Raw genomic sequence first — 228,101 nt, forward strand, 5'->3', positions numbered from 1 at the left:
AGCTCGTCGAGCCGGAAGAGACGGAAGAGGCGATTTCCCATTTGTTTGGCCAATACCCGAGCGGGCTGATCGCGCAGCTGACGTTTGTCGGCGCGGCGGCCGGCCAGCCGCTCATCAGCCAGGTCGTGCGGCAATTTGCCGTCGATATGAATATTTTGCAAGGGAAAATTTCGCAAACCCATCAAGGCGCTTATGGGGTGCTGTTTGTGCACATCAATGGGGCGGCGGATGAAATTGACCGGGCGCTTGGCTACATTCAAAGCCAGCAGGTGGCGGTGGAGGTGATTCACGATGCTCGCTAACCTCCTGCCGAACGTCCAATGGGAGACGATGTGGGCGGCGACGGTCGAGACGCTGTATATGACGGGAGTGGCGGTGGCGGCCACTTTCGTTCTCGGAATCGTTCTTGGCTTGCTTCTATTTTTGACAGCGAAGGGCAACCTATGGGAAAACCGGTTTGTCAATACCGTGATTGCGGCGTTTGTGAACATTTTCCGCTCCATTCCGTTTATTATTTTGATCATTTTGCTCATTCCGTTTACCACCTGGCTTGTTGGGACGATGCTTGGCGCCAATGCGGCGCTGCCGGCTTTGGTCATTGGGGCCGCGCCGTTTTACGCCCGCATGGTGGAGATTGCCCTTCGCGAAATTGATAAAGGCGTCATCGAAGCAGCCCAAGCGATGGGCGCCTCAACGTGGACGATCATTTGGAAAGTGCTGCTGCCGGAGTCATTGCCGGCGCTTGTCTCCGGCATTACGGTGACGGCGGTGTCGCTCGTCAGCTATACAGCGATGGCTGGAGCCATCGGCGCCGGCGGGCTTGGGAACTTGGCGTATTTGGAAGGGTTCCAGCGCAACCATAACGATGTGACATTTGTCGCAACCGTATTGGTGTTGGTCATTGTATTTATCATTCAGCTGATCGGTGACTTTGTCACTTCGAAAATCGATAAACGATAAAGGGGGAAACAACTGATGAAGAAATGGTTGGGTGTGTTGCTCGCCGCCATTCTCGTGCTCGCTTTGGCGGCATGCGGCGGCAACAATAACGACAGCGCGGAAGGCGGCAAAGACGGCAAATTGGTGAAGTTGAAAGTCGGTGCGTCGAACGTGCCGCATGCGGAAATTTTGGAAAAAGCGAAACCGATTTTGAAAGAAAAAGGCATCGACTTGGAGATCATTACGTTCCAAGATTACATCTTGCCGAACAAAGCGCTGGCTGAGAAGCAAATCGACGCCAACTATTTCCAACACATTCCGTATTTGGAATCGCAAAAGAAAGAGTACGGCTATGATTTCGTCAACGCCGGCAGCATTCATATCGAGCCGATCGGCTTATACTCGAAAAAATACAAAAGCATTGAAGAACTGCCGGACGGCGCGACGATCATCATGAGCAACTCGGTCGCCGACCATGGCCGCATTTTGTCGATGCTGCAAGAAAAGGGGCTCATTAAGCTGAAACCGGGCATCGATAAAACGAAAGCGACGGTCAACGACATCGTCGAAAACCCGAAACATTTGAAATTTAAAGCGGACGTCGATGCTGGACTTCTGCCGCAAATTTACAAAAACGGCGAAGGCGATGCGGTTTTGATCAACGCCAACTATGCGCTTGACGCCGGTTTGGACCCGGCGAAAGACCCGATCGCCGTGGAGTCGCCGAAAAACAATCCGTATGTGAACATTGTGGCGGTGCGCAAAGGCGATGAAAACCGGAAAGAAATCAAAACGCTTGTCGAAGTGCTGCAATCGAAAGAAATCCAAGATTTCATCAAAGAAAAATACCACGGCGCCGTCATTCCAGCGGCGACAAACAATCAATAACGGAAGCGAATCGCTTCCGTTATTTTTTGCACAAAAAAGAGCCGCCCGAAAGTTCAAAACCGTTTTGGATGGAGAGACGCCGCGGCCGGTCTGTTTTCCCGCGCTTCATCGGTTGTTCAAACGCGCCAGTACGGCGGCGAGCATGACGATGATGACGCAGTTTTGCAGGGCGACCACTGTCGTTAAACTGAAGATGACGTCCCCGTGTTCACCGAGAATGCTGCCGATGATGATCCATGCCAAAAACGAAGCGAAAGCGGCGGTTAAGGCAAAGACAACCCAACGAATCAATGGCATTGCCCCCTTTCCTATGATGATGGGAGTGGAACAGAACCATTCGTTTTCATCATGACATTCCGTCGATGTTGGCGAAACGGTGGTGTTTCCACACCCTTTCAATACCATTCGTTTATGCATCGGTCGAATCCTCCCTTCACCGCTACAAAGAAGGGATAGAGGCGTTCACCCAAAAAACTTTCGAACGTAGCCGAGCGGTTTAACGCGTTTACGGAAGCGTGCTTTGCCGAGGGAGCGCTGTCGAAAAAAGAAAAACAATTGATCGCCCTTGGCATCAGCCTGGCGACGCAAGATGAGTATTGCACGATTTACCATGCGAAAGGCTGCCTTGATGAAGGAGCGTCGGAACAGGAAATTTTGGAAGTATACGCGGTGGCGGCCGCGTTTGGCGGCGGGGCGGCGATGAGCCAAGCGGTGACGCTTGTGCAAGAATGCCTCCGCGAGCTGCGGGCGGCTCACTAGACTCCGGAAAAAACGGGGTCTTTTTTTGCAAAAACTCGTACAAGCTTGCGGTTTTCGTGTAAAATAGTAAAAGGCGCTGTTTTTTCACACGGTCACAGTGAAAACAGAGCGGGAAAGTTGCACGTAGTTTTCATTTGTTATAAAATGATAATGAGAATAAAATGAGAATGAACGATCGCTAGAAGACAAGCGAGTGAATTGACTTTCAATTGAGAATTGGAGGTATGCTGCATGGCGGTATTGACGATTCGCAATCTCCACGTCGCCGTGGAGGGAAAAGAAATTTTAAAAGGAGTGGACTTGGAAGTCAAAGGCGGGGAAATCCACGCCATCATGGGTCCGAACGGAACGGGGAAGTCGACGCTGGCATCGGCCATTATGGGCCATCCAAAATATGAAGTGACAGAAGGATCGGTGACGCTCGACGGCCAGGATGTCCTTGAGATGGAAGTCGACGAACGGGCGCGCGCCGGCCTGTTTTTGGCGATGCAATACCCAAGCGAAATCAGTGGAGTGACGAACGCCGACTTTTTGCGCGCGGCGATCAACGCCCGGCTTGGCGAAGGCAACGAAATTTCGCTCATGAAATTCATCCGCAAGCTCGATGAAAAAATGGCGTTTCTCGAAATGAACCCGGATATGGCGCACCGTTACTTGAACGAAGGATTCTCGGGCGGGGAGAAAAAGCGAAATGAAATTTTGCAGCTGATGATGCTTGAGCCGAAAATCGCCATTTTAGACGAGATCGACTCCGGCCTCGATATCGACGCGCTCAAAATCGTCGCCAAAGGTGTCAACGAAATGCGCAGCAGCGAGTTCGGCTGTTTGATCATCACCCACTACCAGCGGCTGCTCAACTACATCACCCCGGATTATGTGCATGTCATGATGCAAGGGCGCATCGTCAAGTCCGGCGGTCCGGAGCTGGCGCAGCGGCTTGAGGCGGAAGGGTACGACTGGATCAAAAAAGAACTCGGCATCGAAGACGAAACGGTCGGACAAGAAGCGTAAGCGTTAGGAGGAGGACTATGGCGACAGAAACGAAAATCCCATTCGATGAAACCTACATCCGCACGTTCTCAAGCGGACGCGGCGAACCGGGCTGGCTGACCGAGCGGCGCCTTGAGGCGCTTCGGTTGGCGGAGCGGCTGCCGCTTCCGAAACCGGAGAAAACGAAAATCGACAATTGGAACTTCACTGGCTTCTCACGCCATGCCGTTGACAGTGCGCCATATGCCGGCCTCGATGACTTGCCTGAAGCGGTCAAGGCGCTCATGCAAGCCGGCGAAGGAACGAAAAATTTGTACGTGCAGCGCAACCATACGCCGGCGTATGTGTCGCTGTCCGATGAGTTGAAGGAGAAGGGCGTCATTTTCACCGACATCTTCACCGCAGCGCGCGAGCATGGCGACTTGCTGAAAAACTATTTGATGACGGCGGTCAAGCCGGATGAGCACCGCCTTGCCGCGCTCCATGCGGCGCTGCTCAACGGCGGTGTGTTTGTCTATGTCCCGAAAAATGTGGAGATTGAAACGCCGCTTCAGGCGGTCTATATTCAAGACGAAGACGACATCGCCTTGTTTAACCATGTCATCGTCGTGGCGGAAGACAACAGCCGCGTCGTGTTTGTCGAAAATTATATATCAACAAGCCGCGAAGGAAACGCGGTCGTTAATGTGGTCGCCGAGGTGTTTGCTCAAGCGAACGCAAGCGTCTTTTTCGCCGCTGTCGACCATTTGGCCAAAGGCACCACGACGTATGTCAATCGGCGCGGCATCGCCGGGCGCGATGGACGGATCGAATGGGCGCTCGGGCTGATGAATGACGGCAATACGGTCTCCGAGAACATCACCCGCCTTGTCGGCGACGGCTCGTTCGGCGATACGAAAACGGTCGCGGTCAGCCGCGGCGAGCAAGTGCAAAACTTTACGACGAGCGTCATTCATTACGGAAAGCATACAGAAGGCCACATTTTAAAACACGGCGTCGTCCGCGACAGCGCGACCTCGATTTTCAACGGCATCGGGAAAATTGAGCACGGTGCGTCAAAATCAAACGCCGAGCAGGAGTCGCGCGTCTTGATGTTGAGCGAAAAAGCGCGCGGCGATGCGAACCCGATTTTGTTGATTGACGAGGACGACGTCATGGCCGGCCACGCCGCTTCTGTCGGGCGCGTTGACCCGATCCAATTGTATTACTTAATGAGCCGCGGCATTCCGAGACGCGACGCGGAACGGCTCATCATCCACGGCTTTTTGGCGCCGGTTGTCGAGGCGATTCCCCTTGAAGGCGTGAAAAACCAATTAATTGAAGTGATTGAAAGGAAAGTTCAATCATGAATGTGAACGACATTCGCGCGTTGTTTCCGATTTTGCATCAGCAAGTGAACGGCCATCCGCTCGTTTATTTCGACAGCGCGGCGACATCGCAAAAGCCGCTGCCGGTGATTGAGGCGCTTGACCGCTATTACCGCGAGTACAACTCGAACGTCCACCGCGGCGTCCATACGCTCGGGACGAAGGCGACCGATGCGTACGAAGGCGCGCGCGAAAAAGTGCGGCGGTTTTTAAACGCCCAATCGGCGCAGGAAATCATCTTTACGCGTGGCACGACGGCATCGCTTAATTTGGTCGCCTCCAGCTACGGGCGCGTCAACGTCAAAGAAGGCGATGAGATCGTCATCACGTACATGGAGCATCACAGCAACTTGATTCCGTGGCAGCAGCTGGCGAAGCAAACGGGGGCGACGTTAAAATACATTCCAATGCAGGAAGACGGCACGATCGATCTGCGCGATGTCGAGGCGACCGTCACCGAAGCAGCGAAGATTGTCGCCATTGCTCATGTATCGAACGTGCTTGGGACGATCAACCCGGTGCGGGAGATCGCCCGCATCGCCCATAAGCGCGGCGCGGTCGTCGTCGTCGATGCGGCGCAAAGCGCTCCGCATATGAAGGTCGATGTTCAGGAACTTGATTGCGATTTTCTCGCCCTTTCCGGCCATAAAATGTGCGGGCCGACGGGAATCGGCGTATTATATGGCAAAAAGAAATTGCTTGAGCAGATGGAGCCGGTCGAGTTCGGCGGCGAAATGATCGATTTTGTTGAGCTGTACGACTCGACGTGGAAAGAGCTGCCGTGGAAGTTTGAAGGAGGCACGCCGATCATCGCCGGGGCGATTGGCCTTGGGGCGGCGATCGATTTCCTTGAACAAGTCGGCTTGGACGCCATCGCCGCCCATGAGCACGAGCTGGCGCAATACGCACTCGAACGGCTGGCTGGCATCGACGGCGTCACGGTATATGGCCCGAAAGAACGGGCGGGGCTTGTGACGTTTAACATCGACGGGGTGCATCCGCACGATGTGGCGACGGTTCTTGACGCCGAAGGGATCGCCATCCGCGCCGGCCACCATTGCGCCCAGCCGCTCATGAAATGGCTCGGCGTGACGGCGACCGCCCGGGCGAGCTTTTACCTTTACAATACGAAAGAGGAAATCGACCGGTTCATCGCCGCATTACAGAAAGCGAAGGAGTACTTCAGCCATGTCTTCTAACCATCCGTTGGATCAGCTTTACCGCCAAGTCATTATGGATCATTATAAAAACCCGCGAAACCGCGGGGTGCTTGAAGGAACGAACGTCGATGTCAACATGAACAACCCGACGTGCGGCGACCGCATCCACTTGACGATGAAAGTCGAAGACGGAAAAGTCGCCGACGTCAAATTTGAAGGCGAAGGCTGTTCGATTTCAATGTCGTCGGCGTCGATGATGACGCAGGCGATCAAAGGAAAAACGGTGGAGGAAGCGCTTCGGCTCGCCCACATTTTTTCCGATATGATCCAAGGGAAAGAGTACGACGATTCCGTCGACCTTGGCGACATCGAGGCGCTCCAAGGCGTTTCCAAGTTTCCGGCCCGCATCAAATGTGCGACGCTCGCGTGGAAAGCGCTCGAAAAAGGACTGCATCACCACTAAGTCTAAAGGAAGGTGAACCGAGATGGCGAAAAAAGCCCCGGAAATTGGTGAATACAAGTACGGCTTCGTCGATAAAGACGTCTCCGTCTTCCGCGCCCAGCGCGGCCTGACGCGTGAAGTCGTCGAAGAAATTTCGCGGATGAAAAACGAGCCGCAATGGATGCTCGAGTTCCGCTTAAAAGCGCTCGACATCTTCTACAGCAAACCGATGCCGCAATGGGGCGGCGACTTATCAAGCCTCGATTTCGATGAAATTACGTACTACGTCAAACCGACGGAAAAATCGGGCCGTTCGTGGGATGAGGTGCCGGCGGAGATCAAAGCGACGTTCGATAAATTAGGGATTCCAGAGGCGGAACAAAAATATTTGGCCGGCGTCTCGGCGCAATACGAATCGGAAGTCGTCTACCACAACATGAAAGAAGACCTCGAAAAACTCGGTGTCATCTTTAAAGACACCGACTCGGCGCTGAAGGAGAACGAAGACTTGTTCCGCGAGTATTTCGCCAAAGTCGTGCCGCCGACAGACAACAAATTTGCGGCCTTGAACTCGGCCGTCTGGTCGGGCGGTTCGTTCATCTACGTCCCGAAAGGCGTCAAAGTCGATACGCCGCTTCAGGCGTACTTCCGCATCAACTCGGAAAACATGGGGCAGTTTGAACGGACGCTCATCATCGTGGACGAAGGGGCGCACGTCCATTACGTCGAAGGCTGTACAGCGCCGATTTACACGACGAACTCGCTTCATAGCGCGGTTGTTGAGATCATCGTCAAAAAAGGCGCCTACTGCCGCTACACGACGATCCAAAACTGGGCGAACAACGTCTTCAACTTGGTGACGAAGCGCGCTGTCTGCGAAGAAAACGCGACGATGGAATGGATCGACGGCAACATCGGCTCGAAGCTGACGATGAAATACCCGGCCGTCATCTTAAAAGGCGAAGGGGCGCGCGGCTTGACGCTGTCGATCGCCATCGCAGGCAAAGGGCAACATCAAGACGCCGGGGCGAAAATGATCCATTTGGCCCCGAATACGTCATCGACGATCGTCTCGAAGTCGATCTCCAAACAAGGCGGCAAGGTGACGTATCGCGGCATGGTCCATTTCGGCCGCAAAGCGTCCGGCTCGCGCTCGAACATCGAATGCGATACGCTCATTCTCGACAATCAGTCGACATCGGACACGATTCCGTACAACGAAATTTTAAACGACAACATCTCGCTTGAGCACGAAGCGAAAGTGTCGAAAGTGTCGGAAGAGCAGCTGTTCTACTTGATGAGCCGCGGCATTTCCGAGCAGGAAGCGACGGAAATGATCGTCATGGGCTTCATTGAGCCGTTTACAAGAGAGCTGCCGATGGAATACGCGGTCGAGATGAACCGCTTGATCAAGTTCGAGATGGAAGGAAGCATTGGATAATCTTGATCATATCAAGGGTACAGCGTTCAAACGAAGCGCTGCACCCATCATTTTTTTCAAGTGCCGCTGATCCCACTTCAGTGTCTCATCCTCAATGTTTTGAGTCACATGGAGTGGGTGTCAGCGGTCATTGTTATGCTGGCATGCTCTATCCGTGCTAAAAGCGTCCATAACGATGATCGTCCATTTCAGATTTGTGAAGGAATGGTTATTTATGAATATTTTGTTATGATCTATAATCGGATTGGTGATGTTTCATTATTTTGAAAATATAACGATGAAAAAGAGAGTGGAACGTGAAAGAGATGATAGGAATGTGGAAATTGATCAGAATGTTGAAGTTGCGAGATCTGGAGTTGTTTCGTTTAGATGACCAAGATGGTGAAACGGTTTGTATGTTATTGATTTTGGATTACAGGAGACCTAGTGTTCTCGATGATTTTCCCATTTTAAAGGGAATCGAGGATGAGGATTCATTTGAAGGCGCGGAGAATTATATCCACACGGTCATCATTTCAGAGAAAACATTAGAACAACATATGGTGGACCGAATCATTGAGGTCATCGAAGGGTTAGTTGAACATAAGCCCGATTGTGATAATAATCATTCGTTTTATATTACGAAGTTCCCTGATTATTTTGGGGTTGGCACACATTTAATCGAGTACATTCAACCGATCTTAGATAAGATGAATTTTGATATTGATCTCACCTATATCACGGATAAACATTTCAATTACTTGACGCAAGAATAACGTTGCTTGCCGCGTCGCAGGCCATTCCCCCTTAGAGCAACGTGCCAATAGTCGTTTTGATTTCATGGCCGACCTGCTTATGGTATAGTTAAAATATCTGAAAGCTGAATAAACTGGTGATGGCCATGATTTATATTGGACTGACCGGCTGGGGCGATCATGACAGTTTGTATCCGCCGGGCCTTGCTGCGAAGGACAAACTGCCGGAATATGCGGCCCATTTTCCGACGGTCGAGGTCGATTCGTACTTTTACGCCATTCAACCGCGGGCGAATGTGGAAAAATGGATTCGGGAAACGCCGCCGCCGTTTCAGTTTATCGTGAAGGCATACCAAGGAATGACCGGGCATGAGCGCGGCCCGATTCCGTATGAAAGCAAGGAAGCGATGTTTGCCGCGTTTCTGGAATCGATCGCGCCGTTTCAGGAAGCGGGGAAATTGGCGATGGTGCTGTTTCAGTTTCCGCCGTGGTTTGACTGTCGGCGCGAGCATGTGGCGTACTTGCGCTGGACAAAAGCGCGGATGGGGGAGGTGCCGGCGGCGCTCGAATTTCGGCACCAATCGTGGTTTTCGCCGCGCTTTTATGAAAAAACGCTTCACTTTATGGAAGAAGAAGGGTGGATTCACACAATTTGCGACGAGCCGCAGGCGGGGGAAGGGTCGGTGCCGACCGTTTTGCATCCGACCGACCGGGAAAAGACGCTCATCCGCCTGCACGGACGGAATGTTCACGGCTGGAACAAGGCGACGGCCGGCGAGAACTGGAGGGTGGTCCGCTATTTATACCGGTACAATGAGCGCGAGCTGCGCGAGTGGGTGCGCCATATAGAGGTATTAAAACAAAAAACGAAACAGATTTACGTGCTGTTTAACAACAACTCCGGCGGCGATGCCGCCGACAACGCCAAACAATTGATCGATTTGCTTGGCATTGAGTACACGGGCCTTGCGCCGCGGCAGCTTGGTTTGTTTTGAAGCGAGAAAGAGGGGGATGGAGGATGGCGTATGCGTTGCTTGTCTTGATCGGCTTTATCGCGGGGACGGTCGGCAGTTTGGCCGGCCTTGGCGGCGGGGTGATCATCGTGCCGTCGCTTCTGTTTTTCGGCGCGCTCGGCTGGCTGTCGGCGGTGACGCCGCAAGTGGCGGTCGGCACGTCGCTTGTCGTCATTATTTTCAATGGCTTATCGTCCACATTGTCGTATATGAAAGACAAAATGGTCGACTATCAAAGCGGCTTGCTCTTTTGCCTTGGCAGCGTTCCCGGGGCGGTCATCGGCGCTTGGGTGAACAATACGCTGAGCGCCGCTCATTTTTCATTGTATTTTGGGCTGTTTTTAATCGCCATGTCGCTCTTTTTGTCGCTGAGTCAAAAGAAAACGAAGCGTTCGGCTGACGAGACGGCGGCGGCGAAAGAAAACGGGGCCGAACGAACAGCGGCGGAGCAGGCGCGGCCGGCGCCATGGTGGCGACGGCGTGTTGTGCGAATGTACACGGACCGAAACGGCGAGGTGTTCACATACGGCTATCAACCGCTCATGGCGGTCGCCATCGCGTTTGTGGTCGGCTTTTTCGGCGGGTTGTTTGGCATTGGCGGCGGCTCGCTCATGGTGCCGGCGATGATCGTGCTGTTTCGCTTTCCGCCCCATGTGGCGGTGGCGACGTCGATGTTGATGATTTTTTTGTCCTCGCTCGTCGGTTCACTCACCCATGTCGCGATGGGAAATGTGCAATGGTCGTTTGCCCTTGCCCTCATTCCCGGCGTATGGATCGGCGCGAAAACCGGGGCGTGGATCAATAAGCGGATGCCAAGCCGGATGCTTGTCGTCGTGCTGCGGCTAGTGCTTGTACTGCTCGGGGCCCGGCTTGTATGGGAAAGTTTGGCGTAATGGAAGGAGGGGCGCGCGTTTTGAAGCAAACTATCTACATTTATCATACGAACGACGTGCACAGCCATTTTGAACATTGGCCGCAAATCGTCCGCTTTTTGTCGGAACGGAGACGGGAACATCGCGCTCGCAACGAGGCGATGCTGTTGTTTGACGTCGGCGATTTTCTCGATCGCGTGCACCCGATTACCGAGGCGACGCGTGGAAAAGCGAATGTGGACTTATTGAACGATCTTCACTATGATGCGGTGACGATCGGCAACAACGAAGGGATCACCCTTGATCATGATGAACTGGATACGTTGTACGAACAGGCTCGGTTTCCGGTCGTTGTCGCCAATTTGTTTCGCCGCGATGGCGTGCGGCCGCATTGGGCGCTTCCGTATGTCGTCATCCCGGCGACGGAGACGTTTCGCATTGGGGTGGTTGGCGCCACCGCTCCGTTTTCTCACTTTTACGAGCTGCTCGGCTGGAAGATCGTTCCGCCGTTTGACATGTTGGCAGCGGCGGTGGAGGAAGTGAGGCAAAAGGCCGATTGCGTCGTTGTGCTGTCTCATCTTGGGGTGAATGAAGATGAAAAAATCGCTGCAACGATTCCGGGCGTGGATATTGTGTTGGGCGCTCACACCCACCATGTGTTTCCAGAAGGTAAGGAAGTAAACGGTGCGCTTCTTTGCGCGGCTGGGAAATACGGACAATATGTCGGTGTCGTTAAGCTGGAAGTGGAAGGGCGACGTCTTGGGCGGGCGTCTGCGAAGGTGTTGGATGCTGGTGTGATGCCGTTTTCCGAAGAAGTGGCGTGCCGCCTTCGCTCCCTTGAACAGAAAAGTTTGGCGCGGCTTGAAGCGGAACAAGTCGCCGTGCTCCATGATGACTTGCCGCTTGACTGGTTCGCTCCGTCGCCGCTTGCCCGTTTGCTTGCGTCTGCGCTGCGCGAATGGTGCCAGGCGGACATCGGGATGGTGAACGCCGGGGTGCTGCTTGAACCGCTTGCGAGAGGACCGGTGACGAAAAAAGATTTGCATCGCATTTGCCCGCATCCGCTCAACCCGTGCAAGGTGAAGCTGCGCGGCGCGGAGCTCAAAGAGATTATCCTTGAGGCCAATACGGAACGGATGAAGCATTTTCGTTTTAAAGGGTTTGGCTTCCGCGGCGAAGTGATGGGAGAAATGGTGTACGACGGCGTCGAGATCGAAACGGAGCTGGAAGAAGACGGCGCCTGGCATATCCGCGCCATTCGAATCAACGGCGAGCCGCTCGAGCCGGAGCGCACCTATGACGTGGCGACGACCGACATGTTTGCCATTGGTCATTTTTATCCGCAAATTCAGCGGGCAGCGGAGAAAACGTACTATATGCCGGAGTTTTTGCGCGATCTTCTCGCCTGGAAATTGGCCCAATAGGCAGGCACTTCTTTTTCCATGCTTCATACATTGGAGTATGGAAAGGAGAGTGACTGCGGCGATGGTGGAAGTCAAGCCGATTATCATTGAGGGACATCCGTTTGTCGCGGTGTCCGTCCAGCTGCCGAAAACGAACTTGCTGGCGGTGGCGAGTGAAAAAGGGTACATCATGTGCGGGGCGCTCGATGTGGCGTTATTGAACGAAAAGCTGCGCGACCGCGGCATTGTCGCCGGACGGGCGGTCGGGGTGCGCACGGTCGAGCAGTTGCTTGAGGCGCCGCTCGAATCGGTGACAGTCGCCGCCGAGGAGCTTGGCATCAAACGGGGAATGAAAGGAAAAGACGCGCTGTTGAAAATGCGGTGAAAAAATCCCTCCTTGCAAGCATACATATAGCTTGTAAAGGAGGGATTTCATTTTGCTGCGCCCCCGATTTGTGCGGAGAGGGCCGCTTCCGTTCCGCTACGTGTTTTTATTGACATTCGTTTTTTTTATGTTTTCCACAGCGGCCGGGCTTTGGATCGTGAATAAAGGCATTGAGCCGATGCTGATGGAAATTGCGGAAACGGAAACGAAGCGGATTGCCAACTTGGTGATCAATAACGCCATTGAGCAGCAGTTTCAAAAAGACAACCCTGAATTTCGGCAGCTGGTCACGGTTCAAAAGGACGAAAGCGGCAAAATTGTGTCGGTCGATTTTGACACCGCGGTGATCAATCGTATCTTATCGGAGACGGATGATCATGTGATGGAAAGCTTAAAGGCGGCGACAGAAGGACGGATCGAACGGATGGTGCTGCCTGAGGTCGAATCCGGCCAAGGGGACAGCCGCGGGATCATTTACTATATCCCGCTCGGCCAAGTGACGAACAACGTGCTGCTCGCCAACCTCGGCCCGCGCATTCCGGTGCAGTTTCAGATCGTTGGCAATGTCGAATCGGAAGTGACGAAAGAAATTCGAGCGTATGATATTAACAGTTTTTTTATTGAAATTGATATTCATGTATCGGTCGACATCCAGGTCGTCATTCCTTTTGCATCGAAAATTTCCAATGTGACAACAGATATTCCAGTTGTGATGCGCTTTATTCCGGGAGAAGTGCCGCAATTTTACAACAAAAACGGCGGTCAAGTCGGCCCGTCCATCCAGCTTCCGAAGCGGTAGTGGGAAAGGCTGTCAATGTGCGCCTCTAAAAGGCCGGCGACTGTCATCTTCCTAAATCGATCGTTCTCGTTCGACTGTCGAAGGCAAGCCAAGGCGTGACGGAGGATCGAACAACCGCCTGCTTCACAGACCCATATATGGGTCTTTAAGCGGCGTTGTTCGGTCGCCCGACAGTCGATCAAATACTCGGGTAAAAGCTGCAAATGGCAAAGCTTCAAATTGCATCTATATAGTTCCGTTAGGTTGACGGGTGCCCGTCAGCCGTTGGGAATGGTTTTTACAGAAACATGGAAATGTTATGCAAAAAAAGTGTTCTTCTCGGCGAAGGGGCTTTGGCTGTTTCTCTGGCGTTTGTCAAGAGGAAACAGCTTTTTTGTTTTTTAAATAGAAAACAACTAGACGAGTTGGTTCGAATTTTGTAATATTATATTAAATTGAAAATAATTTTATTATTTATATATCAGTTTGAGAGGGGGGATGAACGGCCGGCATCGGAAGGCATGCATCAGTTTGCGGCGCCATCCGGCGCGGCGCACGAGCGCACAAGGCATACGGACTCTATCGATATAGTATGCAGAAAAAGGTGTGCGCTCTGGTGACAGAACATTTTGAACAATGGGGGAACAAGAAATGAAGAAAAAAAGAGCAGCAGGTGTCTTTTTCTCATTGATGCTGACGGCGGGTCTTTTGGCCGGCTGCGGCGGCAACCAGCAAGGAGGCAGTTCTTCAGGCGGAAACAGCGGCGGAGGCGGGGGCGGCGATGTGATTAAAATCGGCGCCAACCTTGAGCTGTCCGGCGGGGCCGCGTCATACGGCCAGTCGATTGCGGAAGGGCTCGACTTGGCGCTTGAGGAAATCAACAAAGAAGGAATCAACGGCAAAAAGCTGGAGTTGGTGAAAGTCGACAACAAATCGGAAGCGGCCGAAGCGACGAACGGCGCGATCAAGTTGATCAGCCAGGATAAAGTCGTCGCCATCATTGGCTCGGCGACGAGCACGAACACGCTCGCTCAAGTGCAAATTGCCAATGACAATAAAGTTCCGATTATTACACCGTCTGGGACGAGCGAAACGGTGACCGTCAAAGATGGCAAAGTGAACGAGTTCGTCTTCCGGACGTGCTTTATCGACCCGTTCCAGGGAACGGTGGCGGCCAAATTTGCGCTGAACGACTTGAAAGTAAAAAAGGCGGCTGTTTTGATCGACAGCGCGAGCGACTATTCGAAAGGGCTGGCGGCGTCATTTAAAGAAACATTTACAGCCGGCGGCGGCCAAATTGTTGCCGAAGAAGCGTATGTGGCGAAAGACACCGACTTCCGCGCCACGCTGACGAGCATTAAATCGGCCAATCCGGAATTTTTATTCTTGCCGGGCTACTATGAAGAAGTCGGTTTGATCGTCAAACAAGCGCGAGAGCTTGGGTTGAACATCCCGATCATGGGCGGCGACGGCTGGGATTCGCCAAAACTGATTGAGCTTGCTGGCAAAGACGCGTTGAACAATACGTACATTACGAACCATTATTCGTCGGGCGACCCGGATCCGAAAATTCAAGAATTTGTCAAAGCGTTCCAAGCGAAATACAATAAAGCGCCGGACGCCTTTAACGCCCTTGGCTACGATACGGCATACTTCTTGGCGGATGCCATCAAACGGGCTGGCAGCGCCGATCCGGTGAAAATTAAAGACGCGCTGGCGCAAACGAAAGATTTGCAGCTTGTCACGGGAACATTTACGGTCGATCAAAACCACAATCCTGTCAAATCGGCCATTATTTTGGAATACAAAGACGGGCAGCAGCAATTTAAAACAAAAGTGAATCCGTAATAAAAGGCTGGATGGATGCGTGGACAGAGGAGGCCCCTAAGGGGCGCCCTCCCATCCGGCATTTCTTTTGGCCAACGACGAGTTTTCGTTAAGGAGCGTGCAATCATGGAACTCATTCAACAGCTGGTCAACGGCATTTCGCTAGGCAGCATTTATGCGCTCATCGCGCTTGGCTATACGATGGTGTATGGCATCGTCCGGCTCATTAACTTCGCCCATGGCGACGTCTTTATGATTGGTTCATTCGTCGGCTTTTACGCTGTGACGATGCTCGGCGTCGGTTTTTTCCCAGCGCTGTTGTTGGCGATGGCCGCCTGTGCCGTGCTCGGGGTAGTCATTGAGCGGATTGCGTACAAGCCGCTGCGCAACGCGACGCGCATTGCTGTGCTCATTACAGCGATCGGCGTATCGCTGCTCATTGAGTACGTCATCATTTATTTGCGTGGGGCGCAGCCGGAAGCGTATCCGAGCACGTTGCTGTCAGATCGGAACTTGGAGCTGTTTGGCGTTGTCATCAGCAGCCAGTCGCTGTTCATCCTCGGCACGTCCCTCGTTTTGATGGTCCTTCTTCAGTTCATTGTTCACCGGACAAAAATCGGGAAAGCGATGCGCGCCGTCTCTCATGATGCGGAAGCGGCCCGGTTAATGGGAATCAACGTCGACAATACGATTTCGGCCACGTTCGCCATCGGTTCGGCGCTTGCGGGGGCGGCAGGCGTTATTTTCGGCATTTATTATACAAAAATCGAGCCATTGATGGGCATTCTTCCCGGATTAAAAGCGTTTGTCGCCGCCGTGTTGGGCGGAATCGGCATCATTCCGGGAGCGATGGTCGGGGGGCTTTTGCTTGGCGTCATCGAATCGCTCGTCAGCGGGCTCGGCTACTCGCTTTGGCGCGACGGAGTGGCGTTTGTCATTTTAATTCTCATCCTCATTTTCCGGCCGGCCGGATTGTTTGGCAAGAACGTACGAGAAAAAGTGTAAAGGATGGTAGGGAACAATGGCAACTTGGAAGCGGACGAGTGGATTTTGGGTTTCCGTCATACTGGCCTTCTCCTTTTTCGTTGTTGTCGAGTGGCTGATTGCAAGCGGAACGTTAAACATCTTTTATGTGAATACCCTCTTTTTTATGGCGATTAATGTCATTTTGGCCGTCAGCCTTCATTTAATTATCGGGATCACCGGACAATTTTCCATTGGCCATGCCGGTTTTTTCGCCGTTGGCGCCTATGCCTCCGCGATTATGACGATGAAGCTGCAGCTGCCGTTTGCGGCCGGCGTTTTGGCTGCCGGGGTGGCGGCGGCGCTCGCCGGCCTCATCATCGGCGTGCCGAGCTTGCGTTTAAAAGGCGATTATTTGGCGATCGCCACGCTCGGCTTTGGCGAAATTGTCCGCATCGCGCTCTTGAACATCGATTACGTCGGCGGGGCGAGCGGCATGACGGTGACGCATATGACGACATGGCCGTGGGTGTTCGCCTGCCTGTTTGCCACCATTTTGGTGATCGCCAACTTCACGAACTCGACGCACGGACGGGCGTGCATCTCGATCCGCGAAGATGAAATCGCCGCCGATGCCATGGGGATCAACACGACGTATTACAAAGTGGCGGCGTTTGTGATCGGTTCGTTTTTCGCCGGCATCGCCGGAGCGCTGTATGCGCACCACTTTTACATTATTCAGCCATCGAACTTTGGCTTCCTGAAATCGTTCGACATTTTGATTTTCGTCGTCCTCGGTGGGCTCGGCAGCCTATCCGGCGCGGTGGTGGCCGCGGTGTTGCTGACGATCGTTTCGACGTTCTTGCAAAACTATCCGGAAACGCGGATGATCATTTACAGCATCGTCTTGATTTTGGTGATGCTGTACCGTCCAACCGGGTTGATGGGGACGAAAGAACTATCTTCGCTCTTCAAATGGCGGAAGGCAGCGCAGGGAGGAATGAATCATGGCGGCAAAAACACCGTTGCTTAAAGCAGAAAACGTCGGCATCCAGTTTGGCGGGCTGAAGGCGCTCTCCGGTGTGACGATGGAGCTATATCAAGGGGAGCTTGTCGGGCTCATCGGCCCGAACGGCGCGGGGAAAACGACGCTGTTTAACTTGTTGACGGGCGTGTATGTGCCGACTGACGGGCGGATTATGCTTGACGGCGAGACGTTGAACGGACTGCCGCCGTATAAAATTACGCGCAAAGGGATCAGCCGGACGTTTCAAAACATTCGCCTGTTCGGCGAGCTGTCGGTGCTCGACAATGTGAAAGTCGCCTACCATGCGCATGCCCGCCATTCGATCGCGAGCTCCATTCTCCGCCTCCCGTCCCATTTCCGCGGGGAAAAGGAAATAGAAGAAAAGGCGATCGAGTTTTTGAACATTTTTCAGCTTGACGGCGTCATGCACGAGAAAGCGAAAAACTTGCCGTACGGCCAGCAGCGCCGGCTTGAGATCGCCCGGGCGCTGGCGGCGCAGCCAAAAGTGCTTTTGCTTGACGAGCCGGCCGCCGGCATGAACCCGCAAGAAACGAAAGAATTGATGAACTTGATCGCGTTTATCCGCGAACGGTTTGCGTTGACGATTTTGTTGATTGAGCATGATATGTCGCTTGTGATGGGCATATGCGAGCGCATTTACGTGTTGGACCACGGCCAATTGATCGCCCACGGCACGCCGGAACAAGTGCGCAGCAACCCGAAAGTGATCGAGGCTTACCTTGGCGAGGAGGTGTCGTGACGTGTTGAAAGTGGAGGCAATCGATGTGTTTTACGGCAACATTCATGCCTTAAAAGGCGTATCGCTTGAGGTGAACAAAGGCGAGATCGTCACGCTGATCGGCGCAAACGGCGCCGGCAAAACGACGCTGCTAAAAACGATCTCCGGCTTGTTGAAGCCGAAAAGTGGCGACATCGTCTACGAAGGGGCTTCGATCGCCGGCAAGGCGACGCAAACGATCGTCAAGCAAGGCATTTCCCACGTGCCGGAAGGGCGGCGCGTGTTCGCCAATATGACGGTCGAGGAAAACTTGGAGCTTGGCGCGTTTTTGCGCAAAGACAAAGACGGCATTCAACAAGACTTTGCCAAAGTCTTTCAGCTGTTCCCGCGCCTCGAGGAGCGGCGCAAGCAGCTGGCCGGCACGCTTTCGGGCGGCGAGCAGCAGATGCTCGCCATCGGCCGTGCGCTCATGGCGCGCCCGAAGCTGCTCTTGCTTGACGAACCGTCGATGGGGCTCGCGCCGCTGCTGGTGAAGACGATTTTCCGCATCATTCAGGAAATCAACGAATCGGGAACGACGATTTTGCTTGTCGAACAAAACGCCCACATGGCGCTCTCCATCGCCGACCGCGCCTACGTCATCGAATCCGGGCGCGTCGTCCTGTCGGGGGCGGCGAGCGAGCTGCAGGCGAGCGAGCAAGTGAAACAGGCGTATTTGGGCGGGCATTAACGAAAGCAGAAAGACGAAAAGAGGCCGACATCGGCCTCTTTTTTGTCCAGCCGCCGCTGCTAGCGGCGCCGCTGTTGCTGCCGCTCGGCCCGCTCCCACGCTTTCAAGTGCGGATACGGGTCAAACGCCCACTCCGTATAGCCGTTGTCTTTGTACATGCCGTAATGGAGGTGGGGCGGGAACTTTCCAGCGGTGCCCGGCGGTCCGTAGCCGGAGCTGCCGACCGAGCCGATGATCGTGCCCGGCTCGACGATTTGCCCTTCGCGAAGCCCGGCGGCAAAGCCGTTCAAATGGGCAAAATAATGGTACGTGTTGTTGATGTCGCGGATGCCGACGCGCCAGCCGCCGTATTTATTCCATCCTTTCAGTTCGACAATGCCATAGCACGTCGAGCGGACCGGCACGCCGTAGCCGGCGAAAATGTCGGTTCCTTCATGAATGCGGCGCCCGCCCCAGCCGCGCGCATCGCCCCACGTGTCGCGGTAGCTGTAATTCGCCCGCAACGGGAGCGGAAAGACATGGTCATCCAGTTTCAATGTCTTGTATTTTTTGTAAATCTTCACTTTTCCTAAAATCAAATCCACCGTTTTGGAACGCTGGTAATAGTTCCAAAGCGCGATTTTAATATGGCGATGATCGATACCGTATGTCTGCAAATAGCTTGCCATGGCCATGATGACGTCGTCGTCGTCATCCGCCCGCGCCTTGCCGTCCCCGTCTCCGTCCACACCGAGCCCGCCAAACTGGGAAATCGTAAACGGGTTCGTATCGTGCGGATTTTTGTTCAGCGGTCCGGCCCATACGTCCGGTTTCATATAAATGCCGAGGACGCCGGTTGGTTTTGGCAAGTCGCGGCGCGCTTGCCGGATGTTCCGTTCATACTGGTCGATGGCGGCAAAGTAATACCATGGAATGAGCGAAACCGCCTCCGCTTTTTTATACAGCTCCATGCGCTGTTCGTATACTGCGTCGTCGTTTTCCGCCGCGGAAGCCGCGCTGGCCGCTATGAACAACACCGTCGCCACCCATAGGGCGACAAACCATCGGTGCACGTGGAATCCCCCCTTTTCGCCCATTTCATATGTTTAGTTTGGGGAGAAACAGGCGATTCATAAATGTTAAAAAGAGGAAAGCGGCTTATTTTTTTGTGTTTTTTCGCGTTTTTCATTTATAATGAAAATGGAACAATCCTCGACAAGTGGAGTGAGAACGATGGCAACAAACGAAGAACATGTCCGCAAGCCGGACTGGCTGAAGATTAAACTGAACACGAATGAACATTATATCGGATTGAAGAAGCTGATGCGGGAAAATCGTTTACATACTGTGTGCGAAGAGGCGAAGTGCCCGAATATTCATGAGTGCTGGGCGGTAAGGCGGACGGCGACGTTTATGATTTTGGGCAGCGTCTGCACGCGCGCCTGCCGCTTTTGCGCTGTCAAAACCGGGCTCCCGACCGAGCTTGACTGGCAAGAGCCGGAACGCGTCGCTGAGTCGGTGCGCATCATGAATTTAAAACACGTCGTCGTTACGGCCGTCGCCCGCGATGACCTCAAAGACGGCGGGGCGGCGGTGTTTGCGGAAACGGTGCGTGCCATCCGCCGGAAAAATCCGTTTACGACGATTGAAGTGCTGCCATCGGATATGGGCGGCGTGTATGAAAACTTAAAAACGCTGATGGACGCCCGTCCCGATATTTTAAACCATAACATCGAAACGGTGCGCCGTCTGACGCCGAGAGTGCGCGCCCGGGCGACGTATGAACGCTCGCTTGAGTTTTTGCGGCGCGCGAAAGAACTGCAGCCGGACATTCCGACGAAATCGAGCATCATGGTCGGCCTTGGGGAAACGAAAGAGGAAATTATCGAAGCGATGGACGATTTGCGCGCCAACCATGTCGACATTTTGACGATCGGCCAATATTTGCAGCCGACGAAAAAACATTTGAAAGTCGTCAAATATTACCATCCGGACGAATTCCAAGAGCTGAAAGAAATCGCGCTGAGCAAAGGGTTCAGCCATTGCGAGGCCGGTCCGCTCGTCCGTTCGTCGTACCATGCCGACGAGCAGGTGAACGAAGCGGCGAAAGCGCGGCAGCTGAAGGCGTGAAGATGGCAGGCGCCCGGGCTTGCGGAGTCAAAGCCGGCGTCCGCCCCCCTCGCTGCCGCCAAACAGCCTGCGAGGGGAGATGCGGGCATCGCGCCCAGGCGGCAAACACTTTGACTGGCGGCTTTTGTTGCCGGAAAAAAGAAACGGTCGAGCCTCTTTAAGAAACAGGCAGACCGTTTTCTTTCGCTACCGTCCGGCCGGCGTCGGCCGCGGCGTGCCGTCGCGGAAGTTGCGGTCGAGGTGGTCGTTTGTCTCGTTGATCATTTCGCCGTTTTCATTTTCCCCGTCGCTCAGCTTTTTCCCTTGCGGATATTTCAACATCCGCTGAATCGTGGCATCGAGAAGTTGGTCGATATTGCGCGTGTTCGAATCAAGGAGCCCGAAGCGCTCAATGTCTTTCATCAGCTGTGGATTGTCGGCGATATACACATGGTAGTAGCGGGGAACGACGGACAGCGCTGTCTTTTTCACTTGGTCGGCGGTTTGCTGCCGATTTTTTGTGTCGGCGTCATAGACGACAAGCACCTCTTCATCGGTGACGAGCGTGGCGACGTCGTTGACGCCCGGCAGCTGCGTGCACAGTTTGCTGATTAAATCGGCGGCTTGCTCGCGGTTGAACGACGGCATGTCGTTATAGCCGTTTGCATCGCCGAGGATCGGGCTTTTTTGATGGCGGACGTAGCCGAAGTTGTTCATCGGCGTGTCATTGCCGTTTGGCACCCCGTTTTCGTTGTACAGCTCATTGCGGTCGGTCACATTGATCGTATTGCCGCTCCGTTTGTAGACGTCGGTGTTTTCGTCCTGCGCCGTCTGCGCGCAGCCGGCCAGGGCGATCGCCGTTCCGAACGCGGCGGCGATCCAACATCGGTTCATCGTCAGCCCCCCCCTCGCTTTTAGGGTGGCACGCGGTTCGCTGTTTGATAACAGTAATTGATTGGGTGCGGTTCATCGTTTATGATGAAAGTGGAAAGGCGAGGTGAGAGCGGTGATTTGCGTTAACAACCATTGTTATGAACTGGTTGAAAACGTCAAAAACGCGTTTAACGAAGAGGCGTTTCGCGCCCGATACGCCGATATTTTAGGGAAGTACGACTACATTGTCGGCGATTGGGGATACAATCAGCTTCGCCTGCGCGGGTTTTTCGATGACCATAACCAAAAGGCGACGTATGATACGAAAATCAGCACGCTGTCCGAGTATTTGTATGAATATTGCAATTTTGGGTGCGCCTATTTTGTGTTGCGCAAGGTGAAGCGGTAAAGGCGGCAGCCGCCCGCTGCCGGGCGGCTGCACGTCATTCGCCTTCGTTGTATGGAAACTGCTCGCTTTGGCGCGGGTCGTCGTGCGGCGGATGGGAGGCCGGATCGCGCCTTGGAATGTTTTGGTGAAACGATTTGAACTCATAGTTGAAGGCGCTGTAATGGCGCTGCCCTTCCTTCCACGGCGTGCTTTTGTTCTCGACCAGGGCGTCATCGCGGCGCGGCGAGCCGTACGGACCTTCCGGGAATTCTTCGGCGGTTAAAAAGTTGCGCTGTTTTTCGACGACGGAAAAGTCGGCATATTGTTCTCGTTCCGCCATTCGTCTCACCTTCCTTGCTGTCGGGGTGTTTCATAAGATGTCCAAAACCGAGGAAGGTTATGAAAGGCATTCGTCCAAAAAGGCGCGCAGCTCATCGGCGTCTTGTTCGCTGAGTGCATAGGCGCGTTCGATATAGCCCGGCTCCTCCAAATCGTCGCGGCCAAGAATGGCAAACCGGTTGCTTTGCAAATCCAGCACCAAATATTTCCCATAAAAGCGGTCAGTTTCAATTAACGCCAAATCGAACCGCTGCCGCTCGCCGACAAAGCTGACGAACCGGACCGCTGCCTCGACCGTATCATCGTATAAGTAAAACCGTTCCCTCATCTCCATTCCTCCCTTTATTTTTCGCCTATGTCCATCATAGCAGACGAACGGCGAAAAAGGGAGGAAGGCGGGGAAGAAAAAAGGAGGACGAGCCATGTATTTTGTCGACCAAAACAAATTGGAAGAGCGGCTTCGCTGCATGGAGCAACTGATGGCGCACTACAAAGCGCAGCGCCACTGGGACGGCGCGCTTGAGCAGCTGGCGCTCGAGCGGATCGCTCATGTCCTCATCGAGGCGGTGCTCGATGTCGGCAACGCGATGATTGACGGCTTTATTATGCGCGACCCGGGGAGCTATAACGACATTATTGACATTTTGACTGACGAGCAGGTGATTTCGGCTGAGGACGGCGAGCGGCTGAAAGCGTTCATCGCCCACCGGAAAGCGCTCGTCCAAAACTATACGAACGTCGATCACGCGAAACTGCTCGCGGATTTGAACGAACAGCTGCCGGCGCTTGAGGCGTACCCGAAGGCGGTGCGTCATTACTTGGAAAGCGAGCTCGGCCCGGTGTCGGCGTTTGGCAGCGAATCGATGGATGGAAAGGAGACTGACAACCGTTGAAACGATACAAAGGCTATTTGCTTGACTTGGACGGGACAATGTACCGCGGCACAGAATGCATCGCCGAGGCGCGCGAGTTTGTGAACGAGCTGCACCGCCGCAGCCTCCCGTATTTGTTTGTCACGAACAACTCGTCGCGCACGCCGGCGCAAGTGGCGGAAAAATTGCGCTCATTCGGCGTGCCGGCGGAAGAGAGGCATGTCTTCACAACAAGCCAGGCGACGGCGAACTACATTTTTGAGCGAAAGCCGGACGCGTCCGTTTATGTCATCGGCGAGGAAGGGATCCGCACCGCGTTGGCGGAAAAAGGGTTCCGCTTCGCTGGGGAGGACGCAGACGTGGTGGTCATCGGCATCGACCGCCAGCTGACGTACGAGAAGCTTGCCATCGCGTGCCTTGCCGTCCGCAACGGGGCGATGTTCATTTCGACAAACGGCGACATCGCCTTGCCGACCGAGCGCGGGCTGCTGCCGGGCAACGGCGCCATCACGTCCGTCGTCGCCGTTTCGACGCAAGTGAAGCCAACGTTTATCGGCAAGCCGGAAAACATCATTATGGAGCAGGCGCTTAAGGTGCTTGGAGTTCCGAAGGAAGATGTGTTGATGATCGGCGACTATTACGAGACGGATATTTTAGCCGGCATGAACGCGGGCATCGATACGCTGCTCGTCCATACGGGCGTCACGACGAAAGAGATGCTCGCCCGCTACGAACGGCAGCCGACCTATACGGCTGATTCGCTCCGCGAATGGATGGAGCGCCTGTAAAGCAAGAGGGGTGTCCCGAAAGGCTCGGGGCACCCTTTCTCATGACCGGGTGCAGCAACAAAGCCATCGATGCGAACCAACAAATCGTGTTTGGCTTGAGGGGTGCTGCTATTTCGTCTTTTGCATGGATGCTTCGCGCCGCCGCTCATTCGGCGTTGGCGGCTCGATGCGCCAGGCGGCTTGACGCCGCTGCGGCGATGGCGCCGACGATGTCGTCCAAAAACGTGTTGCATTTGCCGGTTGATTTGTCATTTAAATATTGCAAAATGCCCGGTTTTTGTTTGTCGATATAACCGTAGTTCGTAAACCCGATCGATCCGTACACGTTGACGATCGAAAGGGCCAAAATTTCGTCCACCCCGTACAACCCTTCATCGCGGCGGATGATGGATTGCAGCGGCTCGTCAAGCCGACCGTCCTCGGCGAGCTTGTCGAGCTGGATGCCGGTCAAAATCGCGTTTTGCACTTCGCGTTTCGAGATGACGCGGTTGACGTTTTCAATGCATTCGTCCATCGTTAAATCCGGATGGTATTTCGATTGCAAATAATAAACAAGCTCCGCAATTTTTTCCACCGTCACCCCCCGCTCCTCGAGCCATCGGCGGGCGGTTTGTTCCAGATTGTTCATAATGAATTCGCTCATGAACTTCACCTGTTTCTTTTAGAAAGTCGTTTTCTATATATATGTATCATGTCATAAATAAGTCCGTCATATAAAGAAAAATGCTCATCGGCTTTTTTGGCGCCCGCTGTCATATATAAAAAGTAGCCCTCTTTTTCCGCGGCCATGCGTTGGCTGATCAACATAGGCGCGTGAATGGGGCCGTTTCATGCTGGAGCGGAGGCGGAATCGGCTCATTGATGGGGCGGCGATGAGATGAAGGTGTGGAACGAGCGGAATTGACTGGTTTCGGCAAAAAGGAGGCGCGGCGATGGAAGAATGGGTGCGTGAACAGTATGGCATGCGCGTCGAGAGGTTGGAGCGAAGCGGACGGCATGCGGCCTTTTGGCATCGGCAGGAGCGTTTTTTACTCGTTCCCGCCGATGGGCAAAGCGAAGCGGAAATGGAAGAGCGCCAGCGAATGAGCCGCTATTTGCGGGCAAAAGGAGTGGACGGCGTCGGAGAACTGGTCAAAACGACGTCCGGAACGTATATCGCTTCCTATAATGGACAGCCGTTGGCGCTCGTTCGCGCTCCGCTTCCGGCGGCTCGCTTTCGTTCGCTCGGAAGGGAATTGGCGGTGATGCATGAATGCGGGAGAACATGTCCATGGCCGATCGTCGCCTGCCGGCGCATCGGCCAATGGCGGGAGCTGTGGGCGAAGCGGATCGATCAAATGGAGGCGTTTTGGTCGAGCAAGCTCGCTTCCGGGCCGTCGTCGCTGTTTGATCGTCTGTTTATCGAATCGTTCCCGTATTATTTAGGATTGGCGGAAAACGCGGTGCAATACGTGGCGGACACGGAGATTGACGAAGAACTAGGGCGCATCGATTACGCGGCATTTTGCCATGAGCGTCTCCCCGAGGCGAAGTGGGTTGGGGGGATCGAAGCGAAGCTGCCGACCGACTGGGTGTATGACCATTGCGCCCGCGATTTGGCGGAATGGGTGCGCCATTTGTACGAAAAGAGCGGACTTGGCTGTCAGCGGGCGGTGCGGCAGTTTTTTCAAGAGTATGAACATGCGGCGCCGCTGTCGCCGTTTGCTTGGAGACTCGTTTACGCCAGGTTGTTGTTTCCGCTTTCCTATTTTGAATGTGTCGAGGCATATTATATCGCTGTGGATGAGAGCGAACGGACAAGGCGGGAGGGGGAGTTGCGGCGCTTGCTCGATCGATCGCATGAATATGAACGATTTTTGGCCGCGTTTGCCAAGATCGCCGGCATCTCGAACCGCATCCGCCTGCCGGCGGTCGAGTGGCTGCCGCCGGCGTAACGCAGGGAAGACAGCTTCCCGCTTTTTTTGGCCCAAACGAAAAAACGACCGCTTCCCTGCCGTTAAACCCTAAGGACAACTTCCCGTTTTTTTTCGGCCAAAGTTGTGATAAGATTTAGAAAAAACGATGCGGGAGGCTGCACCATGACGAAGCCGTATGTATTCATTACGCGAAAATTGCCCGAGGACGTGGTCGCGCCGCTTTTGGCCATCGCTGAAGTAGAGATGTGGCCCCATGAAGATATGGCCGTGCCACACGATGTGCTCGTGGAAAAGGCGAAACGGGCGACGGCCATCTTGCCGATGGTGTCCGACCCGATCGACGAGGACGTGCTGGCGGCCGGTTCAGGGCTTAAAGTCGTCGCCAACATGGGCGTCGGCTATGACAACATTGACGTGCCGGCGGCAACGAAGCGCGGCGTTCTTGTGTGCAACACGCCGGATGTGCTGACCGATACGACGGCTGATTTGACGTTTGCTTTGCTGCTCGCCACTGCCCGCCGCCTTGTCGAAGCAGCCGAATTTTTGAAAGAAGGAAAATGGAAAAGCTGGAGCCCGTTTTTGCTGGCGGGCGCCGATGTCCATCATAAAACGATCGGCATCGTCGGCATGGGCAACATCGGGCAGGCGGTGGCGAAACGGGCGAAGGGGTTTGACATGAACATTCTGTATTACAACCGCTCCCGCCGTCCGGAGGCGGAAGAGAAGCTGGGCGCCGTCTACCGCCCGTTCGCCGATTTGCTTGCCGAGAGCGATTTTGTCGTCTGCTTGACGCCGCTGACCCGCGAGACGCGCCATTTGTTCAACCGCGAGGCGTTTCGGCAAATGAAAACATCGGCGATTTTCATTAATGCGGCGCGCGGCGCGGTCGTTGATGAACAGGCGCTTTATGAGGCGCTTGTCGCAGGGGAGATCGCCGCTGCCGGGCTCGATGTGTTTGAGAAAGAGCCGGTCGCCGCCGATCATCCGCTTCTGTCGCTTCCGAACGTTGTGGCGTTGCCGCATATCGGCAGCGCCACATACGAAACGCGGCGAGCGATGATGACGTTGGCGCGCGACAACATCATCGCTGTCTTGGAAGGCCGGTCGCCGTTGACCCCGGTGAACGAGCTGTCGTAAAACTTTTCATTGCCAAATGGCTGATCGTCTTTTATAATGTCTACTATAAAAATACAAATGTATACTGTACGTAAACAGAAGGAGCGGGAATCATGGAAAAACCAATTTTGGTCGGATTGTTAGGACTAGGAACGGTCGGGAGCGGCGTGGTGAAAATTATCGAAAACCACCAGGAAAAATTGATGCACCAAGTCGGCTGTCCGGTGAAGGTGAAAAAAATCCTCGTCCGGGACGTACATAAGCCGCGCGATGTCGCCGTCGACCCCGCATTGTTGACGACAAGCGCCGCCGACGTGATCGACGATCCGGACATCAATGTCATCATCGAGGTGATGGGCGGCGTCGAGGAGACGAAAGAGTGGCTGTTGCGGGCGCTCCGCCAAGGGAAGCACGTGGTGACCGCGAACAAAGATTTAATGGCTGTCTACGGTTCAGAGCTGCTTCGGGTGGCGGCGGAGCACCGTTGCGATTTGTTTTATGAAGCGAGCGTCGCCGGCGGCATTCCGATTTTGCGCAGCCTGGTCGACGGCTTGGCGTCCGACCGGATCACCAAGCTCATGGGCATCGTGAACGGAACGACGAACTACATTTTGACGAAAATGTCGCAAAACGGCGCTTCGTATGAAGCCGTGCTGGCGGAAGCGCAGGCGCTCGGGTTCGCCGAGGCCGATCCGACGTCAGACGTGGAAGGGCTCGATGCGGCGCGAAAAATGGCGATTTTGGCCCGCCTCGGCTTTTCGATGGACATCGACTTGGACGATGTGCAAGTGAAGGGAATCACCGAAGTGACCGAGGAAGACTTGAACTACGGGAAGCGGCTTGGCTACACGATGAAATTGATCGGCATCGCCCAGCGCGACGGGCAGAAGGTCGAAGTGAGCGTCCAGCCGACGTTTTTGCCGGATTCGCACCCGCTTGCGTCGGTGCATAACGAATACAACGCCGTCTATGTGTATGGCGAAGCGGTCGGGGAGACGATGTTTTACGGGCCGGGGGCGGGCAGCCTGCCGACGGCGACAGCCGTTGTCTCCGATCTGATCGCGGTGATGAAAAACATGCGCCTTGGCGTCAACGGCCATTCCGCGGTCGCCCCGCAATATGAAAAGCAATTGAAAGCGCCAGCGGAAATTTTCTCAAAATACTTTTTGCGCATTCATGTGAAAGACCAAGTCGGTGCATTTGCGAAAATTACGACGCTGTTTTCGCAGCGCGGGGTGAGCTTTGAGAAAATTTTGCAGCTGCCGCTGAAAGAAAACGGTCTGGCAGAAATCGTGATCGTGACGCATGACGCCTCGCAGCAAGACTACGAAGACATTTTGCAGCAGCTGGGCGATTTGGAAATCGTCGAGCGCGTCCAAAGTTCGTATCGGGTGGAAGGGGAGAAACGGTAATGGCATGGAACGGCCTGCTTGACGCCTATGGCGAGTTTTTGCCGCTTACGGCGGCGACGCCGAGGCTGTCACTTTGCGAAGGGAACACGCCGCTCATTCCGCTGCCGCGTCTGTCGGAAGAGCTTGGGATCACCTTGTATGTCAAGGTTGAAGGGGCGAACCCGACCGGTTCGTTTAAAGACCGCGGCATGGTGATGGCGGTGGCGAAAGCGAAAGAGGAAGGAAGCCATACGATCATTTGCGCGTCAACTGGCAACACGTCGGCGTCGGCGGCCGCCTATGCGGCGCGCGCCGGCATGCGTTGCCTCGTCGTTGTGCCGAACGGGAAAATCGCGCTTGGCAAACTGGCGCAAGCGGCGATGTACGGCGCGGAGATTTTCGCGATTGACGGCAACTTTGACGAGGCGCTGAAAATGGTGCGCCGCCTGAGCGAAACGGCGCCGATTACGCTTGTCAACTCGGTCAATCCGCACCGGATCGAAGGGCAGAAAACGGCGGCGTTCGAAGTGTGCGACCAGCTTGGCCGCGCCCCGGACGTGCTCGCCATTCCGGTCGGCAACGCCGGCAACATCACTGCCTATTGGAAAGGGTTTAAGGAGTACCATGCGGCCAAAGGGACCGGGTTGCCGCAAATGCGCGGCTTTGAAGCGGAAGGAGCGGCAGCGATCGTCCGCAACCGGGTGATTGAACAGCCGGAAACGGTGGCGACGGCGATCCGCATCGGCAATCCGGCGAGCTGGGAAAAAGCGGTCGAGGCCGCCAACGAATCGCGCGGAAAAATCGATGAGGTGAGCGATGCCGAAATTTTGGCCGCCTACAAGCGGCTCGCCCGGACGGAAGGCATTTTTGCCGAGCCGGCATCATGCGCGGCCATCGCCGGGGTCATCAAACAGCGCGAACGGAACGAAATCGAACGCGGCAGCCTCGTCGTAGCGGTTTTGACCGGCAACGGCTTGAAAGACCCGGCCATCGCCTTGGAGACGGCGGCGATTGAGCCGGTCGTGCTGCCGAATGATGAACGAGCTGTCTTGGAGCGTTTGCAAGGGGTTGTCCGCACATGAAAGAAGACGAGATGTTGAAAATCATCGTGCCGGGCAGCACGGCGAACTTAGGGCCCGGCTTTGACTCGATCGGGCTCGCCGTCAACCGTTACTTGACGCTTGATGTTCGCTTGGCGGAAGCGTGGTCGTTTGCGCCCAAAACACCGGAAGTCAGCGGCATTCCGCGCGGGACGGACAATTTGGTGTACGAGGTGGCGGACAAGGTGGCGGACGCGCACGGCCGGCGGCTGCCGAGCTGCGCGGTCGATGTGTACAGCGACATTCCGTTTACGCGCGGGCTAGGCAGCAGCGCAGCGGCGGTCGTCGCCGGCGTGGAGCTCGCCGATGCGCTGCTCGAGCTAGGCCTGTCGCGCGAACAAAAGATGGAATGGGCGGCCCGCTATGAAGGGCATCCCGACAATGTCGGCGCCTCGCTGTACGGGGGGCTGGTCATCGGTTGCTGCCGCGAAGCGGGGGTGGATGTCGTCCGTGTGCCGGAATTTGATGTGGAGATCGTCGCCATTATCCCCGGTTATGAACTGGAAACGAAAAAAGCGCGCGGGCAGCTGCCGACCCAATGGCCGCGGGCGCGCGCCGTCGAGGCAAGCGCCGTCAGCAACGTCCTTGTCGCCGCCTTGCTCACGAAAAACTGGAAGCTCGCCGGCCGGATGATGGCGGCCGATTTGTTCCACCAGCCGTACCGGAAACCGCTCGTTCCGGAGCTGGCGCGGGCCGAGACGCTTGCCGAGGAATACGGAGCGATCGGCGCGGCGCTGAGCGGGGCGGGGCCGACAGTGCTCGTCTTTGCCGAACCGGGTCAAGGAGAGAGGCTGGCGCACCAGCTGCGCCCGCATTTTCCGACGTGCGACATCGCGCGTCTTTCCGTCGAGCCGCGCGGCAGCCGCGTCTACAAGCTGGCGCTTGAAGCTTGACCGCCAGCGGCAGTCCGGTTTTCGGGGTCGTCCGGAAGCGGACGGTGTCCGCCCGCCGGCGACAAAAAAATCCGAACAGCGGTCGCTGTTCGGATTTTTCATTAAAACACTTGTTCCACTTCAACGACGCCCGGCACTTCTTCAAACAAGGCGCGTTCGATCCCCGCTTTCAGCGTGATCGTCGAGCTCGGGCAGCTGCCGCATGCGCCAAGGAGACGGAGTTTGACAACGCCGTCTTCGACATCGACAAGTTCGCAGTCGCCGCCGTCGCGAAGCAGGAACGGACGGAGTTTATCTAAAACTTCTTGTACTTGTTCTTTGATTTCTTGATCCGTCATTTTCATCGACTCCTTTCCCTATTTTTTATTATAATCATGGTAGCGGAAAAAATCTAATGATAAATTTTGTTTTCGCAAAGGATGACAACGATGACATTCAAGCCGGTTGAAATTTGTGTGTACGGGGCCGACATCATTTGTCCGTCGTGCGTGCAGCTGCCGTCGTCGAAGGAAACGTATGAGTGGCTCGAGGCCGCGCTGCGCCGCAAATATCCCGACCAGCCGTTTGTGATGACGTACGTCGACATTTTCGCGCCGCCCGCTGACGATGAGGCAAAGCGGAAACTGGCGCAGACGATCGTTGAGGAAGATTGGGTGTACCCGGTCGTGGTCGTGGAAGGGGAAGTCGTGGCCGAAGGCAATCCGCGGCTGAAGTCGATTTATGCGGAAATGGAGAAATACGGCTACCGCTCATCGTAAGCGGCAGGTGAACGCCATCTAAAGAGAAGGCGGGGAGTCCTCCGCCGCTTTTGTTGGCGTGAATGAACAGGAAGCCAAAGCGGCCGCCTGCTCAGCAGGTTAATACCCATGATGGTACTTGTACATCCATAAAATGCCCGACTTTAACAGGCGCGGCACGCGTCCGGTGAGCGGGCGGTCCGCGACGAGGCCGAAGCCGTGTTTTTTGCCGAGTGAGCCGAGAATGCCTTTCAGCTTGATCGGCGGGAATTCGCTCGGCGGCTCTTCGCCGTTCCACCGTTTTTGCAGCACTTGGACGATTTGCTCCGCCTGCGCTTCGGCGAGCTGGGCGCTTGGCAAATGCGGCAGGCTTGTGTCCAGTTTCGTAAGCCGCCAATGCCATAAACATAAAAAACATCCATGAGTAAGCTTTTACTCGCCACCCAAACATAAAAATAACCGCTCATGGATTCATTATTTTCACGGAAAAGTATAGCGAATTGTGACAAAAGAACAACAATTTTTCTGGACGGCCGCCTTGGAGGCGCATAAGCTGACAAACCGCATCGTTTGGCGCTGAGAGCGCTCAACCGAAGCGGCATGGCGGCTTCCCTGTCGACGGTCGGCGTCGTGCGTTCAGCGTCATGCCGTCGCTTGCGCCTTTTCTCAACTTGAGAAACCTTGCGCCAGCGCTTTTGATTTTCTCAAACTGGAGGGACGCTCTTTTTCCGCGCCCTTCTCGTGAGCATGTCCGTTGACGCCGCGCCGCAAAACGGCTACGATGGGAAGCAGGAAGGTGAACAGGCGATGATTTTGCCGGTCATAGAATTTTGCATCAGCAACTTGGCGAGCGGGTCGTACAAAGCGATGGAAATGCTTGAAAAAGACCCGAATTTGGACATCATCGAATACAGCTGCTTAAGCTATTGCACGCGTTGTGCGGAAACGTTGTTTGCGCTCGTCAACGGCGAATTTGTCAGCGGTGAGACGCCGGAGCAGCTGGTGGAAAATATTTATAAACATTTGGAAGAAAATCCGATGTTTTGACTGAAAAAAGGAGGATGCCTGCAAGCGGCATCCTCTTCAATGTATATGAAAAAACGGGGGATATTCCCATTTTGTCCACACAAAGGATTCAATATACGCAAAAGGTGAAAAATTTTTCGGGAGGGCATATCGTGCGATCGTTTTCGTTTACGAAAATGCATGGGTTAGGAAATAGTTATATTTACGTCGATTTGTTTCGGGAAACGTTGCCGGAAGACGAGTTGCCGGCGATCGCCCGCCGCGTGTCGGATGTCAACACCGGCATCGGTTCGGATGGCTTGATCCTCATTTGCCCGTCCGATGAGGCGCCGGTGAAAATGCGCATCTTTAACAGCGACGGCTCGGAAGGGAAAAACTGCGGGAACGGCTTGCGCTGCGTGGCAAAATATGCGTATGAGCACGGCCTCGTCCGCGGCCGCTCGTTTTTGATTGAAACGCTCTCCGGGCTTGTCGAGGCGGAAGTCGCTGTCCAAAACGGCAAGGTAGCGAGCGTGACCGTCGATATGGGCGAACCGCGCCTCGCGCGGAGCGCTATTCCGATGGCCGGGCCGGAAGCGGCGCAGGTGGTCGCCGAGCCGTTTGTGGTAAACGGGCGCGAATATACAATTACCGCCGTTTCGATGGGAAACCCGCACGTCATTTTTTATGTCGAGGACATTGACGAAGCGCCGGTGACGACGCTCGGCCCGCTTGTCGAGAAAGATCCGCGCTTTCCGGAAGGGGTGAACGTCGAGTTTGTCGAAGTCGTCAATGAACGCGAGCTTCATTTCCGCGTCTGGGAGCGCGGCTCCGGCGTGACGCAGGCGTGTGGAACCGGAGCGTGCGCGGCCGTCGTCGCTTCGGTGTTGAACGGCAAAACGGCGCGCGGAGTGGAAACGGTCGTCCATTTGGCCGGCGGCGATTTGCGCATCGTCTGGGGGCATGACGGGCGTGTACGCATGACCGGGCCGGCGGAGACGGTGTGCACTGGCGTGTATTTTTACGAAAGCGGGCAGAACGGTTGAGCACCCGGATGGGAAAGCGGTATACTATAAGCAAAGAGAAAAAAGAGGCAAAACGAGACCGGTTGGAAAGACGAGAACATGGAAAGGAGAGAGTCCAATGGCGGAAGCGATCGTGACGCTGACCGAAGCGGCGGCGTTTCAAATTAAGGACATGATGAAGGAGCAGGAAGAAGAGCACGCCTACCTGCGCGTCGGCGTCCATGGCGGCGGCTGCAGCGGGCTGTCGTACGGCATGGGCTTTGAGCACGAGCGGCGCGATGATGATATTGAATTCGAACAGCACGGGATTAAAATTTTGGTCGACCGCGACAGTGCCCCGATTTTGCGCGGCACGGTCATCGACTACAAGCAGTCTTTGCTTGGTGGCGGGTTTACGATCAACAACCCGAACGCCATCGCAACATGCGGCTGCGGCTCGTCGTTCCGCACCGCAACGAACGCCGGCACGCCGGAGCAATGTTAGCCGAATGGCATGAAATGCGCTGTTCAACGTATCAATCGTCCCCGGCGCACCGGGGCAATGCCGAGTGAACGGCTGAAGCCGCCCGTCGCCGGAGGCCGTTTCCAGACGGCCGTCAAAGGAAGGGGGAGCGCCGATGAAAGGGCAGTTGAATTTGTTGCTGGCGCTCGTGTTGGCGCTTGTCATCGCTCTTATGGCAGTGGCCAATGTCGAGCAAGTGACGATCCATTATTTGGCCGGTGAAACCCGCCTGCCGCTCATTGTCGTCATTTTCGGATCGGCGATTGTTGGCGGTCTCGTTGTCGGCATGCTTGGTTGGGTGCGCTTGTTCAGCTTGCAGCGGCGGTTGAAGGCGGCGGAAAAGAAAAATGAGGAACTGGCAGCGCTTTTGGAGCAAACAGAGCGGCTGGATACGGCGGCCGCGAAAGAATAGCGCAATGAAAAACGAGCCCTGCTGCGACCGGGCGGCGGTTTCCGCCCGATTTGGCAGGGCGCGTTTTTTTTTGCGTCAAACATTCTGGTTCCGTCGGGCTGTTGTTTTGGCAAGTACTGTTTTTCGTTCGTGTTATAGGCGAATCCGTTTCGGCGGTCGCCGCTTTTTTGCCGCTTAAAAGAGCGACGTGGAGTGCGCCGGCTGCATCCGCGCCGTCGGGTCGATGTACGTTTTCGCGCTGCTGATGGCGATCGGCGCTTCACCGAAGCCGCAGGCGATCAGCTTGATTTTGCCGTCGTATGTGCAAATGTCGCCGGCCGCATACACGCCGGGGATGTTCGTTTCCATGCGCGAGTTGACTTTGATCGCATTTTTTTCGATGTCAAGCCCCCAGTTTTTGATCGGGCCGAGCGACGAAATAAAGCCGTAGTTGACCACGACGGCGTCGACATCGATCGTTTCTTTCGCGCCTTCTTTCACATGCTCGAGGACGACCTGGCGGATGCCTTGGTCATCGCCGATGAGCTCGACCGGCACAAACGGCGTTTTCACGTGCACGCTTGACTTCATCAACTGTTCGACGCTATGTTCATGGGCGCGGAATTTGTCACGGCGATGCACAATCATGACGCTTTCGGCGATCGGTTCGAGCATGAGCGACCAGTCGACGGCCGAATCGCCGCCGCCGCAGACGAGCACGCGCTTTCCGGAAAACTGCCCCAAGTCGTTGATGAAGTAATGTAAGTTTTTTCCTTCATAGCGGGGAGCGCTTTCGATTTCGAGCCGACGCGGCTGAAAGGCGCCGTTTCCGGCGGTGATGATGATCGTTTTCGAATAATGGATTTGTTGATTGGTGACGAGTTTAAACGTTCCGTCCCCCTGCTTTTCGAGCGTGTCGACCGACTCGTTCAGGCAGACGGTCGGCGAAAATAGGTCCATCTGCTCTTTCAGCTGGTTGACAAGCTCTTGGGCGCGCACTTTCGGAAACCCGGCGACATCGTATATGTATTTTTCCGGATACAACGCAGCCAGCTGCCCTCCAAGCTGCGGAAGGCTTTCGATAATTTTCACTTTCATTTGCCGCAAGCCGCCGTAAAACGCGGCAAACATCCCGGTCGGCCCGCCGCCGATGATCGTGACGTCATAAAGATTCCGATCCTCTTTCACCGACATTCCTCCCCGCATATAAATAATGGCCTTACAAGTTTATCTTACCATAAATGCGCGCCGTTATAACGGAGAATTTTTGCCGGGCCGGCGGAAAAAAAGGGCTTGAAAAGAGGCAAAAAAAGAACTAATATGGTTGTGGATAGATTGTTAATTTTTTGTGACAATCTGTCGACATTTTTTTGAAGGTTAACGTGAATACTTTCACAAACTTCGCTCAATAAAAATGGGGGCCGAAGCAAAAGCTATCAGAAACGTGTGGAAAAAAATTAAAAAGGGTGGAAGTGATTCAAGTGAGAAAACCAAACGTTGTCATTTTAGGGGCTGGCTATGGCGGGCTCATGACGACCGTCCGCCTGCAAAAACTTGTCGGGGTGAACGAGGCGAACATTACGCTTGTCAACAAACATGACTACCATTATGAAACGACATGGCTCCATGAAGCGTCGGCCGGCACGTTGCACCATGACCGCGTCCGCTATCCGATCCGCGACGTCATTGATCGCAGCAAGGTGAAATTCGTCCAAGATACGGTGACGAAAATCGTGCCGGGCGAAAAGAAAGTGCTGCTTGAAAATGGAGAGCTGACGTACGATTATCTCGTCATCGCCCTCGGATTCGAATCGGAGACGTTCGGCATCAAAGGGCTGAAAGAGTACGCGTTCTCGATCGCCAACATCAACGCGGCGCGGCAAATCCGCGAGCATATCGAGTACCAGTTTGCGACGTACAACACGGAAGAGGAAAAGAAAGACGAGCGGCTGACGATCGTGGTCGGCGGGGCCGGGTTCACCGGCATCGAGTTTTTGGGCGAGCTCGTCAACCGCATTCCGGAGCTGTGCCGCGAATATGACGTCGATCCGCACAAAGTGCGCATCATTTGCGTCGAAGCGGCGCCGACCGCGCTGCCGGGCTTCGATCCGGAGCTTGTCGAATACGCGGTGAGCCAGCTCGAGCGCAAAGGAGTGGAGTTTAAAATCGGCACCGCCATTAAAGAGTGCACGCCGGATGGCATCATTGTCGCGAAAGGTGATGATGTCGAGGAAATTAAAGCCGGCACGGTCATTTGGGCGGCCGGCGTGCGCGGCAGCCGCGTCATCGAGGAATCTGGGTTTGAAGCGGCGCGGGCGCGCATTAAAGTGGACCCGTACTTGCGTGTCCCGGGGCATGAAGACATTTTCGTCGTCGGCGACTGTTCGCTCGTCATTGATGAAGAAACGAACCGCCCGTATCCGCCGACGGCACAAATCGCCATGCAAGAAGGCCAGCTGTGCGCGAAAAACTTGGCGGTGCTCATCCGTGGACAAGGGGAGCTGGAGCCGTTTAAGCCGGATATTAAAGGGACGGTTTGCTCGCTCGGCCATGACGATGCGATCGGCGTTGTGTTCGGCAAAAAGTTGTGGGGAACGAAAGCGAGCTTCATGAAAAAAGTCGTCGACAACCGCGCTTTGTATTTGATCGGCGGTGCATCGCTCGTCATGAAAAAAGGGAAATTCAAGTTTTTCTGATGAAGGCCAAAAGAGGGCGCTCCCATCGCCAGGGGCGCCTTTTCTCATGGATGTTTCCGTTCGGGCCGGCTCTTTTTTATATGGCGGCTGACAGGGAACGGCTGCTTTCTTGTCGAAATACAAACAGGAACAACGATGGGAAAAGGATGAGGATGATGGACCACAAACGCGGAAACGTATGGATTGCCTCGGCCGGGCTTGTGATCAACGAAGCGGGCGAATGGCTTGTCGTCAAGAAAGCCTACAGCGGGCTGAAAGGCAAATGGTCGTTGCCGGCTGGATTCGTCAAGCCGGGGGAGATGCTTGACGAGGCGGCCGTCCGCGAAGTGAAAGAGGAGACGGGAATCGACGCCGAGCCGGTCGTGTTTCTCGGTTTGCGCACCGGGGTCATCGACGGAGAGATCAGCGACAATTTGGCGATGTTTCTTCTCCGCCCATTGTCGGCCGCCATTACCGTGCAGGCGGGCGAATTGTCGGCCGCTGCTTTTTTAAGCAAGGCGGCGTTCCGCGACGGCCCGAACACGTCCGGGCTGCTTCGCTATTTATTGGCGCTTGAGCCGCTCGTCTCCCTTCCCCCGCATAACGGGCTGAACCCGGGTGATCCGGTTTGGGTACACGAAGTACCGCCTTTACTTAAAATCGTCAAAATCATAAGAATAATGGAGAAAATGAAAGCGAGGCGCCGATGTATTCGATTACATGAACGAAAACAGAGAAGAATCGCTATTTTTTACAGAAAATTTTGATATATTAACAAAAAAGAAGTGGAGGGGAAGAAGAATGGCACAAACGGCGACGACGACCGATTGCGTGTACTGCGGTGGCCACGGATACGTCCAGCTTTTGCTCGGCGGATCGGAAACGTGCTGCGGCTGCCAAGGGACGGGAAGCGAGACGGAAGACGACGATGAGCATTGACTTGTCATCCGCCCATCCAGTACACTGAAAAAGGGTGTAAGGTAGGGAAGGGCGGATGCAAATGAGTTTGCCGGTTGTACTCATTTCGATGCTTTTATTTTTCGTCTTATTTTTCGGCATCGGATTTTTGTTAAATATGTTGTTGCGCATGACATGGATCATGGCTGTTTGCTTTCCGGTCATTGCGGTGTTCATTATTGACGATGTGCCATGGAAGCAGTATTGGACCGATCCGGCCGCCTCGTTTTCGGCGCTCGGCCGGAAAATCGCCTCGCTGGAAACGGCTGATTTGTTGATTTTGGCGAGCGGCTTTGCCGGCGCCCTTTGCGCCGGATGGGCGATCCGCACGCTGCGGGCGAAAGGCTATCAAATGTTCTAAGACATTTCGGATCGATCATGCTGCCCGATCGGTTGTATTTTTCGCAAAAGGGTATCAAAGGTGTTCAGGCGTCTCCGCGCAAGCGGGGGCGTTTTTTATTTTTGCGCGCCACCGTGTCTGCGGCGGCGTTTTTTCATGTTGCGGCGATGCCGGAGGGCGCCGCGGAACAGGCGCTTGGAGTCCGGTGTCATGCGTTTTTTCGATTGGCCCGCCGTTGCAATGAATATTTCGATTTTGGTTGGAGATAAATAGAGGTGTGAGAGGAGTTGAGATCATTGGATAGGTTCAGGCAGTTTGCACGCCGGACCGCGATGACGGTGTTGTTTTTCCTAGCGCTCACCGCGACGTTCCAGTCTGTTTCCGGAGTCGAGGCGGAAACGGTTCTCCGCTCCTTGTCGAGCGCATTATTGGTCGAGCATGAGCCGAGTGGCGGGACAAACGGCCGCCCGAAAAGCGGCAGTCGCTCCGCCCCGCGGCTTGAGGATCATTTTGACTGGTCAAAATATCCTTCCGTTGAAGTGGTCGCCACCGGCTATACAGCCGGCATTGAATCGACCGGGAAAACGCCTGATCACCCTGAGTATGGCATCACGTACTCCGGCGTCCGCGTGAAGCGCGACCTTTATTCGACGATTGCTGCCGATTTATCGATCTTTCCGATCGGCACGATTTTGTTCATCCCCGGATACGGGTTCGGCGTCGTCGCCGACAAAGGCGGGGCGATCAAAGGCCATCATCTTGATTTATATTATGAAACGGTCGAAGATGTCTATAAATATTGGGGAAAAAGGAAAGTGCAAGTTTACATTATCCAAAAAGGGGACGGCAAGCTGTCGGAGGAAGAATTGACGCGGTTGAACGAGGATGAAACGATGCAAGTGTTCCGGCAGCAATATTTGGAATCGAAAAGTTAAAGGAGGGCTCCCGCCCGTCAGCCGCCAAGGAGCGGATCGCTGTCGTCAGCGGGAGGAAACAGCGCCGGATGCAAAAGCGGCGACAATTTTTTAATCCGACCAAGAGGCGCGGAGACGGACGGCAATAGAGCGCTTCTTCCAACACGTGGATGCGCCCGGCACGGACCGCCTCAGTCTTGTCGGCGTGCGGGCGCGCGATAACGGCGTTGGCGTTCATGTTTTTCGTCTGCACGCCGACCCAAACGAGCAGGACGTGCGACGGGTTGCGGGCGACGACGTCTTCCCATTCCGTCTGGACGCTCGCTTCTGGAAGGTCGGCGAACACGTTGTGCCCGCCGGCGAGTTCGCTTAGTTCGCTCAGCCAGTTTGCCCCGCCCGGCGTGAAAATCGGCCGCGGCCACCATTCCCAATAGAGGCGAGCCGGCTCCGCCACCGTTGCGGCCCGCTCGCGGTATTCGCTGAGAAATGCGCGGTAGCGGCGGACGAGGTCGGCCGCTTTTTTCGTTTCGCCAAGCGCCTCGCCGAGCTGAAGGAGATCGTTGGCGATGTCCTCAAGCGAATTCGACGCCAGCACGAGATGCGGGAGCCCGCGCCGTTTGAGTTCCTCGACGTTGCGCTCCATGCCGGGCACGCTTAAAGAGGCGACGACCAGGTCAGGCTTGAGCGCCTCGACGCGGTCCATATCAATGTGCAAATCCGGCCCGACGTTTGGCAGCTGCTTCACCTCGGGCGGCCAGTCGGACGAATCGTCGACGGCGGCGACATCGTCAAGGCGGCCGAGATAGGCGAGCAGTTCGGTGTTGCTTGGACATAAGGAAACGATTTTCAACGGCATCGGTCCTTTCTGCATCGGAGTATGGTTATCCATTCGCCCCATCCCGCCTTTTTCCCTCTTTCGCCCCCCTTGTTTTTAAATATGGGGAATTCATCCATTAGATGATCGAAATAATTGGCTTGTTTCGCTATAATGAAGACGGGAAGGCATAATCATAGAAAGGATGAGACGATGTTTACGGTAAAGCCATTGCCGTCTGTCGAAACGAACGAGGAAGCGTTGGTCATCGGCTTGTTTGAAGGGGGGCAGCCGTTTGCCGGCCTTGCCGACGAGTATGACGCCCGCCTTGGCGGACAGCTGTCCGGACTGTGGAAGGAAGGCGACATTTCCGCGAAACGGGGGAGCATCGCCGTGATTCACCCGCTTTTGCCGGCCGGGGCGAAACGACTCTATTTTGTCGGGCTCGGCAAAAAAGAGGAGCTGACGTTTGCGCGGCTGCGCGAGGTGTTCGGCAAGCTGTTTCGCGCGTTGAAGCAGGCGAAGCGGACGAAAGCGGCGGTCGCGCTTGACACGTTTACGGCCGGGGACGTCGACGAAAACGAAGCCGCGCATGCGCTTGCTGAAGCGTATTATTTGGCGACGTATGAGTTCCCGGGATACAAGCAAAACAGGCGAGAGCGGGACTATGAGATGAAATCGCTCACCGTTTATACGGGGGCGGACGCAGCGGACATCGAGGCGAGCTTGTTCGTCGGTTCGGTATACGGGAAGGCGACGAACTCGGCGCGCACGCTCGTCAACACGCCGGGGAATTTGCTGACGGCGTCCGATTTGGCGGATTATGCCGTAAAGCTCGCTGACCGATACGATTTTGACTATGAAATTTTGGAGAAAGAAGACATGGAGCGGCTCGGCATGGGAGCGCTGCTCGCGGTCAACCAAGGGTCGAAGCAGCCGCCGAAATTGATCGTGTTGAAATATCAAGGGAAAGAAAAATGGGAAGACGTGATCGCCCTCGTCGGCAAAGGGGTGACGTTCGACACAGGCGGCTACTGCCTGAAGCCGCGCGACAGCATGGTTGATATGAAAACGGATATGGCCGGCGCGGCGGCGGTGCTCGGGGCGATGGAAGCGATCGGCGAACTGCGGCCGGAACAAAACGTGCTCGCCGTCATCCCGGCGACTGACAATATGATCAGCGGCGAGGCGTTCAAACCGGATGATGTCATCACATCGCTGTCCGGAAAAACGATCGAAGTCCGCAACACGGACGCTGAAGGACGGCTCATTTTGGCCGATGCGGTGACTTATGCGAAAAAGCACGGCGCCAGCTATATCATCGATGTCGCTACGCTGACAGGCGGAGTGATCGTCGCCCTTGGCACGGACAAAACAGGGGCGATGACGAACAACGAGGCGCTGTTTGAGCAGCTGCTGGAAGCATCGATGGAAACCGGGGAGTTCATTTGGCGGCTGCCGATCACCGAACACGACCGCGAGCGGGTGCGAAGCAGCAAAATCGCCGATTTGAACAACTCTCCGGGGCGCGAAGGGCACGCCATTATGGGCGGGGCGTTTATTGGCGAGTTTGCCGAAGACACCCCGTGGGTGCATTTGGACATTGCCGGCGCGGCGACTGCAAAGAAAGATGGCGACCTCGGCCCGGCTGGGGCGACGGGTGTCATGGTGCGGACGCTCACCGCGTTTGTTGAACGGTTTGAATAAGCAAGACGCAAGCGGCGCTGCGATCGCCTAATTCAAGCAGGGCGGGCTGAGCCGGCGGCCGCGCGATGTCGAATGGGAAAGCCGAAGCAAATGTGCATAGCTTCGGCTTTTGTTTGGCACGCTACATAATACATGGGCAGGAAAAGCGAACAAAATGTAAAGGTAATGTAAATTTCGTGTAAAATTTTTGATTGTCTTATTGTAAATGCTGTGTAAATTGCTACAATAAGTAGCGGTGATTTTCGATTTCTGAGATGGAGGGTGGCCTCAATGATCTTTTCCCCAAAAAAGGACGTTTTCTTCGACATGTTGTTTAAGATTTCGGAAAATGTCAAGGAAGCAGCCCAATACTTTGTTGAGTATAAAATCCGAGGCGTGAGCGACTTGAAAGAATTCGCCCGCGTCATGAAAGAGTATGAACGGAAAGGCGATTCGTTCATCCATGAGCTTGTCGTCCAATTGAACAAAACGTTCATTACGCCGATTGAACGGGAGGACATCCATCAGCTGGCGATGAAAATGGATGATGTGCTTGACGGGCTTGAACAATGCTCCGCCCGGTTTGAAATGTTCTCATTCACGGACATTGACGAACATATGGTGAAGTTCTTCGACTATATTTACCAAAGCACGATCGAAATCGTTCATGCGCTCGAACTGCTGTCGCACAAAAAGTTGCTTGACATGCGCCAGCACGCCATTAAAATCAAGGATTACGAAACGAAATGCGACGAAATTTTGCGCGCTTCGATCAAAAACTTGTTTGTGACGCAAAAAGACCCGATTAAGCTCATCCAATACAAAGAGCTTTACGAAATGTTGGAAGAGATTGCTGACAGCTGTGAAGATGTCGCGAATACGCTCGAGACGATCATTATGCGCAACGCGTAAAAGGGGACGTTGTTTTTATGGATATGATTTTAGTCTTGACGATATTCATTGTGGTTTTCGCGTTGGCGTTTGACTTTATTAACGGGTTCCACGATACCGCGAACGCCATTGCGACGTCGGTGTCGACGAGAGCGCTCACGCCGCGCCAAGCCATTATTTTGGCTGCAACGATGAACTTTATCGGCGCGCTCACCTTCACCGGTGTCGCCAAAACGATTACGAAAGACATTGTCGATCCATTCACCCTTGAGAACGGTTCTCTCGTCATTTTGGCAGCGCTGGTTGCTGCCATTGCCTGGAACTTAATTACGTGGTATTATGGCATTCCGAGCAGCTCGTCGCATGCACTCATCGGTTCGGTCGCTGGGGCAGCCATTTCCGCCGCTGGCTGGGATGTAATCCACTACCAAGGTTTTCTTAAAATTTTGGAATCATTGATTATTTCTCCATTTTTGGCGATGGGTGTTGGGTTTGTCATTATGAGTTTGTTTCGTTTCTTATTTAAAGACGCCAATTTAACAAGAACAACCAAAGGGTTTCGTCTATTTCAAGTTGTAACGGCTGCATTGCAGGCGTATACGCATGGAACGAATGACGCCCAAAAAACGATGGGCATCATTACGATGGCGCTGATCGCTGCCGAAATGCACCACTCAGATGTCGTGCCGGAATGGGTGCGCATTTCTGCCGCCTTAGCCATGGGATTGGGGACGGCTGTCGGCGGATGGAAGATCATCAAAACGGTCGGTGGAAAAATTATGAAAATCCGCCCTGTCAATGGGGCGGCAGCGGACTTATCCTCGGCGCTCGTCATTTTTTCCGCCACGTTGTTGCATTTGCCAGTCAGTACGACGCACGTCATTTCCTCGGCCATCATGGGGGTCGGCGCCGCCCAACGGGTGAAAGGCGTCAAATGGGGCGTCGCCCGCCGCATTGTGCTGACATGGATCATCATCTTGCCGGTGTCAGCGTTGATTGCGGGGTTTGTGTACCAGATCCTTCGTTTATTCTTCTAATCCATGATCGAGGGTTTCCAAACAAAAAGCGCGCCTGTTGTCAAACAGGCGCGCTTCGTTTATGCCGCCGAACGGTCCGCGGCCGACGAGCGTCCGATCGCCCGGCAAATCCTCGGGGCGATCAAGCCGGCTGCGATCGATAGCAAAATGTCTTTTGGCAGCGGAACCAGCATCCAGCCCCATACCATTTGGTACGACAATCCTTTTGGCGCTTCGGCCCATAATTGATAAGCCATATACATCCAGTTTGTGCCGATGACATAGTTGACGACCATGCCGACCAAGGCGGCCGTGACGAAACGGGCTTTTGACGCCGGCTGCGGGCCGCGGTTGATGACCCATCCGGTCGCATAAGCGGCAACGATAAACGAAAGAATGAAGCCAAATGTCGGTTGGAAAATCATCGATAGTCCGCCGTTGAATTTGGCAAACACCGGCACGCCGGCGAGGCCGACGAGCATGTACACAATCATCGCCACCGCACCGAGCCGTCGCCCGAGCACCGCGCCGGCTAAGACGCAGAAAAACGTTTGCAGCGTGATTGGCACACCGCCGACGACAAGAAACGGCACCCATGACGTAATGTTCGCGCCAATCGCCATCAAGGCGACGAACATGGCGGCAAGCGTCATGTCAATCGGTCGAAGCGAAGTCCGTCGCTCCATATGTAAACCCCCTTTTTTTGTTCGTTAACAAAATCGTACCGAACAATCGCTAGGCTGTCAATTCTCTTTTTTCGGCGGATGATAAAGCGGCTTGGGGGGATGATAAAGAAAAAACGACTCCTCGAGCGCTTCATGTGGACAACGCGGCGAGGAGCGTGAAAGGAGCATTCCCGTTAGGAGCTTTTCCGGGGACTTGATCAAAAAAAGCCCTCTTGGTATGATGCAGGGGTGTCAAACAATACCTACCATCATGCCAAGGAGGACTTCAGATGAATTGTACACAAAACTATAAAATTGATCAAGTTACGGAACAAACGCTTGTCGTGGGCATCGATATCGCGAAACGAACCCACTACGCCTGCTTCGTGGATGACCGGGGGCGCGTGCTTCGCAAGTCGTTCCCGATCTTCCAGTCGAAAGAGGGGTTTCAGCAGCTGTATAAAGCGATTCAGGAGGCGATGCAAGCGTTTGGGAAGTCAGAGGTGATCGTCGCGGTGGAGCCGACCGGGCACTACTGGTTGAACCTGGCCTACTTCCTCGAGGAGCACGGGATCCCGTTGGTCATGGTCAACCCGGCGCATGTGTGCCGGTCGAAAGAACTTGATGACAACCTGCCGACGAAACACGACGCCAAAGACGCCCTGGTCATTGCCAGACTGGCAAAAGACGGACGATTCCTCGTTCCCCGGCTGCTGCACGAGATTGAAGCCGATTTGCGCGTGGGGAGCACGCTCAAAGAGAAGCTCCGCAAGGAACAGACGGCGGTGAAAAACGCGATCGTCCGCTGGACGGATCGGTATTTTCCAGAGTTTTGGACCGTGTTTCGTGACTTGGGGAAAACGGCGCTTTCGGTGTTGGAGTGGACGCCGCTTCCGGCTGATATGGCCGGCCGGACGGTGGAGGAGCTTCTTGAGGTGTACCGGCAAAGCGAAGGGATGAAATGCCCGCAGAAGGCCAAAATTCAGGCGTTGATCAACACCGCGAAGGACTCGATTGGGGTGACGGAAGGGACAGCGATGGCCCGGTTTGAGATCGCCGCGCTCGTCCGCCGATACCGCCAATTGGAGGCGGAGATCGCTGCACTGGACGCCGAGTTGAAGGCATTGGTTCAAACGACGATGGAGTACCAATGGTTGAAAACGGTCGACGGGTTGGGAGACGCCACGATCATCGATCTGCTGGCGGAGATCGGCAGCTTCGCCCATTATCGGGACCCGCGCCAATTGGTGAAGTTGGCGGGCCTGACGCTCAAGGAGAACTCCTCCGGCCAGCGCAAAGGGCAAAAGCACATCTCCAAACGGGGACGGAAACGGTTGCGCTCGGTGCTGTTTCGGGCGATGATTCCGCTGATTCGGCATAACGAGGCGTTTCGCGAGCTGCATGAGTATTATACGACCCGATCCGTCAATCCGCTGACCGGAAAGCAGTCCATCGTCGCCTTGTGCCGGAAGCTGTTGAATGTGCTGTTTGCGATTTGTACGAAGAAACAAGCGTTTGACGCGGAGCGAATGAAACAGGACGTCTTGTCCCAGGTGCAACGGGCGGCCTAAGGCCTCCCCCTGCGAACGGAAGAATCGTTGGACAACGAGATGACACCGGAGAAGCTGGCGTGATTTCATCCATTCGACCTTGAGTCCCTAAAGGAGCTTGGCCGGCCTCCGCCTGATGACGAGACCGAACGAGGGAATGTTGGCGCGAAGACGCCCGGAGACATGGGAGGGTTCGTCCTCATCAGCGACGCGGAGATCCAAAGGGTGCATCGAATATGCTTCCCCCCCGCGGCAGGAAAATATAACCAGCCGTGACCGCGAAGCGCACCCTAGGTCTGTAAGATATCCACAAAACTGAAAAAGGATGTAAGGGATTTTGTCGAAAAATATTTTTTGGACACCCCTGAGAGGCCGAAAAGCCTTGATAGATCAACATTTCTAGAGGGAGGTCTTGGCCATGGATTGGTTCGTGCCGGATGAGGAGCTGAAACGGGCGAGCAAAATCGGAGCGAACGAAGACATCATTCATACGAGCAAAAATGACGAGGGCTACGATTTGCGCACCCCGGCGGAAATCGGGGCTCGGCAGCCGACGGATGAAAACGGCAATGCGTAAAAGAAGGGGTGCGGATCGACAGGAAAGAAAAACGTCTTGGACCGATTCGCGCCTCGAAAAAGCCGGAGGATCGAGCGAAAAAAGATGGCCGCCTCCCCATCGAGTTCCCTTAGAGAGGTCTTGTCATTCTGATAAAATGCTGCCGGCTCGAATGTCGTGCTCGTTTTTCAGTGGGTTTTTCGGCATGAAAGGAATAGTAGGAAACGAATTGATTGATTTTTATCTTAATTAGGCGAGAAGACTCCCACTTCAACGAAGCGAAGCGGAGTAAGTGGGAGATGAATCGCCTTAACTATATTTTGCTGAAAATAGGATAGATTCAGTAAAATATAGTATAATATAGTTAGATGGGAGGTGAAAAAATGTATTTTTGTATCAAACAACAGCTAAATGGTTTGACCAAAGAAGAATACTTGACTCTTCGAGAACTGTGCCATATTGCCAAGAACATGTACAACGTCGGATTGTACAATGTCAGACAATACTATTTTGAACACAAGGAATTTCTTAATTATGAGAAAAATTATCATCTTGCAAAAACTAACGAAAACTATAAGCTGTTAAACAGCAACATGGCACAGCAAATTTTAAAAAAGGTCAATGAAGCCTTTACATCTTTCTTTGGTTTGATCAGTCTTGCCAAACAAGGAAAATATGACCACAAGGCTATCAGTATTCCAAAATATCTTAAAAAAGATGGCTTTCATTCACTGATCATTGGCCAGATTCGTATAGACGGCAACAAATTCACGATACCGTATTCTCGCCTATTTAAAAAGACTCACAAGCCTATCACGATAACGATTCCGCCTGTGTTACTGGACAAAAAGATTAAGCAGATTGAAATCATTCCTAAGCATCATGCCAGGTTCTTTGAGATTCAGTACAAATATGAAATGCCTGAAGATCAAAGAGAATTAAATGACCAAAAAGCACTGGCAATTGATTTAGGATTAAACAATGTTGCCACTTGTGTCACATCAGACGGCAGATCATTCATCATTGATGGGCGGAGATTAAAAAGTATAAATCAATGGTTTAACAAAGAAAATGCCAGACTTCAAAGCATAAAAGATAAGCAAAAAATCAAAGGCACCACTCGTAAACAGGCTTTGCTTGCTATGAATCGCAATAATAAAGTGAATGATTATATCAACAAGACTTGCCGTTACATCATTAACTACTGTATTGAAAATCAAATTGGCAAACTTGTCATTGGCTATGCGGAAACATGGCAACGCAATATGAATCTAGGAAAAAAGACAAATCAAAACTTTGTCAATATTCCTCTCGGTAACATAAAAGAAAAACTAGAATATCTTTGTGAATTTTACGGCATTGAATTCTTGAAACAGGAAGAATCATATACGTCTCAAGCCAGCTTTTTTGACGGCGATGAGATTCCTGAATATAATGCCGACAATCCAAAAGAATATAAGTTCAGCGGCAAACGTATTAAGCGCGGCTTGTATCGAACAAAGTCTGGCAAACTAATGAATGCTGATGTCAATGGCGCATTAAACATCTTAAAGAAAAGTAAAGCTGTAGACCTGAGTGTCTTATGCTCTAGCGGCGAAGTGGACACGCCTCAAAGAATAAGGATTGCTTGAAGCAGTCAAACTTCTTTGGAAGCCCCCACTTCAAATTTTCGCTAGAAAATTAAGTGGGGGTAGTTCACAAGTTGTAATATAGGCATGTATATACGACGAGTCACACGCAAAAACAAGGATGGAACAACCGTTGCTTATCTCCAGCTTGCTCACAATGAATGGGATCCAAAGGCCAAATAGGCGAAAGCGAAGGTGATGGATTCGTTCGGGCGCGAAGATGAAGTGGATCGCGCCGTCTTGGAACGTCTGGCCAAAAGCATTTCGCGATTCCTTTCTCCGAACTCATGAATCGTGGCCGAACGTAAGAGACGAATGTGAGCGTCTTATGCTTGGACATTTTTCTTCCAAAAACGGCGGCCTTTCTCGGCGAGCCGAACTGACGGCCAAACAAGCGCAACTCTTTGCGGCTCTAGGGTTGGAACCTCCTCCGAAGATCCTAGGCATCCATCCTCGCGCCTAGATACACGCCCAAAGTGTGCTCAAATGCCTCCCGTCCCTTTTGTATCAAGGGTTGAGAGGCATTTTGTTTGCCTAGTCACTGTCGAACTCGGGGTGAGCGGATGCGCAAAGTGAATGGAAGGGGACGCCGGGCGTTGGGTGCCCGGCAAGTTTGTTTAGGCGCCAGACGGCGATGAGACGATCGCTGTCTTTTTTTTTTGGTTCACGAAGGTCGGCGGCGAGAACCGTTTTGGTGTGAAAGGAGCTTCTGGCCCAGCAAGGCTCAAACGACAACACCGCTTCCAGCGCCGTGCATCGTCTGGAAACGGCGCTATCGCATCAGGTGCGGCCGACGTGAACGGATGTTGGCAACCGCCAAAGCAGGGAATGTGAAGAGCGAACGCCGCTTGCTGATTGCGCGTTGCGATGGCGAAGGCTATACGTGAAATGGAGGAAACACGTTCCAACGCAAGCCGATGGCAAGCTGGCAGCACGGGAACGATCCAGGCGGCGGCGACAGCGTCAGGCGGATGCCGTCGGGATTAAAATACACTTCAGTTTGCGAGCGGATGCCGAGCGAGCGGATGAGGCGCTTCACTTCCTCCGTTTTTCCTTCTTGGGCGGCGGACATGATCGTGGCGGCAAACGAGCGCGATTCGGCCAGCCTTTTTAAAATGACTCCAGCATCGTTCATGAGCGTCTGGGCGGTGGCGGCGGATTGGGAAAAGAGCGCCGGGTCGATCGGCGGATACGGGCCGGCCGGCATCCGCGGGAACGGGGTGAACATGGCTGCTTGCGCCTCCTTTCCGAAAATGGAATCCGATATTACGATATGTGCAAACAGCCAAAAAGGAGCGAAGCCAAGCGGCGATTTCGCTCCTTCTTTATGCATTCATGCAGGCGGGGCGTTACAAATAGTGCAACCATAAATAGGCGTGCGACAAAAGCAAGGCGACGAGCGTGAGCGGCGCGCCGATTTTCAAAAAATCCATGTATGTAAAACCATGCCCTTCGCGCGACGCCATGCCGGCGACAATGACGTTCGCCGAGGCGCCGATGAGCGTCCCGTTCCCGCCTAGGCAGGCGCCGAGCGACAAGGCCCACCATAGCACGTCAATTTGCGGAGCGTCAGGGGACAGCCCCATGCCGACCGCCATATCTTGAATGAGCGGGATCATCGTGGCGACAAACGGAATGTTGTCGATCGTCGCCGAGGCGATGCCGGACAGCCAAAGAATGAAATAGGCGGCTGTGGAAATATCGCCTCCGGTGACTTCAAGCGTTTTTTCCGCCAATGATTTGATCAGGCCGATGTCAACAAGCCCGCCCACCAACACAAACAATCCGGCGAAAAAGAAAATCGTGCCCCATTCGATCGAATGAAAGACATCCTCGATTTCGTGCTCCGGCACGGCGATAAGCATGAGCGCGACCGCCCCGGTCATGGCGATGACGGCCGCATCGACATGAATGACCGAATGAAAAATAAAGCCAAGGATGGTCAGCCCGAGCACGGCGACCGATTTGCGCATCAGCTTCGCGTCTTGAATGTAGTCGGCGTCGCGAAGCGCCATTAGCTTTTGGATCAACGTTGGATCGGTTTTCAGCTGCTTTCGGTAAATGAACGCAAGCAATGCGACCGTGATGATGGCGATCACCGCGACGATTGGCGTCAAGTTGAACAAAAAGGCGTTGAAATCAAGATGCTTGTTCGCAGAGCCGATCATGATGTTCGGCGGATCGCCGATCAATGTCGCCGTGCCGCCGATGTTGGACAACAGCACTTCCGAGATCAAGTACGGCACTGGGTTCACTTGAAGCATGCGCGTAATGGAGAATGTCACCGGCACGACAAGCAGCACGGTCGTAACGTTGTCCAAAAACGCCGACAGCAGCCCGGTCAACAAAGACAACATCATCAAAATGCGGACCGGGCTGCCTTTCGCGAGCTTGGCTGCTTTAATGGCCATGTATTGAAAAAAGCCGGACTTGCTTGTAATGCCGACTAAAATCATCATGCCGATCAACAGCGTGATCGTTCCCCACTCAATATGATGGGTGAACGCTTTCTCGGTGTCGACGATGCCGAAGATGACCATCAGCGCCGCCCCGAGCAGGGCGATGACCGCCCGGTGGATTTTTTCGGAAATGATGATGGCGTATACAACCAAGAAAACGGCAATGGCAAAATAATATTGAAGATTTGACACGTGTACAGCAGCATGATCCATTCGTTCTCACTCCCTTTCCTGCCATGGCGTCAAGTCGCGAAAGCCGCTCCCGCACGCTGGGCATGTCCAGTCGCGGCGTTCGCTCGAGGCTTCACGAACATAAAACGTAAAGGAACAATGCGGACAAGGGATTTCGCGTACCCGATCGATCAGCATCCGCCGTTTCGGTTTAGCCGGGGCGTCGGTGTCAATGACCTCGACATGTCTGTCATCGCGCGATTCGTCTTCGGCGAGGACGGCTCCTTCCGCTTCCTTCTTCGTACGCCACCTGCCGCCGAGCAAGTGCTGTTCGAGCTGGCTGTGTGAGGAGTGGGCGAGCATGTCTTCGGCCAGTTTCATATATTGCGCGTCCGTCAAGGCCGCAAATGAAACGGTTTCCCCCTTCTTTTTCCAATACGCCCGCAGTTGGTCTTCGGTGAAGATCCATGTGACAATCTGATGAATCACGACATTTTTCATCCCATCCACCCTCCTTTTTCTTGATCATATCATAGAAAGCTGGTGGTTTAACAGGAAATGCGGCTCAATCATCGCATTTTTTTTCAATGGATCAACCTTATAGGTGCTGCTCTTCTCTTCACCCAAGAAACCATCGGTTTAGGGGAAATGATGGTTGTTTTCTAATCGTATATAAACTCCCATGACCAAAATTTCGTCACCATCGGAAGGATGAAAATGCCTCTATGTTGAACTCTGCAATTTTACGCATTTTGGAGTTTTGGTATTTTCAGGATAGAGATAAGGGAGAAAAAGCGATTGGCTTGAATGAGAAGCGTCCATCCGCCCTTCTTCTTTTTCACCAAAGCTGTCGTTGATTCCTCCGTCATCCGCCTCTTTTTCGCCCTTTTCTGAAAAAAGAAATAAACAATGGCTTCTACGTGATATAATAATAAGTAAGACCCATTACGGCTGTATGGAAGAAAGGGGGGAAGCGGCGATGGATGACCCGCAATATTTGTTTCTCGATTTCGAATTTACGATGCCGGAGACGAAAACGAATCCAAGCGGGTTTTGCCCGGAAATTATCGAAGTCGGCCTTGTTGCGGTTGTTGAGGAGCAAATCGTGAGCCAATTTTCCTCCTATGTGAAACCGCTCCGTTTTCCGCAACTCACCGACCGGTGCAAATCGTTCCTCAACATCACCCAAGCGCAAATTGATGGCGGCATGAGCTTTTTTGATCTCGTTTCCTTGCTCCGGCGGTATGACCGAGAGCGCCCGACGACCGTCATTACATGGGGCGGCATGGACATGAAAGTGCTCCGGGAAAACTGTCAGTCGGCGCAAGTCGCATTTCCATTCACCGGCGAACACCGCGATTTGGCTTTGGAGTATAAACGGTTTTTCGGCAACAAAAACCAAACCGCCTTGCGCAAAGCGGTGCAAGAGTATGGAAACGAAGCAGTTGGAAAAGCCCATTGTGCGCTCGATGATGCGTTTACCGCCTACACGATCTTCCGGCTCATCGAAAACGACAAAAAGTATTTGGCGAAGACGAAGCCGCCGACGCTCGGCGAGCGGATCGATTTCACCCAGCTGAGGAAAAAGTTTGCGTTATAGCCGGCTGCGTTGGCAGCGGCTTTTTTATGCTATAATGATAGATGATTTTACGGCAGAAAGGTTGTTTGCGATGTGGCCATGGGTGTTGAACTTGTTTTTGTACTTTCCGGAAGACAAGCGTGAATACATTCCGGCGGCGATTTCCTTTGCCGTCTTTTTCTTGATGGCGGTGTTTACCATGCGGCTCATCGTCGTCATTTCCCGGCGTCAGGAGAAGGAGGCGAAGCAGCTGGAAGAACAGCTGCTCGGCAAACAGGACAGACAAAAACAGCCACCGCATGTATAAACCGGCGCTTCCCCGGCAATAATGGCGGATAACGGATGTGAAGCTGGGGGGAGTTTGTGTTGCGTGGATCATATGCGATCATGTCCGCCGTGCTGCTCGTGTTGTCCGGCTGCGGGCAAGATGAAGGAACGAGCCGGACGGTGGAGATGATCAATGCGGACGGCGATCGGATCGGTACGGTGGAATTGACGGAGCAAGCCGAAGGAGTGCGGTTGAAGCTCGATTTGGAAGGGCTCCCGCCGGGGGAGCACGCCATTCATATTCATGAAAAAGGAAGTTGCCAGCCGCCTGATTTTCAGTCGGCGGGCGGGCATTACAACCCGGACGGGAAAAAGCACGGCCTTCTCCATCCGGAAGGGGCGCACGCCGGCGATTTGCCGAACATCATTGTGAAGGAGGACGGCACGGTCAACGTGGAGCTGATGGCGCCGAATGTGACGCTCCGGGGAGGGGAAAAAGGGACGCTCTTGACGAAAGACGGAACATCGATCGTCATTCACGCCAAGAAAGACGACGGCATGACCCAGCCGGCCGGCGCCGCCGGCGGGCGGATCGCCTGCGGGGAAATCAAGTCGTCATGAAACAGGGGCTCGCGTGCGGGCCCCTGTTTCACGTTGCCGGGACAGCTCTTCGCATGGCAAATGCGCGAAAGCGACGGTTGCACGGCCTCTGCGGCACATGGTTGGCAGAACAGAGAATGGGAAGGAACGATCGTTTGGCTTCCTTTTCTTTTTTGATTGACATGGATAGAGGAATCCCGCAACGGATTTGGTGCTGTTTCGTTTCCGTTTCGCCATTCGCTTGGCCGCACTTCTTTGGCGCAAAGCTAGCCTAGCGCCGCCCCCAGCCGCCGCAGCCCTTCTTCGAGCGTCGGGCGTGGGCAGGCGGCGTTTAAGCGGATGAAGCCGGCGCCTTCGGGACCGAATTTGCTGCCGAATTCAACAGCCAGTTTTCCACTTTCCAACAGCCGCCGTTTCAGCTCCTCCTCGGAAAGGCCGAGGCCGCGGCAGTCGATCCAGATGAGATACGTTGCCTGCGGCCGGATGAGGTGAAGCGCCGGCAGACGGTCGGCCAAATAGGCGGCGACCGCCTCGATGTTTTCCTGCAAGTAGGCAAGCAAGGCGTCGAGCCACGACCCGCCGCATCGGTACGCGGCCTCCGCCCCGACAACGGCGAACGCATTCAACGTAAAAAAGCCGTGACGCTGCTGGATGCGGCGGAACGCCCGGCGCCGCGAATCGTCGGGAATGACCGCTTCGGCCGCCTGCAAGCCGGCCAGGTTGAACGTTTTCGTCGGCGCGCGGAATGTGGCGCTTTGCGCCGCAAACTCGGGACGAAGCGCGGCGAACGGCACATGCTGGTGCGGCGGAAGCGTCAAATCGGCGTGAATTTCGTCCGATAAGACGAAGACGCCGTGTTTGAGGCACAGCTCCCCGAGCCGCTCGAGCTCGGCGGCCGTCCACGATTTGCCTCCGGGATTGTGCGGATGGCAAAGGATGAGCAGCTTTGCCCCGGGTAGTTTGGCTTCCAAGTCGTTCCAGTCGATGACGTAGTTCTCTTCCGCCAGCCGGAGCGGGCTGAATATGAGCGTGCGTCCGTGGCGGCGGACGAGATCAAACAGCGGCCGATAGACGGGCGAGAACACGACGACGCCATCCCCCGGCTCCGAAAACGCCTCAATGGCAGCGGCGACCGCCGGCACAACGCCAGGGGCAAACACGAGCCAAGACGGATCGATCGTCCAGTCATGACGGCGTTCAAGCCATTGGCACACCGCTTCTTTGAGTGAATCGGGAATGACGGTGTAGCCAAACACGCCGTGTTCAACCCGCCGCTGCAGCGCTTCCTGCACTTCGGGCGGCGCCGGAAAATCCATATCGGCGACCCACATCGGCCAGACGTCTTCATGCCCGAATACGCGCTTTGTATCATCCCATTTCACGGACAGCGTGCCCCGGCGGTCAATCACGCGGTCGAACAGGGACGCGGCCGTGCCTTCCCCGTTTTGGGCATGGCTTTTTCCCTCATCGGACGGAAACATTGTTGCATCTTCTCCCTTCTTTTTTTCGAATCGATGGCTTATAATTGGTTATATCATAGCAGCAAGAAAGGTGGATGGACAGCATGGACGGACAGCAGTTGAACCGGCTGCTTCTTGAGACCATCGGCGCCTGGGACCCGTTCGGCCTCGGAAACGGCGCCTACGAGGTGGAAGCGGTCGACGTTCTTCAGGCGGTGTACGATACGGATGATCCCCGCACGCTGGCCGCCCGTATTCAGTCCATATATGAATTCGCGTTTGACAAAACGATTCCTGCCCGCGACTGTCAAAAACTCGCCCGCCGGCTTCTCAAACTGAAACACGCCGCATCTTGTTCGCTCCCGTGACGGCATCCAGCGGCCGGCTTGCGGAAATGGATGAAAGGGAGGAAGACAAAGTGAAACTGAGTGAAAAAGAACTAGAAATTGTAAAAATATTAGAAAAAGATGCGCGTACGCCGCTTGATATGTTGGCGAAAATGGTCGGCCTGCCAGTTGCGGAAACGGAGGCACTCGTCAAAAAGCTGGAAGAGGCGAAAGTGATCGTCCAATATACCGCGCTCGTCGACTGGCGGAAGGTGGACGGTCATGAAGGGGTGACGGCGATGATCGATGTGAAAGTGACCCCGAAGCGCGGTGTCGGCTTTGACGAGGTGGCGGAGCGCATTTACCGCTTTCCGGAAGTGACATCCGTCTATTTGATGTCCGGCGCCTACGACTTGTCGGTCGTCATTGAAGGGCGGTCGATGTCAGAAATTGCCCAGTTTGTATCGGAAAAGTTGTCGACGCTCGATTCTGTCATTTCAACGACGACCCATTTCATTTTGAAAAAATACAAACATGACGGCATCGTCTTTGGTCAAGGAGATCAAGATCGCCGCATCGTGGTGTCGCCATGAAGCCGCAAATGCGAAACACATACGTGTCGAAGACGGTCGCCGCCTTGAAGCCGTCCGGCATCCGCCGCTTTTTCGATCTCGCTTCCGGCATGGAGGGTGTCATTTCGCTCGGCGTCGGCGAACCGGATTTTGTCACGTCCTGGAGCGTCCGCGAAGCGAGCATTTTGTCGCTTGAGCAAGGCTATACGTCCTATACCCCAAACGCCGGGCTTTTGGAGCTCCGCCAAGAGATCGCAGCCTATTTGCGCCGCAAGTTTCACGTTGACTACCGGCCGGAGACGGAAATTTTGGTGACGGTCGGGGCGAGCCAGGCGATCGATTTGGCGCTGAGGGCGATTCTCGACCCGGGCGATGAAGTGATCGTCGTCGAGCCAAGCTTCGTGGCGTATGAGCCGCTTGTCGTGCTTGCCGGCGGGACGCCGGTGGCGGTGCAGACAACGGGCGCAGACGGGTTTCAACTCCATGTGGCGCAGCTGGAGCAGGCGCTCACCGCGCGGACGAAAGCGATCATCATTTGCTCGCCGAACAACCCGACCGGTACGGTTCTCCGTCCGGCTGAACTTGAAGCGCTCGCCCGCCTGGCGAAAGAGCACGATTTGCTTGTCATCGCCGACGAAATTTACGCCGAACTGACGTATGACGGCGGCTATATGAGCATGGCCGCCGTCAGCGGCATGCGCGAGCGGACGATTTTGATTTCCGGGTTTTCGAAAGGGTTCGCGATGACCGGCTGGCGGCTCGGATTTGCTGCGGCGCCGGAAGACATTTTGCAGGCGATGTTGAAAATCCATCAGTATGCGATCATGTGCGCGCCGACGATGGCGCAATACGGGGCGCTTGAGGCGCTTCGCAGCGGGGAGCGCGATGTCGCCGAGATGCGCAGCAGCTACCGGCGGCGGCGCAATTATTTCGTGTCGTCGCTCAATGAAATCGGCTTGCCATGCCATATGCCAGGTGGCGCGTTTTACGCGTTTCCATCCATTCGGCATACCGGCATGACGTCAGAGCAGTTCGCCGAGCGGCTGCTCATCGAAGAAAAAGTGGCGGTCGTCCCCGGCAGCGTCTTTGGCCAAAGCGGAGAAGGACATGTTCGCTGTTCGTACGCGTCGTCGCTTGAACAGCTGCAGGAAGCCGTCAAACGAATAAAACGGTTTTTGGCGCGTTTGTAGCCGGCGGCCAAGGCGCCCACGCGGAAGCGGGGCGCCTTTTTCCGTTTTCGCATGCACACGCCCTCATCCATACGGAGCGGTAATGGCGGCTTGGTTCGGAACCGCTGTTTGCGCCGGCTTTTTCTTGACGCCTATACGCGCGAAAGAGCGGCAAGGACACGACCGGGGGGGCGGCCGGTTTAGGAAAAAATCCATCGGGTCGGCAGTTGGCGGCGAGCCGCGCGCCACGGAGCAAGCACATTCGTGCAAGAAAAACAATCGCTTGGGCCTATCCCCTCATTTTGGGGTTTTGCCTTCCCCTTATGTTATAATACAGAAACGATGAAATTCACCAATAGGAGTGTTTTGCTTGCCAACGATCAAACGAGGAGCCATTGTGAAAGGGAAGGTGACAGGTATTCAGCCGTACGGCGCGTTCGTCCAGCTTGAGGGCGGCATGCAGGGGCTCATCCATATTTCCGAGATTTCGCACCGATTTGTCAAAGATGTGCGCGATTATGTCAATGTCGGCGATGACGTGACCGTCAAAGTGCTTGATGTCGACTGGAAGATGAAGCGGGCGAGCTTGTCCTTGAAGGCGCTTGAACCAGGCGCGGAGAAGCGCCAGGCGCGCATCAAAATGCCGCTTGAGCCGGGATTCCGCTCGCTAAAAGAAAAGCTGCGTGAATGGATCGAGCAGTCGAAGAAGGAAGATTTGCCAAAACAATAAAACACTCACCGCCAAGCGGTGAGTGTCCGGTTTCGCCCGCAAACTGCGGTGTCCCGGCCCCGTTCAGGTGCGGGTCGGTTTCGGTTCAGTGCGCTCGAGCTCTTCGGCCGGTTTGAACAACAACGCCAGGTTGATCAAGCCGGCGATGCCGACAAGGCTGTAAATGATGCGCGACCAAACGGCGTCCTGGCCGCCGAAAATGGCGGCAACCAAATCAAATTGAAAAAACCCGATTAGTCCCCAGTTTATCGCGCCAATGATCGTCAATAACAAGGCGATCCGCTGCCACGCTCCCATCGTGTCCACCTCCTTTGGGCAAGATCTTTCATTCGCTTATAGAATGAATCATAGCGGTTGAAAATATGCACGGCTGCTTTGGAAAGCAATCGGCTTTACAACGATGGCCGCGGCCGCCATAATAGAAGCCATAGAAGCCAAAGGAGGGAAACGAGATGAAACCGTTTGCATTCCGCAACCCGACGAAACTCATTTTCGGGAAGGGGCAAATTGAACAGCTGAGGCAGGAAGTGCCGCGCTACGGCAAAAAGGTGCTGCTTGTCTACGGCGGCGGCAGCATCAAACGAAACGGATTGTATGATGAAGTGATGGCCATCTTGGCCGGCATTGGCGTCGACGTTGTTGAGCTGCCGGGCGTCGAACCGAATCCCCGCGTCTCGACCGTCCGGAAAGGGGTTGATCTTTGCCGGAAGGAAGGGGTTGAGTTTTTGCTCGCTGTCGGCGGCGGCAGCGTGATTGACTGCACGAAGGCGATCGCGGCCGGGGTGAAATTTGACGGCGATCCGTGGGAATTCATCACAAAAAAAGCGGTCGTCACCGACGCGTTGCCGTTTGGCGTGATTTTGACGCTGGCAGCGACAGGGTCGGAGATGAATGCTGGTTCGGTCATTACGAACTGGGAGACGAAAGAAAAATACGGCTGGGGCAGCCCGGTGACGTTTCCGCAGTTTTCGATTTTGGATCCGACCTATACGATAACGGTCCCGAAAGAACATACGGTGTACGGGATCGTCGATATGATGTCGCACGTGTTTGAGCAATATTTCCACCACACGCTGAACACGCCGCTTCAGGACCGGATGTGCGAAGCGGTGCTCAACACGGTCATTGAGGCGGCGCCGAAGCTGGTCAATGACCTGGAAAACTACGAGCTGCGCGAAACGATCATGTACTCGGGCACGATCGCCTTAAACGGATTCCTGCAAATGGGCGTGCGCGGCGACTGGGCGACGCACAACATTGAGCACGCCGTTTCCGCGGTGTATGACATTCCGCACGGCGGGGGATTGGCGATTTTGTTTCCGAACTGGATGAAGCATGTTTTGGATGAAAACGTCAGCCGCTTCGCCCAGCTTGCGGTGCGCGTCTTCGGAGTTGATCCGGCCGGAAAAGCGGAGCGCGATGTGGCGCTTGAAGGCATCGAGCGGCTGCGGGCGTTTTGGTCAAGCCTTGGGGCGCCGTCGCGGCTGATGGACTACGGCATTGGCGACGAGCAGCTCGAACTGATGGCGGATAAAGCCATGGCGTTCGGCGAGTTCGGCCATTTCAAAAAGCTGAACCGTGACGATGTGCTCGCCATTTTGCGCGCGTCGCTTTAACATCTTTCTCACTTCGAAACGAAGTGAAAGTAGGAGATGAATGTCGGTTGGCGTTAGCCAACGAATAGGATAAAATATGGTCCGAACCGACATCTTCGGAACGAAGGGAAGCGTAAAGGGTTCTTGTGTGTGGCTTGCTGTTCGGTGGACACGCACAAGTCGCTTGAAGCCCCCACCTCTAAGCGAAGCGTAGGTGGTGGGTCGTTTACTGGAAAAGCGGGGGCTCTCCAAGATGAAGCGGTTTTGCAACAGCCAGCCGGCGGCTTTAGGCCAAAGCTGGCTGTTTGCTGTCCGTCCCCGGCAAGGCTGGCGATGGAAGAGAAAAGCTGCCGTCATGACCGTGTTCAAAGCGGGAAATGTTGCTTTTCTCGCCGCTCCGGCATCGTCGGTTTGGCGGGCATGGCTGTGTTGCCCGGCTTTCTAGGAGTCGGAAAAGGGTCGGAAAAGGCAGCCAAAACGCACTTTCACAAGCGGCTCCCTTTGCCATTGCCTCTTCGTTTGTGGCAGAATTCTCAATTGGGCGAAACCGCCGTTGTTCGTCGGCTTTCGTCCGAAAACACGCAGCGAAAATTGTCGGAATTGAATCCGTTTGCAAACGCGGACTGCGGCTTGATTTCCCCCGTCTATTCCGCTAAAGTGAAAGAAGGAAATGAACATGAAAGGGAGGCGGAATGGATGACCCATATTCGGTTCGATTATTCGAAAGCGCTCGCCTTTTTTGGCGAACATGAGCTTACATACTTGCGCGATGCGGTGAAAGTCGCGCATCATTCTCTTCACGAAAAAACCGGAACCGGGAACGACTTTTTAGGCTGGCTTGACTGGCCGGTCGACTATGACAAAGACGAATTCGCCCGCATCAAGGAGGCGGCGAAAAAGATTCAATCAGACTCCGATGTCCTTCTTGTGATCGGCATCGGCGGCTCGTATCTTGGCGCGCGCGCGGCGATTGAGATGCTGCATCATTCGTTTTACAACGCCTTGCCGAAAGAGAAGCGGAAAACGCCGCAAATCATTTTTGTCGGCAACAACATCAGCTCGACGTACATGAAAGACGTCATCGATTTCTTGGAAGGAAAAGACTTCTCGATCAACGTCATTTCCAAATCGGGGACGACGACCGAGCCGGCGATCGCGTTCCGTATTTTCCGCAAACTGCTCGAGGATAAATACGGCAAAGAGGAAGCGCGCCGCCGCATTTATGCGACGACGGACAGCAAGCGCGGCGCGTTAAGAACGCTCGCCAACGAGGAAGGGTATGAAACGTTTGTCATTCCGGATGACATTGGCGGCCGCTATTCGGTGTTGACCGCGGTCGGGCTATTGCCGATTGCTGCCAGCGGCGCGGACATCGACGCGATGATGGAAGGCGCGGCGAAAGCGCGCAGCGATTTCAGTTCCTCGGAGCTTGAGGACAACGCCGCCTACCAATACGCCGCCATCCGCAACATTTTGTACAACAAAGGGAAAACGATCGAACTGCTTGTGAACTACGAACCGGCGCTGCACTACTTCGCCGAATGGTGGAAGCAATTGTTTGGCGAAAGCGAAGGGAAAGACCAAAAAGGGATTTACCCGGCGTCGGCCGACTTTTCGACCGACTTGCATTCGCTCGGCCAATACATTCAAGAAGGGCGCCGTCATTTGTTTGAAACGGTGCTGAAGCTAGAAGAACCGCGCCATGAATTGGTCATCGAAGCGGAAGACAACGACCTTGACGGACTCAACTATTTGGCGGGAAAAACGGTCGATTTCGTCAACACGAAAGCGTTCGAAGGGACGCTGCTCGCCCATACGGACGGCGGCGTGCCGAACTTGGTCATCACCTTGCCGAAACTGGATGAGTACACGTTTGGCTATCTCGTCTACTTCTTTGAGAAAGCGTGCGCTATGAGCGGCTACTTGCTCGGGGTGAATCCATTTGACCAACCGGGAGTGGAAGCATACAAAAAGAACATGTTCGCCCTCTTGGGCAAGCCGGGGTATGAGCAGCTGAAAGAAGAGCTGGAAAAACGGCTGAAATGACAACGCGGCTCACCGCTGTCCGCCATGCTGCGACGCGTCCCAAACGGCCAAAAAAACGCCTCTTCCCTTTTGCGAGGGAAGAGGCGTTTTTTTGGCCTGACCCCGTTGTGAACCAGCCGTTTGGCTGCTTAGCGCCCGGGCGCGGCTATATCGCCCCCTGCTGTTTTTCACCAGGCGTCTGAAGTCGCCGCGGTCAAATAATCCCCATCAAACGGGAAACGATAAAAAAGAAGGAGGGGTTGTCTATGATTGAACTTCCGTCGCGTTTGGAAGGGAAGCAATTTCAGCTGTACCATTTGGAAGAGCAATTAAAACCACTCGGTTATGTGATCGGCGGCGGCTGGGATTACGATCACGGGTATTTTGACTACAAAATCGTCGACGACTTAGGTTACCAGTTTTTGCGCGTGCCGTTTCGGGCAGTCGACGGGCAGCTTGATTCGCATGGCACGACGGTGGAGCTTGGGCGGCCGTTTTTGCTTGCGCATAAATATCAACAAGGAATTGATGATTTCGCCGATGTGGGCAATGTGGGGGCGGCGTTCAACCAGTTTGCCGAACCGCAAGACCCGGATGCGACCGTTCCCGAGCGGTATATTTCCGTCGGTAAAGCGCTCGTTCAAGAGTTGGAGCGCCGCCTGCTCGATTAAGGAACGATCGCGAACAGGCGGTCTCCTTCTTCAATGAGGCGCTGCGGCGAAACGGAAACGGTCCGGTTGTCGGCGCAGACGACGGCAAGCGCGGTGATGTGGCGCCCAAGCAGCCGTTGCTGCACGTCATGAAACGTCTGTCCGATGCATTCGGCATCCGGCTCAAGCAAGGAGAGCGTCTGCGTGCCCGAGCGGCTGAGCATCGCCGTAAGCGCGCTGGCGACGCCCGGGGCGCGGAGGCTGGCGGCCATGGCGAAACTCGCCAGCAAGTTCGTCTCAATCACCTCGTCGGCGCCGGCGCGGAAGGCGTTTGCGACGTTGCGCGCCGTTAAGATTTCGACGATGGCGTACACCGACGGGTTGAGGCTTTTGGCTGCCAGCAGCGTCACGATCGCGTCTTTGTCCGCTTCTGCCTCGGCTTTGTGCGGATTCGCAGTAATGAGCAAAAACCGCGCTTTTTGAATGTTCGCCTTCTCCAACACCGCATCATCGCCGGCCGACCCTTTAATGAAATGAACGGGAACATCAGGGAGCGGGTGGGACGGCACGGTTGCGTCGATCAGCACAAAACGGAGCGACGGCTCGCGCCGGGCGAGGCGAAGCAGCACTTCTCGCGCCCGTTCGTTCCAGCCGACCACGATGGCGTGATCCTGGTCCCGATACTCAAAGCGCCCGCTTGTGCGCGCCGTTGCTTGGGTGGCGGCCGCCGCGGAGACGGAAGCGAAATAGGCGGTGAGAATGCCGGTGCCCAGTGCGATGAGCACGATGGCCGCTATCTTTCCAGCGACTGTTTTGGGCACGATGTCGCCGTAGCCGATCGTGGCCGCGGTCACAATCGCCCACCAAATGCCGTCAAACACGGTGCGGAACGTCTCCGGTTCAATGAGGCGCATGAGCGCGCCAAACAGCACAATCGTGGCGCTCGCAGCGGCGAACAAACGGATGATGGCCGGCCAGCGCCAGTATGCGAACAACACATCCCTCGTTTTCATCGCATTCCCTCTCTCGGATTTTTCTCCCTTTAGTGTGGACCATTTTTGCATAATCATTCCTATTCCCTCGCATACTAGGAAACGGAGCACGACGGAAAGGGGGAAAGCGGCGATGGAGATGAACCGCGTCAAACAAATCGTTTCGTCGCCCGCTGATATTCCGGTCTATTACAACGGGGTATCGGTCTGGATCGACGCGTATGACGAAGAACGGCAAATGGCGACCGTCCATTTGCGCGACGGCCGGCTCAATGAGCGCCTGGATGTGCCGGTCGCCGAGCTGACTGAGGAGCGCGAATGACCCGCAGGACGGGCGAGAAACCGCTGACGAACCAATTCGCTGGCAACGGCAAGGTTACGGACGAAATGTCTGTAACCTTATTTTATTGGCCCCGCTGTTCGGCGGTTGCCCCGGTGTTTTTTTAATTTCTTGATATATGACTGTCCGGTCGGTAACATATGGTCATGACTAATGGGTCAACGACTGGAAATATCGAAAGGAGAGAGAACGGGCGGGGAACGTCATTCGATTTTCATTAAACAATAAGCTGGCCGTTGCGAAGCGGCGATGTATACGCTAAGGCCAAAAAGCAGCACTGTACGCCGCCCTTTTCGGTCGGTGAGCGGTCCGTAGATGATTTGCATCATCGCAAGGAAAAAGGTGAAAATCGAAATCGTCAAGTTGATCCAAAATGAAGAAGTCGCCAATGCGGCCGTCACTTCTGGTAAAATAGGGGTGTAAACCGTCTGCGTAAACGGGCCGAGAAAGGCGGCAAGCGAGACGAGATAGACGACAAGCTAGCGTTTCATGTTGTTCTCCTTTCTTTGTTTGTACATACGTTTTGATTATACTCCCCGCTTGTTTCGTTTTTGGAAACGAAATGCGCTGCAAAAAAAGCGGCTTTGGACGCAAAAGAGAAATCGAAAAGGGGAGATTTCAGATGGAACAATGGGTGATCCGCGATGCGACGGCGGCCGATTTGCCGCACATCGTCCGCATTTACAACGAAACGATCCCAAGCCGAATGGTGACAGCGGATTTGGAACCGGTGTCGGTGGAAAGCCGAAAGGCGTGGTTTGAAGCGCATGATCCTCACCATCGGCCGCTTTGGGTGGTGGAAGATGGCGGCGATATTTGTGCCTGGCTCAGTTTCCAATCGTTTTACGGCCGCCCGGCGTACCGCCATACGGCGGAGGTGAGCATTTATATTGCCGAATCGCACCGCGGTCAAGGATTGGGGACGAAGTTGCTGAAGCAAGCGGTCGACAAGGCGCCAGCGCTTGAAATAAAGACGCTGCTCGGCTTTATTTTTGCGCATAATGAACCAAGTTTACGGCTTTTCTCCCGCTTCGGATTTGAACGGTGGGGATATTTTCCGCGCGTGGCGGAACTGGATGGGGTGGAACGCGATTTGGTCATCGTCGGCAAACGGCTTGTATAGAATGGCGTCCGATGGGGCACGGATAATCATGACAATGCCAAGAAAGAGGGAATGACATGAACGTTATGCCGATTCGGCTGTTTACGATTCAAGACGGCGAAGGATTTGTCGCCGACGCCTTTCAATGCCCGGTGACCGGCAATTTGATTTATAAATCGTCCGGCACGCCGTCTGTCATCGCGTACACCGATCTCACAGACTGGCAAATTGCGCGTTTGGAGGAATACGGATTCCGCCGGCTCGAGGCGGCGTCCGGGCGAACGGCCGCCCATGAAGGCGGCATTGAAGAACTGCTCCCGAAACAATAGCAGCGGGTTGTCCTGCAGCCCGCACCAAAACAGCCTGTCCGCACCGGACAGGCTGTTTCATTGGCAGGGCGTCAAGATGCGGGCAACCGGGCGTTTCGAGCTGCCATCATCCGCCCGCACCGGTCATGTCCCCCGGCGGACGAACCAATAGAGCGCGGCCGCCGCCAGCAAACCAAGCAACGCATAAACAACGGGATGACCCGCGCGGTCTTTCGGCGTCGCCTCTTGATCGGAAGCAGACGGTTGATCGGCGGCCGGACTGCCAGCGGGCTTCTCGTTTGAAGGCGTGTTGCCATCAGGCGGATGGTCCGCCCCGTTTGGCGTTGGCTTTTCATCCGCCGTTCCCCTTCCGTACATGCCCGTCCCCGTCCGTTTTGCCTCGTTCAACGCGGCGCGGACACGGTCTTCGTATTTGTAATCGCCATAGTCATAAAAGTCTTCCACCAATCCCGCTTTGGCAATCTCCTCTTGCAACAGGCGACCGTCCACCCACACCCAGGAGAGCAGCCGCTGGTATTTGTCGAACAACGTATTCCCGTCTGTTTCAAGCACAATGTCCCCTTTTTGCAGGCGGGAGCACGTGAACTGGCTCGCTTCTTTTCCATATGGCTCGACTTCGATCGTGCTTTCCGGGGTGTCAATGAACAAAAAGCGGGTTGTATACACATGGCCGTTCACACGGAATTTGGCCGTGTCACCGTCCACGCACCCTACCAATGCCGCTTTGTATGTCCGGCCCAGCCGCAGCGAAGCATCGCCCTCTTTTCCCCCGAGCGCATGGCCGTCGAGGTCAATGCGGTCAGGAGTGAGGTTTCGCTTGCATCGTTCATTGCCGTTGTATTTCTGAATAAGTTGGACAAGCTCTTCTTTCGTTTTCGCCTGTTTCGCGAGCGCAGTCGGTTCATGCAGCAAGTACGTGCAGTCGCTGTTGCGAAAATGTCCGCCCAATTCATCTAGTTCGCCACGATGGGCGGCTGCATATATCGGGGCCATCAGCACCAAACAAACGATCATGATCATCATTCGCTTCATCGTGATCCCCTCTCCGCGAAATCAGAAAACAAAAAACCCTTGCCACGCAAGGGTTTGACGGATGGAGCATACCGGGCTCGAACCGGTGACCTTCGCGCTGCCAGCACGACGCTCTCCCACGCTTGTCAGTTACACTGCCCAAAATCCTTGAAAAACAGCTTCGTGTTTTATTCAAGTAAAAGTATAGCAAATAGCATTTATTATGTGAATATGACAGTCAATCCAAGAAATGATTTTTATAAAAGGATGGGGTAAAATGACGGATGGGAGTGCATTTTGTAGTTGATATTTTTCTGTTTTTTATGATAATATAAGTAGTGTCCATAATGAAAAGTGTCATAAGAATGGGGCATTAGTTCAGTGGGAGAACGCTTCGCTGGCAGCGAAGAGGTCATCGGTTCGAATCCGATATGCTCCATATACATACTAGCAAAAGCGACAGTGATGTCGCTTTTTTTTATTTTTTCACTTCGTTGTTAACGTATAATGTTGATTTTTAATTAACGGGCAGGAATGTGGAAGAAGGACATTGTATAAATATAGTGGAATTTATTAGTAAGTTTGGGAGGGGTACAATACATGGAGTTTTTTAAAAACGTTAAGTGGTTTTTTGAAGAACTGCATGAGGCAAATAAAGAATTTGTGTCTGGTGTAAGACAAGACGTGAAGGAATTTAGAACAGACATGAAAGATATTGTAAAAGAACATAATCCTACTGTAAATTATCACTTTATTTCGGAACAAAAGAGACATTTTTTTGCACATTCCTTCAGAAAGCCCTCTCCCCTTTTCTGAAAGAATGTGCTAAATTTTTTGTGAATTATTTCGGAAGAGAAAATCCATCGGTTCATAGGAGGGGGAAGAGGACGTGATTCAATTTCATGACTTTGGCATTGACGTCCAAACGTATGCAGAGCGTGGAAAAGAAAACGACTTCCCTCTTCTGAAAAAGTGTCCGCATTGCCGGGCCAAGCGCCCGTTGCACCGCCACGGTTACTATGAGCGAAACGCATTGACCCCACATGGTGATTATCGCATTTGGATTGTCCGGTATCGCTGTCGGGAATGCTTGAAGACGGTGAGTGTGCTGCCTTCCTTTCTCCTCCCGTATTTTCAGTATACGTTGTCCGCCATATGGCAAGTCGTGAAAGAGCAGTTGGGATTGACCGAGGGGACGAACCGGGCTCCGTTCCTCCTGACAAAGGACGGCATCATCTTTTATGTCCGACGGTTCTACCGAAACCTATCAAGCCTTCACAGCTTTTTTGCGAGGCGGTGGAGGATCATAGGCCCTATCGTGAAAAAAGAAAAGGAACGGGCTTCCTGGTGGATCCGGACGTTGGAGAAACACGGTCTCGATTCGGTCATCAGAGACATGTGGGAGGACGGATTCCGACACCCTTTTGCGAATCAAATGGGATCCTGATTTTACATACATATCCTAAATTGGAAATAGTTGAGGTTCCCACAAACCTTTCCTATCGACGGAGAAAAAGCAATTCGGTACGATAAGGGCAGACGGACCGGAACGGTCCTGATTCCAAGTGAGACCAGGAGGAGATTTGAATGAATGAGTCGATGAGACACGACATTGCCCTGTTTCGGTACGGGCTAATCGCTCCGTTGGTGAATGGGCAGGTGGAACCGAAGACGTATCTGAAAGAGGTGAGCGAGCGAGTGCACCATGTTCCCCACCAGGGCGACAAACGAATCGCAGCCAAGACGATCCTCGATTGGTGCACCCGATACAAAAAAGGGGGCTTTGACGCCTTAAAGCCGAAGCGCCGTTCGGACCGCGGCCACTCAAGGCGTCTGTCGCCCGATGATGAGGATCATATTTTAGCCCTAAGAAAAGAACATCCCACCATGCCCGTGACGGTGTTCTACGAACACCTGATCGAGCAGGGGGAAATCCCAGAAAATCATACCTCTTACTTTACTATATACCGATTGTTGAAAAAACACAACCTGGTGGGAAAAGAAATCTTGCCGATGCCGGAGCGAAAGCGTTTTGCGTATGACCAGATCAATGAGCTATGGCAAGGGGACTTATCCCATGGACCCACGATTCGCGTCCATGGGAAAGCCCAGAAAACGTTTTTGATCGCGTATATCGATGACTGCTCGCGGTTAGTGCCATATGCCCAATTTTTCCCTTCGGAGAAGTTTGACGGGCTGCGGATCGTCACGAAGGAAGCGGTGCTTCGTTGCGGGAAGCCGAAACGCATTTACTCGGACAACGGGAAAATTTATCGGTCCGAGGTGCTGCAGTATGCGTGCGCCGAGATGGGGATTACACTCATCCACACCCAGCCGTATGACCCGCAAAGCAAGGGAAAAATCGAACGGTTCTTCCGCACCGTACAGACACGGTTTTATCCACTGTTGGAGCTGAATCCGCCGAAATCGCTTGACGAGTTGAACGAGCGTTTTTGGAAGTGGCTTGAAGAGGAGTATCATCGAAAACCGCACGCCTCACTGGACGGAAAAACGCCGCATGAGGTGTTTCAATCGCAAGTGCATCTCGTGTCGTTCATCGAAGATGGCGATTGGCTGGATGCGATTTTTCTGAAACGGGAGCACCGCAAGGTCAAAGCCGATGGCACGATCACCCTGAATAAACAGCTATACGAAGTGCCGCCTCGGTTCATTGGGCAATCGATTGAGCTCCGCTATGACGAACGAGGCGTCTATGTGTACGAAGAGGGCAAACGGGTGGCGGAAGCCATTCGGGTGCGTTTGGAGGACAACGCCTATGTAAAACGCCATCGGTCCCCGTTTGCGGCGATTCCGGCGAAGGAGGGAGAACACGGTGTATAAATCGTTTTACTCCCTTTCGCGGGAGCCGTTTGCGAAAGAAACAGACCCGTCCGAGGCGTATCAAGGGGCGTCATTTCAGGAAGCGTTGCGGGCGCTGGAGTACGTGAAACGAACCCGGGGGATCGGGCTGTTGATCGGAGAGCCGGGGGCGGGCAAGACGTTCGCCCTTCGGGCGCTGAAAGAGTCATTGAATCCATCATTGTATCATGTCGTCTACTTTCCGTTATCCACCGGAGGCGTGATGGATTTTTACCGTGGACTGGCCTTGGGATTAGGAGAGGAACCGAAGTACCGCAAGGTAGACCTCTTCCGCCAAATCCAGCAGGCGATCGAGCGATTGTATCATGAACGGCGGATCACGCCGGTGTTCATTTTGGATGAGATGCATTTAGCGAAGGATGCATTTTTACAGGACATCGCGATCTTGTTCAACTTTGAGATGGATTCGACCAACCCATTTGTCTTGATTTTGGCCGGGCTGCCCCATTTACAGGGGAAGCTGCGGCTCAATCAGCACCGCCCTCTCGACCAGCGGATCATCATGCGATACCGGATGGGGCCGCTGGAGAAGGAAGAGGTGGCGGGCTACATCGAACATCGGATGAAACAGGCCGGGGCGAAGCATCCGATCTTCACCCCATCGGCGTTAGAGGCGATTGCCCTGCAGTCGCGGGGATGGCCTCGGGTGATCAACACGTTGGCCACGACGTGCCTGTTATACGGGTATCAGCTGAAAAAGGACGCCATTGACGAAGAAATGGTGCGCATGGCCGCAGAGGAAATGGGGTATTAGCACGAAAGGGGCCGAATCGGCCTCTTTTGTGCTTTCTCTTTTCCATAGGTCCATCAGGCGCGCTGGAAATCTTCATCTGAAAGAGCGTGCAAACGTTCCGAAAGAATGTGCAAAATCCGGAACAATCCGCAAAAATTTTGCACATTATTTCCGAATCCGCCTGAAATAATTTGAAAAAGGGATTCTGAAATAATGTGCTAGTTTACACTACTATGGGTAAAGCGATTGAAGGAGCAGACAGACTTGCTCAAGCTATTGGTAACTTTATAAAGTCCAATCCTACTATCTTCGAACCAAAAAATACAATAGTGCCCGATATGAAATCTATACTTCGAGAATCAAAAGAATGGAAAGAATTAAAAAGAGATTCTGAGTTAGAGTTGGCTGATCACTTAATAGCTAAACGAATAGAGTATGGAATAGGCTATACTCATCATGGTCTGTATATTGGTAACAATCAGGTAATTCATTATTCAGAAGGTGAAGTAAGGATAGATAGCTTAGAAGATTTTAAAAAAGATTGTGAAATCAGAGTTATTGATAGCGTGGCTACCTACTCTAAAGAAGAGATTATCAGTAGAGCATTTTCTAGGTTGGGTGAAAAAAGATATAATTTGGTTTTTAATAATTGTGAACATTTTGTAAACTGGTGCAGAAGTGGTGGTAAGATGACGGACAGTATATAAGGAATTTTTTGTTCAAAATAGAGCTTGGATGATACTGCATAATAAGATTAGGTGAAAGCCATTCTTTCGGGGATGGCTTTTATTTTATGTTTTAGGGGAGTGTGAGATAAAAAAGAAAAAAGGAGTTAAGTATTTTTAGAAGGTAATTTATTCGTCATAAATTTTAAAAATACTAGAAAAATATCACATTTAAGAAATATTTATTAACCTACTTCATATTTACTGCTAAACGAAGCTATTATAAAGCAAATGAGTGATTCCGTTGCTGAAGAGTGTGGTGTTTTAGAGAAATTAGAAAGTTATATGGATGATGCGGTTGATCATGCACTTAACTAACTTTTAAGGGATGGATTTGAACGAAATAAGAGAGATTATCTCGGATAGTTAAGTAGTCATAAATTTAATAAACGTCTAGAAACAACTGAATTTTAAGAGTTGAATGGAAACCTAATTCATAATAATTACAACCGATTATGCGTGGTTGATTTTTAATAAGAGAGGAGGCGGTTCACCTTGAAGCCAAATCAAAAAGACTCAGTTGTTTCTACAAACACTCAGGTTCACATGACATCAGTTTATACGAGTCCTGCGGTAATATGTCAAGGTGAAAAATCATCGAAATTGGAAATTCGATTGTCCGATGACCCGAAAAAAGGCAATACTTAAGAAGCCCAGTCTTGTCTTATGTCATTAACTGGGTTTTAATGCAAAATCAGTTAGATCGATACCCCTATCGATCTTCCCCCTTTCTTGGCGTGTAGATTTGACCGTTGCGTAGCAGCGCATCGATCACACGCACGAGTTTTCGAGCGGTGAGGACGAGGGCTCGTTTGTGTTGGTGCTTTGGTACTTCCTCATACTTCTTCCGGTAATAGGTGCGAAACGACGCATCATGCCGTTGTACCGAGTTGGCAGCCTCCACTAGGTAGTAACGGAGATAGCGATTGCCGGAACGAATGAGGGAAGTCTCCTCGGCTTGGAACCGACCGGACTGGTGCTTAGACCAAGTCAAACCTGCATACTTTGCTAAGGCGGCTTGGTTGTCAAAGCGCTCGATTTGTCCAATTTCGGCTAAGATGCCAGCGGCGTAGACCGGACCAATGCCGGGAATCGTTTGTAACGTATTTGGGATGCCTTCCAAATGGCGAGTAATCGCTTTATCTAGCTCTTTAATTTGCGCTTGAAGGCTACGGATGGATTGAATCGATAGCCCTAAAAGCAAGTCGATGGAATCCTCGACACATTTGGAAAGCCGATACGACGAACGAGCCGCCTTTTGAATGGACTTGGCGATGCATTCCGGATCGGCAAAGCGATTGCGTCCTTTTTGGCGCAAGAAGTCAGCGAGCTGTTGCACGTCCATCTGACTGATTTCGTCTAAGCTAAACGACTCGAGAAGAAGCTCTAAGATGGCATGTCCGAACACGGAGCTGTCCACCTCTTGGGTAAAGGAACTGCACTTGTAAAACAAGTGTTGGAGGAAGTACTGCTTTTCCCGAGTCAGCTGATGGACGAGATGATAGCGCATGCGCGTGAGCCGTTGAAGGGCGATAAACTGTTCTTGCATGACAGCTGTCACTTTCAAACGGCCAAAGCGAAGCCGATCGGCGATGATCCACGCATCGATGCCGTCCGTTTTATCCAAGTCAGTGTACGCTTCTTTAAATTTGCGAATGAGCTTTGGATTGATGGTAAACACCTTGACATTCCAAGACTTCAGCTCCTCCTGTTGGTGGAAAAACATCGCTGGATGCCAGCTGTAGACCGAAGTGGCTTCCATCCCGATGAGAATTTCGGATGGTTGGAGCTTGTTGGCCCACAGGAGGATTTGATCGCGAAGGAAGGTCGCGCCAAGGAGATGATTGTCCACCTTGAATTGGGCGCACGTGTTTCCTTCTTGATCCATGATACACGTGTATAAGTCCGTTGAGCTCACGTCAATCCCGACGTAGAGTTTCATGAGATCACCTCCAATCGTAGTAGGATCGTGGGGTTGGGACTCTTCGGGATGCCCCCGGACCGCGCCTGTTGACCAGTCACCCTCGCATATGAGAACTCACGTTGGGCCATGGGCTGCCTGGAAGCTGCTCCTTCCAGCATGGGAAACCAACGGGAACAGCCTGCGGGTTAGAAGTCCGAACAGGAGCCGGGGAGACAGACTTTCTAAGTAGTCAAAGCTACAGGAGAGAGAAGAGTGTCCCCGATGATCCTAAGACCATTATCCAAGAACATCGCGAAAAGTCCAACCCCGATGTAGTGCCATCCACGGGGGAGGGACGCGCCCCTCCCCCGTGGGCAAATCACTTACACATATGCGATTGTCAAGGAGCATATCCAACTGGAAATTCGATTTAAAAATCTTTCTAAACATACTATACGAGGAGAGAGGGGTAATGAAGACTTTAAAGATGATTGAAGAAGCTGTTAAGGTAACGCAATCTAACTTAAATAAAAACGACATTGATGAAGAGACAAGGGAGTTAGAATTGCGGAAATTGAATGCGTTAATGGAGATTGTAAGTTATGTAAAATCTCTTGCTTGGTTAAAGCAAAGTCAAGCAAAGGAGAAAATGCGTTTCTTAATTAAAACAAAATTTAATTATGAGAGGACAAAAAAAGAATTTAATATAAGTTCGATTAATGCAGTAGAGGTTTTTGTAAGTTACGCAAACAAGAAATTATTAGAGAAAATTGGAAAGGATACGGTTGATCTTATTTTGCGCGGGGAAGTAGATTCTGCGATGGCTCAGTTTAGGGCAAACACGGGACATGATCATCAGAATTTAGATTTCTTTATACCAGGGATTGCCAAGTTTCTGCCACATCCTGAAAAACACAAGTTCATGTTACTATATACATGCAACATGAAGAGTTAACTTCTCAGTCATCCTGCACACCCTAAGCGCTGCAGCACTTCCTCCGGACGTTCGTGGATGTAGTGGACAAACCGAGTAATGGCTTGAATGATATCGTTGCGATCCTTGTGAAATACATTGGCAATCACCGTATCTTTCAGCCATTTCCATAAGCGTTCGATCGGGTTCAGCTGTGGCGAATAGGGAGGAAGGTAAATAAAGTGAAAACACTGCCCTTCTTCCTGCAAAAACTCCTTGACCATTTTGGCATGGTGAATGCGGGCGTTATCCAACACCAAGACCATGAGACGGTCCGGATAGCGCTCTTTGAGCATTCTCAAGAAATCCAAGAACGTCGCGGCATTGGCAGCGGTCGTTTGATGAAGCACCGTTTCGCCATCGTGGATGTTGACCGCGCCAAACAGCGATACGTGGGCATGATGGCCGAACGTCGGCACTTGTTTTTGGCGGCCGACTTCCGACCATGTGGACCGCAAGACATGGTAAGAGCGGATATGTGTTTCATCAAGGTACAACAAGACCGAATCAGGATCCATTAAGTTTTTTTTTATGAAGTCGATCTGTTTCTCAAAATTCTTTTGTCGATCCGGATCGCCTTTCGCCAATGTGTAGGTCGGCCGTGTCCACGACAGCCCTTTGCGGTGCAGGAGTTTTCGCAACGCTTCGCGGGAAATGGAAACACCGAAGTGCTTTTCGACATAGGATTGCAGGAGTTTGGTGTTCCACGCCGAAGCGACGTCCCAGCCCAGTTCCGCGGGAGTGGTGGTCAACACAAGCTGTTTGATCTCTTCCTGCTGTTCTTCGGTGAGAAACGGCTCCCGCCCGGGGGCGAAATCCCGATGAAGCAAGAGCTCCAGACCGCCTTCGTTGAACAGCGACACATAATGGGAAACGGTTTGTCGGCACACGTTGACCATGGAGGCCACCTCTTTGCCCAAATAGCCTTCCATGACCAGGCGAACCGCCATCACCCGTTGGCGAAGAAGGGTGTTTTTGATTTTCCGTTCCTGTTTGCGAAGTGTCCGAGGTGTCCATCCGTGATCGTTGGTGATTTTGAGACGTTTCATGCAGAATTCCGCTCCTTTTCCATGCTTTTCCTTAGGAGCAGTATAACCGGAGTGGGCACCACTTATACGAAGGTTAACTTTTCAATGAGCATATATATAGCAGAGTGTGAGGAGGAGTTAATCCTTTTGGGTAATTTATCTCATTTTATGGTCAGCAGCATGTTTGAAAAGGCAGACAAAACGAAATTAGCGCACTTGCTTTACATTTTAAATAGTGGAGATAAGAAGTATGAGGCGGAAAAAGAATTAATAACTAGATTTTTGAATGGTGAGTTTGCAGAGGTAGATGGTTATAAGCTATCTATCGAATCACAGGTAGCAAGAGTGTTCAAAGAATTAGATCAGCAGAATCTATTCATTTAACGGGTGGTGATACCGTATGTTCTTAAATACGATAGAGACGTATAGATCGCCTCAAGATATTCATGTTATCAGGGGTAATTTAAACCCTTTGAGCTTTGAAGAATTGATAAGCAAATCGAAGTCACCGTATAGAGAAGAAAATTGGGCATCTATTGCTTATTCTGTTGTTCATTCTGTACTTCGATTGTATCCAGATGAGCATTTAGGCAGAATAATTAAGTCTAGACTATCGATGGAAGAGTTATCATCTGTAACGGTCGGAGCTTTGTACTTTAAGACGCAAGTTGGCAATCGTTTATGTTGTGAGTGGACAAGGGAGATAAGGTATTTTACTAACGCAGGGTTACTTGGTGGTTTTGGCATCTTTGCAATAAAGCTAACGAGAGAGGTAGATGAGGTTTCATTATTAAGGGTGATTGGTAGTTTAATACAGATGAAGTTTTTGAGTGATGGGATAAGTAATCGAGCGTTAATAGCGTTAATAAAACCAGATGATTCTTGGAGTTTAGTATATGCGGAAGTAAACATGAACATAAAGCTACCATCGAGATATATGAAATCAGCCAACCTAAACATGTATTTCTTTGAGGAGCCAGATAAATTTTTTGATGGTATTCTTGGCGGTGAATCGGTAGAGAGCGTAGATCATGAGTGTACTACAATACAAATCAGATTAGCTTATTAATGGATATGGACAAGTAAAAGAAAATAGGAGTTTAGGATACGGTTCTAGAGTATTATTAGGTGTGTGGTTTATAAATCAGCAAAAATAAGAGGTAGCTGATCAGAAACAGGAAGTAACAGCAGATAGTTCTTTATTTAGATGTATTCGTTTATGGGGTAAGAAATTTTTGCAAGACAAATAAAAACAAATTCAAGAGAAAAATCAATTTCAAGAGAAGGGAGTTGAAATTGTTCATATAAAGTGAGAGAAAGACCATGATTAAAGCAAAGTTGAGCGAACACAGACAGAAATAAACAATCGAAACGTAATCAACTACAGAAGACAAATGATATTCATTATACTTTTCATTCTTTAATCGAATGTTTCGAGCACCTGATTTAGTTCAACTAGGTTTTATGAAGAACAGCCAGAACAAACCGAGCAAACCGAGCACCCTGCATAATTTGTTCATTTTAATCAACAAGTAAACTCCAACCTCGCCAATCCTGAAAAACTCCTCAAAAATTTTTCAAAAAGGTATGAGAAGAGTCAATTTTAAGAGTAAAACCGAGACCTAGTTTATATAAGTTGAGCAATAAAACTATATATATGCTCATTGAAAAGTTAACCTTCGTATAAGTGGTGCCCACTCCGGTTATACTGCTCCTAAGGAAAAGCATGGAAAAGGAGCGGAATTCTGCATGAAACGTCTCAAAATCACCAACGATCACGGATGGACACCTCGGACACTTCGCAAACAGGAACGGAAAATCAAAAACACCCTTCTTCGCCAACGGGTGATGGCGGTTCGCCTGGTCATGGAAGGCTATTTGGGCAAAGAGGTGGCCTCCATGGTCAACGTGTGCCGACAAACCGTTTCCCATTATGTGTCGCTGTTCAACGAAGGCGGTCTGGAGCTCTTGCTTCATCGGGATTTCGCCCCCGGGCGGGAGCCGTTTCTCACCGAAGAACAGCAGGAAGAGATCAAACAGCTTGTGTTGACCACCACTCCCGCGGAACTGGGCTGGGACGTCGCTTCGGCGTGGAACACCAAACTCCTGCAATCCTATGTCGAAAAGCACTTCGGTGTTTCCATTTCCCGCGAAGCGTTGCGAAAACTCCTGCACCGCAAAGGGCTGTCGTGGACACGGCCGACCTACACATTGGCGAAAGGCGATCCGGATCGACAAAAGAATTTTGAGAAACAGATCGACTTCATAAAAAAAAACTTAATGGATCCTGATTCGGTCTTGTTGTACCTTGATGAAACACATATCCGCTCTTACCATGTCTTGCGGTCCACATGGTCGGAAGTCGGCCGCCAAAAACAAGTGCCGACGTTCGGCCATCATGCCCACGTATCGCTGTTTGGCGCGGTCAACATCCACGATGGCGAAACGGTGCTTCATCAAACGACCGCTGCCAATGCCGCGACGTTCTTGGATTTCTTGAGAATGCTCAAAGAGCGCTATCCGGACCGTCTCATGGTCTTGGTGTTGGATAACGCCCGCATTCACCATGCCAAAATGGTCAAGGAGTTTTTGCAGGAAGAAGGGCAGTGTTTTCACTTTATTTACCTTCCTCCCTATTCGCCACAGCTGAACCCGATCGAACGCTTATGGAAATGGCTGAAAGATACGGTGATTGCCAATGTATTTCACAAGGATCGCAACGATATCATTCAAGCCATTACTCGGTTTGTCCACTACATCCACGAACGTCCGGAGGAAGTGCTGCAGCGCTTAGGGTGTGCAGGATGACTGAGAAGTTAACTCTTCATGTTGCATGTATATAGGTGGAGGTTTTGATTAGATGGTAGTGAATCCGAGGTCGTTAACTTTTGGGGTGGAGGTAGAGTTTACGAGGGTGACGAGGAGGATAGCAGCAAATTTAGTGGCAGAATTTTTTGATACGATTCCCAAATATAGAGGGGGTACTTATGATGTGTATGAGATTCGCGACAATTGTGATCGAGTATGGAAAATAGTCAGGGATTCTTCAATAACACCAGAAATGTTGATAGGTAGAAAAGTAGATATTGGTACAGATGAATACAAATGTGAGTTAGTGAGTCCGATATTGAATTACAGCGATATAGAGTTGTTGCAGTGTTTAATCAGAGATTTAAGGGAGCGTGGTCAAGCGAAAGTAAATGAGAGTACAGGACTACATATTCATGTTGGTTCAGACAAGTTTACGGCAAACAGTTTAAGAATCTTATGCAACATCATATATTCGAAGCAAAATTTATTAGGTGCAGCATTAAGAGTAAATCACATAAGGAAAAGGTATTGCAGTGATTTGACAGAAGATTTCATTCGTAAGTTAAACAAAGTAAAACCTAAAACGTTAGAAGAGTTTGCTGACATATGGTATGGCGATGCATCGACAAGTAGAGATGCTAGGAACAATAGATATCACCATTCGAGATATCAAGTATTAAATCTTCATAATTTATTGAGGGGTAAATACAATGCGGTGGAATTTCGTATTTTTAATGGAACATTGCATGCAGGTAAAATCAAGGCGTTTATACAATTAGTGTTATTAATCGTAGCACAGTCATTAAATCAGAAAAAAGCAAGTTATAAGGTAACGGTAACAAACAATCCTAAATACACATTTCGAGTCTGGTTATTAAAAATGGGTGGGATAGGAGATGAATTTAAGACAATGAGGTATCATTTATTAAAGCACATAGAGGGCAATTCGGCATACAAGAATAAAGTAACCAATGAGATGGTAGAGGATTACAGCCATATCTTCTAATGGGATAAAGGAGGCTTTAAAAATTAAATTTATACAGATTTTATTGATGAGAAGATGAATTAGTACAAGTGTAGATAAATAAAAATATTGCTAAAGAGGTGTTTAAACATGAGTAAGTATAGATTATATGCAGCTTACGGTTCAAATATGAATCTAGTTCAAATGGCAAACAGATGTCCGAATAGTGTAGTAGTGGGGACTGGCAAGATAGAAAATTACGAACTTGAGTTTAGGTATTATGCGAACATAGTTCCAGCTAAGGGTAAAGAGGTTCCTGTGGTAGTGTGGGCGATTACGGAGGAAGATGAAAAGCGTTTAGACCGTTATGAGGGAGTAGCGAGGGGATTATATCGAAAAGAAGAGATAAAGGTAAAGTTAGAAAACATAAATGACAATACAATAGTAGTTGGGGATAAGAGCGATAACATAGAGATAAAAGCGTTAGTGTATATTATGAATACAGCTGTAAGGTCAGTGCAAGCACCGAGTGCAAAGTATTATGACACGATATTAGAGGGGTACAGAGCAAACGGCATAGACCCTTACCCATTAGCAGTGGCAGCGATCCAAACTGGTATTGAAATATAAGAACACCCCCTCGTATTGATATGATCCCCTTATAGTAGACAGAAAAAAGAAAGACAATTAATCTGTCTACTATGGAGGGGATTTTTCTATGGGGAAAATACGAAAAACATATGATGTAAAGTTTAAAAAGAAAGCAGTGGATTTATATTTGAAAGAGGGCATGGGCTACAAAACAGTGGCTAAAGAATTAGGGATTGATCATTCCATGGTACGTCGATGGGTTAAATACTATGAACAGGAAGGAATACAAGGTCTAGAGGAAAAACGAGGGAAGGCAAAAGGACCAAGCAAAGGAAGACCGAGAACTCGTCCAGAAGATCCTGAAACGAAAATCAAGCGTCTTGAGGCGGAAGTAGAGATGCTAAAAAAGCTTTTAAAGATGTGAAAGGGGGAATGGAAGCCGTACCAGCTCAAAAGAAATTCGCAATCATTCAAGAAATGGCTGGGTGTCATGGTTCGATTCAACAATTATGTGAGATAGCAGGAGTGTCTCGAAGTGGATACTACAAGTGGGTAAAACGACAGGAACGCCCTTCTCAGAAGCAATTGGAAGACGAGCATCTAAAGAAAAAAATCGAGGAGTGCCATGAAGGACTGAAAGGCATCTATGGGTATCGGAGAGTCAAAGTCTGGCTTAAGAGAAAATACAAACTGAATATCAACCATAAACGAGTACAAAGGTTGATGAGAGAGATGGGAATTTGTGCGGTGATTCGGAAGAAACGGCCTTATTACGGGAAGAAAGAGCCTTATGTCATTTCGGACAATCATCTAAACAGGGAGTTTCACGCGTCAAAGCCAAACGAGAAATGGGTGACAGATATTACATATTTGATTTTTAATGGGCAAAAACTCTATTTGTCCGCCATTAAAGACCTATACAATAATGAAATTGTGGCCTACCATATTAGTTCGAGAAATGACATCAAACTGGTGCTTGATACACTAAAAAAGGCCATAAAAAAACGGAATGTAAATGGACTCCTCCTACATAGCGATCAGGGGTTCCAGTATACATCCCGCCAATACAACAACTTACTTAAAAGATACAATATAAAGGCCAGTATGTCCAGAAAAGGGAACTGTTTGGACAATGCCTGCATGGAAAACTTTTTTAGCCATTTCAAGGCAGAGTGTTTCCATCTGTACTCTTTCCGTACAGCCCAAGAGGTAAAGGATGCCGTACACAAGTATATTCGTTTTTATAACCACGAACGTTTCCAAAAGAAATTAAACAACCTGAGCCCTTATGAATATAGGACTCAGGCTGCTTAAATGTGCTTTTTTATTCCTGTCTACTTGACAGGGGTCACTTCAGCATGAGGGCATCCTTTATTTCTAGTTTTTTCTCTTCTTTTGGATATATTGTATTACAATTACGATAAATATGAGAAAAAGTAGCACATCAATAACCCAATCGAGGGAGTATGTTTTTAAAAAATCCTTTGCGGTACTTTTTATGACTAATAATAAAAGACTAACGATTAACCCTATGATAACGCCTGTCATGGCAGTAAATATAATTTTTGCTTTACTCATTTTTGTATCCCTCTGTTGAATTTATATCGTTTTATCAAATAAGGATGTCTTCGTATCAGGATTCATTTTGTTTTTGTAGTTTGTTGAAAGTTCAGTTACCATGAATGTGTACATTATATTCAAAGGTGTAATTTTTACAGTCCATTTTCCGAACTTTTTTCCTTGTATTCCATACAATAAGCTATATTTCATTAGACTCCAAAAATATCTGAACGGTCTGTGGTTATTTGTTTTTTCTAAATCAATGCTTATTGTAAAAACTAATTCTTCACCCGGATTGTACCACTCCATCATTATCTTGGTGTCCTGTTTAATGTTTACTGCTTTGCACCATACAATAACAACTTCGTCCAAATAATTAAACACATTCTTTTTATTTAATGGTTTTAAATGGTGGTCTAGTGCTGTACATGAGCAAATCTCTACAATGTTAATACGACCCACCACCAATTGCTTTATGTAACCAGTTTTCTGCTTTTGTTATACCTTTATCTATCGATTTTCCAATTTTGGTATTATCAAACCATTTTTCTACACCTATTATTTTGTTAGATACTTCGGCAGCTACGTTACCCCCGATATAGCCAACAGCTCCACCTTTAACAGCTCCCATTGTTGTTTTTATATATATGCTCATTGAAAAGTTAACCTTCGTATAAGTGGTGCCCACTCCGGTTATACTGCTCCTAAGGAAAAGCATGGAAAAGGAGCGGAATTCTGCATGAAACGTCTCAAAATCACCAACGATCACGGATGGACACCTCGGACACTTCGCAAACAGGAACGGAAAATCAAAAACACCCTTCTTCGCCAACGGGTGATGGCGGTTCGCCTGGTCATGGAAGGCTATTTGGGCAAAGAGGTGGCCTCCATGGTCAACGTGTGCCGACAAACCGTTTCCCATTATGTGTCGCTGTTCAACGAAGGCGGTCTGGAGCTCTTGCTTCATCGGGATTTCGCCCCCGGGCGGGAGCCGTTTCTCACCGAAGAACAGCAGGAAGAGATCAAACAGCTTGTGTTGACCACCACTCCCGCGGAACTGGGCTGGGACGTCGCTTCGGCGTGGAACACCAAACTCCTGCAATCCTATGTCGAAAAGCACTTCGGTGTTTCCATTTCCCGCGAAGCGTTGCGAAAACTCCTGCACCGCAAAGGGCTGTCGTGGACACGGCCGACCTACACATTGGCGAAAGGCGATCCGGATCGACAAAAGAATTTTGAGAAACAGATCGACTTCATAAAAAAAAACTTAATGGATCCTGATTCGGTCTTGTTGTACCTTGATGAAACACATATCCGCTCTTACCATGTCTTGCGGTCCACATGGTCGGAAGTCGGCCGCCAAAAACAAGTGCCGACGTTCGGCCATCATGCCCACGTATCGCTGTTTGGCGCGGTCAACATCCACGATGGCGAAACGGTGCTTCATCAAACGACCGCTGCCAATGCCGCGACGTTCTTGGATTTCTTGAGAATGCTCAAAGAGCGCTATCCGGACCGTCTCATGGTCTTGGTGTTGGATAACGCCCGCATTCACCATGCCAAAATGGTCAAGGAGTTTTTGCAGGAAGAAGGGCAGTGTTTTCACTTTATTTACCTTCCTCCCTATTCGCCACAGCTGAACCCGATCGAACGCTTATGGAAATGGCTGAAAGATACGGTGATTGCCAATGTATTTCACAAGGATCGCAACGATATCATTCAAGCCATTACTCGGTTTGTCCACTACATCCACGAACGTCCGGAGGAAGTGCTGCAGCGCTTAGGGTGTGCAGGATGACTGAGAAGTTAACTCTTCATGTTGCATGTATATAGTGCGGCTTTCCTTTCCAGCATCGTAAATCCTGTTGTAGCGGCTTTGTAAGCCATTTGTCCACCTTTGGCAGCTCCAAGAGGAATAGACACTAGATTTGTCAACGTATTGTCCCTTAAATCGTTTGCTACTGAGCTCACAACTCTATGAGCTACTTTTTGTAGTGAATTCATCTTTATTCCCCCCTAAAATAATTTCGGTTATTTTAGATGTCATACATTATTGTAATACAGAGAATTCGTGAGGGGTAACAAAAATTTTCTGACAAATTTCTTCATCTTTCTACAAATTTCTACAAATCGTGGCTCACGCGGCAGCGGACGAGTTCGGCCTGTCATTGTACCAATATTTAGGTGGCTTTAACGCAAAAACATTGCCAGTGCCAATGATGAACATTTTAAATGGCGGTGCGCATGCAGATAACAACGTTGACATTCAAGAATTTATGATTATGCCAGTTGGCGCACCAAACTTCCGTGAAGCGCTCCGTATGGGTGCGGAAATTTTCCATAGCTTAAAATCAGTGTTAAAAGCGAAAGGCTACAACACCGCTGTTGGTGATGAAGGTGGATTCGCTCCAAACTTAAAATCAAACGAAGAAGCGTTGGAAACAATTATCGAAGCGATTGAAAAAGCAGGCTACAAACCAGGCACAGAAGTGATGCTTGCGATGGACGTGGCATCTTCTGAGCTTTACAACAAAGAAACAGGCAAATACCATTTAGAAGGCGAAGGCGTTGTGAAAACGTCAGAGGAAATGGTTGCTTGGTATGAAGAGCTTGTCAACAAATATCCGATCATCTCGATTGAAGACGGCTTAGACGAAAATGACTGGGCTGGTCATAAATTATTAACAGAGCGCCTAGGCAAAAAAGTACAACTTGTTGGTGACGACTTGTTCGTAACGAACACGAAAAAATTAGCACAAGGCATCGAACAAGGTGTCGGAAACTCAATCTTAATTAAGGTAAACCAAATCGGGACGTTAACAGAAACGTTCGAAGCAATCGAAATGGCGAAACGCGCAGGCTATACAGCAGTAATTTCTCACCGTTCTGGTGAAACAGAAGATAGCACAATCGCCGACATCGCGGTGGCAACAAACGCAGGTCAAATTAAAACAGGTGCGCCATCACGCACAGACCGCGTCGCAAAATACAATCAATTGCTTCGCATTGAAGACCAATTAGGCGAAACAGCGGTATACGATGGAGTAAAAACGTTCTACAACTTGAAGAAGTAATAGATGAAGGATGCCTTCGCATGAAGTGACCCCTGTCTACTTGACAGGGGTCACTTCATATAGAGGGGGTTCTTAATGTACAAAAACTTGAGTTAATTTAACGATACTAGTTATTTTATGATTTTAGATAAAGTGCATGTGTATAAATTGTTATGGTCTAACCCTAGAAAAAAATAGTATAATTTTGATGTAGACATCAAATAAACCACTTAATTTTTCAATGGTTGAAGGAGCAGTTATATAGTGATTGAGTTTTTAGCCGAATATTTGATGACAAATCGAATGGGAGGTAAAAAGATGAAAAAAGTTGTATCGTTAGGGTTAGCGTTTTCGTTAGCGTTAGGAGGGGTATTACCGACATTTTCATCCGAGCCTACCAAAGTAGAAGCAGCAGGGTATGAGTTTACGAAAGAACAACAAGAGGCATTGGATTACATTAACGAGGTAAGAAAAAATATCGGATTAAAACCAGTGAAATTAAACCCATTTTTAATTAAGGCGGCAGAGAATCATGCGAATTATCTATTTTTGAATAAAACAAAAGGTCATAGTGAAATAAGCGGTAACAAAGGTTTTACAGGAAAAACTCCTTCAGATAGGGTAAAAGCAGTAGGTGGTTTTAGTTTACTTGAAGGTGGTATAGGAGAGGGAGTTAGTTATGGAAAAACCAAAATTACAGACGGTATAAAATCGTTTTTAAACACAGCATATCATAGAGAACCTTTAGTTCACCCTGAATTAGAAAGTGTCGGGGTAGCAATAAATAACGGTACAGTTGTAGCAGTATATGCATATTCAGCGGACAGTCAAAATAATGAGATTTCAATTTATCCTTATGATGGTCAAAAAGATGTACCGATTGGGTTTTATGGTCACGAAATTCCAAACCCTTTGGAAAAATTCAAAGTAAGTAAATCAGGTTATATAGTAAGTTTTTCAGCACCTAGTATATATACAGAAAATATAGATGTTAAAATAACACCTGAATCCGTGACAGCAGCTCATCAAAAGCACCGGAAAACGTAATCATATCAAGGGTTTAGCCCAGTTTCGGATGTTCACTTATTGAGTGAAAAGCAAAAAGTGTGATATTTGTTGATTTATCAAGCTTTCTCAGCAGTTTGAACGCGTTTTTATCACGGATTCAGGATAACAGATAGTAAAGGTAATTCATTACCTTTCTTTTTAGAGGATACGGGAGGTACTTGGTTTATATATCCAAAAAATGAGTTAGCTTATGGTGAGAGATATACTGTTTCTGTTAATTATAAAGATGATTTAGAAGAAAATGCTCCTATTCAAAACAAAACATGGTCATTTACAACGGTAAAAAGCGGTACTTCAACACCAACAACTCCACCACAACAAACTCCGCCGAAACCAAAAGTGGTGTATGCTGACTATAAAGATGGTCAATACTGGTCAGAGCCAATGCTTTGGGCATTGGACAAAGGATTAATCACGGGGTATATGAATGTGAAAAACCCGAAAACGGGGAAAGTAGAAAACTTGTTAAAACCGATGGACACATTGACAGAAGGTCAGTTTTTAACGATTTTATTCCGTTATTTATATCCTGATGAGTTGAAAAACACAAAACCAAAAGACCCGAAATTTGATTTATCGGTTGTGTATCAAATGGCGGAAAAATATAAGTTGCCTACAAAAGCGAATTTTAAAAATCGTGCAGATGCGTACAAACCGATTTCACGTGGGACAATGGCTCAAATTTTAGCGTCAGCACATTATAAGAAAGTGGTAACGGAAAAAGATGCAGTAAAATTCATGTATGATGCAAAGATAACAAATGGTTATCCAGATAAAAATGGTAAATACCCTAAAACGTATGAATCCTTTGGAGTAAAAGAAAAGCTATTAAGAGCACATATTGCAGTGTTCTTGAAAAATTATGATACGTACCTTCAAAACAATAAAAAGCAGGTCGTAAACGGTATCACAGTAGATTATGGAAGACACACATATGGAGTAAAGAATCAAGCTGAATATAACAAAGTAATGGAGATTGTAAGAAATGAGTTAAAGAGATTAGATAAAGAGCCTTGGGTAGATGGTAGATACGCTAAATACTTTGATATGTATTTAGATGGGGTTAGAAAAGAAAAATATAAAGTAGGTTCACTAGATTATAGGGGTATGTTTCAAGCTGAACAAGCGTTAAAAGATTTAGTTGATAAAAAGGTAAGTAAAGAGGATATAAAGAAAGTTTATAAAATTAAAACAATATCAAATGAGTTGTTACAAGATACAGATGACCCTAGAAATGGTAAACCTGAATCAGCGTATGACGCTTTGGTTAATAAGTTATCAGATTGTGATTCAGATGCTCAAGTATATTCAGCATTATTAGATGCTATGGGGTACAATACAATGATTCTAGCAGATGAAGACCATGCAGATGCATTTGTGCAAATAGGTAGTCATTGGTTTGAAGTGCAGTCTTTAAGGTATTTAGATTTATCGAAAGGTTTTGAAGAAGGAGAATATGTAAAAGTTCAACCGACTAATGGAGATATAATAAATAAAGATGGTACTGTTACAAAAGCGAAAAAATAATAGATTTCAATTTTGAGATGATGTTATTAAATAGCATCATCTTTTTTATGTCGATACATAACAGACGATTTTAAGAGTGTATTCGTGAGCTAAATCATAGTGGACATCAAATATAAAATAAAAGGAGCATTCCCGTTAGGAGCTTTTCCGGGGACTTGATCAAAAAAAGCCCTCTTGGTATGATGCAGGGGTGTCAAACAATACCTACCATCATGCCAAGGAGGACTTCAGATGAATTGTACACAAAACTATAAAATTGATCAAGTTACGGAACAAACGCTTGTCGTGGGCATCGATATCGCGAAACGAACTCACTACGCCTGCTTCGTGGATGACCGGGGGCGCGTGCTTCGCAAGTCGTTCCCGATCTTCCAGTCGAAAGAGGGGTTTCAGCAGCTGTATAAAGCGATTCAGGAGGCGATGCAAGCGTTTGGGAAGTCAGAGGTGATCGTCGCGGTGGAGCCGACCGGGCACTACTGGTTGAACCTGGCCTACTTCCTCGAGGAGCACGGGATCCCGTTGGTCATGGTCAACCCGGCGCATGTGTGCCGGTCGAAAGAACTCGATGACAACCTGCCGACGAAACACGACGCCAAAGACGCCCTGGTCATTGCCAGACTGGCAAAAGACGGACGATTCCTCGTCCCCCGGCTGCTGCACGAGATCGAAGCCGATTTGCGCGTGGGAAGCACGCTCAAAGAGAAGCTCCGCAAGGAACAGACGGCGGTGAAAAACGCGATCGTCCGCTGGACCGACCGATATTTTCCGGAGTTTTGGACGGTGTTTCGCGACCTGGGGAAAACGGCGCTTTCGGTGCTGGAGTGGACGCCGCTTCCGGCCGATATGGCCGGCCGATCCGCCGAGGAGCTCATCGAGGTGTACCGGCAAAGCGAAGGGCTGAAATGCCCGCAGAAGGCCAAAATTCAGGCGTTGATCAACGCCGCGAAGGACTCCATTGGGGTGACGGAAGGGACGACGATGGCCCGGTTTGAGATCGCCGCGCTCGTCCGCCGATACCGCCAATTGGAGGCGGAGATCGCCGCGTTGGACGCCGAGTTGAAGGCATTGGTTCAAACGACGATGGAGTATCAATGGCTGAAAACGGTCGACGGGTTGGGAGACGCCACGATTATCGATCTGTTGGCGGAGATCGGCAGCTTCGCCCATTATCGGGACCCGCGCCAATTGGTGAAGTTGGCGGGCCTGACGCTCAAGGAGAACTCCTCCGGCCAGCGCAAAGGGCAAAAGCACATCTCCAAACGGGGACGGAAACGGCTGCGCTCGGTGCTGTTTCGGGCGATGATTCCGCTGATCCGGCACAACGAGGCGTTTCGCGAGCTGCATGAATATTACACGACCCGATCCGTCAACCCGCTGACCGGAAAGCAATCCATCGTCGCCTTGTGCCGGAAGCTGTTGAATGTGCTGTTTGCGATTTGTACGAAGAAACAAGCCTTTGACGCGGAGCGAATGAAACAGGACGTCTTGTCCCAGGTGCAACGGGCGGCCTAAGGCCTCCCCCTGCGAACGGAAGAATCGTTGGACAACAGGATGACACCGGAGAAGCTGGCGTGATTTTATCCATTCGACCTTGAGTCCCCAAAGGAGCTTGGCCGGCCTCCGCCTGATGACGAGACCGAACGAGGGAATGTTGGCGCGAAGACGCCCGGAGACATGGGAGGGTTCGTCCTCATCAGCGACGCGGAGATCCAAAGGGTGCATCGAATACGCTTCCCCCACGGCAGGAAAATATAACCAGCCGTGGCCGCGAAGCGCACCCTAGGTCTGTAAGATATCCACAAAACTGAAAAAGGATGTAAGGGATTTTGTCGAAAAATATTTTTTGGACACCCCTGAGAGGCCGAAAAGCCTTGATAGATCAACATTTCTAGAGGGAGGTGTAATAACATGCGCGCGAATGATTTTAGGACTCCAAAAGTAAGGTTGTATAACAGGATTACTTTCGCAGTTATATTAACGTTGATTATTTTAATAGCCTGTTTATTTTTCTTTGGAGGATTGGAATTAGGGATGTTTGTAAAATCGGAATAATAATTAAAAACAGACCGTCTTTCTTTTAAGAGAAAGGCGGTTTTTTACTGGGAAAAATAATAAAAATAGAGAACGATTAAAAACGGCAATAAAAAGAATTAGATTAATCTGTAAGATCATCGAAAGGCGGGTTCTAAACTATGTTTCGAGATTTGGATTACAGGTTGATCATTCAAGTAAGTTCAGTCATTTTCGCAGTATCTTTCATCATCGGGTTTCTGATCGGTTATTTTTTCTAGGAGTTAAAAGTTCGTTCATGATTATTTTGTGGTGTAAGAATTTTCAAGGTAGAAATTTTACATGTGTAGGAAGATAATAAGGTTTCTAGGTAAGTGTGATAATCATGTCACGGCAGTGCCATAAAGGGTACTGCTTTTATTATTTTTATTTTCAAAAGTAATTTAAGAAAAACGGACAGTTCTTGGAGTAAGAAAAAATTTAAAAGATGTCCAGAGATTGTAGAAATTCAAGACAAGCAGAGAGAGAAAGTTTATAAGTACTAGGAAATAAAAATTTCACCTTTTTAAAAAGAAGGGAGTTGAAAGAGATGATAAAGTTGAGGAGGCAAAGTAAGCAGTTCATATCGTGCATGTTGGTAATGGGTTTAGTGATGAATGTATTGTCGATAGGGGTACTTGCTGAGGATGTAAGTGGTTCGATTGGCGAAATAACAGGAAGTGGGGGTGCAGTGAGCAGTGAAGAAGAAAGCCAAGCGAATCAAGAGGTTAATGCAGGAACGGAAAATCCAGATAATCAGAATGCGGAAACTACTACAGGAACAGGAGAAGCTTCAGAAGAAGCGTCGGGGGCAACAAATACGGAAACGCCGAATGAAGGAAGCACAGAAGAAACAGGAGGAACAGCAGGACCAACAGGAGAATCAACAGGAGGAACCACAGAAGAAGCAATAGCAGGAGAAGTAACAGACGGAGCCACAGGAGAAGCGATAACAGAATCAGATACCAATGCAGAGCAATCTGCACCAAATGAGAATGCATCAGAAATGTCATACAATAGCAATAATGATTACGAGTATTTTGTGGAAAATAACGAGGTAACTATTTTCAGGTATATAGGAACGGATAAAGATGTAGTTATTCCGAGTACGATAGATGGTTATTCGGTAGTAGAGATTGCTGAAAATGCTTTTCTAAACAGTGGGATAAGATCAGTAGTCATACCAGAGGGTGTAAAACTGATAGGTGATCAAGCGTTTATGGGTAATGAGTTGACCTCGGTAGATATACCGGGGAGTGTAACTCGGATAGGCGATTGGGCGTTTTTTGATAATGATTTAACTTCTGTAACTATTGGGAGTAGTGTAGAGTATATCGGTTTAAGGGCATTTTCTCAGAACAATATAGATTTTATAAATTTACCTAGTTCAGTAAAAGTGATAGGTGATCATGCTTTTTCTGTTAACAATCTTACGAGTATTGATATACCTGACAGTGTAACGGATATTGGAAAATATGCGTTTGCTGATAACCACATTGAAGTTGCGAAACTACCAGTTGGTCTTACAACTATTAGTGAAGGTTTATTTTCTCATAACAATTTAACGGGTATAGACATACCTGAGAGTGTATATACATGCAACATGAAGAGTTAACTTCTCAGTCATCCTGCACACCCTATGTTAAAGCCGATGATAAAATCCCCAATATAGCCGGAATAAAATTCCCCACTTACAATAGAACCATAGTGTCAATGAGAGGAGCTATGGTTCATGATTACGAGAGGGGAATTTTTTATGATCAAAGAGATGTATGAAAGGGGAATGAGTATTTCCGATATTGCGAGGGAATTGGGGATCGATCGGAAAACCGTCCGAAAATATATTCACTCCCCCAATCCTCCTTCCAAATCCAAGCGAAAACAAAGAAAAAGCAAGTTAGATCCATTTAAGCCGTATCTTCAAAAACGAATGTTAGAAGATGGGGTGTTTAATAGCGAAAAGTTGTTTTTTGAAATTCGACAACAGGGCTATACGGGAGGAAAGACGATTTTAAAAGACTATATGAAACCTTTCCGAGAGACGGCGAAAAAGAAATACACCGTTCGTTATGAAACGCTTCCTGGCGAACAAATGCAAGTCGATTGGAAAGAAGTCGGGGAGGTCGTGATCGAAGGGAGAAAAGTCAAGTTATCGCTATTTGTGGCTGTGTTAGGCTATTCGCGGATGAAATACGCGGTATTTACGGTCAGCCAGGATCAGGAACACTTAATGGAATGCCTAATTCAGAGCTTCAAGTACTTTGGCGGGGTTCCGAAGAAGGTGTTATTTGACAATATGAAGACCGTTACAGACGGGCGAGAACAAGGAGTGGTGAAATGGAATCAACGATTTTCCGAATTTGCGAGTTACTACGGATTTATTCCAAAAGTATGCCGGCCTTACCGGGCCCAGACAAAGGGAAAAGTCGAACGAGCCATTCAGTATATTATGGATCACTTCTATGTAGGAACATCGTTTGAAAGCATCGAAGAATTAAATTTCCTTTTACATCGTTGGCTCGATCAAGTGGCGAATCGGAAGCCAAACGCCACTACCGGCATTCCTCCGCAAGAGCGTTGGGCAGAGGAACAGCTGAAACCTCTCCCGTTGAAAGATTACGATACGAGCTATCTTTCCTATCGGAAGGTGCATTGGGATGGCAGTTTCTCCTACAAAGGGGAACAATGGCTCTTATCGGCGGAGTATGCGGGCAAAGAAATTCTGGTGAAGGAGCGATTAAATGGAGATATTCGATTGTACTTTCGAGGGGAGGAGATTTCTCACGTGGACCAACAGAAAAAAGTGATTTCATTCGCCGAAAAAATAAAAAAGAAACAGACGGAAATGGCCGCCACCATTTCGCCTATTTCGGTGGAAGTGGATACTCGTCCATTGTCCGTTTATGACGCATTCCTGCGAGGGGAAAGCTCATGAAAGAACGAATACACGAGTATTGCCACCAACTCCATTTGCCTGTCATGGCGGAGCGATGGTCCGCCATGGCAGAATACGCCTCTACTCATAATATATCATATTCAGAGTTTTTATTCCGCTTATTAGAGGCAGAAATCGTCGAAAAACAGGCACGATCGATCCAAACGCTCATCAAGCTGTCCAAACTGCCGTATCGCAAGACGATCGATACGTTTGATTTTACCGCGCAGCCTTCGGTGGATGAGCGCCGGATTCGAGAACTGCTTACGTTGTCCTTTATTGACCGGAAAGAAAATATCCTCTTTCTCGGTCCACCGGGGATTGGGAAGACACATCTGGCAATTTCGATTGGAATGGAGGCGATCGCAAGAGGATATAAAACGTATTTTATTACCGCCCACGATTTGGTCAATCAGTTAAGAAGAGCCGACCAGGAAGGAAAGTTGGAGAAAAAGCTTCGTGTCTTTGTGAAGCCAACCGTTCTCATTATTGATGAAATGGGGTATCTAAAACTGGACCCGAACAGCGCTCATTACTTATTTCAAGTGATCGCCCGGCGGTACGAGCATGCCCCGATTATCCTCACCTCCAACAAAAGCTTTGGGGAATGGGGAGAAATCGTGGGAGACTCGGTTTTGGCGACAGCGATGTTAGATCGATTACTGCATCATTCCATCATTTTCAACCTAAAGGGGGAAAGCTATCGATTACGGGAAAAGAGGCTCCAAGAAGAAAAACAGAAGGATCAATGAAAGGTCCTTCTGGGGAATTTTAAACCGGCGATTTTGGGGAAAAAATAATCGGCCTTGACACCCTAAGCGCTGCAGCACTTCCTCCGGACGTTCGTGGATGTAGTGGACAAACCGAGTAATGGCTTGAATGATATCGTTGCGATCCTTGTGAAATACATTGGCAATCACCGTATCTTTCAGCCATTTCCATAAGCGTTCGATCGGGTTCAGCTGTGGCGAATAGGGAGGAAGGTAAATAAAGTGAAAACACTGCCCTTCTTCCTGCAAAAACTCCTTGACCATTTTGGCATGGTGAATGCGGGCGTTATCCAACACCAAGACCATGAGACGGTCCGGATAGCGCTCTTTGAGCATTCTCAAGAAATCCAAGAACGTCGCGGCATTGGCAGCGGTCGTTTGATGAAGCACCGTTTCGCCATCGTGGATGTTGACCGCGCCAAACAGCGATACGTGGGCATGATGGCCGAACGTCGGCACTTGTTTTTGGCGGCCGACTTCCGACCATGTGGACCGCAAGACATGGTAAGAGCGGATATGTGTTTCATCAAGGTACAACAAGACCGAATCAGGATCCATTAAGTTTTTTTTTATGAAGTCGATCTGTTTCTCAAAATTCTTTTGTCGATCCGGATCGCCTTTCGCCAATGTGTAGGTCGGCCGTGTCCACGACAGCCCTTTGCGGTGCAGGAGTTTTCGCAACGCTTCGCGGGAAATGGAAACACCGAAGTGCTTTTCGACATAGGATTGCAGGAGTTTGGTGTTCCACGCCGAAGCGACGTCCCAGCCCAGTTCCGCGGGAGTGGTGGTCAACACAAGCTGTTTGATCTCTTCCTGCTGTTCTTCGGTGAGAAACGGCTCCCGCCCGGGGGCGAAATCCCGATGAAGCAAGAGCTCCAGACCGCCTTCGTTGAACAGCGACACATAATGGGAAACGGTTTGTCGGCACACGTTGACCATGGAGGCCACCTCTTTGCCCAAATAGCCTTCCATGACCAGGCGAACCGCCATCACCCGTTGGCGAAGAAGGGTGTTTTTGATTTTCCGTTCCTGTTTGCGAAGTGTCCGAGGTGTCCATCCGTGATCGTTGGTGATTTTGAGACGTTTCATGCAGAATTCCGCTCCTTTTCCATGCTTTTCCTTAGGAGCAGTATAACCGGAGTGGGCACCACTTATACGAAGGTTAACTTTTCAATGAGCATATATATAGTTACTATTGAGGCTCATGCTTTTCGGGCAAATAATCTTGTTAATGTTAGAATACCAGACAATGTTACGTTCATTGGAGAGTATGCTTTTAGTTCTAACCTATTAACTTCAGTAATAATCGGAGAAAAAGTAGAAACAATTGGAGAGAGGGCGTTTGGGTATAACAATTTAACAGAAGTAGTAATACCTGATTCAGTTAAATCAATTGGTCAGTATGTTTTTGCGGATAACAAATTAACAAAAGTAACATTATCGAATGCAATCACAGAAATTCCAACTGGTGCATTTATGAATAACGATTTTACAGAATTCGTTATTCCTGATGGGATTGTTGTAATTGGAGAGTCTGCTTTTGTAGGGAACGAGTTGACTTCAGTGACATTTGGTCAATCTTTAAAGCAAATTAAGGACTTTGCGTTTTACGGTAATAACTTAACATCAGTAAATCTTCCAAAAGGGGTAAATTCAATTGGTTCTTATGCATTTGGTTCTAACAAATTAACATCAATAACAGTGAATGGTTCATGGGAAAAAACATCAAATGGTTTAATTGGTGTCTATATAGATGCAATTTGAAGATTTACCATTTGCAGCTTTTATCGACTGTCAGGCGACCGAACAACGCCGCTTCACAGACCCATATATGGATCTGTGAAGCAGGTGGTTGTTCGGTCTTCCGTCACGCCTTGGCGTGACGGGGCAAGCCATAGGCTTGCCTTCGACAGTCGAAAATGGACAAACCGCTTTTCCGTCAAGGATATGTTAAACTTCTTCGTTGCATCTATATATTTTGATTATTGGGCAGTAGAGGGAAATCAAACGAACCCTAGTGATTTAAAAGTATATGGGTATGCAGGAACAATGGTGGAGGAGGTAGCTAATTACCGTGGACACACGTTTATAGATATAACACCTGTTCCTAAGCCAGACCAACCACTTAAAATAAATGAAGTATTTCCTGATGAGAATTTAGCAAAGTACTTTGCGGAGTGGATGAGTGCTTTACCAAGTTGGCAAGGTAAATCAGATTCCACATTTAGTATGGCAGAGCTTGACGCAAGAATTAAACTGAATGGTGCTTTAAATTTCAATGCTAGTAATCGAGGTATCAGAAGCTTAAAAGGTATGGAGATATTTGGTGATGTAGCAACTAAGTATAGTGATATTCCAGTTAACTTTAATTTTTCGGGCAATTTACTCGAAGATGTAGATCCTTTATATAAAATAACTTCTGTTCGAACATTATTGTAAACTAGCACATTATTTCAGAATCCCTTTTTCAAATTATTTCAGGCGGATTCGGAAATAATGTGCAAAATTTTTGCGGATTGTTCCGGATTTTGCACATTCTTTCGGAACGTTTGCACGCTCTTTCAGATGAAGATTTCCAGCGCGCCTGATGGACCTATGGAAAAGAGAAAGCACAAAAGAGGCCGATTCGGCCCCTTTCGTGCTAATACCCCATTTCCTCTGCGGCCATGCGCACCATTTCTTCGTCAATGGCGTCCTTTTTCAGCTGATACCCGTATAACAGGCACGTCGTGGCCAACGTGTTGATCACCCGAGGCCATCCCCGCGACTGCAGGGCAATCGCCTCTAACGCCGATGGGGTGAAGATCGGATGCTTCGCCCCGGCCTGTTTCATCCGATGTTCGATGTAGCCCGCCACCTCTTCCTTCTCCAGCGGCCCCATCCGGTATCGCATGATGATCCGCTGGTCGAGAGGGCGGTGCTGATTGAGCCGCAGCTTCCCCTGTAAATGGGGCAGCCCGGCCAAAATCAAGACAAATGGGTTGGTCGAATCCATCTCAAAGTTGAACAAGATCGCGATGTCCTGTAAAAATGCATCCTTCGCTAAATGCATCTCATCCAAAATGAACACCGGCGTGATCCGCCGTTCATGATACAATCGCTCGATCGCCTGCTGGATTTGGCGGAAGAGGTCTACCTTGCGGTACTTCGGTTCCTCTCCTAATCCCAAGGCCAGTCCACGGTAAAAATCCATCACGCCTCCGGTGGATAACGGAAAGTAGACGACATGATACAATGATGGATTCAATGACTCTTTCAGCGCCCGAAGGGCGAACGTCTTGCCCGCCCCCGGCTCTCCGATCAACAGCCCGATCCCCCGGGTTCGTTTCACGTACTCCAGCGCCCGCAACGCTTCCTGAAATGACGCCCCTTGATACGCCTCGGACGGGTCTGTTTCTTTCGCAAACGGCTCCCGCGAAAGGGAGTAAAACGATTTATACACCGTGTTCTCCCTCCTTCGCCGGAATCGCCGCAAACGGGGACCGATGGCGTTTTACATAGGCATTGTCCTCCAAACGCACCCGAATGGCTTCCGCCACCCGTTTGCCATCTTCGTACACATAGACGCCTCGTTCGTCATAGCGGAGCTCAATCGATTGCCCAATGAACCGAGGCGGCACTTCGTATAGCTGTTTATTCAGGGTGATTGTGCCATCGGCTTTCACCTTGCGGTGCTCCCGTTTCAGAAAAATCGCATCCAGCCAATCGCCATCTTCGATGAACGACACGAGATGCACTTGCGATTGAAACACCTCATGCGGCGTTTTTCCGTCCAGTGAGGCGTGCGGTTTTCGATGATACTCCTCTTCAAGCCACTTCCAAAAACGCTCGTTCAACTCGTCAAGCGATTTCGGCGGATTCAGCTCCAACAGTGGATAAAACCGTGTCTGTACGGTGCGGAAGAACCGTTCGATTTTTCCCTTGCTTTGCGGGTCATACGGCTGGGTGTGGATGAGTGTAATCCCCATCTCGGCGCACGCATACTGCAGCACCTCGGACCGATAAATTTTCCCGTTGTCCGAGTAAATGCGTTTCGGCTTCCCGCAACGAAGCACCGCTTCCTTCGTGACGATCCGCAGCCCGTCAAACTTCTCCGAAGGGAAAAATTGGGCATATGGCACTAACCGCGAGCAGTCATCGATATACGCGATCAAAAACGTTTTCTGGGCTTTCCCATGGACGCGAATCGTGGGTCCATGGGATAAGTCCCCTTGCCAAAGCTCATTGATCTGGTCATACGCAAAGCGCTTTCGCTCCGGCATCGGCAAGATTTCTTTCCCGACAAGGTTGTGTTTTTTCAATAATCGGTATATAGTAAAGTAAGAGATATGGTTTTTTGGGATTTCCCCCTGCTCGATCAGGTGTTCGTAGAACACCGTCACGGGCATGGTGGGATGTTCTTTTCTTAGGGCTAAAATATGATCCTCATCATCGGGCGACAGACGCCTTGAGTGGCCGCGGTCCGAACGGCGCTTCGGCTTTAAGGCGTCAAAGCCCCCTTTTTTGTATCGGGTGCACCAATCGAGGATCGTCTTGGCTGCGATTCGTTTGTCTCCCTGGTGGGGAACATGGTGCACTCGCTCGCTCACCTCTTTCAGATACGTCTTCGGTTCCACCTGCCCATTCACCAACGGAGCGATTAGCCCGTACCGAAACAGGGCAATGTCGTGTCTCATCGACTCATTCATTCAAATCTCCTCCTTGTCTCACTTGGAATCAGGACCGTTCCGGTCCGTCTGCCCTTATCGTACCGAATTGCTTTTTCTCCGTCGATAGGAAAGGTTTGTGGGAACCGAAACTATTTCCAATTTAGGGTATGTATGTAAAATCAGGATCCCATTTAATTCGCAAAAGGGTGTCGGAATCCGCCCTCCCACATCTCTCTGATGGCCGAATCAAGACCGTGTTCCTCTAACGTCTGGATCCACCAAGAAGCCCGTTCCTTTTCTTTTTTCACGATAGGGCCTATGATCCTCCACCGCCTCGCAAAAAAGCTGTGAAGGCTTGATAGGTTTCGGTAGAACCGTCGGACATAAAAGATGATGCCGTCCTTTGTCGGGAGAAACGGAGCCTGGTTCGTCCTTTCGGTCAATCCCAACTGCTCTTTCACGACTTGCCATATGGCGGACAACGTATACTGAAAATACGGGAGGAGAAAGGAAGGCAGCACACTCACCGTCTTCAAGCATTCCCGACAGCGATACCGGACAATCCAAATGCGATAATCACCATGTGGGGTCAATGCGTTTCGCTCATAGTAACCGTGGCGGTGCAACGGGCGCTTGGCCCGGCAATGCGGACACTTTTTCAGAAGAGGGAAGTCGTTTTCTTTTCCACGCTCTGCATACGTTTGGACGTCAATGCCAAAGTCATGAAATTGGATCACGTCCTCCTCCCCCTCCTATGAACCGATGGATTTTCTCTTCCGAAATAATTCACAAAAAATTTAGCACATTCTTTCAGAAAAGGGGAGAGGGCTTTCTGAAGGAATGTGCAAAAAAATGTCTCTTTTGTTCCGAAATAAAGTGATAATTTACACTTTGTCCTCTGAATAAAACGGTTTTAATAAGGAGTACACGTAATCCCAATCCATCACTTTATCGATTTGAACAAGTAAATGACGTTTATCGTACATTTTTTCATACGCTTTTCTGTTCTTTTTCAATTCTGACTTGGAGAAAGGACGGTACATGCTTCTACTCCTCTTTCTTCATAGTTTTCCTTTAACATATTAACAAAAGAAAAACGATTTTGTCCTTGACAAAATCGTTTTTCAACAGTCTGCATTAGATGCAACATCTAATGGTTCTTATACATTCAACGATTTTCACTTAATACTCGATCCAACCATTCTTTGACTTCAGCTACGGATTTATTGAGATTATGTCCAAACCTAACTGTGCTAGAAGGGATTAGTATATCATGATGTTTCAACACATTAAATACCCGATAAACCAACACACGAGGAGCCTCATCATATCCACTTCTGCTTCTAATTTCATCTTCCATTAATTTTGTGATATCAGAAACTTTGATGTTTCGTCTACCACTTGCAAATTGTTCAACGGTACAAAGAATGATATCACGGAACAGATGGATAGGTAAAATGTCTGTAATATATATATGCTCATTGAAAAGTTAACCTTCGTATAAGTGGTGCCCACTCCGGTTATACTGCTCCTAAGGAAAAGCATGGAAAAGGAGCGGAATTCTGCATGAAACGTCTCAAAATCACCAACGATCACGGATGGACACCTCGGACACTTCGCAAACAGGAACGGAAAATCAAAAACACCCTTCTTCGCCAACGGGTGATGGCGGTTCGCCTGGTCATGGAAGGCTATTTGGGCAAAGAGGTGGCCTCCATGGTCAACGTGTGCCGACAAACCGTTTCCCATTATGTGTCGCTGTTCAACGAAGGCGGTCTGGAGCTCTTGCTTCATCGGGATTTCGCCCCCGGGCGGGAGCCGTTTCTCACCGAAGAACAGCAGGAAGAGATCAAACAGCTTGTGTTGACCACCACTCCCGCGGAACTGGGCTGGGACGTCGCTTCGGCGTGGAACACCAAACTCCTGCAATCCTATGTCGAAAAGCACTTCGGTGTTTCCATTTCCCGCGAAGCGTTGCGAAAACTCCTGCACCGCAAAGGGCTGTCGTGGACACGGCCGACCTACACATTGGCGAAAGGCGATCCGGATCGACAAAAGAATTTTGAGAAACAGATCGACTTCATAAAAAAAAACTTAATGGATCCTGATTCGGTCTTGTTGTACCTTGATGAAACACATATCCGCTCTTACCATGTCTTGCGGTCCACATGGTCGGAAGTCGGCCGCCAAAAACAAGTGCCGACGTTCGGCCATCATGCCCACGTATCGCTGTTTGGCGCGGTCAACATCCACGATGGCGAAACGGTGCTTCATCAAACGACCGCTGCCAATGCCGCGACGTTCTTGGATTTCTTGAGAATGCTCAAAGAGCGCTATCCGGACCGTCTCATGGTCTTGGTGTTGGATAACGCCCGCATTCACCATGCCAAAATGGTCAAGGAGTTTTTGCAGGAAGAAGGGCAGTGTTTTCACTTTATTTACCTTCCTCCCTATTCGCCACAGCTGAACCCGATCGAACGCTTATGGAAATGGCTGAAAGATACGGTGATTGCCAATGTATTTCACAAGGATCGCAACGATATCATTCAAGCCATTACTCGGTTTGTCCACTACATCCACGAACGTCCGGAGGAAGTGCTGCAGCGCTTAGGGTGTGCAGGATGACTGAGAAGTTAACTCTTCATGTTGCATGTATATAGTAGCATCGATTTTATACTCTGTAAGGATACGCACCATACCTTCTTGATGATCAACCATCAAATGAGTTCGATTGACGATAGGTACATCTAGAATCATTGAATTAGCAGTATCGATGAGATAGAGTTGATAATCTACCCATTGTTTTTGGATAGTACTAATGTCATCGGCAAATTGCTTCATTTGGTCTTGAACTTCTTTGAAACTTTCAGTGTGGGTTTCATCAATCTCGACACCTTGAAAGAAGTTATTAAAAGTGTCGACCAGTTGTTCAAAGCACTTATTAATCGTTTCAATCCTGCCTGTAAATTATCACTTTATTTCGGAACAAAAGAGACATTTTTTTGCACATTCCTTCAGAAAGCCCTCTCCCCTTTTCTGAAAGGATGTGCTAAATTTTTTGTGAATTATTTCGGAAGAGAAAATCCATCGGTTCATAGGAGGGGGAGGAGGACGTGATTCAATTTCATGACTTTGGCATTGACGTCCAAACGTATGCAGAGCGTGGAAAAGAAAACGACTTCCCTCTTCTGAAAAAGTGTCCGCATTGCCGGGCCAAGCGCCCGTTGCACCGCCACGGTTACTATGAGCGAAACGCATTGACCCCACATGGTGATTATCGCATTTGGATTGTCCGGTATCGCTGTCGGGAATGCTTGAAGACGGTGAGTGTGCTGCCTTCCTTTCTCCTCCCGTATTTTCAGTATACGTTGTCCGCCATATGGCAAGTCGTGAAAGAGCAGTTGGGATTGACCGAAAGGACGAACCAGGCTCCGTTTCTCCCGACAAAGGACGGCATCATCTTTTATGTCCGACGGTTCTACCGAAACCTATCAAGCCTTCACAGCTTTTTTGCGAGGCGGTGGAGGATCATAGGCCCTATCGTGAAAAAAGAAAAGGAACGGGCTTCTTGGTGGATCCAGACGTTAGAGGAACACGGTCTTGATTCGGCCATCAGAGAGATGTGGGAGGGCGGATTCCGACACCCTTTTGCGAATTAAATGGGATCCTGATTTTACATACATACCCTAAATTGGAAATAGTTTCGGTTCCCACAAACCTTTCCTATCGACGGAGAAAAAGCAATTCGGTACGATAAGGGCAGGAGGACCGGAACGGTCCTGATTCCAAGTGAGACCAGGAGGAGATTTGAATGAATGAGTCGATGAGACACGACATTGCCCTGTTTCGGTACGGGCTAATCGCTCCGTTGGTGAATGGGCAGGTGGAACCGAAGACGTATCTGAAAGAGGTGAGCGAGCGAGTGCACCATGTTCCCCACCAGGGAGACAAACGAATCGCAGCCAAGACGATCCTCGATTGGTGCACCCGATACAAAAAAGGGGGCTTTGACGCCTTAAAGCCGAAGCGCCGTTCGGACCGCGGCCACTCAAGGCGTCTGTCGCCCGATGATGAGGATCATATTTTAGCCCTAAGAAAAGAACATCCCACCATGCCCGTGACGGTGTTCTACGAACACCTGATCGAGCAGGGGGAAATCCCAGAAAATCATACCTCTTACTTTACTATATACCGATTGTTGAAAAAACACAACCTGGTGGGAAAAGAAATCTTGCCGATGCCGGAGCGAAAGCGTTTTGCGTATGACCAGATCAATGAGCTATGGCAAGGGGACTTATCCCATGGACCCACGATTCGCGTCCATGGGAAAGCCCAGAAAACGTTTTTGATCGCGTATATCGATGACTGCTCGCGGTTAGTGCCATATGCCCAATTTTTCCCTTCGGAGAAGTTTGACGGGCTGCGGATCGTCACGAAGGAAGCGGTGCTTCGTTGCGGGAAGCCGAAACGCATTTACTCGGACAACGGGAAAATTTATCGGTCCGAGGTGCTGCAGTATGCGTGCGCCGAGATGGGGATTACACTCATCCACACCCAGCCGTATGACCCGCAAAGCAAGGGAAAAATCGAACGGTTCTTCCGCACCGTACAGACACGGTTTTATCCACTGTTGGAGCTGAATCCGCCGAAATCGCTTGACGAGTTGAACGAGCGTTTTTGGAAGTGGCTTGAAGAGGAGTATCATCGAAAACCGCACGCCTCACTGGACGGAAAAACGCCGCATGAGGTGTTTCAATCGCAAGTGCATCTCGTGTCGTTCATCGAAGATGGCGATTGGCTGGATGCGATTTTTCTGAAACGGGAGCACCGCAAGGTGAAAGCCGATGGCACGATCACCCTGAATAAACAGCTATACGAAGTGCCGCCTCGGTTCATTGGGCAATCGATTGAGCTCCGCTATGACGAACGAGGCGTCTATGTGTACGAAGAGGGCAAACGGGTGGCGGAAGCCATTCGGGTGCGTTTGGAGGACAACGCCTATGTAAAACGCCATCGGTCCCCGTTTGCGGCGATTCCGGCGAAGGAGGGAGAACACGGTGTATAAATCGTTTTACTCCCTTTCGCGGGAGCCGTTTGCGAAAGAAACAGACCCGTCCGAGGCGTATCAAGGGGCGTCATTTCAGGAAGCGTTGCGGGCGCTGGAGTACGTGAAACGAACCCGGGGGATCGGGCTGTTGATCGGAGAGCCGGGGGCGGGCAAGACGTTCGCCCTTCGGGCGCTGAAAGAGTCATTGAATCCATCATTGTATCATGTCGTCTACTTTCCGTTATCCACCGGAGGCGTGATGGATTTTTACCGTGGACTGGCCTTGGGATTAGGAGAGGAACCGAAGTACCGCAAGGTAGACCTCTTCCGCCAAATCCAGCAGGCGATCGAGCGATTGTATCATGAACGGCGGATCACGCCGGTGTTCATTTTGGATGAGATGCATTTAGCGAAGGATGCATTTTTACAGGACATCGCGATCTTGTTCAACTTTGAGATGGATTCGACCAACCCATTTGTCTTGATTTTGGCCGGGCTGCCCCATTTACAGGGGAAGCTGCGGCTCAATCAGCACCGCCCTCTCGACCAGCGGATCATCATGCGATACCGGATGGGGCCGCTGGAGAAGGAAGAGGTGGCGGGCTACATCGAACATCGGATGAAACAGGCCGGGGCGAAGCATCCGATCTTCACCCCATCGGCGTTAGAGGCGATTGCCCTGCAGTCGCGGGGATGGCCTCGGGTGATCAACACGTTGGCCACGACGTGCCTGTTATACGGGTATCAGCTGAAAAAGGACGCCATTGACGAAGAAGTGGTGCGCATGGCCGCAGAGGAAATGGGGTATTAGCACGAAAGGGGCCGAATCGGCCTCTTTTGTGCTTTCTCTTTTCCATAGGTCCATCAGGCGCGCTGGAAATCTTCATCTGAAAGAGCGTGCAAACGTTCCGAAAGAATGTGCAAAATCCGGAACAATCCGCAAAAATTTTGCACATTATTTCCGAATCCGCCTGAAATAATTTGAAAAAGGGATTCTGAAATAATGTGCTAGTTTACACTGCCCGCTAATAATTCCTTTTCACTCATGATATCACCCCCATAATTCATAACTTCGATAATAGATATGACAATCGGGTATGAGTTATTCCTGAAAATTTGGTACTTTTCTACTTTGAGAGGGTGTATATTGAACTGTTTAGGGGAGATAGGTAACAGTTTGTTCGTAGAGTGTAACCTTCCGAACAGGAAGAGTGTAAATCGTTAAGGGGGTTCTTCGAGATTTTTTTTTTATGACATTACAGTGGATGTGCAGCATTTAATGGTCAATATAGGTGCTGGATAGGGGGCACATAAAAAATTTTTCAAGACAATTTTAATTTTTTTTAAGAAAATAGGAAAAATCCAAGACATAAATCAAGAGATGAGAAATAGGTGTGTAAGGTTAATAAATAAAAAGTAAAGGGGTACCTGAATCCGTGACAGCAGCTCATCAAAAGCACCGGAAAACGTAATCATATCAAGGGTTTAGCCCAGTTTCGGATGTTCACTTATTGAGTGAAAAGCAAAAAGTGTGATATTTGTTGATTTATCAAGCTTTCTCAGCAGTTTGAACGCGTTTTTATCACGGATTCAGGGGGTAATTAAAATGGCAAAAACTAGAAAAATTAAATCGGAACTTCATACAAATGTATATTATACTTTTTTTAATCCGAACAAGAGTGTTTTAAGTGGTGCTAAGTATGAAAAAGTAATTAATTCCGAATTTAAGATTGACAATTATGCTAAATTAATTAGGAGTTACTTCAATCAACCCATAAAGGGGTTTAAACTTAAAGACTCAAAAGAATTGGAAGGTGTAAAAATAATAGTAGACCCAGTATTATTAAAAAGTAAAAATTCTTCAGTAAAAGATATACTTCTTGGTTTGTCAGTTAAAATTGATTCTTTTGAAGATTCTTATATAAAAGGTAAGATTCATGATATTTGTATGGGTTACGAAAAATCTTTAATCGAAATGTTTGAAAATGACGGTGTAATCGGTGTAGCAGAACATAGAATAAAAATGCTTAGATTATTGCATCATAAAGTGACTCCTTTTTGCAAATTGGCAAACGTAGAATTTTCTTCACGGGTAGATAATTCCTTTAGTAACTTTTTTGATTTTAAATTATCTGTAAAATTCTCAAATACTTTATACAATTGTCAAAGTGTAGCGATGAATTTTTATAATTTTGTTAGGAATAATAATCATGATGTGGATTTCAATGATTATAATATCGATTATATTCTAAGGAATTTTCTAGAGGATTTTGTGGAGGGTTTAAAGTAAGACTCATAGTAGTTATGTTCAAAAGAAAACTGTTCTATTTCAGAACGGTTTTCTTTTTATTTGTCCGTACCCTTAAAGTGGTAACATAGACACATCTTTAAAGGGAGGGGGTAAAAATGAAAAAGTCTTTTCTTATATTGCTTTTGATAATGCCACTGATGTTGTTTCTTCACTCTAAAGAAAGTTGGCAGAGTGTTTATGTGAAATATTTAGATAGCATCTTCGAATCCAGAGATACATTTCTCGACCCGAATGACGAGTTAGTATTAATCGATTTAGATATGAATGGGGTTCCAGAGCTTTTAGGCGGTTCGGTAGGTCGTTTAACATCTCCGATCAATGTGGCGATAACTGTAAGAGGTGGCAAGATCGTACATTTAAAGCATAAAGGTGCAGGTATATCGGGCGCACCTAGTGAGAGCAAGACTCGTTTTCATATTGGAATGTGGGCGTTTTCGGTACAGGATTCGAACATAGCGTTATATCGGGGTAATGGTCATTACATATTTATCGGAGAAGACGGCACAAGTGGTCTAGATAGTTGGAGCAGTGGATTGTTTGAAATAAAGTTAGAAGGCGACAAGATTTACACGAAGCAGATCAGTTACGCATTTGGACCAAATCCATTTAATGTATGCGATGGATGCGAGGCAGAGTCTAAAGGGTACAAGTTAGGAACTCAATCGGTATCTCGCGCAGCGTATGAAAAAGGTTTAAAAAGGTATTTTTCTCGATTAGAGGCAGTCGACAGTGGTGCGGTTTCGATAGATGTATGGAAAGTATATGATTTTGATAAAGGTAAAGTAAACCTGCAGAAAATAGAGGAATTTGTAAGGAGTTATGGTCGTTAGCAGCGGTGGTTCATCGCTTGTAAAAGGGGGTATTTGCTCTTAAAAAGGCATTTCAACAAAAAATACCCGAAAAGTTTTTCAAAACGCTAGAGATAAGCGAATTTTAAGAATAAAATCGTGAGCTGTTTTATAAGTAGTTGACTAATAAAAACCTGCATAAAGCAGGTTTTTATTAGTTAGGAACCGAATTAAGGGAGGTTTTAGGGATGCCAAAAAGGATTGGAAAGAGAGATTCGAGGTTATGGAATAAGGGGGATGTATCGAAAATAGTACCTTACACGTCAAGGGGGTTGAGGTTAGCAGAGCAGATAATGAAGACGCTAGGTGTCAAGGAAAGTATTATAGATGCTTTTAAGAATGGGGAGATACTGGTCACCAACAGTTTAAGACCGACAATGATAGTCCAAGAGGGGGGAACAGACAGAGACAAAGAAATAATAGATGAATTAGATCAAAACGGGTTGATGGTTTACCATGTATTGTTTTCATGCATCATGTTAGGGAAAAAGCCGGATATTCATAGCGAATTTGAAGTAAATACATTCGAGCAGGTAGTGCCAATTAAGAGTTATTTGTATGTTCCGAAAGATATCTTTGAAGAAGCGATTTACATAGATCCAGATTTAATGGATAAGCCTCGCGAGGTAGTGATAAAGGAATATGTAGAGCATACAATCTTTAAGGCAAAGCAGGGTTATCTCTCCGCATATACGTTAAACGAGGAAACAAATGTTGCTATGTTCGATGAAATCTCTGTTAGTAGGGTTCAGGGAGATTTGATAAGAGTAGAATAGCTTAGCTTAGATTTATGAAGGGGGACATTAAAAATCAGAATTCATACTAATTAAAAAATCAGCACCTAAGAGACCAGTAACTGACCTTATACAGGTTAGCTGGAGAATTAGGTGCTATTTTTTTTTGTCTTTTTACTGAGTAAGTAAGAAACATTAAGTAATTTCCGGAACATATTGACTCTAGTTAGGGGTAATTAACACCTTTTAAGGACATCTGAAAACAAAAGGTGCAAATATTTTAAAAACGTCTGCTTTTGGCCTAAAATTCAAGACCTGCACCAAGAGATTTTTTATACGGGCATGGGGTCAATCCCTAATTCTCGGTATGGGGTGAAGGTCACATGTCCACTTTAGAAGCTGTTGTTATTGATGGTCAAAAGTATTTACCAATCATCGAAAACGATGAAGTCATCGGTGTTAAAAGATTTAATGAGAAGCATGGAATGTGGGTTGTGGTAAAGTTCATAGAAAGTAATGTCAATGCGGAAAGAGAGTTATTGGAAATGTTAACCCAAGAATATATAAGGCAGAAAACAGAATCAAACAATTGACATGGTCTAGGTAGCGAGTTAACACAAAGGTAGTGTAACTAACAACTATAAAATGAAATATAAAGTTAAGGGTGGTATTTGAATGGTAATGGATGGTGTGAAGAAAAGAGTTGCTACGCTTTACAGGGTATCGACAAAAGGACAGCTCGATGGTGATGATATTCCTATGCAGCGAAATGCTTGCAGATCTTTCATCGAGAAGAAGGGTAATTGGGAATTAGTAAAAGAATATATCGAAAAAGGGGTTTCTGGATTTAAGGTATCCGCAAGTAAAAGGGATGCTATTCAACGCGCAAAAGAAGATGCCGAAAATGGTTTGTTTGATGTTCTTTTAGTATTTATGTTTGACCGTCTGGGTAGGAGAGATGATGAGACTCCTTTCATAGTTGAATGGTTTATTAATAATGGAATAGAGGTATGGTCAGTGAAAGAAGGGCAACAAAAGCTAGAAGATCATGCTGATAGGCTTATTAATTATATTCGATTCTGGCAATCAAGTGGAGAGAGTAGAAAAACGTCAATACGAGTAAACGAGAAGCATTCGCAAATGGTGGAAGATGGTATTTATAGAGGGGGTCTAGTGCCTTATGGCTACAAGACGGTTAATTTGGGGGTTTTCAATAAAAAAGGAAAAGAATTACTTAAGGTTGTAATTGATGAGGAAGAAGCTGAGATTGTTAAAAAAATGTACGATCTTGTTCTTGAGGAGGGATATGGTCAAAGCAGGATAGCTCAATATCTAAACGAAAAAGGTATCCCATCAAAAACAGGGAAAAAATGGACTTCCGGAGCGGTTAATAATGTATTAAGGAACCCAATGTATAAAGGCTACATGGTTTACGCAAGAGGTACTGAAAAAGAAGTGGTATCTAAAGAGAAATTAGAGGAACTATATAGATGCAATTTAAAGCTTTAACATTTTTCGTCTTTGCCGGTCATTGCATCCGACTGTCGAGTGACCGAACAACGCCGCTTAAAGACCCATGAATGGGTCTGTGAAGCGAGTCGTTGTTCGGTCTTCCGTCACGCTAAGGCGTGACGGAGGCAAGCCACACGCTTGCCTTCGACAGTCGAAAATGGGCAAACCACTTTTCTGTCAAGGATATGTTAAACTTCTTTGTTGCATCTATATAGTAATTATTGATGAGGAAAAGTGGAATAAAGTGCAGAGTATACGTGAGAAGAGAAATCCTGAAAATGTAAAAAATAGGGGAGAAGAAAGTATTATTACGACTACGAAAAGCTCTTTGTTGCTTGTGGGGTTAGTAAGATGTGGACATTGTGGAAATCCACTTTGTACAACGTATAATAAAAAGAAATATGTTCGTAAAGATGGAACAGAATATGTAAAGCGTGAGGCTAAATACAGATGTTCGGGTAAAGCACAGAAAAAAGTAGATTGCGATGGACAGACATTGTATTCTCCAAAAAAGATTGAAGGTGTGGTTCTTGATGAACTTTACGATTATTTAGACCAACTTGAAACAATCGACCTTACTAGTAAGATTCAAGAGTTTAAGCAACACAATACTGATAAAGAGGTTAAAACGTTAAAAAAGCTCCAAAGCGAATTTGACAAAGTGAATTCTGCGTTAGTGAAATTAAGAGATGAAGCACTCAAAATAATCATGGGGGAAAGTTCCTTTGATGCAAAAGTTGTTAATGACCTTATTAATCAGAAAGAAAATGAGTTAAGGAAGTTGGAAGAGTCAATTAACAAAGCAAAATTAGATTTAGAATCCAAGACGGTCGAATTATCTGAAATGGAGGAATTGCAGAGATACATTCCTGTATGGAGAGAAGTATTTGAAAAGGCATCAGTGGAAAAAAAGAAGATGATGTTAAGTACAGTAATTGACAAAATCGTTGTTTTTAGAGACCGGGTAGAAATCACTTTTAAAATCTCTTTGAACCGATTTTTAGTAAATGAGGGCAGTCATTCTAACAATGATGCCCTCCCAACTGAGCTAATGCCCCAAACGGTATGGATCATCTGCCCATGTTCCATTATATTATAGTTTGTCGGCTGTTTGCAATCCTTTTTTCATCAGCCGCTTTCAATATCGACATGGACGACGGCGTCGATGGAGCGAATGATGTAGTAAAGCTCGGCGGTCGAGCGCTTTTGGTCAATGACGGCTCTTAGTTTCAGCAAATGCTCATGTTCCTCAACGTCTTTAATGCGGATCGTTTTAATATTGATGCGCTGCTGTTTTAAATGGTCAATCACTTTGGTGATGTTTTTCGCCTCATCGACCGTAATTTGCAGCATCACCTCTTTTTCGCGCAGCTGCTTCGGCCCGAAAAAGTTGATTAAAAATGGAATGAGTTCGACGCTGACAATGAGCAGCGCCACACCGAACGCCGATTCCCAATAAAAGCCCGCGCCAACCGCCACGCCAATCCCTGCCGCCCCCCAAATGATCGCGGCGGTCGTCAGCCCGGTAATGCTGTCGTTGCCGCGGCGCAAAATGACGCCCGCTCCCAGGAACCCAACCCCGGATACGATTTGCGCGGCAAGGCGGAGCGGGTCCATTGTGATATGGTCTTTAAGAGGAAAGACGTACGCCGATTCGATCGAAACGATCGTAAGCAGGCAACTGGAAATGGAAATGACAAGGCACGTTTTCAAGCCGACCGGTTTTCGCTTCAATTCCCGTTCCAACCCGATAATCAGCCCGAGGATGGCGGAAATCCCTAATTTGAGGAACGGATCAAACATCATTTTTTCTCACCTCGTTCATGGTATAATGAATGTAAAAAAATGTTGGTGAGGAGATGGAAACATGAAGCCGCCAAGCGTAGCGAAATCGTATGCTGCGTTATTGATCGGCGCGCTTGCTGTGTCGACATCGGCCATTTTCGTCAAATGGTCGGAGGCGCCGTCGGCCGTTATCGCGTTTTACCGGCTTTTTTTCGCGGTCGTCATCATGACGCCGTTTTTTCTTCGCCATATCCGCGAACTGAAGCGTATTTCCCGACGCGACTGGTGGTTTTCGATTTGTTCCGGCGTGCTGCTTGCGTTTCATTTTATTCTTTGGTTTGAATCGCTCGACTATACTTCCGTCGCCAGCTCGGTCGTGCTTGTGACGCTGCAGCCACTGTTCGCCTTTGCGGGCGGGGCGCTCTTTTTCCGTGAGCGGCTGACGGCGGGCGCGCTCGCAAGCGCTGTTTTGGCGATTGCGGGAAGCGTCTTGATTAGCTGGGGCGATTTTCGCGTCAGCGGCGAAGCGCTCTATGGGGACATGTTGGCGTTGGTGGCGTGCGCGATGGTGACGGCGTACTGGCTGTTCGGCCAAGAAGTGCGCCAACGGTTGTCGCTCATGACGTATACATATATCGTCTATGGCATCAGTGCGGCGGTGTTGTGGCTGTACGCGATGCTGTTTCGCCTTTCGCTGGCGGCGTATCAGCTGACGGATTGGCTTTGTTTTCTCGCCCTTGCCGTCATTCCAACGCTGCTCGGCCACTCGGTGATGAACTGGGCCGTCAAATGGGTGAGCGCCTCGACGGTGTCGATGGCGATTTTGTTTGAACCGGTCGGCGCTTCGGCGTTGGCGTACTGGCTACTCGATGAACCGATCCGCCTGTTTCAATGGATCGGCGGCATTTTTATTTTAACAGGAATCGGGCTGTATTTGTGGGAGAAAAACGAAAAAGGCCCGCTAACGATACAAGAAAGTAGCGGACCCTAACGTCCCGGCGATCCATGGCAGACGGCCGAGCGGCAGGCGGAGTTCGTCGAAGCGGCGGGCGAATTGGGATAAATAAGCGAAGTTCATTTGTGTAATATGAGGAAGAAGATAGGCGGATTTCGTCGCCCACTGCTTCCGCCTCCGGTTGAGGGCGGCGATGATGCCGTCCGCTGTCTCGATGCCGATTCCGTGTCCGTAAAACAAGCCATCGCCCAAATAGATCGTGTTCTCCCCTTGCCATTGCGGCGTCAGCGGATCAACGTCCGGGTTTTTAAAATAAAGGCAGTCCCCGGGGAGAAAGTGTTCTCCCTTTTTCGTTTCGATACCGAGGTCTTTGTCCGTATGCCAGTCATACAGCAGCAAATGGGCAAACAAACGATTGAACGCCGACACGTCAATCCCTTCAAGCACCGCTTTATAAAAAACGATGACGATCGCCGTCGCGCACTCAAAGGCGTACAGTTCGCTGTTGACAAAAATATCATTGATGGCGTCCGATGGAAGAACGTCTGGCCGAAGCTGAAACCCCCCGCGCTCATCCCGCAGCCAGAACTGGCTGTTGCAGCGCGAAAAACGGAAAATGGCAAACTGCGCCCGGCTTTTCGCCAAGTCCACCGAGGCTTGAACGATCTGGCTGCGAAGCTTGATTTCAAACAGCAGTTGCTGTTCGTTCGGATACGTATATAGTTCAGGGGAAGACACAAGGGCGTGCAAAATGCGCTGTTCATTCGGCGGAAGCGAGGACGAGCCGGAAACGTGAAAACCGGACGGAGATGACAAGATGCGAATCAACGCCAAGATGCCTCCTTCAAGAAAGTAAAAATCAAGTAAGTGATGATAGATATATTATTGAAAATGTATGCGCCCGCCGCTCCGCATATTCGTCTGTCTTAGGCGGACAAGTTGCCAAGGCAGCGGGCGCCGTATTCCAACATGATATAAAGGAAGAAGGGGGCAGCAGCGTCGCAAAAAAAATAAAAAAAGGTATTGCATTTTTGTTTTTGAGGTGATATATTAAATAGCGTCGCTGCTAGAACGAACAGTTCGGACGCGACGGGCAAGAAAAACAGTTGACAACGAAAAGATGTTATGTTAGTATAAAGAAGCTGCTTGCGAGAGACAACGGGTTGATGAGGAAGTGAAATTCCTTGCATCCAAGCAGTGCGATCGTTCCTTGAAAACTGAACGAAACGAAGCGCGACGAAAAGCGGAGGTCCGCGGGTCGCCGCGACGGGCAAATGTTCTTCGCCTGCAAGGGTGCTTGCGCCCGGAAGGCGAAGGTTATTTGACCCCCGAGCGGCGGCGGACCGAAGCTGGACAATACGAAAAGCGGAGGTCCGCATGGGCCGAAGCAAAAGCCAATCAACTTTCTTTGGAGAGTTTGATCCTGGCTCAGGACGAACGCTGGCGGCGTGCCTAATACATGCAAGTCGAGCGGACCGGATTGGGGCTTGCCTTGATTCGGTCAGCGGCGGACGGGTGAGTAACACGTGGGCAACCTGCCCGCAAGACCGGGATAACTCCGGGAAACCGGAGCTAATACCGGATAACACCGAAGACCGCATGGTCTTCGGTTGAAAGGCGGCCTTTGGGCTGTCACTTGCGGATGGGCCCGCGGCGCATTAGCTAGTTGGTGAGGTAACGGCTCACCAAGGCGACGATGCGTAGCCGGCCTGAGAGGGTGACCGGCCACACTGGGACTGAGACACGGCCCAGACTCCTACGGGAGGCAGCAGTAGGGAATCTTCCGCAATGGGCGAAAGCCTGACGGAGCGACGCCGCGTGAGCGAAGAAGGCCTTCGGGTCGTAAAGCTCTGTTGTGAGGGACGAAGGAGCGCCGTTCGAAGAGGGCGGCGCGGTGACGGTACCTCACGAGAAAGCCCCGGCTAACTACGTGCCAGCAGCCGCGGTAATACGTAGGGGGCGAGCGTTGTCCGGAATTATTGGGCGTAAAGCGCGCGCAGGCGGTCTCTTAAGTCTGATGTGAAAGCCCACGGCTCAACCGTGGAGGGTCATTGGAAACTGGGGGACTTGAGGGCAGGAGAGGAGAGCGGAATTCCACGTGTAGCGGTGAAATGCGTAGAGATGTGGAGGAACACCAGTGGCGAAGGCGGCTCTCTGGCCTGCACCTGACGCTGAGGCGCGAAAGCGTGGGGAGCAAACAGGATTAGATACCCTGGTAGTCCACGCCGTAAACGATGAGTGCTAAGTGTTAGAGGGGTCACACCCTTTAGTGCTGCAGCTAACGCGATAAGCACTCCGCCTGGGGAGTACGGCCGCAAGGCTGAAACTCAAAGGAATTGACGGGGGCCCGCACAAGCGGTGGAGCATGTGGTTTAATTCGAAGCAACGCGAAGAACCTTACCAGGTCTTGACATCCCCTGACAACCCAAGAGATTGGGCGTTCCCCCTTCGGGGGGACAGGGTGACAGGTGGTGCATGGTTGTCGTCAGCTCGTGTCGTGAGATGTTGGGTTAAGTCCCGCAACGAGCGCAACCCTCGCCTCTAGTTGCCAGCATTCGGTTGGGCACTCTAGAGGGACTGCCGGCGACAAGTCGGAGGAAGGTGGGGATGACGTCAAATCATCATGCCCCTTATGACCTGGGCTACACACGTGCTACAATGGGCGGTACAAAGGGCTGCGAACCCGCGAGGGGGAGCGAATCCCAAAAAGCCGCTCTCAGTTCGGATTGCAGGCTGCAACTCGCCTGCATGAAGCCGGAATCGCTAGTAATCGCGGATCAGCATGCCGCGGTGAATACGTTCCCGGGCCTTGTACACACCGCCCGTCACACCACGAGAGCTTGCAACACCCGAAGTCGGTGAGGTAACCCGCAAGGGAGCCAGCCGCCGAAGGTGGGGCAAGTGATTGGGGTGAAGTCGTAACAAGGTAGCCGTACCGGAAGGTGCGGCTGGATCACCTCCTTTCTAAGGTGAAAAAACGAAGAACAAATCGCGCTTCTGTTTCGTTCAGTTTTGAGGGAACGAGTCATGTTCTCTCAATGACAAAAATCGTTCCTTGAAAACTAGATAACCGGAAAAGCGGAGGTTCGCGGGTCGCCGCGATGGGCAAATGTTCTTCGCCTGCAAGGGTGCTTGCACCCGGAAGGCGAAGGTTATTTGACCCCGAGCGGCGGCGAGCCGACGCTAGACAATAAGGAAGAAGCCGAGAGCGCTGTAGGTTAAGCTAGAAAGGGCGCACGGTGGATGCCTTGGCACTAGGAGCCGATGAAGGACGGGGCAAACGCCGAAACGCTCCGGGGAGCTGTAAGCAAGCGTTGATCCGGAGATGTCCGAATGGGGGAACCCACTGTCCGTAATGGGGCAGTATCCATGCCTGAATCCATAGGGCATGGAGGGCACACCCGGGGAACTGAAACATCTTAGTACCCGGAGGAGAAGAAAGCAAACGCGATTCCCTGAGTAGCGGCGAGCGAAACGGGAACAGCCCAAACCAAGAGGCGTGCCTCTTGGGGTTGTAGGACCGCTCATTGTGGGAGTGAGAAAGGAACGGGGTAGACGAACCGGTCTGGAACGGCCGGCCAGAGAAGGTGACAGCCCTGTAGTCGAAACTTCGTTCCCTCCCGAGCGGATCCTGAGTACGGCGGGACACGGGAAATCCCGTCGGAAGCAGGGAGGACCATCTCCCAAGGCTAAATACTCCCTAGTGACCGATAGTGCACCAGTACCGTGAGGGAAAGGTGAAAAGCACCCCGGAAGGGGAGTGAAAGAGAACCTGAAACCGTGTGCCTACAAGTAGTCAGAGCGCGTTCATGCGTGATGGCGTGCCTTTTGTAGAATGAACCGGCGAGTGACGATGGCGTGCGAGGTTAAGCCGAAGAGGCGGAGCCGCAGCGAAAGCGAGTCTGAACAGGGCGAAAAGTACGTCGTCGTCGACCCGAAACCAGGTGATCTACCCATGTCCAGGGTGAAGGCCGGGTAACACCGGCTGGAGGCCCGAACCCACGCACGTTGAAAAGTGCGGGGATGAGGTGTGGGTAGGGGTGAAATGCCAATCGAACTTGGAGATAGCTGGTTCTCCCCGAAATAGCTTTAGGGCTAGCCTCGGGATGGAGAGTGTTGGAGGTAGAGCACTGATTGGGCTAGGGGCCCTCATCGGGTTACCGAACCCAGTCAAACTCCGAATGCCAACGACTTATGCCCGGGAGTCAGACTGCGAGTGATAAGATCCGTGGTCGAGAGGGAAACAGCCCAGATCGCCAGCTAAGGCCCCAAAGTGCACGTTCAGTGGAAAAGGATGTGGAGTTGCAAAGACAACCAGGATGTTGGCTTAGAAGCAGCCACCATTTAAAGAGTGCGTAATAGCTCACTGGTCGAGTGACTCTGCGCCGAAAATGTACCGGGGCTAAACGTGCCGCCGAAGCTGCGGGATGACCGTTGGTCATCGGTAGGGGAGCGTTCTAAGGGCGTTGAAGCCAGACCGGAAGGACTGGTGGAGCGCTTAGAAGTGAGAATGCCGGTATGAGTAGCGAAAACAGAGGTGAGAATCCTCTGCGCCGAAAGCCTAAGGGTTCCTGAGGAAGGTTCGTCCGCTCAGGGTTAGTCGGGACCTAAGCCGAGGCCGAAAGGCGTAGGTGATGGACAACAGGTTGAGATTCCTGTACCACCTCCTTCCCGTTTGAGCGATGGGGGGACGCAGGAGGATAGGGCGAGCAGGCGGCTGGAAGAGCCTGTCCAAGCCGCAAGGCTGATCCGTAGGCAAATCCGCGGATTGTAAGGCCAAGCGGTGATGGCGACGGAGTCATCCGGAAGTCCCCGATTTCACACTGCCAAGAAAAGCCTCTAGCGAGGGAAGAGGTGCCCGTACCGCAAACCGACACAGGTAGGCGAGGAGAGAATCCTAAGGCGCGCGGGAGAACTCTCGTTAAGGAACTCGGCAAAATGACCCCGTAACTTCGGGAGAAGGGGTGCTCGTTTGGGTGAAGAGCCCGAACGAGCCGCAGTGAAAAGGCCCAAGCGACTGTTTATCAAAAACACAGGTCTCTGCGAAGCCGAAAGGCGACGTATAGGGGCTGACACCTGCCCGGTGCTGGAAGGTTAAGGGGAGCGCTTAGCGGAAGCGAAGGTGCGAACCGAAGCCCCAGTAAACGGCGGCCGTAACTATAACGGTCCTAAGGTAGCGAAATTCCTTGTCGGGTAAGTTCCGACCCGCACGAAAGGTGTAACGACTTGGGCGCTGTCTCAACGAGAGACCCGGTGAAATTATACTACCTGTGAAGATGCAGGTTACCCGCGACAGGACGGAAAGACCCCGTGGAGCTTTACTGCAGCCTGATATGGAATTTTGGTATCGCTTGTACAGGATAGGTGGGAGCCTGGGAAGCCGGAGCGCCAGCTTCGGTGGAGGCGGCGGTGGGATACCACCCTGGCGGTATTGAAGTTCTAACCTGCACCCCTTAGCGGGGTGGGAGACAGTGTCAGGCGGGCAGTTTGACTGGGGCGGTCGCCTCCCAAAAGGTAACGGAGGCGCCCAAAGGTTCCCTCAGAATGGTTGGAAATCATTCGGAGAGTGCAAAGGCACAAGGGAGCTTGACTGCGAGACGGACAGGTCGAGCAGGGACGAAAGTCGGGCTTAGTGATCCGGTGGTTCCGCATGGAAGGGCCATCGCTCAACGGATAAAAGCTACCCCGGGGATAACAGGCTGATCTCCCCCAAGAGTCCACATCGACGGGGAGGTTTGGCACCTCGATGTCGGCTCATCGCATCCTGGGGCTGTAGTCGGTCCCAAGGGTTGGGCTGTTCGCCCATTAAAGCGGTACGCGAGCTGGGTTCAGAACGTCGTGAGACAGTTCGGTCCCTATCCGTCGCGGGCGCAGGAAATTTGAGAGGAGCTGTCCTTAGTACGAGAGGACCGGGATGGACGCACCGCTGGTGTACCAGTTGTCCCGCCAGGGGCACCGCTGGGTAGCTATGTGCGGACGGGATAAGCGCTGAAAGCATCTAAGCGTGAAGCCCCCCTCAAGATGAGATTTCCCACCGCGTCAGGCGGGTAAGATCCCTCGAAGATGACGAGGTCGATAGGTCCGAGGTGGAAGCGTGGCGACACGTGGAGCTGACGGATACTAATCGATCGAGGGCTTGACCTATAAGCGGCTTCTTCCGACGGTTATCTAGTTTTGAAGGAATGAAAAAAAGTCCTTGACAGCTCAACGCGAATCATTATAATAATAAATGTCTAAAGTGATGTCATTCCGCAGTAGCTCAGTGGTAGAGCAATCGGCTGTTAACCGATTGGTCGCAGGTTCGAATCCTGCCTGCGGAGCCATCGTGGAGAGCTGTCCGAGTGGTCGAAGGAGCACGATTGGAAATCGTGTAGGCGTGAATAGCGCCTCAAGGGTTCGAATCCCTTGCTCTCCGCCATGATTCATCAACATGGCCCGTTGGTCAAGTGGTTAAGACACCGCCCTTTCACGGCGGTAACACGGGTTCGAATCCCGTACGGGTCACTTCTTCGTGGAGGATTAGCTCAGCTGGGAGAGCACTTGCCTTACAAGCAAGGGGTCGGCGGTTCGATCCCGTCATCCTCCACCATTTTTAATCGTTGTGGAGTGGAGCGACGAGCCTTTGCTTCATCGAATTCACTTCGAGTTGCCTCGACGCATCTAGCATCTTTGAATCAGCTTGTAGAGGAAGAGGTAACGGATAACAACGCTAAGAACATTGTGCAAATTAATTTACTTTCCTATCGTCGCGGGGTGGAGCAGTCCGGTAGCTCGTCGGGCTCATAACCCGAAGGTCGCAGGTTCAAATCCTGCCCCCGCAACCAAAATGGTCCCGTAGTGTAGTGGTTAACATGCCTGCCTGTCACGCAGGAGATCGCGGGTTCGAGTCCCGTCGGGACCGCCATTGTTTCAAAATTATGAAAAGAGACAGCTCAGCAGTTCAGTTAGAGTTGCCTCAACGCATCTGGCTTCCTCGAATCAGCTTGTAGAGGGAGAGACACGGTGCAGTACAAGCAAAGCAATTTAATATGGCTCGGTAGCTCAGTCGGTAGAGCAAAGGACTGAAAATCCTTGTGTCGGCGGTTCGATTCCGTCCCGAGCCACCATATAACAATAATGTGCATCATATGTATGCCGACTTAGCTCAATTGGTAGAGACGAGCATCCGCTTCCTCGAATCGGCTGCGAGTTGTCCCGACGCATACAGCTTCTTCGAGTTGGCTGGTAGAGGAAGGGACACAACAAATGAACAATGAGCCGCGATTTATATCATAATTATGCCGACTTAGCTCAATTGGTAGAGCAACTGAATCGTAATCAGTAGGTTGCGGGTTCAAGTCCTGCAGTCGGCACCATTCTTTGGAGGGGTAGCGAAGTGGCTAAACGCGGCGGACTGTAAATCCGCTCCCTTTGGGTTCGGCGGTTCGAATCCGTCCCCCTCCACCATTTTAACAAAGGGGCATAGTTTAATGGTAGAACAGAGGTCTCCAAAACCTCCGGTGTGGGTTCGATTCCTACTGCCCCTGCCATTTTGATTATCATTATGGCGACTATGGCGAAGTGGTTAACGCACCAGATTGTGGCTCTGGCATGCGTGGGTTCGATTCCCACTAGTCGCCCTTCACTTTTCGGCGTTGGGGTATAGCCAAGCGGTAAGGCAACGGACTTTGACTCCGTGATGCGTTGGTTCGAATCCAGCTACCCCAGCCAATGATGCGGAAGTAGTTCAGTGGTAGAACACCACCTTGCCAAGGTGGGGGTCGCGGGTTCGAGTCCCGTCTTCCGCTCTCGATCAAGGCGGCATAGCCAAGTGGTAAGGCAGAGGTCTGCAAAACCTTTACCCCCGGTTCGAATCCGGGTGCCGCCTCCATATCTAATGAATAAAAAAGTGTTGACAGTTGAAAGATAATTTGGTAAAATGTTGATTGTCGCGCCGATGTGGCGGAATTGGCAGACGCGCACGACTCAAAATCGTGTGGGGTAGCCCCCCGTGTGGGTTCGACTCCCACCATCGGCATCCTTGGAATTCGATAGCCCACGGCCAAAAGTCGTGGAAGCCTTGATACGACCGCGTTTGCGGTCGTTTTTCATTTTCAGGAAATCCCGAAAAAAACGATAGAATCCGAAAAAATTTTGCACGAATTTTGCACGGCTATTTTGCATGATATAGATCATCCATGATTTGATCGAGGAGCATATTTTCCGCTTGTTCCAGCTCGTCCAAAATGTGCGAGTAGGTCTGCAATGTGATCCCTATATCCTTATGGCCAAGACGCTTTGAGATATATTTGATGTTCGCTTTCCGGTATAACAGCATCGAAGCGTGCGTATGTCTCAAGGAATGCATCGTCACCTCTTTTAAACCAAGTTTTCTACACAGCGTTTTTAGTGTTTTGTTAACAGCGTTATTGGACACTAACTCCATCTTCGTGTTCACAAAAACAAGATTTTTCTCGTTCCTCAATCCGGTTTTCATGGCCACCTCATTCTGTGCTTTCCGCAGTTCTTTCAATATTTTGCAGGTGTCTTCATCGATCTTTATGGTTCGCTTCGATGAATAGGTTTTCGTATCTGCAAAATCATTCGTAAATTTATAATCCCAAGTCTTGTTGATCGTCACCATTCTGTTTTTGAAATCAATGCAGTCCCATGTGAGCCCTAATATTTCCGAAAAACGTGCGCCAGTCGCCAATGCAAAGAGAATGATATATCGCGAAATATATTTCGGGCGCATATCTTTTTTGATTTCAGCAATTAATTGTTTCGCCTCTTGATAATTTAAATATTTCAGTTCCTCGTCTTTCCCTTTTTTCTTCCCTTTCACCACCACTTTATAGGTAGGGTCGCGAATGATAACTCCTTCTTCGATAGCAGCTTTAATGCATTCCTTGATGTAAGTATGACGTTTTTTGACGGTTTCAGTCGTTCTCGTTTCCGCTATTTCATTAATAAACTTTTGGTACATATCCCTTGTGAGTTCTTTCATCTTTACGCCTGCAAAGTATTCCTCGACTAGCTGAACGGAGTATTCCACATTTTTATCATGCTCTGGACTGTGTTTCCCCTTTTTGTACAGCTCGAACCAATTCCGCATATATTCAGGGAAAAGCTGATCTGCGGCATTAATATCATAGCCTTTGTGAAGTTGTTTCTCCAATTCAGCGGCCGCAAGCTCCGCTTCTTTCTTCGTCCGAAAACCTCCTTTCGTTTTCGTTTTATATTTTCCGTTTTCTTTGTAGGAAACACGATAGCGCCAGCCGCTTTTGGTTTTTTGGATGCTGGCCATGTCTTCTCCCTCCCTATGCAGAATGTATGTTTGGTTTGAGGTCAAAATTTTTTTAGATGCACCACCTCCTCAGGGACTCCATACGCCGCCGCGGCTTCATAAATGGTTGCATCAGTACCGCGATATGTATAAAGCACATCATCCGACAGAAGCAATTCCACGGCAAACTCATTCGCCTCCCTTTCCACTTTATCCATGCAGAAAAGTGTGTTTCTCCTTAGAAAAGATGTGCTAAGTTCGGGATGCAGAACTGCATGCCCCAGCTCGTGCGCGCATACAAAGCGTTTCATCGGCTCGTCCAACTCTGAATTGATGTGAATGATCTGAATCCGGCGAAATGTATGATGATACCCGTATATCCCGCCCAGCGGCTCAAACAACAGCACAATGCCTTTCTGTGATGCGATCTCAAAGGGGTTGTTCGTGCCGTGCTTTCGGATCATCTTCTCTACAATTTGTTTGATCTTTTCAGCCATAGCGAACCCCCTGGAGATGGTTATTCTTTTCGATATTTCTTCGGCGTGAATTTTTGCTTTGCGATACGTTTAGCGAGGCGGAGAGAGTTTTCCAAAGATGCAATCAGCAGTTCCCGATCCTCTTCATCGAGTTCGTCGATGTCCACTCCGCCGAATGCAGCAAATCCACTTCCTGTCTTGAGTCCATTGATGATCTTTTCCAGCTCCTTTTGGATGTCGCGCTCGTCTTTATCCGTTAGGGTAGGTAGATGTTCTTTAGTATCGTCAGCGATATATCCGGCGGCTTGCATTAGATCCTCATAAGTAATTCCGTTGTGAGCGTGATCCGCTAACTTTTTTATTGTCTGAGGTGTGGGAGGGCTGTCTAATAAGCATCTGAGTAACCTTGATATATGAGCGGATGTAACACCTGATTTTTGAGCATAGTGGTTTATTGACCTATTCCCTTTTGCCTTTTCCAGTAGCTCTGCGAATCTTTGCTTATCAAAAGACATGTATCTAACCTCCATTTTTTTGTTGTCTAAAATCAATGTTATATCTATATTCTGTTGTTTGTAAACAACAAAAAGTAAAAAATCATAAAAAAGTATTGACTGTATGTAATAATAGATGTTATATTTTACATGAAAACAATATTGACTACATACAACGCTCGGAAGGGAGTGATAAAGTGTACGTTAACAAAGACAAGGTGAAAGTATTAATGGAAGAAAGAGCAAATGGGAGATATCGCAAATTCGCTAGAATGCTGAATCTTGATGTTGCCCATTTGTACAGGGTTCTAAATTCCAAGAGTATGGCAGGACCAAAGTTTTTAGGAAGACTTAAAAAGTATTGCGATGAAAATGGTTTAGACTTTGAAGAATATATTTTTTTAGATGATCCGTTACATGCAGTCAATGATAATTGGAAGGGAGAAGGGAAATGAACCCGCAAGTTTTCACTTATGGTGAAACACAGGTTAGAACAATCATCAAAAACGGTGAAGTTTGGTTTATCGCAAAAGATGTGTGCAGTGTTCTCGATATCAAAAACAGTCGCGATGCCCTAGGGAGATTAGATGAAGACGAAAAGGGTGTAGTTTTAACCGACACCCTTGGAGGAAAACAACAAATGTTGTGTGTCAATGAAGCTGGACTTTACGAGTCAGTCAAGACTTTGTGGAGAACATTTTTTCGGTTCACTACGGGTGTTGTCAATCACTAGTTAGCGAACCATTTTCAGGAATTGATATCGTAAGCGCTTTCGGACTCTCATCCCTCATCTTGAAGTGATGATATTGTATTCCATTTTTTTACACCCAACCAAAATCCCGAAGCGCCGACAACGCTTGATGGATCGGCGTCCCGGATGACCGCTGCAGACACGGTAGATTCTGACGCACCACATCTGCCCACAACCGTCCTGCCTTCCGTTTGGCCTGTTCAACCCGCTTGGACTTCGTCGAGGCCGAGGCTGCCGTTCGGGTCTCTTCTTCCTCCACCAACTGCCCATTTCTCCGCCAAATCCCGTCGATTCGGGCTGCCATCGCCCTCAGAAACGCCCGAAGCCCTTGGTCTTTCCAGCTGCGGCGGGATTTCACCCGATGCGCAAACCGGCTCATCACGCTCTCGGCGTGGCCCATCGGACGCATGCCGGTCGTCTCCACCCCTTGCTCCGACAGCCACTCCCGATAGTCCCGGATGCATCCCGGCATCGACTCGATCCGGCGGATCATGGCAGCCATCTGCTTCTCTTTCGCTTCGTCCTCCAACGTGCCGACCGCGCTGTTCAGCTCCACGAGAAGCCCCTCTTCGTCTTGTTTCGCCAGCTTCTTCCGCACCTCCCGCCAACGCGGATGGCCGGACAGACACTGACGCAGCTCCCGCGCCACATGAAATCGATCCAGCTGAAAGCAGGCTCGCTTTCCAAAATACTCCCGGCAGGCTGTGATCCACGACGCCGCGTCGCCGTTGATGATCAAAAGGTCCCGGCACGGGTCATAGGCATATTCGTTCATCAGCCACTCTTCAAACCGTTCCCACACGTCTCCCTCCCCTTCATGGAGGTAGTGGCGCCGGTTCACGAGCTCGAGCTGCGAACCGTTTCGTTTCCATCCCTCGTGAACCGCCAGGATTTTCTCTTCTTTCGCCCGTTTCCCTTTCCCCTGGCGGGAAATGAACAGCCCATCCGCCTCCACAAATAGCACTCGGCCGTGCCGTTGGGAAACAGGGCGGTGCAGCGAGACAGGGGCCTCCAGCACCAGTTGGCGAATCGCCTCGTGGCTTAGGACCGCATACCCCACGATCGACTCCAACGTACGGGCCGCTTTGCGGTAGGAAGAGCACTCTACGGCCAACTCGACCGCCGTTTCCTCGAGGCAAGGGCTGATCGACTGCGCTCCATCAAAGCCCAGTTCGGCATCCAGCAAGAAGGTATAGTTCCCCGTTTGCCGGTCATAGTAGTAGTTCCGTCGAAACGTCACTTCTCCAAACAGCGTTTGGATCGTAGTCGGCCGTTTGTCTTTCAGCTGATACCGGCGCTTGTCCCGCGCTTCCGCCAGTTGTTGATCAATCTCCTCCAAAAGGGCCGCCAACAAGACAGCGAACACCTTTTGAAGAGTTCTGACTAATTGTTCCTCCAGCTCTTTTAATAAAGGCCATTCTGTGGTAAGATGTTTCATGGACTCTCTCCCTCCTGTTTTATGGATGTTGGTCATCACCATCATAGCAGGGAGAGAGTCCTTTTTGCATGACATTTGCTTTTTTCTACCGCGCTTCGCTTGGTGGCCCCGACGAGCGTCGCGAACAAAAGTTCGCAACCCTCGTCGGGGAATCATTCCTGAATGTCACCCACAAATATTTTACTCACACCTTCTTATCAAGGGGGAGGAATTGCGGATCCAAACGGTGACGGATTTATCGCACCGACTTGGGATTACGTGATGGCGCTAGAAATTTACGATGGATATTGGAAGGCTGTCGAATTGCAAACGGGATATTATAGGCATCAAACGCCGGTCAAAAAATTTTATTTGGCCGGAAAGAAAGAAGGGCGATACAGAGTCCGTATGTACTATCAAGCTAGAGAAAATGAAGAATACACGGGGGTGGTAACAACATATTCTTTCATGGTGTATCGCTGATTGTTAAGGGGAAGGGGCGCCCGAATTGGCGCTCCTTCATTTGAAAGGAATTAAAAAATTGGTTAAAATGGTAACGACCAATAAGGCAAGGGGGAGGGTTTGAGTTGGGCAAATGGATCTCTGGAGCAGTCGCTGTTGTTTTATTAGGGATCGGTTTTTTTGTCCTAATGAGTGAAAAAGATGACGCTAAACCTGTAAGGGCACAGCAACAATCAGAGCAGGAACAAAAAGAATGGCTGGTTGTCGGAGTTGATCCAAACAATTCTCCAGAATATAAATCGAACGCAGAACTTTACTTCGCGCACCTTAACTCAGCTATTTTCGTGGACAAAGCAAACGTGAATAATGGGGGAACGAGTTTAACGAACGAGGATTATAGAGGAATTCTAAAAGAACTAAAGGGAAATTTAGACAGAATCAAATATAACGGAGAAGAAAAAAAGGATGAGCTAGAAAAAGCAAAAGAATTGGTGAATCAAGCGATTCAGAACGACGCGAAAAAAGGTAATAAAATTTTTGACGAGATTCACGAAGTTATTCACGACTTAGATTTACATTTCAACAAAACTCACTTTGCCGATGAAAAGCTAACCGAGAAAGCTGACAATTAACCAAGAACGAATGACGCCTGTAAAGGGGCGTTTTTTTATTTGCTTTTACTACAAACCAAAGGAGGAATTGACATGGCTGACTTCATTCAAGTCATCGACCCAGGCCATGGCGGCCACGATCCGGGTGCGGTGGCGAATGGGCTTCGTGAGAAAGATTTGACGCTGAAAATCGCGCTCTATACGAGAGACTACATTCATGAGCTATACGAAGGTGTCAAGGTCTATCTCACTCGTGACAAAGATGTGTTTGTCAGCTTGAGCGAACGCGCTGATTTTGCCAATCGCTTAGGAGCAGACCATTTTTGTAGTATTCACATCAACGCAGGTGGCGGAGAGGGATTCGAGTCGTACATTTATAACGGCTCGTATCCGAGCAAGCCGAAAACGCAGGCATTGAGAAATGTTTTACACGATACCATTGTCGCCGAAACCAAATTTGTGAATCGAGGCAAGAAAGAAGCGAACCTTGCTGTTCTTCGCGAGACAAAAATGCCTGCCGTTCTGACCGAGAACGGGTTTATCGACAATAAGGACGATGCCGATTTTCTGAAGTCGGATGACAATCTGCGGAAAATTGCACTGGCGCATGCGCATGGGTTGGCCAAAGCACATGGGTGGAAACCGAAAGAGAAGCCCACGTCAGAGGCAAAGCCTGCGCCGAAAGCGTCTGCCGGTGAGAAAATATTCTACCGAGTGGTGGCAGGCAGTTTCGTGGATCGGGAAAATGCAGAGAAGCGGGTAAGGGAATTAAAAGAAAAGGGATTTGACTCCTTTATTGATGTGTATAGAGACTAACTACTTTCAAGCGGAAAGGGGGTGATTTAAGATAAAGGTAAATACCAAACTCTAGGAGGATGTGTTGATGAAACTTTATCCGATGATGATTGGAAAGATAGATTTAATTGTTACGAGGGCTTCACCTAAAAACTAATGAAGCCCTCTTACCCCGTTATAACAACTTCGCTTTAAAATCATCTTCGAATTCTTGTTTCACTTTTGAATCACTAGAATAAAACTTAATGCCTAACAAACGAACATTTTCGTCTTCGGCCAATATTTCAATATCCGATCGACTAGTTAATGATAGCAGAAAATCCTCCTTCCATCGATCCTGTTCAAGGAGATGAGGACCTTTTGGTTCAAGAAAAACTTGATAGGTACAGCCAATATCTCTTAGATACAACAAAAAGTCTGGCATAAATCCACGTGTTCCATCAATCTCAACTAACCTTACTTTCTTTTCATTTCGTATCAAATATACCTCGTTATATTTCTTTTTAAGCTCCTCCACATAATTGTTGATAAAATCAATAAAGTCCTCCTCTAGTCGGTTAACTATGGCTTTGTCATAAATATACCATGGATGTTTTCTCATGTCTTTGACATTTTTTACTTCTTCAATGTTGTTGGCTCTGCTAGTGATTTTGTTGAATACCAACACATAATCCTGAATTTGCTCTGACATAGATATTCCTTCGAATATAGGCGTTCCCTTTTCTTTCATGTAATTGTTACGAATATTTTTCTCTGCATAAGAAAGGAACTGCTCAGCCATTTTTAGGTGTTCATTAGGTGATAAATTATCAATCGAAAGACTATACGGCAGTGATACTTTTATAGTTACACCGCCTAAAAAGTTAGGTTTTTCTATAAATTCTTTCATGCTAGTGATGCCTGGAATATAATTCTTTAAGTTATCAAATCGATAAAAACGGTTTCGTTGTATCGCTTTTTGCCATATTCTTTTATTCGGTTTTAATTCTTGGACGTGACGAATGGTGCTAGATTTAATTTCTCGTTTAGATCCGTAAAGCTGTTCAATAGATTTTTCATAATCAATTTCATATGAAGTTGATATATTGTAGTCTTCCAGACATTTATAATCGTCCGGTGTAGTGGGTACCACTTTATTTATATATATTTTTCCATTTCTGAACCACTCCGCTTTACGAATATCCGATTTTATCTTAGCTTCTATACGTATATAGTCGTCCTCTTTTACCTGTATATCAGCTGATTCTAATGATTTATATAGGTTTTGTATATAGGCGTTTTCATTTATTGTATGATAATGTAAAGTTTCAATCACCTTCAAGTCATTTGGAGATTCATCAAAACGTCTAGTAAAAGATTTTTCTCCTTTATATTCAAACGGGTAATATCTAGCACCCCTACCGATTAACTGAGCTTCGCTGTCTGTTGTTGTTCTCGTGTTTGAAGCCCCTTCGCTAATACGAACAATATCAAATAAATTTAGCACGTCCCATCCTTCGTTCAACTTTGCGACGGCGAATATGGCTCGTATTGGGTTATCACTTTCTTCCAGAGAATTCAAAAGTAGAGCATTACTTTCTGAAAGGAACGAAGAATCATTAGCATTTAAAGTAGTTTGTTCATTAAAATCCCATTGTAAATCACGAATTACGGTTGCTAGGTCTTTATTGTTGTAAAAGTAAAACATTCGGGACCATATACTCTCTTTATTTTGATAAATTGCCAGGCCTTGTTGAACTACTTGCTGTAGTCGCCCGACAGTTAAGTCTTTTACCAAATTCAGAAAGGTTTCGTTAGCCCATCTAGATGTTGCGATTTTGTTTGACTTAAAAAGGATAACAGGCTTTAAGTTTATTCCATTTTCTTTTGCGATATACTTTTTATATTGGCTTAATAACATAGCGTGCATCATTTTTTGTTCATCGTTTTCATCTGTCCGGAGTAATACTATATTTTTTGAATATCCATCTGACATAAACTTTTTTAGATCATATTGATAGACAATCTTGTTACAATATTTGTTGAATAGAGCATCATTTGATAAATCGATTGTAGCAGTGAATTCTAGTAATCTATTTGCCGGGTTAAGGTTTAGCAATTTATTGACTGTGTATTCCCATCTACGTTCCTGTTCTTCTTTTTCTGTCAATTTCTTCTTATTACTTTTGGTGATAACATTAATATGATGAGCCTCGTCGGCTAATAAAACAAGATTTATATTTTCTAATGAATCATATGTGAGCCCATTTTCTCTTGGATTGGTTAAATCCATGTGTAACTTCTGGATAGTTGTTAGTTTTAAATAAATTGTATTTTCAGCTGGAATAGAAGGGAAAACATCGACTATTTGTATAGTAATTAGCTTACCCTCTATAAAAATCCCATCTTTCCTAAATAAATACTTCGATGAAGAGGTATTTGTTAGGTTGTCGTATGTTTTTTTTATGATAGCATCGCTATTAACGAAGAAAAGAAAGTATTGATACCCTTTTTCTTTAAATAAATAAAGAATAGTTGCTGCTAAAACCAAAGTTTTTCCCGTACCGGTAGCCATGTGAAAAAGTAAATGATTAAAAGAAATATTAGCAGTATTTGATTCTTGCGTATAAATAAATTGACGTAACGCTTGTTCTTGATACGGTCGCAACTTGTGACTAAGGTTATCCGTTATATAGGCTGGTATTTCAAGCGACAAATGGCCAGTTTTTAGCAAGTCGTTAAAACTTCGTTCTATGGTTTTGTGCAATATTTCGTTATTCATGGGTATTCACCGTCTTTTTGTAGAAAGAATGATTAAATCGTTTAACTGAATCAGGTATCCCATATTGTGAATCATCAATTTCTGAGTAACTTAAATAAAGTTGATTCGCGTCTAAAATCTGAATCAAAATATCTTTCTTTTCATTTAGAGAAAGAGTAGCAAAGTCATGATTTTGGGTAGTAACTTTTTCTATGTTCACTTTAAAATTTAGATAAGCAGATTCTTTCATGTGTGTAATAATTTTTTCAATATCTTCGTCTGAACTTGCTGTTTGAATTCGTTCAATATATTTTTGATTTAACGGATATAATTCAGCATAAATGAAACCTCCTCCGCCAGTCCATTGAACACTTTCAGAAATACCTCCTTGCTCCCCTTCGATAACTTTTCTCAATCTGGGTATAGAAATAGTTTCGATATAATTCATCTGCTCAATTCCGATAAATTGTCGATTCATTTTCATAGCAACTGCTTGGGTTGTGGCCGATCCCATAAAGAAATCTAGTATAATATCATGTTCATTTGTTAATAAATCTATTAAGAACATTATTAGTTTTTCGGGTTTTTTTCCGTTCCTGAATTCTAATTCCCCTTCATAATTAACTCGATTATATTCTTCCACAAAGTCTAGGAAATTCGGATAGGGGATTTCAGTTGTTTCCGAGTTCAACGGCATCCCTTGAAAATAGACTCCGTTTTTATTTCCTTTTTTCGGCAAACAAAACCATCTATACCCTAAAGAATCATCCCCCATACCTGGAACTTTAAATAAGGTTAATGGTGGATAAAAATTTACCAATTTTTCCAAATGCTTTACATAAAATCTACCGCTACTGTTTTTTTCTCTTATACTTCCTCGAATACTGATAGACTTCAAATTTTCTTTTGAAGGAGTTGTTTTAATGAGTCTATATTGGTCGGGAGTATAAACTTCAACTTCTTTAGAATCAAAATTTAAGATTTCTTTTGGTTTACCTGTAACTTCAATTTTATATACATAGTCATCATCTGTTTTAACTTTAATTCTTTTTGGGAGTTTGAAATCCTTATTTTTGCTATAAACAAGAACGTATTCAATAACATCATTAAATTCTTTATCGGCTGTGATACTTCTATCTGGATGCCTCACTAGACAATTAAATGTTACGACATAGTTATCATTGCCGATGATATTGTCCATTAAGACTTTTAAATAAGCGTATTCGTGAAAGCTACACTGGACAGCAATGACTCCATCATCATTTAATAAATCCATAGCTACTTCTAATCTGTTTTTCATAAAGGTTAACCAGGTAGAGCGTTTAAACTTATCGTTGTATCTAAAGCTGTCGCTTCCCGTGTTATAAGGAACATCTAAATAAACTAATTTGATTTTGCCCAAAAATCTTGGCTTCAATGAATGTAGAGCAATTAAATTGTTCCCCTTGATAATCAAGTTATCTGTGTCCTTAAATTCGGTAACCTCGTATTCACCGTGTTTGTCATATTTTTTGATGTTTGTAAAAACCTTTGGAGACAATAATATGTCGATCTCCTCTTTGGCCAGCACCTTATGATAATACAATTCTTCCTTTCCTACATCTTCTTTTGTCATTCCACCCTCTAGGATACAGTCTTTGTGAGGGAAATCCAAAACAACATCAGTATTATATTTTAAATACCTTCCTTCGCTGGTAAGTCCAATTTCATTGCTATACTTTGTATAGCTATTGTCCCAATAACTTTTGTAACGTAACATATCGATAAGATCATCTATTTTAAAGACATAATTATTATTAATTTTAATTGTATAAGCGTTTCTGATTTTTTCATTATCAAGCAACTTTTCTATCAAATCTTTTCTATAATCCCTTAGATCATCAATAACTTTACTTTTTAACAAGTTGTCTTGTCCCCAATATTCAGGAAAAAATAGCAAAACATGTTTTATTTCTTTGAGTAGTGCGGTATCCATATTACATTGCCCCCTATTGAGTCAAATGGTAGTTGTTGCCTACATATTGAATTATACATGTTTTTATTATGAGGTAAATGGACACCGTTTACAATTAAACCTATTGTTGTATAATAATCGTGAAATATAATTGATAAGGAAAGGTTTTTGTGATAGAAGTCGAGTGTTTGATTAACCACTTTGTACCATTATTGTTACCTTGTTAATGTCGGAAAATATTTTAAATTTAGATACATCTATTGGTAGTACACCTGTGTATAAAGGTAAATTGACTAAAGAGGAGGAATCAAGGTGTTCCCAATCATCGGCCGCCTGCGCTGTCCCATTTGTTTGGAACCGGTACAGAGGGACGAAAAAGTGTTTATCGACATCATCAATACTGTCATGCATCAAAAATGCTACTATAAGTTTCCACAACGCCGTCTTCCCATAAAGGATGAGGGATCATTTCAGAAAATGCTTCTGAAGTATCCTTTCTTTCATCGAGACGATGATGCGGAAGATTGAAGAAGGAATATGAGCAACGAAAAGAAGGCGGAGTGATCCGCCTTTTTGCATGGATTTACGCACTGGAGATAATTTTGCACAAATTTTGCACACCAAGGAAATTGAAAGTCTATAAACTTTGAAAAATCAAGGTTTGGAGGGTGGTGGTTTTACTCCCACCATCGGCATCGAAAATAGGGAGAAGGTTTTAGAGACAAGGGGTTTCACGTAAGTGGAATCCCTTGTTTTTTATTTACCGAATACGATTCGAGAAAAGAAAATCGTGTGCGTACAATCGTGTTCGGTGAGGTGAAATGGAAAGTGCCTACGTGCGGCCATCATGCCCACGTTTCTGTATTTGGGGCGGTGAATGTGCTCAATGGGGACACCGTTCTTCATCGAGCAGTCGCTGCGAATGCGACGACGTTTTTGGATTTTTTAAAGATCTTGAAGAGCCGTTATCCAGACCAGCTGATCGTGCTCGTGCTCGACAATGCCCGCATCCACCATGCCAAAATGGTGAGAGATTTCTTGCGCCAAGAAGGGGAATCGTTTCACTTGATCTTTTTACCTCCTTATTCCCCACAGCTGAATCCCATCGAACGCTTGTGGAAATGGCTCAAGGATGCGGTCATTGCCAATGTGTTTCACAAAGATCAAATGGATATTGACCAAGCCATTGCCCGGTTTATGGAATATATAGATCAACAACCGGAAGAGGTGCTTCGACGCTTGGGGTGTGCAGCGTGATGCAAAGGTTAACTTTTCAAGGTGCATTTATATAGTTAAGTGTAAAATTATAGAAGGAATTATATAGATAGGAAGCGAAATAGAGTAGAAAGATAAGGTGAAAAACGAACGTCTAAGCAAGGGATGCTGCTCGATGTAGTATGCTATATCATTTTTCTGTTAGTTGTCTGGCATGTGGCGCACGGTCACATTGATGACTATTATGCGACGCTTATCTCCACCGTTTTCGGCATGGCATACAAGATATACTGCTTTCTTTCTATATTTTGAAGCTCATCAATAAATAGAAAGGTGGAAGCATGAGATGAAAGTAGAATTAAGCAAATTTCGCGTAAAGGAAGGAAAATCGAAGCGGGTGGATGAATGGATGGAATTATTAAACACACATATGAACGAGGTGCTGTTGACGCTCAAAGATGAAAAAATGCATGTCGAAGCGATCTTCCGCGAGCGAAATGAGGAAGGAGAGTTTCTTTACTGGTTCTCTGTTCAGGGAGAAGGCGGGATTTCCGTAGAAGAGTCCGAACACGAAATTGATAAAAAACATTTGGCGTTCTGGTATGAGTGTATTGATGAGGAATATAACGAACCTGTGATCACGACAGAAGTAGTGATGATTCCAGAGCATATTCGTAAGGCGATGGAGTAAGCAAGTTTGAGAAGTTAATCATGAATCTAATTTTTTATTTTATTTCCTTAATATTTAAAATAAAATATTATTCCTGAATCCGTGATAAAAACGCGTTCAAACTGCTGAGAAAGCTTGATAAATCAACAAATATCACACTTTTTGCTTTTCACTCAATAAGTGAACATCCGAAACTGGGCTAAACCCTTGATATGATTACGTTTTCCGGTGCTTTTGATGAGCTGCTGTCACGGATTCAGGTATTATTGTCAAGGGACAACAAAGAATGGGGGAATAACGGAGGCAATCGAAAAGCCGCCCTTGCCTTTATCGAATGTTACCTTTGGCGGTGTTCGGTTGGTCAAGGGTTCGCTTCGCCGAATCCGGCAGGTTTTCTCTTCGACGGGCTCGGGAGGACAAAAAGGTCAGGTTGTCTCTTGTTGGAGAAACGCTTGTGCCATGGTGATCAGCTTCGTTCACTGGGCCGACATATGCGATAGCTCGGCGAGCTCCGGGATGACGACCGGCACCCGGTCTTCGAGCGCGCTATGCGGGCGCAGAAAGATGACAATGATTTGATGAGTGGGAGATGGACATTGAAAAAACGGAAGAAATACGCGGCGGCGAGCGTGGTGTTGGCGTTGGGGCTGCTGGCTCCTTCGTTTGGGCCGACGGCGGTAGGCGCGGAGGAGCGGGACGTCGTCAAGCTGCGCATTTTAGTGGCGTTCCGGTGACGATGCCGGGTTCATGGGGCGATACGCTCGGCGTGATCGACTTGACGGTCGAGCAAGTCGACGAAAAATGGAAAGTGACGCAAGCGAAAGCCCAACTCCGTCCAGTGTATGACAAGGCGACGAAAACGCCGTTGGTTGACAGCGATTCGGCCGTCGAGCAGGCCATTCAGGCGGAGCACGAAGCGACGATCCAGTACGTCCGCAGCCCGGTTGGAAAAACTACGAGCCCGATCAACAGCTATTTTGCACTCGTTCAAGATGATCCGTCCGTGCAAATCGTCACGAACGCCCAAAAGTGGTATGTGGAAAAAATGTTAAAAGGGACGCAGTATGAAGGCCTTCCGGTGCTGTCAGCCGGCGCTCCGTTCAAGGCCGGCGGGCGCGGTGGACCGAGCTATTACACGGATATTCCGGCAGGGGAAATCGCCATTAAAAACGTCGCCGATTTGTACTTGTATCCAAACACGGTGTATGCGCTGAAAATTACGGGAGCCGAGTTGAAAGAATGGCTTGAGTGGTCGGCGGGACAATTCAACCAAATCGACCCGAACAAGACAGGCATTCAGCCGCTTATCAACAACGACTTCCCGACGTACAACTTCGACATTATTGATGGCGTGACGTATGAGATCGATGTCACCGAGCCGGCGAAATACGACAAAAATCAAAATGTGATCAACCCGAAAGCAAACCGCATTAAAAACTTGCGATTCCAAGGCAAACCGGTGACGCCGAAGATGGAATTTATCGTCGCGACGAACAACTATCGGGCGACGACGAACCGGATCATCAATCCGGGCGGGAAAAACACGATTTTGGCTGCGCCGGATGAAAACCGGCAAGTGATCATCGATTATATTCGCGAAAACGGAACGATCAACCCGTCCGTGGACGGCAACTGGACCTTTGCGCCAGTGAAAGGGAAAGCATCGGTGACCGTTTCCTTTGAATCGTCACCGGAAGCACAAAAATATTTGCCGCTTTTCCTTTCGTTTTTGCCGCAATTCATCGAAACGGCCCAGCCATACGGCCCGCTTCCGTTTCTGCTGCTCGGCGTTTCGTTCGTGGTGACGAGCACGCTGTGGGGGCTTGGCGTCGTCTATGTCGCCGCGCTGGCGACGAAACGGATGCGTCAAAACGCGAAAATGGCGCTTCTTGTCAATCGATTGACAGGGATCGTGTTTATCGGGCTTGGTGTGAAGCTGCTGCAAACGAAAGCGTCGTGAGCGAGGGCGAACGGCGTCAGAAAGCATGATCCTCACCTGCTTGAAAGCGCGGACGGTGATTCGGTGCGGAGGTTGGCTAGAGGAATGGGGACGGATGACAAAGGAATAGCGGTGATTCTCCTTGTGGCGGGAATCGGGGTGTTTCCGTTTGGGATCGTGATCATTAAGCAGCAGTGGGAAGAATACAAGAAGAAGGAGGGGCGTGAGCGGAGAATAGTCTTGTTTTTTGAAATGATCGATCTTTGGTCAACATGGGTGCTATTTCTCTCCCTGCTCCTCATATTGGGAGGCGCGGCACTGTTGTGGAGATGAGCAGAAAAGAGGGCAGCCGCCCTCTTTTTTCTTCCGCTACGACCGCTCGCTGACGGCGATTTGGATGCCGATCAGCGCGAAGATGGCGCCTTTGAGCCAATGGATTCGCCTAGTGATGGCGGTGTGGGCCGAGAGCCATTGGCGCAGTTTTTCCGCACCGATGCTCACTAAGGTGAAGACAGCGAGAGCTTGAACGAGAAAGATGACGCCTAATACGAGCATTTGCTGCGGGATCTGGCCCGCTGACGGATCAACGAACTGCGGCAGGAGCGCCAAAAAGAAGAGCGACACTTTCGGATTGAGCACGTTCATGACAATGCCTTTTTTGTACAGCGAGGCGTATGCCATTGGCTTCTGCCTCCCAAAGGAGAGGCCCTCGTCTCGTTCACGGAACGCCTGCCAGGCCAGGTACAGCAAATACACAGCGCCTGCATATTTGACGACGGCAAACGCCAAGGCGGATTGGTAAATGACAGCCGAGACGCCGAGCACCGCCGCGCTGATATGGACAAGCAGGCCGGTGCACAGCCCGAGCGCGGTGGCGATGCCTGCGTGTTTGCCTTGCGACACGCTTTGGGCGATGACGAATAAAATGTCCGGGCCCGGCGCCAATGTAAGCAATATGGCGACGCTGAAAAACGAGAAGATCGTTCCGATTCCCATGAGGCATCCCTTCCTTCGGCATGATGACTCTATATGTTCGCCGCGGATCGTATTGATTCCTTTTTGTTTGAAAGGGAAAATGGACAAACGAAAAAGCCGCCCATGCCATTCAAAGCAGAGGCGGCATTTCCTATTCATGGGAAGCTTTTTTCTCCAAAAACGCCCGGCCATATTGGCCATGGTCGTGGAGCATGGCGTGCTCGACTTGGATCGTGGCATGCTCAATGCCGTATTTTTCCTTCAGCATTTCATTCACCGCCAAAATGACACAAAGCGGCTGGATGTGCTCGCTGACAAACACATGGGCCGACAGCGAGTAATGGTCGGTGGAGATGGCCCATAAATGCATGTCGTGCACGTCTTCGACCCCTTCGATCTGTCGAATGTCGGCGCGGATTTGTTCGAGATCGAACCCATCAGGTACGGCTTCCATTAAGATGAGATACGATTCACGCATAATTTTCGCCCCGCCTGTGAAAATGATGGCGGCGATCACGAGGCTGATGATCGGATCGAAAATCGTCCAGCCGGTGAAGTAAATGAGCAGCGCGGACACGATGACGCCGATCGAGCTGATTAAGTCGCCGATGAAATGCCAAAGGGCGCTCTGAACGTTCAAGTTGTCTTCTTCTTTCGTGCTCCGGCTTAAGACGATGGTCAACGTCAAGTTAACGATGAGGCCGATCGCCGCGATTCCGAGCATAAGACGAAAGTTGATCGGTTCAGGATGAAGAAAACGCTGAATGCCTTCCCATAAAATCCACAGCGCAATGACGGCCAACGTCAGCCCGTTCAAAAACGATGTGATGATTTCAAATCGCAAAAAACCGAACGTAAAGCGGCGGTTCGGCGGGCGCGTTGCCATGTAGAGGGCGACCATGCTCAATCCAAGCGCCAATACATCGGATGCCATATGGACCGAATCGGACAAGAGGGCGAGCGAGTTGGAAATCAGTCCGCCAATGATTTCAACGACGGTGAAAAACATGGTCAACAAAAGCGTCACCCAGAGCGCTTTTGTTGATTCATGTTGCGTTTTGACGTGCGGGAGATGGTGAAAATCGTACAGTGTTGGAGCCATAATGCACCTCCGTTATTTATAAATTATAACTGTAGATGAGCAAATTTGCTAACATAAATTTACAAACTAAACAAAAAAGGAGACATGAACCCGATTCCTTGGTTAGAATAGATGTGCTACCAACTACCCACAAGGAGGTTCATGTCTCATGAATAGATTAGCACATCATCAAGGAATCCACAAGTTTTTCATGACGCTGGGATTGGCGCTTTATTTCTCGAAGCCGGTCATCAAGCATCTCGTTCATCTTGTCGACGCCTTGACGACCAAGGGATTTTCGGGGACATTGACGGATGTCCGGTACTGGAGTTTTCATCCGAATCATCGAACCACGCTCAGCCACTTTTTCACGAAAAGCCCTTGGAACGAGGAAAAACTGCTTGAGAAGCTTCAGGAGTGGGTTCTTCGCCAGATCGAACGCCTGGCCAAACGGACGAATCAACCCCTGTTCCTTTCGATTGATGATACCATTTGCCAAAAAACGAAGCCTTCGTCACGGGCAACGCACGCCATTCAAGGGTGTGACTGGCATTTCTCTCACAGCGATCATCAATTGGTCTGGGGGCATTCGCTTGTTTGGCTGATGGTGCACACCTTCACGCAAGCGTTTCCGTTCGCCTTTCGTCTGTATGACAAGACATCGGGAAGAAGCAAAATCGACCTGGCGATCGAGATGCTTTCCTCGCTCAAGGGGAAGCGGGCTCAGCCGGTGTATGTGCTCGTGGATTCATGGTATCCGTCCCAAGCGCTCATCGAAGCCTGTCTGAAACAAGGATTCCATGTCATCGCCATGCTCAAGACGAACCGGATTCTCTACCCGAAAGGTATCGCCATCCAAGCGAAGGAGTTTGCCCGCTATATCGAGCCAAATGACACCCGCCTCGTCACGGTGGGGAACGAGCGCTATCGTGTCTACCGCTACGAAGGCGCGCTCAACGGTCTTGATGACGCGGTGGTGCTGCTGGCTTGGAAGGCGGATCAACCGATGACGCCGGATCATCTCCATGTCATATTGAGCACCGACCGGGAGCTGAGTGACGAAGACATCTTGCGTTACTATGCCCAGCGCTGGACGATCGAATGCTTTTTCCGGCAGGCAAAAGACCAGCTGAAGCTCGATGGGTACCGTGTTCGCCACGTTCGGGCGGTGAAACGGTATTGGGTCGTGGTGCTGTTAGCCTGCGTATACAGCATCGCGGAATCTCAACAAGACATCTCTTCCGGCCTGGAGCTTCTTCGGTCTCGGAAAGGGCACAGCGTCGTCGAGTTCATCTATGACGCCGCAAAGCAAGATATTCCCATTGATGTGATCAAAAAACAGCTCCATGTCGCCTAAGGGGTCCCCTGTTTGTCTCTTAGGGAATGGAAATTACTGTAATGAAAAATACTCATCTACAGTTATAATATAAAAATCCGCTTGTGTGCAAATGAAATTTCGACAGCGAGAAAGAGCGGTTGTTGGAATTTGTCTAAAAATATAGACGAACAATTCAAGGAATGAATCCTGCTGCTGGCGAATAGGAGTCAATATTGTGTATGGCCATCATCTTGCTTCAGAAAGGATGCGATCGAACTTGATTGCGGCGAATCCGACGGATTTGGAAGTGTATTTGTTTCATGAAGGCAGCTTGCATAAAAGCTACGAGCTGTTTGGCGCCCACGTGATCGATGAGGGCGGAAGGGCCGCCACCCGCTTTTGCGTCTGGGCGCCGCATGCGCGCGACGTGCGCCTGGTCGGCAGCTTTAACGGCTGGGACGGGGCGAAGTTCCGCCTCACCAAAGTGAACGATGAAGGAGTATGGACGATCGTTGTCCCGGAAAACTTGGAAGGGCATTTGTATAAGTATGAGATCGTCACGCCGGATGGGCGGGTGCTGCTGAAAGCGGACCCGTACGCGTTTTGCTCCGAATTGCGCCCCCACACCGCCTCGATTGTCTACGATCTGAAAGGATACCAGTGGAACGATCAGTCTTGGCAGCGGAAGAAGCGGCGAAAGCGGATTTACGAGCAGCCGATGGTCATTTATGAGCTCCATTTCGGTTCGTGGAAGAAAAAGGAAGGTTGTTTTTTGACGTACCGTGAGATGGCCGACGAACTTATCCCGTACGTGCTAGAGCGTGGATTTACGCACATTGAGCTGCTTCCGCTTGTCGAGCATCCGCTCGACCGTTCGTGGGGGTATCAAGGGACCGGCTATTATGCGGTGACAAGCCGCTACGGTGCGCCGCATGATTTCATGTATTTCGTCGACCGCTGCCATCAGGCAGGAATCGGGGTCATTCTCGATTGGGTGCCGGGGCATTTTTGCAAGGACGCCCACGGGTTATATATGTTTGACGGCGCCCCGACGTACGAATATGCGAACGAAAAAGACCGGGAAAATTACGTTTGGGGGACGGCGAATTTTGACTTAGGCAAACCGGAAGTGCGCAGTTTTCTCATCTCCAACGCCTTGTTTTGGCTCGAGTATTACCACGTCGACGGATTCCGCGTCGATGCGGTCGCGAACATGCTGTATTGGCCGAACAACGACCAGCTCTATGAAAACCCGTATGCGGTCGAGTTTTTGCGCAAGTTAAACGAAGCGGTGTTTGCCTATGACCCCAACGTCTTGATGATCGCTGAAGATTCGACCGATTGGCCGCGGGTGACGGCGCCGACGTATGACGGCGGGCTTGGCTTTAACTACAAGTGGAACATGGGCTGGATGAACGACATGCTGAAGTATATGGAAACGCCGCCGCATGAGCGGAAGCATGCACACAATCAAGTCACCTTTTCCCTCCCTCTAGAAATGTTGATCTATCAAGGCTTTTCGGCCTCTCAGGGGTGTCCAAAAAATATTTTTCGACAAAATCCCTTACATCCTTTTTCAGTTTTGTGGATATCTTACAGACCTAGGGTGCGCTTCGCGGCCACTGCTGGTTATATTTTCCTGCCGCGGGGGGGAAGCATATTCGATGCACCCTTTGGATCTCCGCGTCGCTGATGAGGACGAACCCTCCCATGTCTCCGGGCGTCTTCGCGCCAACATTCCCTCGTTCGGTCTCGTCATCAGGCGGAGGCCGGCCAAGCTCCTTTAGGGACTCAAGGTCGAATGGATGAAATCACGCCAGCTTCTCCGGTGTCATCTCGTTGTCCAACGATTCTTCCGTTCGCAGGGGGAGGCCTTAGGCCGCCCGTTGCACCTGGGACAAGACGTCCTGTTTCATTCGCTCCGCGTCAAACGCTTGTTTCTTCGTACAAATCGCAAACAGCACATTCAACAGCTTCCGGCACAAGGCGACGATGGACTGCTTTCCGGTCAGCGGATTGACGGATCGGGTCGTATAATACTCATGCAGCTCGCGAAACGCCTCGTTATGCCGAATCAGCGGAATCATCGCCCGAAACAGCACCGAGCGCAACCGTTTCCGTCCCCGTTTGGAGATGTGCTTTTGCCCTTTGCGCTGGCCGGAGGAGTTCTCCTTGAGCGTCAGGCCCGCCAACTTCACCAATTGGCGCGGGTCCCGATAATGGGCGAAGCTGCCGATCTCCGCCAGCAGATCGATGATCGTGGCGTCTCCCAACCCGTCGACCGTTTTCAACCATTGGTACTCCATCGTCGTTTGAACCAATGCCTTCAACTCGGCGTCCAGTGCAGCGATCTCCGCCTCCAATTGGCGGTATCGGCGGACGAGCGCGGCGATCTCAAACCGGGCCATCGCTGTCCCTTCCGTCACCCCAATCGAGTCCTTCGCGGTGTTGATCAACGCCTGAATTTTGGCCTTCTGCGGGCATTTCATCCCTTCGCTTTGCCGGTACACCTCAAGAAGCTCCTCCACCGTCCGGCCGGCCATATCAGCCGGAAGCGGCGTCCACTCCAACACCGAAAGCGCCGTTTTCCCCAAGTCACGAAACACGGTCCAAAACTCTGGAAAATACCGATCCGTCCAGCGGACGATCGCGTTTTTCACCGCCGTCTGTTCCTTGCGGAGCTTCTCTTTGAGCGTGCTTCCCACGCGCAAATCGGCTTCGATCTCGTGCAGCAGCCGGGGAACGAGGAATCGTCCGTCTTTTGCCAGTCTGGCAATGACCAGGGCGTCTTTGGCGTCGTGTTTCGTCGGCAGGTTGTCATCAAGTTCTTTCGACCGGCACACATGCGCCGGGTTGACCATGACCAACGGGATCCCGTGCTCCTCGAGGAAGTAGGCCAGGTTCAACCAGTAGTGCCCGGTCGGCTCCACGGCGACGATCACCTCTGACTTCCCGAACGCTTGCATCGCCCCCTGAATCGCTTTATACAGCTGTTGAAACCCCTCTTTCGACTGGAAGATCGGGAACGATTTGCGAAGCACGCGCCCCCGGTCATCCACGAAGCAGGCGTAGTGGGTTCGTTTCGCGATATCGATGCCCACGACAAGCGTTTGTTCCGTAACTTGATCAATTTTATAGTTTTGTGTACAATTCATCTGAAGTCCTCCTTGGTATGGTGAGTGATGTGGTTGACACCCCTGCATCATACCAAGAGGGCTTTTTTTGATCAAGTCCCCGGAAAAGCTCCTAACGGGAATGCTCCTTTATGCGTATTCAGAAAATTTCATTTTGCCGTTTTCTCATGATGAAGTTGTGCATGGCAAAAAGTCGCTGCTCAACAAAATGCCGGGGTCGTACGAGGAGAAGTTCGCCCAGCTGCGGCTGTTGTACGGCTACATGATGGCCCACCCCGGGAAAAAGTTGTTGTTTATGGGCAACGAATTCGCCCAGTTTGACGAATGGAAGTTTGAGGGAGAGCTCGACTGGGTGCTGTTTGATTTTGACTTGCACCGGAAGATGGATGAGTATGTCAAGCAATTGATCGCCTGCTACAAGCGGTATAAGCCGTTTTACGAGCTCGACCACGACCCGCAGGGGTTTGAATGGATCGACGTTCATAATGCCGAACAAAGCATTTTCTCGTTCGTCCGCCGCGGGAAAAAAGACGGTGATCTGTTGGTAATTGTTTGCAATTTCACAAATCAAGCGTACGACGACTACAAAGTCGGCGTGCCGCTTTTGGCCCCGTATCGGGAAGTGCTGAACAGCGATGCGGTGGACTTTGGCGGATCAGGGCATGTCAATTCGAAGCGGCTTCCGGCGTTCAATGAACCGTTTCATGGAAAGCCGTACCATGTGCGCATGACGATTCCGCCATTTGGCATTTCAATCTTGCGCCCAGTGCAAAAACGAGAGGAGAGAAAGCAAAATGAAGAAGACGTGCATCGCCATGTTATTGGCCGGCGGGCAAGGAAGCCGGCTTCGCCCGCTGACGAAAAACATCGCGAAACCAGCCGTGCCGTTCGGCGGGAAGTATCGGATCATTGATTTTACATTGAGCAACTGCACGAATTCCGGCATCGATACGGTCGGCGTGCTGACGCAGTACCAGCCGCTCTTTCTTCACTCGTACATCGGCATCGGAAGCGCGTGGGATTTGGACCGGCGAAACGGCGGGGTCACCGTCCTGCCGCCCTATTCCGTCTCGTCCGGCGTGAAATGGTATGAAGGCACCGCCAACGCGATTTATCAAAATATGAATTATATTGAACAGTACGACCCGGACTACGTGCTCGTGCTGTCTGGCGACCACATTTACAAAATGGACTATCGGCAGATGCTCGACTACCATATCGCCAAACAGGCCGATGTGACGATTTCCGTTATTGAAGTGCCATGGGAAGAAGCGAGCCGGTTTGGCATTATGAATACGAATGACGAGATGTAAATTGTCGAGTTTGCCGAAAAACCGGCGGAGCCAAAGAGCAATTTGGCGTCGATGGGCATTTACATTTTCAATTGGCCGCTGTTGAAAGAATACTTGAAAATCGACAACGCTGACCCGCATTCGTCGCACGATTTCGGCAAAGACATCATCCCGCTTTTGCTTCGCGAACGCAAGCGGTTGTTTGCCTACCCGTTCCAAGGCTACTGGAAAGATGTTGGCACGGTGAAAAGCTTGTGGGAAGCGAACATGGACTTGTTGGATGAGGACAACGAGCTCGACTTGTTCGACCGCTCATGGCGCATTTATTCCGTCAATCCGAATCAGCCGCCGCAATACATTTCCCAGGAGGCGGAAGTGGCGGACTCACTCGTCAATGAAGGGTGCGTCGTCGAAGGGACGGTCAAGCGTTCAGTGCTGTTTCAAGGCGTCCGTATCGGCAAAGGGGCGGTCGTGAAAGAATCGGTCATTATGCCAGGAACGACAGTCAGCGAAGGAGCGTATGTCGAGCGGGCGATCGTCACGCCGGATTGCGTCATCCCGACGCATGCCTCGATTGCCCCGGACGAAGACGGCGAGGTGGTGCTCGTGACCGCCGAATGGCTTGCGCAATGGAATGAGGAAACCGCGAGGAAGGAGGAAGCGTGATGAACAACAAGATGTTAGGCGTCATTGACGCGACGATGTATATGGAAGCGTTAGCGCCGCTTATCGAACAGCGCTCGATCGCCGCGGTGCCGTTTGCCGGCCGGTATCGGCTCATTGATTTCGTGCTCTCAAGCATGGTTAACTCCGGTATTGAGAGTGTTGCGATTTTTTCGAAATATCAGTACCGTTCGCTCATGGACCATTTAGGGTCAGGGAAAAACTGGGACTTAAACCGAAAGCGGGACGGACTGTTTTTCTTCCCATCGCCGGATTTGCTGTTTTCCGGCGAGCGCCGCGTCGGGGCATTTGCCCACTTCGAGCAGCACATCGACTATTTTTTGCGGAGCCGGCAAAAATATGCCGTCATCGCGAACAGCTATACGGTGTGCAACATCGATTTTGCCGCCGTCTTGAAGCGCCATATCGAAAATGGCTGCGATGTGACCGAAATCCGTCATCGCGGTCGGTCGCTTGAGATGTATTTGCTAGAAACGTCGCTGCTGCTTGATTTAATCACCGATTACAAAAACCGCGGCTACCGAAGCATCGTCGACGTCGTCCGCGATGACCGCCATTCACTGTCGATTTGCGATTACGAATACACGGGGTATGCGGCGGTCATCGATTCGGTGGGACAATATTTCCGCTCAAGCATGGAACTATTGGATCGGAACGTCTGGGAACAGCTCTTTCTCGCGGAGTGGCCGATTTATACGAAAGTGAAAGACGAGCCGCCGACGAAGTACGGGCGGGAAGGGATCGTAAAGCGCTCGATGATCGCCAACGGCTGCGTCATTGACGGGACGGTGGAAAACAGCGTCTTGTTCCGCTCTGTGAAGATCGGCAAAGGAGCGGTCGTGAAAAACAGCATTATTATGCAAAAATGCCAAATCGGCGACGGCTGCGTCCTCGATGGCGTCATTATCGATAAAGACGCCAAGGTCGAACCGAGAGTGGTGTTGAAAGGAGCGGCTGATCAACCGTTTGTCGTCCGCAAAGGAACGGTGCAGGGGGAGGTCGCCAGCCGATGAACGTGCTATTTGCCGTTTCCGAATGCGCCCCGTTTGCCAAATCGGGGGGATTGGCCGACGTTGCCGGCGCGCTGCCGAAAGAGCTGCGCCGGCTCGGCGTTGACGCCCGTGTCATGCTGCCGAAATATGAGACGATCGCCCGCGAATGGAAAGAGAAGATGAACAAAACGGCGGAGTTCACCGTGCCGGTCGGGTGGCGCCGCCAATATGCCGGCGTGGAGGAGCTCGAGCACGACGGGGTCATCTATTACTTCATCGACAACGAGTATTACTTCAAACGGCCGCAGCTGTACGGCCATGATGACGACGGCGAGCGGTTTTCTTATTTTTGCCGGGCGGTGCTGGACGCGCTGCCGGAGATCGGGTTTCAGCCCGACATCATTCATTGCCATGACTGGCACACCGGCATGATTCCATTTTTGCTGCGCGAGCAATACCACCATGATCCGTTTTATGCGGATATCCGCACGATGTTTACGATTCACAACTTGCAGTTTCAAGGGCTGTTTCCGCGCGGGATTTTAGAGGATTTGTTGAATTTGGACGGACGGTATTTCACCGTCGACCAGCTCGAGTTTTACGGAAGCGTCAGCTTTATGAAAGGGGCGCTTATCGCCTCCGATTTGATCACGACGGTGAGTCCGACGTACAAAGAAGAGATTCAAACCGCCTATTACGGCGAGCGGTTGGACGGCTTGCTGCGGGCGCGGCGGGCCGATTTGCTCGGCATCTTAAACGGCATTGACGACGAGTTTTACAACCCGCAAACCGATCCGTTTTTGGCGGCGACCTATAGCGTACATACGCGGGAAAGAAAAAAACTCAACAAGCTCGCTTTGCAGCGGCGGTTCGGTCTGCCAGAGCGGGATGATGCGCCCATCGTCGCCATGGTGACGCGAATGACGGCGCAAAAAGGGCTCGATTTGGTGACGTGCGTCTTTCATGACCTCATGCAGGAAGACATGCAACTCGTCGTGCTCGGCACCGGGGATTGGCGCTTTGAACAGTTTTTCTCGCAAATGGCAGCGGCCTATCCGAACAAAGTCGGGGTGTACATCGGCTTTCACGAACCGCTCGCCCATCAAATCTATGCGGGCTCGGACTTGTTTTTAATGCCGTCATTATTTGAACCGTGCGGGTTGAGCCAAATGATCGCGCTTCGGTACGGGACGATTCCGATCGTTCGGGAAACGGGCGGGCTGAACGATACGGTGCAATCGTACAATGAATTTACAGGAGAGGGAAACGGGTTCAGCTTTACGAACTTTAATGCCCATGACATGTTGTACACGATCCGCCGGGCGCTGTCGTTCTACCACCAGCCATCTGTCTGGGAGCGGCTCATGGAGCGGGCGATGCGCGGCGATTACAGCTGGCGCCGTTCAGCGAAAGAGTATGAAAAAGCGTACAAACGGCTGGTCAAAAAAGGGGGAGATGCGCTTGTTCGCCGATAAAGAAACGTTCAAACGGGCGTTTGTGGCGCGGGTCGAGGCGCTGTGCGGCAAACCGTTTGCCGAATCGACGGCGCGCGATCATTATCACGTTCTCGGCCAGATGGTGCGCGAACATATCAGCCGCCATTGGATCACGACGAATGAACGCTACCGGGCGCAACGGTGGAAGCAAGTGTATTATTTGTCGATTGAGTTTTTGTTGGGTCGCCTGCTCGGCAACAATTTGTTAAACCTCGGCGTCCGCTCGGTCGTCGAGGAAGGATTGCGCGAGCTCGGCATTCGCCTCGAAGATGTCGAGGAATGTGAGGCGGACGCCGGGCTTGGCAACGGCGGGCTGGGGCGGCTCGCCGCCTGTTTTCTTGACTCGCTCGCCACATTGAATTTGCCGGGCCACGGGCACGGCATCCGCTACAAGCATGGGCTGTTTGACCAAAAGATCGTCGACGGTTATCAAGTCGAGCTACCGGAGCAATGGCTGCGAAACGGGAACGTTTGGGAAATCCGGAAAGAAGAGCTGGCGGTCGAAGTTCGCTTCTGGGGAAGGGTCGAGGTGTCGGAACAAAACGGCCGCCTTGTCTTCCGCCATGTCGACAGCGAAAACGTGATGGCGGTGCCGTACGACGTGCCGGTCATCGGCTACGGGACGAACACGGTCAACACGCTCCGGCTTTGGAGCGCCGAACCGGCGAAGACGTTTCCGCTCTATAAAGACGTCATGCAATACAAACGGGAGACCGAAGCCATTTCCGAGTTTTTGTACCCGGACGATACGCATGACGAAGGAAAAATTTTGCGGCTGAAGCAGCAGTATTTTCTCGTCGCCGCCAGCCTCGGCAGCATCACTCGCGCCCATCGCCGCCAGCACGGGAGCTTGCGCCGCCTCCATGAATATGTCGCCATTCATATCAACGACACGCACCCCGCGCTTGCGATTCCGGAGTTGATGCGCATTTTGCTCGATGAGGAAGGGATGAGCTGGGAAGAGGCGTGGCACATTACGACCCATACGATCGCGTATACGAACCATACGACGTTGTCGGAAGCGCTCGAGAAATGGCCGATTCGTCTGTTTCAGCCGCTGTTGCCGCGCATTTATATGATCGTCGAGGAAATCAACGAACGGTTTTGTCGCGAGCTGTGGGAACGCTACCCTGGCGATTGGGGGCGGATTGAACAAATGGCCATCATCGCCCACGGAATGGTGAAAATGGCGCACTTGGCCGTCGTGGCAAGCCATAGCGTCAACGGCGTGGCGAAACTGCATACCGACATTTTGAAACAGCGGGAAATGCGCCTGTTTTACGAATGGGCGCCGCAAAAGTTCAACAATAAGACGAACGGCGTGACGCACCGGCGCTGGCTCTTAAAAGCCAACCCCGAGCTGTCGGCGTTGATTACGGACACGATCGGCCCGCGTTGGATTCATGAGCCGGAAGCGCTTGTGGAACTGGCGCCGCATGCTTCCGATCCGGCGTTTCAAGAGGCGCTCGCCGCCGTCAAGCGGCGGCGCAAAGCGAAGCTCGCCACCCGCATTTATGAGAAGACCGGAATCGGTGTTGACGAGTCGTCGATCTTTGATGTGCAAGTGAAACGGCTGCACGCCTACAAACGGCAACTGTTGAACGTGCTGCACATCATGCATTTGTACAATCGGCTGAAGGAGGATTCACACTTCTCGATTCACCCGCGCACGTTTATCTTCGGGGCGAAGGCGTCGCCGGGCTATTACTACGCCAAGAGGATTATCAAGCTGATCCATTCGGTCGCCGAGAAGGTGAACAACGACAAACGGGTCCATGACCAGTTGAAAGTCATTTTTTTGGAAAACTACCGTGTGTCGCTCGCCGAAGAGATCATCCCGGCCGCCGATGTGAGCGAGCAAATCTCAACCGCCAGCAAAGAAGCGTCCGGGACGGGCAACATGAAGTTTATGATGAACGGCGCCGTTACGCTTGGCACGCTGGATGGAGCGAACGTCGAAATCGCGGAAGCCGTCGGGGAGGACAACATGTTTTTGTTCGGACTGACGGCCGATGAAGTGCTCCGCTACTACGAACACGGAGGCTATCGGGCGCATGAGTATTACCATCATGACAAACGGATCAAGCAAGTTGTCGACCAGCTCATCAACGGCTTTTTCCCTGATGTCGGCGACTACTTTGAGCCGATTTACGACTCGCTGCTGGCGCAAAACGACGAATATTTTGTGCTGCGCGACTTTGCCGCCTACGCCGAGGCGCACGAGCGGGTTGAGGCCGCTTACCGCGATCCGGCGCGCTGGTGGCGGATGAGCGCCGTCAACATCGCCCATTCCGGCCGTTTCGCCAGCGATCGAACCGTAGCGGAATACGCCGCCGAAATTTGGGGTCTTTTGCCGTCGGGGGAACGTTTCTCAACTTAGAAAAGGACGTTTTTGGGCTGCTTTTTCATTTAATCATCGTCCTTTTAGGGAATTTCGAGGGGGAAGGCAGAAAAGCAAAAGGGCGTTCCGTTTGGCCGGAGCGCCCTTTCTCGCTTAGTCGTCGCCGTCGAGCCAGTCGCCGATGCCGCCGAGGATGCTGCCTTCGCCGACCGACCGTCCGCCGGCGCTCGGGGCGGCAGCGAGGACGCGGTCAGCGAGCCGGCTGAACGGAAGCGACTGCACCCACACTGCTCCCGGACCGGTGACGGTGGCCAAAAACAATCCTTCGCCGCCGAAGAAGGCGGTTTTGATGTTGCCGACATATTCAATATCGTAGTTGACGTCTTTCGTCATGGCGACAAGGCAGCCGGTGTCAATACGAAGCGTTTCCCCGGGCTGCAAGTCGCGGCGGTGGATCGTTCCGCCGGCGTGCAAAAAGGCAAGCCCGTCACCTTCCAACTTTTGCATAATAAACCCTTCGCCGCCGAAAAAGCCAGCGCCGAGCTTGCGCTGAAACTCAATGCCGACGGAAACGCCTTTTGCCGCACACAAAAAGGAGTCTTTTTGGCAGATGAGCTTCCCGCCAAGTTCGCTTAAATCGACCGGGATGATTTTTCCCGGATACGGAGCGGCGAAGGCGACGCGGCGCTTGCCGCTTCCTTGGTTGGTAAACACGGTCATGAACAAGCTTTCGCCGGTGAGCAGCCGCTTTCCCGCGCCGACAAGGCGGCCAAGCAGCCCTTTTCCGGACGAGGAGCCGTCGCCAAATACGGTTTCCATGACGATGCCGTCATCCATCATCATCATCCCGCCCGCTTCCGCGACCACGCTTTCGTATGGGTCGAGCTCGATTTCGACAAACTGCATGTCATCGCCGTACAGCCGGTAATCGATCTCATGTGCGTTCATCATTTCGCCTCCATTCGGATCATATGACGTTCTGCTCTGTACTACGGAAAACGGCATCGGCCCGTTTCACAAAAAAGACCATCTTGCCGATGGCCTTTTTCATGGAGTTGTTTCCCCAAAATGCTGCTGGGACAGTCTTTCATCGTACCGGCGGTAGCTGTCTGTCGATGTATACGGGTCTTTTTCATACGCCGGCAAATCGCCGATGTTCGACATGATGCCTTCGTCATCCAATATGTTTTCCAGCAGCTCATGCTCCCGCGTCGGGTACACACGTACGTGTCTGCCATGCAAATCGACGGCCGCGAAATTTTCCAAGTCTTCGACATAGCCGACGTTCTCTTCCGACTCGGCATACACTTCGCTGTAGGAATCGACGTTTTTGCCAAGGTCCGAAGGGGTGTCGGATGTGCCGTAGCGGGCTGCTTCCTGCCATGCATCTTCCGCGTCGTAAGCGACCGATTCCGCGCGGTCATCGAAATCGAATTTGCCAAACGGCGGCATAAGAACGCCCTCTTCAAGCGGCCGCTTTTGCGACACCGTTTGATCCGGGCTGTGCTCGCGGCAGTAGAGTGTTGTCGGCAGCGCCTCGAGCCGTTCGTATGGGATCGGGCGGCCGCATACGCGGCACGTTCCGTATGTGCCGTCGGCGATGGCGCCAAGCGCCCGTTCAATCTCGCGAACTTCGCGCTCGGCATGCTCCTTTAGGGCGAGATCTTTTTCCCGCTCATACAGCTCTGTCGCCTCATCGGCCGGATGGTTGTCGTAGCTCGCCAGCTCACCGACCGCATCGTGGGCGTGGCTGCGGATCATGCCGAAATGGTCGTTTTGCTTCAGCCGGTCTTCCGTCTCCCGTTTCATGTCGAGCAGTCTTGAGCGGAGGACGGCAAGCTGTTCGTTCGTCAGCATCAGTCGCAATCCCTTCCTTCGCAGTAGCGTCTATATGGTGTAGTATGGGCGAAAATCAAAAAAAAACACGGCCGTTTCGACCGTGTTTACAGCCATTGGCCGAAAAGCAAGCCGATGGCGAGCAAAAAGCCAAATTGTGTATTCGTTTGCGCTGTGGCCTTCATCGCCGGCATCATCTCCGCCGGTTTCGTTTTACCGATGAATCCGCGCGCCGCGGCGATTGCTTTTGGAATGCTCAATAAAGCGAGCAGCGCCCAAAACGGCACGATCTGAAACACCGCAAGCACGGCCGTCCAAAGAAAGGCAACGGCGAACATGGCAGCGAGCAGGCGGATGGCCCAATCGCGGCCAATCAAAATGGCGAGCGTCTTTCGCCCTTTTTCACGGTCGCCGTCCAAGTCGCGAATATTGTTCGCCAGCAAAATGGCGCCGACCAAAATCGCGATCGGAATGGCGGTGAGCACGGCGTCGCCGCTGATATAGCCCGTTTGGATGAAAAATGAAATCAAAATGATGACAAAGCCCATAAAAAACCCAGCCGCCAGTTCGCCAAACGGCGTATAGGCGATCGGAACCGGCCCTCCGGTGTAAAAATAACCGGCCGCCATGCAAATCGTTCCGACAACGGCGAGCCACCAACTGCTTTCGGCGCAAATGTAGATGCCGATGAGCATAGCCAACCCAAGACAGCCAAACGCCAACGCCAGCACCGTTTTCGGCTTGAGGCCGTCGCGGACGATGGCGCCGCCGATGCCGACCGACTCCGGTGAATCGAGGCCGCGTTGATAATCGTAGTATTCGTTGAACATGTTCGTCGCCGCCTGAATCAACAAAGAGGCGATCATCATCGCGGCAAACAGCAGCCAATCGATCGATGTTTCGCCAAGCGCCAGCACCGTGCCGACGCATACGGGCACAAATGCCGCCGTCAGCGTATGCGGGCGCGTCAGCCGCCAAAAGACGCGCCAGTCGCGGCGCGCCGGCGGGCGATGGTCCATATGTGTGAATGATTGCATATTCATTCCCCTTAGATTCTGTGAAAATGTCATTCGTTTATGTCCAAAATAAGTGTAGGCAAACGTTGAAAGCATGTCAACCCTTCCCGATAGATAAATGATTTCCTATTATATTATAATGGGAAGTGGGGATGGAGGGGGAATTTTACGACAGAAAGCGTGAGGAACGTGGCGATTGGATTTCGACATCACCTGCAGCAACAATTGCATAGATTGGCGGTGAATGCAGGGCGGCCGTTTGTCAGCTGGGCGGAACCGTGGGAGGGCGTTGATCCGGTTTCTTTTTTTATGCAAGGGCCGTCATGCGGCTTCCGCGAACGGTTTTTTTGGGCGGATCGAACCGGAGGCACGATATTGGTCGGCCTCGGCTCCGTTTATGCGATCGAAACGGAGAAGGCCGACAGCCGGTTTGATGACGTGGAAGCGGGCCGGCGCCGATGGAAGAAGGAGATGGAGCCATACGGCGCGGCCGATGCGCCGCCGTTATTGTTTGGCGGATTTTCGTTTGACCCCTATCGGCCGGGCACCGACATGTGGCGCGGCTTTCCGGCCGGGAAGCTCGTGGCGCCGGCCGCGCTTCTTGCCGTAAGAAACGGCAAAACGACGTTGACTGTCACCGTCCCAACGGACAAAAGAGGACGGGACTGGGAGCGGGTCGGGCGCTTGCTTGAGCGGATCAGCGACCCCATGGCCGCTCCAAAGCGGCTTCCGCGCCTTGTGTCAGACGAAGAAGAAGAGAAAGAACGATGGTTGGCGGCTGTTCGCGAAGCGATCGCCTCGATTCGGGCGGGGGCGTTGGACAAGGTGGTGCTCGCCCGCGCTCGGCGCCTGGCGTTTGCCAAAACGGTGGATGCCGCGGCCGTACTCCAGCGGCTTCGCGAGCAGCAGCCGTTTGCTTACATTTTTGCGTTTGAACAGGACGGCCGCTGTTTTATCGGCGCTTCCCCTGAGCAGCTTGTCCAAAAAGAAGGGAAAATGTGCCGGTCGGTTTGCCTCGCCGGATCGGTGCGCCGCGGGGCCGATATGGAGGAAGACGAGCGGCTTGGCGCTTGGCTGCGGGCAGATCGAAAAAACAACGAAGAACATCAGTTTGTTGTGCAAATGATCGGCCGCTTGTTTTCTTCCGTCTGCGAGACGGTCGAGATGCCGCCCGCACCGCAGCTGCTCAAGCTGCCGCACATCCAGCATTTATGCACTCCGGTTGTCGGCCGTGGCTCCCGCGAGCGCTCGGTGCTCCGCTTAGTGGAAATGATGCATCCGACACCCGCGCTCGGCGGAACGCCGCGCGATCGAGCGCTGGAGGTGATCCGCGCCCTTGAGCCGCTTGACCGCGGATGGTATGCAGCGCCGATCGGCTGGGTGGATGGCGAAGGCAATGGGGAATGGGCGGTCGCCATTCGCTCCGCCTTGCTCGCCGGGAAGGAAGCCATGCTGTTTGCCGGCTGCGGCATTGTCGCCGATTCCGACCCAAACAGCGAATATGAAGAGACAAATGTGAAAATGGCCCCGATGTTATCGGCGTTGGGAGTGATGAACGATGGCTGATGCCTTGTCTGTTTATGCAGCGGCATTGGTGGACGGATTGGCGCAGGCCGGGGTGACGGAGGCGGTGATCAGCCCCGGTTCGCGCTCGACGCCGCTTGCGATGGCGATGGCGGCCCACCCTGGCCTTCGACTATATATGAATATCGATGAGCGGTCGGCCGCGTTTTTCGCCCTCGGCTTGGCGAAAGCGAAGCAGCGTCCGGTCGCGCTCGTATGCACGTCCGGAACGGCGGCGGCCAACTATGGGCCCGCGGTTGTCGAGGCATACTATTCGCGCGTGCCGCTCGTGGTGCTGACGGCCGACCGGCCGCATGAACTGCGCGATGTCGGGGCGCCGCAGGCGATTGATCAGCTGCACTTATACGGACGCTACGCCAAGTGGTTTGTGGACTTGGCGCTGCCGGAAGAGGCGGATGATATGCTGCGATACGCGCGGACGATGGCGGCAAGAGCCGTCCAAACGGCCGCCGGTGCACCGTGCGGGCCTGTGCATGTGAACGCGCCGTTTCGCGAGCCGCTTGTCCCGCATATCGATGAGGCGGTTTGGGAGCGGGTGCGGTCTGTTTCGAGAGCGCCGCAAGTGTGGCACGGCCGCCCAGCGCTGCCGCAAGAAAGCGTATCGGCGCTGTATGAGCAGCTGTCGGCGGCGGAACGCGGGTTGATCGTCTGCGGGCCGCTCGATCGCCCTGGGTTTGCCGAGGCGGTCACCGAGTTGGCGCGGGCGCTTGATTTTCCGATTTTGGCCGATCCGCTTTCCCAGTTGCGCGTCGGTACGCATGACAAAACGTACGTGCTGGACAGCTATGACGCCATATTGCGGGAGGAAACCGCCGCTTCCAAGCTTGTGCCGGATGTGGTGCTTCGGTTCGGCGCCATGCCGGTGTCGAAGCCGCTCTTTTTATGGCTCAAGCGCCATCGCGCGATTCGTCAAATTGTTGTCGACGACGGCGGCTGGCGCGATCCAACGTTGTCCGCGGACAGCTTCGTTCAGAGTGATGAACTGATTCTTTGCCGCCAGCTTCTTGAATGGGCGAAACCGAAAGAAAACAAAAGCGCGTGGTCGGCGATATGGCTAGAGATGAACGCGATCGCCCGCGCGGTGCTTGAGCGCCATCTGCCAAAAGAAGAATGGTTTGAAGGGAAAGTGTTCACGGAACTTGCCAATTTGCTTCCAGCCGGGGCGACGCTGTTTGTCGGCAACAGCATGCCAATCCGCGACGCCGATACGTTTTTCTGGTCGACGGACAAGCCGCTCCGCGTGCTTGCCAACCGCGGCGCCAACGGCATTGACGGCGTCGTCTCGAGCGCCTTGGGGGCCGGCGCCGCCGCGGGGCCGCTTGCGCTCGTGATCGGCGATTTGTCGTTTTACCACGATTTGAACGGGCTGCTGGCAGCGAAAATGCACGGATTGCAGGCGACGATTGTGCTGTTGAACAACAACGGCGGCGGCATTTTCTCCTTTTTGCCGCAGGCGCGTCATGAAGGGCCGTTTGAAACGCTGTTTGGCACGCCGACCGGTTTGTCGTTTTCCGATGCCGTTGGGATGTACGGCGGACGGCACGCAACGCCGCGTACGTGGGACGAATTTCGCCGTCAAGTGGCGGAATCGTTTGAAGCAGGCGGGCTTCATGTTGTCGAAGTGCGCACGTCGCGCGCGGAAAATGTCCAAATGCATCGTTTTTTGTGGGAACGTGTTTCCCAGGAAATCGCGAAATTTCTCGAACATAAAGGAATGGTTTGATGTGGAGCTGAATGGGGTTCGTTACCATGTGGAACAATATGGCGAAGGGGAGCCGCTTTTATTGTTGCACGGGTTTACGGGCAGCGCGGACACGTGGCGGCCGCTCGCCCCGTTTTGGCCGGACTTCCGTGTGATGGCCGTCGACTTGTTGGGCCATGGGCGGACCGAGGCGCCAAAGGACGCCCGACGGTATCGGATCGAACACGCGGCGGCTGACTTGGCGGCGCTCCTTGACGAATGGGGCGTCGAACAAGTGAACGTGCTCGGCTACTCGATGGGCGGCCGGCTCGCGTTGGCGTTCGCCGTTTGGCATCCGCGCCGCGTTCGCCGCTTAGTGCTGGAAAGCAGTTCGCCCGGCTTGGAGACAGAGGAGGAGCGGCGCGCGCGGCGGGAAGCGGATGAGGCGTTGGCGCGAAAAATCGAAACGGAAGGCGTCCGTGCTTTTGTCGATGATTGGGAAAAAATCCCGCTGTTTGCCACTCAGCAGGCGCTTCCGGATTCGGTGCGAGCGGCGATTCGCCGCGAGCGGCTCCGCCATACGGCAACGGGGCTTGTCAACAGTTTGCGCGGGATGGGGACCGGCGTGCAGCCGTCGTTTTGGGAACGGCTTGGCGAACTTGCCATGCCTGTGCTCCTTGTTTGCGGGGAGCGCGATGAGAAGTTTTGCCGCATCGCCGCCCAAATGCACGAGCGGCTGCCCAACAGCGAACTTATCTGTGTAAAAGGAGCCGGACATGCAATTCACGTGGAACAGCCCGGCATTTTTGCTAAAATAGTAAGTGAATTCATAACAAAGGGGGAAGTGTAAATGCCGTTTGAATGGGTGAAGCAGTACGACTATGAGGACATTATTTACGAAACGTACAACGGCATCGCCAAAATTACGATCAACCGTCCGGAAGTACATAACGCGTTTCGGCCGAAAACGGTGAACGAGATGATCGATGCGTTCACAAAAGCGCGCGATGATTCGAATATCGGCGTCATCATTTTGACCGGCGCCGGCGGCAAGGCGTTTTGCTCGGGCGGGGACCAAAAAGTGCGCGGCCATGGCGGCTATGTCGGCGAGGATGAAATTCCGCGCCTCAATGTGCTTGATTTGCAGCGGCTCATCCGCGTCATTCCGAAGCCGGTCATTGCGATGGTCGCCGGCTATGCCATCGGCGGTGGGCATGTGCTTCATGTCGTATGCGATTTGACGATCGCCGCGGACAACGCCATCTTCGGCCAAACCGGGCCGAAAGTGGGAAGCTTTGACGGCGGCTATGGCGCCGGTTATTTGGCCCGCATCGTCGGCCATAAAAAGGCGCGGGAAATTTGGTATTTATGCCGTCAGTACACGGCGCAAGAAGCGCTCGAAATGGGGCTGGTCAACAAAGTCGTGCCGCTTGAGCAGCTTGAAGAAGAAACGGTCAAATGGGCGCAAGAAATTTTGGAAAAAAGCCCGACGGCCATTCGCTTCTTAAAAGCGGCATTCAACGCCGACTCCGACGGCTTGGCCGGCATCCAACAGCTCGCCGGCGACGCGACGCTTCTCTTCTACACGACCGAAGAGGCGAAGGAAGGAATGCGGGCGTTCAAAGAAAAACGGAAGCCGGACTTCAGCCAATTCCCGCGCTTCCCGTGATGAGAACGAAGAAGCAGCTTGATGGCGCGTCAAGCTGCTTTTTGTCGCTTTTCCGAAGGGAGGAATCCTTTCGCTGGCCGTCGGCGGAGGAGGGGGCAAGAAAGGAGCATTCCCGTTAGGAGCTTTTCCGGGGACTTGATCAAAAAAAGCCCTCTTGGTATGATGCAGGGGTGTCAACCACATCACTCACCATACCAAGGAGGACTTCAGATGAATTGTACACAAAACTATAAAATTGATCAAGTTACGGAACAAACGCTTGTCGTGGGCATCGATATCGCGAAACGAACCCACTACGCCTGCTTCGTGGATGACCGGGGGCGCGTGCTTCGCAAATCGTTCCCGATCTTCCAGTCGAAAGAGGGGTTTCAACAGCTGTATAAAGCGATTCAGGGGGCGATGCAAGCGTTCGGGAAGTCAGAGGTGATCGTCGCCGTGGAGCCGACCGGGCACTACTGGTTGAACCTGGCCTACTTCCTCGAGGAGCACGGGATCCCGTTGGTCATGGTCAACCCGGCGCATGTGTGCCGGTCGAAAGAACTTGATGACAACCTGCCGACGAAACACGACGCCAAAGACGCCCTGGTCATTGCCAGACTGGCAAAAGACGGACGATTCCTCGTTCCCCGGCTGCTGCACGAGATCGAAGCCGATTTGCGCGTGGGGAGCACGCTCAAAGAGAAGCTCCGCAAGGAACAGACGGCGGTGAAAAACGCGATCGTCCGCTGGACGGATCGGTATTTTCCAGAGTTTTGGACCGTGTTTCGTGACTTGGGGAAAACGGCGCTTTCGGTGTTGGAGTGGACGCCGCTTCCGGCTGATATGGCCGGCCGGACGGTGGAGGAGCTTCTTGAGGTGTACCGGCAAAGCGAAGGGATGAAATGCCCGCAGAAGGCCAAAATTCAGGCGTTGATCAACACCGCGAAGGACTCGATTGGGGTGACGGAAGGGACAGCGATGGCCCGGTTTGAGATCGCCGCGCTCGTCCGCCGATACCGCCAATTGGAGGCGGAGATCGCTGCACTGGACGCCGAGTTGAAGGCATTGGTTCAAACGACGATGGAGTACCAATGGTTGAAAACGGTCGACGGGTTGGGAGACGCCACGATCATCGATCTGCTGGCGGAGATCGGCAGCTTCGCCCATTATCGGGACCCGCGCCAATTGGTGAAGTTGGCGGGCCTGACGCTCAAGGAGAACTCCTCCGGCCAGCGCAAAGGGCAAAAGCACATCTCCAAACGGGGACGGAAACGGTTGCGCTCGGTGCTGTTTCGGGCGATGATTCCGCTGATTCGGCATAACGAGGCGTTTCGCGAGCTGCATGAGTATTATACGACCCGATCCGTCAATCCGCTGACCGGAAAGCAGTCCATCGTCGCCTTGTGCCGGAAGCTGTTGAATGTGCTGTTTGCGATTTGTACGAAGAAACAAGCGTTTGACGCGGAGCGAATGAAACAGGACGTCTTGTCCCAGGTGCAACGGGCGGCCTAAGGCCTCCCCCTGCGAACGGAAGAATCGTTGGACAACGAGATGACACCGGAGAAGCTGGCGTGATTTCATCCATTCGACCTTGAGTCCCTAAAGGAGCTTGGCCGGCCTCCGCCTGATGACGAGACCGAACGAGGGAATGTTGGCGCGAAGACGCCCGGAGACATGGGAGGGTTCGTCCTCATCAGCGACGCGGAGATCCAAAGGGTGCATCGAATATGCTTCCCCCCCCCGCGGCAGGAAAATATAACCAGCCGTGGCCGCGAAGCGCACCCTAGGTCTGTAAGATATCCACAAAACTGAAAAAGGATGTAAGGGATTTTGTCGAAAAATATTTTTTGGACACCCCTGAGAGGCCGAAAAGCCTTGATAGATCAACATTTCTAGAGGGAGGACGCTAGATGACAACGATGCCAAACTGGCTGAAGCAGCGGGCGTTTTTAACCCCGGAGCGAATCGCCGTGAGCGACGGGCGGCGGACCAAAACGTTTGCCGAATTGTATGAAGCGGCTGCCGTCTGGGCGCGGCGCCTCGCTCAAGCAGGCGTCAAGGAAGGAGATATTGTCGCCTTGCTGATGAAAAATCGCATCGAGATGATCGAGATCATCCATGCGTTGTTTTTTCTCGGCGCCCGCGTCCTGCTGCAAAACGTGCGCCTTACGTCCTATGAGCTTGGCTGGCAGCTTGATGACAGCGGCGCGCGGCTTGCCATCGCCGATGAGGAGCTAGCCGGGAGCCTTGACGGCGATGGACGCGTTCTGACTGTGGGCGCGGTTGCCGCGCTTCCGGAAGTGGACGTCTCCTTAAAAGAAACGTGCGATTTGGAGGAAGTCGCCACGATCATGTATACGTCCGGGACGACCGGCACCCCGAAAGGCGTGCTGCAAACGTACGGCAACCACTGGTGGAGCGCGGTCGGCTCGGCGCTCAATTTAGGCTTGCATGAGCGCGACTGCTGGCTGGCCGCCGTGCCGCTGTTTCATATCAGCGGCCTGTCGATCGCCATGCGCAGCGTCATTTATGGCATGCCGATGCGGCTGCAAACGTCATTCGACCCAAAGGAAGCGAACGAATGGATCATGCGCGGCGACGTGACGATCATGTCGGTCGTGGCTGCCATGCTTCAGCGGATGGTGGCCGAGCTCGGGGAAGCGCGCTACCCCGATACGTTCCGCTGCATGCTGCTGGGGGGCGGGCCGGCGCCGCGCCCGCTGCTTGAGGCATGCAAAGAAAAGGGCATCCCGGTGTACCAGACATACGGGATGACGGAAACGGCGTCGCAAATCGCAACACTCGCGCCGGAATACAGTTTGACGAAGCTCGGTTCGGCCGGCAAGCCGCTTTTTCCGGCGGAGCTTTGCATCCTAAAAGACGGAAAGCCGGCTGCGCCGCATGAAGCGGGGGAAATTGTCGTCAAAGGGCCGAATGTGACAAAAGGATATTGGCAACGCCCGGAAGCGACGGCGCAAGCGATCCGCGGCGGCTGGTTTTTTACCGGCGATATCGGCTATCTTGATGAAGACGGATTTTTGTACGTCCTTGACCGCCGTTCTGACTTGATCATTTCCGGCGGCGAAAACGTCTATCCCGCTGAGGTGGAGGCGGTGCTGCTGTCGCATCCCGATGTGGAAGAAGCCGGGGTGACGGGCGTCGAGAATGAAACGTGGGGGCAAGTGCCGTATGCGTTCGTCCGCCTGAAACGCGGAGCGTCGCCAGACGAAGCGGCCCTTCGCGCGTTTTGCCGCGAGCGGCTGGCGAAATATAAAGTGCCGGCCCGCATTTACTTCGTCGACGAACTGCCGCGCAACGCCGCGCAAAAACTGCTGCGACGCGAACTGAAAAGGCTCATTCCAAAAACGGAACAAACCTTTTGATAGGAGTAAAAACGCCTGTTCGGAAGCAGAAAAGGCAGGGCCTCGCCTAAGTCGAGGTTCCTGCCTTTTTGCCGCTGCCATTCCCGCGGCGTTCCGACCGGGAGGCATGGCGTTCGCCGAATCGAAGCCCTTGCTTTTAGACCGCTGCGATCCAGCTTCATCCGTCCGCTTTGTCCCCTGTTGGAGGACGGCCCTCAAACGTCATCCATCCACCCGAGTTCAGCGGCCCGATGCGCGATGAGCCGTTCAATCTCAGGTGGGAGTTGATCAAACGAACCGAACTCATAATCCCACAAACGGGCGAAGGAGTCGATGCAAGCTGGGTATGTTCCTAAAGCGGCCCGCTTCATTTCCTTTTGGAACGCTTGAATGAGACTGGCGCGCTTGTCCACCGTCATCCCCCTCTAACGATGCAAGCGCCGCCCGCAACACCGGGCAGCGCTTTATTTGCTGAATCGTTACGCTTCATTGGAAGGAGTAAACGTTTTGCAGTCCGTTTCCGACGAATCAGACGCCATGTTTCCGGCATGGCTGACCACATAAATGGACTCCGCGCTGCAACGGTTCCCTTCCGCCCAATAATGGCAGTTGCGCACTTCGCAAAGAACATCTTTCGCCATGGTCATCCCCCTTGTCGTGATGAAATCGCCCGCGTCTATAGTTTGACGCATTTGCAGGCATTTTATCCATCTCTAATCGAGAAGACTCCCGCTTGGGATCAACGGAAGCAGGGGCAATCGACAGCTTCCATCATGGTTGTTCTCCCACGCCTCCCCAAATATAAAAGAAGGATTTCGTGCAGAAATGGCGTTTCCTTCTTTACCATCGTTGAAGCGGGGGCTCATCGCCCAAAAAAATGATGAAAATATCTCTTGTTATAATTGACATAGAAAATCATTCTCAATTAAAATAAAAAAGAAAGAAGCGAGCAAAGGAGGCTTTCGTGATGGCATCACTGCTTGTTGTCGGAGCCGATCATTTAGGCCATATTACCGATAAATTGGAGCGTTCCGGATTCCGGGAAATCATTCATCTCAATGGACGAAAAGTGAATATGGTGAAACGCGACATTCCGGAGCATGTCGACGCCATATTGGTCATGATCGATTACGTGAACCATAATTTGGCGAAGAAAGTGAAAGAGAAGGCGAAAAGCAAAGACAAGCCTATTTATTTTGCGAAACGGTCATGGAGCTCGATCAACGCCGTGTTGGGGCAGCTGGAAAAACATGCATGAACAAACAGGAGGCGAGCCATGGTGCCTATCCATCACGAGACGTTGGATGTCTGGCCGTGTGCGCTGCGCCGGTTTCTTCGCCGCGTCATTCAAGCGTATTGCGACACCGCGCCTTCGCTGCGGTCGCCGCTTTGCTTGCTCCGGTTGATTGATCAGCACCGTTCGCTCCTTCCTTTGTCGATGTTTCCGACGCCGTTGCATTACGGACTTGTGTTGGCCAAGGTGACGGATCATTTGCTGCAGTTTTTCGGTTCGATGGAAGAGGCGGCATGCAAGCCGCTGCTGCTGGCGGACGGCGGATTGGGCGAAGAAGCGGATCGGGAGTTGTACATCGTTTACCGCGACCGGGTTCGTGTGCTGCTGTGGTGTGAGGAAGAGGAAGCCATTCGGCGATGCAAAGAAACGGCGTCGTCCTTATGCCGCAAAACAATCGGACGTTGTCCGAACGAACTGGAATGCTGCTTTTTATGGACGGGCGGACGCCGCATTGAGTGGATTCCGGCTTAAGGGAAGGAGAAGAGGCATGAAAAGCGTCTTTCTCGGGCGGAATGTGATGGAACGGATTCCGGCTTGAATGAAGGGGATCGCCGGCGTATAATGAAATAGATTGAAAATGAAAATCGTTATTTTTAAATAAAATGGGGGAGCAAGTTATGAAACGCATGCCTTGGAAAATCATGGCCACGTCGGCGGCGGCCTCGCTGCTTTTGGCGTCCGGCTGTTCCGCCGTCGGGGAGAAAGAGAACGGCCGTTCAGCGGAAGCGCCGCGCCTGCACGTGCCGGTGGCGGACGATCATTTTGATACGGCCGGCAATATGTTTGCCTACTCGGAATTTGAACTTTCGGGCGAACCGCTCGCTGAAGGGCTCGGGCTTGATTTGGACACCCTTGACGCGAGAAAGCCGGATGAGCCGACGAAATTTGACTATACGGCCGGCATCGAGTCATACGAGTATTCCGAAGAAGCCATGTATGAGGTGACAGAAAAGTCAGGGCTCGGGCTCCATCTCATCAACGGCCCGATCGCCAAGCAACGGGCCGAACAGCGGCATAAGCCAGCCGATGAAGCACTCGCCGACCGTTTTTATGAGCTTGCGGACAGCGTCGGCTATCCGCGCGAGGAAATTTTCCGCAACATGTTCCCGACCTTCATCGAGTACGCCGGCGGCGATCCGCATTATGCGCAAAAGGTTGACACGGACGTGTACGCGGAAAATGACGACGGTACATACGTTCCCGTCTATCAAGTCGATTTCCAATCGCTTCGCTGGGATCGCGGAAAAATGGACAAAGTGCTCACGCCATCGGCTTACGGCGGTGTCTTTTTGAAGCAAGCGCTTTGGGCCGGCGACTTTTTGGGGAATTTTCATCAAAAAGACAGCGATGAAGAGGTGGAGGCGAAAACGCCAAACGACGATCAAAGCGGGAACGTCGCTCTTGGCGTCAGCTCCGCCGACGGGATGCAAGGGATGATTTTGACGGAACAAATATGGAACAAGCTGGCTTTTATCCGTGACCATTTATTTTATGATGCGAAGCAACAGGCGTTGACGAAGGCAGCCGGCAGCCGCTACAACCCAAGCGGGGGATTCGTCTATTTGCCGCACGCGGTGGAATTGGCTGAAGGGGGAAGCGAGCTGGCGCCGGATGCGGCGAAGTTGGTCGTCAAAGATCCCCGCAGCTTGCTTGAGGACCAATGGCTCATGCTATGGCCGGCGGCGGAGTTTTTCGGCATGACCGACCAGCGGCCGGAAAACAAAAACCAAAACCCCGCGTTTTTGGCCGTGTTTGACGGAAAACCGTTCCCGAAAGCGGCAAAAGAAAATGTGGATGCCGATCCAGCCAACGACCGCGTGGCCGACGACCCGTATTCCGTCAACCGCGACGTGCTGCTGCAAGTGTTTCGCAACATCGATGCCATGCATTTCAATGAAAAAGCGGGCGCGTTTGTGACCGAACATGACGGGCGAACGCAAGGAAATCGGGTCGATACGTTCCAAGCCGGCTATACAATGGAAGCGCTCCGCATCTTCGAACGGGCGATTGACGGGATGCCGGTCGGCTATGCGAGCGGAGAGAGCGCCAAAGGGCTTGGCACGCCGGAAGGAAAGCGGGCGCTTGAGCTCATCCGCCGGCAAGCGGATTTTATCATGCACAACTTGATGCGAAAAGACGGGCTTGTCGAAAACGGCTATACGATCGGCCAAGGGCCGGATCAAGACGAGCCGACGCTTCTTGCCCAGCTTGGTGCGATCCGCGGGCTTACGGCGGCGTTTTTGGCGACGAAAGACGAAGCGTACCGCGATGCGGCGCGCCTTGTTTATGAGGCGATGGACCGCCATTTTTGGGATCAAAAATGGCACGTGTACCATACGGGAGAAACAGAGGATAAGTACACCTCGTGGCTCGCCGGCGCGTTGTCGGGGGTGTTCCGCGTGGCGCTGCAAAACTTGAACAACGACCAAGCGGATGAGACGGCGAAATCCCTTGACCGCGAAACGATCATCTCCCGTTACGTCGACTTTTACGACCGAATCGTCGATGGCCCGACGCTTCAGGAAGGGATGCAGGCAAGTGAGTTTTGGGATACGGGAGATGTCTACATCAAAGGGAAAAAATTGGGCAACACTGACCGCGACCATGTGCCGCAAGTGCAGGCGGCCGGCGGCCCATACGGCGTGGCGCCGGTGTTGCGGACGGTCAAGGTCGATGTTGGATCCGGCAACAAATAACAGAAAGAAAGCGGCGAATACGACTGAGATTCGCTGCTTTTCTTTGTAAAATTGAGGATGGTTATCATTTTCGTGAAAAAACGGGGGAATATTGAAATGCGAAAATGGTGGTTCGCCGCGGCGATCGCCGCGCTGTTGGCCGGCTGTCAGGACGAAAAGGCATGGCATGAGCAGCCGAAAGTGGTCAGACACGCCCCGGCGCACGGCGACAACATCGCCGTAAGCAGCGACGGGCGCTATGTCTACACCGCCAACATCGATGTGGATACAGTGACAATCATCAACGCGAAAACCAAAACGAAGGAAGCGGAAATTCCCGTCGGCCGCGAACCACGCCAGCTGGCGCTCAGCCCGGATGGACGGACGCTGTATGTTTCCTGCATGTACGATGATGAAGTGGACGTCGTATCGCTTGACAAGCGGACAGTCGTCGACCGTTGGAAAACGGGGATCGAGCCGTTCGGCATCGTCACCAGTCCAGATGGGGAGGAAGTATATGTCGCCAACTACCGCTCGGGCACGGTCTCGGTGTTTGACGCTGAGAGCGGGAAGCGGACCAAAGACATCCAAGCGGGCGATCGGCCGCGGGCGCTGGCGCTGACAGCGGACGGAAGGAAGCTGTACGTGACGCAATATTTGGCGGCTAAAGTCACCGTGATTGACACAAAGAAACGGCGGGCGGTCAAGGAAATCGCCCTCGCCCCGTCGCCGGATAAAGCCGATCGAAAAAAGAGCCAAGGCATTCCGAACACGCTTGAGCAAATCGTCATCGCCCCGGACGGCAAAAAAGCGTATATTCCGCACTTATTGACGAACATCGATACGCCGATCCAATTTGAGGAAACGGTGTTTCCGGCCATCTCGGTCATTGATGTGACGAACGACGTTGAGTTGCCGGACGAGCGGAAAGAGCTGTTTGCCGCGATCAATGTCACTGATGTTCATAACGAGACGATCATCGTCTCCAATCCGTACGATGTGGCGTTTTCCCCGGACGGCGGCAAAGCGTACGCGGTCATGTCTGGAAGCGAGGACCTCGTCGTCTTTGACTTGCGCCGCGGCGGCAAGGCGACGCAAATTTTGCGACGCATCCACGGCAACAATCCGCGCGGGATCGCGATTTCGCCGGATGGGAAGACGCTTTACGTCCACAACGCCATGAGCCATGATTTGGCCGTGATCAAAACCGGAGGAAAAAGCCCATATGCGAAAGCGAAGCAGGAGAGCGGCACGATCCGCCTCATTGCGAAAGATTCGCTCTCCCCGCTCGTGCGTGAAGGAAAAACGATCTTTTACAGCGCCAACAGCGACGAGTTTGCCATCAACATTACAGGAAACAATTGGATGAGCTGCGCTTCGTGCCATAGCGACGGCGACATCAACGGCTTGACGCTCATGACGGCGAAAGGGCCGCGCAACGTGCCGAGCAATATTTTGGCGACGAAAACCGGGCTGTTTATGTGGGATGGTTCGCGCGACGATTTTACCGACTACATTCATACGGTGCAAGGCGAGATGGGCGGCATGACGGCGATCGACCCGTCCAAGCCGCTGCCGCCGAACGTCCAGCATATGTTTGACGCCATTCTCGCCTACTTGAACGACCCGCGTTCGTTCCCCGTGCCGAAAAGCCCGTATCGAAAGGCGGACGGCAGCTTGACGGCGGAAGCGAAGGAAGGGGAGCGCCTGTTTAACGGGAAAGGGAATTGCTTAAGCTGCCATGGGGGCGAGTATTTCACCGACAGCGTCAAGGCGGTCGGGCCTGACGGGAAATTGACGACTGCCAATACCGCCTACTTGCACGATATCGGCACGGCCAATCCGAAGGACCGCGCCTCCAAAGGCGACGCCCGCGCCCGGTTCACAAACCCGCGGACGCCCAAACAGTGGGATACGCCGACGCTGCGCGGCGTATGGGCGACAGCCCCGTATTTGCATGACGGCAGCGCGAAAACGATCGAGGAAGCAATCCGGCGCCATCGGACGAAAGAAATGCAAACATTGACGCCGGGAGAAATTGCGGCCATTGCGGCCTATGTCCGCTCGCTGCAATAGTGAGAGTGATGGGTGAGGAAAAGGGTGCTTTTCTTTCTGCAGGGCAGAAGATCGCACGTCATAAAGGAAGGTGTCCCACGCGTGTTGGGGACACCTTTTTCCTTGTTGTTTTGGCCGTACATAGCGCTTATCGTGCATAAACAAACGCCAGAAATAGACGAAGCCGGGAAACAAAATGAGAAAGCCCACGAATCGAAAGAGGCAGGCGGTTGTATTTCAATAAAGGGCTTTTTGCAGCACGTGGAGATTCTCGGCCATAAGAGCAAAGTAATCTTTGTGGGCTTTTCGATCTTCATCGGTCAGCGATTCCAAGTTATGCAGACGGAGCGGCTTGGCGCCGATTTCGTTCTGAATCACTTCCGCCGTTTTGGGACGAACATTTTGTTCGAAAATGACATAGCGGATGTGATGCTGTTTGGCTGTCTGGATGAGCTGAGTCAGCTCTTTTTGCGATGGTTCGTTGCTCGGAGAAAGCCCGGAAACACTCAGCTGTTTGATTCCGTAGCGGTCTTCCCAATATCCGTAAGCTTGATGGGAAACGAGTATCTCTTTTCTGGGAGCTTTCTCCACTGTTGAACGGAATTGCCCGTCAAGGCGCTCGAGTTTCATCTTTAACGTTTCAAAGTTTTGCATAAACAGGTCTTTTTTTTCAGGTTTCAGTTCCATCAGCAAATCGCGGATGTTCTCGGCGATCGAAATGGATCGGATGGGGTCAAGCCATACGTGAGGATCTTTGTCTCCGTGTTCATGGCCATGTTCTTCCTCATGTCCCTCTCCGTGTTCATCTTTGTGCCCTTCGCCATGCGCATGCTCCTGTTCATGGTTCGATTCAAGCAATTCGATGCCGTTTGTGGCAACGAGAAATCGGACGTGCTCATTTTGTAATGTTTCCTGCAGTTTTTCGGCGAACGGTTCCATCCCGTGGCCAATGTAAATGAAGGCGTCCGCATCGGCAATCTGCTGCACGGTTTTGGTTGTCGGTTCGAACGTATGGGATTCCACTCCCGGCGGGTAAACGCTTTTGACGTTCACGGCGTCGCCGCCGATTTTTTTCGTAAAGTCTTCAAGCGGATAGACGGTTGTATAAATCGTCAATGGGTCGTTCGATGTTTGGGCCTTATGTGCCTCCGGTTTTGCTTGGCAGCCGTATAGCCAGGCGCTTGCCGCCAAAAGGAAAGACAAAAGAATGGATGGTAGTCTCATATTGAACTCCTTTCTGGGCTCAAGGATGTCCGCATTTATTATATCGTAATCATTACGATTTACAGGATTAATCATATAAAAAAATCAAGCAAATGGCAAGGCCATTAAGTGATTTTGTTTCTTTTCACATGTTCTGATGATTCAGGAACAGGATCAAAACCGCCCGGATGGAACGGATGGCATTTCAAAATGCGCTTCGCCGTCAGCCATCCCCCTTTTATGGCGCCAAAGCGCCGGATCGCTTCGATGCCATAGTTCGAGCAGGTCGGATAAAAGCGGCATGTCGGCGGCTTGAGCGGAGAAAGAAAGCGTTGATAAAAGCGGATGCACCAAATCAGCCATTGGCCCATGTACAGTTCTCCTTTCTGTGATCATCATGATTACAATAGAACAAACCGTTCTTTTGTTCAAGAAAAACAACTGTCGTTCGCTCGGAAGGGAGCGCCGACTCAGCCTTGCTTTTTGGGCATAGACGCCAAGCCGAACGAGAGGCAAAAAAGATGCGGAACGTTCCTCGTCTTGGTTATGATAAAAAAGAGAATAAATAACTAGGAGTGATTGACATGCCTTCACCGGTGGAAAGCTTTGAATTGGATCATTGCGCGGTCAAAGCGCCGTACGTTCGGCATTGCGGCGTTCACAAAGTCGGCAGCGACGGCGTCGTCAATAAGTTTGACATCCGTTTTTGCCAACCGAACAAAGAGGCGATGGATCCGGCCGCGATTCATACGCTCGAGCACCTGCTTGCGTATACGCTGCGCCGACATGCGGCCAAATATGATCATTTCGATATTATCGACATCTCGCCGATGGGCTGCCAAACCGGGTTTTATCTTGTCGTGAGCGGCTCGCCAACCGTGGACGAGATCATTGATTTGTTGGAAGAAGCCATGAAGGACGCGCTCGCCGCGACGGAAGTGCCAGCCGCGACCGAGCGGCAATGCGGCCAAGCGAAGCTGCATGATCTAGAGGCGGCCAAACAGCTGATGCGCTTTTGGCTTTCGCAAGAGAAAGAAGAGTTGAAAAAGGTGTTTGGTTGATGAACAAGCCAGCCCCGCGCCGCTACTGCGGCTGCTTCGGGCCGGCTTGTTGTTCGCCGCCGTGTTCATTCGGGTGCGGATCGACCGTATGCTTGTAGGCATACGCTTTGGACGTCGTGACGACCGCCAGCACGAGAACGACAGCGGCGATGATGAGGCAAACGATCAAGGTCCAGTACATCATGACGCCCGCCTTTTTTCTTTTTATCTTAATTAGGCGAGAAGACTCCCACTTCAACGAAGCGAAGCGGAGTAAGTGGGAGATGAATCGCCTTAACTATATTTTGCTGAAAATAGGATAGATTCAGTAAAATATAACCCGTGGTGCTAGATAAACTTGATCAAGCATAAAAATAGCCCTTGCTGGCGGATCTCCAGTAGAATGAAAGTGTCACCCAACATTCGAAAGGAGAGATCCCCCATGCAAGAGCACTTTCATTTTACTACAGATCCAGCCAAACTTCAAAAACAATATGCCGCTATTTTCTGTTTTGTTTCTGCCCAACTGTCGTTGATTCAAATGTATCTTCATCGCCGCAACCGTCACTTGGTCAAGCAAGAAGACGAAGTGGTCATGGCGGTTCACCTTTTGGGGAAGCTGCTGGGCTTTTCTTCCGAACGAGCCTGGCATCGTTTTGTCACGGGAAATTTGTTCACAAACGGCTCGTTTCTTGAACGCTCCCGATACAACCGCCGCTGCCGGGCGCTTGGTTTCGCCATCAAATGGATCCGTCATGAGCTGGCGAAACGTGGCCAACACCATGCTTATGCGGTCGTCGACAGCTTGCCTCTTCCGTTGTGCCATCCCGCAAGAATGCAGCGCGTCAAGCGATTTCGAGGGATCGCGGATATGGGGTATTGTGCTTCCAAAAAGCAATGGTACTACGGTTTCAAGCTGCATCTTCAAGTGACCAATCAAGGGCTGGCCATGGGCTATGTCGTGACGGAAGCGTCCTGCCACGACGTCAAAGCCGCTGAAACGGTGATGACTCAAATCCCTCATCCCTACAACTTTGGGGACAAAGGGTACATCAGCCGCGCTCTTCGAGAAAAGCTGTACGAAGAACACCAAGCTGCGTTCTGGACACCGTCTCGACACAATCAAAAGCACGGCCCATCCAAAGCATGGGAAGAATGGATCCGAAAAAAACGCAAAGTCATCGAGACGGTGTTTTCGATTCTCGTAGACCAATACCGGATCACCGACATTCGAGCGAATTCCATGGCCGGGTTTGAAGTGGCACTCGATGGCATCTTGTTGGCGTATTCCTTGGTCACACTAGGGCTGGTTGAGCGCTGACACTCAACTAGCACCACGGGTTAAAATATAGTATAATATAGTTAGATGGGAGGTGAAAAAATGTATTTTTGTATCAAACAACAGCTAAATGGTTTGACCAAAGAAGAATACTTGACTCTTCGAGAACTGTGCCATATTGCCAAGAACATGTACAACGTCGGATTGTACAATGTCAGACAATACTATTTTGAACACAAGGAATTTTGACGGCGATGAGATTCCTGAATATAATGCCGACAATCCAAAAGAATATAAGTTCAGCGGCAAACGTATTAAGCGCGGCTTGTATCGAACAAAGTCTGGCAAACTAATTAATGCTGATGTCAATGGCGCATTAAACATCTTAAAGAAAAGTAAAGCTGTAGACCTGAGTGTCTTATGCTCTAGCGGCGAAGTGGACACGCCTCAAAGAATAAGGATTGCTTGAAGCAGTCAAACTTCTTTGGAAGCCCCCACTTCAAATTTTCGCTAGAAAATTAAGTGGGGGTAGTTCACTATACCATATCTGGCAGAGCTGGCGTTCATATTTCCGGTGAAATCGGGCAAGCTATCCATCGACACATTTTCCATGTTTCATCAACAAGCCAGCTGGGTACAAGAACCATAAGGAGGAGTGAGAGGATGACAACTCGACTGATCGATCTTGTCAACAAGCAAATCGCCAACTGGACTGTGTTGTACGTGAAATTGCACAACTATCATTGGTATGTCACCGGGCCGCAGTTTTTCACGCTGCATGAAAAATTCGAAGAGCTGTACAACGAAGCCGCGATCCACATTGACGCACTGGCCGAGCGGCTGTTGGCCTTGGGTGGCAAACCTGTGGCGACGATGAAAGACTGCCTCAAGCAGGCGTCCGTCAAAGAAGCAGCCGGGACGGAAACGGCGGAGCAAATGGTCGCTTCGATTGTCGGCGACTTTGAAACGATGATCGGCGAATTGAAGGAAGGCATGCAGCTGGCGGATGAAGTGAACGATGAAACGACGGGGGATATGCTGCTTGGCATTCATCGCAGCTTGGAAAAACACGTCTGGATGTTGAAATCGTTCTTAGGACGATAAGAATGAGGAGGCTGTCCTCAGGCCGGGGGACGGCCTTTTGCTTCGTGCAAGGCGATCGAGCTGTTGAAAGATGAAATAAAATGAGCATAGTTTTCCCCGATTGCCCCACACTAAGCAAAAAGAGCAGAAGGAGTGAACGAAGGTGGCAGACGAACGGAAAAAGACGTATTACGTGTCGATGGCAACCGGGGAAATTTCCCAATTGAAAACCGCGTCGCCGTGGGACTTTCAAATCGAGGCGACTGATGAGGAAATCGCCCGCCTGCGCGAGTATTTCGACCAGAACTACTCGACCGACTGGCAGGCGTTTTGGCGTGCCCACGTGCCGTATATTCAATACCATTACGACCGGGAAAACGATGCGTACGACCGGACGATGGTCGACATTTACAAAATGATTTATGAGCTCGGCAACGACGAAGCGAAAGCACACATCCGCTCGATAGGCATTCTTCCGGACGAAAAAGAAGAGTAAACGCCGCGAGTCGAGCGGCGTTTTTCTGTATAATGGGGAGAGGAAAGGGGAGAGTCCGATGCATGAATTTCGCGATTATTACGGACATCGCGTTCGGCTGGCCTTTGCGGATCATCCGTTTTCCCCCTCCCCCGGGCATGTATGGGTCATTTGCCGCTATGGCGGGCGATGGCTGTTGACGGATCATCCGCGCCGCGGCCTTGAGTTTCCCGGCGGCAAGGTGGAAGAAGGGGAAACAGCGGCGGAAGCCGCGGCCCGCGAAGTGATGGAAGAAACGGGGGGAATTGTCGGCCGGCTCGAATACATCGGCCAATATAAAGTGGAGCCGGATATCGTGAAAAACATTTATTTTGCCGACATCGCTGCGCTCGTCGAGCGGGGGTCGTATTTGGAAACGAACGGTCCGGTGCTGCTTGAGGCGCTGCCGGATGACATCCGCGCCGATCAGCGTTTCAGCTATTTCATGAAAGATGACGTGCTTTCACTGGCGCTTGCCAAGTTGAAACAGCGCGGGCTGATCGATTGAAAAGGGGCGCCGATCGGCGGCTCCCGAAGATGGGCTTCCCAAAAGCGGCGGATGCCGGCTCATTGGGACGACAGGAATGAAACGAGACGCCCGTCAACATTCGGCGAGCGTCCCGCTAGCGGCGGTTTCCCCATTTTTTTTCGATCAAGGCGACAAGCTGATACATAATGGTCGACAGCAAGGCGACGATGAGCAGGCTCATCAACACAAGCGTGAAGTTGAACACTTGGAAGCCGTAAATGATTAAATACCCAAGCCCTTGCTTGGAGATGAGAAACTCGCCGGTGATGACGCCGACCCAAGCGAGGCCGACGTTCACTTTCAACGTCGAAATGATCGCCGGGAACGACGCCGGCAGCACCGCCTCTTGAAAGCATTGGTAGCGGGTGGCGCCGAACGTCCGCAGCACTTTCAAATAGTTCGGATTAACTTCTTGGAACGCCGAATAGACGACAATCGTTGTGATGATGACCGAAATGACGACGCCCATGGCGATAATCGACGTAAATCCCGGCCCAAGTGCGACGATCAAAATCGGCCCGAGGGCGACTTTCGGCATGGCGTTGAAGACGACCAAATATGGATCGAGCGTTTTCGCCAGGCGCGGAAACCACCAGAGGACCGCGCCGATGAGCGCCCCGCCGGCGGTGCCGATCAGAAAGCCGAGCAACGTTTCAAACAATGTCGCCCACGTGTGGACAAACAGTGAATGATCGCCGAGTTTTTCGCCAAACAGCTTGGCGATGGCGGAGGGCGAACTGAATAGGAGCGGATCGACCCAATGGAAGCGGCTCGCCGCTTCCCAGACGGCGAAAAAGGCGACAAGTAGCGCCGTCTGCCAAAGGCGGATCACTCGCCGCTCTTTGCGCAATGCGGCGAGGTATTCACGGTGCAGCGACTGGATGCGGTCAGGAGCTTGATTCAAGAGCCTCCATCTCCTTCCAAATGGATTGGAACAATGGCGAAAACGCCGGATGCTGGCGGGCGGCAAGCGGCGGGCGGCTGCGCAGTTCATCCGGGATGACAAACGTCCGCACAAGGCGCCCAGGGCGCGGCGAAAACAAGAAAATGCGATCGCTCATGGCGATGGCTTCTTCGATGTCATGGGTGACGAGCACCGCTGTTTTTTCGTATTGTTTTAACGTCTTCCAAACGAGTTCTTCCAGTTTCAGCTTTGTTTGTTGATCGAGGGCGGAAAACGGTTCATCAAGCAAAAGCAGCTTCGGGTCGGTCGCCAACGTGCGCACGAGCGCCGCACGCTGGCGCATGCCGCCGGACAGCTGGCTCGGGTAATACGACTCGACGCCGGCTAGGCCGATCTCCGCCAGCAGAGCGAGCGCCCGTTCTTTGGTTTGAGCAGTTAGCGTTCTAGTCATTTTTAAGCCGAGAAGGATGTTTTCTTCGATTGTTTTCCATGGGAATAGGTAGTCTTGCTGAAGCATGTAGCCGACCGCGCGCCGCGCCGTCGGCGCGGCCATTCCGCTCGGCCAAATCGGTTGGCCTTCGATGTGGACCGCCCCTTCCGTCGGTTCAATCAGCCCAGCGATGATGGACAAAAGCGTCGTTTTGCCGCAGCCGCTTGGGCCGAGAAAGGAGACAAATTCTCCTTTCTCGACGGACAGCGACACATCATCGAGTGCAGTGACAGCGGTCGTTTTTGTCAAATACGTGTGCGAAAGGCGGTCGATGGCAAGAAACATTTCGTTCACCTGCTTTCGTCACTTGTTCATCGCGTTTTTGGCAAACGACGAATCAACAAGCGTGTTCAGGTCGATGCGCTTCGGCAGCTCGCCGGCTTCGGCCATAATGGTTTGCAAGTTGTTCCATTCTTCTTCATCCAAAATCGGATCGGTCGCATAGGTCCCTTGGCTTTTGTAGCGCTCAACCACTTTTTCGATGATGGCCGAGTCCGTGTCCTTAAAGTACGGTTGAATGGCTTTGGCAATTTCAGCTGCGCTGTGCGATTCGACCCATTGCTGCGCTTTGTAGATCGCGCGCGTAAATTTTTCAATCACGTCTTTGTTTTCGTTCATGTAGCTTCGTTTTGCCATATACGACGTGTACGGCACGCGCCCGGATTCGGTGCCGAATGAAGCGACGATATAGCCTTTCCCTTCTTGTTCAAAAATGCTCGCTGTTGGCTCAAACAGCTGGACGAAATCGCCGGTGCCGCTCGCAAAGGCGTTGGCGATATTGGCGAAATCGACGTTTTGAATGAGATGCAAATCGTTGTGCGGGTCAATGCCGTGTTTTTTCAGCACAAACTCGCCGACCATCTGCGGCATGCCGCCTTTCCGTTGGCCGAGGAACGTGCTTCCTTTCAACATCTCCCATGTAAAGTGGCCGATTTTTTTGCGCGAGACGAGAAACGTTCCGTCCGTCTGGGTCAGTTGGGCAAAGTTGATGACCGGGTCGTCCGTTCCTTGGCTGTAGACGTAAATCGACGTTTCCGAGCCGACAAGGGCGATGTCCGCGCCGCCGGAAAGCAGCGTCGTCATCGTTTTGTCGCCGCCCCATGTCGTCGTCAGTTCGACATCCAGCCCCTCTTCTTTAAAGAAGCCTTTTGCCAGGGCGACGTACTGTGGTGCGTAAAAAATCGAGTGCGTCACTTCGGCGAGCCGCACTTTTTGGAGCGGCTTTTCGCTTTGGCCCCCGTCATTCGTGCAGGCGGAAAGCGGCAAAAGCAGCAGAAGCGAGCATAACCATACGGCCCATTTTTTCATGTTCGTTAACCCCCCTTGGTTCGCATGCGGTAAACCGTGGTTTCACCTTATCGTATGCACGCAGCCAAAATGTGTGAATGTCTAGAAAAAATGGGCGGTCGAACGAGAACGGGCGGCGGTCGGGACGCTCCTCGCGCTCGAGGGCTTTTTCAAGCTGACGCTCGGCCAAGGGACGGCATGCAAGAGCGGCGAGGCAGTTGGACAGCCCCACTTGCCCTAATGAAAGAAGGCGTTGGGGGATGATGACGGGTGGTTCGCATCATCTGTTTTCGCGTAGGAAGGAGGCAGGCGTATGGACGGGGACATCATCGACCAATACCGGTTTCCGTCGCCGCATCCGGGAATCGATGTGTTCTTTGTCACCTATATGTCCCAAGGGCTGAAGGTGAAAGGATTTTTAGCGGCGCCGAAGCGAAAAGGCGTTTATGACGGGTTTTTGTATTTGCGCGGCGGCATCAAAAACGTCGGGCAAGTGCGGGTGCCGCGCCTTGTCCAATTCGCTTCGCACGGGTTTGTCGTCTTCGCTCCGCTCTATCGCGGCAATGGGGGCGGAGAAGGAAACGAAGATTTTGCCGGTGAAGACCGTTATGACGCGCTCGCTGGGTTTCATCTCCTTCGCCGCCATCCGCTCGTCCATCCCGGGCGCGTGCACGTGTTTGGCTTCTCGCGCGGCGGGGCGATGGCGCTCCATGCCTCCCTAATGGCCGAGGGGGTCTGTTCGGTGGCGGTCTGGGGAGGGGTGGCGGATATGGAGCTTACGTATTGGGAGCGGCCTGACTTGCGGCGGATGATGAAGCGCGTCATCGGCGGGACGCCGAACAAATGCCCGGAGCGCTACCGGCACCGCACGCCGCTCTATCATCTGGAACGGCTCAAGGCCCCGGTGCTCATCATCCACGGCGAGCGCGATGAGAACGTCTCGATTGAGCACGCCTGGCGGCTGGAACGGCGGCTGAAGCAGCTCGGCAAACCGGTCACGGCTTGGTACTTCCCTGAGTTCACCCACTATTTTCCGCCGCAAGCCAATCGCGAGACGGTGCAAAGGCTCACGGAATGGATGAAACAACAGCCGACGATGTGATACGATACAACTAGAGGGGCGGCTGCGTGCGCCGCTCGGGTGGCGGCGCGGCCGCCAACGAATCGATGGGGTGCCAAGGAGGTTGGAATCATATGGGCATGCCGATGGAGCTGCAGACGGTCATTGTGACAAAAGGAAAGGAACAGCGCGTTCAAGGAAATGTGTTTGTGTTGAAAAAAGAAGGCTACCGCTTGTATCCGCTTGACGTGCCGCTTGAAGTGCGCCGGACGGTGCAAAGCGAAGCGAGCGGCGTCGCGGTCGTGAGAAAGCTCGAATGGGAAGACAGTCGGACGACGGTGACGTATGAGCTCGTCAGCCTGTATTCGACGAATTGAACGAGGCTGCACACCATGAAGCGGCTGAATGAGAGCTGAACGGGTTCATCGGACAGGAGCGCAAACGGAAGAACGGTTTGCGCTCTTGGCTCAAGTTTTTTCCGTCTATAGTTAACTTGTGGCGTCAGGCCGGTTCAGACAAGCATAAAAATAGCCTTTGCTTGAGGATTTCCTGTGCGACGTTTGATCATACCATAAAAAAAGTAGGGGGGAGGAGAAGGAGTTTGGCCGCGGAGAGCGAATATCATACGATGAATTCGATGCCGCAAGGAGGGGAAACGTGGCCAAACCGCGAATCGATCACGACCGGTTGTTCAAAGAGCTGCTGTCGACGTTTTTCGAAGAGTTTTTGCTTCTTTTCTTTCCCAACGTGTACGAGCACATCGACGTTCGCCACCTTTCTTTCCTCACAGAAGAACTGTTTACCGACGTGACGGCCGGAGAGAAGCATCGCGTCGACTTGTTGGTCGAAACGAAGATGAAGGGGGAGGAAGGGCTCATCATCGTCCATGTCGAACACCAAAGCTACGCACAGCGGACCTTCCCCGAGCGAATGTTCCTCTACTTCAGCCGCTTGTTTCAAAAATACCGCCGCCGCATTCTTCCGATCGCCATCTTCAGCTATGATGAACACCACGATGAACCTTCCTCATTGGTCGTCCAGTTTCCGTTTTTGACCGTTCTCGACTTCCGCTTTCTGACGGTGGAGCTGCGCAAACTGCCGTGGCGCGCGTACATCCGCCATGACAATCCCGTCGCCGCTGCCTTGTTAAGCAAAATGGGGTATAATGAAGAAGAAAAGGTCGAAGTGAAAAAAGAATTTTTGCGCATGCTCGTCCGCCTTGAGCTCGATGAGGCGAAACAGCGGCTGTTGTTCGGTTTTTTTGAAACGTATTTGCGGTTGTCCGAAGAGGAGGAAGCCAAACTGCGAAACGAGGTGAGCCAAATGGAAACGAAGGAAGCGAAGCAAGTGATGGAGCTCATCGTCTCGTACGAACAGCGGGGAATGGAAAAGGGAATTCAACAAGGAGTCAAACAAGGGATGAAGCAAGGGCGCCAAAAAGGGATTGAGGAAGGGAAAATCGACATCGCGAAGAAAATGTTGGCGAAAGGGTACGATGTCGACACGATCCACGAGCTGACCGGGCTGCCGGCGGAAAAGATTGAACAGCTGAAGAAGTAAACCCGCCTTCGCATTGTCGTCGACCTCCAATCGTACAAAAATCCCGGGGGATCGACGACAATCATTTTATGCGTTCGAAAAAACAGCCGGACAGGGAACGGCTCCCTGTCCGGCTGGGTTCTTGTTACACGAGCGGTCCGCCGAGTTTTTCGATGGACGGATCGATGTGGGCGAATTTTTGGAAGTTGGCGCGGAATTTTTGCGCTAGCTCTTTTGCTTTTTGTTCGTATGCTTGTTTGTCGGCCCATGTGTTTTGCGGCTGCAGGACGTCATCCGGCACGCCCGGGACGCGGGTCGGGATGGCGAGGCCGAAAATCGGATCTTTGACCGTTTCGACGTTGTCGAGCTCCCCTTTGACGGCGGCTTGCACCATCGCCCGGGTGTAGGCGAGCTTCATGCGGCTTCCGACGCCGTACGGCCCCCCTGTCCAGCCGGTGTTGACCAAAAAGACGCGGACGTTGTGTTCGGCGATTTTTTGCCCGAGCATTTCCGCGTACTCAACGGCCGGGCGCGGCAAAAACGGTGCGCCGAAGCACGTTGAGAACGTTGCTTCCGGTTCGGTGACGCCGCGTTCGGTGCCGGCGAGCTTGCTTGTGTAGCCGCTTAAGAAATGGTACATCGCCTGTTCGCGCGTCAGCTTGCTGATCGGCGGCAGGACGCCGAACGCATCGGCTGTCAAAAACACGATCGTGGACGGATGGCCGGCGACGCTCGGGTCGATGATGTTTTGGATCGCCTGAAGCGGGTAGGCGGCGCGTGTGTTTTCCGTCAGCGTGCCGTCGTCGTAATTCGGCACCCGCGTCGCGTCATCGAGAACGACGTTTTCGAGCACCGCGCCGAAGCCGATGGCGTCAAAAATTTGCGGCTCTTTCTCGCGCGATAGCTTGATGCATTTCGCATAGCAGCCGCCTTCGATGTTGAAAATGCCGCGGCTTGACCAACCGTGTTCGTCATCGCCGATCAAGCGGCGGTTCGGGTCGGTCGAGAGCGTCGTTTTTCCCGTTCCCGACAAGCCGAAAAAGAGGGCGACGTCGCCTTCCTGCCCGACGTTGGCCGAGCAGTGCATCGGCAGGATGCCTTGTTCCGGCAGCACATAGTTCATGACCGAGAAAATCGATTTTTTCATTTCGCCGGCATACTCGGTGCCGCCGATCAACACGGTGCGCCGTTCAAACGAGATGATGATGAACGCTTCCGAGCGCGTCCCGTCCACCTTCGGGTCGGCTTTAAAGTTCGGCGCGCAAATGACGGTGAATTGCGGCTCGTGCGCGGCGAGCTCCTCGGCGCTCGGGCGGATGAACAGCTGATGGACGAACAAGTTGTGCCAGGCGAATTCGTTGACGACTTGAATCGGCAGCCGGTATTTCGGATCGGCGCCGGCAAAGCCTTTAAAGACGAACAGTTCATCTTGTTTCATTAAATAATCGAGCACTTTGTCGTACAGTTTCTCAAACGTTTCCGGAGACATCGGCTGGTTGACCGTTCCCCAGTCGATCGTTTGCTTCGTGGACGGTTCTTCGACGATGTATTTGTCTTTCGGCGACCGCCCCGTGTACTTGCCGGTTGTCACCGCGACGGCTCCGGTGTGGGTCAGCCGTCCTTCGTTCCGTTGCAGGACTTTCTCGACGAGCTCGGCGACGGACAATTGGTGATGTACGTACGGTTTTTGTAGCAATAAATCAAGCTTATTCGTCATGTTTGTGATCCCCATGTTCAAAACCTGCCTTCTTTTTGTAATCACTCTTGAAAATAGTATAACACATTTTTATTAATAGCCCATACTAATTGCGTGGGTTTTTCAAACTTTATTTTTGCCCAATGTGTCGATTTCCTTGAGGAAATAATTTTCTCGGCTGGAAATGATAAAAAATGAATTTTGATAGTTGACTTTGCCGATTCCGTTGCGATAAGATAAGTCATTGAACGGATACTCTTATCCCGAGCCGGTGGAGGGACAGGCCCGATGAAGCCCAGCAACCGTCACAACTGGACATGTGTGAAATGGTGCTAACCTGTGGCAAGGCGCAGTCCTTGAACGATAAGAGTGAAAGGAAGCAATACGATTGCCATGACCTTTCCTCAGCCGTTACAGGAAAGGTTTTTTATATTGCGAAGGGAAAAAGGGAAATGAGTTCCGTGTCGCCACATTATGCCAAGAGGAGGAAACAAACCGAATGTCAGCCAAACGCCGCTTGTTTACTTCAGAGTCTGTGACGGAAGGACATCCGGATAAAATTTGCGACCAAATTTCTGACGCCATTTTGGATGCCATTTTGGAAAAAGATCCGACCGCCCGCGTCGCCTGCGAAACGAGCGTCACGACCGGGCTGGTGCTCGTGAGCGGGGAAATCACGACATCAACATACGTGGACATTCCGCGCATCGTCCGCGATACGATCCGGGAGATCGGCTACACGCGCGCCAAATACGGATTTGACGCTGATACGTGCGCGGTGCTGACGTCGATTGACGAACAATCGCCGGACATTGCGATGGGGGTGGACCGGGCGCTCGAGGCGCGCGAAGGTCAGATGACTGATGAGGAAATTGAAGCGATCGGCGCCGGCGACCAAGGATTGATGTTTGGGTTCGCCTGCAATGAGACGGAAGAATTGATGCCACTGCCGATTTCGCTTGCGCACCGCTTGGCGCGCCGATTGGCGGAAGTGCGCAAAACGGACGTCTTGCCGTACTTGCGGCCGGACGGGAAAACGCAAGTGACGATCGAATACGATGAAAACGGCAAACCGGTGCGCGTCGATACGATCGTCGTTTCCGCGCAGCACCATCCGGAAATTACGCAAGAGCAAATCGAGCGCGACATTAAAGAGCAGGTCATCAAGCCGGTCGTGCCCGCGGAGCTGCTTGATGAGAACACGAACTATTTCATCAACCCGACAGGACGGTTTGTCATCGGCGGTCCGCAAGGGGATGCTGGGTTGACGGGGCGCAAAATCATCGTCGATACGTACGGCGGCTACGCCCGCCACGGCGGTGGCGCGTTCTCGGGCAAAGATCCGACGAAAGTCGACCGCTCGGCAGCGTATGCGGCCCGCTATGTCGCGAAAAACATCGTCGCGGCAGGACTGGCCGACAAATGCGAAGTGCAGCTCGCCTACGCGATCGGCGTCGCCCGTCCGGTATCGATTTCCATTGATACATTCGGCACCGGCAAAGTGTCGGAAGATATTTTGATTGAGGTCGTGCGCAGCAACTTCGATCTCCGCCCGGCGGGCATCATCAAAATGCTTGACCTGCGCCGCCCGATTTACAAACAGACGGCTGCTTACGGCCATTTTGGGCGTACGGACATCGACTTGCCGTGGGAGCGCACTGATAAAGCGACGACGCTGAGAGAACAAGCGCTGGCGCTGGCGGACAAGTGATGAAAGAAAAAGAGCTGCCTGATCACGGTAGCTCTTTTTTGTCGGCGCACGATGTCCGCTGTTGCTGCAGCGCTTTGTAATACTGCCCTTTCTCGACATATTCGCGGCGGATGCGCTCCATTTCGCGGATATCGTCTTCCGTCAGTTCGCGGACGACTTTCGCCGGCCGGCCGAGGGCGAGCGTGTTGGGTGGAATTTTTTTGCCCGGCGGCACTAAACTGCCGGCGCCGATAAACGCGCCTTCCCCGATTTCCGCGCGGTCCAAAATGATTGAGCCCATGCCGATGAGCGCGTTTTTGCGAACGATGGCGCTGTGCAAAATGACTTGATGGCCGACCGTCACCCCGTCCTCAATGATAAGCGGATTGTTTGGACTTTGATGCAAAATTGAGTTATCTTGAATATTGACCCGGTTGCCAATCACCGTTGGTGCCACATCGCCGCGAATGACGGTATTGAACCAAATGCTTGTCTCTTCGCCGATCACGACATCGCCGGTGATCGTCACATAGTCGGCGATAAAGGCGGAGGCGGCAATTTGCGGCGTTTTGCCTTTGTATGGGTAAATCATGGGCGTTCGTTCCTTTCTGTTGCAAAATCGATCGTTCACCATGTATTGTACAACGCTGCGTCCAAATCGCCAACGAAAGCGAGCGCGCCTAATCGGGATTGGTGAAAAATGTTTCGTTTCGCCCGATGAGTGGTTGGGATCGGGGAAGAAGATCCGATTTCAAAAAGCTTCTCAACGTGAGAAGAACCGTTGTTGAGCGGCTTTTTCATTCCGTCGCCAACCCTTTTATGATTTGCCCCGGCCGCATTGATGGCAATACTGGAAGACGAGATCGCAAGCTGTTCAGACGCGAAACAATTTTGGTTGCCGATAAGATGGAAATGCTAGGAGACGAGACCATGGTGTTTGCACCTGAGGTGAACCGATTGAACATTCCGAAAAACCCCATCGCCTTGATGAAAATGGTGTATCGTGACGTGCTTCCGCTTGTCCACCGCGAGCTTGCCTATTGGCGGCGCCAGGCCGAGCGCATTCCCGACCCGGAGCTTCGGAGCCAGGCCTTGGCGAGCATCGCGTCGAAAACGTTCCATTGCGAAGGCGGCTCCATTTTGGCGCTTTTGGCCGGAGAAAACATGGAGGATTGCATCCGCTTTATCGTGGCTTACCAGACGATTAGCGATTATTTGGATAATTTGTGCGACCGCAGCACCTCGCTCGATCCGCTCGACTTTCGCGCCTTGCACGATTCGATGCCGGACGCGTTGACAATCGGCGCCGAGCCGTCGAACTATTACCGCCATCGCCGCGAACAGGAAGACGGCGGCTATTTGCCGGCGCTTGTCCGCACGTGCCAAGAGGTGCTCAAGACGGTGCGCCATTATGAGACGATCGCCCCATTTTTGCATGAATTGGCCGGATATTATTGCGACTTGCAAGTGCATAAACATGTCGAAGCGAGCGAGCGGGTGCCGCGGCTGGAGAAATGGTTCGCGCAATACAAAGACGCCTTGCCGCCGATGGAGTGGTATGAGTTTTCCGCCTGCTCCGGTTCGACGCTCGGTATTTTCTGTCTCGTCGCCTATGCGTTTGGCGAATCGCTGCCGCCGGAGATGGCGAGACAAGTGCGCGACGGTTATTTTCCATACATTCAAGGGCTGCACATTTTGCTCGACTATTTGATCGATCAAGAGGAAGATCGAGCCGGCGGCGATTTGAATTTTTGCTTTTACTATCCGAATGAAACGGTGATGCTTGAGCGGCTTTGCCATTTCATCGAAGAGGCCGACCGCCATGTCGGCGCCCTTCCGCACGGCCAGTTTCACCGCCTTATTCACCGAGGGCTTCTTGGGTTGTATTTGTCGGATGCCAAGGTGAAAAAGCAACGCGGTCTGCACCGGCTGGCGCGCCGGCTCGTCCGCGCCGGCGGGGCGGCGTCGATGTTTTTTTATTGGAACGGAAAAGCGTACCGCTTTTGGCAGGAGCGACAAAAACGGCTGTCCTTTTCGTAAGGGCAGCCGTTTGCTTGTACTGGCGAGAGCAGTGGTTCGTCGGCGGATCGGACGGAATCAGGCGCTCCCATCCGCCCGATTCTCGAGTGCGATCAAAAACGGCGGGTTGTTTTGCCGATTGATGAATTCGTATTTCAAGGCATGGACGCGCCGTTGATCAAGAAAGCGGACGTAATCAAGGAGCGCGTCGCGTTCGCGCTTTCCCTCCGGATGGCCGTGGTAGACGACAAGAACGATGATGCCGCCCGGCTTTAGGATGGAAAGAAGCTGCTCGACCGCTTGAATCGTCGATTCCGGCTGGGTGGCGATTTGCTTATTGCCGCCCGGCAAATAGCCGAGGTTGAACACGGCGCCGGCGATGCGTCCGTGAACGGAGTTGGGGAGCGTTTCGAGCAGCAGGCTATGGCTTGTCTGAAACAGCGTCACCCGCCCGTCCAGCCCGTGTTCGGCGAGGCGGGCTCTGGCCGCCGCGATCGCTTCGGCTTGAATATCAAAACCAAACACATGCCCGCGCTCCCCGACGAGCTCGGCTAAAAAGACGGTGTCATGGCCGTTGCCAACCGTCGCATCGACGGCGATGTCGCCTTCGTTGACTGCTTGATCAAGCAAAAAGCGGGCAAACGGCAAAATATTCATGATGGCCATGCGTTTGCCACCCCCTGTTCGCGCCGCTTTCCTTGAAAGCTGTCCCGCCGCTTGAGTTCAGCGTCAATGGCGTTTAGCCCTTCCCATTTGTTGACGCTCCACATCGGGCCAAAATCGCCCGATCTGGCGGCGCTGCAAAACGTGCAGTCGCCATACGTCACCGTCCCATCGCGGTTCGGGCAGTCAAACCTGCCGTCAAGGGCGACTTTGAACACGTTTGGGCCGAACGTTTGCTGCAAATGGCAGTTCCATGTGTGATACCGTTTTCCGTCGGCGGCATATGGAAATGGGATTGCGTTTGTCACGGCCGTTCTCTCCTTGTGCTGAAATGGCATCATCCTTGCATTGTACCACGGATGGCGGCAAAAAGCGACTGTTGCCAATCATTGACGTGATACAGATGAAAGCGTCGGCGCATAGTAAAGATGAGGGAACATCATGAAAAGAGGTGAGCGCATGGCGACAAGACAATCGGTGGAAGAATTTTTGCAGCGGTGCGAAGACGTCATCCGCTTTGCGAAAGAACAATATACGGAAGCGCAAAAGCAAGAGCACTACAACATCACGGAATACACAAACGCCCAGCAAATGCTTGAGCAGACAGTCAACGATTTGGCTCACTTGGCGCGAAGTTGCAACGCCCAGCAGCGCGAACAGCTGCATCGGATGCGGCTTCAGCTTGAGCAGCTGCAAAACGAGATGATTTTGCTTGACCGATGAAACAAGAGCTTTGCACGATGGCCGCTATCGAAGGTCCTGGTGCATAACAAGCGGATGTTGCCTGACCGGTGAAACGGAAAGCAACCGCAGGGCGGCTGTCTGCTTGATGGCGAACACAAGGAGGAACAAGGAATGAAGCGACGTCTGAAACAAACGAACCCGGAGCAAAAAACGCGCAACGGTCACAACAACAACGATTTGGAACTCGGCCAAGACTTTGATCCGGTGAAACTGGCGAAAAAACAGTATGAACAAACAGGTGGCCAGCCGGCCCGCTCCAAGCAGCGGAACGGGTGACGCGCCGCTGTCTGTGAGGGCGCCATGCCGCCCTCTTTTTTTGATTGCTTTTTTTCGCTTTCCCACATACAATTAGTTTGGGAGTCGAAATAGCAGACGAAAAGGATGATGACCGATGCCCCGCGCTCTTTGGTGGCTGCTTGTCGGCATGGCGCTCAATGTCACAGGAGCGTCGTTTTTATGGCCGCTAAATACCATTTATTTGCATGAACAGCTCGGCCAGCCGCTCGCCGTAGCGGGAGCGGTGCTGATGCTCAACTCCGGCGGCAGCGTCATTGGCAGCTTGCTCGGCGGCATGTTGTTTGACCGGATCGGCGGGTTTCGCACGCTCGTGTCCGGAGCGTGCCTGACGATGGCGGCGCTTGCCGGTTTGGGCGTCTGGCATGGTTGGCCGCATTATGCCGTCTGGCTGGCGCTTGTCGGCATCGGCAACGGCGTCGTCTTTCCGGCGGCGTCGGCGTATGTCGGGGCGGTTTGGCCGGAAGGGGGACGGCGGGCATTCAACGCCTTGTATGTGGCGCAAAACATCGGCGTCGCCGCCGGCTCGGCGCTTGGCGGCGTTGTCGCCTCGCATTCGTTTGCGCTCGTGTTTTGGGCGAACGTTTGGCTGTATGCCGCTTTTTTGGCGACGGTCGTCATTGGGCTGCGGCGCATGCCGCTTCCGCCGCTGCGGAGAAAAGAGCGGAAGCGCCGAACGGGGGACGGGGCGCCCCGGGCGCACATCCGCGCCCTTGTCCTTCTTTGCGCCGGCTATGGATTATGCTGGATGAGCTACGTCCAATGGTCGACGACGATCGCCGCCTATACGCGCGAGCTTTCCATTCCGGTTCATCACTACAGCTTGCTTTGGACGATCAACGGCGCCTTGATCGTGCTCGGCCAGCCGCTGTTGGCGCCGTTGGTCCGCCGCTTTATGCCGGGGATGAAGCGGCAGATCGCCATCGGGTTCGCCGTTTTCACCGTCTCGTTTGCGATATTGTTTGGCGCGGATTCACTTTTGCAATTTGCGACGTCGATGGTTGTGCTCACGATCGCCGAAATGATCGTCTGGCCGGCGATTCCGGCGGTGGTGAACGAGCTGGCGCCGCTGGGGAGAGCCGGGTTTTACCAAGGGATCGTCAACGGCACGGCCACGGCTGGACGGATGATCGGGCCGGTCCTCGGCGGGTGGGTCGCCGATGCGTTCGGAATGAAACCGCTCATCGGATTGCTTGTCGCCTTCGCTCTGCTGGCCGCCGGCGCGGCGCTCGTGTATGACCGGGGGCTGCCGAAGCGGGCGGAAGAGGCGGGGGAAAAAACGGCTGTGACCGTCTAGTTTTTCGCTTGCAATCGATCGACAAATTTTTTACAATAATAATAAATTTGTCATCATAAAGCGAACAACGGTGAAGAGGAATAGTAGCGGGCTTGATGGACGGCAGAGAGTTGACGGTCGGTGCGAGTCAACCGAAGTCAATCCGCGAACTCGCCTCGGAGTTGCCGGCGTGAACGGCTGCGGCCGATAACGCCGGCCGTGAATCTGCGTTAAGGAACAAAGCGGGTGCGCCATAGGCGCGCCAAAAAAGGGTGGTACCGCGGGAAGCGTTCCTCTCGTCCCTTTTGTTCGGGATGAGGGGTTTTTTTGTACATATTTTCGTCTATGATGCAAGTAGAACTGGATAGGAGGAGTGCTGCGATGAGCTTCAACCACCGCGAAATTGAACAAAAATGGCAGGACTATTGGGAGAAAAACAAAACGTTCCGCACGCCCGATGATGACGACAAGCCGAAGTTTTATGTGCTCGACATGTTCCCGTATCCGTCCGGCGCCGGCTTGCACGTCGGCCATCCGGAAGGATATACGGCAACCGACATTTTGGCGCGCATGAAGCGGATGCAAGGGTACAACGTCCTTCACCCGATGGGCTGGGACGCATTTGGGCTGCCGGCCGAGCAATATGCGCTTGACACCGGCAACGACCCGGCGGAGTTTACGCAAAAGAACATCGACAACTTCCGCCGGCAGATCAAATCGCTCGGGTTCTCATACGACTGGGACCGTGAAATCAACACGACCGACCCGAATTATTACAAATGGACGCAATGGATTTTCTTGAAGCTGTATGAAAAAGGGCTCGCCTACATGGATGAAGTGCCGGTCAACTGGTGCCCGGCGCTCGGCACCGTGCTGGCGAACGAAGAGGTGATCAACGGCCGGAGCGAGCGCGGCGGGCATCCGGTCATCCGTAAGCCGATGCGGCAATGGATGCTGAAAATCACCGCCTACGCCGACCGGCTGCTCGAAGACTTAGAAGAGCTCGACTGGCCGGAAAGCATTAAGGAAATGCAGCGCAACTGGATTGGCCGTTCGGAGGGAGCGGAAATCGAGTTCGCCGTCGACGGCCATGACGAAACGTTCACCGTCTTCACGACGCGGCCCGATACGCTGTTTGGCGCGACGTACACCGTCTTGGCGCCGGAGCATCCGCTCGTGGAAAAAATCACAACGCCGGAGCAAAAGCCAGCCGTTGACGCCTACTTAAAGGAAATTCAAAGCAAAAGCGACCTTGAGCGCACCGATTTGGCGAAAGAAAAAACGGGTGTGTTCACCGGCGCGTACGCCATTCACCCGGTCACCGGCGATCGGCTTCCGATTTGGATCGCCGACTACGTCTTGATGAGCTACGGCACCGGAGCGATCATGGCTGTGCCGGCGCACGATGAGCGCGACTATGAATTCGCGAAAACATTCCACTTGCCGATCAAAGAAGTCGTTGCCGGCGGGAATATCGAAAAGGAAGCGTACACCGGAGATGGTGAGCATATCAACTCCGAGTTTTTAAACGGCTTGAACAAGCAGGAAGCGATCGACAAAATGATCGCCTGGCTTGAGGAGCATGGCAAAGGGCGGAAAAAAGTGTCGTACCGGTTGCGCGACTGGCTGTTCAGCCGCCAGCGCTACTGGGGCGAGCCGATTCCGATCATCCATTGGGAAGACGGCACGATGACGCCGGTGCCGGAAGAGGAATTGCCGCTTGTGTTGCCGAAAACGGATGAAATCCGTCCGTCGGGAACGGGCGAGTCGCCGCTGGCCAACATCGAAGAATGGGTCAATGTTGTCGACCCGAAAACCGGGAAAAAAGGGCGGCGCGAAACGAACACGATGCCGCAATGGGCGGGCAGCTGCTGGTATTACTTGCGCTACATCGACCCCCACAACGACAAGCAGCTCGCCGATCCGGAGAAATTGAAAAAATGGCTGCCGGTCGACGTCTACATCGGCGGGGCGGAGCACGCGGTCTTGCATTTGCTGTACGCCCGCTTCTGGCATAAGTTTCTCTACGACCTTGGCGTCGTGCCGACGAAAGAGCCGTTCCAAAAGCTGTTCAACCAAGGGATGATTTTGGGCGAAAACAACGAAAAAATGAGCAAATCCAAAGGTAACGTCGTCAACCCGGACGATATCGTCGAAAGCCATGGCGCCGACACGCTGCGGCTGTATGAAATGTTCATGGGGCCGCTTGAAGCGTCGATCGCCTGGTCGACGAAAGGGCTTGACGGGGCGCGGCGCTTCCTCGACCGCGTCTGGAGACTCTTTGTCACCGAGAATGGCGAACTGAACCCGAACATTGTCGACGAACCGGCGAACGATACGCTCGAGCGCGTCTATCATCAAACGGTGAAAAAAGTGACGGAAGACTATGAAGGCTTGCGCTTTAACACTGCCATTTCGCAGCTGATGGTGTTTATCAACGAAGCGTACAAAGCGGAGCAAATGAAAAAAGAATACATGGAAGGCTTCGTCAAGCTCTTGTCACCGGTTTGTCCGCACATCGGCGAAGAGTTGTGGCAAAAGCTCGGCCATACGGACACGATCGCCTACGAACCGTGGCCGGCGTATGATGAAACGAAGCTCGTCGACGACGTCGTCGAAATCGTCGTGCAAATCAACGGCAAAGTGCGGTCGCGCCTGCACGTGCCAGCCGACTTGCCAAAAGAAGCGCTCGAGGAGCGGGCGCTGGCCGACGAAAAAATCAAAGAGCAGCTCGAGGGCAAAACGGTGCGCAAAGTGATCGCCGTCCCCGGCAAGCTCGTCAATATCGTCGCCAACTGATCGTTGGCTGTTCGATCCGCACAGGCGGTGGCGCGTGCCGTTTCCTGCGAAGCAACCGCAACGGCGCCCACGCCGTCTGGGCCGGCTTTGTCCCTCCGCTTGGCGCGGAAGCGGGCGTCCATCGCCGATGTGCTTTTAGGCAGCGGGCGGGGAAACTGCGCTTTCTCGCCGCCGTTTGTCGAAGCGGCCAAAAGCAAGAACCGTTTGCTGAAACGATCAAAGAAAGGAGTCGGTCCGCCATGGAAGAGATCAAAGAAATTACCCCGGCTGAGGTGAAGGAAAAACTCGAACGCGGTGAAAAGCTGAACATTGTCGATGTGCGCGAAGACGAGGAAGTCGCCCTCGGCATGATTCCGGGCGCCAAGCATATCAAAATGGGCGACATCCCCGATCGGCTTGAGGAATTCGACCGCAATGAAGAATATATTTTCGTCTGCCGCTCCGGGCGGCGTAGCGAAAACGTCTGCCGCTATTTACAAGAGCGCGGCTACCGTGTTTGCAACATGACAGGCGGCATGCTTGAGTGGGAAGGGGAAACGGTGCGGAAACGATGATGCCTCGTCGCGCCTGCCGTTTCCGCCTGACCGCGGCCGGGCGTCCGTGCGAATGGCGATGCGGGCTTTCGTGAAGAAGGTTTCCATGTTAACGAGACATCACAGTTTTGGCCGACATGCAGTCGGCAGCCGAAGGCGGCCTGCACGTTTTGTTCGACAGGTGTCCCAATCGTTTGGGGCGCCTGTTTTGTTTTTTAGTGCCGAAGGGCGATGGAAGCAGACAGAAAAAACGTTATAATTTTCAGTAAAATAAACCGGCACGCAAGACAACGGCGGCGTCCATACGAACAGCGGCATCATCAATAAAGCGGCGTACTTGCTCAGCCAAGGCGGCGTCCATTACGGCGTGAGCGTCACCGGCATCGGCCGCGACAAAATGGGGAAAATTTTCTACCGGGCGCTTGTCTACTATTTGACGCCGACGTCGAACTTCAGCCAGCTGCGTGCCGCCTGCGTGCAAGCGGCCGCTGATTTGTACGGGTCGACAAGCCAAGAAGTCAACTCGGTGAAACAGGCGTTCAATGCGGTTGGAGTGTATTAAGACGATGACGTCACGCGTCCCGCTGTTCGGGGGCGCGTGACGCCTTTTGTGGGCAGGATTTTCCCTAAATGCGTAGAAAAGGAAAAAGAAAACGGGGGAATGGCGATGTACAAAGTGAAAGTGTTTGATAAAGAGCATGAAAAAGATTTGGAAGCGGCGGTCAATGATTTTTTAGCCCGATTGAAAGACGGACAGTTGATCGATGTCAAGTACAGCGTGGCGGCAATGGAATCGGAAGGCGAGCAAATCTACTGTTTTTCCGCCATGGTTATTTACCGGACTTGACACTTCACACGGCTCCAGACTGCGGGATTCTTTGGCCGTTTTCGTGCTGATCCCCCCAAAGCGGGCGACGCTTTTTTCGTTTCGGCATTTCCATTTCAGGCGGCGAAATTTTGCGATCGCCCGCCTTGAAGACGGGCGTTGTCGGAATGTCAGCGAACGCCCCGGAGCACCCGAGGGGCATGAGGACGGCGGTCAATTCGTTGCTGTCTGCCCCGCGGAGCCGCTCGCCCCGTTTTTTTCCGCCAATGCATAGCGGGCGGCGTTCACGCCGGCGAGCCGCCCGGTGACAAGGGCGGCGGTGATGTTGTAGCCGCCCGTGTAGCCGTGAATGTCCAAAATTTCCCCACAAAAGTAAAGGCCGGCCATGCATTTGGAGGCCATTGTTTTCGGCTCAATTTCTTTGACCGACACGCCGCCGCCGGTGACGAACGCTTTCTCAAGCGGCAGCGTGCCGTGGACGTAAAAGGTAAATTGTTTGCACTGTCGGACAAACACCCGCAGCGCCTCATGGCCGACCGTGCCGGCAGAGGCGTGCGGGTCGATGCCGGCCCGCTCGAGCAAAAAGACGGCGTACCGCTCGGGAAGCACCGTTTTGGCGATCGTTTTCATCGCCTTTTTCGGCTCCTCTTTGCACAGCTTGACGAACTGTTGAAACAGCTCTTCCTGCGTCACGTCCGGAAGCGCGTCGATGCTCATTTTGACCGCGCCGTCCACCGCTTTTTTCAACGCCTTAACGACAAACTGGCTGCAGCGGAGAGCAGCTGGGCCGGAAATGCCGAAGTGCGTAAACAGCATATCCATCCGGTGGGTGATGATCGGTTTGCCATTCGGCTTTAAGACGCTTAACGCGACGTCGCGCAGCGACAAGCCTTGCAGCGTCCGCTCTCGGATGAACGGCTCATGCGAGACGATCGGAACTTCGGTTGGAAACAATTCGGTCACCGTGTGGCCCGCTTTTTCCGCCCACGGATAGCCGTCGCCTGTTGAGCCGGTTTGCGGCACCGATTTGCCGCCGACGGCGACGACAACCGCACGGGCGTGGATCGTCTCCCCGCTTTTCAGCGTGACACCGACTGTTTTTCCTTGTTCATACAACACGTCCGCCACTGGCGATTCAAGTCGAACATCGACGCCAAGGCGCGACAATTCGCGAACAAGCGCGTCGACGACCGACTGGGCGCTGTCGCTTTTGGGAAACATGCGGCCGTGGTCTTCCTCCTTGAGCGGCACGCCGAGCCGCTCAAAAAAGCGGATGATGTCTTCATTGTTAAATACGGAAAAGGCGCTGTATAAAAAGCGGCCGTTGCCGGGAATATGGCGGACCATTTCATCCACCGGCAGCCGATTCGTCACGTTGCAGCGTCCGCCGCCGGAGATGGCGAGCTTGCGCCCGAGCTTCGTTCCTTTTTCCAACAAGAGCACCTTCGCCCCTTCTTCGCCGGCGCCGATGGCCGCCATGAGCCCGGACGGACCGCCGCCGATGATGATGACGTCGTATCCCATGTTCATTCCACCCTTTCTTTTTGCGCGTGGCCGATATTTTTCGTTCCATTGACAACTATGGTAAAATAGATACGTTATCATTTTCAACGTCCATGGCTAGGGAAGGGGTCATATGTCAACATCGAAACTGCTGCGCGGCACGTTTATTTTAACGGCTGGCGTGATGATTTCTCGCCTTCTTGGTTTATTTTACGTCATCCCGTTTTACCATCTTGTCGGCGAGCGCGGCGGGGCGCTGTACGGATACGGCTATGTGCCGTACCAAATTTTTTTGAGCTTGGCGACCGGCGGGCTGCCGGTGGCGGTGTCAAAGTTTGTGTCGAAATACAACGCGCTTGGGGAATACGGCGTCGGCTATCGGCTCTTTCGCTCCGGCCTTGTCTTGATGATCGCAAGCGGCATCGCCTCATGGCTCATTTTGTACGCCCTGGCGCCCATCTTGGCGCCGCACGTCATCGATGCGAAAACGAACGTCAACTCGGTCGACGACGTCACGGCCGTCATCCGCGCGGTCAGCTTTGCGCTCCTCATCGTGCCGGTGATGAGCTTGATCCGCGGATTTTTCCAAGGACATGAGTCGATGGGCCCGACGGCGCTGTCGCAAGTCGTCGAACAAATCGCGCGCATCGCGTTTTTGCTTGGGGCGTGCTACGTCATTTTGCGCCTGATGGACGGCTCGATCGTCTCCGCTGTGAGCGCGGCGACGTTTGCCGCGTTTGTCGGGGCGGCGGCGGGGCTTTTGGTGTTGCTTGTCTATTGGTGGAAGCGGCGTCCGTATTTGCAGTCGCTGCTTGCGCGTGACCGCGGCGAAGCGGACGTGTCGCTTTTGGCGATGTATAAAGAGCTGCTTCTTTCTTCGATTCCGTTTGTTTTTGTCGGCTTGTCGATGTCGCTGTACCAGCTCGTCGATCAGTTTACGTTCAATCACGCGATGGCGGCGGCGGGCCGCGGGAGCATCGCGGAGCACGCGTATTCCGTGTTCAACATGTGGGCGCAAAAGCTCGTCGTCATCCCCGTGACGCTCGCGACCTCGTTCAGCTTGGCGCTCATCCCGACGATTACGAAAGCGTATGTCGCGCAAGACCGGAAAGCGCTGCGGCAATATTTGAACCAGACGTTTCAAGTGCTCATGTTTTTAACGCTCCCGGCGGTGATTGGCATGGCGGTGCTGGCAGGGCCGGTGTACAGCTCGTTTTACAGCTATGATCCGCTTGGTGAACAAGTGTTGCGCTGGTATGCGCCGGCGGCGATTTTGTACGCTTTGTTTTCTGTGACGGCGGCGATCATGCAAGGCATCAACGAGCAGCGGTTTACGGTCGTCAGTTTGACAGCCGGCTTGCTTGTGAAGCTTTTGCTCAACACGCCGCTCATTATGAAATGGTCGGCCGTCGGGGCCATTGTGGCCACGATGGCGGGCTATTTCGTCTCGGTGGCGTTCAACTTATGGGTCATTCAGCGCCGCACGCGCTACCGCTATCGGTTTGTCGCCCGCCGGACGGCGTTTATGGCCATCCTGACGGCGGCGATGTCAGCGGCGGTTATGGGGGTCGAGGCGCTGGCGTCCCGATGGATCGATTACCGCGCCGGCACCGCTGAATCGGTGGGCGCTGTTTCCATCGGCGCAGCGGTCGGGGCGGCCGTCTACTTGTTTCTCAGCATCCGCTTCGGGTTGTTTTCGGCGCTGTTTGGCGACCGGTTTGCGTTTTGGCGCCGGAAAGAGAAAAAGGCGGTATCGTAGACGAGGGTGTATGGGGGGATCGGCCGTTTCCTAGAAGCGGCTCGTTTAGGCCGGGAGCCTGGCGGACGGCGCTTCTTGCGAACATCGCGGCGCCCGAGCGAAAGGGTTCGACGACGGCTGTTTTTCGCCCTCCCCCATGCCGTTCGGCTTGCGGCAAAAAAAGAAGAAGGCGGTCGTCCCCGCCTTCTTTCTCCATTTCGCTTACGACAGGCCGAGCCGGCGTTCGACGCGATCGAGGCGGCTTTCCACCCGGTCGAGCCGGCGGTCGAGCCGTTCGACGGCCCGCTCAAGCCGTTCGATGCGCCGCGCCCAGTTGGCGAATGGCCCGCCTGGGTATCCGGGCCAAAATTGGCTGGCTGGCGGCTGTTGACGGTAATCATCCAACGTTGGGACATAATAGTAATATTCATTCATCGGTAAATCCCCCTTCTTGATGTTTCCTTCACAGTGTATGGGGGGAAGGCGGAAGCGGACTAGATGAACGCCTAATGAAGGCCATTTTTTTAGGAGGGAGATTTGTGGAGCTGCGCATTGACAAGCTGCTCGCCCATATGGGGTATGGGACGAGGAAGGAAGTGAAAAAGCTGCTCAAGTCCGGAGCGGTGAAAGTGGACGGCGCGCCGGTTCGTGATGCGAAAACGAAAGTGCGGACGGATGAGCAAATCGTGACCGTTTGGGGAGAAACGGTCGAGTACAAGCCATTCATTTACTTGATGATGAATAAGCCTTCGGGGGTCGTTTCCGCGACGGAAGATGCCGTGGAAGAGACGGTCGTCGATTTGCTTGAAGAAGAAGACCGGGCGTTTTCCCCGTTTCCGGTCGGGCGGCTTGACAAAGATACGGAAGGGCTGCTGCTCTTGACGAATGACGGCCAGCTCGCCCATCAGCTGTTGTCGCCGAAAAAACACGTGCCGAAAACGTATTTTGCCGTCGTGGACGGGGAAGTGACGGAAGCGGATGTCGCGGCGTTTCAGCGCGGCGTCGTCCTTGATGACGGCTATGAAACAAAACCGGCCAAGCTCGTTGTGTTGAAATCCGGCCTTCGTTCCGATGTCGAGGTGACGATCACCGAAGGGAAGTTCCATCAAGTGAAGCGGATGTTTCAAGCGGTCGGCAAGCGGGTCGTCTATTTAAAACGAATTCAAATGGGGCCGCTCGCCCTTGACCCGGATTTGGAGGTCGGTGAGTATCGGGAATTGACGGACGAAGAGGTGGACATGTTGAAGCAATACCGGCCAGAGACGGACGAAAAAAAAGGAACCTGACGCGGTTCCTTTTTTATGGAAAAATAGTGGATATTCATCTGCGGAAAAATGGTTCGCGTTCATCTCCCATCTTGCCTACCCTATTGGCACCGGGTTTACGAAGAGATGCGCACTTTTTTGTTTGTGGTCGTCCATTTGCCCTTGCTTGGGCTGAGAACGAGATCGTTGTACATAAGCACGTTTAAGTCGCGCTGGATCGTTCGTGGGGTGGTGCCGAACTCATCAACAAGCTCTTGGGTCGTAACCGTTCCTTTTTCGCTAATGTACATATACACGGATTTGATGCGGGTAAGCATCCGATGTGTTGAAGGTTTCAAAAGACCACTCCCTATCTTAGCATCATTCGCATGGCACAACCGACTGCTAGCAGATGAGAGATGTCTTTGTCTGTTTACTACCATTGTACACGAAATGAGGGGGAAAATGCTACCCGGTTGCCTCTATTCACGAAAAATTTCAACATTTTGTCATGAAACGGAAATCGATTTGCAACGAATGAAACATTTTGACTTCCTGTTTTTGATATGATACGTTGGCAACAAAGGGTGTTGAATAAGGAAAGGAAGAATGGCGTTGAACATCGACTGGATGAACGAAGCGAAGAAACGAAAAGACGATCTTGTCCGCGACGTGAAAGCGCTTGTCCGCATTCCGAGCGTCCGCGATGACGGCGGGGCGAAACCGGGGGCGCCGTTTGGCCCGAAGGTGGCGGAGGCGCTCGATTACATGTTAACTCGCGGTCAAGAAGAAGGATTTCGCATTAAAAACGTCGACGGCTATGCCGGTCATATCGAAATGGGAGAAGGGGAGAAGCTCATCGGCGTGCTCGGCCATCTGGACGTCGTGCCGGCAGGGGACGGCTGGTCCGTTGATCCGTTTGCTGCTGAGGTCAAGGATGGCCGCCTTTACGGGCGCGGGGCGATCGATGACAAAGGGCCGACCGTCGCGGCGTTTTACGCCTTGAAAATCGTCAAAGAACTCGGCTTGCCGCTCCGCAAGCGGGTGCGGCTTATCCTCGGCGGCGACGAGGAAAGCGATTGGCGTTGCGTCGCTCATTATTTTCAGCGGGAAGAAATGCCGGATGTCGGGTTTGCGCCGGATGCTGATTTTCCGATCATTCATGCCGAAAAAGGAATCATTGACGCCGATTTGTCGTACCGACCGCCTGAATCGACGGAGGCGGAAGGGCTCGCGCTTGTCTCATTCCAAGCCGGGCGCCGCTACAATATGGTGCCGGATGCGGCCGAAGCGGTGGTGGAAGGAGCGGGACGGACGGAGGAGCTGCTTGGCCTCTATGAACAGTTTTGCCGAGAGCGCGGCGTAAAGGGGAGCATGAGGCAAAGCGAAGGGGCCGTCGTCTTTCAATTGGAAGGGGTGTCCGCTCATGGCGCTGAGCCGGAGCGCGGCAAAAACGCCGGCGTCTATTTGGCGCAGTTTTTGGCGTCGCTTCCGCTCGATGGCCGAAGCCGGCCGTTCGTTCAGTTTGTGACCTCCGCCTTTTTCGGCGATGCCCGCGGCCGGCGGCTCGGCCTTGCGTATCGGGACGAACAAAGCGGCGACTTGACCGTCAACGTCGGGGTGCTGTCGTATGACCGGCGGCATGGCGGAACGATTGGGCTGAACATCCGCTATCCGGTGACGGCCGACGGCGACGCGATCCGCCGGACGCTCGCCGGCGCTGCGGCTGAACATGGATTCGCGCTCAGCCGTTTCAGCGATACGAAACCTCATTATATCGATCCGAGCCACGAGCTTGTCCGCACGCTTCAGCGCGTCTACGAAGAGCAGACGGGCGAGCCGGCCCGGCTTTTGGCCATCGGCGGCGGCACATACGCCCGCGCCTTGACCGCCGGGGTGGCGTTTGGCGCGTTGTTTCCGGGCCGTCCGGATGTCGCCCACCAGAAAGATGAGTATATCGAAATCGACGATTTGGTGAAAGCGACCGCCATTTACGCGCAGGCGATCTACGAGCTGGCGAAATAAACGGCGGTCCGCCGCTCCGGCGAAAAAGAGAGCGGGGCGGGCGTTGTTTTAACGAAAGGGGGGGACGGGATGGGAGCGGCGTTCAAACGGGGGACGGCAGCGCGAAAAACGGTGTTTCCGCTCTTTTACTTTCTCATCTTTTTTGCTTTTGGCGCGTTGTTTCCGCTTTTGTCCGTCTATTTGCAGGAAGAGGCGCGCCTTTCGGGGGCGGCGATCGGCTGGATCATGTCTCTTCCTCCGATCGTGACGATGGCGGCCCAGCCGCTTTGGGGCACGGCGGCCGATTACACGCGCAAACCGGTCGGCCTTTTGCTGGTAGCGCTCGTTCTGGCGGCGCTGTTTGGGGTCATGTATGCGCTCGCCGGCAGCTATCGGCTGTTTGTTGTGCTCACCGTGCTGCTGTCAGCGATGCAAAGCGCCATCGTTCCGCTTTCCGACAGCCTCGCCCTTCGCCATGTGCACGAACAGGGAGGAAACTACGGGGCGATCCGGCTGTGGGGGTCGCTTGGGTTTGCGATGGCGGTGCTGGCCGTCGGCTGGCTGTCTGATCATATCGCCTTTGCGGTCATTTTTTACGCCTTTTCGTTGGCGCTGCTCACTGCGGCGGCTTTGGCCACCCGCCTGCCGCGCTATCCGATGGGGGCGCCGGGGGCGCTGACGCGGCAGGACGTGCGCGGGCTGCTGGCGTCCCGCCCGTTTCGGCTGCTGCTTGTGGCGACGTTTTTATTGTTTGGCCCGATTTTGGCCAACAATTCGTATTTCGGGTTGCTCATTCATGAGCTGGGCGGGACGTTGACCGGCATTGGCCTTGCTTTTTTGTTTGCCGCCGGCAGCGAGGCGCCGTTTATGAAAGCGGCGGATCGGCTCATCGGCCGTTTCGGCATGGTGCGGCTTCTTCTATTGGCGGCGCTCATCTCGGCGGCTCGCTGGCTGGCGTATGCGGCCGACCCGCCGCTTTGGTTTGTGTATATGACGACGGTCGTGCAAGGCTGTTCGGTCGGTCTGGCGATCCCGACGGCGCTGCAATATGCGCGCCGCCTGGCGCCGGAGCGGGTGCAGTCGACGGCGGTGGCGTTATACTCAGCGGTCGGCAACGGCCTTGGCGCGTGGTTTTGCACGTTGGTGGGTGGATATTTGCTTGAGCGTTGGCAGATCGGCGCTGTCTACTTGTTTTTTAGCATCTGCACGATCGTGGGTGTGCTCGTGCTCCTTTTGCTCGCAAAACGAGAACGAACGGCAGGTGAAGAGAAGTGAAACGAAGCCATTATTTTATCGCTGTTCCGCTGACGTCTGAAGCGAAACAAGCCATTGCCCGATTTTCGGGGGATGCGTCGTCATCGCTGCCGTTTCGCACATGGGTGCATGAAGAGGATTATCATATCACCCTCGCGTTTTTAGGCGATGTGCCGCCGGGGAAAATGGCGCCGCTGTGTGAAGCGATGGCCGCCGTCGCCGCCAAAAGCGCCCCGTTTTCCCTCGCGCTTGCCGGACTGGGGACGTTCGGGGAGCGGACGGCGCCGCGCATTTTTTGGCAAGGGGTGAAAGAGGAGGCTGCGTTGAACGAGCTGCGACGCGATGTGTATGAAGCGTGCCTTGCGCTCGGCTTTTCCCTCGACCGGCGGCCGTTTGCCCCGCATATTACGATCGCCCGCAAATGGCAGGGCGAGGCGCCGTTTCAGCCGGAGGCGCTCCGTTCGCTTCCAGCCGCTTCGACGGTGTTTTCGGTGCCGGAAATCGTGCTGTACCGGACGAATATGGAGAAAACGCCGAAATACGAGACGATCGCCGCGTTCCCGTTGCTTGGCGCGCCGGACGGCCGGAGCGGGTGAAGGCATGGGGCAGCTTTTGAAGCTGCGGGATTATATTTCCCGCTATGAAACGGATGTGTATCATTATGTGCCGGAGTTTATCCGGCTGAAACAATGGCAATGGGAGCAGGCGAAAGCGCGTTGGGAGGCGGAGCGGGACGCCGATGGCGCGCGGCGGGAACCGGGAGAAACGTGGGACTTTTTGCTTGACAAGCCGTCATGGTGGGAGCGGCTCATCGGCCGCTGGCGCCGCGGCCCGGAGCCGGAGATGGACGAAGAATGGCCGCCCGCCCCGTCTTTGAGCCGGGCGGCCACCCTCGATGAGCTGAAGCGGCAGTTTCTTGACGATTTGTTTGAGCTCCAGCTGAGATGGGCGAGTTCAACGATGACGCACATCTCTTTTGTGGATGAAGCATGGTACGGCGATGAAAGGTTGAAATATTTTTTGCAGCGGTTTCCGGACACCTATTTATGTTTTTACCGGCCAGTCGCGGCAGCCGGCAAGGCGGCCGTCGAGCTTGAGACGATTTTGTTGACGCCGGCGGCCGCTTGGTGTCTCGCGTTTGTCGAAGGGGAGCCGGACAACGTCGTCATCGCCTCCACCGGCCGGTTTTGGGTGGAACGCGCCGGAGCGGACACAGTGAAGCGGGTCAACCCGGTTATCTCGCTGCGGCGGACGGAAGGAATCGTTTCGGACATTTTCCGCCGGCACGGTGTGGAGTGGCCGATCCAACTGGCGGTTGTCAACCGCTATGGCTACATTGACAGTGGCCATCTCTTTCCATTTGTCCGCTATATCGATAAGCGAAACTATGAATCATGGTTTTCCCGCCTGCGCGGCTCGGCCCTGCCGCTTCGGCACGGGCAGCTGAAGGCGGCTGAAGCACTGCTCAGGCATTGCATCAGCTTTTCGAGCCGCCGTTATGACGGGAATAGCGGCGTTGATGAGTGGCAACAATAGAATCATGTGTGCATCGATGGGGCGACCGGCCGTTTTTTTGGCACCGCCCTTTTTCTTTTGCGTATGATAGTACTAACGGGAGGCAAAAAAAGGGGGTGAACCGCGATGCTTCACATCAGCAGAACGTTTGCCGCCTATTTGGACGAGATCGATCAAATAACAGTGATCGTGCCGAAAGCGCTCTGCCTCGACAACATGGAGCCGTTTGTGATGACGGCGCCAAGCGGAGAAGACATCCCGCTTGTGGTGCAACAAAAGGAGGACTTGGGCGATGCGGTCAAATATGTGTGCTGGTTTTCGGTGCCGTTTCAATTTGGAGAGACGCATTGGATTCGCGCCCGCTCCGGGGAGGATTCCGATGTGCAAATCGGGGCGGTGGTGCGGACGGCAGCGTTTGATGACCAGTTTTTTTACGACGGAAAGCTTGGCGTGGAGTATGCGAAAGAGCAGACGATCTTCCGCGTTTGGGCGCCGACGGCCACTGCCGTGAGCGTCAAGCTCGTCCATCCAGACCATGGCGATGTCCGCTATGTGCCGCTTGTGCGCGGGGAGCGCGGCGTCTGGTCGGTGGCCGTCTCCGGGGACTGGGAGCGGGCGCGCTATATGTATGTCGCCTGCATCAACCGCGTCTGGCGCGAGGCGGTTGACCCGTATGCGACCGCTGTCTCGGTCAACGGAGAGTATGGCGTGATCGTAGATTGGGAAAAAACGAAGCTGGCCAAGCCTGCTCCGCCGCTTCCGCCATGCCCGTCGCCGACCGATGCCGTCATTTACGAGCTGAGCATCCGCGATTTTACGAGCCATCCCGACAGCGGCGCCGTCTGGAAAGGAAAATACCTCGGGTTGACGGAGGAACATACGCGCGGGCCGAACGGGACCGTCACTGGGCTTTCCTATTTGAAGGAGCTGGGCGTCACCCATGTCCAGCTCATGCCGTTTGCCGATTTCGCCGGGGTCGATGAGCGCGATCCACAAGCGGCCTACAACTGGGGATACAATCCACTTCATCTATATGCGCCGGAAGGAAGCTATGCCACCGATCCGCATGACCCATACGCGCGCATTGTCGAGCTGAAGCAGGCGATCCGCGCGCTGCAGGAGAACGGCTTGCGCGTCGTGATGGACGCGGTGTACAACCATGTGTACGACCGGGAGCAGTCGCCGCTTGAGAAGCTTGTTCCCGGCTATTACTTCCGCTATGACGCCTACGGCCGGCCGGCCAACGGCACCGGTGTCGGCAACGATATCGCCTCCGAGCGGCGGATGGCGCGCCGCTGGATTGTCGATTCAGTGGTGTTTTGGGCGAAAGAGTACGGCATAAACGGGTTTCGTTTTGATTTGATGGGCGTGCATGATATCGAAACGATGAAGTCGGTGCGCGACGCGCTCGATGCGATCGACCCGTCCATTCTCGTCTATGGGGAAGGCTGGGACTTGCCGACGCCGCTCGCTCCGGAGCAAAAAGCGACGATGGCGAACGCCAAGCGGCTGCCGCGCCTTGCCTATTTCTAGGAGGTTTGTTTGGCAAGAAAAATGTTTGCATGCCGGGGTTGTATTTCAGTATAATACAAGTAACATGGACGGAAGCAGGCTGCGGGATGGCCGTCCTTTTTATTTGTACTTTAAGTCGCAGGTGAACATGCTTTGGAACAGTTACTAGGTAAGGAGTGGGCGATCACTCCGGCTGGCGGTGCAACAGGGGATGCGTATTTTGCGGAATATGAGGGAAAGAAGCTGTTTTTGAAACGGAATTCTTCCCCGTTTCTTGCCGTGCTGTCTGCCGAGGGCATCGTCCCGAAGCTCGTATGGACGAAACGGCTGGAAAACGGCGATGTGTTTACGGCTCAGCAATGGCTGAACGGGCGGGAACTGAAGCCGCATGAAATGAAGAGCAGGCAGGTGGCGGCGCTGCTGAAGAAAATTCACGGCTCGAAAGAACTCGTGACGATGCTTCAGCGGCTTGGCAAAACGCCGCTGCACCCTAAGGCGATGTTCGCTGCGCTCGCTGAGCAGCAGAGGCGCCATCCGCTCGGTTCGGCGGCCGTTTCCGAAGCGCTCGGCTGGCTTGAGCTGCGCGTCCCGCTCCTGCCGGCTGATCAATATGTCGTTTGCCACTGTGACATCAATCATAACAATTGGCTGCTTGCCGATGACGGCACGTTGTACTTGATCGATTGGGATGGGGCGGTCATTGCGGATCCGGCCATTGACATCGGCACACTGCTTCATCTATACATTCCACGCGCCGAATGGGAAGCGTGGCTGCGCGAGTATGGGTTGGCGTGGACGGAGGAGCTTGGCCTCCGCCTGAAGTGGTATACGATCGCCCATACGCTTTACTCGCTGTTTTGGCCGAAGGGAAAGGACTGGAAAAAAGAAAAGGAGCAGTCGCTCCAGTTTTTGCACCGTGTGTTGTCCGACCCGCTTTGACGTGCACCGAAGCGGCAGCGCAAAGCGCGGCGGTTTGGCGCCGCCCCCTGTTCAGGAGAGCTCGTTCACCCAGTCGGCGAGCTGGCTTTGATGAGCGGAAATGTGGGCGCTTAAATCGGCGCTGTATTTTCCGTCTTGGCCGTAGGCGTAAATGTTCGGAAGAATTTGCTTGACATGGGCGTTCACTTCGCTATTGGCAAGCAGCGACTTTACAAGCCGCTCAATTTGTTCACATTCGGAGACGGTTCCGCAGCAATCAAGTTGATGTTCGGATAAAATATCGCGGAGCACGGTCAATTGGTCGTTATGGTCGAGCGTCATGTCGATCACCATCCTTCAAGCAAAGCTGTACGTTGTTAATATGCCCGGGCGCAGCAGCGTTTATGCCCGGGCGTTTGCTTCTTTGGGCGCGACTATGATATCGTCAAACTGACAAATTCAACGAGGCAGAGGTGTCCGTATGCGTTTGCGCAACAAACCGTGGGCGAAAGACAAAATCGCCGCTTATCCGCATTACGTCATTCCCGACCCGGAAGCGAGGCGTGGGCGATGGCGCGAACTGTTCGGCAACGAGCGGCCGATCCATATTGAAATCGGCACGGGGAAAGGGAAATTTATCACCGAAATGGCGAAGCTTCATCCTGATCTCAATTTCATTGGCATCGAGCTGTATCCGAGCGTGCTCGTATCAGCGCTTGACAAGCTGATTGAGAGCGAGCTGCCGAACGTGCGGCTGCTCAATGCCAATGCGAAAGACCTCGGCACATTTTTTGCCGACGGGGAAGTCTCCCGCATTTATTTGAATTTTTCCGATCCGTGGCCAAAAAAGCGGCACGAGAAGCGGCGGCTTACATATCGGGATTTTTTGGCGCTTTATGAACGCATTTTAACGGAAGACGGCGACATTCATTTGAAAACGGACAACCAGTCGTTTTTTGAATACTCGCTCGTCAGCTTGTCGCAATACGGCTTTGTGCTCGCGGCGGTTCAGCTCGATTTGCATCGGAGCGATGTCGAAGGCAATGTGATGACCGAATACGAGGAGAAGTTTTCCGCTAAAGGCAACCGCATTTACCGCTGCGAGGCGGTGCGCCCGCGGCGGGCGTAGCCGCAAACGGAAGAGCCCCAACAGGCGGGGCTCTTTTTTGTTTTACGAAAAGCCGACAGGGGCGGACGCTGCGCTGCCGCGACCAAGAGGGCACGATGCCGGCCCAGTCTGCGAACATCAAAGCGGATGAGCGTTTCCGGCCTTACAAAAAAAGGCAGTGTCCCAAAAGGATCGGGACACCCCCTTTCGTTTTTATATATACACCGATCGCTTCTTCCGCGCTATATTTTGTGTCTATCCTGAAGACAGACAGCCTTTTGGGTCAGCCCCGCTCAAACGGAAACATGTTGCACCACACCGATTTTCATCCCGTTTTTGGTCATCGATATGATCGTCGGCTCAAACAGAAAAATGTTGAACCGCATCGGTTCACCCACGGAACACCGCCGTTTTCCCCATCGGTTTAGAACGGAACGGCGGGGCGGTTTTTTTCTTTCTCGATTATGAAGAAAATGGTACACTAAGGAAGGGGGAGATGGACATGGAACAGCTGAAAATCGGGCAAATCACCTTGACGTGGCTGAACGGAGGCGTCACTCACCTGGACGGCGGGGCGATGTTTGGCGTCGTTCCGAAGCCGCTTTGGTCGAAAAAGTATCCGCCAAACGACAACAACCAGATTGAGCTGCGCACCGACCCGATTTTGGTTGAAGCGGGCGGCAAGCGGCTGCTCATTGAGTCCGGCATCGGCAACGGCAAGCTGACCGACAAACAAAAGCGCAACTTCGGCGTCACCGAAGAATCGTCGCTCGATGAATCGCTTGCCGCGCTTGGGCTTGCGCGCTGCGACATTGACATTGTCATCATGACGCATCTTCATTTTGACCATGCGTGCGGCTTGACAGTGTGGGAAGACGGGCGGCTCGTGCCGGCGTTTCCGCGGGCGGCGGTCATCGTGTCGGATGTTGAGTGGGATGAGATGCGAAATCCGAACATTCGTTCACGAAATACGTATTGGAAAGAAAACTGGGAACCGATCGCCGAACAAGTCGTTCCGTTTGCGAAAGAGACCGAAGTCGTTCCGGGAATCCGCCTTATACATACCGGCGGCCACAGCGCCGGCCATGCGATCGTGGTGATCGAATCAGACGGGGAGATGGCGATTCATCTTGGCGATTTGCTCGGGACGCACGCCCATCAAAACGTGCTTTGGGTGATGGCGTACGACGACTACCCGATGGATTCCATTTTTGCCAAACAGCGATGGATCCCGTACGGCATGGAGCGAAACGCCTGGTTTACGTTTTACCACGACGCTTATTACCGGGCGGTGAAATGGCAGGCGGACGGCGCGATCGCCGCAGCGGTGAAGCGGAACCGGCCGTCGCTATAACGGTTTGGCCTCGATGACCGCGCCGGTGTAGGCGTTGACGAAAAATTCCGCGTCCCCGTCATCGCGGCAAACGCCGCCGCGGTAAACAGTGTACGTCAACCCGTTTTTCTCATACTGCTCCGGCGCAACTTGAATCCATGAACCGCGAATGGGGAGCGGTCCGCCGAGCGCGCGTTTCGCCATCGCGAGCGCTTGTTCCGGCGCGAGAAGCGTCGGCTTTGCGGCGGCGCGGACGGCGCAGATGGCGGCGGCGCCCACTGCGGCGCCAACGATCCATTTTTTCCAAGCCATGCGTTCGGTCCTCCTTTTGCCTTGATACGGTTTAGTATAGCCGATTTTGGCGAAATAGGTAAGCAGAACGGGAAAAGGAACTGAAAACAGAAAGGAAGATAGGCGATGAATGAAGAAACGCTCCAATTGTTTCAGACGTTGACCGAGCTGCCGGGGGCGCCGGGCTATGAACATCCGGTGCGCCAGTTTATGCGCCAAGAGCTGGCGAAGTATGCCGACGAAGTGGTGCAAGACCGGCTCGGCAGCGTTTTCGGCGTCAAGCGCGGCGACGAAACCGGCCCGACGGTGATGGTCGCCGGTCATATGGATGAGGTCGGGTTTATGGTGACGGCGATCACCGACAACGGCATGATCCGCTTTCAAACGCTCGGCGGCTGGTGGAACCAAGTGCTGCTCGCCCAGCGCGTGCAAATTATTACGGACAACGGGCCGGTCATCGGCGTCATCGGCTCGATTCCGCCTCACCTGCTTGATGAAGAGCAGCGCAATAAGCCGATGGACCTGAAAAACATGCTCATTGACATCGGTGCGGAAAGCCGCGACGACGCGGAGCGCATCGGCATTCGCCCCGGCCAGCCGATCGTGCCGGTCAGCCCGTTTACGCCGTTGGCGAACGGGAAGACGGTGATGGCGAAGGCGTGGGACAACCGGTTTGGCTGCGGGTTGGCGATTGAACTGCTGAAAGAGCTCCAAGGCGCTGCGCTGCCGAACGTCCTGTACGCCGGCGCGACTGTGCAGGAAGAAGTCGGGCTGCGCGGGGCGCAGACGGCGGCCACGATGATCAATCCGGACATCTTCTTCGCCCTTGAGGCGAGCCCGGCGAACGATATGACCGGCGACAAGCAGGCGTTTGGCCATATCGGGAAAGGAGCGCTCGTCCGTCTGTACGACCGGACGATGATCACGCACCGCGGCATGCGCGAATTTGTGCTCGATACGGCCGAGTCGCTTGATGTGCCGTACCAATTTTTCATTTCCCCGGGCGGGGGGACAGACGCCGGGCGAGTCCATGTCGCCAACCGCGGCGTGCCATCGGCGGTGATCGGCATTTGCGCCCGCTACATTCATACGCATGCGGCGATCATTCATGTCGACGATTATGCGGCGGCGAAAGCACTCATCGTCGAGCTCGTGAAACGGTGCGACCGGGCGACGGTTGAGGCGATCCGCCAAAACAGCTAGGCAAAGAGAAACGAACGGCAGAGCGGAACAAAGGGAGGGGGAGAAGCGGCAGCTTCTCCTTTTCCATGCGAAGGAGGGCCAATGATGAAAACTGTTGCGGTCGGAACGAAAAACGAAGCGAAAGTTGCCGCCGTCCGCGCGGTGTTCGCCGCGCCGTCGTGGCGCCTTGTACCGCTGGACGTGCCCTCCGGCGTCTCCGTCCAGCCGCTGTCCGATGAAGAAACGCGGCTTGGGGCGATGAACCGCGCCAAACGGGCGCTGGACGCGGCAGGAGCGGAGATCGGCATCGGGTTGGAAGGCGGCGTGATGCGTATCGACGGGCAATGGTGGCTGTGCAATTGGGGGGCGTTGGCCGACCGAAGCGGCCTTGTTCTCACCGCGGCGGGTGCGCGCCTTGCCCTGCCGCCGGAGATCGGCGCCGGACTTGAAGCAGGAAGAGAACTCGGCGAGGTGATGGAGGAATATACGGGGCGGCGGAACATTCGCGCAAATGAAGGGGCGGTTGGCGTGCTGACGAACGGGCGCATCAAGCGTGCGGCGATGTTTTCCCACATCGTCGAGCTGCTGGCCGGCCACTATGAGTTTTTTTGCCAAAACGGACCGTTCACGGTATGATAAAAGGGAGCGGCTGACGACGCTATTATGCTAAGGAGGCAAACGAATGGACAGCCGGCAAATGTACGAGACGATTAAGAAGCGTCTAGGCGGCCATCCGCACTGGACGTTTCGCTTTGACGCCAAGCAGGATGCGATGCGCATCGAGGATGAACGCACGAAAAAAGGCGTGACGATTTCGCTTCCCGGTGTGATCGCCAAGTGGCACGATCAAAAAGACGAAGCGGTGCGCGAAATCGTCTATTACGTGGAACAAACGCTGAAAACGATGGAAGAAGCGGCGGCGCTTTCCGGCAACGAGCGGAACATTTACCCGGTCATTCGCTCGACATCGTTTCCGACGGAGACGAAAGAAGGCGTGCCGCTTGTGCACGATGGCCATACGGCGGAAACGCGCATTTATTATGCGCTTGATTTAGGCAAAACGTACCGCTTGATCGATGAACAAATGCTGAAAGCGGAGCGGTGGAGCGCCGAGCGGGTGAAGGAAATCGCCCGTTTCAACGTCCGGTCGTTGCCGACGCCGGTGAAAGAAGACCGCGTGGCGGACAACGTGTTTTATTTTGTCAACACGAACGACGGCTATGATGCGAGCCGGTTGTTGAACGAGGCATTTTTGGCGGAAATGGAAGCGCGCATCGAAGGGACGATGGCGTTGGCCGTCCCGCATCAAGATGTGCTCATTATCGCCGATTTGCGCAACGAGGTCGGCTACGACGTTCTAGCGCAAATGACGATGAGTTTTTTTGCCGGCGGCCGCGTGCCGATTACCGCCTTATCCTTTTTGTACGAAAACGGAGAGTTAGAACCTATTTTTATTTTAGGAAAAAAACGGAGAACGTAAGGTGCAAGGAGGAATCAACCGATGAATGTATTTTACAATCGCGAAGGAATCGGCGATGTATTGCTTGTGTCGCTGAAGCCGATTCCTGCCGAAGAGCGGGCGTTTGTGAAACGAGGCGACGTCGTTCGCATTTTTTCGGAGCGGAGCGGAGAGACGGTCGGTTACAACATTTTTTCCGCTTCTTCATACCATCCGTTTTCCGGCAACGGCCCGCTCGATGTCGATGAAGAACTCGTTGGCGTCATCAATGACATTTTGGCGAAAAACGGTTTTGACGAACCGATCGAGGCTGATTTGTCGCCGAAGTTTGTCGTCGGATATGTGAAAGAAAAAACGAAGCATCCGAACGCCGACAAACTGAGCGTCTGCCAAGTCGATGTCGGCGGTGAAGTGCTGCAAATCGTCTGTGGGGCGCCGAACGTCGCCGCCGGGCAGAAAGTCGTCGTCGCCAAAATCGGCGCCGTCATGCCGAGCGGCCTTGTCATTCAGGAAAGCGAGCTGCGCGGCGTCCGGTCATCCGGCATGATTTGTTCGGCGCGCGAACTCGGGCTGCCGAACGCCCCGCAAGAAAAAGGGATTCTTGTGCTCTCCGACGAGTACGAAGTCGGCCAGCCGTTCGTGTTTTGACCGTCCCGGCGGCGTTTTTGCCGACAATGAATGAAATAGAAAGAGTGAAACGGCCGATGAAATTTTGGAAACGATGGCTTCGCATGTTCGCGGAGGAAGAAGAGAAGGAACAGCCGCCCATTCCTCAACCGGAGCGTGCAGAGGCGAAAGTGGTGTACCAATACCCGCAAGGCCGCTTTCGGTTTCCGCTCATTCCCGACGATCAGCCGCGGGAGGAACAGAAACAGCCGCAGCGGTTGGTAGACGGGGGAAGAACGCGGCCGGCCTCTGGCCGCCCGTCAGACAGCCTGGCGCGGGAAACGGCGGAAAAACGCCCGTTCCGCCCGTCCGATGTGCCGTCGCCGGTATTTGGGTATCAAAGACAGGGCGGCGAACAGCGGGGGGCAAAACGAACGCCGGTTTCCGACTTTAAGCCGGAGCAAAGCCGCTCCGCCTCTTTGGCGCCGCCCGAACAGGAAGAGAACAGCAAAGCGACCGCCCCACCGGATGAACAAGCCGCCGTTGCGGCCGGGAGCGAAACGGCAGCAGAGACTATGGCCAAGGCCGCGGAAGAAGGGGCGCCGCGATCGGATGAGCGGCAGCACGATCAGCAGGAAAGGGGCGCCGGGCAAGAGGAAGAGGAGCGGTCCGTCTTTGGCGTCGGTCCGCGGCTTGAAGAGGCGATTGAGAATGAAACGGCGGCGGAGAAGATCACCAAGGTGCTAGAAGAAGGAGCGCCGCGACCGGATGAGGGGCAACGCGGCCATGGGGCGGAGAAAGGCGCCGGACGGGAAGAAGAAGCGCGGCTGTCTTCTCCCCGTCTCGGACGGGCGCGCATCCCGTACAATGTGATGATGCTAAAGGAAGACCGGCGCAAGCTCGAGGAACGCTCGCGCCGGGACGGCTATTCGCTGCCGCCGTCTGCGTTGCTTGAGCCGCCCGGGGAGGCGGCGTCTGCTGACGAACAGTGGATTCGCGAACAATGCGCCCGCCTCGACCGGACGTTTGCGAGCTTCCATATCGGAGCGAAGGTCGTTGGGGCAACGCAAGGGCCGACGGTGACGCAGTTTGAAGTGCAGCCCGATTTGGGCGTGAAAGTAAGCAAAATTACGAGCTTGACGGACGACATTAAACTGAGTTTGGCAGCGAAAGACATTCGGATTGAAGCGCCGATTCCCGGAAAGCGGACGATCGGCATTGAAGTGCCGAACCCATCGAGCCGTCCGGTGCGGCTGCGGGAGATTTTAGACGACCGCGCCTTCCGCGAGCGCCGCTCTCCGCTCACTGTCGCCCTTGGGCTTGACATCAGCGGCGCGCCGGTCGTGACCGATATCCGCAACATGCCCCATGGTCTCATTGCCGGGGCGACCGGGTCAGGCAAAAGCGTCTGCATGAACGCTATGCTTGTCAGCATGTTGTACAAAGCCGCCCCGCATGAGGTGAAGTGGCTGCTGATTGATCCAAAAATGGTGGAGCTTGCCCCGTACAACGGCTTGCCGCATTTGCTCAGCCCGGTCATCACCGAAGCAAAAGCAGCCGCCGGGGCGCTCAAGTGGGCGGTCGGCGAAATGGAGCGGCGGTACGAGCTGTTTGTCCATGCCGGCGTGCGCGATCTTGAAAAATACAATGACCGTCTGCGTGCAAGCGGGGGAAGTGAGGCGCCGTTGCCGTACATCGTCATCGTCATCGACGAACTGGCTGATTTGATGATGGCCGCCCCGGCCGATGTCGAGGAATCGATTTGCCGCTTGGCGCAAAAGGCGCGGGCGTGCGGCATTCACTTGTTGATCGCCACGCAACGGCCGTCGGTTGACGTCATCACCGGCTTGATCAAGGCGAACATTCCGACGCGCATCGCCTTTTCTGTTTCTTCCCAAGTCGACTCGCGCACGATTTTGGATGTGAACGGCGCCGAGCGGCTGCTTGGGCGCGGCGATATGCTTTTTTTGGAAAACGGGTCAGCCAAGCCGGTGCGGTTGCAAGGCTGCTTCATTTCTGATGAAGAAATTGAGCGGGTCACCGCCCACGTGAAAGCGCAGCAAGCCCCTTCGTACATGTTCAGTCCGGACGAGTTCCGGCAAGCGGCGGCGTTCGGCGAGGAAGACGACGAGCTGTTTGACGAAGCATGCCGGTTTGTCATCGCCCAGGGAGGGGCGTCAACGTCAAGTTTGCAGCGTCATTTCCGCATCGGCTACAACCGCGCCGCCCGGCTCATCGAGATGATGGAGCATCATGGGCTCATCTCGGAAGCGCGCGGCAGCAAACCGCGCGATGTGCTGATGAGCGAGGAAGAGTGGGCGCGCTGGCGCGGGGAGCACGGAGGGCGCTCTGCCAACGGCGTTGCTTCCGGGCGGTAGTGTTTTGCCGCCGGCCGTGCTATAATGGGGAAATGAAACCGCCGGCGCGGCGGCATGAAGCAAATGGCAAAACTAGACGAATATCATATACTGTTCTACAGAGAGAAGATGGCTGGAGGGCTTAGCGATGACAGTTTACCATTTTGTTGGCATCAAAGGCACGGGAATGAGCGCGCTTGCACAAGTGCTTCATGATCTCGGTTATACAGTGCAAGGGTCGGATGTAGAAAAGTGGTTTTTTACGCAAAAGGCGCTCGAGGAACGGGGCATCCCGGTTTTGCCTTTTTCCAAAGACAATATCCGCCCAGGTTATACGGTCATTGCCGGCAACGCCTTTTCCGATACGCATGAGGAAATCGAAGCGGCCCGTCAACTCGGCGTCCCTGTCATTCGATACCACCGCTTTTTGGGCGAGCTGGCGGGGAAATTCACAAGCATCGCGGTGACCGGCTCACATGGAAAGACGACGACGACGGGCTTGCTCGCTCACGTGATGCAAGGGGCGCACCCTACGTCATATTTAATTGGGGACGGAACGGGAAGAGGGGAGCCGGGGAGCAAATACTTTGTGTTTGAGGCGTGCGAGTACCGCCGGCATTTTTTGTCCTATTTTCCCGATTATGCAATCATGACGAACATTGACTTCGACCACCCCGACTATTTTGCCAATATTGACGACGTCTTTTCCGCCTTCCAACAAATGGCGGAACAAGTGAACAAGGCGATTGTCGCCTGCGGGGATGATCCGTATTTGCCGAATCTCCAGGCGAAAGTGCCGATTTTGTTTTACGGGCTTAGCGACGAAAACGATTTTCAGGCGCGCAATATTGTCAAGACGCCCGAAGGGACGGCGTTTGACGTGTTCGTGCGCAACACGTTTTTTGCCTCTTTTTCCATCCCGCGCTTTGGCACCCATAACGTGCTGAATGCGCTCGCGGTCATCGCCCTTTGCCACTATGAAGGCATTGACGCCGGCACGATCGCCGCCCGGCTGCAGACGTTCCAAGGGGTGAAACGCCGCTTCAGCGAAAAAACGGTCGGGCGCCAGGTGTTGATTGACGATTATGCGCATCATCCGCGCGAAGTTACCGCCACATTGGAGGCGGCAAGGCAAAAATATCCGGGACGCGAGGTCGTCGCCATTTTCCAGCCGCACACGTATACGCGAACGCAGACGTTTTTGCGCGAGTTTGCCGAAAGTTTAAAGCAGGCCGACCACGTCTATTTATGCGATATTTTCGGCTCGGCGCGCGAACGCGAGGGCAAGCTGTCCATCCGCGATTTGCAGGCGCAAATTCCGCGCTCGCAGCTGCTTGAAGAAGACAACGTCGCAGTGTTGAAGCAGCATCCGGATGCAGTGTTGGTGTTTATGGGAGCCGGCGATATTCAAAAATTTCAACGGGCGTACGAACAGGCCGTTCTGTCCGCGTAGCGGCCGGCCGGGAAGCGGGCTGTGACCAAAACAGCCCGTTTTTCGTTGGGCGGCAGGAATCGAATGAGACGGCGGTGAACGTTTAAAGGCGGAGGCAAACGGGTACAAACGGGATGAGGCGGTCCGGACGGCAAGGAGGGAAACGAAGTGGAGTGGCTTTTGTACGCGAGCGCTGCGGTGGCGGCGGCGGCGTTTTTGCTGCTTGTCGTGTACATCGCGAGGACGCTCGTCGTCCTGCAGGAAACGCTGCGCCGGCTGACGGCGGCGGTGGGCCATACGGAGGAGCAAGTGCAAGCGGTGGCCCGCGAAGTCACCGAGCTTTTGCATACGGCGAACGACATCGCCGGCGATGTGCAAAAGAAGGTGGAAAAGCTGAATAGCGCCGTCGAAGCCGTCAGTGAAGTCGGCGACGCCGTCCGCTCGTTCAACCGCGCCCTTCAGCAGACAGCCGCGGCGCTGTCGGCTCGAGCGGGCGGCGGGCGGAAAAAATGGCGCAAAACGTTGCGATGGGCAAATGTTTTGCTCGATCTAAGGGAAAAATGGAGGGAAAGGGAACGATTGCGTGAACAGGAGGGAATGCAAAATGGCGAAAAATAACGGCGGATTTTTGCTTGGGACGCTTGTCGGCGGCATCGCCGGCGCGGCGGCGGCCATGTTTTTAACAAGTGAGAAAGGACGGCAATGGCTCGCGGAATGGAGCAGCAGCGAAACGTGGGAGCCGGTGAAAACGACGGCGGCGGAATGGTTGGAAACAGCGAAAGAGAAAACGAAGGAAATCGCCGAGTTCATCCCGCTGAAAACAGCTGAGGCCCCGTCCGAAGGCGAAGAGGCAAAGACCGGTGCTGAAAAAGCGACGATCCCGATTCCGCCATCCGCTGAGCCGGCCGACCGCGAGACGCTGCAAAAGCTGTTTGAGGAAGCGGAAGCGGCGCTCGATGACGCCGAGCAAACGATGGGACACCGAAGCGGAATGGAGTGAGCAGAACGTGGGAATGGAGAAACTGGAAACCGTCGAACAGTTTGAACGCGTCAAGAAGGAAACGAACCGCTTTTTGTTCGTCAAACATAGCCTAACATGCCCGATCAGCCGAGCGGCGTTCGGCGAATGTGAAAAGTTCGCCGCCGATCACCCGGAGCTCGCGGTATATTGCCTGTACGTTCAAGAAGCGCGGCTGCTCTCGAACTACATCGCCGAGACGACCGGCGTTAAGCACGAATCGCCGCAGGCGCTTTTGTTTGAAAACGGCAAAGTCGTCTGGCACGCGTCCCATTGGGCTATTACGTACGATGCGCTGAGAACGAACATAGCCACCGCCTAGCCGCCTGTCCGCGCGACAGGCGGTTTGTTCTCCTTTTAAACTTTACCACTTAAAAGCGTTTAATCAAAAAAGCATTTTTTTCGTGACAACCGATAAGTCATCGATTATAATAAAGACTAATTACAAAACTTCGATCTTCAAAACGGGGAAGCGCCCCGAACGCAGCCGGCCGGCGGCCGCTATGGGGCGGAAACGATGCATGAAAATGGGCGAAAGGATGAGAGAAGCATGAGCAACGAACGGTTGGAGGAGCTGCGGGCAAGGGTCGATGAGATTAACCTGCAATTGTTGAAGCTGATCAACGAACGGGGGCGGCTCGTTCAAGAAATCGGCAAGATCAAAGAAGCGCAAGGAACGCACCGCTACGACCCGGTGCGCGAGCGGAAAATGCTCGACCTCATTTCCGAGCATAACGACGGTCCGTTCGAAACGTCGACGCTGCAGCACATTTTCAAGGAAATTTTCAAAGCGGCGCTCGAATTGCAAGAAGATGACCATCGGAAAGCGCTGCTTGTCTCGCGGAAAAAGCATCCAGAAAACACGATCGTCGAGGTGAAAGGAGAGCGGATCGGCGACGGCAAACAATATTTTGTCATGGGCCCGTGTGCGGTGGAAAGCTACGAGCAAGTGGCTACGGTCGCCGAAGCGGTGAAAAAACAAGGCATCAAGATGCTGCGCGGCGGTGCGTACAAACCGCGCACGTCGCCGTACGATTTCCAAGGGCTCGGCGTGGAAGGACTGAAAATTTTGAAACGGATCGCCGATGAGTTTGATTTGGCGGTCATCAGTGAAATCGTCACGCCGGCGGACATTGAAATCGCCTTGGACTATATTGACGTCATCCAAATCGGCGCCCGCAACATGCAAAACTTTGAGCTGCTTAAGGCAGCCGGCCAAGTGAATAAGCCGATTTTGCTGAAGCGCGGCTTGGCGGCGACGATCGAAGAATTCATCAACGCCGCTGAGTACATCATGTCGCAAGGAAACGGGCAGATCATTTTGTGCGAGCGCGGCATACGTACGTACGAGCGGGCGACGCGCAACACGCTCGACATTTCGGCTGTGCCGATTTTGAAGAAAGAAACGCACTTGCCGGTGTTCGTCGATGTCACCCACTCAACGGGGCGGCGCGATCTGCTCATCCCGTGCGCCAAAGCGGCCTTGGCGATCGGCGCCGACGGCGTCATGGCCGAAGTGCATCCGGACCCGGCCGTCGCCTTGTCCGATTCCGCCCAGCAAATGGACATCGCCCAATTCAACGAGTTTATGGAAGAAGTGCGCGCCTTCCAGCGCCAGTTCGTCCAAGCGTAAAGGGCAAAGGGCGGTGTGTCGGCGAAAGAAGACGTCCCATTGTGTTGGGGCGTCTTTTGTTTTTGGGGCAGTGCGAAGCAGGCTGTGGTCGAGGCGGGAAATGGAGGCCGGTTGGGTTGGCGGCATGATAGGGCAACCGAATCGCGCTGTCTGGCGGATTCCTGTTTGCGCTGATGGCCGTTGGCGCCCAGCACAAAAACACGGGGAAACGGCGGGCTTCCTTTTCATGCAATGGCGTGGTTTCGGGAAAACTATCGGTGAACGGTTTGTGAACAAACCGGCAAAAATGGTTGCGATTTCGTTGCGAGTTGGCGATAATGTATCGTATGATAGTTGTACATACATTCGGAATTTGACCGGTTGAGTGAAAAGGAGTGAAAGGAATGACCGTAACGATTTATGATGTGGCGCGGGAGGCGAACGTCTCGATGGCGACTGTTTCGCGTGTCGTGAACGGCAACCCGAACGTCAAGCCGTCGACACGAAAAAAAGTGTTGGAAGCGATCGAGCGGCTCGGCTACCGCCCGAATGCAGTGGCGCGGGGGTTGGCGAGCAAAAAAACGACGACGGTCGGGGTGATCATCCCGGATATTTCGAACATTTTCTTCGCCGAACTGGCGCGCGGCATCGAAGACATTGCAACGATGTACAAATACAACATTATTTTAAGCAACTCCGACCAAAACAAAGAAAAAGAGCTGCATTTGCTCAACACGTTGCTCGCCAAGCAAGTGGACGGCCTGTTGTTTATGGGCGGGACCATCACCGAAGAGCACGTCGCCGAATTTCAAAAATCATCGGTGCCGATCGTGCTGGCGGCGACGGTCGGGCCGGAGGAGATTCCATCGGTTAACATCGATTATGAGCAGGCGGCGTTTGAAGCGGTGACGTATTTGCTGGAAAAAGGAAACCGCCGTGTGGCGTATGTGACCGGTCCGACCGACGATCCGATCAACCAGCGGAAGTTGGCTGGCTACCGGCGCGCGTTGGAAGAGCGCGGGGTGCCATATGACGAAGAGCTGGTCGTTGAGGGCGACAATTCATACGACTCCGGCTTGGAAGCGTATGAGAAAATCGCGGAGCTTGCCGAACGACCGACGGCGGTGTTTGCCGGCACGGACGAAATGGCGCTCGGCATCATCCACAGCGCCCAAGACTATCACGTGCGCGTGCCGGAAGAGGTGGAAGTTGTCGGTTTTGACAACACAAGGCTTGCGACGATGGTGCGGCCGCGGCTGACGACCGTCGTGCAGCCGATGTACGACATCGGAGCGGTAGCGATGCGGTTACTGACGAAGTACATGAACAAGGAGAAAGTTGACAACCATATCGTCGTCTTGCCGCACCGGCTTGAAGTGCGGGAATCGACGAAATAGGAGCGAGGCTGATCCGAAAACGCTCCGCGTTTTCGGATCAGCCTTTTTCGCGTTTCCTCTGAACGCGCCTGCCGAGGCGCTCTCGTTTGCGTTTCCCATGCGCCGCCAACAGGCACGAACCGGCTCGATGGCGCCCATAAAAAGCAGCCCCCTTCGCCTATTGTTTCTGAATTTGGAGGGCGGTTCGGCCGGCCGGTCACCGTGCCGGCCGCTGGCTGCGGATGAAATACAACGCTTTTTCCACCGTCTGGGCATTTTTTTCGCTGATCTCTGCTTTGCGCGGAATCGGGGGATACAAGTCATCCGGGTCGTCCCACTCAAGCGGAAGCGCGAAGGGTGAAAGCGGTTGCTAACGTTCGCGCCGCTCATCTGGCAGCGGGCCGGACACATCGGCTTGTCCTGTCATCTCGAGCCAAAGGAGCGCCCATGCCCGCGGCACGACGCGCCAGATGTCATAGCCGCCGACGACGACGGCGATCCAGCGTCCGCCGCAATATTCATGTGCGATTTCGTGCGCGAGCTTCGGAATGGCGCGGTACGTTTTCATCGTCACCGACAAATGGGTGAGCGGATCGTAATAGTGGGCGTCGACGCCGTTTTGCGTCACGATGACATCCGGGCGGAAAAAGTCGGTGATTTCCCGAAGCGCGGTCGTATAGGCGGCGATCCATGATTCGTCTTCCGTGAACGCATCAACGGGAATGTTGAACGAATAGCCGTAGCCTGCGCCTAAGCCGCGCTCGTTGACATTTCCGGTCCCTGGGAACAAATAGCGCCCCGTTTCATGAATGGAAAACGTGCAAACGTTCGGATCGTCGTAAAACGCCCATTGCACTCCGTCTCCATGGTGGGCGTCCGTGTCGACGTACAACACGCGCAGTCCGTATTTCTCCCGGATGTATTGAATGGCGACCGCGCTGTCGTTGTAGACGCAAAAGCCGGACGCTTTGCCGCGGAAGCCGTGGTGCAGACCGCCTCCAAGGTTGAGCGCATGCCCGGCCGCTCCGGAAAGAACCGCGTCGACGGCGGTGAGGGTGCTGCCGACCAAAAGAGCGCTCGATTCGTGCATGTTGGGGAAAATCGGTGTATCCTCGGTGCCAAGGCCGTAGTTTTGCGCCGCCGCTTCCGATATAAATAAAAATGGCGACGGCTGGCGCGATTTTATGCAAATAGTCGATCGGATGGCGGGATCGAATTCTCATATACGTCCGAACAGCCGGGATGTTGAACGATTGCTGCAAGACATAGCGCACCGTGACGAGCCCGTGCGTTTTTCCGTCCGCGTTTTTCGGTGTATACGAACCGATCGAAAGCGACAAGTCGGGAATGATCGTCGCCGGCTGGATGACGCCCATCTCCATCGCCGGCGTGTATACTAAGAGCGGTTTCATCGTTGACCCGTTGGACCGGTGCGCCTGGGTGGCGTGGTTCAACTGCTCGCGCCCATAATCGAGGCCGCCGACGAAGCTGATGATTTTTCCCGTTTTGTTTTCGATGAGCATCGCCCTGACTTCGACCGGTTGGCGATGGAGGTCATTTTTCCTGTTTTCTTGTCTTTGGTGTAATACACATTGTCGCTTCCGTAATACGGGTAGCGGGCGGCGATGCGCTGCATTTGTTCATAAATCTTTTTGTCGATCGTCGTATAACATTGTGGAATTTTGCTGATTTTTCGCCGTTTGTGCGAAAAGCGTTAGGGTTGACAGCGAGCGCATCGCTATGGTAATAATAATGTATATATTTCATATGAGAAAGCGATGATGGGAACAAGTAGCGGCTGCCTCCCTGGTGCAGAGAGCTGGCGGACGGTGCGAGCCAGTCCACAGGCAGGCGTGAATTACCTCCCTGAGCAGCGATGGCGAACGTTTTTGGCACCTAGTAGCCATCCGCCGGCCGGCGCCGTTATCCAAATGAGTGAGAAAGCACCATGCTTTCTAAGTAGGGTGGTACCGCGACGAACACTCGCCCCTTCATCACGGGCGGGTGTTTTCTTTTGCATGACATTTATAAAGAGGTGAAGGACATGGATTTGCTTGCGGAATTGCAATGGCGCGGGCTCGTCAACCAAACGACGGATGAAGACGGGTTGCGCAAACTGTTAAATGAGGAGCGGGTGACGCTCTACTGCGGGTTTGACCCGACGGCGGACAGTTTGCATATCGGCCACTTGGCCACCATTTTGACGATGCGCCGCTTCCAGCAGGCGGGGCACCGGCCGATCGCTCTAGTCGGCGGAGCGACGGGGTTGATCGGCGACCCGAGCGGGAAAAAAAGCGAGCGCACGCTCAATGCCAAAGAAACCGTCGAGGCATGGAGCGCGCGTATTAAAGAACAGCTCGGCCGCTTTTTAGATTTTGAAGCGGACGGCAATCCGGCGAAAATCAAAAACAACTACGACTGGATCGGGCCGCTGGATGTCATTACGTTTTTGCGCGACGTCGGCAAGCATTTCAGCGTCAACTACATGATGGCGAAAGAGTCGGTTCAATCGCGCATCGAGACGGGCATTTCATTTACCGAGTTCAGCTATATGATGCTGCAGGCATACGATTTTCTCCGCCTGTACGAGACGGAAGGATGCCGCCTGCAAATCGGCGGGAGCGACCAATGGGGCAACATCACGGCAGGGCTTGAGCTTATTCGCAAAACGAAAGGCGAGGCGCGGGCGTTTGGCTTGACGATCCCGCTTGTGACGAAAGCGGACGGCACGAAATTCGGGAAAACGGAAAGCGGCACGATTTGGCTCGACAAAGAGAAAACGTCGCCGTACGAGTTTTACCAGTTTTGGATCAACACCGATGACCGCGATGTGATCCGTTACTTGAAGTATTTTACGTTCCTGTCGAAAGAGGAAATCGAAGCGCTTGAACAAGAGCTTCGTGAGGCCCCAGAGAAGCGGGCGGCCCAAAAGACGCTTGCTGAGGAAGTGACAAAGCTCGTGCACGGCGAAGAGGCGCTCAGGCAAGCGATTCGCATTTCTGAAGCGCTCTTTAGCGGCGACATTGCCAATTTGACAGCGGCGGAAATTGAGCAAGGGTTCAAAGATGTACCGTCATTCGTTCATGAAGGAGGCGACGTTCCGCTTGTCGAGCTGCTCGTTTCTGCCGGCATTTCGCCATCGAAGCGACAAGCGCGCGAAGACATCCAAAACGGCGCCATTTACGTCAACGGCGAGCGCCTTCAAGACGTCGGAGCCATATTAACGGCTGAACACCGCCTTGAGGGGCGGTTTACGGTCATCCGCCGCGGGAAGAAAAAGTATTATTTGATTCGCTACGCCTAAGAAAAAAGATCCGAAATGCTGATGCATTTCGGATCTTTTTTGCGCCTTAACGCGAGTAGAACTCGACGATGAGCGCTTCGTTGATTTCCGCCGGCAGTTCGGAACGCTCCGGCAAGCGGGTGTACGTCCCTTCCATTTTTTCCGGATCAAACGACAAGTAATCTGGAATGTAGTTGTTCGCTTCGAGCGCTTCTTTAATCACTTGCAAGTTGCGCGATTTTTCGCGAACGGCGATCGTTTGTCCCGGTTTGACGCGGTACGACGGGATGTTGACGCGGCTGCCGTCGACCAAAATGTGGCCGTGCGTCACGAGCTGGCGGGCTTGACGGCGCGTGCGGGCCAACCCTAAGCGATAGACGAGGTTGTCTAGGCGCGATTCTAACAAAATCATGAAGTTTTCGCCGTGTTTGCCCGGCATTTTGCCTGCTTCTTCAAACGTTTTGCGGAATTGGCGTTCGTTCACGCCGTACATATGGCGCAGCTTTTGTTTTTCTTGCAGCTGCAAGCCATATTCCGACAATTTCCGCCGTTGCCCCGGACCGTGTTGGCCAGGCGGATACGGACGTTTTTGCAATTCTTTCCCCGTGCCGCTCAACGAGATGCCAAGGCGGCGGGAAATTTTCCACATTGGGCCAGTATAACGAGCCATTCGTTGCTCCTCCTTACGCTTTTATTCCCGTAAAATAAAAGCAGATGTGCGCCAACAATTATGGCCATTTTGTTTTCATGCATCCTCGCTCTCGCAGCTAAGAGTTACACGATGCACCTCGGCGGGTCGAGGAACAAAATGAACCATAAAAGTGGGCACAAAGGCTGCTATATTTTACACAAAGGCTATTATATGATTTTTAGAGGATAAAGTCAACGTGTGAGTAAAATATTTGTGGGTGACATTCCGAAATGATCCCCGACGAGGGTTGCGAACTTTTGTTCGCGACGCTCGTCGGGGCCACCAAGCGAAGCGCGGTAGAAAAAAGCAAATGTCATGCAAAAAGGACTCTCTCCCTGCTATGATGGTGATTGTCAACATCAACCGAAAACAGGAGGGAAAGAGTCCATGAAACATCTTACCACAGAATGGCCTTTATTAAAAGAGCTGGAGGAACAATTAGTCAGAACTCTTCAAAAGGTGTTCGCTGTCTTGTTGGCGGCCCTTTTGGAGGAGATTGATCAACAACTGGCGGAAGCGCGGGACAAGCGCCGGTATCAGCTGAAAGACAAACGGCCGACTACGATCCAAACGCTGTTTGGAGAAGTGACGTTTCGACGGAACTACTACTATGACCGGCAAACGGGGAACTATACCTTCTTGCTGGATGCCGAATTAGGCTTTGATGGGGCCCGATCGATCAGTCCTTGCCTCGAGGAAACGGCGGTCGAGTTGGCCGTAGAGTGCTCTTCCTACCGCAAAGCGGCCCGTACGTTGGAGTCGATCGTGGGGTATGCGGTCATGAGCCACGAGGCGATTCGCCAACTGGTGCTGGAGGCCCCTGTCTCGCTGCACCGCCCTGTTTCCCAACGGCACGGCCGGGTGCTGTTTGTGGAGGCGGATGGACTGTTTATTTCCCGCCAGGGGAAAGGGAAACGGGCGAAAGAAGAGAAAATCCTGGCGGTTCACGAGGGATGGAAACGAAACGGTTCGCAGCTCGAGTTCGTGAACCGGCGCCACTACCTCCATGAAGGGGAGGGAGACGTGTGGGAACGGTTTGAGGAGTGGCTGATGAACGAATATGCCTATGATCCGTGCCGGGACCTGTTGATCATCAACGGCGACGCGGCGTCGTGGATCACGGCCTGCCGGGAGTATTTTGGGAAGCGGGCGTGCTTTCAGCTGGATCGATTTCATGTGGCGCGGGAGCTGCGTCAGTGTCTGTCCGGCCATCCGCGTTGGCAGGAGGTGCGGAAGAAGCTGGCGAAACAAGACGAAGAGGGGCTTCTCGTGGAGCTGAACAGCGCGGTCGGCACGTTGGAGGACGAAGCGAAAGAGAAGCAGATGGCTGCCATGATCCGCCGGATCGAGTCGATGCCGGGATGCATCCGGGACTATCGGGAGTGGCTGTCGGAGCAAGGGGTGGAGACGACCGGCATGCGTCCGATGGGCCACGCCGAGAGCGTGATGAGCCGGTTTGCGCATCGGGTGAAATCCCGCCGCAGCTGGAAAGACCAAGGGCTTCGGGCGTTTCTGAGGGCGATGGCAGCCCGAATCGACGGGATTTGGCGGAGAAATGGGCAGTTGGTGGAGGAAGAAGAGACCCGAACGGCAGCCTCGGCCTCGACGAAGTCCAAGCGGGTTGAACAGGCCAAACGGAAGGCAGGACGGTTGTGGGCAGATGTGGTGCGTCAGAATCTACCGTGTCTGCAGCGGTCATCCGGGACGCCGATCCATCAAGCGTTGTCGGCGCTCCGGGATGGTGGTTGGATGTAAAAAAATGGAATATCGTATCATCGCCTCAAGATGAGGGATGAGAGTCCGAAAGCGCTTACGAATGAATTCCTGAAAATGGTTCGCTAACTAGTGATTGGCAACACCCGTAGTGAACCGAAAAAATGTTCTCCACAAAGTCTTGACTGACTCAAAGTCAACATTTTGTTTCCCTTCTTCTCTATTTGTATGATATAATAAAAAATGCAATTTTTAGAAAAATTGTCATCCCATTCTCTTATTTGGAATGATGATGCCGGTTTGGGTGGAAAAGGCGATGAACAAGGAAGAAATGAAGCGGTATGAATCATTTAAACAAAAATTTTTCCACTGGTTTTTAGCGTTTCAGGACGATAGGCCGTTTTCGGCGGCGGCGGGCGAGTTGCTCGCGCTGCTAAAAGAAGAGCTGGCGCTCGAGCAAGCCGTTTTTTATTTGTACGACCCGGTGCGGGCTGCCTTTTATCCGGAAGCGGCCGCGGTTGGGACGCCGGACGCTAGGCCGATCGCGGCTGATGGAGAGCGGAAAGTCGCTGTTGTCGATGCCGGTGGGCCGCATATGGCGGCCCGGCTCTTTTTCATGCTTTCCGATGAGACACCGGCGATGGTCGAGCTCGTGTATCGAAAAGATGGCGGTTTTGACGAGCGGTTGTTGTGGGAGATCCGGACGGATTTGGCGCGATTGTTTCGGAAACTTAGCGCGGTGCTGCAAGGAGAGGGCGAAGAGAAACGGTATGGACAGCTGCATCACTTTGCCGCAAAAATTCATTCCTCGATGCATATCGATGTTGTGCTTGAAGAAATTATCCGCACGCTGCAAAACGTCTATCCATCATTCACCTACCACCTTCTGTTGTCGCATGACAACCATCTGCGCGGAAATTTGCCGATTAAAACGCTTGTATTGGATGAAAGGGAAAAACAGACGGCGGCGTTGCGGGCGTTTTTGACTGGACAAGTGCAATGCGAGGAGATGGAGGCGCCGCCGCGCTCGGTGCTGTACGCCCCGATTAAAGGGGTGCAGGCGGTGTATGGGGTGATTGAAATGATCGCCCCATACGCTGCGCCATTTCCAAAACGAGAGATTCATTTTATTTCGCTGCTGGCGAGCACGGCTGGAAGTGCGCTTGAGAACGCCAAGTTGTATGAACAGTCGCGCCGGCTTGTCGCCGATTTGCAGCTGATCAACGACACAATGCGCCAATTGAACGCCCGGCCGCGGCTTCATGAAGCCATTGAGTACATGGTATCGCAAATCCAACAATCGTTCGGCGCGGATGAAGTCGGTTTTTTCTTGTTTGCCGACGGCAAGCGGGAGCTTTTGCCAGGCAGCACGCCGTTTTTTTTCGACCATCGGTCCGAGCCCTATATCGAATGGGTGGAAAAGCGGCGCCAAAGCGGAAATGACATTTTATTTGCCGGTGATGTATGCGTGTCCGCTTTCGGTTCGTTTCGTTCCATCATGGCGGCGCCGATGCAGCAAAACAAGGAAACGAAGGGACTGTGCATTGCGCTCGCCAGCGAGCCATACCGATTTACGTTTGAGATGTTTAAGCTCTTGGAATCCCTCGTTCAACATTCAACGCTGGCGTTTATGAACGCGATGCTGCGCGAAGAGCTCGAGAAGATAGTAGTCACTGATTATTTGACAAAGCTGCATACGCGCCGTTACTTGGACGAGGTGATCCAAACATCCATGGGATCCGATGCATCCGGGGCGCTCATTTTGTTTGACATTGACAACTTTAAGCAAATCAACGATGTGTACGGCCATCAAACGGGCGATAGGGTGCTCGTCCAAGTGGCTGAGACGGTGTGCGCCAACATTCGCGATGGCGATGTGGCGGCGCGTTGGGGCGGGGAAGAGCTGGCGGTGTATTTGCCGAAAGTGCCGCTGTCTGACGCCATTTCGATTGCCCGCCGCATCACAGAAAAAGTCAGAGAACAAACGATTCCGACGGTGACCGTTTCGTGCGGTGTGTCATGGTGGGAGCGCCAAGGCTGCGAGGATGCAAAACAGCTGTTCAAACGAGCCGACGCCGCGCTTTATATGGCAAAAGAGACAGGAAAAAACTGCATTTTTGTGCACGATGACGGTCATTTGTATAAGGTGTAAAAAAAAGGAATCCGAGCAAGCGGATTCCTTCTTCGCGCTTGGTGCGCTTTTTTCGTCAGGCGGAAATGAGCACGCTGGCAAACTGCTCCAAGTAGCGGCGGTCGATGTCATCGAAGCGGTTTTTCACCGGGCTGTCGATGTCAAGAACGCCGATGACGCGGTCGTCTTTGATGAGTGGCACGACGATTTCCGATTGAGACGCCGCATCGCAGGCGATATGGCCCGGGAATTGGTGAACGTCTGGAACGACCACCGTCCGCCGTTTGGCGGCCGCCGTGCCGCACACTCCTTTGCCGAACGGAATGCGCACGCATGCCGGCAAGCCTTGGAACGGGCCAAGCACAAGCTCCTCGCCGTCTGCGAGGTAAAAACCGACCCAATTGATGTCGGTGAAAAACTGGTTGAGCAAGGCGGCTGCGTTCGCCAAGTTGGCGATGAAGTTGGGTTCCCCGGAAATGAGCGATTTCAGCTGTTCGATGACGAGCGCGTAATTTTCTTCGCGTGTTCCGTTGTAAGCCATGGGACGAAACATAGAACTAGCCTCCTTTTTCATCATGGTTGGAGCAGGACTCTGGCCTCAACATCCAGCAGGATGCAAGCAGGGAAATGGCTGATTCGCCTATTTTATGACGGCTGCGGGCGGTTGTCAACCGAAAGCGCCTCGCGGTCCATCCTCTCCCGTCCTTGGTGCAAGTCGGCGGCGCGATGGGCGTCGGATCCGTAGACGATTGGGATGCCCCGCCGCCGCGCCTCGGCGATCACGCCGCCCGGCGGATACGGCTCAAGGCAGAGTGGTTTGGCGGCGCCGGCGCCGTTGTAGTCCAATTCATAGCCGAACTGCTTGATGTCATCGAGAATGGAAACAATCCACTCATCCATTGGTTCCAAGCATGGGAAACGGCGTTGGAACTTGCGCACAAGCGTCATATGGCCGATACGTCTCGGTTTGTAGCGGCCAAGCTCCGTGCGGATCGATTGCAGCACTGTTTCGTAGTAGGCGCGGTGGACGCGTTCGACCGATCCGAACAAGCGGACGATGTCGGCGAACATATCTTCGCTGTAATCAAGGCATACATATTGCCCTTCGTAGGCCAAAAAGTGAACCGATAAAATGCTGTCGTCAAGCAGCGGGCCGACCTCGTCGAGCAGGCGGGTTGTTTCTTCCTCAAAGCCAGGAATAAAATCGACTTCGAGCCCGACACGGATGGCAATGTCGTTTCGGTAGCGGGCTTTCACCTCAGCGACGGCGTGCAAATAGCGCTCAAGCTGGCTAAGCTTCATCGAACAGTCCTGGTTGGGCGTTGGATCGATAAACCGCTCAGGAAGCGGGGCATGCTCCGTAAAGGAAATGTCGGTATAGCCCAGTTCGATCGCGCGCTCTACATAGGCCTCAAGCGGATCTTGGCTTCCGTGCGGACAAAACGGCGTATGAATATGCCCGTCGCGCATGATCGATTTTCCTCCTTTCTTCATGTATCATAGAAAAAATAGTGAAGATTCTTGTAAAAAAAATAAAAATTTTGGTCAAAAAATGTCGTTAACATGGTATCATAAAAACATTGAAAAACATATATTTTTGTCTTCCCCGCTATTTTCGTTTGTTCGATAGAAGTAGCTTGAATGCAAGGAGGGCATCAGCGGATGGGAATGGCATGGATCGTTCTGCTCCTCGGATCGGGGGCAATCATATATAATCATGTGTACCGAAAGCGGATGTACCGGGAAATCGATCGGCTCGAGGAATGGAAAATCAACTTGATGAACCGGCCGGTACCGGATGAGCTGGCGAAAGTGAAACAGCTGAATATGACAGGGGAGACGGAGCAGCTGTTTGAACGATGGCGCCAGCAATGGGACGACATTGTGGCAGTGAAGCTGCCGAATGTGGAAGAACAGCTGTTTGACGCGGAGCGGCTGCTCGACAAATACCGCTACCGGCAAGCGCGCCGGCTGCTTGGGCAGATCGCCGACGGATTGCGTCGTCTTGAGGAAGAAGTGCATGAAATCATTCATGAAGTGAATGAGTTGATCGGCAGCGAGGAACAAAGCCGGGCGGAGATCGAGGAGCTGCGTGCGGCTCACCGGGAAGCGAAAAAGACGCTGCTTGCTTACCGTTATACGTTCGGTTCGGCTGCCGACTTGCTTGACGTCCGTTTAACGGAAGCGGAAAAGCAGTTTCAGCGGTTTGCCGAATTGACGGAAGCCGGCAACTATTTGGCGGCGCGCGATGTGGTTCTGACACTGAAGGAAGAGCTCGGCCGGCTCACAGCCATGATGGAAGATATTCCTAAACTTCTTGGCGAATGCCAAACGTCGTTGCCAGCTCAGCTCGCTGAGTTGGCTGATGGCTATCGAGAGATGGAAGAGCGCGGATACATCCTTGACCATTTGCACATGGAGCGCACGCTTCAGGAAAAACGGGAAAAAATCGAGCAATGTCTGGCCATGATCCATGAGCTGCGCATCGAAGAAGCGAAGCAGATTGTCGCTGAGCTGAAAGAAGAGATCGACGCGCTCTACGATTTGCTCGAAAACGAAGTGCTCGCGCATCAATATGTGCAAACGGAAATGCCGCGCCTCAGCGGCATGCTTCAGGAGCTCGCCGCCGAGGCGAAGGAAACCGAGGCCGAGGCGCTGTTCGTCCAGCAAAGCTACCATTTGGCGCCAAGCGACCTCGAAAAGTACCGGAGCATCGAAAAGCAGCTGCACCAGTTGCAAAAGCGGTTTTTTCTCATTCAAGACCGCGTTGCCGAGGCGAAAACAGCGTATTCGCTCCTGAAAGAGGAGCTTGAGCAGCTTGTGTCTCAGATCGACCTCATGAAGGAAGAGCATGAACAGTTTCGAACGATGCTGCAGACGCTGCGCAAAGACGAATTGATCGCCCGCGAAAAGCTTGACGGCATGAGAAAAACATTGGCCGAGGCGCTCCGCCTTGTGCAAAAAAGCCGGCTGCCGGGGCTGCCTGAACCGTATGCGCTTGAATTGGCGGAAGCGAGACGCAGCTTGCAAGCCGTTGCCGCGCGTCTTGAAGAAAAGCCGCTTGACATGCCGGCGGTCGACCAAGCGTTGGAGGAGGCGAAAGCGGCTGTGGAACGGTTGTATGAGCGGACGGTGGAAATGACCGAACAGGCGACGCTGGCGGAGCGGACGATTCAATACGGCAACCGCTACCGCCGCCGCTATCCAGCGGTCCGCAAAGGGCTGGAAGAAGCCGAATTTTTATTTCGCCATTATGATTATGAGGAGGCGCTCCGGCAGGCGGTGGCGGCCGTTGAAGAAGTCGAGCCGGGCGCGTTTGACCGTGTGCAGAAATTATGGCAGGAGGATAACAGCCGCGAACAGTGATAAACCACCCGATCACGAGTATTGATTATCCATTATTTTACCTAAAAAACACAGAATCATATGGCTGAACACAAGCTTTTCTGCCTCTTCCCTCAAACAAGAACGCCGCCCGGAATATCTTGAATGAGGGGCTTCGTTTGCTGTCTTCGTAAGGCAGCCAAACCGTGGGACGCACGGGGATGGCTTGGCTGACAGCCTGCCGTGGGGCGGGTGTTCCCAAGAATCTCCCACCTCTTCGCGCAGGTGGAAGATTGTTCAATGGGTTTTTGGTGAATAATGTAAATGACGGTGTGTTTTCGTTGTCGATTGGCGCCTGTTTTGGTTAAGATGGACGATGTACAGCGATATTTTGCCGACAATGAGCGGAGGATGGAAGCGATGATTTATCTTGACAACAGTGCGACGACCAAACCATTTCCCGAGGTGATCGATTCGTTCGTCGCCGTCGCAACGAACTATTTTGCCAATCCGTCGTCGCTCCATGGGCTGGGCATGAAGGCGGAGCGGCTTTTGGCGCAGGCGCGTGAACAAATCGCCGCCATGCTGCGCGTTAAGCCGAACGAAATCGTTTTTACCTCCGGCGGAACGGAGGCGAACAATTTCGCCATCAAAGGGGTCGCCTGGCAATATCAGCGGCGCGGCCGGCATATCATTACGACGAAAATCGAGCATCCGTCTGTCGCTGAACCGTGCCGCCAGCTTGAGGAGCTTGGTTTTGAGGTGACGTACTTGCCGGTCGACCGCGAAGGAAGGGTATCGGTTGAGCAAGTGGAACGCGCGCTGCGCGACGATACGATTCTCGTGTCGGTCATGCACGTCAATAACGAAGTTGGCACGGTGCAGCCGATCGAAGAAATCGGCGCCCTCTTGTCCCGCTATCCGAAAACATTGTTTCACGTCGATCGGGTGCAAGGGATCAGCAAAGTGCCGCTCGACTTGAAGCAAGCCGGTGTCGATTTATGCACGATATCGGCGCATAAATTTCACGGATTGCGCGGCGCCGGCTTGCTTTATGTCCGTGAAGGCGTCCGCTTGGCGCCGTTGATTGCCGGCGGCGGGCAGGAGCGGCAGCTTCGGTCCGGAACGGAAAATGTCGCCGCCATCGTCGCGATGGCGAAGGCGCTTCGCTTGGCGCTCGAGCGCTACGAGCGGGACATCGGCCGGCTTCAAGCATTGAAAGACGAGTGGCTTGAAGCGCTCTTGGCGATTCCAGACATCGAGATCAACACGCCGCGCGATGGCGCCGCTCCTCATATCATCAACTTTTCGTTAAAGCGCGGCGTGAAGCCGGAAGTGTTTGTTCACGAACTGGAAAAAAGAGGAATATACGTTTCGACGACGTCAGCCTGTTCATCGAAAAAAAAGGCGCCGAGCAAGACGCTTTTGGCCATGGGGCTTGGTGAAGACCGAGCCGAGCGCGGCATTCGCATCAGCTTGTCGTTTGACAACAGCCGGGAAGAAATCGCGCCGGCGGTGGCAGCGATCAAGCAGGCGATCAAAACATTAAGCGAGGTAACGGAATAAGATGATGAACTATGACCGCATTTTGATCCGCTACGGAGAAATGACGACGAAAGGAAAAAATCGGAACATCTTCGTCCGGCGTCTTAAAAACAACATTGCCCGCAAACTGCAGGCGTTCGAGCGGATTCAGATTGAATATATGCGTGACCGAATGTATATTTTATTAAACGGCGAGCCGCATGAACCGATCATCGAAAAGCTGAAAACCGTTTTTGGCATTCATTCGTTCAGCCTGGCGATGAAGTGCGAAAACGATCTGGACGCCATTAAGGAAACGGCGCTCGCCGCCGTCCGCCAGCTCCCATACAAAGGAAAAACGTTTAAAGTGAGCGCCCGCCGCGTCGATAAGCAGTTTCCGTATCGAAGCGACGAGCTGAACTACGAGGTGGGGGCGCATATTTTGCGGCAGACGGACGGGCTTAGGGTCAACGTGCGCGAGCCGGATATTGACGTGCGCATTGAAGTGCGCCAAGACGGGACATATGTCACGTGCCGCGACATTTTCGGCGCCGGCGGCCTGCCGGTCGGAACGAGCGGCAAGGCGATGCTCATGCTCTCCGGCGGCATCGACAGCCCGGTTGCTGGTTATTTGGCGATGAAGCGCGGTTTGGAAATTGAGGCCGTCCACTTTTTCAGCCCGCCGTTTACAAGCGAACGGGCGAAGCAAAAAGTGATTGACCTCGTGCGCAAGTTGACGACATACGGCGGGAGAATCAAGCTTCACATCGTGCCGTTTACGGAAGTGCAGCAAGCCATTTATCAAGGAGTTCCGAACGAGTACTCGCTCATTTCCACTCGGCGGGCGATGCTTAGGATCACCGACGCGCTGCGCCGCCGCCAGCGGGCGTTGGCGATTGTCACAGGCGAAAGCCTCGGCCAAGTCGCGAGCCAGACGCTAGAAAGCATGTACGTGATCAATGAGGTGACCAATACCCCGATTTTGCGCCCGCTTGTTTCGATGGATAAACTTGAAATTATCGAGCTGGCGAAGCAAATCGGCACACATGATATTTCCATTCTTCCGTATGAAGACTGTTGCACCATTTTTACGCCAAGAGCGCCGAAAACGAAGCCAAAAAAAGAAAAAGTGTTCCATTATGAGAGCCAGCTCGACCTCGCTCCGCTTCTGGAAAAGGCAGTCAATGACACAGAAACGCTCGTCATTGATGAAGAAACAGGGCAGGGCGATGAGTTTGCCGAGCTGTTTTGAATTTCAAAATTTACCAAAAAGAATCGCTGCATATCGCCATCTGTTTTCACACATTCTATAGGTACAAGGAGGTGAAAACAGATGGCACGCAACAACAATCAATTGCTTGTTCCGGGTGCCCAACAAGCGCTCGAACAAATGAAATACGAAATCGCCCAAGAATTTGGCGTCAACTTAGGCGCTGACACGACTTCCCGCGCCAACGGTTCGGTCGGCGGAGAGATCACGAAACGCCTCGTTGCCATGGCGCAGCAACAATTGGGCGGCGCACGCCAATTCTAATTTCATAATGATGGCTTACGCGGCGGGGGCATTTCCCGCCGCTTTCATATGAGAAAAACGGTATTCAAAATAGAACGGCTATTTTGTATAATAAAGATGCCGACCAAGGCGAAACAAGACAGAGGGGGAGAGGAACGATGAGGCGGGAAGACTTGATTGCTCCCGAGCGCTACAATTTAACATCGGAAATGGAACGGCATGCGGCCGCCGGCCCGGATCGGATCGCGTTGAAATGGGAGAGCGAGCAAGGCGAAACGAAAGAGATTACATACGGCCGCTTGATGGCGCGCGCCAACCAGATTGGAAACGCTTTCTTATCGCATGGGCTCGAAAAAGGCGATAAAGTGCTCGTCATGATGCCGCGCCTCATTGAAAACATACGAAGTGTATATAGGGGCGCTCAAAGCCGGGCTTGTCGTCATCCCAAGCTCGGAGATGCTGCGGACAAAGGATTTGCAATATCGGCTCGTCCATAGCGAAGCGAAGGCGGTTGTCGCTTATGCGCCGTATACGGACGAATTTGCGCCGATTGACGGCATCGAACGTTTGACGAAGTTCGTCATCGGGGAACCCCGAGACGGATGGATTCCGCTTGAAGACGCCATGGCCAAAGAGAGCGAAACGCTTGAGGCGGCGGATACCTCGCGCGATGATATGGCGTTTTTGTCGTACACATCCGGCACGACCGGCAATCCGAAAGGGGTCGTCCATTGCCATGGTTGGGCGTACGCCCACTTGCGCACGGCTGCGAAAAACTGGCTGTGCATTGAAGAAGGCGACCTCGTTTGGGCGACGGCCGGACCGGGATGGCAAAAATGGATTTGGAGCCCGTTTTTATCGGTGCTCGGCTCAGGGGTGACCGGCTTTGTCTATTACGGCCGCTTTGAGCCGGAAAAATATTTACAGCTATTGGAAAAACACAACATCAATGTGCTGTGCTGCACGCCGACCGAGTATCGTTTGATGGCGAAAGTGCCGGACATCGGCCGCTATCATCTATCTCATTTGCACAGCGCCGTGTCTGCCGGAGAGCCGCTCAACCGCGAAGTGATCGACACGTTTGCCAAGCATTTCGGCGTCGAAGTGCGAGACGGCTACGGCCAGACAGAAAACACGCTGCTGGTCGGAGTCATGAAAGGAATGCCCATCAAGCCGGGTTCGATGGGGAAACCGACGCCAGGCAACCGCGTCGAAATTATCGATGAAAACGGCGAGCCGTGCCCGCCCGGACAAGTCGGCGACATCGCCGTCCATATCGAGACGCCGGCGCTGTTTAAGTATTATTACAAAGATCTGGAGCGGACAGCGATGCAGTTCCGCGGCGACTACTACATTACGGGAGACAAAGCGCGCAAAGACGAAGACGGCTATTTCTGGTTTGAAGGCCGCGGGGATGACATCATCATCAGCGCCGGTTATACGATCGGCCCGTTTGAAGTCGAAGACGCGCTTGTCAAGCACCCAGCCGTAAAAGAGTGCGCCGTTGTCGCCAGTCCGGATGAAGTGCGCGGCCATGTTGTCAAAGCGTTTGTCGTGCTGCGCGACGGGGTCGACAAAGACGATTCGTCTCTGATTCCGGCCCTGCAAGAACATGTGAAACAGTTGACGGCGCCGTACAAATACCCGCGCAAAATCGAGTTTGTCGACGATTTGCCGAAAACGGCGTCCAGAAAAATCCGCCGCGTCGAGCTGCGCGAGCGGGAAGCCCGCCTTGTCGGCCGGTCGTCGTAAGTAGAAAGAGCCGGTTGAGCTGGCCGTTGTCAGAAGCGGAGCGATGTCCGCGCGGCGACCAAACAAGAGGGTGTCTCGTTGCGAGACACCCTCTTGCCGCATGCGCGTCGAACGGATTCGCCATTTTAGATCCGGTGTTTCGCCGGGAGAACAGACACACGCTTCACAAAAAGACGCGTTTCACTTTATCCCAGAACGAATTGTCTTTTAGGCGCACCGTTTTGACCACCCGGTCGCTTAAACGAATGTCAATCCGCTCAATATGCTGGATGCTGAGCGCTTCATTGTCGAGGCCGATGATCGGAAAATGGCTTGTTTCTTCCAACATTTTCAGCGTCAACGTCCGCGAGCCGCTCAAAATGAACGGCGAGCCGAGCGTCCGATAGCGGTTGCTGTTGAGCGAGGCGAGTTCGCTCACTTGAAAGCACGGCAAGAGCGGATCGACGACCGCTCCGTGCACCGATTTATTGTAGCCGGTGCTGCCGGTCGGCGTCGAGACGATAATGCCGTCGCCGCGGAACGTCTCAAAATGCAAATCGTCGATGAACACGTCGACCGCCATCGTTTTAATGATTTGCGAGCGGATCGAACATTCGTTTAAGCAGAAAAACGAAGCCGCGCCGTCGATCGTCACTTCGATGATTGGGTAGCGCCGCACTTCGAGTTTCCAATTTTTCGCCGCTTCCACCATATGATCGATGTCGTCAATATGGAAATCGCAGTAAAACCCGCGCGCCGGCAAGACGGACACGCCGACGTACAAACGGTCAGGAAGAAATCCCGTCTGCCGGACCGCCTGCAAAAATGCGCCGTCGTCGCCGATGCTGACAATGATGTTCGCTTCCCGATAGTCGTCGACAACGACAAACGGCCCGCGCTCAGCCCATTCGATGAGCGGTTTCACTCGCCGGACGAGTTCATCGTCGCGCTTATAAAAAAAATAAAGGTGGTTGCGTTCGGTATCCATATTTTGCATCCTCCTAGTAGCGTTGAATCTTGAACCGATGTACAATGAATATTGTACCACGTTTGCCACGATTCTAAAAATATGGCAGCCGATGCAAAGGGAGGAAGATGATGAATCGAAAACGATGGACGGCGTTGGCCATCGCCGCCGCCTTGTTTGTGATCTCCGTGCTTGTTCAGGCGGTTGGCGTTCTTTTGTCCGACAAGGCGGGCGGCTGGTCGGAAAGGTGGCTGGCGCTCATGGAGTCGCCATTTAGCGAAGAAGTCATCGCCGAGGGCGACCCGTTGAAAAAAATCGCAGTGTTGGAAGTGAACGGAGTGATTCAAGATGCGGGGGAAGCGGAGTCGTTTCTTTCCTCATCACAGTACAATCACCAAACGTTTTTGCAAATGATCAAACAGGCGAAAGAGGATCAAGACATCAAAGCGATTATCTTGCGCATTAATTCGCCGGGCGGCGGTGTCGCGGAAAGCGCGGAAATTTACGATCAGCTGATGAAGCTGAAAAAGAAGACGAACAAGCCGATTTATGTATCGATGGGGACCATGGCCGCCTCGGGCGGTTACTATATCGCAGCGGCCGGCGATAAAATTTTCGCCAGCCCGGAGACGATCACCGGCTCCATCGGCGTCATCATGCAAAGCGTCAACTATGAAGGG

219 protein-coding genes, 16 tRNA genes, 2 rRNA genes, 18 pseudogenes, 1 riboswitch and 2 other annotated features (2 of these 258 only partly in view) are annotated in these 228,101 nt (G+C 52.2%); of the genes and pseudogenes, 189 read left to right on the forward strand and 66 right to left on the reverse strand.

Annotation, left to right across the window (positions count from 1 at the left end; translation table 11 throughout):
- The 3 genes in view from NSS88_RS10950 to NSS88_RS10960 are tightly spaced (at most 15 nt apart) and all read left to right on the forward strand, a layout consistent with a single transcriptional unit that may run on beyond the window.
- A protein-coding gene (locus NSS88_RS10950) for a methionine ABC transporter ATP-binding protein (protein ID WP_033016344.1) crosses the window boundary here: on the forward strand, positions 1-302 show its final stretch. The gene continues 727 nt to the left of window position 1, outside the view; 302 of the gene's 1,029 nt are visible here — the last part of the coding sequence; the start codon falls outside the window, past its left edge; it ends in the stop codon at positions 300-302.
- Positions 292-960, forward strand: a complete 669-nt coding sequence (locus tag NSS88_RS10955; RefSeq protein WP_011232468.1) for a methionine ABC transporter permease — start codon at positions 292-294, stop codon at positions 958-960. Before NSS88_RS10950 ends, NSS88_RS10955 begins: the two co-directional genes overlap by 11 nt.
- A gap of 15 nt (positions 961-975) precedes the next feature.
- Entirely contained in the window at positions 976-1,827 is an 852-nt protein-coding gene (locus NSS88_RS10960) for a MetQ/NlpA family ABC transporter substrate-binding protein (protein WP_049626343.1), read from the forward strand.
- A gap of 105 nt (positions 1,828-1,932) precedes the next feature.
- Here the strand turns inward: NSS88_RS10960 and NSS88_RS10965 are convergent, their stop codons facing one another.
- Positions 1,933-2,124 carry a hypothetical protein gene (locus NSS88_RS10965; protein WP_033010372.1) on the reverse strand — a complete coding sequence of 64 codons (192 nt, stop codon included), beginning with the start codon at positions 2,122-2,124 and terminating at the stop codon, positions 1,933-1,935.
- A 65-nt stretch (positions 2,125-2,189) separates the two neighbouring features.
- On the opposite strand from NSS88_RS10965, the pseudogene NSS88_RS10970 reads away from it, so the two are divergent.
- The 17 genes and pseudogenes from NSS88_RS10970 (at position 2,190) to NSS88_RS11050 (ending at position 18,457) form a co-directional block, all read left to right on the forward strand.
- Positions 2,190-2,586 (forward strand): annotated as a pseudogene (locus NSS88_RS10970) (carboxymuconolactone decarboxylase family protein).
- 231 nt (positions 2,587-2,817) lie between these two features.
- Positions 2,818-3,597, forward strand: a complete 780-nt coding sequence (gene sufC / locus NSS88_RS10975) for a Fe-S cluster assembly ATPase SufC (protein WP_011232465.1) — start codon at positions 2,818-2,820, stop codon at positions 3,595-3,597.
- 17 nt (positions 3,598-3,614) lie between these two features.
- Complete coding sequence (gene sufD, locus NSS88_RS10980) at positions 3,615-4,925, forward strand: Fe-S cluster assembly protein SufD (protein WP_033016338.1); 1,311 nt, start codon at positions 3,615-3,617, stop codon at positions 4,923-4,925.
- Positions 4,922-6,142, forward strand: a complete 1,221-nt coding sequence (locus NSS88_RS10985; protein ID WP_049626342.1) for a cysteine desulfurase — start codon at positions 4,922-4,924, stop codon at positions 6,140-6,142. Before sufD ends, NSS88_RS10985 begins: the two co-directional genes overlap by 4 nt.
- Entirely contained in the window at positions 6,132-6,566 is a 435-nt protein-coding gene (sufU, locus tag NSS88_RS10990) for a Fe-S cluster assembly sulfur transfer protein SufU (protein ID WP_015375744.1), read from the forward strand. The genes NSS88_RS10985 and sufU overlap by 11 nt, the downstream gene beginning before the upstream one ends.
- Positions 6,567-6,588: 22 nt before the next feature.
- Complete coding sequence (sufB, locus tag NSS88_RS10995; protein ID WP_015375743.1) at positions 6,589-7,986, forward strand: Fe-S cluster assembly protein SufB; 1,398 nt, start codon at positions 6,589-6,591, stop codon at positions 7,984-7,986.
- A gap of 305 nt (positions 7,987-8,291) precedes the next feature.
- The gene (locus tag NSS88_RS11000) at positions 8,292-8,741 is read left to right on the forward strand and encodes a hypothetical protein (protein ID WP_033016365.1); all 450 of its coding nucleotides are present in this window, start codon (positions 8,292-8,294) and stop codon (positions 8,739-8,741) included.
- A 125-nt stretch (positions 8,742-8,866) separates the two neighbouring features.
- Complete coding sequence (locus NSS88_RS11005; RefSeq protein WP_049624159.1) at positions 8,867-9,715, forward strand: DUF72 domain-containing protein; 849 nt, start codon at positions 8,867-8,869, stop codon at positions 9,713-9,715.
- A 23-nt stretch (positions 9,716-9,738) separates the two neighbouring features.
- The gene (locus NSS88_RS11010) at positions 9,739-10,626 is read left to right on the forward strand and encodes a sulfite exporter TauE/SafE family protein (protein WP_033016335.1); all 888 of its coding nucleotides are present in this window, start codon (positions 9,739-9,741) and stop codon (positions 10,624-10,626) included.
- 20 nt (positions 10,627-10,646) lie between these two features.
- Positions 10,647-12,029: a bifunctional metallophosphatase/5'-nucleotidase gene (locus NSS88_RS11015; RefSeq protein WP_049624160.1), complete on the forward strand. Its 1,383-nt coding sequence runs from the start codon at positions 10,647-10,649 to the stop codon at positions 12,027-12,029.
- Positions 12,030-12,090: 61 nt separating this feature from the next.
- Positions 12,091-12,393 (forward strand): YunC family protein, encoded by a 303-nt coding sequence (locus NSS88_RS11020; protein ID WP_033010377.1) that lies wholly within the window; start codon positions 12,091-12,093, stop codon positions 12,391-12,393.
- 52 nt (positions 12,394-12,445) lie between these two features.
- On the forward strand, positions 12,446-13,192 hold the full coding sequence (yunB, locus tag NSS88_RS11025; RefSeq protein WP_033016333.1) for a sporulation protein YunB: 747 nt from the start codon (positions 12,446-12,448) through the stop codon (positions 13,190-13,192).
- 630 nt (positions 13,193-13,822) lie between these two features.
- Complete coding sequence (locus NSS88_RS11030; RefSeq protein ID WP_049624161.1) at positions 13,823-15,019, forward strand: ABC transporter substrate-binding protein; 1,197 nt, start codon at positions 13,823-13,825, stop codon at positions 15,017-15,019.
- A 105-nt stretch (positions 15,020-15,124) separates the two neighbouring features.
- Entirely contained in the window at positions 15,125-16,003 is an 879-nt protein-coding gene (locus NSS88_RS11035) for a branched-chain amino acid ABC transporter permease (RefSeq protein ID WP_033010381.1), read from the forward strand.
- A gap of 16 nt (positions 16,004-16,019) precedes the next feature.
- Positions 16,020-16,994 (forward strand): branched-chain amino acid ABC transporter permease, encoded by a 975-nt coding sequence (locus tag NSS88_RS11040; protein WP_033016332.1) that lies wholly within the window; start codon positions 16,020-16,022, stop codon positions 16,992-16,994.
- A complete protein-coding gene (locus NSS88_RS11045) occupies positions 16,969-17,748 on the forward strand; it encodes an ABC transporter ATP-binding protein (protein ID WP_033016330.1) in 780 nt (259 codons plus the stop codon). Before NSS88_RS11040 ends, NSS88_RS11045 begins: the two co-directional genes overlap by 26 nt.
- A gap of 1 nt (position 17,749) precedes the next feature.
- Positions 17,750-18,457 (forward strand): ABC transporter ATP-binding protein, encoded by a 708-nt coding sequence (locus tag NSS88_RS11050; RefSeq protein ID WP_049624153.1) that lies wholly within the window; start codon positions 17,750-17,752, stop codon positions 18,455-18,457.
- 59 nt (positions 18,458-18,516) lie between these two features.
- Here the strand turns inward: NSS88_RS11050 and NSS88_RS11055 are convergent, their stop codons facing one another.
- Positions 18,517-19,473 carry a M23 family metallopeptidase gene (locus NSS88_RS11055; RefSeq protein ID WP_233434063.1) on the reverse strand — a complete coding sequence of 319 codons (957 nt, stop codon included), beginning with the start codon at positions 19,471-19,473 and terminating at the stop codon, positions 18,517-18,519.
- Positions 19,474-19,669: 196 nt separating this feature from the next.
- On the opposite strand from NSS88_RS11055, the gene lipA reads away from it, so the two are divergent.
- Positions 19,670-20,566 carry a lipoyl synthase gene (lipA, locus tag NSS88_RS11060; protein ID WP_033010386.1) on the forward strand — a complete coding sequence of 299 codons (897 nt, stop codon included), beginning with the start codon at positions 19,670-19,672 and terminating at the stop codon, positions 20,564-20,566.
- 186 nt (positions 20,567-20,752) lie between these two features.
- Here lipA and NSS88_RS11065 read toward each other — a convergent pair whose 3' ends face one another.
- Positions 20,753-21,439 (reverse strand): YhcN/YlaJ family sporulation lipoprotein, encoded by a 687-nt coding sequence (locus NSS88_RS11065; protein ID WP_341084504.1) that lies wholly within the window; start codon positions 21,437-21,439, stop codon positions 20,753-20,755.
- A gap of 112 nt (positions 21,440-21,551) precedes the next feature.
- Here NSS88_RS11065 and NSS88_RS11070 point away from each other — a divergent pair, with 112 nt between their 5' ends.
- On the forward strand, positions 21,552-21,827 hold the full coding sequence (locus NSS88_RS11070) for a YutD family protein (protein ID WP_055358896.1): 276 nt from the start codon (positions 21,552-21,554) through the stop codon (positions 21,825-21,827).
- 34 nt (positions 21,828-21,861) lie between these two features.
- Here the strand turns inward: NSS88_RS11070 and NSS88_RS11075 are convergent, their stop codons facing one another.
- Positions 21,862-22,146 (reverse strand): hypothetical protein, encoded by a 285-nt coding sequence (locus tag NSS88_RS11075; RefSeq protein WP_033010390.1) that lies wholly within the window; start codon positions 22,144-22,146, stop codon positions 21,862-21,864.
- A 57-nt stretch (positions 22,147-22,203) separates the two neighbouring features.
- Positions 22,204-22,473: a DUF3055 domain-containing protein gene (locus NSS88_RS11080; protein WP_049624155.1), complete on the reverse strand. Its 270-nt coding sequence runs from the start codon at positions 22,471-22,473 to the stop codon at positions 22,204-22,206.
- A 94-nt stretch (positions 22,474-22,567) separates the two neighbouring features.
- Here NSS88_RS11080 and NSS88_RS11085 point away from each other — a divergent pair, with 94 nt between their 5' ends.
- Together NSS88_RS11085 and NSS88_RS11090 are read left to right on the forward strand one after the other, a co-directional pair.
- Positions 22,568-23,038: a DUF86 domain-containing protein gene (locus NSS88_RS11085; protein ID WP_049624156.1), complete on the forward strand. Its 471-nt coding sequence runs from the start codon at positions 22,568-22,570 to the stop codon at positions 23,036-23,038.
- Positions 23,035-23,805, forward strand: a complete 771-nt coding sequence (locus NSS88_RS11090) for a TIGR01457 family HAD-type hydrolase (protein WP_033016323.1) — start codon at positions 23,035-23,037, stop codon at positions 23,803-23,805. The genes NSS88_RS11085 and NSS88_RS11090 overlap by 4 nt, the downstream gene beginning before the upstream one ends.
- 145 nt (positions 23,806-23,950) lie before the next feature.
- Here the strand turns inward: NSS88_RS11090 and NSS88_RS11095 are convergent, their stop codons facing one another.
- Positions 23,951-24,448: a phosphatidylglycerophosphatase A family protein gene (locus NSS88_RS11095; protein ID WP_055358898.1), complete on the reverse strand. Its 498-nt coding sequence runs from the start codon at positions 24,446-24,448 to the stop codon at positions 23,951-23,953.
- Between the two features lie 289 nt (positions 24,449-24,737).
- Between NSS88_RS11095 and yutH the strand changes: the two genes are divergently transcribed.
- The 5 genes from yutH to thrB all read left to right on the forward strand — a co-directional run bounded on the left by yutH (position 24,738) and on the right by thrB (position 30,221).
- A complete protein-coding gene (gene yutH, locus NSS88_RS11100; RefSeq protein ID WP_055358899.1) occupies positions 24,738-25,739 on the forward strand; it encodes a spore coat putative kinase YutH in 1,002 nt (333 codons plus the stop codon).
- Between the two features lie 144 nt (positions 25,740-25,883).
- Complete coding sequence (locus tag NSS88_RS11105) at positions 25,884-26,858, forward strand: 2-hydroxyacid dehydrogenase (protein WP_341084510.1); 975 nt, start codon at positions 25,884-25,886, stop codon at positions 26,856-26,858.
- A gap of 92 nt (positions 26,859-26,950) precedes the next feature.
- The gene (locus NSS88_RS11110) at positions 26,951-28,249 is read left to right on the forward strand and encodes a homoserine dehydrogenase (protein WP_055358901.1); all 1,299 of its coding nucleotides are present in this window, start codon (positions 26,951-26,953) and stop codon (positions 28,247-28,249) included.
- Entirely contained in the window at positions 28,249-29,310 is a 1,062-nt protein-coding gene (gene thrC, locus NSS88_RS11115) for a threonine synthase (RefSeq protein ID WP_033010398.1), read from the forward strand. The genes NSS88_RS11110 and thrC overlap by 1 nt, the downstream gene beginning before the upstream one ends.
- Positions 29,307-30,221, forward strand: coding sequence for a homoserine kinase (gene thrB / locus NSS88_RS11120; RefSeq protein ID WP_055358902.1), 915 nt, complete (start codon positions 29,307-29,309; stop codon positions 30,219-30,221). Before thrC ends, thrB begins: the two co-directional genes overlap by 4 nt.
- A 101-nt stretch (positions 30,222-30,322) precedes the next feature.
- On the opposite strand, the gene NSS88_RS11125 is transcribed toward thrB, so the two are convergent.
- Positions 30,323-30,565: a NifU family protein gene (locus tag NSS88_RS11125; RefSeq protein WP_225995604.1), complete on the reverse strand. Its 243-nt coding sequence runs from the start codon at positions 30,563-30,565 to the stop codon at positions 30,323-30,325.
- An 84-nt stretch (positions 30,566-30,649) separates the two neighbouring features.
- Between NSS88_RS11125 and NSS88_RS11130 the strand changes: the two genes are divergently transcribed.
- Positions 30,650-30,979 (forward strand): DUF1462 family protein, encoded by a 330-nt coding sequence (locus tag NSS88_RS11130; protein WP_033010402.1) that lies wholly within the window; start codon positions 30,650-30,652, stop codon positions 30,977-30,979.
- 99 nt (positions 30,980-31,078) lie between these two features.
- Here the strand turns inward: NSS88_RS11130 and NSS88_RS11135 are convergent.
- Positions 31,079-31,330: pseudogene (locus tag NSS88_RS11135) on the reverse strand (NAD(P)/FAD-dependent oxidoreductase); the annotation flags it as partial.
- Positions 31,331-31,765: 435 nt separating this feature from the next.
- Between NSS88_RS11135 and NSS88_RS11140 the strand changes: the two are divergent.
- The 4 genes from NSS88_RS11140 (at position 31,766) to NSS88_RS11155 (ending at position 33,902) form a co-directional block, all read left to right on the forward strand.
- A complete protein-coding gene (locus NSS88_RS11140) occupies positions 31,766-32,005 on the forward strand; it encodes a YuzB family protein (RefSeq protein WP_033016359.1) in 240 nt (79 codons plus the stop codon).
- A gap of 131 nt (positions 32,006-32,136) precedes the next feature.
- Positions 32,137-33,009, forward strand: coding sequence for a diaminopimelate epimerase (dapF, locus tag NSS88_RS11145; protein WP_080985697.1), 873 nt, complete (start codon positions 32,137-32,139; stop codon positions 33,007-33,009).
- 97 nt (positions 33,010-33,106) lie between these two features.
- Complete coding sequence (locus NSS88_RS11150; protein ID WP_033010406.1) at positions 33,107-33,472, forward strand: HesB/IscA family protein; 366 nt, start codon at positions 33,107-33,109, stop codon at positions 33,470-33,472.
- 133 nt (positions 33,473-33,605) lie between these two features.
- A complete protein-coding gene (locus tag NSS88_RS11155; protein ID WP_033010407.1) occupies positions 33,606-33,902 on the forward strand; it encodes a LapA family protein in 297 nt (98 codons plus the stop codon).
- Positions 33,903-34,076: 174 nt separating this feature from the next.
- Here NSS88_RS11155 and NSS88_RS11160 read toward each other — a convergent pair whose 3' ends face one another.
- Positions 34,077-35,075 carry an NAD(P)/FAD-dependent oxidoreductase gene (locus tag NSS88_RS11160; RefSeq protein ID WP_183084032.1) on the reverse strand — a complete coding sequence of 333 codons (999 nt, stop codon included), beginning with the start codon at positions 35,073-35,075 and terminating at the stop codon, positions 34,077-34,079.
- A 278-nt stretch (positions 35,076-35,353) separates the two neighbouring features.
- On the opposite strand from NSS88_RS11160, the gene NSS88_RS11165 reads away from it, so the two are divergent.
- The 5 genes and pseudogenes from NSS88_RS11165 to NSS88_RS11185 all read left to right on the forward strand — a co-directional run bounded on the left by NSS88_RS11165 (position 35,354) and on the right by NSS88_RS11185 (position 38,788).
- Entirely contained in the window at positions 35,354-36,577 is a 1,224-nt protein-coding gene (locus tag NSS88_RS11165) for an NAD(P)/FAD-dependent oxidoreductase (protein ID WP_049626249.1), read from the forward strand.
- 155 nt (positions 36,578-36,732) lie between these two features.
- Positions 36,733-37,231, forward strand: a pseudogene (locus NSS88_RS11170) (NUDIX domain-containing protein).
- A 126-nt stretch (positions 37,232-37,357) separates the two neighbouring features.
- A complete protein-coding gene (locus tag NSS88_RS11175; protein ID WP_160315650.1) occupies positions 37,358-37,495 on the forward strand; it encodes a YuiA family protein in 138 nt (45 codons plus the stop codon).
- 55 nt (positions 37,496-37,550) lie between these two features.
- A complete protein-coding gene (locus NSS88_RS11180; protein ID WP_033016313.1) occupies positions 37,551-37,874 on the forward strand; it encodes a YuiB family protein in 324 nt (107 codons plus the stop codon).
- A 275-nt stretch (positions 37,875-38,149) separates the two neighbouring features.
- On the forward strand, positions 38,150-38,788 hold the full coding sequence (locus NSS88_RS11185; RefSeq protein ID WP_033016309.1) for a 3D domain-containing protein: 639 nt from the start codon (positions 38,150-38,152) through the stop codon (positions 38,786-38,788).
- Between the two features lie 17 nt (positions 38,789-38,805).
- Here the strand turns inward: NSS88_RS11185 and NSS88_RS11190 are convergent.
- Positions 38,806-39,617 (reverse strand): annotated as a pseudogene (locus NSS88_RS11190) (cobalamin-binding protein).
- Between the two features lie 177 nt (positions 39,618-39,794).
- Between NSS88_RS11190 and NSS88_RS11195 the strand changes: the two are divergent.
- From NSS88_RS11195 to NSS88_RS11205, 3 genes are all read left to right on the forward strand, one after another.
- The gene (locus tag NSS88_RS11195; RefSeq protein ID WP_341084535.1) at positions 39,795-41,288 is read left to right on the forward strand and encodes a leucyl aminopeptidase; all 1,494 of its coding nucleotides are present in this window, start codon (positions 39,795-39,797) and stop codon (positions 41,286-41,288) included.
- 270 nt (positions 41,289-41,558) lie between these two features.
- Complete coding sequence (locus tag NSS88_RS11200; RefSeq protein WP_033016305.1) at positions 41,559-42,179, forward strand: DUF47 domain-containing protein; 621 nt, start codon at positions 41,559-41,561, stop codon at positions 42,177-42,179.
- Between the two features lie 17 nt (positions 42,180-42,196).
- Positions 42,197-43,195, forward strand: coding sequence for an inorganic phosphate transporter (locus tag NSS88_RS11205; RefSeq protein WP_341084540.1), 999 nt, complete (start codon positions 42,197-42,199; stop codon positions 43,193-43,195).
- 59 nt (positions 43,196-43,254) lie between these two features.
- Here NSS88_RS11205 and NSS88_RS11210 read toward each other — a convergent pair whose 3' ends face one another.
- Complete coding sequence (locus NSS88_RS11210) at positions 43,255-43,860, reverse strand: biotin transporter BioY (RefSeq protein ID WP_341084543.1); 606 nt, start codon at positions 43,858-43,860, stop codon at positions 43,255-43,257.
- 269 nt (positions 43,861-44,129) lie between these two features.
- Between NSS88_RS11210 and NSS88_RS11215 the strand changes: the two genes are divergently transcribed.
- The 4 genes and pseudogenes from NSS88_RS11215 to NSS88_RS11230 all read left to right on the forward strand — a co-directional run.
- A complete protein-coding gene (locus NSS88_RS11215) occupies positions 44,130-45,410 on the forward strand; it encodes an IS110 family transposase (RefSeq protein ID WP_055358439.1) in 1,281 nt (426 codons plus the stop codon).
- A 397-nt stretch (positions 45,411-45,807) separates the two neighbouring features.
- Positions 45,808-45,966 (forward strand): hypothetical protein, encoded by a 159-nt coding sequence (locus tag NSS88_RS11220; protein ID WP_164832351.1) that lies wholly within the window; start codon positions 45,808-45,810, stop codon positions 45,964-45,966.
- A 362-nt stretch (positions 45,967-46,328) separates the two neighbouring features.
- Complete coding sequence (locus tag NSS88_RS11225; protein ID WP_341084229.1) at positions 46,329-47,576, forward strand: RNA-guided endonuclease InsQ/TnpB family protein; 1,248 nt, start codon at positions 46,329-46,331, stop codon at positions 47,574-47,576.
- An 84-nt stretch (positions 47,577-47,660) separates the two neighbouring features.
- Positions 47,661-47,855: pseudogene (locus tag NSS88_RS11230) on the forward strand (IS1634 family transposase); the annotation flags it as partial.
- 595 nt (positions 47,856-48,450) lie between these two features.
- Here the strand turns inward: NSS88_RS11230 and NSS88_RS11235 are convergent.
- The 3 genes from NSS88_RS11235 to NSS88_RS11245 form a co-directional block, all read right to left on the reverse strand.
- Positions 48,451-48,801, reverse strand: coding sequence for a hypothetical protein (locus NSS88_RS11235; protein WP_061580504.1), 351 nt, complete (start codon positions 48,799-48,801; stop codon positions 48,451-48,453).
- Between the two features lie 121 nt (positions 48,802-48,922).
- Positions 48,923-50,245: an ArsB/NhaD family transporter gene (locus NSS88_RS11240; RefSeq protein ID WP_061580498.1), complete on the reverse strand. Its 1,323-nt coding sequence runs from the start codon at positions 50,243-50,245 to the stop codon at positions 48,923-48,925.
- A gap of 6 nt (positions 50,246-50,251) precedes the next feature.
- Positions 50,252-50,704: a hypothetical protein gene (locus NSS88_RS11245; protein ID WP_061580499.1), complete on the reverse strand. Its 453-nt coding sequence runs from the start codon at positions 50,702-50,704 to the stop codon at positions 50,252-50,254.
- Positions 50,705-51,182: 478 nt separating this feature from the next.
- Between NSS88_RS11245 and kapD the strand changes: the two genes are divergently transcribed.
- The 3 genes from kapD (at position 51,183) to NSS88_RS11260 (ending at position 52,670) form a co-directional block, all read left to right on the forward strand.
- Positions 51,183-51,803, forward strand: a complete 621-nt coding sequence (gene kapD, locus NSS88_RS11250) for a 3'-5' exonuclease KapD (RefSeq protein WP_033016292.1) — start codon at positions 51,183-51,185, stop codon at positions 51,801-51,803.
- 70 nt (positions 51,804-51,873) lie between these two features.
- The gene (locus NSS88_RS11255; protein ID WP_033010715.1) at positions 51,874-52,089 is read left to right on the forward strand and encodes a hypothetical protein; all 216 of its coding nucleotides are present in this window, start codon (positions 51,874-51,876) and stop codon (positions 52,087-52,089) included.
- 80 nt (positions 52,090-52,169) lie between these two features.
- Positions 52,170-52,670 (forward strand): superoxide dismutase family protein, encoded by a 501-nt coding sequence (locus tag NSS88_RS11260; protein WP_369813956.1) that lies wholly within the window; start codon positions 52,170-52,172, stop codon positions 52,668-52,670.
- 245 nt (positions 52,671-52,915) lie between these two features.
- Here NSS88_RS11260 and NSS88_RS11265 read toward each other — a convergent pair whose 3' ends face one another.
- Positions 52,916-54,130 carry a MalY/PatB family protein gene (locus tag NSS88_RS11265; protein ID WP_081106584.1) on the reverse strand — a complete coding sequence of 405 codons (1,215 nt, stop codon included), beginning with the start codon at positions 54,128-54,130 and terminating at the stop codon, positions 52,916-52,918.
- An 83-nt stretch (positions 54,131-54,213) separates the two neighbouring features.
- Between NSS88_RS11265 and NSS88_RS11270 the strand changes: the two genes are divergently transcribed.
- The 4 genes from NSS88_RS11270 to yugI all read left to right on the forward strand — a co-directional run bounded on the left by NSS88_RS11270 (position 54,214) and on the right by yugI (position 56,906).
- Positions 54,214-54,477 (forward strand): DUF1871 family protein, encoded by a 264-nt coding sequence (locus tag NSS88_RS11270; RefSeq protein WP_033016289.1) that lies wholly within the window; start codon positions 54,214-54,216, stop codon positions 54,475-54,477.
- Positions 54,478-54,527: 50 nt separating this feature from the next.
- On the forward strand, positions 54,528-55,028 hold the full coding sequence (locus NSS88_RS11275) for an Lrp/AsnC family transcriptional regulator (RefSeq protein WP_033010737.1): 501 nt from the start codon (positions 54,528-54,530) through the stop codon (positions 55,026-55,028).
- Positions 55,025-56,197 carry an aminotransferase gene (locus NSS88_RS11280; RefSeq protein ID WP_033016287.1) on the forward strand — a complete coding sequence of 391 codons (1,173 nt, stop codon included), beginning with the start codon at positions 55,025-55,027 and terminating at the stop codon, positions 56,195-56,197. The genes NSS88_RS11275 and NSS88_RS11280 overlap by 4 nt, the downstream gene beginning before the upstream one ends.
- A 349-nt stretch (positions 56,198-56,546) precedes the next feature.
- Positions 56,547-56,906 carry a S1 domain-containing post-transcriptional regulator GSP13 gene (gene yugI / locus NSS88_RS11285; RefSeq protein ID WP_055358303.1) on the forward strand — a complete coding sequence of 120 codons (360 nt, stop codon included), beginning with the start codon at positions 56,547-56,549 and terminating at the stop codon, positions 56,904-56,906.
- A 63-nt stretch (positions 56,907-56,969) separates the two neighbouring features.
- Here the strand turns inward: yugI and NSS88_RS11290 are convergent, their stop codons facing one another.
- Positions 56,970-57,203 carry a DUF378 domain-containing protein gene (locus NSS88_RS11290; RefSeq protein WP_033010722.1) on the reverse strand — a complete coding sequence of 78 codons (234 nt, stop codon included), beginning with the start codon at positions 57,201-57,203 and terminating at the stop codon, positions 56,970-56,972.
- Positions 57,204-57,358: 155 nt separating this feature from the next.
- Between NSS88_RS11290 and NSS88_RS11295 the strand changes: the two genes are divergently transcribed.
- From NSS88_RS11295 to NSS88_RS11305, 3 genes are all read left to right on the forward strand, one after another.
- The gene (locus NSS88_RS11295) at positions 57,359-58,522 is read left to right on the forward strand and encodes an iron-containing alcohol dehydrogenase (protein WP_061580500.1); all 1,164 of its coding nucleotides are present in this window, start codon (positions 57,359-57,361) and stop codon (positions 58,520-58,522) included.
- A 675-nt stretch (positions 58,523-59,197) separates the two neighbouring features.
- The gene (locus tag NSS88_RS11300) at positions 59,198-60,547 is read left to right on the forward strand and encodes a glucose-6-phosphate isomerase (RefSeq protein WP_061580506.1); all 1,350 of its coding nucleotides are present in this window, start codon (positions 59,198-59,200) and stop codon (positions 60,545-60,547) included.
- Between the two features lie 245 nt (positions 60,548-60,792).
- Positions 60,793-61,197, forward strand: coding sequence for a YugN-like family protein (locus NSS88_RS11305; RefSeq protein ID WP_061580501.1), 405 nt, complete (start codon positions 60,793-60,795; stop codon positions 61,195-61,197).
- Here NSS88_RS11305 and NSS88_RS11310 read toward each other — a convergent pair.
- Positions 61,194-62,189, reverse strand: a complete 996-nt coding sequence (locus NSS88_RS11310; protein ID WP_061580502.1) for a potassium channel family protein — start codon at positions 62,187-62,189, stop codon at positions 61,194-61,196. The genes NSS88_RS11305 and NSS88_RS11310 overlap by 4 nt on opposite strands.
- A 112-nt stretch (positions 62,190-62,301) precedes the next feature.
- Between NSS88_RS11310 and NSS88_RS11315 the strand changes: the two genes are divergently transcribed.
- Positions 62,302-62,490: an H-type small acid-soluble spore protein gene (locus tag NSS88_RS11315; protein WP_033016280.1), complete on the forward strand. Its 189-nt coding sequence runs from the start codon at positions 62,302-62,304 to the stop codon at positions 62,488-62,490.
- 221 nt (positions 62,491-62,711) lie between these two features.
- On the opposite strand, the gene NSS88_RS11320 is transcribed toward NSS88_RS11315, so the two are convergent.
- Positions 62,712-62,909 carry a hypothetical protein gene (locus NSS88_RS11320; protein ID WP_235468488.1) on the reverse strand — a complete coding sequence of 66 codons (198 nt, stop codon included), beginning with the start codon at positions 62,907-62,909 and terminating at the stop codon, positions 62,712-62,714.
- 221 nt (positions 62,910-63,130) lie between these two features.
- Here NSS88_RS11320 and NSS88_RS11325 point away from each other — a divergent pair, with 221 nt between their 5' ends.
- Together NSS88_RS11325 and NSS88_RS11330 are read left to right on the forward strand one after the other, a co-directional pair.
- A complete protein-coding gene (locus tag NSS88_RS11325) occupies positions 63,131-63,631 on the forward strand; it encodes a GNAT family N-acetyltransferase (RefSeq protein WP_033010730.1) in 501 nt (166 codons plus the stop codon).
- 56 nt (positions 63,632-63,687) lie between these two features.
- The gene (locus NSS88_RS11330) at positions 63,688-63,939 is read left to right on the forward strand and encodes a hypothetical protein (protein ID WP_033016279.1); all 252 of its coding nucleotides are present in this window, start codon (positions 63,688-63,690) and stop codon (positions 63,937-63,939) included.
- 123 nt (positions 63,940-64,062) lie between these two features.
- Here the strand turns inward: NSS88_RS11330 and NSS88_RS11335 are convergent, their stop codons facing one another.
- Entirely contained in the window at positions 64,063-64,971 is a 909-nt protein-coding gene (locus NSS88_RS11335) for a thermonuclease family protein (RefSeq protein ID WP_341084574.1), read from the reverse strand.
- A 346-nt stretch (positions 64,972-65,317) separates the two neighbouring features.
- Here NSS88_RS11335 and NSS88_RS11340 point away from each other — a divergent pair.
- The 6 genes from NSS88_RS11340 to NSS88_RS11365 all read left to right on the forward strand — a co-directional run bounded on the left by NSS88_RS11340 (position 65,318) and on the right by NSS88_RS11365 (position 69,270).
- Positions 65,318-65,389: transfer RNA gene (locus NSS88_RS11340), tRNA-Ala, on the forward strand.
- Between the two features lie 161 nt (positions 65,390-65,550).
- On the forward strand, positions 65,551-65,766 hold the full coding sequence (locus NSS88_RS11345) for a hypothetical protein (protein WP_341084575.1): 216 nt from the start codon (positions 65,551-65,553) through the stop codon (positions 65,764-65,766).
- Positions 65,767-65,839: 73 nt separating this feature from the next.
- A complete protein-coding gene (locus tag NSS88_RS11350) occupies positions 65,840-66,397 on the forward strand; it encodes a DUF6431 domain-containing protein (RefSeq protein WP_341082796.1) in 558 nt (185 codons plus the stop codon).
- Between the two features lie 140 nt (positions 66,398-66,537).
- On the forward strand, positions 66,538-67,791 hold the full coding sequence (locus NSS88_RS11355) for an IS481 family transposase (RefSeq protein ID WP_094239815.1): 1,254 nt from the start codon (positions 66,538-66,540) through the stop codon (positions 67,789-67,791).
- Complete coding sequence (locus tag NSS88_RS11360) at positions 67,784-68,584, forward strand: ExeA family protein (protein WP_069303982.1); 801 nt, start codon at positions 67,784-67,786, stop codon at positions 68,582-68,584. The genes NSS88_RS11355 and NSS88_RS11360 overlap by 8 nt, the downstream gene beginning before the upstream one ends.
- A 212-nt stretch (positions 68,585-68,796) precedes the next feature.
- Positions 68,797-69,270 (forward strand): lecithin retinol acyltransferase family protein, encoded by a 474-nt coding sequence (locus tag NSS88_RS11365; RefSeq protein ID WP_341084577.1) that lies wholly within the window; start codon positions 68,797-68,799, stop codon positions 69,268-69,270.
- Positions 69,271-70,000: 730 nt separating this feature from the next.
- Here NSS88_RS11365 and NSS88_RS11370 read toward each other — a convergent pair.
- On the reverse strand, positions 70,001-71,230 hold the full coding sequence (locus tag NSS88_RS11370; RefSeq protein WP_064214420.1) for an IS110 family transposase: 1,230 nt from the start codon (positions 71,228-71,230) through the stop codon (positions 70,001-70,003).
- A gap of 433 nt (positions 71,231-71,663) precedes the next feature.
- Here NSS88_RS11370 and NSS88_RS11375 point away from each other — a divergent pair, with 433 nt between their 5' ends.
- Complete coding sequence (locus tag NSS88_RS11375; RefSeq protein WP_341084579.1) at positions 71,664-72,146, forward strand: hypothetical protein; 483 nt, start codon at positions 71,664-71,666, stop codon at positions 72,144-72,146.
- An 8-nt stretch (positions 72,147-72,154) separates the two neighbouring features.
- Here the strand turns inward: NSS88_RS11375 and NSS88_RS11380 are convergent, their stop codons facing one another.
- Positions 72,155-73,213: an IS630 family transposase gene (locus NSS88_RS11380; RefSeq protein WP_339239467.1), complete on the reverse strand. Its 1,059-nt coding sequence runs from the start codon at positions 73,211-73,213 to the stop codon at positions 72,155-72,157.
- 126 nt (positions 73,214-73,339) lie between these two features.
- Between NSS88_RS11380 and NSS88_RS11385 the strand changes: the two genes are divergently transcribed.
- The 7 genes from NSS88_RS11385 (at position 73,340) to NSS88_RS11415 (ending at position 78,872) form a co-directional block, all read left to right on the forward strand.
- On the forward strand, positions 73,340-73,576 hold the full coding sequence (locus NSS88_RS11385) for a hypothetical protein (protein WP_341084582.1): 237 nt from the start codon (positions 73,340-73,342) through the stop codon (positions 73,574-73,576).
- Positions 73,577-73,592: 16 nt separating this feature from the next.
- Positions 73,593-74,261, forward strand: coding sequence for a hypothetical protein (locus NSS88_RS11390; protein WP_095859891.1), 669 nt, complete (start codon positions 73,593-73,595; stop codon positions 74,259-74,261).
- Positions 74,262-74,941: 680 nt separating this feature from the next.
- Positions 74,942-76,000 carry an IS630 family transposase gene (locus NSS88_RS11395; RefSeq protein ID WP_339239467.1) on the forward strand — a complete coding sequence of 353 codons (1,059 nt, stop codon included), beginning with the start codon at positions 74,942-74,944 and terminating at the stop codon, positions 75,998-76,000.
- Between the two features lie 52 nt (positions 76,001-76,052).
- On the forward strand, positions 76,053-77,009 hold the full coding sequence (locus NSS88_RS11400) for an amidoligase family protein (RefSeq protein WP_341084591.1): 957 nt from the start codon (positions 76,053-76,055) through the stop codon (positions 77,007-77,009).
- Between the two features lie 108 nt (positions 77,010-77,117).
- On the forward strand, positions 77,118-77,597 hold the full coding sequence (locus tag NSS88_RS11405; protein WP_064213516.1) for a gamma-glutamylcyclotransferase family protein: 480 nt from the start codon (positions 77,118-77,120) through the stop codon (positions 77,595-77,597).
- Between the two features lie 88 nt (positions 77,598-77,685).
- A complete protein-coding gene (locus NSS88_RS11410) occupies positions 77,686-77,982 on the forward strand; it encodes a transposase (protein WP_061567191.1) in 297 nt (98 codons plus the stop codon).
- A gap of 8 nt (positions 77,983-77,990) precedes the next feature.
- Positions 77,991-78,872, forward strand: coding sequence for an IS3 family transposase (locus tag NSS88_RS11415; RefSeq protein ID WP_341084601.1), 882 nt, complete (start codon positions 77,991-77,993; stop codon positions 78,870-78,872).
- Positions 78,873-79,566: 694 nt separating this feature from the next.
- On the opposite strand, the gene NSS88_RS11420 is transcribed toward NSS88_RS11415, so the two are convergent.
- Entirely contained in the window at positions 79,567-79,773 is a 207-nt protein-coding gene (locus tag NSS88_RS11420) for a hypothetical protein (protein ID WP_341084604.1), read from the reverse strand.
- A gap of 84 nt (positions 79,774-79,857) precedes the next feature.
- Between NSS88_RS11420 and NSS88_RS11425 the strand changes: the two genes are divergently transcribed.
- Positions 79,858-80,916: an IS630 family transposase gene (locus tag NSS88_RS11425; protein WP_339239467.1), complete on the forward strand. Its 1,059-nt coding sequence runs from the start codon at positions 79,858-79,860 to the stop codon at positions 80,914-80,916.
- Positions 80,917-80,924: 8 nt separating this feature from the next.
- On the opposite strand, the gene NSS88_RS11430 is transcribed toward NSS88_RS11425, so the two are convergent.
- Complete coding sequence (locus tag NSS88_RS11430) at positions 80,925-81,122, reverse strand: hypothetical protein (RefSeq protein ID WP_341084607.1); 198 nt, start codon at positions 81,120-81,122, stop codon at positions 80,925-80,927.
- A 128-nt stretch (positions 81,123-81,250) separates the two neighbouring features.
- Between NSS88_RS11430 and eno the strand changes: the two are divergent.
- The 7 genes and pseudogenes from eno to istB form a co-directional block, all read left to right on the forward strand.
- Positions 81,251-82,192, forward strand: a pseudogene (gene eno, locus NSS88_RS11435) (phosphopyruvate hydratase); the annotation flags it as partial.
- A gap of 243 nt (positions 82,193-82,435) precedes the next feature.
- Positions 82,436-83,218, forward strand: a complete 783-nt coding sequence (locus NSS88_RS11440) for a CAP domain-containing protein (protein WP_341084610.1) — start codon at positions 82,436-82,438, stop codon at positions 83,216-83,218.
- A gap of 363 nt (positions 83,219-83,581) precedes the next feature.
- On the forward strand, positions 83,582-84,766 hold the full coding sequence (locus NSS88_RS11445) for a hypothetical protein (protein WP_341084614.1): 1,185 nt from the start codon (positions 83,582-83,584) through the stop codon (positions 84,764-84,766).
- Positions 84,767-84,997: 231 nt separating this feature from the next.
- Positions 84,998-86,278 carry an IS110 family transposase gene (locus tag NSS88_RS11450; RefSeq protein ID WP_014195603.1) on the forward strand — a complete coding sequence of 427 codons (1,281 nt, stop codon included), beginning with the start codon at positions 84,998-85,000 and terminating at the stop codon, positions 86,276-86,278.
- A 1,150-nt stretch (positions 86,279-87,428) separates the two neighbouring features.
- Positions 87,429-88,430: a leucine-rich repeat protein gene (locus NSS88_RS11455; protein ID WP_341084617.1), complete on the forward strand. Its 1,002-nt coding sequence runs from the start codon at positions 87,429-87,431 to the stop codon at positions 88,428-88,430.
- A gap of 117 nt (positions 88,431-88,547) precedes the next feature.
- Positions 88,548-89,750 carry an IS21-like element IS5376 family transposase gene (gene istA, locus NSS88_RS11460; protein ID WP_061580737.1) on the forward strand — a complete coding sequence of 401 codons (1,203 nt, stop codon included), beginning with the start codon at positions 88,548-88,550 and terminating at the stop codon, positions 89,748-89,750.
- Positions 89,747-90,502, forward strand: coding sequence for an IS21-like element IS5376 family helper ATPase IstB (istB, locus tag NSS88_RS11465; RefSeq protein ID WP_061580738.1), 756 nt, complete (start codon positions 89,747-89,749; stop codon positions 90,500-90,502). Before istA ends, istB begins: the two co-directional genes overlap by 4 nt.
- Here the strand turns inward: istB and NSS88_RS11470 are convergent.
- On the reverse strand, positions 90,458-91,609 hold the full coding sequence (locus tag NSS88_RS11470) for an IS630 family transposase (protein WP_341084620.1): 1,152 nt from the start codon (positions 91,607-91,609) through the stop codon (positions 90,458-90,460). The two genes, istB and NSS88_RS11470, sit on opposite strands and share 45 nt — an antisense overlap.
- Here NSS88_RS11470 and NSS88_RS11475 point away from each other — a divergent pair.
- Positions 91,580-92,284, forward strand: a complete 705-nt coding sequence (locus NSS88_RS11475) for a leucine-rich repeat domain-containing protein (protein ID WP_341084623.1) — start codon at positions 91,580-91,582, stop codon at positions 92,282-92,284. The two genes, NSS88_RS11470 and NSS88_RS11475, sit on opposite strands and share 30 nt — an antisense overlap.
- A gap of 75 nt (positions 92,285-92,359) precedes the next feature.
- On the forward strand, positions 92,360-92,959 hold the full coding sequence (locus NSS88_RS11480; protein ID WP_341084628.1) for a hypothetical protein: 600 nt from the start codon (positions 92,360-92,362) through the stop codon (positions 92,957-92,959).
- Positions 92,960-93,161: 202 nt separating this feature from the next.
- On the opposite strand, the gene NSS88_RS11485 is transcribed toward NSS88_RS11480, so the two are convergent.
- From NSS88_RS11485 to NSS88_RS11500, 4 genes and pseudogenes are all read right to left on the reverse strand, one after another.
- A complete protein-coding gene (locus tag NSS88_RS11485) occupies positions 93,162-93,962 on the reverse strand; it encodes an ExeA family protein (RefSeq protein ID WP_069303982.1) in 801 nt (266 codons plus the stop codon).
- Positions 93,955-95,208, reverse strand: coding sequence for an IS481 family transposase (locus tag NSS88_RS11490; RefSeq protein ID WP_341083740.1), 1,254 nt, complete (start codon positions 95,206-95,208; stop codon positions 93,955-93,957). The genes NSS88_RS11485 and NSS88_RS11490 overlap by 8 nt, the downstream gene beginning before the upstream one ends.
- Positions 95,209-95,360: 152 nt before the next feature.
- Complete coding sequence (locus NSS88_RS11495) at positions 95,361-95,906, reverse strand: DUF6431 domain-containing protein (RefSeq protein ID WP_033011705.1); 546 nt, start codon at positions 95,904-95,906, stop codon at positions 95,361-95,363.
- Positions 95,907-96,059: 153 nt separating this feature from the next.
- Positions 96,060-96,212: pseudogene (locus NSS88_RS11500) on the reverse strand (IS1182 family transposase); the annotation flags it as partial.
- A gap of 523 nt (positions 96,213-96,735) precedes the next feature.
- Between NSS88_RS11500 and NSS88_RS11505 the strand changes: the two are divergent.
- Positions 96,736-97,794, forward strand: coding sequence for an IS630 family transposase (locus tag NSS88_RS11505; protein WP_339239467.1), 1,059 nt, complete (start codon positions 96,736-96,738; stop codon positions 97,792-97,794).
- Here the strand turns inward: NSS88_RS11505 and NSS88_RS11510 are convergent.
- The gene (locus NSS88_RS11510; protein WP_341084636.1) at positions 97,777-98,010 is read right to left on the reverse strand and encodes a hypothetical protein; all 234 of its coding nucleotides are present in this window, start codon (positions 98,008-98,010) and stop codon (positions 97,777-97,779) included. The genes NSS88_RS11505 and NSS88_RS11510 overlap by 18 nt on opposite strands.
- A gap of 272 nt (positions 98,011-98,282) precedes the next feature.
- On the opposite strand from NSS88_RS11510, the gene NSS88_RS11515 reads away from it, so the two are divergent.
- From NSS88_RS11515 to NSS88_RS11555, 9 genes are all read left to right on the forward strand, one after another.
- Positions 98,283-98,828, forward strand: coding sequence for a DUF6431 domain-containing protein (locus NSS88_RS11515; RefSeq protein ID WP_033011705.1), 546 nt, complete (start codon positions 98,283-98,285; stop codon positions 98,826-98,828).
- Positions 98,829-98,980: 152 nt separating this feature from the next.
- On the forward strand, positions 98,981-100,234 hold the full coding sequence (locus NSS88_RS11520) for an IS481 family transposase (protein ID WP_094239815.1): 1,254 nt from the start codon (positions 98,981-98,983) through the stop codon (positions 100,232-100,234).
- Positions 100,227-101,027, forward strand: coding sequence for an ExeA family protein (locus NSS88_RS11525; RefSeq protein WP_064213564.1), 801 nt, complete (start codon positions 100,227-100,229; stop codon positions 101,025-101,027). Before NSS88_RS11520 ends, NSS88_RS11525 begins: the two co-directional genes overlap by 8 nt.
- A 795-nt stretch (positions 101,028-101,822) precedes the next feature.
- The gene (locus tag NSS88_RS11530; RefSeq protein WP_341084639.1) at positions 101,823-102,506 is read left to right on the forward strand and encodes a hypothetical protein; all 684 of its coding nucleotides are present in this window, start codon (positions 101,823-101,825) and stop codon (positions 102,504-102,506) included.
- Positions 102,507-102,622: 116 nt separating this feature from the next.
- Positions 102,623-103,357 (forward strand): hypothetical protein, encoded by a 735-nt coding sequence (locus tag NSS88_RS11535; RefSeq protein WP_033844459.1) that lies wholly within the window; start codon positions 102,623-102,625, stop codon positions 103,355-103,357.
- Positions 103,358-103,563: 206 nt separating this feature from the next.
- Positions 103,564-104,151, forward strand: a complete 588-nt coding sequence (locus NSS88_RS11540) for a hypothetical protein (RefSeq protein WP_033844458.1) — start codon at positions 103,564-103,566, stop codon at positions 104,149-104,151.
- Positions 104,152-104,492: 341 nt separating this feature from the next.
- Positions 104,493-104,702 carry a hypothetical protein gene (locus tag NSS88_RS11545; protein WP_033020377.1) on the forward strand — a complete coding sequence of 70 codons (210 nt, stop codon included), beginning with the start codon at positions 104,493-104,495 and terminating at the stop codon, positions 104,700-104,702.
- 82 nt (positions 104,703-104,784) lie between these two features.
- The gene (locus NSS88_RS11550) at positions 104,785-105,618 is read left to right on the forward strand and encodes a recombinase family protein (RefSeq protein ID WP_341084656.1); all 834 of its coding nucleotides are present in this window, start codon (positions 104,785-104,787) and stop codon (positions 105,616-105,618) included.
- A 160-nt stretch (positions 105,619-105,778) separates the two neighbouring features.
- Positions 105,779-106,720 (forward strand): zinc ribbon domain-containing protein, encoded by a 942-nt coding sequence (locus NSS88_RS11555; RefSeq protein ID WP_341084658.1) that lies wholly within the window; start codon positions 105,779-105,781, stop codon positions 106,718-106,720.
- Positions 106,721-106,749: 29 nt separating this feature from the next.
- Here NSS88_RS11555 and NSS88_RS11560 read toward each other — a convergent pair whose 3' ends face one another.
- Positions 106,750-107,427, reverse strand: coding sequence for an MgtC/SapB family protein (locus NSS88_RS11560; RefSeq protein ID WP_033016277.1), 678 nt, complete (start codon positions 107,425-107,427; stop codon positions 106,750-106,752).
- 61 nt (positions 107,428-107,488) lie between these two features.
- On the opposite strand from NSS88_RS11560, the gene NSS88_RS11565 reads away from it, so the two are divergent.
- Positions 107,489-108,397 carry a DMT family transporter gene (locus tag NSS88_RS11565; protein ID WP_055358307.1) on the forward strand — a complete coding sequence of 303 codons (909 nt, stop codon included), beginning with the start codon at positions 107,489-107,491 and terminating at the stop codon, positions 108,395-108,397.
- Here the strand turns inward: NSS88_RS11565 and NSS88_RS11570 are convergent.
- On the reverse strand, positions 108,368-109,189 hold the full coding sequence (locus NSS88_RS11570; RefSeq protein ID WP_055358327.1) for a protein-glutamine gamma-glutamyltransferase: 822 nt from the start codon (positions 109,187-109,189) through the stop codon (positions 108,368-108,370). The genes NSS88_RS11565 and NSS88_RS11570 overlap by 30 nt on opposite strands.
- A 577-nt stretch (positions 109,190-109,766) precedes the next feature.
- On the opposite strand from NSS88_RS11570, the gene NSS88_RS11575 reads away from it, so the two are divergent.
- The 17 genes from NSS88_RS11575 (at position 109,767) to NSS88_RS11655 (ending at position 116,378) form a co-directional block, all read left to right on the forward strand.
- Positions 109,767-111,325, forward strand: a 16S ribosomal RNA gene (locus tag NSS88_RS11575).
- Between the two features lie 252 nt (positions 111,326-111,577).
- A 23S ribosomal RNA gene (locus NSS88_RS11580) occupies positions 111,578-114,505 on the forward strand.
- The 16S and 23S rRNA genes sit together here with 15 tRNA genes alongside, the layout of an rRNA operon.
- Before the next feature lie 104 nt (positions 114,506-114,609).
- Positions 114,610-114,684: transfer RNA gene (locus NSS88_RS11585), tRNA-Asn, on the forward strand.
- A gap of 4 nt (positions 114,685-114,688) precedes the next feature.
- A tRNA-Ser gene (locus NSS88_RS11590) sits at positions 114,689-114,779 on the forward strand.
- A 14-nt stretch (positions 114,780-114,793) separates the two neighbouring features.
- A tRNA-Glu gene (locus NSS88_RS11595) sits at positions 114,794-114,865 on the forward strand.
- A 9-nt stretch (positions 114,866-114,874) separates the two neighbouring features.
- Positions 114,875-114,950: transfer RNA gene (locus tag NSS88_RS11600), tRNA-Val, on the forward strand.
- Positions 114,951-115,108: 158 nt separating this feature from the next.
- Positions 115,109-115,185 (forward strand) — tRNA-Met (locus NSS88_RS11605).
- Positions 115,186-115,189: 4 nt separating this feature from the next.
- Positions 115,190-115,265, forward strand: a tRNA-Asp gene (locus NSS88_RS11610).
- A 126-nt stretch (positions 115,266-115,391) separates the two neighbouring features.
- A tRNA-Phe gene (locus NSS88_RS11615) sits at positions 115,392-115,467 on the forward strand.
- A gap of 173 nt (positions 115,468-115,640) precedes the next feature.
- Positions 115,641-115,716 (forward strand) — tRNA-Thr (locus NSS88_RS11620).
- 6 nt (positions 115,717-115,722) lie between these two features.
- Positions 115,723-115,807 (forward strand) — tRNA-Tyr (locus NSS88_RS11625).
- A 9-nt stretch (positions 115,808-115,816) separates the two neighbouring features.
- Positions 115,817-115,890 (forward strand) — tRNA-Trp (locus tag NSS88_RS11630).
- Positions 115,891-115,907: 17 nt separating this feature from the next.
- Positions 115,908-115,980, forward strand: a tRNA-His gene (locus NSS88_RS11635).
- Positions 115,981-115,996: 16 nt separating this feature from the next.
- A tRNA-Gln gene (locus NSS88_RS11640) sits at positions 115,997-116,071 on the forward strand.
- A gap of 5 nt (positions 116,072-116,076) precedes the next feature.
- A tRNA-Gly gene (locus NSS88_RS11645) sits at positions 116,077-116,148 on the forward strand.
- A gap of 9 nt (positions 116,149-116,157) precedes the next feature.
- Positions 116,158-116,231, forward strand: a tRNA-Cys gene (locus NSS88_RS11650).
- 62 nt (positions 116,232-116,293) lie between these two features.
- Positions 116,294-116,378: transfer RNA gene (locus NSS88_RS11655), tRNA-Leu, on the forward strand.
- A gap of 135 nt (positions 116,379-116,513) precedes the next feature.
- Here the strand turns inward: NSS88_RS11655 and NSS88_RS11660 are convergent.
- From NSS88_RS11660 to NSS88_RS11670, 3 genes are read right to left on the reverse strand one after another with little or no spacing between them, the layout of a single operon-like run.
- Complete coding sequence (locus NSS88_RS11660) at positions 116,514-117,647, reverse strand: tyrosine-type recombinase/integrase (protein ID WP_121650013.1); 1,134 nt, start codon at positions 117,645-117,647, stop codon at positions 116,514-116,516.
- Between the two features lie 41 nt (positions 117,648-117,688).
- Complete coding sequence (locus NSS88_RS11665; RefSeq protein WP_341084659.1) at positions 117,689-118,123, reverse strand: ImmA/IrrE family metallo-endopeptidase; 435 nt, start codon at positions 118,121-118,123, stop codon at positions 117,689-117,691.
- 20 nt (positions 118,124-118,143) lie between these two features.
- The gene (locus NSS88_RS11670) at positions 118,144-118,617 is read right to left on the reverse strand and encodes an XRE family transcriptional regulator (protein ID WP_341084661.1); all 474 of its coding nucleotides are present in this window, start codon (positions 118,615-118,617) and stop codon (positions 118,144-118,146) included.
- Between the two features lie 176 nt (positions 118,618-118,793).
- Here NSS88_RS11670 and NSS88_RS11675 point away from each other — a divergent pair, with 176 nt between their 5' ends.
- Together NSS88_RS11675 and NSS88_RS11680 are read left to right on the forward strand one after the other, a co-directional pair.
- Positions 118,794-119,051 carry a transcriptional regulator gene (locus NSS88_RS11675; protein ID WP_008881996.1) on the forward strand — a complete coding sequence of 86 codons (258 nt, stop codon included), beginning with the start codon at positions 118,794-118,796 and terminating at the stop codon, positions 119,049-119,051.
- Complete coding sequence (locus NSS88_RS11680; RefSeq protein WP_341084668.1) at positions 119,048-119,329, forward strand: BRO-N domain-containing protein; 282 nt, start codon at positions 119,048-119,050, stop codon at positions 119,327-119,329. Before NSS88_RS11675 ends, NSS88_RS11680 begins: the two co-directional genes overlap by 4 nt.
- A gap of 88 nt (positions 119,330-119,417) precedes the next feature.
- Here NSS88_RS11680 and NSS88_RS11685 read toward each other — a convergent pair whose 3' ends face one another.
- Positions 119,418-120,785 (reverse strand): ISLre2-like element ISGsp3 family transposase, encoded by a 1,368-nt coding sequence (locus tag NSS88_RS11685; RefSeq protein WP_341083998.1) that lies wholly within the window; start codon positions 120,783-120,785, stop codon positions 119,418-119,420.
- A 162-nt stretch (positions 120,786-120,947) separates the two neighbouring features.
- On the opposite strand from NSS88_RS11685, the gene NSS88_RS11690 reads away from it, so the two are divergent.
- The 3 genes from NSS88_RS11690 (at position 120,948) to NSS88_RS11700 (ending at position 122,653) form a co-directional block, all read left to right on the forward strand.
- Positions 120,948-121,247 carry a hypothetical protein gene (locus tag NSS88_RS11690; RefSeq protein ID WP_341084670.1) on the forward strand — a complete coding sequence of 100 codons (300 nt, stop codon included), beginning with the start codon at positions 120,948-120,950 and terminating at the stop codon, positions 121,245-121,247.
- Positions 121,248-121,351: 104 nt separating this feature from the next.
- Positions 121,352-121,858, forward strand: a complete 507-nt coding sequence (locus NSS88_RS11695) for a hypothetical protein (protein ID WP_341084671.1) — start codon at positions 121,352-121,354, stop codon at positions 121,856-121,858.
- Between the two features lie 72 nt (positions 121,859-121,930).
- Positions 121,931-122,653 carry an N-acetylmuramoyl-L-alanine amidase gene (locus NSS88_RS11700; RefSeq protein ID WP_341084674.1) on the forward strand — a complete coding sequence of 241 codons (723 nt, stop codon included), beginning with the start codon at positions 121,931-121,933 and terminating at the stop codon, positions 122,651-122,653.
- Positions 122,654-122,807: 154 nt separating this feature from the next.
- On the opposite strand, the gene NSS88_RS11705 is transcribed toward NSS88_RS11700, so the two are convergent.
- Both NSS88_RS11705 and NSS88_RS11710 read right to left on the reverse strand, forming a co-directional pair.
- Positions 122,808-125,393 (reverse strand): DEAD/DEAH box helicase family protein, encoded by a 2,586-nt coding sequence (locus NSS88_RS11705; protein WP_341084676.1) that lies wholly within the window; start codon positions 125,391-125,393, stop codon positions 122,808-122,810.
- Entirely contained in the window at positions 125,386-127,347 is a 1,962-nt protein-coding gene (locus NSS88_RS11710) for a site-specific DNA-methyltransferase (protein ID WP_049626005.1), read from the reverse strand. Before NSS88_RS11710 ends, NSS88_RS11705 begins: the two co-directional genes overlap by 8 nt.
- Before the next feature lie 291 nt (positions 127,348-127,638).
- Here NSS88_RS11710 and NSS88_RS11715 point away from each other — a divergent pair, with 291 nt between their 5' ends.
- The 7 genes and pseudogenes from NSS88_RS11715 to NSS88_RS11745 all read left to right on the forward strand — a co-directional run bounded on the left by NSS88_RS11715 (position 127,639) and on the right by NSS88_RS11745 (position 131,483).
- A complete protein-coding gene (locus NSS88_RS11715) occupies positions 127,639-127,854 on the forward strand; it encodes a hypothetical protein (RefSeq protein WP_049626004.1) in 216 nt (71 codons plus the stop codon).
- Positions 127,855-128,118: 264 nt separating this feature from the next.
- Positions 128,119-128,583, forward strand: coding sequence for an IS630 family transposase (locus NSS88_RS11720; RefSeq protein WP_341084681.1), 465 nt, complete (start codon positions 128,119-128,121; stop codon positions 128,581-128,583).
- Between the two features lie 304 nt (positions 128,584-128,887).
- Positions 128,888-129,232 (forward strand): DUF6176 family protein, encoded by a 345-nt coding sequence (locus NSS88_RS11725; protein ID WP_012749497.1) that lies wholly within the window; start codon positions 128,888-128,890, stop codon positions 129,230-129,232.
- Positions 129,233-129,807: 575 nt separating this feature from the next.
- Positions 129,808-129,945: a hypothetical protein gene (locus tag NSS88_RS11730; protein ID WP_162489996.1), complete on the forward strand. Its 138-nt coding sequence runs from the start codon at positions 129,808-129,810 to the stop codon at positions 129,943-129,945.
- A pseudogene (locus NSS88_RS11735) lies at positions 129,930-130,925 on the forward strand (bifunctional 2',3'-cyclic-nucleotide 2'-phosphodiesterase/3'-nucleotidase); the annotation flags it as partial. The gene NSS88_RS11730 and the pseudogene NSS88_RS11735, both read left to right, overlap by 16 nt.
- A gap of 15 nt (positions 130,926-130,940) precedes the next feature.
- Positions 130,941-131,171 (forward strand): LysE family transporter, encoded by a 231-nt coding sequence (locus tag NSS88_RS11740; protein WP_341085393.1) that lies wholly within the window; start codon positions 130,941-130,943, stop codon positions 131,169-131,171.
- Between the two features lie 84 nt (positions 131,172-131,255).
- Positions 131,256-131,483, forward strand: coding sequence for a hypothetical protein (locus NSS88_RS11745; RefSeq protein ID WP_033016373.1), 228 nt, complete (start codon positions 131,256-131,258; stop codon positions 131,481-131,483).
- Between the two features lie 36 nt (positions 131,484-131,519).
- Here the strand turns inward: NSS88_RS11745 and NSS88_RS11750 are convergent, their stop codons facing one another.
- Positions 131,520-132,146, reverse strand: a complete 627-nt coding sequence (locus NSS88_RS11750; RefSeq protein WP_055357767.1) for a LysE family translocator — start codon at positions 132,144-132,146, stop codon at positions 131,520-131,522.
- Between the two features lie 130 nt (positions 132,147-132,276).
- Positions 132,277-133,227, reverse strand: a complete 951-nt coding sequence (locus NSS88_RS11755; RefSeq protein ID WP_055357766.1) for a cation diffusion facilitator family transporter — start codon at positions 133,225-133,227, stop codon at positions 132,277-132,279.
- 148 nt (positions 133,228-133,375) lie between these two features.
- Here NSS88_RS11755 and NSS88_RS11760 point away from each other — a divergent pair, with 148 nt between their 5' ends.
- Both NSS88_RS11760 and glgB read left to right on the forward strand, forming a co-directional pair.
- Positions 133,376-134,563 carry an IS701 family transposase gene (locus NSS88_RS11760; RefSeq protein ID WP_049625563.1) on the forward strand — a complete coding sequence of 396 codons (1,188 nt, stop codon included), beginning with the start codon at positions 133,376-133,378 and terminating at the stop codon, positions 134,561-134,563.
- A 226-nt stretch (positions 134,564-134,789) separates the two neighbouring features.
- Positions 134,790-136,013 (forward strand): annotated as a pseudogene (gene glgB / locus NSS88_RS11765) (1,4-alpha-glucan branching enzyme); the annotation flags it as partial.
- Positions 136,014-136,398: 385 nt separating this feature from the next.
- Here glgB and NSS88_RS11770 read toward each other — a convergent pair.
- Positions 136,399-137,679, reverse strand: coding sequence for an IS110 family transposase (locus NSS88_RS11770; protein ID WP_012749092.1), 1,281 nt, complete (start codon positions 137,677-137,679; stop codon positions 136,399-136,401).
- A 91-nt stretch (positions 137,680-137,770) separates the two neighbouring features.
- On the opposite strand from NSS88_RS11770, the pseudogene NSS88_RS11775 reads away from it, so the two are divergent.
- The 5 genes and pseudogenes from NSS88_RS11775 to NSS88_RS11795 all read left to right on the forward strand — a co-directional run.
- Positions 137,771-138,571 (forward strand): annotated as a pseudogene (locus tag NSS88_RS11775) (alpha amylase C-terminal domain-containing protein); the annotation flags it as partial.
- Positions 138,453-139,616: pseudogene (locus NSS88_RS11780) on the forward strand (glucose-1-phosphate adenylyltransferase). The pseudogenes NSS88_RS11775 and NSS88_RS11780, both read left to right, overlap by 119 nt.
- Entirely contained in the window at positions 139,616-140,647 is a 1,032-nt protein-coding gene (locus tag NSS88_RS11785) for a sugar phosphate nucleotidyltransferase (RefSeq protein ID WP_341084690.1), read from the forward strand. Before NSS88_RS11780 ends, NSS88_RS11785 begins: the two are co-directional and overlap by 1 nt.
- Positions 140,644-142,101, forward strand: a complete 1,458-nt coding sequence (gene glgA, locus NSS88_RS11790; protein WP_061580608.1) for a glycogen synthase GlgA — start codon at positions 140,644-140,646, stop codon at positions 142,099-142,101. The genes NSS88_RS11785 and glgA overlap by 4 nt, the downstream gene beginning before the upstream one ends.
- Positions 142,088-144,502 (forward strand): glycogen/starch/alpha-glucan phosphorylase, encoded by a 2,415-nt coding sequence (locus NSS88_RS11795; RefSeq protein WP_061580611.1) that lies wholly within the window; start codon positions 142,088-142,090, stop codon positions 144,500-144,502. The genes glgA and NSS88_RS11795 overlap by 14 nt, the downstream gene beginning before the upstream one ends.
- A 114-nt stretch (positions 144,503-144,616) precedes the next feature.
- Here NSS88_RS11795 and NSS88_RS11800 read toward each other — a convergent pair whose 3' ends face one another.
- The 3 genes from NSS88_RS11800 to NSS88_RS11810 all read right to left on the reverse strand — a co-directional run bounded on the left by NSS88_RS11800 (position 144,617) and on the right by NSS88_RS11810 (position 147,336).
- On the reverse strand, positions 144,617-145,411 hold the full coding sequence (locus NSS88_RS11800; RefSeq protein WP_011232351.1) for a TIGR00266 family protein: 795 nt from the start codon (positions 145,409-145,411) through the stop codon (positions 144,617-144,619).
- 99 nt (positions 145,412-145,510) lie between these two features.
- On the reverse strand, positions 145,511-146,320 hold the full coding sequence (locus NSS88_RS11805; protein WP_061580607.1) for a yteA family sporulation protein: 810 nt from the start codon (positions 146,318-146,320) through the stop codon (positions 145,511-145,513).
- 86 nt (positions 146,321-146,406) lie between these two features.
- Positions 146,407-147,336, reverse strand: a complete 930-nt coding sequence (locus NSS88_RS11810; RefSeq protein ID WP_341084699.1) for a 1,4-dihydroxy-2-naphthoate polyprenyltransferase — start codon at positions 147,334-147,336, stop codon at positions 146,407-146,409.
- Positions 147,337-147,504: 168 nt separating this feature from the next.
- Here NSS88_RS11810 and NSS88_RS11815 point away from each other — a divergent pair, with 168 nt between their 5' ends.
- The 6 genes from NSS88_RS11815 (at position 147,505) to NSS88_RS11840 (ending at position 155,611) form a co-directional block, all read left to right on the forward strand.
- Complete coding sequence (locus NSS88_RS11815; protein WP_042381875.1) at positions 147,505-148,881, forward strand: isochorismate synthase; 1,377 nt, start codon at positions 147,505-147,507, stop codon at positions 148,879-148,881.
- Positions 148,874-150,622 (forward strand): 2-succinyl-5-enolpyruvyl-6-hydroxy-3-cyclohexene-1-carboxylic-acid synthase, encoded by a 1,749-nt coding sequence (menD, locus tag NSS88_RS11820; RefSeq protein ID WP_055358915.1) that lies wholly within the window; start codon positions 148,874-148,876, stop codon positions 150,620-150,622. The genes NSS88_RS11815 and menD overlap by 8 nt, the downstream gene beginning before the upstream one ends.
- Before the next feature lies 1 nt (position 150,623).
- Positions 150,624-151,430 (forward strand): 2-succinyl-6-hydroxy-2,4-cyclohexadiene-1-carboxylate synthase, encoded by an 807-nt coding sequence (menH, locus tag NSS88_RS11825; protein ID WP_055358916.1) that lies wholly within the window; start codon positions 150,624-150,626, stop codon positions 151,428-151,430.
- Positions 151,431-152,249: a 1,4-dihydroxy-2-naphthoyl-CoA synthase gene (gene menB, locus NSS88_RS11830; protein WP_011232345.1), complete on the forward strand. Its 819-nt coding sequence runs from the start codon at positions 151,431-151,433 to the stop codon at positions 152,247-152,249.
- A gap of 210 nt (positions 152,250-152,459) precedes the next feature.
- Positions 152,460-153,740 carry an IS110 family transposase gene (locus tag NSS88_RS11835; protein WP_012749092.1) on the forward strand — a complete coding sequence of 427 codons (1,281 nt, stop codon included), beginning with the start codon at positions 152,460-152,462 and terminating at the stop codon, positions 153,738-153,740.
- 398 nt (positions 153,741-154,138) lie between these two features.
- Positions 154,139-155,611 (forward strand): o-succinylbenzoate--CoA ligase, encoded by a 1,473-nt coding sequence (locus NSS88_RS11840; RefSeq protein ID WP_011232344.1) that lies wholly within the window; start codon positions 154,139-154,141, stop codon positions 155,609-155,611.
- Positions 155,612-155,805: 194 nt separating this feature from the next.
- On the opposite strand, the gene NSS88_RS11845 is transcribed toward NSS88_RS11840, so the two are convergent.
- Both NSS88_RS11845 and NSS88_RS11850 read right to left on the reverse strand, forming a co-directional pair.
- Positions 155,806-156,003 (reverse strand): hypothetical protein, encoded by a 198-nt coding sequence (locus tag NSS88_RS11845; protein ID WP_055358728.1) that lies wholly within the window; start codon positions 156,001-156,003, stop codon positions 155,806-155,808.
- A 66-nt stretch (positions 156,004-156,069) separates the two neighbouring features.
- Positions 156,070-156,231, reverse strand: coding sequence for a DUF1540 domain-containing protein (locus tag NSS88_RS11850; protein ID WP_064502500.1), 162 nt, complete (start codon positions 156,229-156,231; stop codon positions 156,070-156,072).
- Between the two features lie 326 nt (positions 156,232-156,557).
- Here NSS88_RS11850 and NSS88_RS11855 point away from each other — a divergent pair, with 326 nt between their 5' ends.
- The 4 genes from NSS88_RS11855 to NSS88_RS11870 all read left to right on the forward strand — a co-directional run bounded on the left by NSS88_RS11855 (position 156,558) and on the right by NSS88_RS11870 (position 161,635).
- Positions 156,558-156,848, forward strand: coding sequence for a DUF2325 domain-containing protein (locus NSS88_RS11855; RefSeq protein ID WP_061580884.1), 291 nt, complete (start codon positions 156,558-156,560; stop codon positions 156,846-156,848).
- A gap of 18 nt (positions 156,849-156,866) precedes the next feature.
- On the forward strand, positions 156,867-157,355 hold the full coding sequence (locus tag NSS88_RS11860) for a hypothetical protein (protein WP_061580885.1): 489 nt from the start codon (positions 156,867-156,869) through the stop codon (positions 157,353-157,355).
- A 146-nt stretch (positions 157,356-157,501) separates the two neighbouring features.
- Positions 157,502-159,580, forward strand: a complete 2,079-nt coding sequence (locus NSS88_RS11865; protein ID WP_049624993.1) for a hypothetical protein — start codon at positions 157,502-157,504, stop codon at positions 159,578-159,580.
- A 96-nt stretch (positions 159,581-159,676) separates the two neighbouring features.
- The gene (locus NSS88_RS11870) at positions 159,677-161,635 is read left to right on the forward strand and encodes a beta-propeller fold lactonase family protein (protein ID WP_049624994.1); all 1,959 of its coding nucleotides are present in this window, start codon (positions 159,677-159,679) and stop codon (positions 161,633-161,635) included.
- Positions 161,636-161,851: 216 nt separating this feature from the next.
- Here the strand turns inward: NSS88_RS11870 and NSS88_RS11875 are convergent, their stop codons facing one another.
- The gene (locus tag NSS88_RS11875; protein WP_049624992.1) at positions 161,852-162,838 is read right to left on the reverse strand and encodes a metal ABC transporter substrate-binding protein; all 987 of its coding nucleotides are present in this window, start codon (positions 162,836-162,838) and stop codon (positions 161,852-161,854) included.
- Between the two features lie 104 nt (positions 162,839-162,942).
- Positions 162,943-163,188 (reverse strand): membrane protein insertion efficiency factor YidD, encoded by a 246-nt coding sequence (gene yidD, locus NSS88_RS11880; protein ID WP_033014569.1) that lies wholly within the window; start codon positions 163,186-163,188, stop codon positions 162,943-162,945.
- 213 nt (positions 163,189-163,401) lie between these two features.
- Here yidD and NSS88_RS11885 point away from each other — a divergent pair, with 213 nt between their 5' ends.
- A complete protein-coding gene (locus NSS88_RS11885; protein ID WP_011232335.1) occupies positions 163,402-163,878 on the forward strand; it encodes an S-ribosylhomocysteine lyase in 477 nt (158 codons plus the stop codon).
- Between the two features lie 22 nt (positions 163,879-163,900).
- Here NSS88_RS11885 and ytzI read toward each other — a convergent pair whose 3' ends face one another.
- Positions 163,901-164,062, reverse strand: a complete 162-nt coding sequence (gene ytzI, locus NSS88_RS11890) for a YtzI protein (protein ID WP_015375668.1) — start codon at positions 164,060-164,062, stop codon at positions 163,901-163,903.
- Between the two features lie 237 nt (positions 164,063-164,299).
- On the opposite strand from ytzI, the gene NSS88_RS11895 reads away from it, so the two are divergent.
- The 6 genes and pseudogenes from NSS88_RS11895 to ytkD all read left to right on the forward strand — a co-directional run bounded on the left by NSS88_RS11895 (position 164,300) and on the right by ytkD (position 167,241).
- Positions 164,300-165,178 (forward strand): IS982-like element ISGsp1 family transposase, encoded by an 879-nt coding sequence (locus NSS88_RS11895; RefSeq protein WP_289493462.1) that lies wholly within the window; start codon positions 164,300-164,302, stop codon positions 165,176-165,178.
- A 60-nt stretch (positions 165,179-165,238) separates the two neighbouring features.
- Entirely contained in the window at positions 165,239-165,385 is a 147-nt protein-coding gene (locus tag NSS88_RS11900; RefSeq protein ID WP_161804328.1) for a hypothetical protein, read from the forward strand.
- Positions 165,381-165,605 (forward strand): annotated as a pseudogene (locus NSS88_RS11905) (RNA-guided endonuclease TnpB family protein); the annotation flags it as partial. The gene NSS88_RS11900 and the pseudogene NSS88_RS11905, both read left to right, overlap by 5 nt.
- Positions 165,606-165,799: 194 nt before the next feature.
- Complete coding sequence (locus NSS88_RS11910) at positions 165,800-166,240, forward strand: Dps family protein (RefSeq protein WP_033014567.1); 441 nt, start codon at positions 165,800-165,802, stop codon at positions 166,238-166,240.
- Between the two features lie 142 nt (positions 166,241-166,382).
- Positions 166,383-166,715 carry a hypothetical protein gene (locus NSS88_RS11915; protein WP_033014566.1) on the forward strand — a complete coding sequence of 111 codons (333 nt, stop codon included), beginning with the start codon at positions 166,383-166,385 and terminating at the stop codon, positions 166,713-166,715.
- A gap of 58 nt (positions 166,716-166,773) precedes the next feature.
- Complete coding sequence (ytkD, locus tag NSS88_RS11920) at positions 166,774-167,241, forward strand: RNA deprotection pyrophosphohydrolase (protein ID WP_047818907.1); 468 nt, start codon at positions 166,774-166,776, stop codon at positions 167,239-167,241.
- Between the two features lie 115 nt (positions 167,242-167,356).
- On the opposite strand, the gene NSS88_RS11925 is transcribed toward ytkD, so the two are convergent.
- The 3 genes from NSS88_RS11925 to NSS88_RS11935 are packed head-to-tail and all read right to left on the reverse strand — an operon-like array spanning position 167,357 to position 169,964.
- Entirely contained in the window at positions 167,357-168,166 is an 810-nt protein-coding gene (locus NSS88_RS11925) for an ABC transporter permease (protein WP_049625030.1), read from the reverse strand.
- The gene (locus NSS88_RS11930; protein WP_055358727.1) at positions 168,150-168,941 is read right to left on the reverse strand and encodes an ABC transporter ATP-binding protein; all 792 of its coding nucleotides are present in this window, start codon (positions 168,939-168,941) and stop codon (positions 168,150-168,152) included. The genes NSS88_RS11925 and NSS88_RS11930 overlap by 17 nt, the downstream gene beginning before the upstream one ends.
- Before the next feature lie 18 nt (positions 168,942-168,959).
- Complete coding sequence (locus NSS88_RS11935) at positions 168,960-169,964, reverse strand: ABC transporter substrate-binding protein (RefSeq protein ID WP_049625029.1); 1,005 nt, start codon at positions 169,962-169,964, stop codon at positions 168,960-168,962.
- A gap of 292 nt (positions 169,965-170,256) precedes the next feature.
- On the opposite strand from NSS88_RS11935, the gene NSS88_RS11940 reads away from it, so the two are divergent.
- From NSS88_RS11940 to NSS88_RS11950, 3 genes are all read left to right on the forward strand, one after another.
- The gene (locus tag NSS88_RS11940; protein ID WP_049625028.1) at positions 170,257-171,045 is read left to right on the forward strand and encodes an alpha/beta hydrolase family protein; all 789 of its coding nucleotides are present in this window, start codon (positions 170,257-170,259) and stop codon (positions 171,043-171,045) included.
- A 92-nt stretch (positions 171,046-171,137) separates the two neighbouring features.
- Positions 171,138-171,380, forward strand: coding sequence for a DUF2584 domain-containing protein (locus NSS88_RS11945; protein ID WP_011232325.1), 243 nt, complete (start codon positions 171,138-171,140; stop codon positions 171,378-171,380).
- Positions 171,381-171,660: 280 nt separating this feature from the next.
- A complete protein-coding gene (locus tag NSS88_RS11950; protein ID WP_055358948.1) occupies positions 171,661-172,563 on the forward strand; it encodes an Rpn family recombination-promoting nuclease/putative transposase in 903 nt (300 codons plus the stop codon).
- A gap of 124 nt (positions 172,564-172,687) precedes the next feature.
- Here the strand turns inward: NSS88_RS11950 and pckA are convergent, their stop codons facing one another.
- On the reverse strand, positions 172,688-174,274 hold the full coding sequence (pckA, locus tag NSS88_RS11955) for a phosphoenolpyruvate carboxykinase (ATP) (RefSeq protein ID WP_341084729.1): 1,587 nt from the start codon (positions 174,272-174,274) through the stop codon (positions 172,688-172,690).
- 219 nt (positions 174,275-174,493) lie between these two features.
- Positions 174,494-174,608: riboswitch (SAM riboswitch) on the forward strand.
- A gap of 129 nt (positions 174,609-174,737) precedes the next feature.
- Here pckA and metK point away from each other — a divergent pair.
- Positions 174,738-175,949, forward strand: a complete 1,212-nt coding sequence (gene metK, locus NSS88_RS11960) for a methionine adenosyltransferase (protein WP_055358946.1) — start codon at positions 174,738-174,740, stop codon at positions 175,947-175,949.
- 22 nt (positions 175,950-175,971) lie between these two features.
- Here metK and NSS88_RS11965 read toward each other — a convergent pair whose 3' ends face one another.
- The gene (locus NSS88_RS11965) at positions 175,972-176,520 is read right to left on the reverse strand and encodes a gamma carbonic anhydrase (protein ID WP_011232320.1); all 549 of its coding nucleotides are present in this window, start codon (positions 176,518-176,520) and stop codon (positions 175,972-175,974) included.
- A 338-nt stretch (positions 176,521-176,858) separates the two neighbouring features.
- Here NSS88_RS11965 and NSS88_RS11970 point away from each other — a divergent pair, with 338 nt between their 5' ends.
- Positions 176,859-177,968, forward strand: coding sequence for a tetraprenyl-beta-curcumene synthase family protein (locus NSS88_RS11970; protein WP_341084733.1), 1,110 nt, complete (start codon positions 176,859-176,861; stop codon positions 177,966-177,968).
- A gap of 57 nt (positions 177,969-178,025) precedes the next feature.
- Here the strand turns inward: NSS88_RS11970 and NSS88_RS11975 are convergent, their stop codons facing one another.
- Both NSS88_RS11975 and NSS88_RS11980 read right to left on the reverse strand, forming a co-directional pair.
- Positions 178,026-178,613, reverse strand: coding sequence for a tRNA (mnm(5)s(2)U34)-methyltransferase (locus NSS88_RS11975; RefSeq protein ID WP_055358945.1), 588 nt, complete (start codon positions 178,611-178,613; stop codon positions 178,026-178,028).
- A 110-nt stretch (positions 178,614-178,723) separates the two neighbouring features.
- Positions 178,724-178,948 (reverse strand): annotated as a pseudogene (locus NSS88_RS11980) (hypothetical protein); the annotation flags it as partial.
- 121 nt (positions 178,949-179,069) lie between these two features.
- On the opposite strand from NSS88_RS11980, the gene NSS88_RS11985 reads away from it, so the two are divergent.
- The 7 genes and pseudogenes from NSS88_RS11985 (at position 179,070) to NSS88_RS12015 (ending at position 185,103) form a co-directional block, all read left to right on the forward strand.
- Positions 179,070-179,333 carry a YtzC family protein gene (locus tag NSS88_RS11985; protein WP_033009819.1) on the forward strand — a complete coding sequence of 88 codons (264 nt, stop codon included), beginning with the start codon at positions 179,070-179,072 and terminating at the stop codon, positions 179,331-179,333.
- A gap of 132 nt (positions 179,334-179,465) precedes the next feature.
- Complete coding sequence (locus tag NSS88_RS11990; RefSeq protein ID WP_033009817.1) at positions 179,466-179,630, forward strand: hypothetical protein; 165 nt, start codon at positions 179,466-179,468, stop codon at positions 179,628-179,630.
- A gap of 115 nt (positions 179,631-179,745) precedes the next feature.
- The gene (locus NSS88_RS11995; RefSeq protein WP_050367713.1) at positions 179,746-180,945 is read left to right on the forward strand and encodes an MDR family MFS transporter; all 1,200 of its coding nucleotides are present in this window, start codon (positions 179,746-179,748) and stop codon (positions 180,943-180,945) included.
- A 61-nt stretch (positions 180,946-181,006) separates the two neighbouring features.
- Positions 181,007-181,231 (forward strand) — a binding site (T-box leader).
- A 74-nt stretch (positions 181,232-181,305) separates the two neighbouring features.
- A complete protein-coding gene (gene leuS / locus NSS88_RS12000) occupies positions 181,306-183,723 on the forward strand; it encodes a leucine--tRNA ligase (protein ID WP_055358943.1) in 2,418 nt (805 codons plus the stop codon).
- 239 nt (positions 183,724-183,962) lie between these two features.
- The gene (locus tag NSS88_RS12005; RefSeq protein ID WP_061580659.1) at positions 183,963-184,277 is read left to right on the forward strand and encodes a rhodanese-like domain-containing protein; all 315 of its coding nucleotides are present in this window, start codon (positions 183,963-183,965) and stop codon (positions 184,275-184,277) included.
- Between the two features lie 253 nt (positions 184,278-184,530).
- Positions 184,531-184,818, forward strand: a pseudogene (locus tag NSS88_RS12010) (peptidase M4 family protein); the annotation flags it as partial.
- 105 nt (positions 184,819-184,923) lie between these two features.
- Complete coding sequence (locus NSS88_RS12015) at positions 184,924-185,103, forward strand: sporulation protein Cse60 (RefSeq protein ID WP_008880941.1); 180 nt, start codon at positions 184,924-184,926, stop codon at positions 185,101-185,103.
- 192 nt (positions 185,104-185,295) lie between these two features.
- Here NSS88_RS12015 and NSS88_RS12020 read toward each other — a convergent pair whose 3' ends face one another.
- Positions 185,296-186,606, reverse strand: coding sequence for an NAD(P)/FAD-dependent oxidoreductase (locus tag NSS88_RS12020; protein WP_341084754.1), 1,311 nt, complete (start codon positions 186,604-186,606; stop codon positions 185,296-185,298).
- 112 nt (positions 186,607-186,718) lie between these two features.
- Here NSS88_RS12020 and NSS88_RS12025 point away from each other — a divergent pair, with 112 nt between their 5' ends.
- Positions 186,719-188,344 carry a putative polysaccharide biosynthesis protein gene (locus NSS88_RS12025; protein WP_055358940.1) on the forward strand — a complete coding sequence of 542 codons (1,626 nt, stop codon included), beginning with the start codon at positions 186,719-186,721 and terminating at the stop codon, positions 188,342-188,344.
- 201 nt (positions 188,345-188,545) lie between these two features.
- Here NSS88_RS12025 and NSS88_RS12030 read toward each other — a convergent pair whose 3' ends face one another.
- Positions 188,546-188,758 carry a hypothetical protein gene (locus NSS88_RS12030; protein ID WP_033006856.1) on the reverse strand — a complete coding sequence of 71 codons (213 nt, stop codon included), beginning with the start codon at positions 188,756-188,758 and terminating at the stop codon, positions 188,546-188,548.
- A 104-nt stretch (positions 188,759-188,862) separates the two neighbouring features.
- Here NSS88_RS12030 and NSS88_RS12035 point away from each other — a divergent pair, with 104 nt between their 5' ends.
- Complete coding sequence (locus NSS88_RS12035) at positions 188,863-189,609, forward strand: pseudouridine synthase (RefSeq protein WP_055358939.1); 747 nt, start codon at positions 188,863-188,865, stop codon at positions 189,607-189,609.
- A gap of 95 nt (positions 189,610-189,704) precedes the next feature.
- Here NSS88_RS12035 and NSS88_RS12040 read toward each other — a convergent pair whose 3' ends face one another.
- On the reverse strand, positions 189,705-189,926 hold the full coding sequence (locus tag NSS88_RS12040; protein ID WP_033014532.1) for a DeoR family transcriptional regulator: 222 nt from the start codon (positions 189,924-189,926) through the stop codon (positions 189,705-189,707).
- A 250-nt stretch (positions 189,927-190,176) separates the two neighbouring features.
- On the opposite strand from NSS88_RS12040, the gene pepV reads away from it, so the two are divergent.
- From pepV to NSS88_RS12070, 6 genes and pseudogenes are all read left to right on the forward strand, one after another.
- On the forward strand, positions 190,177-191,592 hold the full coding sequence (pepV, locus tag NSS88_RS12045; protein WP_081106604.1) for a dipeptidase PepV: 1,416 nt from the start codon (positions 190,177-190,179) through the stop codon (positions 191,590-191,592).
- A 69-nt stretch (positions 191,593-191,661) separates the two neighbouring features.
- Complete coding sequence (gene malA, locus NSS88_RS12050) at positions 191,662-192,846, forward strand: maltose permease (protein WP_055358938.1); 1,185 nt, start codon at positions 191,662-191,664, stop codon at positions 192,844-192,846.
- Positions 192,843-193,421, forward strand: a complete 579-nt coding sequence (gene thpR, locus NSS88_RS12055; protein WP_049626118.1) for an RNA 2',3'-cyclic phosphodiesterase — start codon at positions 192,843-192,845, stop codon at positions 193,419-193,421. Before malA ends, thpR begins: the two co-directional genes overlap by 4 nt.
- Before the next feature lie 4 nt (positions 193,422-193,425).
- Positions 193,426-194,361: a hypothetical protein gene (locus tag NSS88_RS12060; protein ID WP_055358937.1), complete on the forward strand. Its 936-nt coding sequence runs from the start codon at positions 193,426-193,428 to the stop codon at positions 194,359-194,361.
- Between the two features lie 105 nt (positions 194,362-194,466).
- Positions 194,467-195,870: pseudogene (pulA, locus tag NSS88_RS12065) on the forward strand (type I pullulanase); the annotation flags it as partial.
- A 135-nt stretch (positions 195,871-196,005) separates the two neighbouring features.
- The gene (locus NSS88_RS12070) at positions 196,006-196,791 is read left to right on the forward strand and encodes a phosphotransferase family protein (protein WP_055358936.1); all 786 of its coding nucleotides are present in this window, start codon (positions 196,006-196,008) and stop codon (positions 196,789-196,791) included.
- A gap of 51 nt (positions 196,792-196,842) precedes the next feature.
- On the opposite strand, the gene NSS88_RS12075 is transcribed toward NSS88_RS12070, so the two are convergent.
- A complete protein-coding gene (locus NSS88_RS12075) occupies positions 196,843-197,112 on the reverse strand; it encodes a YtzH-like family protein (protein ID WP_055358935.1) in 270 nt (89 codons plus the stop codon).
- A gap of 139 nt (positions 197,113-197,251) precedes the next feature.
- Between NSS88_RS12075 and trmB the strand changes: the two genes are divergently transcribed.
- Both trmB and NSS88_RS12085 read left to right on the forward strand, forming a co-directional pair.
- Positions 197,252-197,899: a tRNA (guanosine(46)-N7)-methyltransferase TrmB gene (gene trmB / locus NSS88_RS12080; RefSeq protein ID WP_033009793.1), complete on the forward strand. Its 648-nt coding sequence runs from the start codon at positions 197,252-197,254 to the stop codon at positions 197,897-197,899.
- 481 nt (positions 197,900-198,380) lie between these two features.
- Entirely contained in the window at positions 198,381-199,232 is an 852-nt protein-coding gene (locus NSS88_RS12085) for a YtnP family quorum-quenching lactonase (RefSeq protein ID WP_055358934.1), read from the forward strand.
- Here the strand turns inward: NSS88_RS12085 and NSS88_RS12090 are convergent.
- On the reverse strand, positions 199,227-199,523 hold the full coding sequence (locus NSS88_RS12090; protein WP_049625016.1) for a PepSY domain-containing protein: 297 nt from the start codon (positions 199,521-199,523) through the stop codon (positions 199,227-199,229). The genes NSS88_RS12085 and NSS88_RS12090 overlap by 6 nt on opposite strands.
- Positions 199,524-199,628: 105 nt before the next feature.
- Here NSS88_RS12090 and NSS88_RS12095 point away from each other — a divergent pair, with 105 nt between their 5' ends.
- The 11 genes from NSS88_RS12095 to ccpA all read left to right on the forward strand — a co-directional run bounded on the left by NSS88_RS12095 (position 199,629) and on the right by ccpA (position 210,565).
- Entirely contained in the window at positions 199,629-200,705 is a 1,077-nt protein-coding gene (locus tag NSS88_RS12095; RefSeq protein ID WP_044744770.1) for a M42 family metallopeptidase, read from the forward strand.
- An 84-nt stretch (positions 200,706-200,789) separates the two neighbouring features.
- Positions 200,790-201,320, forward strand: coding sequence for a DUF84 family protein (locus NSS88_RS12100; RefSeq protein ID WP_033009790.1), 531 nt, complete (start codon positions 200,790-200,792; stop codon positions 201,318-201,320).
- Between the two features lie 46 nt (positions 201,321-201,366).
- Positions 201,367-202,164: a DUF1444 domain-containing protein gene (locus NSS88_RS12105; protein WP_033014510.1), complete on the forward strand. Its 798-nt coding sequence runs from the start codon at positions 201,367-201,369 to the stop codon at positions 202,162-202,164.
- Between the two features lie 21 nt (positions 202,165-202,185).
- Entirely contained in the window at positions 202,186-202,791 is a 606-nt protein-coding gene (gene ytpR / locus NSS88_RS12110) for a YtpR family tRNA-binding protein (RefSeq protein WP_033014508.1), read from the forward strand.
- 56 nt (positions 202,792-202,847) lie between these two features.
- Positions 202,848-205,127, forward strand: coding sequence for a DNA translocase FtsK (locus NSS88_RS12115; RefSeq protein ID WP_341084780.1), 2,280 nt, complete (start codon positions 202,848-202,850; stop codon positions 205,125-205,127).
- 127 nt (positions 205,128-205,254) lie between these two features.
- Positions 205,255-206,559, forward strand: a complete 1,305-nt coding sequence (gene murC / locus NSS88_RS12120) for a UDP-N-acetylmuramate--L-alanine ligase (RefSeq protein WP_341084783.1) — start codon at positions 205,255-205,257, stop codon at positions 206,557-206,559.
- A gap of 147 nt (positions 206,560-206,706) precedes the next feature.
- Positions 206,707-207,156, forward strand: coding sequence for a DUF948 domain-containing protein (locus tag NSS88_RS12125; RefSeq protein WP_033014504.1), 450 nt, complete (start codon positions 206,707-206,709; stop codon positions 207,154-207,156).
- Complete coding sequence (locus tag NSS88_RS12130; protein WP_033014503.1) at positions 207,143-207,538, forward strand: hypothetical protein; 396 nt, start codon at positions 207,143-207,145, stop codon at positions 207,536-207,538. Before NSS88_RS12125 ends, NSS88_RS12130 begins: the two co-directional genes overlap by 14 nt.
- A gap of 7 nt (positions 207,539-207,545) precedes the next feature.
- Positions 207,546-207,878 (forward strand): bacillithiol system redox-active protein YtxJ, encoded by a 333-nt coding sequence (gene ytxJ, locus NSS88_RS12135; protein WP_033014501.1) that lies wholly within the window; start codon positions 207,546-207,548, stop codon positions 207,876-207,878.
- A gap of 228 nt (positions 207,879-208,106) precedes the next feature.
- Entirely contained in the window at positions 208,107-209,189 is a 1,083-nt protein-coding gene (locus tag NSS88_RS12140) for a bifunctional 3-deoxy-7-phosphoheptulonate synthase/chorismate mutase (RefSeq protein ID WP_121649981.1), read from the forward strand.
- A gap of 383 nt (positions 209,190-209,572) precedes the next feature.
- Positions 209,573-210,565 (forward strand): catabolite control protein A, encoded by a 993-nt coding sequence (ccpA, locus tag NSS88_RS12145; RefSeq protein WP_033014500.1) that lies wholly within the window; start codon positions 209,573-209,575, stop codon positions 210,563-210,565.
- Positions 210,566-210,761: 196 nt separating this feature from the next.
- Here ccpA and NSS88_RS12150 read toward each other — a convergent pair.
- Positions 210,762-211,697: pseudogene (locus NSS88_RS12150) on the reverse strand (acetoin utilization protein AcuC); the annotation flags it as partial.
- Positions 211,698-211,722: 25 nt separating this feature from the next.
- Positions 211,723-212,213 (reverse strand): annotated as a pseudogene (locus NSS88_RS12155) (penicillin-binding transpeptidase domain-containing protein); the annotation flags it as partial.
- A gap of 100 nt (positions 212,214-212,313) precedes the next feature.
- Positions 212,314-212,538, forward strand: a binding site (T-box leader).
- A gap of 50 nt (positions 212,539-212,588) precedes the next feature.
- Between NSS88_RS12155 and tyrS the strand changes: the two are divergent.
- Entirely contained in the window at positions 212,589-213,848 is a 1,260-nt protein-coding gene (tyrS, locus tag NSS88_RS12160; protein ID WP_033014498.1) for a tyrosine--tRNA ligase, read from the forward strand.
- A 46-nt stretch (positions 213,849-213,894) separates the two neighbouring features.
- On the opposite strand, the gene rpsD is transcribed toward tyrS, so the two are convergent.
- The gene (gene rpsD / locus NSS88_RS12165; protein ID WP_033014494.1) at positions 213,895-214,497 is read right to left on the reverse strand and encodes a 30S ribosomal protein S4; all 603 of its coding nucleotides are present in this window, start codon (positions 214,495-214,497) and stop codon (positions 213,895-213,897) included.
- A 408-nt stretch (positions 214,498-214,905) separates the two neighbouring features.
- Between rpsD and NSS88_RS12170 the strand changes: the two genes are divergently transcribed.
- Both NSS88_RS12170 and NSS88_RS12175 read left to right on the forward strand, forming a co-directional pair.
- Positions 214,906-216,273, forward strand: coding sequence for an ISLre2-like element ISGsp3 family transposase (locus NSS88_RS12170; RefSeq protein WP_341082672.1), 1,368 nt, complete (start codon positions 214,906-214,908; stop codon positions 216,271-216,273).
- A 274-nt stretch (positions 216,274-216,547) separates the two neighbouring features.
- Positions 216,548-218,383, forward strand: a complete 1,836-nt coding sequence (locus tag NSS88_RS12175) for a sensor domain-containing diguanylate cyclase (RefSeq protein ID WP_033014584.1) — start codon at positions 216,548-216,550, stop codon at positions 218,381-218,383.
- A gap of 55 nt (positions 218,384-218,438) precedes the next feature.
- Here the strand turns inward: NSS88_RS12175 and NSS88_RS12180 are convergent, their stop codons facing one another.
- Positions 218,439-218,915, reverse strand: coding sequence for a GAF domain-containing protein (locus NSS88_RS12180; protein ID WP_011232274.1), 477 nt, complete (start codon positions 218,913-218,915; stop codon positions 218,439-218,441).
- Between the two features lie 92 nt (positions 218,916-219,007).
- Positions 219,008-219,832, reverse strand: a complete 825-nt coding sequence (hisJ, locus tag NSS88_RS12185) for a histidinol-phosphatase HisJ (RefSeq protein ID WP_033014493.1) — start codon at positions 219,830-219,832, stop codon at positions 219,008-219,010.
- A gap of 192 nt (positions 219,833-220,024) precedes the next feature.
- On the opposite strand from hisJ, the gene ezrA reads away from it, so the two are divergent.
- The 5 genes and pseudogenes from ezrA (at position 220,025) to mbcS (ending at position 226,475) form a co-directional block, all read left to right on the forward strand.
- Positions 220,025-221,728 (forward strand): septation ring formation regulator EzrA, encoded by a 1,704-nt coding sequence (gene ezrA / locus NSS88_RS12190; RefSeq protein WP_341084806.1) that lies wholly within the window; start codon positions 220,025-220,027, stop codon positions 221,726-221,728.
- A gap of 378 nt (positions 221,729-222,106) precedes the next feature.
- Positions 222,107-223,252 carry a cysteine desulfurase family protein gene (locus tag NSS88_RS12195; RefSeq protein WP_033014582.1) on the forward strand — a complete coding sequence of 382 codons (1,146 nt, stop codon included), beginning with the start codon at positions 222,107-222,109 and terminating at the stop codon, positions 223,250-223,252.
- Positions 223,253-223,256: 4 nt separating this feature from the next.
- Positions 223,257-224,462, forward strand: coding sequence for a tRNA uracil 4-sulfurtransferase ThiI (gene thiI, locus NSS88_RS12200; protein ID WP_011232269.1), 1,206 nt, complete (start codon positions 223,257-223,259; stop codon positions 224,460-224,462).
- Between the two features lie 81 nt (positions 224,463-224,543).
- Entirely contained in the window at positions 224,544-224,744 is a 201-nt protein-coding gene (locus tag NSS88_RS12205) for an alpha/beta-type small acid-soluble spore protein (protein ID WP_033014490.1), read from the forward strand.
- A 137-nt stretch (positions 224,745-224,881) separates the two neighbouring features.
- Positions 224,882-226,475 (forward strand): annotated as a pseudogene (gene mbcS / locus NSS88_RS12210) (acyl-CoA synthetase MbcS).
- Positions 226,476-226,638: 163 nt separating this feature from the next.
- Here mbcS and NSS88_RS12215 read toward each other — a convergent pair.
- Entirely contained in the window at positions 226,639-227,442 is an 804-nt protein-coding gene (locus NSS88_RS12215; protein WP_055358927.1) for an NAD kinase, read from the reverse strand.
- A 110-nt stretch (positions 227,443-227,552) separates the two neighbouring features.
- Between NSS88_RS12215 and sppA the strand changes: the two genes are divergently transcribed.
- Positions 227,553-228,101, forward strand: partial view of a signal peptide peptidase SppA gene (sppA, locus tag NSS88_RS12220; RefSeq protein WP_055358926.1) — the 5' portion only. Its footprint extends 459 nt past the window's final position; 549 of the gene's 1,008 nt are visible here — the first part of the coding sequence; its start codon is at positions 227,553-227,555; its stop codon lies off the right edge, out of view.

Origin of the sequence: Geobacillus sp. FSL W8-1251 (assembly GCF_038005945.1) — a bacterium.
In the GTDB taxonomy this organism is placed as follows: Bacteria; Bacillota; Bacilli; order Bacillales; family Anoxybacillaceae; genus Geobacillus; species Geobacillus stearothermophilus.

Bases quoted from the DNA above. Each gene is read 5' to 3' on its own strand.
- NSS88_RS10955 (WP_011232468.1), top strand. From the start codon at position 292: ATGCTCGCTAACCTCCTGCCGAACGTCCAATGGGAGACGATGTGGGCG.
- NSS88_RS10960 (WP_049626343.1), top strand. From the start codon at position 976: ATGAAGAAATGGTTGGGTGTGTTGCTCGCCGCCATTCTCGTGCTCGCT.
- NSS88_RS10965 (WP_033010372.1), bottom strand. From the start codon at position 2,124: ATGCCATTGATTCGTTGGGTTGTCTTTGCCTTAACCGCCGCTTTCGCT.
- sufC (WP_011232465.1), top strand. From the start codon at position 2,818: ATGGCGGTATTGACGATTCGCAATCTCCACGTCGCCGTGGAGGGAAAA.
- sufD (WP_033016338.1), top strand. From the start codon at position 3,615: ATGGCGACAGAAACGAAAATCCCATTCGATGAAACCTACATCCGCACG.
- NSS88_RS10985 (WP_049626342.1), top strand. From the start codon at position 4,922: ATGAATGTGAACGACATTCGCGCGTTGTTTCCGATTTTGCATCAGCAA.
- sufU (WP_015375744.1), top strand. From the start codon at position 6,132: ATGTCTTCTAACCATCCGTTGGATCAGCTTTACCGCCAAGTCATTATG.
- sufB (WP_015375743.1), top strand. From the start codon at position 6,589: ATGGCGAAAAAAGCCCCGGAAATTGGTGAATACAAGTACGGCTTCGTC.
- NSS88_RS11000 (WP_033016365.1), top strand. From the start codon at position 8,292: ATGATAGGAATGTGGAAATTGATCAGAATGTTGAAGTTGCGAGATCTG.
- NSS88_RS11005 (WP_049624159.1), top strand. From the start codon at position 8,867: ATGATTTATATTGGACTGACCGGCTGGGGCGATCATGACAGTTTGTAT.
- NSS88_RS11010 (WP_033016335.1), top strand. From the start codon at position 9,739: ATGGCGTATGCGTTGCTTGTCTTGATCGGCTTTATCGCGGGGACGGTC.
- NSS88_RS11020 (WP_033010377.1), top strand. From the start codon at position 12,091: ATGGTGGAAGTCAAGCCGATTATCATTGAGGGACATCCGTTTGTCGCG.
- NSS88_RS11030 (WP_049624161.1), top strand. From the start codon at position 13,823: ATGAAGAAAAAAAGAGCAGCAGGTGTCTTTTTCTCATTGATGCTGACG.
- NSS88_RS11035 (WP_033010381.1), top strand. From the start codon at position 15,125: ATGGAACTCATTCAACAGCTGGTCAACGGCATTTCGCTAGGCAGCATT.
- NSS88_RS11040 (WP_033016332.1), top strand. From the start codon at position 16,020: ATGGCAACTTGGAAGCGGACGAGTGGATTTTGGGTTTCCGTCATACTG.
- NSS88_RS11045 (WP_033016330.1), top strand. From the start codon at position 16,969: ATGGCGGCAAAAACACCGTTGCTTAAAGCAGAAAACGTCGGCATCCAG.
- lipA (WP_033010386.1), top strand. From the start codon at position 19,670: ATGGCAACAAACGAAGAACATGTCCGCAAGCCGGACTGGCTGAAGATT.
- NSS88_RS11065 (WP_341084504.1), bottom strand. From the start codon at position 21,439: ATGAACCGATGTTGGATCGCCGCCGCGTTCGGAACGGCGATCGCCCTG.
- NSS88_RS11075 (WP_033010390.1), bottom strand. From the start codon at position 22,146: ATGGCGGAACGAGAACAATATGCCGACTTTTCCGTCGTCGAAAAACAG.
- NSS88_RS11080 (WP_049624155.1), bottom strand. From the start codon at position 22,473: ATGAGGGAACGGTTTTACTTATACGATGATACGGTCGAGGCAGCGGTC.
- NSS88_RS11085 (WP_049624156.1), top strand. From the start codon at position 22,568: ATGTATTTTGTCGACCAAAACAAATTGGAAGAGCGGCTTCGCTGCATG.
- NSS88_RS11095 (WP_055358898.1), bottom strand. From the start codon at position 24,448: ATGAGCGAATTCATTATGAACAATCTGGAACAAACCGCCCGCCGATGG.
- yutH (WP_055358899.1), top strand. From the start codon at position 24,738: ATGGAAGAATGGGTGCGTGAACAGTATGGCATGCGCGTCGAGAGGTTG.
- NSS88_RS11105 (WP_341084510.1), top strand. From the start codon at position 25,884: ATGACGAAGCCGTATGTATTCATTACGCGAAAATTGCCCGAGGACGTG.
- NSS88_RS11110 (WP_055358901.1), top strand. From the start codon at position 26,951: ATGGAAAAACCAATTTTGGTCGGATTGTTAGGACTAGGAACGGTCGGG.
- thrC (WP_033010398.1), top strand. From the start codon at position 28,249: ATGGCATGGAACGGCCTGCTTGACGCCTATGGCGAGTTTTTGCCGCTT.
- thrB (WP_055358902.1), top strand. From the start codon at position 29,307: ATGAAAGAAGACGAGATGTTGAAAATCATCGTGCCGGGCAGCACGGCG.
- NSS88_RS11125 (WP_225995604.1), bottom strand. From the start codon at position 30,565: ATGAAAATGACGGATCAAGAAATCAAAGAACAAGTACAAGAAGTTTTA.
- NSS88_RS11130 (WP_033010402.1), top strand. From the start codon at position 30,650: ATGACATTCAAGCCGGTTGAAATTTGTGTGTACGGGGCCGACATCATT.
- NSS88_RS11140 (WP_033016359.1), top strand. From the start codon at position 31,766: ATGATTTTGCCGGTCATAGAATTTTGCATCAGCAACTTGGCGAGCGGG.
- NSS88_RS11150 (WP_033010406.1), top strand. From the start codon at position 33,107: ATGGCGGAAGCGATCGTGACGCTGACCGAAGCGGCGGCGTTTCAAATT.
- NSS88_RS11155 (WP_033010407.1), top strand. From the start codon at position 33,606: ATGAAAGGGCAGTTGAATTTGTTGCTGGCGCTCGTGTTGGCGCTTGTC.
- NSS88_RS11160 (WP_183084032.1), bottom strand. From the start codon at position 35,075: ATGTCGGTGAAAGAGGATCGGAATCTTTATGACGTCACGATCATCGGC.
- NSS88_RS11175 (WP_160315650.1), top strand. From the start codon at position 37,358: ATGGCACAAACGGCGACGACGACCGATTGCGTGTACTGCGGTGGCCAC.
- NSS88_RS11180 (WP_033016313.1), top strand. From the start codon at position 37,551: ATGCAAATGAGTTTGCCGGTTGTACTCATTTCGATGCTTTTATTTTTC.
- NSS88_RS11195 (WP_341084535.1), top strand. From the start codon at position 39,795: ATGTTTACGGTAAAGCCATTGCCGTCTGTCGAAACGAACGAGGAAGCG.
- NSS88_RS11200 (WP_033016305.1), top strand. From the start codon at position 41,559: ATGATCTTTTCCCCAAAAAAGGACGTTTTCTTCGACATGTTGTTTAAG.
- NSS88_RS11205 (WP_341084540.1), top strand. From the start codon at position 42,197: ATGGATATGATTTTAGTCTTGACGATATTCATTGTGGTTTTCGCGTTG.
- NSS88_RS11210 (WP_341084543.1), bottom strand. From the start codon at position 43,860: ATGGAGCGACGGACTTCGCTTCGACCGATTGACATGACGCTTGCCGCC.
- NSS88_RS11215 (WP_055358439.1), top strand. From the start codon at position 44,130: ATGAATTGTACACAAAACTATAAAATTGATCAAGTTACGGAACAAACG.
- NSS88_RS11220 (WP_164832351.1), top strand. From the start codon at position 45,808: ATGGATTGGTTCGTGCCGGATGAGGAGCTGAAACGGGCGAGCAAAATC.
- NSS88_RS11225 (WP_341084229.1), top strand. From the start codon at position 46,329: ATGTATTTTTGTATCAAACAACAGCTAAATGGTTTGACCAAAGAAGAA.
- NSS88_RS11235 (WP_061580504.1), bottom strand. From the start codon at position 48,801: ATGTTCACCCCGTTCCCGCGGATGCCGGCCGGCCCGTATCCGCCGATC.
- NSS88_RS11240 (WP_061580498.1), bottom strand. From the start codon at position 50,245: ATGGATCATGCTGCTGTACACGTGTCAAATCTTCAATATTATTTTGCC.
- NSS88_RS11245 (WP_061580499.1), bottom strand. From the start codon at position 50,704: ATGAAAAATGTCGTGATTCATCAGATTGTCACATGGATCTTCACCGAA.
- kapD (WP_033016292.1), top strand. From the start codon at position 51,183: ATGGATGACCCGCAATATTTGTTTCTCGATTTCGAATTTACGATGCCG.
- NSS88_RS11255 (WP_033010715.1), top strand. From the start codon at position 51,874: ATGTGGCCATGGGTGTTGAACTTGTTTTTGTACTTTCCGGAAGACAAG.
- NSS88_RS11260 (WP_369813956.1), top strand. From the start codon at position 52,170: ATGTCCGCCGTGCTGCTCGTGTTGTCCGGCTGCGGGCAAGATGAAGGA.
- NSS88_RS11265 (WP_081106584.1), bottom strand. From the start codon at position 54,130: ATGTTTCCGTCCGATGAGGGAAAAAGCCATGCCCAAAACGGGGAAGGC.
- NSS88_RS11270 (WP_033016289.1), top strand. From the start codon at position 54,214: ATGGACGGACAGCAGTTGAACCGGCTGCTTCTTGAGACCATCGGCGCC.
- NSS88_RS11280 (WP_033016287.1), top strand. From the start codon at position 55,025: ATGAAGCCGCAAATGCGAAACACATACGTGTCGAAGACGGTCGCCGCC.
- NSS88_RS11290 (WP_033010722.1), bottom strand. From the start codon at position 57,203: ATGGGAGCGTGGCAGCGGATCGCCTTGTTATTGACGATCATTGGCGCG.
- NSS88_RS11295 (WP_061580500.1), top strand. From the start codon at position 57,359: ATGAAACCGTTTGCATTCCGCAACCCGACGAAACTCATTTTCGGGAAG.
- NSS88_RS11300 (WP_061580506.1), top strand. From the start codon at position 59,198: ATGACCCATATTCGGTTCGATTATTCGAAAGCGCTCGCCTTTTTTGGC.
- NSS88_RS11305 (WP_061580501.1), top strand. From the start codon at position 60,793: ATGATTGAACTTCCGTCGCGTTTGGAAGGGAAGCAATTTCAGCTGTAC.
- NSS88_RS11310 (WP_061580502.1), bottom strand. From the start codon at position 62,189: ATGAAAACGAGGGATGTGTTGTTCGCATACTGGCGCTGGCCGGCCATC.
- NSS88_RS11315 (WP_033016280.1), top strand. From the start codon at position 62,302: ATGGAGATGAACCGCGTCAAACAAATCGTTTCGTCGCCCGCTGATATT.
- NSS88_RS11325 (WP_033010730.1), top strand. From the start codon at position 63,131: ATGGAACAATGGGTGATCCGCGATGCGACGGCGGCCGATTTGCCGCAC.
- NSS88_RS11330 (WP_033016279.1), top strand. From the start codon at position 63,688: ATGAACGTTATGCCGATTCGGCTGTTTACGATTCAAGACGGCGAAGGA.
- NSS88_RS11335 (WP_341084574.1), bottom strand. From the start codon at position 64,971: ATGAAGCGAATGATGATCATGATCGTTTGTTTGGTGCTGATGGCCCCG.
- NSS88_RS11345 (WP_341084575.1), top strand. From the start codon at position 65,551: ATGGAGTTTTTTAAAAACGTTAAGTGGTTTTTTGAAGAACTGCATGAG.
- NSS88_RS11355 (WP_094239815.1), top strand. From the start codon at position 66,538: ATGAATGAGTCGATGAGACACGACATTGCCCTGTTTCGGTACGGGCTA.
- NSS88_RS11365 (WP_341084577.1), top strand. From the start codon at position 68,797: ATGGGTAAAGCGATTGAAGGAGCAGACAGACTTGCTCAAGCTATTGGT.
- NSS88_RS11370 (WP_064214420.1), bottom strand. From the start codon at position 71,230: ATGAAACTCTACGTCGGGATTGACGTGAGCTCAACGGACTTATACACG.
- NSS88_RS11375 (WP_341084579.1), top strand. From the start codon at position 71,664: ATGAAGACTTTAAAGATGATTGAAGAAGCTGTTAAGGTAACGCAATCT.
- NSS88_RS11380 (WP_339239467.1), bottom strand. From the start codon at position 73,213: ATGAAACGTCTCAAAATCACCAACGATCACGGATGGACACCTCGGACA.
- NSS88_RS11390 (WP_095859891.1), top strand. From the start codon at position 73,593: ATGTTCTTAAATACGATAGAGACGTATAGATCGCCTCAAGATATTCAT.
- NSS88_RS11395 (WP_339239467.1), top strand. From the start codon at position 74,942: ATGAAACGTCTCAAAATCACCAACGATCACGGATGGACACCTCGGACA.
- NSS88_RS11400 (WP_341084591.1), top strand. From the start codon at position 76,053: ATGGTAGTGAATCCGAGGTCGTTAACTTTTGGGGTGGAGGTAGAGTTT.
- NSS88_RS11405 (WP_064213516.1), top strand. From the start codon at position 77,118: ATGAGTAAGTATAGATTATATGCAGCTTACGGTTCAAATATGAATCTA.
- NSS88_RS11410 (WP_061567191.1), top strand. From the start codon at position 77,686: ATGGGGAAAATACGAAAAACATATGATGTAAAGTTTAAAAAGAAAGCA.
- NSS88_RS11415 (WP_341084601.1), top strand. From the start codon at position 77,991: ATGGAAGCCGTACCAGCTCAAAAGAAATTCGCAATCATTCAAGAAATG.
- NSS88_RS11420 (WP_341084604.1), bottom strand. From the start codon at position 79,773: ATGAGCATATATATAAAAACAACAATGGGAGCTGTTAAAGGTGGAGCT.
- NSS88_RS11425 (WP_339239467.1), top strand. From the start codon at position 79,858: ATGAAACGTCTCAAAATCACCAACGATCACGGATGGACACCTCGGACA.
- NSS88_RS11430 (WP_341084607.1), bottom strand. From the start codon at position 81,122: ATGAATTCACTACAAAAAGTAGCTCATAGAGTTGTGAGCTCAGTAGCA.
- NSS88_RS11450 (WP_014195603.1), top strand. From the start codon at position 84,998: ATGAATTGTACACAAAACTATAAAATTGATCAAGTTACGGAACAAACG.
- NSS88_RS11455 (WP_341084617.1), top strand. From the start codon at position 87,429: ATGAATGTATTGTCGATAGGGGTACTTGCTGAGGATGTAAGTGGTTCG.
- istA (WP_061580737.1), top strand. From the start codon at position 88,548: ATGATTACGAGAGGGGAATTTTTTATGATCAAAGAGATGTATGAAAGG.
- istB (WP_061580738.1), top strand. From the start codon at position 89,747: ATGAAAGAACGAATACACGAGTATTGCCACCAACTCCATTTGCCTGTC.
- NSS88_RS11470 (WP_341084620.1), bottom strand. From the start codon at position 91,609: ATGAAACGTCTCAAAATCACCAACGATCACGGATGGACACCTCGGACA.
- NSS88_RS11490 (WP_341083740.1), bottom strand. From the start codon at position 95,208: ATGAATGAGTCGATGAGACACGACATTGCCCTGTTTCGGTACGGGCTA.
- NSS88_RS11505 (WP_339239467.1), top strand. From the start codon at position 96,736: ATGAAACGTCTCAAAATCACCAACGATCACGGATGGACACCTCGGACA.
- NSS88_RS11510 (WP_341084636.1), bottom strand. From the start codon at position 98,010: ATGAAGCAATTTGCCGATGACATTAGTACTATCCAAAAACAATGGGTA.
- NSS88_RS11520 (WP_094239815.1), top strand. From the start codon at position 98,981: ATGAATGAGTCGATGAGACACGACATTGCCCTGTTTCGGTACGGGCTA.
- NSS88_RS11530 (WP_341084639.1), top strand. From the start codon at position 101,823: ATGGCAAAAACTAGAAAAATTAAATCGGAACTTCATACAAATGTATAT.
- NSS88_RS11535 (WP_033844459.1), top strand. From the start codon at position 102,623: ATGAAAAAGTCTTTTCTTATATTGCTTTTGATAATGCCACTGATGTTG.
- NSS88_RS11540 (WP_033844458.1), top strand. From the start codon at position 103,564: ATGCCAAAAAGGATTGGAAAGAGAGATTCGAGGTTATGGAATAAGGGG.
- NSS88_RS11545 (WP_033020377.1), top strand. From the start codon at position 104,493: ATGTCCACTTTAGAAGCTGTTGTTATTGATGGTCAAAAGTATTTACCA.
- NSS88_RS11550 (WP_341084656.1), top strand. From the start codon at position 104,785: ATGGTAATGGATGGTGTGAAGAAAAGAGTTGCTACGCTTTACAGGGTA.
- NSS88_RS11555 (WP_341084658.1), top strand. From the start codon at position 105,779: ATGGGCAAACCACTTTTCTGTCAAGGATATGTTAAACTTCTTTGTTGC.
- NSS88_RS11560 (WP_033016277.1), bottom strand. From the start codon at position 107,427: ATGATGTTTGATCCGTTCCTCAAATTAGGGATTTCCGCCATCCTCGGG.
- NSS88_RS11565 (WP_055358307.1), top strand. From the start codon at position 107,489: ATGAAGCCGCCAAGCGTAGCGAAATCGTATGCTGCGTTATTGATCGGC.
- NSS88_RS11660 (WP_121650013.1), bottom strand. From the start codon at position 117,647: ATGGCCAGCATCCAAAAAACCAAAAGCGGCTGGCGCTATCGTGTTTCC.
- NSS88_RS11665 (WP_341084659.1), bottom strand. From the start codon at position 118,123: ATGGCTGAAAAGATCAAACAAATTGTAGAGAAGATGATCCGAAAGCAC.
- NSS88_RS11670 (WP_341084661.1), bottom strand. From the start codon at position 118,617: ATGTCTTTTGATAAGCAAAGATTCGCAGAGCTACTGGAAAAGGCAAAA.
- NSS88_RS11680 (WP_341084668.1), top strand. From the start codon at position 119,048: ATGAACCCGCAAGTTTTCACTTATGGTGAAACACAGGTTAGAACAATC.
- NSS88_RS11685 (WP_341083998.1), bottom strand. From the start codon at position 120,785: ATGAAACATCTTACCACAGAATGGCCTTTATTAAAAGAGCTGGAGGAA.
- NSS88_RS11690 (WP_341084670.1), top strand. From the start codon at position 120,948: ATGTCACCCACAAATATTTTACTCACACCTTCTTATCAAGGGGGAGGA.
- NSS88_RS11700 (WP_341084674.1), top strand. From the start codon at position 121,931: ATGGCTGACTTCATTCAAGTCATCGACCCAGGCCATGGCGGCCACGAT.
- NSS88_RS11705 (WP_341084676.1), bottom strand. From the start codon at position 125,393: ATGAATAACGAAATATTGCACAAAACCATAGAACGAAGTTTTAACGAC.
- NSS88_RS11710 (WP_049626005.1), bottom strand. From the start codon at position 127,347: ATGGATACCGCACTACTCAAAGAAATAAAACATGTTTTGCTATTTTTT.
- NSS88_RS11725 (WP_012749497.1), top strand. From the start codon at position 128,888: ATGAAAGTAGAATTAAGCAAATTTCGCGTAAAGGAAGGAAAATCGAAG.
- NSS88_RS11745 (WP_033016373.1), top strand. From the start codon at position 131,256: ATGGGGACGGATGACAAAGGAATAGCGGTGATTCTCCTTGTGGCGGGA.
- NSS88_RS11750 (WP_055357767.1), bottom strand. From the start codon at position 132,146: ATGGGAATCGGAACGATCTTCTCGTTTTTCAGCGTCGCCATATTGCTT.
- NSS88_RS11755 (WP_055357766.1), bottom strand. From the start codon at position 133,227: ATGGCTCCAACACTGTACGATTTTCACCATCTCCCGCACGTCAAAACG.
- NSS88_RS11760 (WP_049625563.1), top strand. From the start codon at position 133,376: ATGAATAGATTAGCACATCATCAAGGAATCCACAAGTTTTTCATGACG.
- NSS88_RS11770 (WP_012749092.1), bottom strand. From the start codon at position 137,679: ATGAATTGTACACAAAACTATAAAATTGATCAAGTTACGGAACAAACG.
- NSS88_RS11785 (WP_341084690.1), top strand. From the start codon at position 139,616: ATGAACAACAAGATGTTAGGCGTCATTGACGCGACGATGTATATGGAA.
- glgA (WP_061580608.1), top strand. From the start codon at position 140,644: ATGAACGTGCTATTTGCCGTTTCCGAATGCGCCCCGTTTGCCAAATCG.
- NSS88_RS11800 (WP_011232351.1), bottom strand. From the start codon at position 145,411: ATGAACGCACATGAGATCGATTACCGGCTGTACGGCGATGACATGCAG.
- NSS88_RS11805 (WP_061580607.1), bottom strand. From the start codon at position 146,320: ATGCTGACGAACGAACAGCTTGCCGTCCTCCGCTCAAGACTGCTCGAC.
- NSS88_RS11810 (WP_341084699.1), bottom strand. From the start codon at position 147,336: ATGCAATCATTCACACATATGGACCATCGCCCGCCGGCGCGCCGCGAC.
- menD (WP_055358915.1), top strand. From the start codon at position 148,874: ATGGCTGATGCCTTGTCTGTTTATGCAGCGGCATTGGTGGACGGATTG.
- menB (WP_011232345.1), top strand. From the start codon at position 151,431: ATGCCGTTTGAATGGGTGAAGCAGTACGACTATGAGGACATTATTTAC.
- NSS88_RS11835 (WP_012749092.1), top strand. From the start codon at position 152,460: ATGAATTGTACACAAAACTATAAAATTGATCAAGTTACGGAACAAACG.
- NSS88_RS11840 (WP_011232344.1), top strand. From the start codon at position 154,139: ATGACAACGATGCCAAACTGGCTGAAGCAGCGGGCGTTTTTAACCCCG.
- NSS88_RS11850 (WP_064502500.1), bottom strand. From the start codon at position 156,231: ATGGCGAAAGATGTTCTTTGCGAAGTGCGCAACTGCCATTATTGGGCG.
- NSS88_RS11855 (WP_061580884.1), top strand. From the start codon at position 156,558: ATGGCATCACTGCTTGTTGTCGGAGCCGATCATTTAGGCCATATTACC.
- NSS88_RS11860 (WP_061580885.1), top strand. From the start codon at position 156,867: ATGGTGCCTATCCATCACGAGACGTTGGATGTCTGGCCGTGTGCGCTG.
- NSS88_RS11865 (WP_049624993.1), top strand. From the start codon at position 157,502: ATGAAACGCATGCCTTGGAAAATCATGGCCACGTCGGCGGCGGCCTCG.
- NSS88_RS11870 (WP_049624994.1), top strand. From the start codon at position 159,677: ATGCGAAAATGGTGGTTCGCCGCGGCGATCGCCGCGCTGTTGGCCGGC.
- NSS88_RS11875 (WP_049624992.1), bottom strand. From the start codon at position 162,838: ATGAGACTACCATCCATTCTTTTGTCTTTCCTTTTGGCGGCAAGCGCC.
- yidD (WP_033014569.1), bottom strand. From the start codon at position 163,188: ATGGGCCAATGGCTGATTTGGTGCATCCGCTTTTATCAACGCTTTCTT.
- NSS88_RS11885 (WP_011232335.1), top strand. From the start codon at position 163,402: ATGCCTTCACCGGTGGAAAGCTTTGAATTGGATCATTGCGCGGTCAAA.
- ytzI (WP_015375668.1), bottom strand. From the start codon at position 164,062: ATGATGTACTGGACCTTGATCGTTTGCCTCATCATCGCCGCTGTCGTT.
- NSS88_RS11895 (WP_289493462.1), top strand. From the start codon at position 164,300: ATGCAAGAGCACTTTCATTTTACTACAGATCCAGCCAAACTTCAAAAA.
- NSS88_RS11900 (WP_161804328.1), top strand. From the start codon at position 165,239: ATGTATTTTTGTATCAAACAACAGCTAAATGGTTTGACCAAAGAAGAA.
- NSS88_RS11910 (WP_033014567.1), top strand. From the start codon at position 165,800: ATGACAACTCGACTGATCGATCTTGTCAACAAGCAAATCGCCAACTGG.
- ytkD (WP_047818907.1), top strand. From the start codon at position 166,774: ATGCATGAATTTCGCGATTATTACGGACATCGCGTTCGGCTGGCCTTT.
- NSS88_RS11930 (WP_055358727.1), bottom strand. From the start codon at position 168,941: ATGTTTCTTGCCATCGACCGCCTTTCGCACACGTATTTGACAAAAACG.
- NSS88_RS11935 (WP_049625029.1), bottom strand. From the start codon at position 169,964: ATGAAAAAATGGGCCGTATGGTTATGCTCGCTTCTGCTGCTTTTGCCG.
- NSS88_RS11940 (WP_049625028.1), top strand. From the start codon at position 170,257: ATGGACGGGGACATCATCGACCAATACCGGTTTCCGTCGCCGCATCCG.
- NSS88_RS11945 (WP_011232325.1), top strand. From the start codon at position 171,138: ATGGGCATGCCGATGGAGCTGCAGACGGTCATTGTGACAAAAGGAAAG.
- pckA (WP_341084729.1), bottom strand. From the start codon at position 174,274: ATGGGGATCACAAACATGACGAATAAGCTTGATTTATTGCTACAAAAA.
- metK (WP_055358946.1), top strand. From the start codon at position 174,738: ATGTCAGCCAAACGCCGCTTGTTTACTTCAGAGTCTGTGACGGAAGGA.
- NSS88_RS11965 (WP_011232320.1), bottom strand. From the start codon at position 176,520: ATGATTTACCCATACAAAGGCAAAACGCCGCAAATTGCCGCCTCCGCC.
- NSS88_RS11970 (WP_341084733.1), top strand. From the start codon at position 176,859: ATGGTGTTTGCACCTGAGGTGAACCGATTGAACATTCCGAAAAACCCC.
- NSS88_RS11975 (WP_055358945.1), bottom strand. From the start codon at position 178,613: ATGGCCATCATGAATATTTTGCCGTTTGCCCGCTTTTTGCTTGATCAA.
- NSS88_RS11985 (WP_033009819.1), top strand. From the start codon at position 179,070: ATGGCGACAAGACAATCGGTGGAAGAATTTTTGCAGCGGTGCGAAGAC.
- NSS88_RS11990 (WP_033009817.1), top strand. From the start codon at position 179,466: ATGAAGCGACGTCTGAAACAAACGAACCCGGAGCAAAAAACGCGCAAC.
- NSS88_RS11995 (WP_050367713.1), top strand. From the start codon at position 179,746: ATGCCCCGCGCTCTTTGGTGGCTGCTTGTCGGCATGGCGCTCAATGTC.
- leuS (WP_055358943.1), top strand. From the start codon at position 181,306: ATGAGCTTCAACCACCGCGAAATTGAACAAAAATGGCAGGACTATTGG.
- NSS88_RS12005 (WP_061580659.1), top strand. From the start codon at position 183,963: ATGGAAGAGATCAAAGAAATTACCCCGGCTGAGGTGAAGGAAAAACTC.
- NSS88_RS12015 (WP_008880941.1), top strand. From the start codon at position 184,924: ATGTACAAAGTGAAAGTGTTTGATAAAGAGCATGAAAAAGATTTGGAA.
- NSS88_RS12020 (WP_341084754.1), bottom strand. From the start codon at position 186,606: ATGGGATACGACGTCATCATCATCGGCGGCGGTCCGTCCGGGCTCATG.
- NSS88_RS12025 (WP_055358940.1), top strand. From the start codon at position 186,719: ATGTCAACATCGAAACTGCTGCGCGGCACGTTTATTTTAACGGCTGGC.
- NSS88_RS12030 (WP_033006856.1), bottom strand. From the start codon at position 188,758: ATGAATGAATATTACTATTATGTCCCAACGTTGGATGATTACCGTCAA.
- pepV (WP_081106604.1), top strand. From the start codon at position 190,177: ATGGCGTTGAACATCGACTGGATGAACGAAGCGAAGAAACGAAAAGAC.
- malA (WP_055358938.1), top strand. From the start codon at position 191,662: ATGGGAGCGGCGTTCAAACGGGGGACGGCAGCGCGAAAAACGGTGTTT.
- NSS88_RS12060 (WP_055358937.1), top strand. From the start codon at position 193,426: ATGGGGCAGCTTTTGAAGCTGCGGGATTATATTTCCCGCTATGAAACG.
- NSS88_RS12075 (WP_055358935.1), bottom strand. From the start codon at position 197,112: ATGACGCTCGACCATAACGACCAATTGACCGTGCTCCGCGATATTTTA.
- trmB (WP_033009793.1), top strand. From the start codon at position 197,252: ATGCGTTTGCGCAACAAACCGTGGGCGAAAGACAAAATCGCCGCTTAT.
- NSS88_RS12085 (WP_055358934.1), top strand. From the start codon at position 198,381: ATGGAACAGCTGAAAATCGGGCAAATCACCTTGACGTGGCTGAACGGA.
- NSS88_RS12090 (WP_049625016.1), bottom strand. From the start codon at position 199,523: ATGGCTTGGAAAAAATGGATCGTTGGCGCCGCAGTGGGCGCCGCCGCC.
- NSS88_RS12095 (WP_044744770.1), top strand. From the start codon at position 199,629: ATGAATGAAGAAACGCTCCAATTGTTTCAGACGTTGACCGAGCTGCCG.
- NSS88_RS12100 (WP_033009790.1), top strand. From the start codon at position 200,790: ATGAAAACTGTTGCGGTCGGAACGAAAAACGAAGCGAAAGTTGCCGCC.
- NSS88_RS12105 (WP_033014510.1), top strand. From the start codon at position 201,367: ATGGACAGCCGGCAAATGTACGAGACGATTAAGAAGCGTCTAGGCGGC.
- ytpR (WP_033014508.1), top strand. From the start codon at position 202,186: ATGAATGTATTTTACAATCGCGAAGGAATCGGCGATGTATTGCTTGTG.
- NSS88_RS12115 (WP_341084780.1), top strand. From the start codon at position 202,848: ATGAAATTTTGGAAACGATGGCTTCGCATGTTCGCGGAGGAAGAAGAG.
- murC (WP_341084783.1), top strand. From the start codon at position 205,255: ATGACAGTTTACCATTTTGTTGGCATCAAAGGCACGGGAATGAGCGCG.
- NSS88_RS12130 (WP_033014503.1), top strand. From the start codon at position 207,143: ATGGCGAAAAATAACGGCGGATTTTTGCTTGGGACGCTTGTCGGCGGC.
- NSS88_RS12140 (WP_121649981.1), top strand. From the start codon at position 208,107: ATGAGCAACGAACGGTTGGAGGAGCTGCGGGCAAGGGTCGATGAGATT.
- ccpA (WP_033014500.1), top strand. From the start codon at position 209,573: ATGACCGTAACGATTTATGATGTGGCGCGGGAGGCGAACGTCTCGATG.
- tyrS (WP_033014498.1), top strand. From the start codon at position 212,589: ATGGATTTGCTTGCGGAATTGCAATGGCGCGGGCTCGTCAACCAAACG.
- rpsD (WP_033014494.1), bottom strand. From the start codon at position 214,497: ATGGCTCGTTATACTGGCCCAATGTGGAAAATTTCCCGCCGCCTTGGC.
- NSS88_RS12170 (WP_341082672.1), top strand. From the start codon at position 214,906: ATGAAACATCTTACCACAGAATGGCCTTTATTAAAAGAGCTGGAGGAA.
- NSS88_RS12175 (WP_033014584.1), top strand. From the start codon at position 216,548: ATGAACAAGGAAGAAATGAAGCGGTATGAATCATTTAAACAAAAATTT.
- NSS88_RS12180 (WP_011232274.1), bottom strand. From the start codon at position 218,915: ATGTTTCGTCCCATGGCTTACAACGGAACACGCGAAGAAAATTACGCG.
- hisJ (WP_033014493.1), bottom strand. From the start codon at position 219,832: ATGCGCGACGGGCATATTCATACGCCGTTTTGTCCGCACGGAAGCCAA.
- ezrA (WP_341084806.1), top strand. From the start codon at position 220,025: ATGGGAATGGCATGGATCGTTCTGCTCCTCGGATCGGGGGCAATCATA.
- NSS88_RS12195 (WP_033014582.1), top strand. From the start codon at position 222,107: ATGATTTATCTTGACAACAGTGCGACGACCAAACCATTTCCCGAGGTG.
- thiI (WP_011232269.1), top strand. From the start codon at position 223,257: ATGAACTATGACCGCATTTTGATCCGCTACGGAGAAATGACGACGAAA.
- NSS88_RS12205 (WP_033014490.1), top strand. From the start codon at position 224,544: ATGGCACGCAACAACAATCAATTGCTTGTTCCGGGTGCCCAACAAGCG.
- NSS88_RS12215 (WP_055358927.1), bottom strand. From the start codon at position 227,442: ATGGATACCGAACGCAACCACCTTTATTTTTTTTATAAGCGCGACGAT.